This is a genomic window from Vibrio sp. JC009 (assembly GCF_029016485.1).
GTDB lineage: Bacteria > Pseudomonadota > Gammaproteobacteria > Enterobacterales > Vibrionaceae > Vibrio.
Genome location: NZ_CP092107.1, coordinates 1438888 through 1669573 on the forward strand (window position 1 = coordinate 1438888; position 230686 = coordinate 1669573).

207 protein-coding genes and 3 pseudogenes (1 of these 210 cut by a window edge) are annotated in these 230686 nt (G+C 45.9%); 135 read left to right on the plus strand and 75 right to left on the minus strand.

Annotation, left to right across the window (positions count from 1 at the left end; genetic code table 11):
- Window positions 1–1200: the 3' portion of an MATE family efflux transporter gene (locus tag L3Q72_RS21360; RefSeq protein WP_275132577.1), read on the plus strand. The gene continues 204 nt to the left of window position 1, outside the view; 1200 of the gene's 1404 nt are visible here — the last part of the coding sequence; its start codon lies off the left edge, out of view; its stop codon occupies window positions 1198–1200.
- Between the two features lie 19 nt (window positions 1201–1219).
- Window positions 1220–2581, plus strand: a complete 1362-nt coding sequence (locus L3Q72_RS21365; RefSeq protein ID WP_275132578.1) for an MATE family efflux transporter — start codon at window positions 1220–1222, stop codon at window positions 2579–2581.
- Between the two features lie 29 nt (window positions 2582–2610).
- Here the strand turns inward: L3Q72_RS21365 and L3Q72_RS21370 are convergent, their stop codons facing one another.
- The 4 genes from L3Q72_RS21370 to L3Q72_RS21385 form a co-directional block, all read right to left on the minus strand.
- Entirely contained in the window at window positions 2611–3015 is a 405-nt protein-coding gene (locus tag L3Q72_RS21370; protein WP_275132579.1) for a VOC family protein, read from the minus strand.
- A gap of 180 nt (window positions 3016–3195) precedes the next feature.
- Window positions 3196–3792 carry a DUF2913 family protein gene (locus tag L3Q72_RS21375; RefSeq protein WP_275132580.1) on the minus strand — a complete coding sequence of 199 codons (597 nt, stop codon included), beginning with the start codon at window positions 3790–3792 and terminating at the stop codon, window positions 3196–3198.
- A gap of 276 nt (window positions 3793–4068) precedes the next feature.
- Window positions 4069–5994, minus strand: coding sequence for a methyl-accepting chemotaxis protein (locus L3Q72_RS21380; protein WP_275132581.1), 1926 nt, complete (start codon window positions 5992–5994; stop codon window positions 4069–4071).
- A 416-nt stretch (window positions 5995–6410) separates the two neighbouring features.
- A complete protein-coding gene (locus L3Q72_RS21385; RefSeq protein ID WP_275132582.1) occupies window positions 6411–7163 on the minus strand; it encodes a transporter substrate-binding domain-containing protein in 753 nt (250 codons plus the stop codon).
- Window positions 7164–7927: 764 nt separating this feature from the next.
- Between L3Q72_RS21385 and tnaA the strand changes: the two genes are divergently transcribed.
- Window positions 7928–9388, plus strand: coding sequence for a tryptophanase (gene tnaA, locus L3Q72_RS21390; RefSeq protein WP_275132583.1), 1461 nt, complete (start codon window positions 7928–7930; stop codon window positions 9386–9388).
- Between the two features lie 66 nt (window positions 9389–9454).
- Here tnaA and L3Q72_RS21395 read toward each other — a convergent pair whose 3' ends face one another.
- Complete coding sequence (locus L3Q72_RS21395; protein WP_275132584.1) at window positions 9455–10393, minus strand: hypothetical protein; 939 nt, start codon at window positions 10391–10393, stop codon at window positions 9455–9457.
- A gap of 161 nt (window positions 10394–10554) precedes the next feature.
- Here L3Q72_RS21395 and L3Q72_RS21400 point away from each other — a divergent pair, with 161 nt between their 5' ends.
- On the plus strand, window positions 10555–11145 hold the full coding sequence (locus tag L3Q72_RS21400) for a hypothetical protein (RefSeq protein ID WP_275132585.1): 591 nt from the start codon (window positions 10555–10557) through the stop codon (window positions 11143–11145).
- A gap of 54 nt (window positions 11146–11199) precedes the next feature.
- Here the strand turns inward: L3Q72_RS21400 and L3Q72_RS21405 are convergent, their stop codons facing one another.
- The 7 genes from L3Q72_RS21405 to L3Q72_RS21435 all read right to left on the minus strand — a co-directional run bounded on the left by L3Q72_RS21405 (window position 11200) and on the right by L3Q72_RS21435 (window position 19007).
- On the minus strand, window positions 11200–11769 hold the full coding sequence (locus L3Q72_RS21405; protein WP_275132586.1) for a chalcone isomerase family protein: 570 nt from the start codon (window positions 11767–11769) through the stop codon (window positions 11200–11202).
- Window positions 11770–11831: 62 nt separating this feature from the next.
- Window positions 11832–12734, minus strand: a complete 903-nt coding sequence (locus L3Q72_RS21410) for a hypothetical protein (RefSeq protein ID WP_275132587.1) — start codon at window positions 12732–12734, stop codon at window positions 11832–11834.
- A 48-nt stretch (window positions 12735–12782) separates the two neighbouring features.
- Window positions 12783–13955, minus strand: a complete 1173-nt coding sequence (locus L3Q72_RS21415; protein WP_275132588.1) for a DUF5692 family protein — start codon at window positions 13953–13955, stop codon at window positions 12783–12785.
- A 26-nt stretch (window positions 13956–13981) separates the two neighbouring features.
- On the minus strand, window positions 13982–14890 hold the full coding sequence (locus tag L3Q72_RS21420) for a hypothetical protein (RefSeq protein WP_275132589.1): 909 nt from the start codon (window positions 14888–14890) through the stop codon (window positions 13982–13984).
- A gap of 296 nt (window positions 14891–15186) precedes the next feature.
- Window positions 15187–15543: a rhodanese-like domain-containing protein gene (locus tag L3Q72_RS21425; protein ID WP_275132590.1), complete on the minus strand. Its 357-nt coding sequence runs from the start codon at window positions 15541–15543 to the stop codon at window positions 15187–15189.
- Between the two features lie 85 nt (window positions 15544–15628).
- A complete protein-coding gene (locus L3Q72_RS21430; RefSeq protein WP_275132591.1) occupies window positions 15629–17953 on the minus strand; it encodes a molybdopterin guanine dinucleotide-containing S/N-oxide reductase in 2325 nt (774 codons plus the stop codon).
- A gap of 109 nt (window positions 17954–18062) precedes the next feature.
- Window positions 18063–19007, minus strand: a complete 945-nt coding sequence (locus L3Q72_RS21435) for a LysR family transcriptional regulator (protein ID WP_275132592.1) — start codon at window positions 19005–19007, stop codon at window positions 18063–18065.
- 100 nt (window positions 19008–19107) lie between these two features.
- Between L3Q72_RS21435 and L3Q72_RS21440 the strand changes: the two genes are divergently transcribed.
- Entirely contained in the window at window positions 19108–20457 is a 1350-nt protein-coding gene (locus L3Q72_RS21440; protein WP_275132593.1) for an MATE family efflux transporter, read from the plus strand.
- A 137-nt stretch (window positions 20458–20594) separates the two neighbouring features.
- Here the strand turns inward: L3Q72_RS21440 and L3Q72_RS21445 are convergent.
- Window positions 20595–21014 (minus strand): annotated as a pseudogene (locus tag L3Q72_RS21445) (tyrosine-type recombinase/integrase); the annotation flags it as partial.
- Window positions 21015–21028: 14 nt separating this feature from the next.
- Between L3Q72_RS21445 and L3Q72_RS21450 the strand changes: the two are divergent.
- The 5 genes from L3Q72_RS21450 to L3Q72_RS21470 all read left to right on the plus strand — a co-directional run bounded on the left by L3Q72_RS21450 (window position 21029) and on the right by L3Q72_RS21470 (window position 25573).
- Window positions 21029–21595, plus strand: a complete 567-nt coding sequence (locus L3Q72_RS21450) for an SMP-30/gluconolactonase/LRE family protein (protein WP_275133768.1) — start codon at window positions 21029–21031, stop codon at window positions 21593–21595.
- A 227-nt stretch (window positions 21596–21822) separates the two neighbouring features.
- Window positions 21823–22377, plus strand: a complete 555-nt coding sequence (locus tag L3Q72_RS21455) for an NAD(P)H-dependent oxidoreductase (RefSeq protein WP_275132594.1) — start codon at window positions 21823–21825, stop codon at window positions 22375–22377.
- Between the two features lie 102 nt (window positions 22378–22479).
- Complete coding sequence (locus L3Q72_RS21460; RefSeq protein ID WP_275132595.1) at window positions 22480–23694, plus strand: MFS transporter; 1215 nt, start codon at window positions 22480–22482, stop codon at window positions 23692–23694.
- 305 nt (window positions 23695–23999) lie between these two features.
- Window positions 24000–24743, plus strand: a complete 744-nt coding sequence (locus L3Q72_RS21465) for an SDR family NAD(P)-dependent oxidoreductase (protein WP_275132596.1) — start codon at window positions 24000–24002, stop codon at window positions 24741–24743.
- Between the two features lie 68 nt (window positions 24744–24811).
- Entirely contained in the window at window positions 24812–25573 is a 762-nt protein-coding gene (locus L3Q72_RS21470; protein ID WP_275132597.1) for an EthD domain-containing protein, read from the plus strand.
- Window positions 25574–25629: 56 nt separating this feature from the next.
- On the opposite strand, the gene L3Q72_RS21475 is transcribed toward L3Q72_RS21470, so the two are convergent.
- On the minus strand, window positions 25630–26517 hold the full coding sequence (locus L3Q72_RS21475; protein WP_275132598.1) for a LysR family transcriptional regulator: 888 nt from the start codon (window positions 26515–26517) through the stop codon (window positions 25630–25632).
- A gap of 247 nt (window positions 26518–26764) precedes the next feature.
- Between L3Q72_RS21475 and ribA the strand changes: the two genes are divergently transcribed.
- The 5 genes and pseudogenes from ribA to L3Q72_RS21500 all read left to right on the plus strand — a co-directional run.
- Window positions 26765–27367 (plus strand): GTP cyclohydrolase II, encoded by a 603-nt coding sequence (gene ribA, locus L3Q72_RS21480; RefSeq protein ID WP_275132599.1) that lies wholly within the window; start codon window positions 26765–26767, stop codon window positions 27365–27367.
- Between the two features lie 122 nt (window positions 27368–27489).
- The gene (locus tag L3Q72_RS21485; RefSeq protein ID WP_275132600.1) at window positions 27490–28440 is read left to right on the plus strand and encodes an NAD(P)H-dependent oxidoreductase; all 951 of its coding nucleotides are present in this window, start codon (window positions 27490–27492) and stop codon (window positions 28438–28440) included.
- A 155-nt stretch (window positions 28441–28595) separates the two neighbouring features.
- Window positions 28596–29483, plus strand: a complete 888-nt coding sequence (locus L3Q72_RS21490) for an NmrA family NAD(P)-binding protein (RefSeq protein ID WP_275132601.1) — start codon at window positions 28596–28598, stop codon at window positions 29481–29483.
- Between the two features lie 27 nt (window positions 29484–29510).
- A complete protein-coding gene (locus L3Q72_RS21495; RefSeq protein WP_275132602.1) occupies window positions 29511–30380 on the plus strand; it encodes an N-acyl homoserine lactonase family protein in 870 nt (289 codons plus the stop codon).
- Window positions 30381–30408: 28 nt separating this feature from the next.
- Window positions 30409–31476: pseudogene (locus L3Q72_RS21500) on the plus strand (alkene reductase); the annotation flags it as partial.
- A gap of 590 nt (window positions 31477–32066) precedes the next feature.
- Here the strand turns inward: L3Q72_RS21500 and L3Q72_RS21505 are convergent.
- Window positions 32067–32366, minus strand: coding sequence for a DUF1330 domain-containing protein (locus tag L3Q72_RS21505; protein WP_275132603.1), 300 nt, complete (start codon window positions 32364–32366; stop codon window positions 32067–32069).
- Between the two features lie 193 nt (window positions 32367–32559).
- Here L3Q72_RS21505 and L3Q72_RS21510 point away from each other — a divergent pair, with 193 nt between their 5' ends.
- Complete coding sequence (locus tag L3Q72_RS21510) at window positions 32560–33450, plus strand: LysR family transcriptional regulator (protein ID WP_275132604.1); 891 nt, start codon at window positions 32560–32562, stop codon at window positions 33448–33450.
- Between the two features lie 27 nt (window positions 33451–33477).
- Here L3Q72_RS21510 and L3Q72_RS21515 read toward each other — a convergent pair whose 3' ends face one another.
- Window positions 33478–34371 (minus strand): LysR family transcriptional regulator, encoded by an 894-nt coding sequence (locus L3Q72_RS21515; protein WP_275132605.1) that lies wholly within the window; start codon window positions 34369–34371, stop codon window positions 33478–33480.
- A gap of 134 nt (window positions 34372–34505) precedes the next feature.
- Window positions 34506–34682: a hypothetical protein gene (locus tag L3Q72_RS21520; RefSeq protein ID WP_275132606.1), complete on the minus strand. Its 177-nt coding sequence runs from the start codon at window positions 34680–34682 to the stop codon at window positions 34506–34508.
- Between the two features lie 244 nt (window positions 34683–34926).
- On the opposite strand from L3Q72_RS21520, the gene L3Q72_RS21525 reads away from it, so the two are divergent.
- Window positions 34927–36420: an alkene reductase gene (locus L3Q72_RS21525; RefSeq protein WP_275132607.1), complete on the plus strand. Its 1494-nt coding sequence runs from the start codon at window positions 34927–34929 to the stop codon at window positions 36418–36420.
- 63 nt (window positions 36421–36483) lie between these two features.
- Here L3Q72_RS21525 and L3Q72_RS21530 read toward each other — a convergent pair whose 3' ends face one another.
- Window positions 36484–37434 carry an NAD(P)H-dependent oxidoreductase gene (locus L3Q72_RS21530; protein WP_275132608.1) on the minus strand — a complete coding sequence of 317 codons (951 nt, stop codon included), beginning with the start codon at window positions 37432–37434 and terminating at the stop codon, window positions 36484–36486.
- 233 nt (window positions 37435–37667) lie between these two features.
- On the opposite strand from L3Q72_RS21530, the gene L3Q72_RS21535 reads away from it, so the two are divergent.
- From L3Q72_RS21535 to L3Q72_RS21590, 12 genes are all read left to right on the plus strand, one after another.
- Complete coding sequence (locus L3Q72_RS21535) at window positions 37668–39038, plus strand: sigma 54-interacting transcriptional regulator (RefSeq protein ID WP_275132609.1); 1371 nt, start codon at window positions 37668–37670, stop codon at window positions 39036–39038.
- Between the two features lie 195 nt (window positions 39039–39233).
- Window positions 39234–39656 (plus strand): NifB/NifX family molybdenum-iron cluster-binding protein, encoded by a 423-nt coding sequence (locus L3Q72_RS21540; RefSeq protein WP_275132610.1) that lies wholly within the window; start codon window positions 39234–39236, stop codon window positions 39654–39656.
- Window positions 39656–39931 carry a hypothetical protein gene (locus L3Q72_RS21545; protein ID WP_275132611.1) on the plus strand — a complete coding sequence of 92 codons (276 nt, stop codon included), beginning with the start codon at window positions 39656–39658 and terminating at the stop codon, window positions 39929–39931. The genes L3Q72_RS21540 and L3Q72_RS21545 overlap by 1 nt, the downstream gene beginning before the upstream one ends.
- A complete protein-coding gene (locus L3Q72_RS21550; RefSeq protein WP_275132612.1) occupies window positions 39931–40293 on the plus strand; it encodes a NifB/NifX family molybdenum-iron cluster-binding protein in 363 nt (120 codons plus the stop codon). The genes L3Q72_RS21545 and L3Q72_RS21550 overlap by 1 nt, the downstream gene beginning before the upstream one ends.
- Before the next feature lie 2 nt (window positions 40294–40295).
- Window positions 40296–41183: an ARMT1-like domain-containing protein gene (locus L3Q72_RS21555; RefSeq protein WP_275132613.1), complete on the plus strand. Its 888-nt coding sequence runs from the start codon at window positions 40296–40298 to the stop codon at window positions 41181–41183.
- On the plus strand, window positions 41180–42025 hold the full coding sequence (locus tag L3Q72_RS21560) for an ATP-binding protein (RefSeq protein ID WP_275132614.1): 846 nt from the start codon (window positions 41180–41182) through the stop codon (window positions 42023–42025). The genes L3Q72_RS21555 and L3Q72_RS21560 overlap by 4 nt, the downstream gene beginning before the upstream one ends.
- A complete protein-coding gene (locus L3Q72_RS21565; protein WP_275132615.1) occupies window positions 42022–42900 on the plus strand; it encodes an ATP-binding protein in 879 nt (292 codons plus the stop codon). Before L3Q72_RS21560 ends, L3Q72_RS21565 begins: the two co-directional genes overlap by 4 nt.
- A 20-nt stretch (window positions 42901–42920) precedes the next feature.
- Window positions 42921–43259 (plus strand): NifB/NifX family molybdenum-iron cluster-binding protein, encoded by a 339-nt coding sequence (locus L3Q72_RS21570; protein WP_275132616.1) that lies wholly within the window; start codon window positions 42921–42923, stop codon window positions 43257–43259.
- Window positions 43260–43275: 16 nt separating this feature from the next.
- Window positions 43276–44190 carry an MBL fold metallo-hydrolase gene (locus L3Q72_RS21575; RefSeq protein ID WP_275132617.1) on the plus strand — a complete coding sequence of 305 codons (915 nt, stop codon included), beginning with the start codon at window positions 43276–43278 and terminating at the stop codon, window positions 44188–44190.
- 104 nt (window positions 44191–44294) lie between these two features.
- The gene (locus tag L3Q72_RS21580; RefSeq protein WP_275132618.1) at window positions 44295–44708 is read left to right on the plus strand and encodes a PaaI family thioesterase; all 414 of its coding nucleotides are present in this window, start codon (window positions 44295–44297) and stop codon (window positions 44706–44708) included.
- A gap of 41 nt (window positions 44709–44749) precedes the next feature.
- On the plus strand, window positions 44750–45592 hold the full coding sequence (modD, locus tag L3Q72_RS21585) for a ModD protein (protein ID WP_275132619.1): 843 nt from the start codon (window positions 44750–44752) through the stop codon (window positions 45590–45592).
- Between the two features lie 115 nt (window positions 45593–45707).
- On the plus strand, window positions 45708–46700 hold the full coding sequence (locus L3Q72_RS21590; RefSeq protein WP_275132620.1) for a hypothetical protein: 993 nt from the start codon (window positions 45708–45710) through the stop codon (window positions 46698–46700).
- A gap of 8 nt (window positions 46701–46708) precedes the next feature.
- Here the strand turns inward: L3Q72_RS21590 and L3Q72_RS21595 are convergent, their stop codons facing one another.
- The 6 genes from L3Q72_RS21595 to L3Q72_RS21620 are packed head-to-tail and all read right to left on the minus strand — an operon-like array spanning window position 46709 to window position 53539.
- Entirely contained in the window at window positions 46709–48382 is a 1674-nt protein-coding gene (locus tag L3Q72_RS21595) for a BatD family protein (RefSeq protein ID WP_275132621.1), read from the minus strand.
- Window positions 48382–50220: a VWA domain-containing protein gene (locus tag L3Q72_RS21600; protein WP_275132622.1), complete on the minus strand. Its 1839-nt coding sequence runs from the start codon at window positions 50218–50220 to the stop codon at window positions 48382–48384. The genes L3Q72_RS21595 and L3Q72_RS21600 overlap by 1 nt, the downstream gene beginning before the upstream one ends.
- On the minus strand, window positions 50213–51151 hold the full coding sequence (locus L3Q72_RS21605; RefSeq protein ID WP_275133769.1) for a VWA domain-containing protein: 939 nt from the start codon (window positions 51149–51151) through the stop codon (window positions 50213–50215). The genes L3Q72_RS21600 and L3Q72_RS21605 overlap by 8 nt, the downstream gene beginning before the upstream one ends.
- A 26-nt stretch (window positions 51152–51177) precedes the next feature.
- Window positions 51178–51657, minus strand: a complete 480-nt coding sequence (locus tag L3Q72_RS21610; RefSeq protein WP_275132623.1) for a DUF4381 domain-containing protein — start codon at window positions 51655–51657, stop codon at window positions 51178–51180.
- Between the two features lie 2 nt (window positions 51658–51659).
- A complete protein-coding gene (locus L3Q72_RS21615) occupies window positions 51660–52577 on the minus strand; it encodes a DUF58 domain-containing protein (protein WP_275132624.1) in 918 nt (305 codons plus the stop codon).
- A 5-nt stretch (window positions 52578–52582) separates the two neighbouring features.
- The gene (locus L3Q72_RS21620) at window positions 52583–53539 is read right to left on the minus strand and encodes a MoxR family ATPase (protein ID WP_275132625.1); all 957 of its coding nucleotides are present in this window, start codon (window positions 53537–53539) and stop codon (window positions 52583–52585) included.
- A gap of 248 nt (window positions 53540–53787) precedes the next feature.
- On the opposite strand from L3Q72_RS21620, the gene L3Q72_RS21625 reads away from it, so the two are divergent.
- A complete protein-coding gene (locus L3Q72_RS21625) occupies window positions 53788–53988 on the plus strand; it encodes a restriction endonuclease subunit S (protein ID WP_275132626.1) in 201 nt (66 codons plus the stop codon).
- A 58-nt stretch (window positions 53989–54046) separates the two neighbouring features.
- Here the strand turns inward: L3Q72_RS21625 and L3Q72_RS21630 are convergent, their stop codons facing one another.
- The 3 genes from L3Q72_RS21630 to malK all read right to left on the minus strand — a co-directional run bounded on the left by L3Q72_RS21630 (window position 54047) and on the right by malK (window position 58716).
- Entirely contained in the window at window positions 54047–55963 is a 1917-nt protein-coding gene (locus L3Q72_RS21630) for a methyl-accepting chemotaxis protein (RefSeq protein ID WP_275132627.1), read from the minus strand.
- A 164-nt stretch (window positions 55964–56127) separates the two neighbouring features.
- On the minus strand, window positions 56128–57423 hold the full coding sequence (locus L3Q72_RS21635) for an HD domain-containing phosphohydrolase (RefSeq protein ID WP_275132628.1): 1296 nt from the start codon (window positions 57421–57423) through the stop codon (window positions 56128–56130).
- 153 nt (window positions 57424–57576) lie between these two features.
- Window positions 57577–58716 (minus strand): maltose/maltodextrin ABC transporter ATP-binding protein MalK, encoded by a 1140-nt coding sequence (gene malK, locus L3Q72_RS21640; protein WP_275132629.1) that lies wholly within the window; start codon window positions 58714–58716, stop codon window positions 57577–57579.
- A 636-nt stretch (window positions 58717–59352) separates the two neighbouring features.
- Here malK and malE point away from each other — a divergent pair.
- From malE to L3Q72_RS21720, 16 genes are all read left to right on the plus strand, one after another.
- The gene (gene malE, locus L3Q72_RS21645) at window positions 59353–60534 is read left to right on the plus strand and encodes a maltose/maltodextrin ABC transporter substrate-binding protein MalE (protein WP_275132630.1); all 1182 of its coding nucleotides are present in this window, start codon (window positions 59353–59355) and stop codon (window positions 60532–60534) included.
- Window positions 60535–60610: 76 nt separating this feature from the next.
- On the plus strand, window positions 60611–62179 hold the full coding sequence (gene malF / locus L3Q72_RS21650; RefSeq protein ID WP_275132631.1) for a maltose ABC transporter permease MalF: 1569 nt from the start codon (window positions 60611–60613) through the stop codon (window positions 62177–62179).
- Window positions 62180–62190: 11 nt separating this feature from the next.
- A complete protein-coding gene (gene malG, locus L3Q72_RS21655; protein WP_275132632.1) occupies window positions 62191–63081 on the plus strand; it encodes a maltose ABC transporter permease MalG in 891 nt (296 codons plus the stop codon).
- A 346-nt stretch (window positions 63082–63427) separates the two neighbouring features.
- The gene (locus tag L3Q72_RS21660) at window positions 63428–64303 is read left to right on the plus strand and encodes a zinc ABC transporter substrate-binding protein (protein ID WP_275132633.1); all 876 of its coding nucleotides are present in this window, start codon (window positions 63428–63430) and stop codon (window positions 64301–64303) included.
- A 5-nt stretch (window positions 64304–64308) separates the two neighbouring features.
- Entirely contained in the window at window positions 64309–65058 is a 750-nt protein-coding gene (locus L3Q72_RS21665; protein WP_275132634.1) for an ABC transporter ATP-binding protein, read from the plus strand.
- Window positions 65055–65897, plus strand: coding sequence for a metal ABC transporter permease (locus tag L3Q72_RS21670; protein WP_275132635.1), 843 nt, complete (start codon window positions 65055–65057; stop codon window positions 65895–65897). The genes L3Q72_RS21665 and L3Q72_RS21670 overlap by 4 nt, the downstream gene beginning before the upstream one ends.
- A gap of 190 nt (window positions 65898–66087) precedes the next feature.
- Window positions 66088–67095: a twin-arginine translocation signal domain-containing protein gene (locus L3Q72_RS21675; RefSeq protein ID WP_275132636.1), complete on the plus strand. Its 1008-nt coding sequence runs from the start codon at window positions 66088–66090 to the stop codon at window positions 67093–67095.
- Between the two features lie 84 nt (window positions 67096–67179).
- Window positions 67180–67950 carry an ABC transporter permease gene (locus tag L3Q72_RS21680; RefSeq protein WP_275132637.1) on the plus strand — a complete coding sequence of 257 codons (771 nt, stop codon included), beginning with the start codon at window positions 67180–67182 and terminating at the stop codon, window positions 67948–67950.
- Window positions 67943–68704, plus strand: a complete 762-nt coding sequence (locus L3Q72_RS21685) for an ATP-binding cassette domain-containing protein (protein WP_275132638.1) — start codon at window positions 67943–67945, stop codon at window positions 68702–68704. The genes L3Q72_RS21680 and L3Q72_RS21685 overlap by 8 nt, the downstream gene beginning before the upstream one ends.
- Complete coding sequence (locus tag L3Q72_RS21690; RefSeq protein ID WP_275132639.1) at window positions 68694–69884, plus strand: NnrS family protein; 1191 nt, start codon at window positions 68694–68696, stop codon at window positions 69882–69884. Before L3Q72_RS21685 ends, L3Q72_RS21690 begins: the two co-directional genes overlap by 11 nt.
- Window positions 69885–69965: 81 nt before the next feature.
- On the plus strand, window positions 69966–70883 hold the full coding sequence (locus L3Q72_RS21695; protein WP_275132640.1) for a transporter: 918 nt from the start codon (window positions 69966–69968) through the stop codon (window positions 70881–70883).
- A 184-nt stretch (window positions 70884–71067) separates the two neighbouring features.
- Entirely contained in the window at window positions 71068–71748 is a 681-nt protein-coding gene (locus L3Q72_RS21700; RefSeq protein WP_275132641.1) for a Crp/Fnr family transcriptional regulator, read from the plus strand.
- A gap of 321 nt (window positions 71749–72069) precedes the next feature.
- Window positions 72070–72720, plus strand: a complete 651-nt coding sequence (locus tag L3Q72_RS21705) for a GTP-binding protein (RefSeq protein ID WP_275132642.1) — start codon at window positions 72070–72072, stop codon at window positions 72718–72720.
- Entirely contained in the window at window positions 72717–73496 is a 780-nt protein-coding gene (locus tag L3Q72_RS21710; protein ID WP_275132643.1) for an ATP-binding cassette domain-containing protein, read from the plus strand. The genes L3Q72_RS21705 and L3Q72_RS21710 overlap by 4 nt, the downstream gene beginning before the upstream one ends.
- Before the next feature lie 130 nt (window positions 73497–73626).
- Complete coding sequence (locus L3Q72_RS21715) at window positions 73627–74346, plus strand: ABC transporter substrate-binding protein (protein ID WP_275132644.1); 720 nt, start codon at window positions 73627–73629, stop codon at window positions 74344–74346.
- A 25-nt stretch (window positions 74347–74371) separates the two neighbouring features.
- Window positions 74372–75397 carry a DUF1858 domain-containing protein gene (locus L3Q72_RS21720; RefSeq protein ID WP_275132645.1) on the plus strand — a complete coding sequence of 342 codons (1026 nt, stop codon included), beginning with the start codon at window positions 74372–74374 and terminating at the stop codon, window positions 75395–75397.
- A gap of 68 nt (window positions 75398–75465) precedes the next feature.
- Here the strand turns inward: L3Q72_RS21720 and L3Q72_RS21725 are convergent, their stop codons facing one another.
- Window positions 75466–76428 (minus strand): DUF2860 family protein, encoded by a 963-nt coding sequence (locus tag L3Q72_RS21725; protein WP_275132646.1) that lies wholly within the window; start codon window positions 76426–76428, stop codon window positions 75466–75468.
- Window positions 76429–76545: 117 nt separating this feature from the next.
- On the minus strand, window positions 76546–76800 hold the full coding sequence (locus L3Q72_RS21730) for a hypothetical protein (RefSeq protein WP_275132647.1): 255 nt from the start codon (window positions 76798–76800) through the stop codon (window positions 76546–76548).
- Window positions 76801–76943: 143 nt separating this feature from the next.
- Here L3Q72_RS21730 and L3Q72_RS21735 point away from each other — a divergent pair, with 143 nt between their 5' ends.
- The 4 genes from L3Q72_RS21735 to L3Q72_RS21750 all read left to right on the plus strand — a co-directional run bounded on the left by L3Q72_RS21735 (window position 76944) and on the right by L3Q72_RS21750 (window position 79662).
- Window positions 76944–77285, plus strand: coding sequence for a DUF3316 domain-containing protein (locus L3Q72_RS21735; RefSeq protein WP_275132648.1), 342 nt, complete (start codon window positions 76944–76946; stop codon window positions 77283–77285).
- A gap of 315 nt (window positions 77286–77600) precedes the next feature.
- Window positions 77601–77942 carry a DUF3316 domain-containing protein gene (locus L3Q72_RS21740; RefSeq protein WP_275132649.1) on the plus strand — a complete coding sequence of 114 codons (342 nt, stop codon included), beginning with the start codon at window positions 77601–77603 and terminating at the stop codon, window positions 77940–77942.
- 955 nt (window positions 77943–78897) lie between these two features.
- The gene (locus tag L3Q72_RS21745) at window positions 78898–79236 is read left to right on the plus strand and encodes a DUF3316 domain-containing protein (protein ID WP_275132650.1); all 339 of its coding nucleotides are present in this window, start codon (window positions 78898–78900) and stop codon (window positions 79234–79236) included.
- 87 nt (window positions 79237–79323) lie between these two features.
- Window positions 79324–79662 (plus strand): DUF3316 domain-containing protein, encoded by a 339-nt coding sequence (locus L3Q72_RS21750; protein WP_275132651.1) that lies wholly within the window; start codon window positions 79324–79326, stop codon window positions 79660–79662.
- A gap of 73 nt (window positions 79663–79735) precedes the next feature.
- Here L3Q72_RS21750 and L3Q72_RS21755 read toward each other — a convergent pair whose 3' ends face one another.
- A complete protein-coding gene (locus L3Q72_RS21755) occupies window positions 79736–80215 on the minus strand; it encodes a histidine phosphatase family protein (protein WP_275132652.1) in 480 nt (159 codons plus the stop codon).
- Between the two features lie 59 nt (window positions 80216–80274).
- Between L3Q72_RS21755 and sbcD the strand changes: the two genes are divergently transcribed.
- The 3 genes from sbcD to L3Q72_RS21770 all read left to right on the plus strand — a co-directional run bounded on the left by sbcD (window position 80275) and on the right by L3Q72_RS21770 (window position 86194).
- Window positions 80275–81504 (plus strand): exonuclease subunit SbcD, encoded by a 1230-nt coding sequence (gene sbcD / locus L3Q72_RS21760; RefSeq protein WP_275132653.1) that lies wholly within the window; start codon window positions 80275–80277, stop codon window positions 81502–81504.
- Entirely contained in the window at window positions 81504–85193 is a 3690-nt protein-coding gene (locus tag L3Q72_RS21765; RefSeq protein WP_275132654.1) for an AAA family ATPase, read from the plus strand. Before sbcD ends, L3Q72_RS21765 begins: the two co-directional genes overlap by 1 nt.
- 206 nt (window positions 85194–85399) lie before the next feature.
- Window positions 85400–86194: a hypothetical protein gene (locus L3Q72_RS21770; protein WP_275132655.1), complete on the plus strand. Its 795-nt coding sequence runs from the start codon at window positions 85400–85402 to the stop codon at window positions 86192–86194.
- Between the two features lie 203 nt (window positions 86195–86397).
- Here L3Q72_RS21770 and L3Q72_RS21775 read toward each other — a convergent pair whose 3' ends face one another.
- The gene (locus L3Q72_RS21775) at window positions 86398–87273 is read right to left on the minus strand and encodes a DMT family transporter (protein ID WP_275132656.1); all 876 of its coding nucleotides are present in this window, start codon (window positions 87271–87273) and stop codon (window positions 86398–86400) included.
- A 181-nt stretch (window positions 87274–87454) separates the two neighbouring features.
- On the opposite strand from L3Q72_RS21775, the gene L3Q72_RS21780 reads away from it, so the two are divergent.
- The 9 genes from L3Q72_RS21780 (at window position 87455) to L3Q72_RS21820 (ending at window position 95485) form a co-directional block, all read left to right on the plus strand.
- Complete coding sequence (locus tag L3Q72_RS21780) at window positions 87455–87658, plus strand: hypothetical protein (RefSeq protein ID WP_275132657.1); 204 nt, start codon at window positions 87455–87457, stop codon at window positions 87656–87658.
- Window positions 87659–87741: 83 nt separating this feature from the next.
- Entirely contained in the window at window positions 87742–88908 is a 1167-nt protein-coding gene (locus L3Q72_RS21785; protein ID WP_275132658.1) for a sugar efflux transporter, read from the plus strand.
- 146 nt (window positions 88909–89054) lie between these two features.
- A complete protein-coding gene (locus tag L3Q72_RS21790) occupies window positions 89055–90170 on the plus strand; it encodes a phosphoserine transaminase (protein ID WP_275132659.1) in 1116 nt (371 codons plus the stop codon).
- 62 nt (window positions 90171–90232) lie between these two features.
- A complete protein-coding gene (locus L3Q72_RS21795; RefSeq protein ID WP_275132660.1) occupies window positions 90233–91402 on the plus strand; it encodes a phosphoglycerate dehydrogenase in 1170 nt (389 codons plus the stop codon).
- A gap of 151 nt (window positions 91403–91553) precedes the next feature.
- Window positions 91554–92315 carry an ABC transporter ATP-binding protein gene (locus L3Q72_RS21800; protein ID WP_275132661.1) on the plus strand — a complete coding sequence of 254 codons (762 nt, stop codon included), beginning with the start codon at window positions 91554–91556 and terminating at the stop codon, window positions 92313–92315.
- Window positions 92290–92904 carry an energy-coupling factor transporter transmembrane component T gene (locus L3Q72_RS21805; RefSeq protein WP_275132662.1) on the plus strand — a complete coding sequence of 205 codons (615 nt, stop codon included), beginning with the start codon at window positions 92290–92292 and terminating at the stop codon, window positions 92902–92904. The genes L3Q72_RS21800 and L3Q72_RS21805 overlap by 26 nt, the downstream gene beginning before the upstream one ends.
- Entirely contained in the window at window positions 92905–93453 is a 549-nt protein-coding gene (locus tag L3Q72_RS21810) for a biotin transporter BioY (RefSeq protein ID WP_275132663.1), read from the plus strand.
- A 189-nt stretch (window positions 93454–93642) separates the two neighbouring features.
- Window positions 93643–95037 carry a DASS family sodium-coupled anion symporter gene (locus tag L3Q72_RS21815; protein ID WP_275132664.1) on the plus strand — a complete coding sequence of 465 codons (1395 nt, stop codon included), beginning with the start codon at window positions 93643–93645 and terminating at the stop codon, window positions 95035–95037.
- A gap of 43 nt (window positions 95038–95080) precedes the next feature.
- A complete protein-coding gene (locus L3Q72_RS21820; protein WP_275132665.1) occupies window positions 95081–95485 on the plus strand; it encodes an STAS/SEC14 domain-containing protein in 405 nt (134 codons plus the stop codon).
- 14 nt (window positions 95486–95499) lie between these two features.
- Here the strand turns inward: L3Q72_RS21820 and L3Q72_RS21825 are convergent, their stop codons facing one another.
- The 4 genes from L3Q72_RS21825 to L3Q72_RS21840 form a co-directional block, all read right to left on the minus strand.
- Window positions 95500–96549 carry a hypothetical protein gene (locus L3Q72_RS21825; RefSeq protein ID WP_275132666.1) on the minus strand — a complete coding sequence of 350 codons (1050 nt, stop codon included), beginning with the start codon at window positions 96547–96549 and terminating at the stop codon, window positions 95500–95502.
- Window positions 96550–96580: 31 nt separating this feature from the next.
- Window positions 96581–98257, minus strand: a complete 1677-nt coding sequence (locus L3Q72_RS21830) for a methyl-accepting chemotaxis protein (RefSeq protein ID WP_275132667.1) — start codon at window positions 98255–98257, stop codon at window positions 96581–96583.
- A 37-nt stretch (window positions 98258–98294) separates the two neighbouring features.
- Window positions 98295–99191 carry a type IV pili methyl-accepting chemotaxis transducer N-terminal domain-containing protein gene (locus L3Q72_RS21835; RefSeq protein ID WP_275132668.1) on the minus strand — a complete coding sequence of 299 codons (897 nt, stop codon included), beginning with the start codon at window positions 99189–99191 and terminating at the stop codon, window positions 98295–98297.
- Between the two features lie 159 nt (window positions 99192–99350).
- On the minus strand, window positions 99351–100127 hold the full coding sequence (locus L3Q72_RS21840) for a transporter substrate-binding domain-containing protein (protein ID WP_275132669.1): 777 nt from the start codon (window positions 100125–100127) through the stop codon (window positions 99351–99353).
- A 415-nt stretch (window positions 100128–100542) separates the two neighbouring features.
- Between L3Q72_RS21840 and L3Q72_RS21845 the strand changes: the two genes are divergently transcribed.
- The 6 genes from L3Q72_RS21845 to L3Q72_RS21870 all read left to right on the plus strand — a co-directional run bounded on the left by L3Q72_RS21845 (window position 100543) and on the right by L3Q72_RS21870 (window position 109853).
- On the plus strand, window positions 100543–102180 hold the full coding sequence (locus L3Q72_RS21845) for an ABC transporter substrate-binding protein (protein ID WP_275132670.1): 1638 nt from the start codon (window positions 100543–100545) through the stop codon (window positions 102178–102180).
- Between the two features lie 126 nt (window positions 102181–102306).
- A complete protein-coding gene (locus L3Q72_RS21850) occupies window positions 102307–103281 on the plus strand; it encodes an ABC transporter permease (RefSeq protein ID WP_275132671.1) in 975 nt (324 codons plus the stop codon).
- 8 nt (window positions 103282–103289) lie between these two features.
- Complete coding sequence (locus L3Q72_RS21855) at window positions 103290–104282, plus strand: ABC transporter permease (protein WP_275132672.1); 993 nt, start codon at window positions 103290–103292, stop codon at window positions 104280–104282.
- On the plus strand, window positions 104279–105232 hold the full coding sequence (locus L3Q72_RS21860) for an ABC transporter ATP-binding protein (RefSeq protein ID WP_275132673.1): 954 nt from the start codon (window positions 104279–104281) through the stop codon (window positions 105230–105232). Before L3Q72_RS21855 ends, L3Q72_RS21860 begins: the two co-directional genes overlap by 4 nt.
- Before the next feature lie 11 nt (window positions 105233–105243).
- A complete protein-coding gene (locus L3Q72_RS21865; protein WP_275132674.1) occupies window positions 105244–106224 on the plus strand; it encodes an ABC transporter ATP-binding protein in 981 nt (326 codons plus the stop codon).
- Window positions 106225–106421: 197 nt separating this feature from the next.
- Complete coding sequence (locus L3Q72_RS21870; RefSeq protein ID WP_275132675.1) at window positions 106422–109853, plus strand: hypothetical protein; 3432 nt, start codon at window positions 106422–106424, stop codon at window positions 109851–109853.
- Between the two features lie 58 nt (window positions 109854–109911).
- On the opposite strand, the gene L3Q72_RS21875 is transcribed toward L3Q72_RS21870, so the two are convergent.
- A complete protein-coding gene (locus L3Q72_RS21875) occupies window positions 109912–110919 on the minus strand; it encodes a LacI family DNA-binding transcriptional regulator (RefSeq protein ID WP_275133770.1) in 1008 nt (335 codons plus the stop codon).
- A 384-nt stretch (window positions 110920–111303) separates the two neighbouring features.
- Here L3Q72_RS21875 and L3Q72_RS21880 point away from each other — a divergent pair, with 384 nt between their 5' ends.
- Window positions 111304–112254, plus strand: coding sequence for a MalM family protein (locus L3Q72_RS21880; RefSeq protein ID WP_275132676.1), 951 nt, complete (start codon window positions 111304–111306; stop codon window positions 112252–112254).
- A 60-nt stretch (window positions 112255–112314) separates the two neighbouring features.
- Here L3Q72_RS21880 and L3Q72_RS21885 read toward each other — a convergent pair whose 3' ends face one another.
- The 4 genes from L3Q72_RS21885 to L3Q72_RS21900 all read right to left on the minus strand — a co-directional run bounded on the left by L3Q72_RS21885 (window position 112315) and on the right by L3Q72_RS21900 (window position 117932).
- The gene (locus tag L3Q72_RS21885; protein WP_275132677.1) at window positions 112315–113877 is read right to left on the minus strand and encodes a glycoside hydrolase family 16 protein; all 1563 of its coding nucleotides are present in this window, start codon (window positions 113875–113877) and stop codon (window positions 112315–112317) included.
- Between the two features lie 48 nt (window positions 113878–113925).
- Window positions 113926–115296 carry a glycoside hydrolase family 30 protein gene (locus tag L3Q72_RS21890; protein ID WP_275132678.1) on the minus strand — a complete coding sequence of 457 codons (1371 nt, stop codon included), beginning with the start codon at window positions 115294–115296 and terminating at the stop codon, window positions 113926–113928.
- A gap of 105 nt (window positions 115297–115401) precedes the next feature.
- Window positions 115402–116637, minus strand: a complete 1236-nt coding sequence (locus tag L3Q72_RS21895; RefSeq protein WP_275132679.1) for a carbohydrate porin — start codon at window positions 116635–116637, stop codon at window positions 115402–115404.
- Window positions 116638–117305: 668 nt separating this feature from the next.
- The gene (locus tag L3Q72_RS21900) at window positions 117306–117932 is read right to left on the minus strand and encodes a hypothetical protein (RefSeq protein WP_275132680.1); all 627 of its coding nucleotides are present in this window, start codon (window positions 117930–117932) and stop codon (window positions 117306–117308) included.
- 138 nt (window positions 117933–118070) lie between these two features.
- Between L3Q72_RS21900 and L3Q72_RS21905 the strand changes: the two genes are divergently transcribed.
- Both L3Q72_RS21905 and L3Q72_RS21910 read left to right on the plus strand, forming a co-directional pair.
- Window positions 118071–118427 carry a YibL family ribosome-associated protein gene (locus L3Q72_RS21905; RefSeq protein WP_275132681.1) on the plus strand — a complete coding sequence of 119 codons (357 nt, stop codon included), beginning with the start codon at window positions 118071–118073 and terminating at the stop codon, window positions 118425–118427.
- Window positions 118428–118717: 290 nt separating this feature from the next.
- Window positions 118718–120022 carry a methyl-accepting chemotaxis protein gene (locus L3Q72_RS21910; RefSeq protein ID WP_275132682.1) on the plus strand — a complete coding sequence of 435 codons (1305 nt, stop codon included), beginning with the start codon at window positions 118718–118720 and terminating at the stop codon, window positions 120020–120022.
- An 8-nt stretch (window positions 120023–120030) separates the two neighbouring features.
- Here the strand turns inward: L3Q72_RS21910 and L3Q72_RS21915 are convergent, their stop codons facing one another.
- Window positions 120031–120903: an AraC family transcriptional regulator gene (locus L3Q72_RS21915; RefSeq protein ID WP_275132683.1), complete on the minus strand. Its 873-nt coding sequence runs from the start codon at window positions 120901–120903 to the stop codon at window positions 120031–120033.
- A 102-nt stretch (window positions 120904–121005) separates the two neighbouring features.
- Between L3Q72_RS21915 and L3Q72_RS21920 the strand changes: the two genes are divergently transcribed.
- The 3 genes from L3Q72_RS21920 to L3Q72_RS21930 all read left to right on the plus strand — a co-directional run bounded on the left by L3Q72_RS21920 (window position 121006) and on the right by L3Q72_RS21930 (window position 126417).
- Window positions 121006–123579 carry a glycoside hydrolase family 3 protein gene (locus L3Q72_RS21920; RefSeq protein ID WP_275132684.1) on the plus strand — a complete coding sequence of 858 codons (2574 nt, stop codon included), beginning with the start codon at window positions 121006–121008 and terminating at the stop codon, window positions 123577–123579.
- A gap of 796 nt (window positions 123580–124375) precedes the next feature.
- Complete coding sequence (locus L3Q72_RS21925; RefSeq protein ID WP_275132685.1) at window positions 124376–125056, plus strand: TIGR00153 family protein; 681 nt, start codon at window positions 124376–124378, stop codon at window positions 125054–125056.
- A gap of 101 nt (window positions 125057–125157) precedes the next feature.
- Complete coding sequence (locus L3Q72_RS21930) at window positions 125158–126417, plus strand: inorganic phosphate transporter (RefSeq protein WP_275132686.1); 1260 nt, start codon at window positions 125158–125160, stop codon at window positions 126415–126417.
- Between the two features lie 61 nt (window positions 126418–126478).
- Here the strand turns inward: L3Q72_RS21930 and L3Q72_RS21935 are convergent, their stop codons facing one another.
- The 4 genes from L3Q72_RS21935 to L3Q72_RS21950 all read right to left on the minus strand — a co-directional run bounded on the left by L3Q72_RS21935 (window position 126479) and on the right by L3Q72_RS21950 (window position 130175).
- Window positions 126479–126775: a hypothetical protein gene (locus L3Q72_RS21935; protein ID WP_275132687.1), complete on the minus strand. Its 297-nt coding sequence runs from the start codon at window positions 126773–126775 to the stop codon at window positions 126479–126481.
- A gap of 301 nt (window positions 126776–127076) precedes the next feature.
- Window positions 127077–128594, minus strand: coding sequence for a tripartite tricarboxylate transporter permease (locus L3Q72_RS21940; RefSeq protein ID WP_275132688.1), 1518 nt, complete (start codon window positions 128592–128594; stop codon window positions 127077–127079).
- A gap of 19 nt (window positions 128595–128613) precedes the next feature.
- Window positions 128614–129090, minus strand: a complete 477-nt coding sequence (locus L3Q72_RS21945; RefSeq protein WP_275132689.1) for a tripartite tricarboxylate transporter TctB family protein — start codon at window positions 129088–129090, stop codon at window positions 128614–128616.
- Between the two features lie 95 nt (window positions 129091–129185).
- A complete protein-coding gene (locus L3Q72_RS21950) occupies window positions 129186–130175 on the minus strand; it encodes a tripartite tricarboxylate transporter substrate binding protein (RefSeq protein ID WP_275132690.1) in 990 nt (329 codons plus the stop codon).
- Window positions 130176–130520: 345 nt separating this feature from the next.
- On the opposite strand from L3Q72_RS21950, the gene L3Q72_RS21955 reads away from it, so the two are divergent.
- A complete protein-coding gene (locus L3Q72_RS21955) occupies window positions 130521–132110 on the plus strand; it encodes a sensor histidine kinase (RefSeq protein WP_275132691.1) in 1590 nt (529 codons plus the stop codon).
- 69 nt (window positions 132111–132179) lie between these two features.
- The gene (locus L3Q72_RS21960; protein WP_275132692.1) at window positions 132180–133634 is read left to right on the plus strand and encodes a diguanylate cyclase; all 1455 of its coding nucleotides are present in this window, start codon (window positions 132180–132182) and stop codon (window positions 133632–133634) included.
- Here the strand turns inward: L3Q72_RS21960 and L3Q72_RS21965 are convergent.
- Complete coding sequence (locus tag L3Q72_RS21965; protein WP_275132693.1) at window positions 133631–133951, minus strand: hypothetical protein; 321 nt, start codon at window positions 133949–133951, stop codon at window positions 133631–133633. The two genes, L3Q72_RS21960 and L3Q72_RS21965, sit on opposite strands and share 4 nt — an antisense overlap.
- Window positions 133952–134418: 467 nt before the next feature.
- Here L3Q72_RS21965 and L3Q72_RS21970 point away from each other — a divergent pair, with 467 nt between their 5' ends.
- The 11 genes from L3Q72_RS21970 to L3Q72_RS22020 all read left to right on the plus strand — a co-directional run bounded on the left by L3Q72_RS21970 (window position 134419) and on the right by L3Q72_RS22020 (window position 145466).
- Window positions 134419–136998 carry a bifunctional aconitate hydratase 2/2-methylisocitrate dehydratase gene (locus L3Q72_RS21970; protein ID WP_275132694.1) on the plus strand — a complete coding sequence of 860 codons (2580 nt, stop codon included), beginning with the start codon at window positions 134419–134421 and terminating at the stop codon, window positions 136996–136998.
- A gap of 164 nt (window positions 136999–137162) precedes the next feature.
- The gene (locus L3Q72_RS21975; protein ID WP_275132695.1) at window positions 137163–137996 is read left to right on the plus strand and encodes a class I SAM-dependent methyltransferase; all 834 of its coding nucleotides are present in this window, start codon (window positions 137163–137165) and stop codon (window positions 137994–137996) included.
- A gap of 140 nt (window positions 137997–138136) precedes the next feature.
- Window positions 138137–138265 (plus strand): hypothetical protein, encoded by a 129-nt coding sequence (locus tag L3Q72_RS21980; RefSeq protein WP_275132696.1) that lies wholly within the window; start codon window positions 138137–138139, stop codon window positions 138263–138265.
- A gap of 27 nt (window positions 138266–138292) precedes the next feature.
- Window positions 138293–140455, plus strand: coding sequence for a cation-translocating P-type ATPase (locus L3Q72_RS21985; RefSeq protein ID WP_275132697.1), 2163 nt, complete (start codon window positions 138293–138295; stop codon window positions 140453–140455).
- A 116-nt stretch (window positions 140456–140571) separates the two neighbouring features.
- Entirely contained in the window at window positions 140572–140997 is a 426-nt protein-coding gene (locus L3Q72_RS21990; RefSeq protein WP_275132698.1) for a hypothetical protein, read from the plus strand.
- Between the two features lie 307 nt (window positions 140998–141304).
- Window positions 141305–141568, plus strand: a complete 264-nt coding sequence (locus tag L3Q72_RS21995; RefSeq protein ID WP_275132699.1) for a hypothetical protein — start codon at window positions 141305–141307, stop codon at window positions 141566–141568.
- Window positions 141569–141607: 39 nt separating this feature from the next.
- A complete protein-coding gene (locus tag L3Q72_RS22000; RefSeq protein WP_275132700.1) occupies window positions 141608–141937 on the plus strand; it encodes an HMA2 domain-containing protein in 330 nt (109 codons plus the stop codon).
- On the plus strand, window positions 141937–142791 hold the full coding sequence (locus L3Q72_RS22005) for a YtxH domain-containing protein (protein ID WP_275132701.1): 855 nt from the start codon (window positions 141937–141939) through the stop codon (window positions 142789–142791). Before L3Q72_RS22000 ends, L3Q72_RS22005 begins: the two co-directional genes overlap by 1 nt.
- Complete coding sequence (locus tag L3Q72_RS22010; protein ID WP_275132702.1) at window positions 142788–143096, plus strand: hypothetical protein; 309 nt, start codon at window positions 142788–142790, stop codon at window positions 143094–143096. Before L3Q72_RS22005 ends, L3Q72_RS22010 begins: the two co-directional genes overlap by 4 nt.
- Entirely contained in the window at window positions 143086–143397 is a 312-nt protein-coding gene (locus L3Q72_RS22015) for a YtxH domain-containing protein (protein WP_275132703.1), read from the plus strand. The genes L3Q72_RS22010 and L3Q72_RS22015 overlap by 11 nt, the downstream gene beginning before the upstream one ends.
- Before the next feature lie 2 nt (window positions 143398–143399).
- Window positions 143400–145466: a heavy metal translocating P-type ATPase gene (locus tag L3Q72_RS22020; RefSeq protein WP_275132704.1), complete on the plus strand. Its 2067-nt coding sequence runs from the start codon at window positions 143400–143402 to the stop codon at window positions 145464–145466.
- Window positions 145467–145527: 61 nt separating this feature from the next.
- On the opposite strand, the gene L3Q72_RS22025 is transcribed toward L3Q72_RS22020, so the two are convergent.
- The 6 genes from L3Q72_RS22025 to L3Q72_RS22050 form a co-directional block, all read right to left on the minus strand.
- Window positions 145528–146478 (minus strand): GGDEF domain-containing protein, encoded by a 951-nt coding sequence (locus tag L3Q72_RS22025; RefSeq protein WP_275132705.1) that lies wholly within the window; start codon window positions 146476–146478, stop codon window positions 145528–145530.
- A 197-nt stretch (window positions 146479–146675) separates the two neighbouring features.
- The gene (locus L3Q72_RS22030) at window positions 146676–147008 is read right to left on the minus strand and encodes a YnfA family protein (protein WP_275132706.1); all 333 of its coding nucleotides are present in this window, start codon (window positions 147006–147008) and stop codon (window positions 146676–146678) included.
- Window positions 147009–147104: 96 nt separating this feature from the next.
- Window positions 147105–147842, minus strand: a complete 738-nt coding sequence (locus tag L3Q72_RS22035) for an ABC transporter ATP-binding protein (RefSeq protein WP_275132707.1) — start codon at window positions 147840–147842, stop codon at window positions 147105–147107.
- Window positions 147839–148909 carry an iron ABC transporter permease gene (locus L3Q72_RS22040; protein ID WP_275132708.1) on the minus strand — a complete coding sequence of 357 codons (1071 nt, stop codon included), beginning with the start codon at window positions 148907–148909 and terminating at the stop codon, window positions 147839–147841. The genes L3Q72_RS22035 and L3Q72_RS22040 overlap by 4 nt, the downstream gene beginning before the upstream one ends.
- Before the next feature lie 2 nt (window positions 148910–148911).
- The gene (locus L3Q72_RS22045; RefSeq protein ID WP_275132709.1) at window positions 148912–150000 is read right to left on the minus strand and encodes an ABC transporter substrate-binding protein; all 1089 of its coding nucleotides are present in this window, start codon (window positions 149998–150000) and stop codon (window positions 148912–148914) included.
- Between the two features lie 139 nt (window positions 150001–150139).
- Entirely contained in the window at window positions 150140–151165 is a 1026-nt protein-coding gene (locus tag L3Q72_RS22050) for a DUF364 domain-containing protein (RefSeq protein ID WP_275132710.1), read from the minus strand.
- A 197-nt stretch (window positions 151166–151362) separates the two neighbouring features.
- On the opposite strand from L3Q72_RS22050, the gene L3Q72_RS22055 reads away from it, so the two are divergent.
- The 12 genes from L3Q72_RS22055 to L3Q72_RS22110 all read left to right on the plus strand — a co-directional run bounded on the left by L3Q72_RS22055 (window position 151363) and on the right by L3Q72_RS22110 (window position 161719).
- Window positions 151363–152370, plus strand: a complete 1008-nt coding sequence (locus L3Q72_RS22055; protein WP_275132711.1) for an ABC transporter substrate-binding protein — start codon at window positions 151363–151365, stop codon at window positions 152368–152370.
- An 87-nt stretch (window positions 152371–152457) separates the two neighbouring features.
- Window positions 152458–153228: an ABC transporter permease gene (locus L3Q72_RS22060; protein WP_275132712.1), complete on the plus strand. Its 771-nt coding sequence runs from the start codon at window positions 152458–152460 to the stop codon at window positions 153226–153228.
- Window positions 153221–153982, plus strand: coding sequence for an ATP-binding cassette domain-containing protein (locus L3Q72_RS22065; protein ID WP_275132713.1), 762 nt, complete (start codon window positions 153221–153223; stop codon window positions 153980–153982). The genes L3Q72_RS22060 and L3Q72_RS22065 overlap by 8 nt, the downstream gene beginning before the upstream one ends.
- A complete protein-coding gene (locus L3Q72_RS22070) occupies window positions 153972–155162 on the plus strand; it encodes an NnrS family protein (RefSeq protein WP_275132714.1) in 1191 nt (396 codons plus the stop codon). Before L3Q72_RS22065 ends, L3Q72_RS22070 begins: the two co-directional genes overlap by 11 nt.
- An 83-nt stretch (window positions 155163–155245) precedes the next feature.
- A complete protein-coding gene (locus L3Q72_RS22075) occupies window positions 155246–156160 on the plus strand; it encodes a transporter (protein WP_275132715.1) in 915 nt (304 codons plus the stop codon).
- A gap of 325 nt (window positions 156161–156485) precedes the next feature.
- Window positions 156486–157166: a Crp/Fnr family transcriptional regulator gene (locus L3Q72_RS22080; RefSeq protein WP_275132716.1), complete on the plus strand. Its 681-nt coding sequence runs from the start codon at window positions 156486–156488 to the stop codon at window positions 157164–157166.
- Window positions 157167–157378: 212 nt separating this feature from the next.
- Complete coding sequence (locus tag L3Q72_RS22085; protein ID WP_275132717.1) at window positions 157379–158404, plus strand: DUF1858 domain-containing protein; 1026 nt, start codon at window positions 157379–157381, stop codon at window positions 158402–158404.
- Window positions 158405–158597: 193 nt separating this feature from the next.
- Window positions 158598–159569, plus strand: a complete 972-nt coding sequence (locus tag L3Q72_RS22090; RefSeq protein ID WP_275132718.1) for an ABC transporter substrate-binding protein — start codon at window positions 158598–158600, stop codon at window positions 159567–159569.
- A gap of 12 nt (window positions 159570–159581) precedes the next feature.
- The gene (locus L3Q72_RS22095) at window positions 159582–160355 is read left to right on the plus strand and encodes an ABC transporter permease subunit (protein WP_275132719.1); all 774 of its coding nucleotides are present in this window, start codon (window positions 159582–159584) and stop codon (window positions 160353–160355) included.
- A complete protein-coding gene (locus tag L3Q72_RS22100; protein ID WP_275132720.1) occupies window positions 160352–160969 on the plus strand; it encodes an ABC transporter ATP-binding protein in 618 nt (205 codons plus the stop codon). The genes L3Q72_RS22095 and L3Q72_RS22100 overlap by 4 nt, the downstream gene beginning before the upstream one ends.
- A 3-nt stretch (window positions 160970–160972) precedes the next feature.
- Entirely contained in the window at window positions 160973–161305 is a 333-nt protein-coding gene (locus tag L3Q72_RS22105; RefSeq protein WP_275132721.1) for a cupin domain-containing protein, read from the plus strand.
- 39 nt (window positions 161306–161344) lie between these two features.
- Window positions 161345–161719, plus strand: a complete 375-nt coding sequence (locus tag L3Q72_RS22110) for a cupin domain-containing protein (protein WP_275132722.1) — start codon at window positions 161345–161347, stop codon at window positions 161717–161719.
- Between the two features lie 15 nt (window positions 161720–161734).
- Here L3Q72_RS22110 and L3Q72_RS22115 read toward each other — a convergent pair whose 3' ends face one another.
- The 8 genes from L3Q72_RS22115 to L3Q72_RS22150 form a co-directional block, all read right to left on the minus strand.
- Window positions 161735–163915, minus strand: coding sequence for a heavy metal translocating P-type ATPase (locus L3Q72_RS22115; RefSeq protein WP_275132723.1), 2181 nt, complete (start codon window positions 163913–163915; stop codon window positions 161735–161737).
- Between the two features lie 375 nt (window positions 163916–164290).
- Window positions 164291–164533: a hypothetical protein gene (locus L3Q72_RS22120; RefSeq protein ID WP_275132724.1), complete on the minus strand. Its 243-nt coding sequence runs from the start codon at window positions 164531–164533 to the stop codon at window positions 164291–164293.
- A gap of 32 nt (window positions 164534–164565) precedes the next feature.
- The gene (locus L3Q72_RS22125; protein ID WP_275132725.1) at window positions 164566–165579 is read right to left on the minus strand and encodes an ATP-binding cassette domain-containing protein; all 1014 of its coding nucleotides are present in this window, start codon (window positions 165577–165579) and stop codon (window positions 164566–164568) included.
- Window positions 165576–166274, minus strand: coding sequence for a GTP-binding protein (locus L3Q72_RS22130; protein WP_275132726.1), 699 nt, complete (start codon window positions 166272–166274; stop codon window positions 165576–165578). Before L3Q72_RS22130 ends, L3Q72_RS22125 begins: the two co-directional genes overlap by 4 nt.
- On the minus strand, window positions 166271–167533 hold the full coding sequence (locus L3Q72_RS22135; RefSeq protein ID WP_275132727.1) for an ABC transporter substrate-binding protein: 1263 nt from the start codon (window positions 167531–167533) through the stop codon (window positions 166271–166273). Before L3Q72_RS22135 ends, L3Q72_RS22130 begins: the two co-directional genes overlap by 4 nt.
- Window positions 167534–167543: 10 nt before the next feature.
- Window positions 167544–167966 (minus strand): Rrf2 family transcriptional regulator, encoded by a 423-nt coding sequence (locus tag L3Q72_RS22140; RefSeq protein WP_275132728.1) that lies wholly within the window; start codon window positions 167964–167966, stop codon window positions 167544–167546.
- Window positions 167967–168137: 171 nt separating this feature from the next.
- On the minus strand, window positions 168138–169340 hold the full coding sequence (locus L3Q72_RS22145; RefSeq protein ID WP_275132729.1) for a putative manganese transporter: 1203 nt from the start codon (window positions 169338–169340) through the stop codon (window positions 168138–168140).
- 206 nt (window positions 169341–169546) lie between these two features.
- Window positions 169547–170131, minus strand: a complete 585-nt coding sequence (locus tag L3Q72_RS22150) for a TMEM165/GDT1 family protein (RefSeq protein ID WP_275132730.1) — start codon at window positions 170129–170131, stop codon at window positions 169547–169549.
- Window positions 170132–170279: 148 nt separating this feature from the next.
- On the opposite strand from L3Q72_RS22150, the gene dmeF reads away from it, so the two are divergent.
- From dmeF to citC, 8 genes and pseudogenes are all read left to right on the plus strand, one after another.
- On the plus strand, window positions 170280–171179 hold the full coding sequence (gene dmeF, locus L3Q72_RS22155) for a CDF family Co(II)/Ni(II) efflux transporter DmeF (RefSeq protein WP_275132731.1): 900 nt from the start codon (window positions 170280–170282) through the stop codon (window positions 171177–171179).
- An 8-nt stretch (window positions 171180–171187) separates the two neighbouring features.
- Window positions 171188–171604 (plus strand): MarR family transcriptional regulator, encoded by a 417-nt coding sequence (locus tag L3Q72_RS22160; RefSeq protein ID WP_275132732.1) that lies wholly within the window; start codon window positions 171188–171190, stop codon window positions 171602–171604.
- Window positions 171605–171610: 6 nt separating this feature from the next.
- Complete coding sequence (locus tag L3Q72_RS22165; RefSeq protein ID WP_275132733.1) at window positions 171611–172402, plus strand: EcsC family protein; 792 nt, start codon at window positions 171611–171613, stop codon at window positions 172400–172402.
- A 354-nt stretch (window positions 172403–172756) separates the two neighbouring features.
- Window positions 172757–174655, plus strand: a pseudogene (locus tag L3Q72_RS22170) (TonB-dependent receptor).
- Between the two features lie 276 nt (window positions 174656–174931).
- Complete coding sequence (locus tag L3Q72_RS22175) at window positions 174932–175921, plus strand: tripartite tricarboxylate transporter substrate-binding protein (protein WP_275132734.1); 990 nt, start codon at window positions 174932–174934, stop codon at window positions 175919–175921.
- Window positions 175922–176015: 94 nt separating this feature from the next.
- Window positions 176016–176510, plus strand: coding sequence for a tripartite tricarboxylate transporter TctB family protein (locus tag L3Q72_RS22180; RefSeq protein ID WP_275132735.1), 495 nt, complete (start codon window positions 176016–176018; stop codon window positions 176508–176510).
- 12 nt (window positions 176511–176522) lie between these two features.
- Window positions 176523–178028 carry a tripartite tricarboxylate transporter permease gene (locus L3Q72_RS22185; RefSeq protein ID WP_275132736.1) on the plus strand — a complete coding sequence of 502 codons (1506 nt, stop codon included), beginning with the start codon at window positions 176523–176525 and terminating at the stop codon, window positions 178026–178028.
- 198 nt (window positions 178029–178226) lie between these two features.
- On the plus strand, window positions 178227–179318 hold the full coding sequence (gene citC / locus L3Q72_RS22190; protein ID WP_275132737.1) for a [citrate (pro-3S)-lyase] ligase: 1092 nt from the start codon (window positions 178227–178229) through the stop codon (window positions 179316–179318).
- Window positions 179319–179329: 11 nt separating this feature from the next.
- Here citC and L3Q72_RS22195 read toward each other — a convergent pair whose 3' ends face one another.
- The 3 genes from L3Q72_RS22195 to L3Q72_RS22205 form a co-directional block, all read right to left on the minus strand.
- Window positions 179330–181789 (minus strand): cation:proton antiporter, encoded by a 2460-nt coding sequence (locus tag L3Q72_RS22195; protein WP_275132738.1) that lies wholly within the window; start codon window positions 181787–181789, stop codon window positions 179330–179332.
- A 129-nt stretch (window positions 181790–181918) separates the two neighbouring features.
- On the minus strand, window positions 181919–182086 hold the full coding sequence (locus L3Q72_RS22200; RefSeq protein WP_275132739.1) for a hypothetical protein: 168 nt from the start codon (window positions 182084–182086) through the stop codon (window positions 181919–181921).
- Between the two features lie 238 nt (window positions 182087–182324).
- Window positions 182325–183653, minus strand: coding sequence for a sugar ABC transporter substrate-binding protein (locus tag L3Q72_RS22205; RefSeq protein ID WP_275132740.1), 1329 nt, complete (start codon window positions 183651–183653; stop codon window positions 182325–182327).
- Window positions 183654–184186: 533 nt separating this feature from the next.
- Here L3Q72_RS22205 and L3Q72_RS22210 point away from each other — a divergent pair.
- Both L3Q72_RS22210 and L3Q72_RS22215 read left to right on the plus strand, forming a co-directional pair.
- Window positions 184187–186265 carry a methyl-accepting chemotaxis protein gene (locus L3Q72_RS22210; RefSeq protein ID WP_275132741.1) on the plus strand — a complete coding sequence of 693 codons (2079 nt, stop codon included), beginning with the start codon at window positions 184187–184189 and terminating at the stop codon, window positions 186263–186265.
- Window positions 186266–186306: 41 nt separating this feature from the next.
- A complete protein-coding gene (locus L3Q72_RS22215) occupies window positions 186307–187056 on the plus strand; it encodes a transporter substrate-binding domain-containing protein (RefSeq protein ID WP_275132742.1) in 750 nt (249 codons plus the stop codon).
- A 36-nt stretch (window positions 187057–187092) separates the two neighbouring features.
- Here the strand turns inward: L3Q72_RS22215 and L3Q72_RS22220 are convergent, their stop codons facing one another.
- Entirely contained in the window at window positions 187093–187752 is a 660-nt protein-coding gene (locus L3Q72_RS22220) for a nitroreductase family protein (protein ID WP_275132743.1), read from the minus strand.
- Window positions 187753–187942: 190 nt separating this feature from the next.
- A complete protein-coding gene (gene citX, locus L3Q72_RS22225; RefSeq protein ID WP_275132744.1) occupies window positions 187943–188509 on the minus strand; it encodes a citrate lyase holo-[acyl-carrier protein] synthase in 567 nt (188 codons plus the stop codon).
- Between the two features lie 344 nt (window positions 188510–188853).
- Here citX (L3Q72_RS22225) and L3Q72_RS22230 point away from each other — a divergent pair, with 344 nt between their 5' ends.
- The 13 genes from L3Q72_RS22230 (at window position 188854) to L3Q72_RS22290 (ending at window position 203437) form a co-directional block, all read left to right on the plus strand.
- The gene (locus L3Q72_RS22230) at window positions 188854–189813 is read left to right on the plus strand and encodes a transposase (RefSeq protein ID WP_275132745.1); all 960 of its coding nucleotides are present in this window, start codon (window positions 188854–188856) and stop codon (window positions 189811–189813) included.
- Window positions 189814–190205: 392 nt separating this feature from the next.
- Window positions 190206–190463: an OadG family protein gene (locus tag L3Q72_RS22235; RefSeq protein ID WP_275132746.1), complete on the plus strand. Its 258-nt coding sequence runs from the start codon at window positions 190206–190208 to the stop codon at window positions 190461–190463.
- Between the two features lie 17 nt (window positions 190464–190480).
- A complete protein-coding gene (gene oadA / locus L3Q72_RS22240) occupies window positions 190481–192289 on the plus strand; it encodes a sodium-extruding oxaloacetate decarboxylase subunit alpha (RefSeq protein ID WP_275132747.1) in 1809 nt (602 codons plus the stop codon).
- 9 nt (window positions 192290–192298) lie between these two features.
- Window positions 192299–193603, plus strand: coding sequence for a sodium ion-translocating decarboxylase subunit beta (locus L3Q72_RS22245; RefSeq protein ID WP_275132748.1), 1305 nt, complete (start codon window positions 192299–192301; stop codon window positions 193601–193603).
- A gap of 241 nt (window positions 193604–193844) precedes the next feature.
- A complete protein-coding gene (locus L3Q72_RS22250) occupies window positions 193845–195491 on the plus strand; it encodes a sensor histidine kinase (RefSeq protein WP_275132749.1) in 1647 nt (548 codons plus the stop codon).
- A gap of 289 nt (window positions 195492–195780) precedes the next feature.
- Complete coding sequence (locus tag L3Q72_RS22255; RefSeq protein WP_275132750.1) at window positions 195781–197415, plus strand: sensor histidine kinase; 1635 nt, start codon at window positions 195781–195783, stop codon at window positions 197413–197415.
- Window positions 197412–198104, plus strand: a complete 693-nt coding sequence (locus tag L3Q72_RS22260) for a response regulator (protein ID WP_275133771.1) — start codon at window positions 197412–197414, stop codon at window positions 198102–198104. The genes L3Q72_RS22255 and L3Q72_RS22260 overlap by 4 nt, the downstream gene beginning before the upstream one ends.
- 240 nt (window positions 198105–198344) lie before the next feature.
- Window positions 198345–198638 (plus strand): citrate lyase acyl carrier protein, encoded by a 294-nt coding sequence (gene citD, locus L3Q72_RS22265; protein ID WP_275132751.1) that lies wholly within the window; start codon window positions 198345–198347, stop codon window positions 198636–198638.
- Window positions 198638–199513 carry a citrate (pro-3S)-lyase subunit beta gene (gene citE, locus L3Q72_RS22270; protein WP_275132752.1) on the plus strand — a complete coding sequence of 292 codons (876 nt, stop codon included), beginning with the start codon at window positions 198638–198640 and terminating at the stop codon, window positions 199511–199513. The genes citD and citE overlap by 1 nt, the downstream gene beginning before the upstream one ends.
- A 72-nt stretch (window positions 199514–199585) precedes the next feature.
- Window positions 199586–201055, plus strand: coding sequence for a citrate lyase subunit alpha (gene citF, locus L3Q72_RS22275; RefSeq protein ID WP_275133772.1), 1470 nt, complete (start codon window positions 199586–199588; stop codon window positions 201053–201055).
- Between the two features lie 3 nt (window positions 201056–201058).
- Complete coding sequence (gene citX / locus L3Q72_RS22280; protein ID WP_275132753.1) at window positions 201059–201580, plus strand: citrate lyase holo-[acyl-carrier protein] synthase; 522 nt, start codon at window positions 201059–201061, stop codon at window positions 201578–201580.
- The gene (citG, locus tag L3Q72_RS22285; protein WP_275132754.1) at window positions 201567–202505 is read left to right on the plus strand and encodes a triphosphoribosyl-dephospho-CoA synthase CitG; all 939 of its coding nucleotides are present in this window, start codon (window positions 201567–201569) and stop codon (window positions 202503–202505) included. The genes citX (L3Q72_RS22280) and citG overlap by 14 nt, the downstream gene beginning before the upstream one ends.
- A 149-nt stretch (window positions 202506–202654) precedes the next feature.
- Window positions 202655–203437 carry a DUF5718 family protein gene (locus L3Q72_RS22290; protein WP_275132755.1) on the plus strand — a complete coding sequence of 261 codons (783 nt, stop codon included), beginning with the start codon at window positions 202655–202657 and terminating at the stop codon, window positions 203435–203437.
- Between the two features lie 76 nt (window positions 203438–203513).
- Here L3Q72_RS22290 and L3Q72_RS22295 read toward each other — a convergent pair whose 3' ends face one another.
- The 4 genes from L3Q72_RS22295 to L3Q72_RS22310 form a co-directional block, all read right to left on the minus strand.
- Window positions 203514–203789 carry a hypothetical protein gene (locus L3Q72_RS22295; protein WP_275132756.1) on the minus strand — a complete coding sequence of 92 codons (276 nt, stop codon included), beginning with the start codon at window positions 203787–203789 and terminating at the stop codon, window positions 203514–203516.
- A gap of 485 nt (window positions 203790–204274) precedes the next feature.
- Complete coding sequence (locus tag L3Q72_RS22300) at window positions 204275–204841, minus strand: hypothetical protein (RefSeq protein ID WP_275132757.1); 567 nt, start codon at window positions 204839–204841, stop codon at window positions 204275–204277.
- 192 nt (window positions 204842–205033) lie between these two features.
- A complete protein-coding gene (locus L3Q72_RS22305; RefSeq protein ID WP_275132758.1) occupies window positions 205034–205660 on the minus strand; it encodes a hypothetical protein in 627 nt (208 codons plus the stop codon).
- Window positions 205661–205765: 105 nt separating this feature from the next.
- Entirely contained in the window at window positions 205766–206848 is a 1083-nt protein-coding gene (locus tag L3Q72_RS22310) for a permease (protein ID WP_275132759.1), read from the minus strand.
- A 184-nt stretch (window positions 206849–207032) separates the two neighbouring features.
- Here L3Q72_RS22310 and L3Q72_RS22315 point away from each other — a divergent pair, with 184 nt between their 5' ends.
- From L3Q72_RS22315 to L3Q72_RS22325, 3 genes are all read left to right on the plus strand, one after another.
- Window positions 207033–207323 (plus strand): metalloregulator ArsR/SmtB family transcription factor, encoded by a 291-nt coding sequence (locus L3Q72_RS22315; RefSeq protein WP_275133773.1) that lies wholly within the window; start codon window positions 207033–207035, stop codon window positions 207321–207323.
- A 114-nt stretch (window positions 207324–207437) separates the two neighbouring features.
- Window positions 207438–207929 carry a hypothetical protein gene (locus L3Q72_RS22320; protein ID WP_275132760.1) on the plus strand — a complete coding sequence of 164 codons (492 nt, stop codon included), beginning with the start codon at window positions 207438–207440 and terminating at the stop codon, window positions 207927–207929.
- Between the two features lie 18 nt (window positions 207930–207947).
- On the plus strand, window positions 207948–209564 hold the full coding sequence (locus L3Q72_RS22325) for an ABC transporter ATP-binding protein (RefSeq protein WP_275132761.1): 1617 nt from the start codon (window positions 207948–207950) through the stop codon (window positions 209562–209564).
- A gap of 145 nt (window positions 209565–209709) precedes the next feature.
- Here L3Q72_RS22325 and L3Q72_RS22330 read toward each other — a convergent pair whose 3' ends face one another.
- The gene (locus tag L3Q72_RS22330; RefSeq protein ID WP_275132762.1) at window positions 209710–210315 is read right to left on the minus strand and encodes a superoxide dismutase; all 606 of its coding nucleotides are present in this window, start codon (window positions 210313–210315) and stop codon (window positions 209710–209712) included.
- A 102-nt stretch (window positions 210316–210417) separates the two neighbouring features.
- Between L3Q72_RS22330 and L3Q72_RS22335 the strand changes: the two genes are divergently transcribed.
- From L3Q72_RS22335 to L3Q72_RS22375, 9 genes are all read left to right on the plus strand, one after another.
- Window positions 210418–210750 carry a YnfA family protein gene (locus tag L3Q72_RS22335; RefSeq protein WP_275133774.1) on the plus strand — a complete coding sequence of 111 codons (333 nt, stop codon included), beginning with the start codon at window positions 210418–210420 and terminating at the stop codon, window positions 210748–210750.
- 88 nt (window positions 210751–210838) lie between these two features.
- On the plus strand, window positions 210839–211207 hold the full coding sequence (locus tag L3Q72_RS22340; RefSeq protein ID WP_275132763.1) for an iron-sulfur cluster assembly accessory protein: 369 nt from the start codon (window positions 210839–210841) through the stop codon (window positions 211205–211207).
- A gap of 2 nt (window positions 211208–211209) precedes the next feature.
- A complete protein-coding gene (sufB, locus tag L3Q72_RS22345; protein ID WP_275132764.1) occupies window positions 211210–212673 on the plus strand; it encodes a Fe-S cluster assembly protein SufB in 1464 nt (487 codons plus the stop codon).
- A gap of 4 nt (window positions 212674–212677) precedes the next feature.
- Window positions 212678–213421 (plus strand): Fe-S cluster assembly ATPase SufC, encoded by a 744-nt coding sequence (gene sufC / locus L3Q72_RS22350; RefSeq protein WP_275132765.1) that lies wholly within the window; start codon window positions 212678–212680, stop codon window positions 213419–213421.
- Window positions 213399–214511 carry a Fe-S cluster assembly protein SufD gene (gene sufD, locus L3Q72_RS22355; protein ID WP_275132766.1) on the plus strand — a complete coding sequence of 371 codons (1113 nt, stop codon included), beginning with the start codon at window positions 213399–213401 and terminating at the stop codon, window positions 214509–214511. Before sufC ends, sufD begins: the two co-directional genes overlap by 23 nt.
- The gene (locus L3Q72_RS22360; RefSeq protein WP_275132767.1) at window positions 214511–215743 is read left to right on the plus strand and encodes a SufS family cysteine desulfurase; all 1233 of its coding nucleotides are present in this window, start codon (window positions 214511–214513) and stop codon (window positions 215741–215743) included. Before sufD ends, L3Q72_RS22360 begins: the two co-directional genes overlap by 1 nt.
- 4 nt (window positions 215744–215747) lie before the next feature.
- Window positions 215748–216149 carry a cysteine desulfuration protein SufE gene (sufE, locus tag L3Q72_RS22365; RefSeq protein ID WP_275132768.1) on the plus strand — a complete coding sequence of 134 codons (402 nt, stop codon included), beginning with the start codon at window positions 215748–215750 and terminating at the stop codon, window positions 216147–216149.
- Between the two features lie 141 nt (window positions 216150–216290).
- Entirely contained in the window at window positions 216291–221732 is a 5442-nt protein-coding gene (locus L3Q72_RS22370; RefSeq protein WP_275132769.1) for a glutamate synthase-related protein, read from the plus strand.
- Window positions 221733–221761: 29 nt separating this feature from the next.
- Window positions 221762–223519, plus strand: a complete 1758-nt coding sequence (locus tag L3Q72_RS22375; protein WP_275132770.1) for a sulfite reductase subunit alpha — start codon at window positions 221762–221764, stop codon at window positions 223517–223519.
- Window positions 223520–223573: 54 nt separating this feature from the next.
- Here the strand turns inward: L3Q72_RS22375 and L3Q72_RS22380 are convergent, their stop codons facing one another.
- Entirely contained in the window at window positions 223574–223957 is a 384-nt protein-coding gene (locus L3Q72_RS22380; protein ID WP_275132771.1) for a hypothetical protein, read from the minus strand.
- A 399-nt stretch (window positions 223958–224356) separates the two neighbouring features.
- Here L3Q72_RS22380 and L3Q72_RS22385 point away from each other — a divergent pair, with 399 nt between their 5' ends.
- Window positions 224357–224788, plus strand: coding sequence for a universal stress protein (locus L3Q72_RS22385; RefSeq protein WP_275132772.1), 432 nt, complete (start codon window positions 224357–224359; stop codon window positions 224786–224788).
- A gap of 57 nt (window positions 224789–224845) precedes the next feature.
- Here L3Q72_RS22385 and L3Q72_RS22390 read toward each other — a convergent pair whose 3' ends face one another.
- From L3Q72_RS22390 to L3Q72_RS22405, 4 genes are all read right to left on the minus strand, one after another.
- Window positions 224846–225835 (minus strand): hypothetical protein, encoded by a 990-nt coding sequence (locus L3Q72_RS22390; RefSeq protein ID WP_275132773.1) that lies wholly within the window; start codon window positions 225833–225835, stop codon window positions 224846–224848.
- Between the two features lie 215 nt (window positions 225836–226050).
- Complete coding sequence (locus tag L3Q72_RS22395) at window positions 226051–227613, minus strand: methyl-accepting chemotaxis protein (RefSeq protein WP_275132774.1); 1563 nt, start codon at window positions 227611–227613, stop codon at window positions 226051–226053.
- 266 nt (window positions 227614–227879) lie between these two features.
- On the minus strand, window positions 227880–228992 hold the full coding sequence (locus L3Q72_RS22400; RefSeq protein ID WP_275132775.1) for a bacteriohemerythrin: 1113 nt from the start codon (window positions 228990–228992) through the stop codon (window positions 227880–227882).
- Window positions 228993–229167: 175 nt separating this feature from the next.
- Window positions 229168–230610 (minus strand): hypothetical protein, encoded by a 1443-nt coding sequence (locus tag L3Q72_RS22405; protein WP_275132776.1) that lies wholly within the window; start codon window positions 230608–230610, stop codon window positions 229168–229170.
- Window positions 230611–230686: the final 76 nt, after the last annotated feature.

Genomic DNA, 230686 nt, shown 5'->3' on the forward strand with positions numbered 1-230686 from the left:
GTCATTAAAGGTGGCGTTAGTATTATCGCTACACTGCTTGGTGAAAAAGAGAGTGCTGAGGCATCGGCTTACGCCATTCAGTTAAGATTGCAGATCATGGTGCTGTCGGTATTCTTCTGCATTCTTGGTATTTTGCTGCTACCGTTTATACTCGGCTTATCGGGCCTTTCGAAAGAGCTTTACATCCAATCTTTAATTTATTCTAGGATCTTATTTTTATCGATACCTATGACTCTCCTGTTCCAGCTTTACCAAAGTTTTTTTCGGTCACAGGGAAAAATGGCTATCATTTCAAAGATCTCTGTCTTTGGTATTGTGTGTAATGCTTTACTGAACGCATTTTTTATCTTTTGGTTAGATTTTAAGATTGACGGCTTAGCCTATGCCACACTTTTGACGTCAGTGATCCAAATGCTGGTTGCTGTCTGCTTATATCGTCGTGGCACGCATGATTTTACACTCGGATGGCAGACTCCTGTGGGTTTTTCCAAACGCAAAATCTGGCGCAAGCTACTGATTGTTGGACTGCCACTCTCTTTTTCACAAGCTAGTGCACACTTTGGATTTATGGTTCTGAACATTTTCATCGTTCAATATGGCCATCAGGCGGTTGCTGCTTTTGCTATCGGCAATTCGATTCATTCGTTGCTGTTTACACCTGCCAGAGAGATAGGCTCAGGACTTATCCCATTAATGGCTCAAAACTGGGGACGAGGTTCAGTTGATCGAGTTAAAGACACCATCAGGTTAGGGATGATCTATACGGTAGTCTTTGGCATTTTGTCAGGCATTGTAATTCAAATAATAAAACATCCTATTGCCCAGTTCTTAACCAAGGATGACCAGGTAACCTATCAACACATCATTAACTATGTCAGCCTGGTTGGGTGGACAGTTATTGCCTGGGCCATCTTTCACACATTGCAGGCTATTTTTACCAGTTTTCAAAAAACTATGTTTACCCTGATTGTAGATGTTGTTCGCCTTTGGGGGCTTAGGATCCCCGGAATCATTCTATTTTATACTTTCATACCATCGCTTGCGGAATATGGTATCTGGAATACGATGTTTATATCCAATGCTATCACTGCGTTGTTCGCTGTTGTTTATTTTATCCGTGTTATTCCTCCCATGCTCAACCAACAGCAACATAATAAGTCAGCATCTATTGTGAACGAAAGAACATCACCTAGCGTTTAATAAGCTGAGGAGGAATATCGTGTTAAAAAATAGTAGGTATATAAAAAAGAATATAAAGATGGCGTGGCCCATCGCATTGAATGCTCTGTTGATGCAGGGCATGTTAATGATCGATACCCTGATAATTTCTCCTTTGGGGGAAGGCGCCCTTGCCGCAATGGGGGTTTCCAGCGCGATTGTATCATTAATGCTTGGAGTCCAGAATGCCCTTGCTAATGGCTCACAAAATGTTTTCTCACGAGCATTTGGTTCAGGAAATTCCAGTTTATTATCAAAATCTTTTTTATCTGGCATTATCATAAACCTATCTGTTGCGGTATTATTTTTTTCTCTGCTTGTGGGTTTTAAATGGCCTCTTATAAAACTGATAAGCCATGAACCCGATATTTATTCCGATATCGATGCGTATCTTAGTGTTATTAAATACACTCTGCTTCTAACCGGAGTTTCTCAGGTCTCAATTGCCTTGTTTAACGCAATGGGAAAAACTCAGCTTCCACTGATTAGTTACCTCATCACAATGCCTGTCAATGCTGTGAGTTCTTATTATCTTATACATGGGCTGGGCGGTTTTTCTGGATTAGGGATCTCAGGCGCTGCACTGGGCTCTGTGGTTGCACTAAGCTTGAGAATGATATTTTTAATCGTATGTTTGAGATATCAAAACTCATCACGCTTATCTTTTACTCATACATTACGAGGAATGTATCGCAATGTGACCTTACACTTTCATGAGATTTCTCCCATAGCAGCCAACATGATGGTGCTCGCAACAGGCCTTGCAGCATATAACTTTCTATACGCACAATTGCCTACTGAGGCATATGCAGCGGTTGTTATGATAAGCCCCTGGCTGTCAGCTCTTGCTCAATTTGTGGTGGCCTGGGCTGTTTCTTCGGCCATCATCATATCTCAAGCTATCGGAGCAAATCGCTTAGAAACCCTGGATTCTGATGTAAACCTGAGCATTAAGGTAACTATTGCTGTTTCAGTGCTTGTAGCTATAGCTTCTTCAATTTTGAGCCTATTGATAGATAAAGTTTACCCCGGACATTCACAAGCAACTTATGAGGCTTTAACAACCATCGCCCCACTTTATATATTAATGCCTTTAATTCAAGGTTATGTCACAGTACATGGCCAAGTGCTGCGAGCTTTCGGTAAAACTAGGGCTGTCTTCAATATTAATTTTGTCACACGCTGGCTTATTGCCTTACCCTTATGTGCATTTGTTGTATTGGTGCTTGAAGCCTCTATCTTTTGGGTTTACGCGGTTACTGTTATTGAGCAAGCCATTAAGATTCCATCTATGCGAAAACAAGCCCGGAAGCTTCTGCGAGAGTTTGATCACGACAAAGCAAAGGAATTGATGTACGAATAAGTCCGTCTGAAGTTTGCCCAATCTGATCACTACGAGCTGAGTTCAAACTCTCTGTTCTGAATTACGATACGATAACCATCTGGATCCTCGAAGGTTTTTCCGACACGTTTCCAGTAAGGGTTACGGGCATCTACATACTTAAATCCCGCGTCGATCATAGCCCTGCAGGTCCATTCCCACTTTCTGGTATCTGCAATGTAAAACACCAGATAACTATCAGATACCTGGTATTCCTTAGGAACAGTGCCTGGCCGGTTAGTAAACTCCAGATGATAACCGTAACCTTTATGCCCCAATACTACTCCATCGTAGCCATCGAGATCTTCAAACTTTGCCAGTAACTCAAAGCCAAGTGCTTTTTGGTACATCAGGTGCATCTGGTTCAGGTTGTCAGTCTTACGTACCACACTGAAAACCGTGTCATTTGAAATCATTCTATACTCTCAAGTAATTAACTAAATTCACTTAAAAATTCTTCTAATTTTTTCATCATAGAAGATGAGCTAATGTAAAATAGGGCTCTTTCGTGAAGTTCTGTTGGTTGAATATCTAAGATTCTCTGTTTAGCGTTTATAGATATGTGAAAATACATGGACATATAATCCACTTTGATCTTATCTGTTATTTTTTGAAATTAAGTATCTTTGATGAGTTATACAATCCAAAAAATCTGTGACCAAATAATTCCAGCCATACGAAATTAATATGCTCTCTAGCTTTTTCTCTAGTACAACAGGAATAATTAATGAGACTTCTTTTTTTAACGATCCATGTTCATCAAAGTTATCTACCAAAAAACCATTTTCCAAATAACAATAATTGACCTGACAATTGTCCGGAATAAAAGCATCCGTGGTAACAGGTGATAATTGATCTATTCCTGTCAGAATACCAATAAAGACAAAAAGATCAGAATCGCTATCTACTGTAGCCTTTGTCAGAATGAGCAGTTGTTTCATTTCATTTAGCTTAGCCTCCATATTGGCTTTAGGTCTCTTAGCGTAATGAATCAGCTCACGAATGCTCGATTTAACCGGCTTATAACAACTCTTTTTAATTGCGGATTTTAAAAAACGCACAATACAGTGATTTCTCTGCTCTATGGTGAGTTTTCTAACGGAGTAAGCCATATCAAGATACAGTTTAATCATTGAATGATTAATCAATCGTGATAAAGACTCTAGTTTTATTGTACTGGTATCTATATTCATCGTATTAAGGTCCGGAAAAGGGCAAACATAAATATCTAAGTCACTGATTTAAAGCAGAGTGAACGTAGCAAGATTTCCTTTTTAGCTAACGTTTGTGGTATTGTATTACAAAAGTAACCAATAAAGATAATATAGATAGGCAAACAATGACTAAAGTCACATAAATTCAATTTATACCATTAGCTATTGGCGACTTTGACAAGCAAGGATGAACGGCGCTCCAGTCACTAAACCCTGTAGGCCGCTCAAAAATCCATCACGAAAGATCAACACGCTCTAGCGAAGCTTAAATTGCTTCACCATAGATACTAGCTGGGTATTAATATCAGAAATGCTGTTGGTCTGGCTTAATACTTCCGCACCATTTTTATTGAGTTCATTTACGATATCATTCAGGGCATTCATGTTACGGCTGACTTCTTGGGTAACGCTGCTCTGTTCTTCTGCAGCGGTTGCAATCTGCAGGCTTAAATCGTTAATACCTGCAACATGTCCCGTTAACTCATTGAGGCTTTCACCTACTTTTTCGGTATTACTGAATGTTTCGTTGCAAGTTGCCTTGGTCCGCCCCATAGACTGAGCAACGCTGTCGTTTACGGACAGCAACCGGGCAAGAGCTTGATCAATCTCTTCTGTACTGGCTTGAGTCCGGCTTGCAAGTGCACGAACTTCATCTGCCACAACAGCAAAGCCCCGGCCTTGCTCTCCTGCCCGTGCAGCTTCAATGGCAGCATTTAATGCCAGCAAATTAGTTTGATCTGCAATATCTCCGATAACTGCCAGTATTTCACTGATACCTTTCGACTCTTCACTCATACTTTGTAAATCAGTCGCGGTATTCTCAACTTCAGAGACCAGTTCACTCACCTTATCCTGAGCACTGCCTACTGCTGAAAGTGAATGTCCGCCAAGTTCTGAAGCAACTTTCGTAGATTGAGCTGTTTCGCTGGCATTCTGGGCAACGGTATCTGCTGTAGCACTCATCTCCTCAATAGCGGTAACAATCTGCTCAGTTTCCTGAACGTGTTTGTTCAGCATGTGGCTATTTTCGTCAGACTTGTTCTCTAGTTGCTGAACGTTATCTCTTAACTCTGTTGAGGCCCGTTCAACTTTGAGCATTAGATTTTGAATATGCTCAATAAAGTGATTCACACCACCGGCTATCTGACCTAAGTCATCTTTAGTTTTCACTTCTAATCGCTGAGTTAAGTCCCCATTTCCTTTTGACAAATCATCGATAACATCACGCAGAGATACAATAGGCCGGTATAGTCTGTTCACTGTCAGCATAATAAAAATAATAGAACCAACTATTGTAAGGAAAATGGTTATTCCTTCGCTAAGTATTATATTGTTCAGTGTTGCAAACGCGACATCAGGGTTTATAACCGAGATCATGTACCATTGTTCACTACCAACCCGGACTATTTTCGCCATCAGCAGTACACTTTGGCCGTTGAGTTCACCATTAATAAATTGTTCGGTGTTCTGGGTTGCATGAGAGAAATTAGACTCCGTTGGCAGTGAGGAAATCAGACTTTGTCCATCAATCCCTTCCACTGTTGACGCCACAACCATTCCCTTTTCGTCCACCATTACGCCTTTGGCCTGATAAATATTTTCCAATTCCAAAAGCTGTGCCTCAACTTCATTAAATCGGATATCAGCAAGTATGACGCTGTCCGGAAACGCATACATAACCCCAATCATCGGTGTACTATCACTCTTTGTAAAAAAAAGGTCACTAAAAGAAAGCCCCATAGTTTGCTTGGCTTGCTTGTACCAAGAGCGCGTTGTGGGGTTGTACTTTTCAGGAATGCCCACACCATTTGGGAAAGACGCTGAAGGTCGGGATGTATAGCTTGTTCCGTCATCATAGCCTACAACTACCTTCAATATACCGCCAAATTTGGCACCATAATGCATCAGTACTTCTTTAGGTGTGGGATGCTTTGGATTGCGGATTTCTTCAGCAACAGCATTAACTGTATCAATGGTTCGCTGTACATTCCCTTCAATCTTAGTTGCTTCTACAGAAAGCGAATGGTCAATCTCATTGTAGATGGTTTGTCTAAGTTGCTTTTCCAGCAAGTTAAATGAATACCAGTTTGAGCTTATCAGGGTAACTGAACTCACGATTGTAATCATAAGAATCAGTTTACTTTTAAATCCGAGCTGAAATGAGTTATTTGTTGTTTTCATATATTCTACTCTCTAGCGTCAATGTTTCGGGGTTTATACCCATTTGATTAACAATAAGTATTGCTAATAATTTAAGTAGCTTATCGTTCGACTTGCTACTTCTGACCAACCAAACATTGATACTTCTCTCTATTTTTTGTTAATGGCTAATGTTCTCTAATCTTTGTATTAGGTCTGATTATTTGTAATACAATAAAACAAGTAAGAATGAGTGGCAAAAACTATAAAGGGAAAGTGTGAATCAATACTCAATTTTTTCACATTCCAATATTACTTGCTTTCAATGAAATCGTTTGGATTAGTAAAAGTGTAGCCATGTATGATAGTGAGTGCACACTTATGTTCTGAGTGAGAATGAAAAAATTCCTTTGTTAAACAAAAGAGAGTTCTATGCAATGGATAGCTTTGTGTGGCAATTAAGGTGACCACCATAATTCTGAGCGGCTCAAGGGTACAGTATCAGGTAGTAGCGGGTTACCGACTTCAATTACCCGCCGGTTTTTCATTCCTGTCTGTTGGATATATCTGCCATAGTGCTTATTAAACATTTTTTCTAATGTTCCATCTTTCACCATCAGCATTAAGCCATCTTCCAGGCGCTTAGCCAGCCGTGGATATTTCGGAGAAACAAATATATAGGTCGGCGCCGGGATATACAAAGCCAAGTTTGGTTCCACCATGACATTCGGTAAGGCATCTTTTCGGTGCTCTAATTCATCATAAATCTCATTAATTCCACGGGGAATGTAGTGAAAACGTCGATGCTCCAACATCATAAACAAGCTTTCATAATGGGAGCTGGATATGATGTTAAAACCAAGATGGTTAAGTACTTTCCAGGTTGTCCAACTGCGCCTTAATCCCACAGTCAAAGCCTTTAAGTCTTCAACGGATGTTATATCCTGATACAAAGGTAAATCATCTTTATGTACCAGCAACAGACGGTAATTGAGAATACCCCGGCGGATAGGGATCCGAATAGGGATTGTTTTGCTCTCCCACTCTTCATTTGTGAGGGCGATAAACACATTGAGTAACTGACCATTTTCAAGCTCATGCAGAGCCCTTGATGCATTTACCCTGAAGTCGATAGAAGTGTATTGATAGGGCCCATAAGCACCAAGTGTGCGCTCCATGGCAGTTATGATAATATCTCGCTTAAAAGCCATGCGAGGGTCAGCATTCGACTGGCCAGATTCATATCGAATCAGATCGACCGCGAATACCGAGCAACTCAGAATCAGCCAAATTAAACTAACTAAGTAAGATAGAGGCTTATATTTGCACATATTATGATAAAGCTATCAATGCCACATGCAAATAGTATAGAACAATTTAGGAATAGAAGGGGGTAGAGCAGCACCGCCTCCAAACAGGATCACGCCCAGACCAACCAAAGGAAGAAACAGTAGCTGAGTTTCAATTTTCGCTTGGTCTGGCCATATCCTTTAGATATGGGAAGGAATGTTTGTATACGTGTTCACACTTTTATTAGTTTACTATTCGACATGATAAAAAACACATATATAATGTCCGGGTAAGTTAAACCTAACTAGGAGTATCATTAAATGAAAATACGCCTAAACATAAAGAGCAAGCTGTATCTGTCAGCTTGGTTCAATCTAGATCGTATTATCTCCGCTCGAGTATCGACTCTTTAATACCTTTCAGTAGTGATTAACAGATCACTCTATTTCTATTGTTTCTAATAGCCATCTTATTTATTTTAAGCATGGTCTAGGAAAGTATGTCTTGCGCTTTTTATTATGATTCCTCTTATTCTTAATTAGAGGTGATGGTTATTGCTGTGCTTTCTAATTTGAAACTTAGAATTAATTTATATATTGGCGATCTTAATTAAGTTTGCTGGGAATTATTATATTTTAAATGTAATTGAATTTGTCTGATATAACTAATTTGTAAAGGTATTATAATGGAAAACTTTAAGCACCTACCAGAACCATTCCGTATTCGTGTTATTGAACCGGTAAAACGTACCACTCGCGAATACCGAGAAAAAGCAATCCTTGAATCAGGGATGAATCCATTCCTGCTAAATAGCGATGACATCTTTATCGACTTACTAACGGATAGCGGTACAGGTGCAATCACTCAAAATATGCAGTCTGCGATGTTCCGTGGCGACGAAGCTTATGCGGGTAGTCGTAGCTATCATGCTCTGGCAAATGCATGTAAAGATATCTTTGGTTACGAACACACCATTCCTACCCACCAGGGCCGTGGTGCTGAGCAGCTATATATTCCTGTTTTGATTAAGAAGCGGGAAAAAGAGAAAGGCCTGGATCGTGACAAGATGGTTGCGCTGTCTAATTACTTTTTTGACACAACTCAGGGTCACACCCAGATGAACTGTGCCGTGGCGAAAAATGTCTACACTAATGAAGCCTTTGATACCTCTGTTAATGCCGACTTCAAAGGTAACTTTGACCTTGAAAAGCTGGAGCAGGCGATTGTTGAAGCTGGCCCTGCGAATGTTCCTTATATCGTAAGTACCATCACCTGTAACTCAGCCGGTGGTCAGCCTGTTTCTATCGCAAACCTGAAAGGCGCGTATGAGATTGCTCGTAAATACGATATCCCTGTAGTAATGGACTCTGCCCGCTTTGCTGAAAATGCTTATTTTGTACAGCAACGTGAAGAAGCTTACAAAGACTGGACTATCGAAGAAATTACCCGCGAGACGTACAAGTATGCTGACGCCTTAGCAATGTCTGCAAAGAAAGACGCTATGGTGCCTATGGGCGGTCTGCTTTGCTTTAAAGATGACTCTTTGCTTGATGCCTTTAACGAATGCCGCACTCTGTGTGTGGTTCAGGAAGGTTTCCCGACTTATGGCGGCCTTGAAGGTGGCGCAATGGAGCGTCTGGCTGTTGGTCTTCATGAAGCAATGGATCAGGACTGGCTGGAATACCGAATCACTCAGATTCAATATCTGGTTGACGGTCTTGAAGCTATCGGTGTCGTTTGTCAGCAGGCTGGTGGTCACGCTGCATTTGTTGATGCAGGTAAACTGCTTCCTCATATCCCAGCAGGTCAATTCCCTGCACATGCTCTGGCTTGTGAGCTATACAAAGTAGCCGGTATCCGCGCAGTAGAAATTGGTTCGCTGCTGTTAGGACGTGATCCGCAAACAGGTAAACAGCACCCTTGCCCGGCTGAGCTGCTTCGTCTGACGATTCCACGTGCAACTTACACTCAAACTCATATGGACTTTATTATTGAAGCGTTTGAAAAAGTGAAAGAGAACGCAAGTAAAGTGAAGGGTCTTGATTTTACCTATGAGCCGCCTGTACTGCGTCACTTTACCGCTCGCCTGAAAGAAGTAGAGCCGGTAAAAACTACGCAGACAGAAAAAGAACCAGAATTAGTATAAAAAATTAAAATTAAGCGCAGCTAACAAGCTGCGCATTGATATTTACGTTTTAACCACACCTGATAACTAAGCCAGAAAAACCACTGCCACCGGAAATGCAATAAAAAACGCCATATAACTGTGGAACCAAAACGTATTGGCTAGATCACAGTCTAAGCGGTAAAGCACGGTTGGCAGGGTTGATGTGAAGCCTGTGGGCATAACAGATAGAAGTATGCAGACCTTAGCCACCAGTCCGTCGTAAACAGACCAGAGTCCAAGCAGCGAAATCAGCACAACGGCAATAATGGGTGACAGGCACGCTCTGGTGAAGGAGACCTGTATCGCCAGTTTCTTCCATCTGTCTCCGCCTCTTAAATTGAAGGTTAGCCCTACCGAAAAGACCATCAACAGACTACCTGCCGGAATAACGTATTGGTTGATATCTCCCAATATCTCAGGCCTTGGTATGCCACTCAGGTTGAAGCCCAGTCCAAGCAGTATGGCGCTTATCGCGGCAAGAAATATCGGGTCGCTGAAAAAGGACCGTTTACCTGCGGTGAAATTCTCTTCACTGCAGCGTCGGGCATAAGGATACAGACCTGCAAAATAGACAAGCTCTTCACAAAGCTTGTAGAGTGCTACTAAAGCAACACCGCTTTCTCCAAATATAAAAAAGGCGCAGAGATTTCCCAGAGCCCCAAGGTTATAAAAACCAGTGACGGAAACCAGTGCGCCGGCCTGTCTTGGCTCCAGCGATTTCAGCTTTACCGCCATCAGGCCAATAAAGCCTGCAAACAGGATCACACCCAATCCAACCAAAGGAAGAAACAGTAGCTGAGTTTCAATTTTCGGTAACTGCCAGATAGAAGAGAAGATGGTATAGGGAATCACAGCCAAAAGGGTAAATTTACCCAGAAATGCGCTAAGTGGCTGGCTGATAGACGTGTATCTGCGCTGAAAAAGTAAACCAGCAACAAAACATATGGTAATGAATACGAACAGAATAATGAGCCGCTGGTGCACTTCTGTACTCCTGTATAGGTTTAGAATTAGCCGTAACTATCTGATGGCACGATTCTATACACAGCGAATAAATAAGCAATCAAAGATAAGCTTGAAGATTTACATATAGGCCTATTCTGGTAAATTCCGTGTAATTAAATGAGAAAAATAGGTTTGTTTAAATGAATAAGTTTGGCATTCAGGTCGAAGATCTACCGTTTTTGCTTGGCGCTCCTGATGACCTATATGCTCAGGGTTACAGCGGCTCTCAAACTCTAGCCGCTTTTTGTGATGAGTTAGCCAAAGAAGAGCACGGCTTAAAGCCGGTACAAAAAAGTAAATTTATCGATTTGGGTTCAGGGCATGGCGCGATTGTCGCTCAGGCTCAAATTATGGGGTTTGAATTTGCTGGTGGCGTTGAGGTTGATCCTCACTTTGCTGAGCTGAGTAAGCGCTCTCTGTCCGGACTTGGCTTTAAACCGGATATCTATATCGGCGATTACTTTTCTGATGCCGTTTCTGAACTGAAATTAGGCAGCCATAAATTTGAAGATATCGACTATTTTTATGTTTATGAGCAGTCAACCACTCATAACGGTTTAGAACATGGTCAGGCGGTATTCGAATATTTCTTTGCTAAATATGCGAAACCCGGGGCGGTATTATTGCCGGTTTCATTTAGTACTTATTCGCTGGATGCTGATTATTTAGCAGAGCATGGCTGTGAAAGAGTGGATTTGAACTCTGAGTTGCATGTTGTCAGAAAGCTATAGTTGAATGCACTGCCCACATCACAGCGGGCAGTGCATGTATGATTTGCCGGATTATTATTTTTGGCCTTCCAGCATCTTCTTCTTAAGCTTTTTATCCACCGGCTCTTCACCAAGCCAGATAGAAAACAGGTCTTTACGGAACTCTTCGCCTTCTGTCACAGACAGCTCAGAGCCGTTTTTGTAGCTGATAACGCCTGTTCCCGGAACACTCAGGAAGGTGAACTGGTCGCCCTCTTTAATTGGCTCTGAGAAAGCTGTCAGGAAGGTTTCAATTTTTTCTTTAATCTGATCAGTCTGACCGCCGGTGACAATATCAAAGCCTTCGTAAACCGCCTCTGACATTTTTTCAGAGGTGATCATGCCGGAGGTGATATTTAGTCTGATTGCCGCTGCTTTGTCACCATCAATCACCAGCTTTGCATCCGATGTGTTTTCAGGTGTAAACAGAGAGCCTACGTACAGATCGATAAAGAATTTGCTTCTTACGCCAGCGCCGTTAAATACCAGATCCACATTGCGGACGTTGATATTGTCAGGAACCTCTACGCCAGAGATTTCAGTGGCTGCCATCGCGCTGGTAGCAACAGAAAGCAGAGAAGCAAGAAGAACAGATTTAATTTTCATTTTGTACCCGTATTGGTTTTATATTGGCTCTTCCAACGTTCGGTCAGAAGAGCCCCTGTTAATTAAAACGCGTAGTTATACTCGACCCAGTACATGTCATCGGTATGGTCGCTGTTATCAGTACGATAGTTTACACGAATATTCTGGTGACTATTGATTTGATATGCCAGAGAGACTTCACCTGCCAAGCTTGGTAGCTGCAGGCCGCCGTCTTTAACATCATCATCCCACTCTTTACCCAGTAGTGATTGAGTATAGGAGACAGAGCCAAGAATCCACCAGTTATCGTTAATGGTGTAACGGGCGTAGGTCATGCTGGTACCGATAATTGAAGGGACGTCTACGCCGCTGCTTCTGGCGTTGAGGCCTTTTTTAACCATAGCGCCGTTTTTCTCTCCAATAGTCTTTTCAGAACCACTTGTAAGAAGGTCAAGGTTATCTTCGACGATTACGGGCCCTGCATAAAGAACAGGGAATATGTAAAAGTTATCTGAAACAGGAATGGTAATCACAGGGCCAGCCTGAATAGCTGCCATTTTTCCATAAAATGCATGATCAGCTAATATGGCATCAATAGACCAGCCGGTCCCGTTTTCAGTATTGATTGTGCCATAGCGAAGGCGGTAGGAACTAGCATTCGCTTCATCATTCATATTCGGTACCATGTCCGGTTTACCATTAACTAGTCCTGGTTTAAATCCGCCGGAAAACTTAGCTCTCTTATCCCCTTCATTAAAAACATTCTTAGCCTCAAAAATCACACCAGACTTACTGCCATGCTCCCCTTTAGTCTCTGACAGCATAAGCTGCGCTTTCAGGTTGGTGCCTTTATTGCCGTAGGAAACACCAACCGAAGTGTAAACATCGGTCGGGTTAGACATATCGATATCAGACTTCTGCTCGGCAAGAACAGTGACTGGCGCAGTCGCCAGGGCTAACGCTATTGGTAACGCTTTTAGTTTCATATTGACTCCAAATTTTGGATTGTTTTCTTAGTGGAATAATGGGTTTAATTACGCGGCTGCTTTTTTGGCCTGACGCTGTTTGAATTTCTTGCTGAAAAAGACCCAGGCGTAAGCACCGTTGATAAGGAAGCTGGCAAGGCCGGCTAGAAGCATCAGCTCATCATTACGTGGCAGAGGTACCACATTGCCTTCGTTCATAAACGGGCAGGTGAAGTAGTACATAAAGGCACCGGCAAGGGTGAAGGCACGGGCCTGAAGCCAAGTTCCTTTTTTGATAAACAGTGAAGGCAGTGTGGCTGCAATCAACACCATGGCCTGGTTCGCAGCAGAGCCCGGGAAGTTCAGATAAACGAACACAATGTTCCAGACGTCATAGGCGATAATCCAGAAGGTGGTCATCTCAGGCCAGATCATGTCCTTTTCCTTGCTGCTGTCAGCGTGAATACGCGCCCAGCCGGAAAGGGTAATGATGGATAAGATGCCGCCGATGGCGTTCAGAACGTTGGCGGTATTGCCCATACTGAAGTCCTGCAACACGGCTTCAGAGATATTCAGCGCAAGGAACGCAGCAGCGCCAAAGCGGGCCCATTTCATATCACCGATACGGGTAAACCTGACAAGAGTAAACAGAGCGGCAGCACCGACAACGGAGTAAAGTTTTACCCACTTGAACCAGTAAGTAACGCCGTAGCTGGACCACAGAGGGATAAGTACCACAGGCAGAACAAACCAGAGCAGATAGTTCAGCTTTCTGTATTTACGGCACAGCTCGTTAAGCAGCATCAGGCCCAGCAGAACGAACAGTGCATGTCCGTAAGCAGAGAATTTGTGCCATTTGTGAATGTTGAAGCCTTCTTCACCCAGAATAAAACGAAGCTCTCCGTCATCGACCACATGGAGCATAGCGCCGTCAAAGTCGGTGATCTGGCTTCCCGCCTGGCTTTGAATGGTGATGATGTCGCCGGACTGATTCCAGCTTAAAAGCTCAGACTCATTAAATCCGCCGGACTGCTTCAGGATCTGAACCGTATAGTCGGCATTAAACTCCATCCGGTAAAAGAGGCTGCCTTCGCCTGGTTTGCCGTCTCTGGTTCCCTGCCAGATGGTATTTGCCGGATTCACGGCCGACTGTTGCTGGTGACTGCTTTGCGCCAGTGAGTGGCTTATGCCGGACAGCATAAGACTCAGGATCATAAAGGTGTTTATTAAGATCTTTTTCATAGAAGTAACTTATTTAATGGTATTGCCTACTGTTTCGGGTCGGTTTTAGGGGCTGCATTATCTTGCTGATGAGTGTTTTCCAGTTCAGCAACTAAAGGTGGCGGGTTTTCGCCATAAGGAGGCTCGCCGTTTTTCTTCTGAATGAAGAAGAACCAATAAACAAACGGGATATGCATAACCAGGTTGATCAGGCCCCAGTAGTTCAGAACGGTCTCATTAGCCCAGCTTGATGAATCCATAACCGGTGTGAAGATGTCGCCATTTGCGCGGATAAGAATATGGATAGCCAGAGTGTAAACACGGGCTGTCATATAGAGCTCCGGGCGGCGCTTGATAATCGGGTAAAGCTCGGCCGCCATCAGAATGCAGAACGAAGAGGCAAAGTAGCCGGCATTCTCGCCATAAACGAAGGCCAGGTTCCAGGTGGTGTACAGGAAGTTCCACGCCGCAGTTGAGTAGAACAGCAGATCATTGGGTTTGTCTCTGCCAATAAGCCAGTACTGTCTTGTGCCGTTTTTATAGCGAGGGAAAGGTATGGTGATACATAAAATGATCCCGCAAATTCCGTTGAAATAGTTTGCTGTTACCAGATCTTTTAGCGTGGCTTCAGCAATGTTTAAAAACAGAACCGCATAAAAGACTTTAAGTACCCAGTCGCCTCTGAAGAATTTCAGAATCCTGTTCGGGTTGTCGTAGTAAACCCAGGCGATCCGGGCTCCGCCGACAAAGATTGCGGTGGGAATAATAACGCTGACCGTTTTCGCCCAGCGGAACCAGCCATCAAGGTGCTCAATCCAAAGCGGGAAGGTAAACAGGGAAAGAATCCAGAATACAGCGGTCGCCCGTGGCGTTCGCCGCATCACTTCAACCAGTATGAGCAGAAACAGAATATATCCGCTCATTGAAACAACATATTGCATCAATGGAATGTCCATAACATCTCCGGTGTTTTTAACTTTTCGGAAGGGAGGCATAGCAGCTTGGTTGCCTTATGCCTGCAGTTTTGCCTGCTCAATAACTGATAACATGCAAATTAGAGCAAAAACTCTACTTCATGTTTGCGGTGAAAAGTGATGTTGGCTCAATAAGTTCGGCGGGGTTCACGGAGTTGATGCATACCAGTTAGATATGCGTCGCAAAGATGTATTGGTGATGCTTTGAGGGGGGGACCTAGTGGCTGTGAGCCCGGAGTTTTTATGATGACCCCGGGCTATTGACTGAAGCGTCTGCTTTAAGGTTTGATGGCTTGAATTACATTACCTACAGTACCTGCATTGACTACTTTGTATCCCTGCTTTTTCAGCCAGGTTGCTGCCGTGACGGAACGCATTCCTGAGGCGCAATACACAACGATGGTTTTTGAGTTATCCAGCCCTTTCGTACTTCCGGACACCAATGACTGCACCGGAATATTCAGGCTTTCCGGGGCATTAAAACCGGCAAACTCAGCTTCACTTCTTACATCCAGTAGCAGGATGTCATTCACATTAAGTTCGGACAGCGCCGACATTACCTGTCTGGAGCGGTATTTTTTATAGGCGATAAAAATGACAGCAATGGCCAGGAAAATAAGTATTTGATTGTTCATGATCAGCAGTGACTTTAAAAATGAATAAATTATATATTAGTCATTTCTAATGCAAATTCCTAGCCCTTATTTTTCATATTCACTATTATTGACATATCCTTCCAAAGTCATTAGTAAACCGGGGAGCATCAAACACACTTATCTCCGGCAATACCTCCTCAAATTTCTCTATATTGACCAGTGCGCTGTGAGCAGCCGTACTCTGTGACAGTTTTGATGTCCGTTTGTCATGGGTCAGGACATTTGGGTTGCCATGTTTATCCAGGCTGTTTTCTACGCCCGGATCCTGCGGGTCATACCATGAACCTGTGCATAGGTAGATGGTTCTTTCCCTGATGTCTTCTGTAATCACAGCCCCGGCAAGGCAGGCGCCTCTGTCATTGAAGACTTTGACTATATCGCCATCTTTAATGTCACGGGCTTTTGCATCAACCGGATTAATCATGACAGGCTCGCGCCCTTTAATTTTGAGGCTGCGGCTATAACTGCCCGGATCAAGCTGACTGTGCAGTTTGGTTTTAGGCTGGCCTGAAATCATATGCAGCGGGAAGGTATTCGCCTGTTCCGAATTTAGCCACTCCGTTGGAGGCAGCCAGGTGAACTGTCCCGGACAATCTGAATAGCCAAACGAGGCGATGCGTTCGCTATAAAGTTCTATCCTGCCGCTTGGTGTGGTTAAAGGGAATTTATCCGGATCACTGCGGAACTCTTGCAGCAAAACCGTATCCGGATTCGGGTCTGGAAGGTCGATAATGTCCCCTTGCAGGAAGGTATCAAAATCAGGAAGGTCAATGCCCAGATCTTTTGATTTAGGGATCAGTTCCTGCCACATATCCTCCAGCCACTGGCGTGAATCTTTGTTGAGTGTAAACTCTTCCTCAATACCTAAGCGCTTAGCGATTTCAGTAAAGATATCAAATTCATTACGCGCCTCACCGACCGGATCAATTATGCGGGGCATAGGGATCAGGCTGTTGTCGCGGGAGCCTGCTCCAATATCTTCCCGCTCCAGCGTTGTGGTTACGGGTAAGACGATATCGGCAAAGCGCGCCGTTGATGTCCAGTTGATTTCATTTACGATAATGGTTTCAGGCTGCTGAAACGCCTTAATCAGCCGGTTAATATCCTGATGATGATGAAATGGATTTCCGCCGGCCCACCATACCATGCGGATATCAGGATAGGTCAGATTCATGCCGTTGTACTGATATTCTTCACCAGGGTTGAGCAGCATATCGGAGAGGCAGGCGACAGGAATAAAGGTATTTACACCATTGTTACCTTTAGGGAAAGCAGGCCAGTGAACCGGACGATTCATCAGGCCAATCCCGCCGTCAGAGCCGTAAGCGATGGCATAACCGCTGCCGGGTAAACCAATCTGGCCAAGCATGGAGGCCAGGGTGACTGTACCCCACAACGTCTGCTCACCATGCTCTGTTCTCTGGACGCCAGCTGCCGTGCAGATAAAGGTGCGCGAGCTTGCCATCTCGCGAGCCAGTTGCCTGATGCGCTCTGCCGGGATTTCAGATAAAGCGCTGGCCCACTCGGCAGTTTTAGGTGTGCCATCTTTCTCACCAAGAAGGTACGCCTTTACTTCATCAAAACCGACGGTGTATTTATCCAGAAATGCCTGATCATGCAGGTTTTCAGTCAGAAGCGTATGTGCCAGACCCAGCATGATAGCGGAATCGGAACCCGGAACCGGGGCCAGCCATTCTGCGTCAAGCTCAGCAGGTGAGTCTGACCGGCACGGGTTAATGTCGATAAAGCGTATGCCTGCTTCACGACATGCCAGTAACTCGCCTTTCAGGCGGTGACGCGAGCAGCCACCGGGTGAGGCCTGAGCACTTTTAAGTGGGATGCCGCCAAACATCACAACCAGCTCACCTTCTTTAGCTATGGTAGACCAGCGGGTGCCGGTGAGTGTCAGCTCATCAAAGTCACCGACAATATGTGGCAGTAATACCAGTGCGGTGTTGTAGCTGTAGTTGCCTTCACTTTTTACAAATCCGCCAGCGCAGTTCAGAAAACGTTTAAGCTGGCTTTGGGCGTGATGAAAGCGTCCGGCACTGCCCCAGCCATATGAACCGCCGAATATGGCTTCATTGCCATGCTCTTTACGGGTTGATTCCATGGCTTCACTGATAAGATCGAATGCTTTTTCCCAGGAAACTTCCACAAAGGGTTCCTGACCACGTTTATTGTTTTGGTACTGAGGTCCGTTTTCCAGATAGCTTTTGCGAACGGCAGGTCGTTTAATTCTGGCTGGCCCGTAAAGAGAGCTATCCATATTCTCATTGATTCTGGACGGATCCGGGTCAGCAGGGTGGGCATTTACACCCACCAGTCTGCCATCTTTCACTTCCGCAATCCCTGCGCCCCAGTGGCTTGAGGTTGTATACTTTTTCATTTTAACGTTACCTGCCTACATTCTGACTCAATCTGTATCGAGTCCATTCAGAGTGAAGCAGTGTAGTGGCGGGAATGGTGAATGTCGAGAACCCAATTTGTTGTCTGAATCAGGTGCAGTCTTTCCAATTATATTGCTCTGCCAGTTGAGCCAGAAGTTTGGCCTCTTTATCCGATTCTTCTTTTACCCATTCCATCACTTCATCCACAATTGGTGAGTGGGTTCTCTGGTGGCAGTAATACTGCCACGGGCTGTTATGGATTTCGGTGCCTTCGGGGCAGACCAGAAAGCCTCTTTCAATTTCGGGCAGTACCAGCAGCAGGTCGGTTACCGTGGCTCCCTGGCCTGAAAGGCAGGCACTTAATGCCAGATCCAGCGTATAAAAAGTGGTATTGCGGCTGTTTCTGCGATCATCCCGCCCGGTGCTGCTCAGCCAGACTTTCCAGTCGGTATGATCCAGAGTGGGGTGCAGTCTGGGTAAGCTTAATATGCTGCCGGGCTGATCGTTTTGTGCAAGCAGCTGTCTGGCACAAACTGGCGCCATGTACTCTTTGCGCAGGGTGAAGATTCCCTGAGTTCTGGCAAAGCGGTCAGGGTTGCGAGAGGTAAAGATCAGCAGGTCATAATCGTCACTTTTCAGGCTGGCCTCTTCGTCGATGGCCGGTATCACCACTATTTCATGGTCAGTATATCGCTCGCTAAGCGCGCTGATCTTAGGAATAAGAGAGCGGGTGGCGTAACTTAACCCGGCCTTAATCACTATCTTCTTCTGGGCGGGTTCATTCCAGGAAGCAATCAGGGCTTCGGTGGCCTGATAGTTTTTCAGCAGCACACTGTATAGCGCCTGTCCCTTTTCGGTTAACTCAATCGCTCTGTGTCTGCGAATCACCAAAGATGCATTGAGCTCATCTTCAAGTTGTTTTATCTGCCTGCTTACCGCGCTTTGGGTTACGTTCAGCTGATCGGCTGCCAGAGTAAAGCTCATCAGTCTTGCCACGGCTTCAAAGACTTTAAGGCTGTTGTGCGAGTAAGGAATGTGCGGATAGGGCGTCATAATAGATTCGCATGAGTTTAAGGAATGCCAGAATGGCATAAATGTTAATTGAACACCAGAGTGATAAGTCTTATTTTTGCCGGGTATTTTTGAGGTAGATATGAAAAAGATTCTGACGCTGGCATTCCCCCTGATTATTTCTCAACTGATCGCCATGGCATTGGTGCTGACCGATATCTGGATGATGTCCAGACTGAGCATTGCCGATTTGGCCGCTGGCGGGCTGGGGGCTTCTGTTTATTCATTCGTGTTTCTTATCCCGGCAAGCATTGTGGGTTGTGTGGCTAACCTGATTGCGATTGCTTACGGGCAGCGTGTTGCACGCCCGGAACACGGTAACAGACAGATCCGCTTAGCGGTAAAAGGCGCTGTCATGCTTTCGGTGATCCTATCACTGCTGCTGACCATGAGCTTTAGCTTGGCTCCTGAGCTGCTCAGATATGCGCAGCAGCCGGAGGATGTTATTACTACCGCCATGCGTTATCTGGACAGCCTGAAATGGGCAATGCTACCGACACTGCTGCTTCTGGTACTGCGGGGATTAACCAGCACCTTTGGGGATGCCCGCTCGGTCATGGTTATGTCCGTGGTGACTGTTGCCCTGAATGTACCGGTTTCTTATCTGCTGGCCTTTGAGCTTAACTATGGGATTGCCGGTCTTGGCGCCGGAACGGCTCTGGCTGCTTTTATTGTGATGGTCGGCTATGCCATCTGGGTATTTCGTCGTCCGGGATATAACGCCTTTGCTCCCTGGCTGCACACAGAAGAGTACAGTGTCCGTCTTATGTCCCCTATGCTGAGTATGGGGGTACCCATTGCCGTTGCAGGGATTCTGGAACATGGCCTGATTTATGGCGGCACACTGATGGCCGGAATACTGGGCGTGGCGTCACTGGCGATGCATCAGATCCTGCTTCAGTGTCTGAGCTTTACCTGGAATATCAACTTTGGCTTCTCTCAGGCTGCGGCCATTCTGGTTGGCAAAGATTTTGGCGCAGCAAACTTTTCCGGGATCAGAAGGATCTGCAATATGAGTTTTATGCTGGTAACGGTGCTGAGCTCAGTGATGGCGGGGCTGTTTATGTTCTGGCCGGAAGTTATCGCCAGCTTATTCCAGCAGGAAGGTTCTATTGATACAGAGCTGTCGCAGTTGTTGTCATCGCTGATCTGGATAGTCGCGCTTTGCTTTGTGGTGGATGCATGGCAACTGCTTGCAATTAACCTTCTTCGTGGGATGAAGATAGTGACAGGGCCTACGGTAATGACAGCAATCGGCTACTGGCTGTTCGGTCTGCCTGCTGCCTGGCTGCTGATGCAGCAGTATGGTCTTGGCGGTATCTGGGGCGGAATAGGTGTCGGGCTTGGTGTGACAGGCATCCTGTTGCTGGCTCAGTTGCTGTTTGCGGTTAAGCCTAAGCCGCACGCTCCGGAGATGGCTGCGGTGGTATAAACTGCGCTCTTGTATATTACCTCGCGGGTTGCATTGTTATGGCGGTTCGTTCGAATCTATGTCTCGCTTCTGGACAGAAGAAATGAGACAGAGTAAAAGCTTTAATTTACCGCTATTTGATAATTAAACCTTATCAATCAGCTCTCAATTTCTTCGGATAAGCGGAGAGCATCCTCCAACTCAACACCTAAATATTTGATGGTGTTTTCGATCTTGGTGTGACCTAGCAAAAGTTGAATCGCGCGAATATTCTTAGTCTTCTGATAAATCAATGTGGCCTTGGTTCGGCGCAATGAATGAGTGCCATAGAGATCAGGGTTGTGACCTAAAGCAAGTGCCCAACTGCGTATGATTTTACGATAGTATGAGTAACTTAAAGGTTGTTTTGACTTTCGTGGGCTTGGGAATAGGTAGTCCGTTGGTTGCAAAGATTGCTCTTTAATCCAATGGCTCAGTGTTTGCTGTGTTCTCTGAGTAATTTCAAACTGAACGTCATTGCCAGTCTTTTTCTGAACATACTGAACACGACTGAATACTAGAAAGTTTGATGAAATATCCGGCTTTCAACAGTATGAATGACGTTGCAATTGCTCCTGATGGTACCGTGTTTTTCACTGACCCACGCTTTCTCGGGGATGAACCGCGCTCACAACCCGTTTATGGTGTTTATGCTGTAGATAAAGATCTTAATGTGACACTTACCTTGGGTAATGTACAAAAACCAAATGGCGTTGCCGTTTCACCTGATGGAAAGACGCTATATGTGGCAGAGCACTATATCAATAACGACAATCTATTTACCTATGATGGAAAAGAAGCGCTTATCCACGGCCCTATGCGTGTATTGGCCTACGATCTTGATGGCGTGAAAGTAACCAGCAAGCCTCGTGTTGTCGTTAATTATGATGGCCCTGATGGAATGGTGACCGATACCAATGGTAACTTGTATGTTGCTTCACGCGCAGAAGATCATGTGGGTATAGAGATCTTTAACCCACAAGGTGAATTGATTGATTTTGTACCAACACCAGTAAAACCAACTAACGTTGCGTTAACTAATGGAGAGTTTAAACACAAGCTGTATATCACAGCGGGGGCTTCTCTGTTTGTTATCGATACGCTTTCTGAAGGTTGGTAAACGCTGACACAACAACAGTTTCGTTCATAAATAAGTATTTGCTTACTATTAAGCCAGTAACATAAGTTGCTGGCTTTATGTTATTTAACTGAAGTTTAAGAAGTAGTGATTATTGTAACAAACCCCAATAGTGACTTGGCTTTATATCTATTTTTCTCTACAGAACTATTCATTACCATTGACCTCAATTAGTGGCAAATACAACCATTGGAGAGGATATAAAGAACATGAAAAAGACTTTATTAATATTAGCTCATCCAAACTTGGAGCAATCAGTCTTTAACTCAATATTAATCGATGGCGTTCGTGATTTAGGTAATCTGACTATCAGGCATCTTGATAGCTTGTACGGTGGAGATACAAAGGCGATTGATGTTCCGTTAGAGCAACAGTTTTTAATGGAACACGACAGAATTGTATTTCAATTTCCTTGGTACTGGTACAGCAGCCCCGCGATGCTAAAAGCCTATCTTGATGAAGTGTTTACTTATGGGTTTGCATTCGGCCAGATGGGAGACAAACTTCGTGGTAAGGAGCTTAAAATAGCGTCAACAATTGGAGCTCCTGAGTACGCATATCAATCAGATGGATTCAATAATTTCACTATCAACCAACTGACCTTACCCTTCAGGCAGACTGCTTACAAAGCAGGTATGAAATATACAGAAGGCTTTTTCTTATATGGTTCAGGAGGGTCGATTTCACGCAACGAACTCATGCAAAGGCTTATTGAATACAAAAAAATATTAACTGAAAAATGGCAAGAAGATAAAGCGATGTAGAGCTTTATTTATTCTTATCCGACACAGAGTAACTCTTCTTTTAAATATAATTAGACATTCATAGCTTGTTGTCACGATAGGCTATGAATAACAGGTATAAACATGAATACAACTACGCAACGTATATCGCTAACTTATGGTGTGGGGCTGACTCTTTTAGCTGGCTTCCCACTTTTTACTTTGCCACCATTAGGCTTAGATATTTTTCTACCATCAGTACACCAAATTGGTGAGTTTTTTGGCAGTCACGAAGTTCCCACACTGGCCATTAGCGTATATATGCTTTTCTTAGGCTTAGGACAGCTTTTTTGGGGAGGGATGGCAGACGCTTTAGGAAAGAAAAATATCGCTCTAATTGGCCTTGTTATTTTTACAATAAGCTCATACATGATTTCTATCTTGACTCAAGACGAATCATTGCAGTTTTTGCTGCTAAGAGCATTGCAGAGTTTTGGGGGGAGTGCTGGATTCACAGCAATATTCGCAATAGTTCGCACACGCTTTGATGGTGAAATATTGAACAAAGCATACAGTTACTTAAACGGAATTTTGGCTTTAGTACCAGTGAGTGCACCTTTGGTTGGCGCGTATATTGCGGAGCACAACGCTTGGTTTACCTTATTCACGGTTATGGCTGTGCTCGGAGGTATCAGCTTTATCTGGATTATGCTTTCGCTGCCAAATGATAGATCAGGGTTAGAAGTCAAATCGGAACAATCAAATAGAGAAGACATTTTTCATCGCTACCTTTCCGTAATAGTTAATACCCGGTTTAGAACATATTTATTTTTTGCTCTAATTGCACAAAGCTTGTTTATTTACATTCTTACTGTTGCTCCTATGTACCTAATGGGCAAACTGGGTACGTCTCAGGTCGCATTTGGTCAAATGTTCATGATCATTGCTTTGGTTTTTATGTCAGGCAGCTTCCTGTCACCGAAATTAAGCGTTCTATTGAGCACTAAAGCACTGATTGCATTATCACTTTCTTTGATAGTACTAGGTGGTGTGGTGATGTTTTCGCTTAGCAACATCTTAGCCTGGTATTCACTTATTCTTCCTCTGGTCATTGTCGCTACTGGCTGTACTATATTGATGAGCAGTAGCCCAGCCAAGGCTTTAGCCGACTTTAAAGAGAGTGCTGGGATCGCAAGTGGCTTGTATACTGCTACAACATTTGGTGCCGGTGCCTTGCTGGCAACACTGTTTGCCATGCTTGCTGATAGTACTGATTTGACTCAAGTTGCATTGGTATACACCCTGTCAGGTTTGTTTGCTCTAGCTATCTTTGCTTTAAATAAAACAGTCAGAAGATAGCGTTATCAAGTGTTCATCAAGCTCAGTGAATTCACTGGGCTTTTCTGCGTTTCATCCGGTCATTACTTACTCTACTTTGAGTTATTAGTTTACTTTTTTCTTCATCTTTTTTGCGCTCCTTTATATAAGTAGGAACTATTGGTAAGCCTGTATTTATTCTTTAAAAATAACAACTTAAAAGAATTTTAATTAGTGAAAATAAACTCAAGAGTTAATTGGTTTTATCTCCATTTTTCGATGGACTTTCTCTCGCTATTCTTTACTCGTTAGCCAAGGGCTAGGACAAGAACATATTGGAGATAGAAATGAGTGAATTCAAAAATAAAGTTGTCGTTATTAGTGGTGCCGCATCCGGTATTGGTGCTGAAACCAGCAAACTATATGCTGAGTTAGGTGCTCATGTAATTGGCGTTGATCTGTCACTAGCAGATGAAACTGCAGCAGAGATAAAAAAAGCGGGTGGCAGTGCTGAATTTATTACTGGTGACGTCAGTGCTGAAGAAACCTGGATCAAAGCAGCAGAGCTAGCTGAGGTGAAAGGTGATGCAGATATCATTGTGAATATTGCTGGTTACAGTTTGATGGAAGACAACGCTGAGACGCTTTCTACGGAACTTTGGCAAAAAGTATTAGGTGCGAACCTGAAAGGCCATTGGTTGGCTGCAAAACATTTGCTACCAGGTATGAAGAAAAAAGGCGCTGGCTCAATTGTTAACATGTCATCAGCAACATCTCTTGTTGGTGTGCCTAACCACCTGGCATATAGCTCTGCGAAAGGTGGTGTAGATGCGTTGACACGTCAGTTAGCCGTTGATTATGCACCATACAATATTCGAGTGAATGCCGTAGCCCCAGGTCCGGTTCGAACACCTATGATGAAAACCAATACGGAAGAGAAAATGCAAGAAATCGTTGATGCTGTGCCACTAAAGCGTGTTGCGGAGCCACGAGAGCTTGCTGAAATTATTCAATTCCTGAGCTCTAAGTCTGCGAGTTCTATTACTGGCGCTGTACTGCCTGTTGAAGGCGGAATGACTATGGCTATGTAGCCTTTAACTCGGAACTAATTTGTTAACTGTGGAAGCAAATGCTTCCACTTTTTTATAGGACTAAATCAATGAGCGAGCAACAATCAGAATTTACTGTTACTACCCCGTTGGCGAAGAAAAGTAGTAGCGATAAAAGCTTGATCTTCTTTAAGAAAGCTGATGGCATATCTTACGAAAGGTTCTTACACGTTTGGCGTAAGTTGCACTATCCAATGGCGTATTTATTCAGTTTTGACGGATATGTACAGAACAGTAAATTACCAGCACAACCAAAAAACATGACATCTCCTTATGATGGTGTGGTTGGTGTCTGGTTTGATACGCAGGAAGCCAAAAGCAGCACATATGCTAGCCCATTCTGGCATATTATATCTCGACAAGAACCTATGATGCTTAAGCAAGATTCGATGAGAGTTTTGAATGTGGATGAGTATGTTGTATTGGACGGCCCGATTGAAAAGGATCAATGTTATTCAAAGCTCATTATTGCTTCCGAAAAAAAACCGTCAGTGAGTCATGGTGCGCTGAAAGATTATTGGCTGAGTCAGCACGCTTTTGATGTAATTGCTCTCATGGTCGAAAATGAAGGTTTATTGCGTTATACAATATCTATCGTGGACAACTTACCAGAGCAAATCAATAGTGCTGATACCGAAGGAAATTACTCAGTAGTAGAAGAGTTTTGGTTTCAGGATACTTCGATGTTAGAGCAAGCGTTAGCTAGTAAAGAGTGGCAAGCTCAAAAACAGGCAGGCAGCAGTTTTGTAAGCAGGCAAGACGAAATTGTCTCAGAGGAATTTATAGGTCTTTTACCGACTAATTATAGTTAACCAGAAAATAGCCCTGATTGGGTACAGAAAACTTAAACAGGGCTATTATGATTTATTTATGCCAACTTCTGCCTTAATGCATCAACGAGAAGCCTGGCTCCTTTTGGCACACTTCGGTGTGGATAGACAGCATAGATTGGGAGTTCTGTAGGAAATGCCAGTTCAGGAAAGAGGTGTACGAGCTCGCCTGATTCCAGATATTCATCGGGCATATAATCCATAACCAGACAAAATGAGTTACCAGACAATGCTGCTTGCATCATCAGGTCGGCATCATTAGCCATAAAGTAATGATTTAATTTCTCTTTTACTAACTCTTGCTCCTGGTTGAAATAGCGTAGCTTATCCTGAGTAAACCCTCTTCTGTGATAAACAGAAGCAGGGAGCTTCACAAGCTCGCTAACTGAGCTGGGGTTACCATGTGTGTTAATAAAATCAGGACTGGCAACCAGCATTAACTCTACATCGCGTAGTTTGGTCGCAATGAGGTTGGAGTCTTTGGGTTGCCATTGACGAATGGCAACATCGTAGCCTTCTTTGATGAGATCCGTACGGTCGTCGGTTATTTCCAGTTCAAACATGAGCTCTGGATATTGTGCCTGTAGCTCACGTATTGCAGGGCCGATGTACTTTCGACCTATAAACTCAGGGGAGGTTACACGAACGGTACCTTGTACTTTCTGAGTGTATTCGTCAGGTATATCATTGACTTCATCCAGTAAGGCTTTCATCTGAACGGCCTTTTCGTAGATTTTTTCTCCCACCTCCGTTACGGACATAGAGCGAGTAGAACGATTGAGTAGTACCGCACCTAATTGACTTTCCAATGACTTTATATGCTTCGTCACCTGCCCAGGATCGATATTACGCAGCCTTGCTGCCCCAGCAAAACTTCCTTGATCCACCACATCCATAAACACAAAAAGCAACTTACTGTCGTTCATAACTATTTTCCAGACCTCAACATAGTTCAATTGTAGGCACAATACTACGAGGTGAGAATAGGAAGTTCTGCCAATTCATTATTGAGATAATTCACAAGAGTAAATTGTGTTTATTCTTATTTTTCCCAAAAGACTCCCTGTTTATGATGCCTTCAGAAACTTGAGATAACACTTTTCACGCAAAGGACAAGTGTTATCCGGCAAACATAGACTAGTGAAAAATCGTGAACTAAAGAGTGAGAATGGTATGGCAGAAATTCGAGCCAGAGTAACCCTTCATATTGGTGTTAAGAGCGATATTGAGGTAGAGCTGCTCTCTTTTTATGGTCTGAATACTGATAAAGAGCATGTAGCTCTGATATTCAAAGCGGCTGAGGCTATTTCTCCGGAACAAACACCATTGGTTCGTATTCATTCTGAGTGTTTAACAGGAGATGTTTTTCATTCCTCGCGTTGTGATTGTGGTGAGCAGCTTAATGAGACGATTGAGAAAATGGGTAAACAAGGTGGCATCATTCTCTATCTTCGTCAGGAAGGTCGAGGTATTGGGTTATACAACAAAATCGATGCCTACGAGCTTCAGAGCGCGGGCATGAATACCTATGAAGCTAACCGGCATCTTGGGTTTGATGATGACCTTCGTGATTTTAGCGAAGCTGCCCAAATGCTTAGAGCACTTAATGTCGAGAAAGTTAGATTAATCACGAATAATCCTAAGAAAATAAAGGAACTGCAGGCGCTGGGAATCGGCATTGAAGAAGTGTTACCTACTCTCGCCTATGTCAAAGATGGGAACCAAGCTTATCTGAAAGCGAAGGCTATAGAGGGCGGGCATCGACTGCGGCTCTAATTGCGATATTCATCCTTCTTGTGAAAAAACACAAGAGTGAATTGGGTTTATCTCTATTTATCCAGTAAAGGCTGCTGTTTAGCATACCGTCATTGATCGAACGTAACGCAAGGAAATAGACGATGAGCAATGTTGTTGTAATCTCAGGGCACCCGGATCTTACACAATCTCATACGAATAGTGTGATTCTGAATGAGCTAAGTGATCAGCTAAAAAATATTGATATTCGTAAACTGGACGCACTTTACCCAGACTACAAGATTGATATTGAGGCAGAGCAAAAAGCACTGATGCAAGCCGATGTAATAGTGATGCAGTTCCCTTATTACTGGTATTCCGTCCCTGCTCTGCTAAAGAAATGGATTGATGATGTATTTGCCTTCAACTTTGCTTTTGGCCCTGAAGGCGACAAGCTTAAAGATAAACACTTTATATTGTCTTTCACGGTCGGTGGAGCCGAAGAATCATATCATCCACAAGGTTTTAACCACTTTAGAATTGAACAAACACTGCATCCTCTAGAGCAGCTCGCATACTTATCAGGGATGAACTACCAAAAACCAATATATACCTATGGCATGGTCTATATCCCTGGTGTGTATAACAAACTGGAGGACGTTCAGGAAAAGGCGCGCCTTCATGCTAAGCGACTATCTAATAGCATCAATAGCGCATTGAATTCAGTAGAAAGCCGCGTTAATCAGTTTGTTAAGAAGTGGTTTTCACAGTTTGACTTACTCCCGGAAGATGACTCTTACTTTATCAAGCAGTTGTCCGAAAATGTTGAGCTAGAAGTACCTGAGGGAAGCTTCAAGGGACATGCAGGGTTCAGGGACTGTTATAGCAATATCCGTAAAACCATCAAACCTGGTTGTCGACATGAAGTGCAACAAGTGCAAGTGAATGACAAGGGAAACGGGCAATATAATGTCGACCTAAGAGTCAAATTTGCTGCCGAGACTTACACTGGCGAAAAAATTGAAATGCTAATAAACGAGCAGTGGTTAGTAACTTTATCAAGCAATGGCCAAGTTTCGATTCACCAGTACCTTGCTAATGTGGTTGGTCAATAAATAGGTTATATCACTTTTTCTCAAACCATCGTTTAATTGCTTGAAGGTATGTAAATCAAGCGATTAAACGATACATTTCCAGCTTAAAACTCGGTGTGTACCAAAGATCAACCATCCTTAGCACACACCCTAATCTCTAACTAGAGTTGATTATTATGAGCAAAAAGAAAGTGTTGGTTATTGGCTCTACCGGTCAGGTTGGTAGTCAGGTCGTTGACCAACTTAATAAGATGTCAGATGAGATAGAGCTGATTGTTACGTCCCGTCGTCAGTCACAGGTTGATGAATGGAATACTCAGGGACGTAAGGCAGTTTATCTGGATCTGGATGAGCCACGCAGCTTTGGAGTTGCTCTTGCTGGTGTAGACAGTGTTTTTCTACTAACAGGCTACACCGTTGATATGTTGGTTCAGAGCAAAACCTTGGTCGATGCAGCGGTTAAAGCAAGTGTGCAGCACATCGTACACTGGGGAGTTTTTCCAAACCCAGATGTGACAGACGCACATTTTGTCTGGCATCAGATGATAGAGACTTATATTGCAGCGAGTGGCTTATCCTGGACGAATCTGCACCCCAACTATCCGATGGAAAATCTTATCAATGTGACGCCTATACAGGATGGCAAATTCCCGATTTATTCTGGGAATGCTCGTTGGGGGTGGTTCGCGTTGCAAGATGGTGCAGAAGTTGCGGCAGTTGTTTTGCGAGACGGACCAGAAAAGCATCATGGAAAAGACTACTGGCTGAGCACAGAATCACTGAATGGTATTGAAGCTGCAGCAGTTCTGACAGAAGCGCTGGGTGTTCAAATTTCTTGTGAGGTTCGTACACCAGATGACCTCGAAGAGTTTCTTCGCTCTGGTGATTTTGAAGTAGAGCCTAAGTACGCCGCAGGCGTCGTAGAAGGGATGAGGCAAATGCAAGATGGTCGAATGGCCTATCTGGCAACGGTGCGTGACGATGTTCCTTATGTTACGGGTCGTGCGTCGTTAACGCTAAGAGAATGGGCGGTAAAGCATCGTGATGCTTTACTGGGTGCTTAGGCTTTATTATTTACGAGTATTTCTAATATGGTGCGACAAACATTCAGCAAACTAGCACTAGCTAGTGCAATAGCAGTATCGATGTTTTCTTGTGTCACAGCTGCAGAGCAGGACAATGAGCTCCGTCTATACGAGTTGGATGGCGGTTCATTAATTCTTGGGAATAATAACTTGCTTTCAGACACCGACAGTTTTTCCGGAAGCTCGATGCAAATGAAAAATCCTGCTTATCTGATTAAACATGGTGAAAACTGGGTGCTCTGGGATACCGGTCTACCCGGCTACATTGCAGAAAAGAAAGATGGTGTTCAGTACGGCTTTTGGAAAATGTGGATGAATAAAACTTTGCCGGAGCAACTTAATGAACTCGAGCTTACTCCTGGTGATATCGATTATGTAATTCTGTCCCATACCAATATGGATCATACCGGAAATACCAATCTGTTTAAGAATGCCATATTGATTATTCAGGAAGAAGAGTATGAAGTCTTATTGAATGAAAAAGCTGCGCAGCGCAATCATCTCGCTCCAGAACTACTCTCTTGGTTTATCTCTGGAGGGGGCAAAGATAACGTACGGCTATTGCATCGTGACGAAGACATTTTTTCCGACGGTGCTCTCAAGTCTATTTTTCTTCCAGGTCATACCCCTGGCCATATGGCATTGCTGGTAAATCTTAAAGAGGCAGGGCCAGTTATCCTCGCTGGTGACTTGTGGCACTCCAACGCCAACCGATTAAAAACCCAGTTACCCGATTTTAACTCCAGTCGCTCAGATACATTAGCTTCATTTGAGCGAATGGAGGAAGTGTTATCGAACACTGGTGCAAAACTGATTATTCAACACGAAGTTAGTCCAGAACATCTCTTGCCGGACTTCCCGGCATATCTGGACTGACGATATTCTATGAAATAAGGAATAAAAGATGCTTTTTAATAACCTCAAAATGGGTCAGTTAGACCTGAGAAATCGTGTCGCAATGGCACCAATGACACGCTCTCGTGCAACCCAACCTGGTGATCTGGCGAACGATATGATGCGTGAATACTACCGTCAGCGCGCAAGCTCCGGCCTATTAATTTCTGAAGGTATCCCAATTTCGACTCTGGGTCGTGGGTTTTCTTTCACTCCTGGCTTATATACTGATGAACAGGTTGAATCCTGGAAGCCAGTGACAAAGGATGTACATGAATTAGGCGGAGCTATCTTTGCTCAACTATGGCATGTTGGTCGCACATCACATAAAGCGATTACTGGTGGTGAGTTGCCAATCTCTTCTTCACCAACAGAGGGTGTAAGTCCGGCATTTGGACCTTTGCCGGAAGGTGGTTACGGCTTTCTAAAAACTGAGGTGCCTCGCGAGATGACTCACGGGGATATCAAAGAAGTTATCCAGCAGTACGTGGTAGCAGCAAAAAATGCAATAAAAGCTGGCTTTGATGGTATTGAGTTCCACGGTGCCAATGGTTATCTGATTGAACAGTTCATGCACAAGGCAACTAACAAACGTACCGATGAGTACGGTGGTAGCGATGAAAACCGCATTCGCTTTGCTGTTGAGGCAGTCACAGCCGTGGTAAATGCGATAGGTGCCGATAAAACCGCGATCCGTCTCTCTCCTTACTTGACTATTGACCATCCGGCAGATGATTTAGATATGCCATCTACTGTGATCAAATTTCTTGAAGCAATCGAGCCACTAGGCATTGCCTATGTTCACTTCTCAGAAAACGTCATGAACTTTAGAGAAGTTCCATTAAGCTTCCGTAAACTGGTACGTGATGTATTCAGCGGTAAAGTTATCATTGCTGGTCGCTACACGAAAGAATCAGCGCAAGAGATGTTGGATACTGGTCTGGTTGATTTGGTTGCTTTTGGCGAACCATATATTGCTAACCCTGATTTAGTATATCGCTTTAAGCACGATATAGAGCTAAGCGAAGGTCATCGTGAGTCATATTACGGTGGAGCAGAAGAAGGACTTATTGATTACTCGGTGGTTGATCCTGAAGTATTTGCAACTGATCCGGCTAAGGTGCAAGCAGAAGATTTTATCCTCAACTACTACCGCAAGTTTGATGCGCGTGAAATCGCAGAAGCATTTACGGAAGATTTCGACTGGGATGGCTTCCTGATGAGCACACCGGATCGGGAAATTCGCACAGAATCGGAGTACCAGCAGTTTTACTCTGAAACCAGTGAAGTCTTTACTAAAAGTGCTCACAAGGTTGAAAACTTTATGCTGACCAGAAAAACTAAAGACAGCATAGAAGCGGCGTGTGATGTTACGTTCACAGCACAACAAAATCCAGAGCCGGTAACCGAGATTGAAGTAAAAGGTCGTGTTCGTTTTGTATTAAAGCAAGGTTCACAACCAGGCGCTTGGAAAATTAATCAATATTTGGTTGAAGCTAAGTAACAGAGTGTACCCTTCAGATACCTTAGGCCAGGTGAAACGTAATGTTTTACCTGGCCTTTTTGTTATGACATAAGAGTGATATTTGAAGGATTGATTACAGTGAATTAGTTTCGGCCTAGCTCTACCCTGACATTAGGACTTTCTATTAAGAATAAATATAGAAATTATCCTAATGCAGGAATTGGTATGATCTTCAGGTCACTCATTGCTTCTTCGTCACGCAGCTTTTTAACCGGTGCATATTCAGGAGAGTCATGCCAGGTCTGTGTCGCTTCAAGGGAAGGCCACTCCTGAATAACACAGACATCTGCGCCTACTTCACCATGAATCGCTGATGGAGCCTTATTTACCGCGATAGTTTTACCACCATAGATTTTGGTGGTTTCAGACACCTGCTCTGTGTAGCGCTTGAATGCCTGCATGTCTTTGATTTTAAATTGAATGTAAACATAAGTTGGTTGCATATACTTCTCCTTAGATTTATGAATTTAGTGCAGACAAGGTTTCTTCGATACCAATGAAATGGTGCATATTACGCTTTTGAGTTGTAACCGGTAGATGATAATAGGTTAAATCAGTTATAACTAAAAGTTGAAAAAGTGACGGCATGTTTTAGGCTAGTATAAGTGTGCATAACCAGCGATTATCGAGGCCAGTATGATCCCTTCACAACTACCACTCTTTATTGTTGCCGCCCAAGAAGGCAGTTTTTCTGCCGCCGGAAGAAGGTTAGGGATCTCTGCTGCTGCAGTCAGTAAGGGGGTTGCGGTACTTGAAAAGCAGACAGGTGTAAGGCTATTCCACCGCAATACCAGACAGTTTTCTCTTACTGAAGATGGTGCAACTCTGTATCAGCAGGTATCTCCGTTGCTGTCTGAGATTGAAAACAGTATCGACGGTCTGGCTGAGCAGAACAGAAATCCTGCCGGGAAAATACGGATAAATTTGCCAGACAGCTTTGGCCGTGAATTTATTATGCCGCATATCCCCGAGTTTCTTCAGCTTTACCCGGACATTCAGTTGGATTTGGTGTTTGACGATCAGGTGCTGGATATTATTGAAGAAGGCTTTGATGTCGGTGTGGGTAACCAGATAAACGAGGATAGCCGGTTGGTAGCCCGTCCGCTGTATCTGATGCAGGGAGGTATTTTTGCCAGTAGAGATTACCAGGAATTATCCGGGCTACCTCAGTCAATTGAGGAGTTATCGGAGCACAACTGTATCACCTACAGACCACTCTCTTCAGGACGGAAATTTTCCTGGCCCCTGATGGACCCCGCTGGTGAACATATTCAGTTTATCCCCAGAGGAAATCTGAGCATCTCCAATATAAGCGCCGCTAAAATAGCGATGCAGCAGAATCTTGGCCTTGCCTACATGGGCCGTTGGCATGTGGAAAAAGATCTGGAGAGGGGAGATGTTGTACCCGTTTTAGAATCTTCCTGGATTGAACCAAAACCGGTCTGGATCTACTACTCTTCACGGGAGAACTTACCGAAACGTATCCGCTTGTTTATCGATTTTATTGTGGACCGGCTTAGTAGCTAAATCTGTTTTGAAATACCTGACAGGTACCTAATTTTCGACCAACGACTGCTTAAGCTGCTCGATAAGCAGCTTCGTTCCTTTTGTTGCCCCGCGGTGAGGGTAAACGGCGTAGACGGACAGCTCTGGTGGCAGTGATAAGTCTGGTAACAGTTGGATCAGCTCACCTGAATTCAGATATTCATCAGCCATATAATCGGCAACCTGAGCAAATGCGTTGCCCGCCAATGTTGCCCGCATAATCAGATCTGCATCGTTAACGATAAAGTTCCCGTTTAAGCTTTCTGCAACCAGTTCCTGCTCATGGTTAAAATACTGCAGTTTATTCCGGTACAAATTTTTTCTGCGATAAAGGGAAGCGGGGAGCGTCTCAAGATCTTTTACTGACTCAGGCTTGCCATGCTTTTGAATAAAGGCCGGGCTGGCAACCAGTTTAAAGCTGACGTCTCTGAGCTTTACTGCGATAAGGTTAGAGTCTTTAGGTTCCCACTGGCGGATCGCAACATCGTAGCCTTCTTTAATAATATCTGTGTGGCCGTCGGTGATCTCCAGTTCAAATACCACATCTGGATACTGAGCCTGTATTGCACGTATCGCCGGCTCCACATACTTACGGCCGATAAAAACGGGCGAGGTAACCTTAACCACACCCTGCACCTTCTGTTGATAGTCTTTTGGGATATCGCTGACTTCATCCATTAAAGCCTTAATCTGCCTCGCTTTGGCATAGACTTTTTCACCTACTTCCGTGAGAGACATTGAACGGGTCGATCGGTTAAGCAATACGGCACCCAGTTCACTTTCCAGTGCCTTAATTTGTTTGGTTACTCTGCCGGGGTCTGTATTGCGTAGTTTGGCCGCATTTACAAAGCTGCCCTGATCAACAACATCCAGAAATACAAGTAAGTGTCTGCTTTCGTTCATTGATATCTCCTAATTCCGAACCGTGGCAGATGAGAATCATATCAGGAACTGGCACCCGTAAGTGATCTTCTCATTAGTACCTTGCCGTTCGCCTTAGTGACTTTATGCAGTGGTTTTTAGAAAGTATGTCCTGTCTACGCAAATGGCATAAAATCATTCGCATCGTAAGACATCAGGTCTAGTAGGCGTTTGTTGATAAACAAGGTTTCACGACCGACCGCTTTCGACTCTAAGATTCCAACTTTTTCCAATGACTTAAGTGTTGAAATAGCTGCTTGTCTGGATTTAAAAGATACTTTGCGAACATCCATGTATTTTTCCGTTAGTTCACTGTAAATCTCGATGGCTGTATGTGTGTTTAGTGGACGAGCTTTGTAACCTGTGATCAAACTGAAACCTCGGAACATGGCTTTTTTGTACCGAAGAACCTATCTCATTTAACCAACTCATTATTGTAAAAATCAACAAGAGTTAATTGTTTTTATCAGCATTTTTCTCATCTCAACGCCAATTTATGATGTCAGCATATGACAATAAACTGGCAAGGAATAAAAAATGCTTTTTAGTAACCTGAAAATGGGTCAGTTAGACCTGAGAAATCGCATTGCGATGGCACCAATGACTCGTTCACGGGCAACACAGCCAGGTGATCTGGCAAATGATATGATGCGTGAATATTATCGTCAGCGTGCAAGCTCTGGTCTGCTTATCTCTGAGGGTATTCCGATCTCAACGCTGGGTCGTGGTTTTTCTTTCACACCGGGTCTGTATACGGATGAGCAGGTTGAATCATGGAAGCCAGTAACTAAAGAGGTGCATGATCTTGGCGGTGCAATTTTCGCTCAGATCTGGCATGTAGGCCGTACTTCGCATAAAGCTATTACAGGTGGAGAATTGCCAATTTCATCTTCTCCGACTGAAGGGGTAAGTCCTGCGTTTGGTCCTCTGCCGGAAGGTGGTTATGGTTTCCTGAAAACCGAAGTGCCGCGGGAAATGACTCAGGGCGATATCAAAGAAGTTATTCAGCAGTATGTGATTGCGGCTGAAAATGCAATTAAAGCTGGCTTTGACGGGATTGAGCTTCATGGTGCAAATGGCTATCTGATTGAGCAGTTTATGCATAAGGCTACCAATAAACGCACCGATGAGTACGGCGGTAGTGATGAGAACCGGATCCGCTTTGCTGTTGAAGTGGTAACGGCGGTTGCTAATGCCATTGGCGCGGATAAAACGTCAATTCGTCTTTCTCCTTATCTGACGATTGATCATCCGGCTGATGATCTGGATATGCCGTTAACCGCAATCAAGTTCCTGGAAGCGATTGAACCTCTGGGAATCGCTTATGTGCACTTCTCAGAGAATGTAATGAACTTCAGAGAGGTGCCTTTATCTTTCCGCCAGCAGGTACGTGATAACTTCAGCGGTAAAGTAATTATCGCAGGTCGCTACACCAAAGAGTCAGCGCAGGAAATGTTGGATACCGGCCTGATTGACATGGTGGCTTTTGGCGAACCTTACATTGCTAACCCTGATCTGGTGTATCGTTTTAAAAACGATCTGGAACTTAATGAAGGTCATCGAGAATCATATTACGGCGGCGCAGAAGAAGGCATTATCGATTATCCGGTGGTTGATCCTGATGTGTTTGCAACCGACCCGGCCAAACAGCAGGCTGAAGCCTTTATTCTGGATTACTACCGCAAGTTTGATGCGCGTGAAGCGGCAGAAGCGTTTGAAGAAGACTTCGAATGGGATGGTTTTCTGATGAGCTCTCCGGATCGAAAAATTCGTACTGAGCAGGAGTATCAACAGTTTTATGCTGAAACGAGTGAGGTCTTCATCAATAGCGCTCATAAGGTCGAAAACTTTATGATGACCAGAAAAGCAAACGACAGCATAGAGGCTGCTTGTGATGTTACTTTTACAGCTCATCAAAAGCCTGAGCCACTAACTCAGATAGAAGTAAAAGGCCGCATCCGCTTTGTGCTGAAGCCGGGGGAAAAGCCAGGTTCCTGGAAAATTAACCAGTACCTGATTGAAGCTGCGTAGAATCTCTGTCGGTTTGGCAAAAATACATTGCCAAACCGACAGATAGTATATGCGTCTGTACACTCAGATTTTTCTGGAAATTCGCTCAGTAATAATAACCTTGCGATCATTTGTCAGATCCATTGACCACTCTTCGTTTGTCGTCACATTAATCTCCTGACCATCCAGTGTCTCGGCCTTAACGTTTAGCGTCATCACTGCTTTATGCGCTGACTTAGTGCCTTTTTGAACGGTTAAATCTGACACTGTATGTTTAACAGTGCCGGGTTTTAACACCTTACGCAGACCTTCCATCCACTCAACAAAGCCTTCGTGCGCTTTGTAAACTTTGCCGTCAAAGTCGAAGTGAGTTGTCAGTGTAAAGTGAGCGGTGAAATGACCGTTCTCTTCCAGATCATCAGATGCCGGGAACCAGTCATTTAGCAGGAACTCTTTGATGTATTCCTCTTCTGAAAACTCTACGATGCCTTTAACTACGCCGATAAGCTCATCGGCATGATTTTTCGCACGTGCTTTTACCGATTTTTCACTGTGATAGATACCCGGTACATAGGCCATATCGTGGCTTCGTACTGCGCGGTGCCAGATCATACGGGTTTTCAGCGCTGTTTCTTCAAAAGGTGCAAGCAGGCTGTCAATGTAGAAATGGTTAGCACCGCCTGGCTTGTAGAAGGAGTCGCCACCGCCAGCGGTTGTTGAAACAATCAGGTGTTTACCCACAAGAGCGTTGCCGTTTGGACCATATGCCCAGCCAAACTCAAGAACCTCATCCATGTAGTGCTTCAGGATAGCTGGTGAGCTGTACCACCACCATGGGAACTGAAACACAATAACGTCAGAATCTAGCAGTGCCTTCTGCTCTGCTTTTACGTCAATCTGGAAGTCCGGATACAGCTTAGCAATGTCACGTATTTCTGCGTTAGGCATCTGTATATCCAGCTGACGGATGATCTCTTTGTTCGCATAAGACTGCTCAAATCTTGGGTGAGCAAGAATAACGGTAGCTTTCTTCATAATTAACTTACCTTAATCTATGGAATTAAAATTGCGGAAAATAACTGCCCGATATTATGGCTGCTGAGAAAAATTCAAGTAGTCGGATCCTGGTTGGAACTGATTCAATCATTAGTTACAGATAAAGAAGGGCGTTGTTGATATTTGTCAAAATAAGCAGGTATCTTTATTCCTCTCCTGCATATAATGCTATTATCATCCGATGCACATTACCTGTATTGAATGATTAAGCGATGGAAGAGCAAAGCCAAAACCTCTGTCTGACTGAATTTACCGATTCCATTCTGGAGAGTATTTCAGATGGCGTGTTTACGGTAGATAACCAGTGGAAAATCAGCTTCTTTAACCGGGCAGCGGAAGAGATTACCGGTATACCTCGGGAAGAAGCACTGGGAAGGCTTTGCTCTGAAGTATTCAAATCCAGTATGTGTGAGGCTGACTGTGCTTTGCGCCATACCTTAAACAGCACCAACCCCATCGTAAATAAATCCTGCTACATCATAGATGCCGAAGGGGAGCGGATCCCGGTTTCGGTATCGACTGCCGTTCTGAAAAACGCGGAAGGTGAGGTGATTGGCGGCGCTGAAACATTCCGGGATCTCAGTGAAGTGGAAGCGCTGAGAAATGCGCTGAAAGGCCGCTCTCAGGCGGGAGGTTTTGTCAGCCACAGCCCGATAATGCGCAACCTGTTTGAGCTGCTGCCTGCGGTTTCTGCCAGTACCAGTAATATTCTGATTCAGGGCGAAACCGGTACAGGTAAAGAGCTTCTTGCCAGAGCCATCCACGATATGGGTCCGCGTGCAGATAAGCCTTTTATTGCCATTAACTGTGGTGCTCTGCCCGATAATCTGCTTGAGTCAGAACTCTTTGGCTATAAAAAAGGGGCCTTTACCGGGGCGACTCAGGATAAGCCGGGCCGCTTTGCTCTGGCAGAAGGCGGAACCCTTTTCCTGGATGAGATAGGTGAGATCAGCCCGGCACTTCAGGTCCGTCTGCTGCGTGTGCTTCAGGAGCATACCTATGAGCCGCTTGGGGCGGTTCATTCTGAAAAAAGTGATGTACGAATCATCACCGCCACTCATAAAGACCTTACCCGTATGGTTGCAGAGGGAGAGTTCCGGCAGGATCTTTACTACCGGATCCATGTTGTTGACCTGAAACTTCCGCCGTTAAGAGCCCGCAAGGAAGATATTCCGCTGCTGGTTGATCAGTTTGTCAGAAACTTTAATCACCTTCAGAGCAGAGATGTGCAGGGGATATCCCCTGAAGCGCTCGGTTTTCTGATGGCCCATGACTGGCCGGGCAATGTCCGTGAGCTGGAAAATGTGATTGAGCGGGCCTTTGTGCTTTGCGCCGGCGGTTCTATCAGTCCGGCGCACCTGCCGTCTGAGTTTGGCGGATCGGTTGTACATGAAACAGAGCATGAAAATATCGGCTCTGCGCGCCAGGTTGCGGAAAGACAATCCATTGAAACCGCGCTTAAAAGGAATAAGTTCAACAGAGCCGCAACGGCCAGAGAGCTGGGTATCCACAAAACAACGCTGTACCGAAAAATGAAGTCGTTGCAGATCCCGTTCCCTGAGCAGAATGGTCGCAACCGATAGTTGCAGTAATGGTTTCTTTGTTGCAATCATATGAAACTATAATGATTGCAAGTATGCAATCGTCAGGAGTGTCTGGTTTTAATTCTTATCTTTAAATTGTCTCTAAAAACAATCAATTAAATCTAATTTTCCTTCCCTTAAAAAACTGGAACGCCAATTGCTCTATCTGAATCATATCAGTATGGAGCATTTTGTATGAAAGCAGCATTTACTACCTGGAATGACCGGATATCACCTGTGTTTGATGTCGCAGGACAGGCTCTGCTTGTGGAGTCCGATCAGAATCAGGTAGTGCGTCAGGAAACTTTTGCCTTACCGGTAGATTCGGTGATGGAAAAGCTGGCCTTTCTTGAAAATCAAAACGTCGATTTGCTGGTGTGTGGTGCCATTTCCAGATCTTTGCAATGCGCGGTAGAAGCGCAGGGAATCAAGGTTTACCCCTTCTGCTTGGGTGAAATTAATCAACTGGTTAATGCCTGGATGGGGGAGCGCCTGGATCAGGAAACATTCGCTATGCCGGGTTGCGGCAGAGGGCGAGGCCGGAAAGGCAGAGGAAATGGTTGCAGATGTAGTGATTTTCCGCGAGGAAGATTTAATCAGAAAAACAGGAGGCAATGATGCCTGGACGTGACGGAACCGGCCCAATGGGTAACGGACCTAAAACTGGCCGTGGGATGAACATGGCTGAAAATCAACAGCAGGATAAGGGTGAATTTCAGGGCATGCGTATAAGGCAGGGCCGTGGAATGGGCAGAAGTATGGCGGCAGACGACAGCAGAGGCTGTGGCCGGAGACAAGGCGCCGGAAGAGGGCGTGGCTGCGGCAGAAAACACGCCGGTGGCAGAAATCAGGAAAGATGCGGAACGCGTGGCTTTGGCAGAGGAAGAGCATAATGAAAATTGTACTGACAACATCTTCAGAAACACTGGATGGTGAACTGGATAAGCGCTTTGGCCGTGCGCCGGGCTTTCTTATCTACGATACAGAGCAGCAAAGCTGTGAGTTTGTTGATAATAACCAGAACCTGAACGCTGCTCAGGGAGCCGGTATTCAGGCTGCTCAGAATATTATTTCCACCGGTGCCAAGTGCCTGATCACAGGTAACTGCGGGCCTAAAGCATTTAAAGTGTTGCAGAGCGCGGGTATTAAAATTTTCAGTACTGAAGCTGTCTCTCTGCAAGAGTGTGTGGAGCAGTTTAACGGTGGTGCTCTGAAAGAAATTAACGGTGCGACTGTCGAATCACACTGGAGCTAAGGATGAGAAGTAGTCTCGATTGTATCCCGTGCTTTATGCGTCAGGCTCTGGAAGCCGGTCGCCGGATCACGAATGACGAGCAGTTACTTGGAGAGGCGCTGCGCCGTATCTCGCGCAGTGTGGCCGATTTCGATATGAGCCTTTCCCCGCCGGAAATGGGGCAGAAAATTCACCGTATTCTCCGGGAGGAAGTTGGCTGTGACGATCCTTATCTTCAGATAAAGAAAGACTCGAATCAAATGGCGTTATCTCTGGTTCCTCAGGTGAGTAATCTGCTGGAACTGTCAGAGAATCCCTTTGAGCTGGCGCTGCGTTTTGCCATTGCCGGGAATATCCTGGATTTTGCACTGCTTTCGGTCTGGGACGATAACCGCATCATAGATTCCTTTGATAAAGCCAGTAAGCACCCGGTTGATACCGGTATGGTGGAGCAACTGAAGCAGAAACTGGAAAAAGCAGAGAATGTATTGATTCTGGCTGACAACGCCGGTGAGACAGTCTTTGACCGCTTCCTGATAGAGCAGCTGCCGCCGCATCTGAAGGTAACCTATGCCGTTAAAGGCTCGCCTGTCATCAATGATGCAGTGGCCGCAGATGCCACAGAGGCAGGAATAGACCAGCTTGCAAGCGTGATTGATAACGGTACGGATGCTCCGGGTACGGTATTAGATCAGTGCTCACCTTCATTCCGGGCGGTTTATGATTCTGCTGATGTTGTTATTGCCAAAGGGCAGGCCAACTTTGAAACGCTGAATACGGCTGACCGGGAGATCTTCTTCCTGACTCAGATTAAGTGCGCGGTGATCGCCAGAGCCTACGACTACGAGGTCGGAGACTGGATAGTAACCACCACAACGGAGCTGGCAAAGAGTACAGGAGAAAGCGTATGAAAATAGCCATTGCTTCCGGTAAGGGAGGAACGGGGAAAACCACGCTTTCCGTTGCACTTGCTCTGGCAGCAGATCGTGAAGCCTACTACTTCGACTGTGATGTTGAGGAGCCAAACGGGAAGCTGTTTCTTCACCCGAAAATTGAGTCGGACGAAACGGTTTCTGTTCAGGTTCCGTCGGTGAATCGCGAGCTGTGCAGTGGTTGCGGCGATTGTTCTGAAATCTGCCAGTTTAACGCCATTGTCTCTCAGGGCGAGTATGCCATTGTTTTCCCGGAGCTGTGCCATAGCTGCGGCGGCTGTACCAGAGTCTGCCCGGATGATGCGCTGACGGAAATTGCGCACCCTGTGGGTACGCTTTCCATGGGAAAAACAGGTTTAGTTCACTTTACGGAAGGCTTGCTGGATGTGGGCATTGCCATGGCCACACCGGTTATCCGGGCGGTAAAAGAGCAAATTCCGCGGAGCGGTCTTTCCATTATCGACTCGCCACCGGGGACTTCATGCTCAATGGTGGTGACAGTCAGGGATGCGGACTTTGTATTACTGGTAACTGAGCCGACACCTTTTGGTTTGCACGATCTGAAAATTGCCGTTGAAACCGTTCGTGAACTGCAAAGGCCATTTGCAGTGATCATCAACCGTTTTGATGAAGCAGATAACTGCGTGGACGCGTACTGCGCAGAACAAGGCATTGAAGTCATGCTGCGTATTCCTGAAGAGCGCGAGGTGGCGAAAGCTTACTCCCGTGGTGAAACACTGATCTCAGCACTTCCTGAACTCAAACCTGAGCTCAGACAGATGTTGTCTGCGATTGAGCTAAAAGTGGGGGAGGCAGAATGAAAGAGATAGTGGTTCTTAGCGGTAAAGGCGGAACAGGAAAAACCAGCCTGACAGCATCCTTTGCGGCACTGGCAGAGCAGGCGGTTCTGGCTGATTGCGATGTGGATGCGGCAGATCTGCATCTGGTTCTGAATCCTGATGTGAAAAAGAAAAGCATTTTTACCAGCGGTAACGAGGCGTTTATCCGTCAGGAAGAGTGCTCTTCCTGCAATCTGTGCAAAGAGTATTGCCGGTTTGATGCCGTTATTCACGATGAAGAAAAAGACACCTACAGCATTGATCCGACAGCCTGTGAAGGTTGCGGCGTTTGTGTCTATTTCTGTCGTGATAACTGCATCGATTTTCCGGAGCGGGAGTGTGGTGAGTGGTATCAGTCCGAGACGCGGTTTGGACCAATGGTTCACGCTCACTTAGGTATTGCCGCTGAAAATTCAGGAAAGCTTGTCAGCCTGGTCAGAAATGAAGCAAGAAAGGTGGCCACGGAAGCGGATGCCAAACTGCTTTTGGTGGATGGCCCTCCGGGAATTGGCTGTCCTGTGATTGCTTCCATTACCGGAGCGGATCATCTGGTGCTTGTCACTGAGCCGACTCAGTCCGGTAAGCACGATATTGAGCGGGTACTGAAACTGGCAAAACATTTTGGCCTGCCAGCTTCTTTGTGCGTGAACAAGTGGGATATCAACCCTGAACTTACTGAGCAGATAGAGGCGCTGGGAGAGAGCTTTGGCGCCTATACGCTTGGCCGGATAGGTTACGACAAGCTGGTCACTCAGGCTCAGGTTGCGGGGAAAAGCGTAATCGAGATGGGCGATAGCCAGATTGCAGAGCAGATCCGGAATATATGGAAAAAAGTTTTAAAGATAACTTGTGAATAATCTGAAAAAGGATAAACAGAATGAAAATAGCAATACCAGTTGCGAACGGCTTACTTAATCTTCACTTTGGTCACTGTAAGAGCTTTGCGATTTTAGATGTGGATCAGGAAACAAAACATATCACTAACAGAAATGATATAGATGCTCCCCCGCATGAGCCGGGCCTACTGCCGCGCTGGCTTGGTGAGAGAGAAGTGGATCTGGTCATTACCGGTGGTATGGGACAGAAAGCGAAGCAGTTGTTTGATCAGCAATCAATAAAAGTTATTGTTGGCGCACCTGCCGAAACACCGGAAGCTCTGGTGAAAGCCTACATGGGCGGAACTCTGGTATCTGGTGCCAATGTGTGTGATCACTAATTAAAAGGAAGCTCCCGTGGTAAAGCAACTTACATTTCGAATTCTTGTTGATAACACCAGCAAAGAAGGGCTGCCGACCGAGCATGGATTTGCTGTCTGGGTTGAGTGCGATGACAAAATTATCTTATTCGATACCGGGCAGAATACCGAAGGCAATGGCATCCTGTTTTCGAATGCGCAGGCCATGGGGTGTGACCTGACAAAGGTGGATTATCTGGTGCTCAGTCATGGGCACTATGATCATACGGGGGCAGTCAGCCAGCTTTTGGAAGTGAATACTAAGTTAAAGGTGATTTGCCACCCGCAGGCGCTGATGCAAAGGCGTTACAGTATTTATCCGGACAAGGCGCCAAGACAAATCGCCATGCCGGAAAAACACCGGTTTGCCATTGAAGCTCTTGCGCCGGAAAGAGTCGTGCTCTGGTCTGATGCCTCCGGGATTTTTCCCGGTGTTGGCTTTTCCGGCTCGATACCAAGAGAGCATCCGCTTGAAGATACCGGCGGGCCGTTTTATCTGGATAAAGATAAGGTGACACCGGATCTTATTGAAGACGATATCTCTCTTTGGTTCAGCACTGAAAAGGGCCTGATTATCCTCACTGGCTGCTGTCATTCAGGGCTGATCAATACTGTGCAGCATATCTGTAAAGCTGCAGGTGAGCCGAAAATTGCAGGCATCATCGGAGGGCTGCATCTAAACAGAGCAAGCGCGCAGCGTCTGGATTCCACAATTTCAGCTTTGGCTGACTGGATGCCGGAATTTGTGGTTCCCACTCATTGTACGGGCGAAGAGGCGATCATGTCTTTGAAAGATGCGCTTGGAGAAAGGGTTTCTGATGGCGGTAGTGGTCTTGTTATACCAATACCAGTAATTAGCTGTTCAGTGATTGCGCAGGAAAAATCGCTAAGAGCAAGGCAAAATTTGCAGTAACTAGTGGATCTAATTACAAAAATTTTAACGCAGCTATTAGCGATTTTGACAAGCAAGGATGAACAGATAATTGCTGGGATTGGTATTAGGCAGGTAATTTAGAGATGAAGAGATATAAAACAGCAAAACAAGCGCATGCGCACTGTATGGTTTGCGGAGATGAGGATAATAACCCGGATGCATTGCAACTCTCCTTTGAGAGCGATGGTGAAAAAAGTGTCAGAGCGCTGTTTGATGTGACGCCCCGGCATCAGGGATACAGTGGTTTACTGCACGGAGGCATGACAAGCACTCTGCTGGATGCCGCCATGACACACTGCCTTTTTACTCAGGGGGTGAAAGCGCTGACCGCCGAGCTGGTGGTACGTTTTATGGAACCGATTAAAGTGGGTGAGCAGGTTACTGTATCTGCTTCTTTAACCGGTCAGAGAAGAGGTATCTATCAGCTGGAAGCATTAATCAGCACAGGGCAAAAGGCTCTGGCCCGTGCCAGTGCGAAATTTATAGAGCCTAAATAACAAGTTAAAAAATATTATTATTCAAGCGTGGTTAATTTTTTATGATTTTCTTTTCCGATGCCGAACTGGATGCGTTTCTTCTCGAAGATGTTTATCGTGGTGATTTGACAACAAGAATGATGGGGATCGGCAATGTACCGGCCAGAATGACCTTTAAGAGAAAAAATGCCGGTCGTGTAGCGGGTGTTGCAGTTGCTGCTCAGGTTCTGAGAAAGCTTGGACTGGAGCCAGAGGTTCTGGTTGAAGATGGTGTGGACGTTGAAAGCGGAACCTTGCTGATTGAAGTAACAGGGCGAGCTGAGCTCTTGCACCAGGGCTGGAAAGTGGCTCAGGTGATTATGGAATGGAGCTGTGGTGTGGCTCAGTATATGGCGGATATGGTAAATAACGCAGTAAAGGTTAACCCGGATGCGGTTGTTGCCTGTACTCGCAAATGTGTACCTGGATCGCGCAAACTGGCGACCGCTGCATTAATTGCGGGGGGAGGGCATATCCACCGTGCCGGTGCCAGTGAAACTGTGCTGGTATTTGCTAATCATTCCCGTTTGCTGGATGAAGAGCAGGGCTTATCACAGCTGGCATCACTTGGTAAAAAGCTACCGGAAAACCGGGTAACCATTGAAGCCGATGATCTTGAGCATCTGGCTAAAATTCTGGAAATTGGTCCGGATATTATTCAGCTTGATAAGTTTTCTCTGCAGGATGTTGAAACCGCGAAGTCTATGCTGGCAGAGTCCGGCAAACCTTTGGTTCTCTCTCTTGCAGGTGGTGTTAACCGGGATAATATTTCCCGGTTTGCAGCAACCGGCCTTAATCTGTTTATTACTTCAGCGCCGTACTATGCTGGTCCTGAGGATATTAAGGTGGTCATCAATAAGCTATAGCGAAGCGGAGATCCAAAGCTATACTTATTGTGTCGAAGAGGCGAATGTCAGAGTCTGTTGTAAGTTCAGCAGGCTCTGTTAAGTCTCTGCGCTGATTGAGTATAAGGGAGCCTGAATGCTATTTATTCGTCTAGTCCGTACTGTGATTGTATGTTTTGGCCTGACCATGGCTTTGAGCCTGTCAGCGAAAACGATTGTGGCGGTTGATAGCTACAATGCCGGTTATCCATGGTCAGAAACCAATCGCACGGGTTTTGTGGAAAATATTTCTGACGAGCATGAGGTTACCTTTTATGAGATGGACACCAAGCGTATTTCAACGGAATTGTACGCTGAGAAAGCGGACGCTATCTGGAAAGAAATTGTAGCCACCAATCCGGACCTGGTTCTGACTATGGATGATAATGCGCTTAAGTATCTTGGAGAGCGTATTACTGATGCGGGAATTCCGCTAGTGTTTTTAGGTGTGAACCATGATCCGAGAACCTATTTTAAAGACGGCAAACTGCCTGCAAAAATAAGCGGCGTAATGGAGCGCCCCTTACTGTTTCAAAATATTGCCTATATCTCTCAGTTATTGCCAATGACGCACCAGCGCATGTTGTTGATGATGGATGGCGGGGCAACGTCAACCGGATTCTTTGATAAAACTCTGGAAGGGCGTAACAAAGTCGCCTTTAAAGGCATTGATTTGGATGTATTTATCGCAGGCAGCTTTAATAGCTGGCAGTCCAAGATCAAATCACTGAGTGCCGATGATTACGATGCGATCCTTGTCGGAAGCTTTTCAACGCTGCAACAAAATGCCGCTCCCAATGTTGGCGATGGCTATATCCTGCAATGGGCCAGCGAGAACAGCCCCATCCCTCTGTTCACCTTCTGGAGTCACCGGATTGGTCACGGTAAAACCATTGGCGGCCTGGTGCTTAGCGGTTATGAGCATGGGAAAATCGCCGCCAAAATGGTTAACAGCATTCTGGAAACGGGTAAATATCCTTTGATTGGAATATCAAAGATTGGCGAGCCTATTTTCAGCGAGAGTCAGTTATCGCGCTGGGGAATTGATCTGCCTGACTACATCAGAAAAAGAAGTCAAATGGTTGATTGAGCACTCTTTTACAGAGCTGCTAAATCAGGCTCTCTGTTGACCCTGGCTTTGCGCTTAGAACCCACTTTTTTCAGAAGTTTGATTAACTGCTTATCCTGCCATTTACCCGCATCTTTTGCGTAAAGCGAAGCCTGCATTTTACTCAGCTCTTTGCGGATTTCCGATTCGATGGTTGGGTCAGTATCCGGGTGCTGACTCAATAAATTATCCAGAAGGGCCTGAGATTTAATGCCGTCTCTGCCTTTGATCGCTTTGATTAAGGCGCTGATATCTGCACTCTCTTGCTCTGGGTGAGTCTCGGTTTTCCTTGCACTGACAGATACACGTCTTGCTCTTAGCAGAAGCACTAAAGTTACAAACCAGCCAAGGCCAAGAGCCAGAGAAAGATATGGCCAGAGCCCGGGATCTTTAACTGTGACCGTTTCAACGGTTGTTTTCACTTCCGTCTGTGCAGGAACTAGGGCTGGTGGTGCGATAGTCTGTGGGGCGCTCTGATCTTCGCTAACCTGAAACTCGATTCCCGGCACAATCGCGTTTTCAGCCTGCTTATTCCGGGTATTCCACCATGACAGGCTTACATCCGGAAGCGCGACCGAGCCTGCGGATTTCGCGATCAGAACCTGTTTAAGCGTTAGTGTGGCGGTGTTTTCTTCCTGAGTCAGCTGAGGCGCTTCTTCATAAACCCGGATACTGTCTGGGTAGGATATCTTGAGATTTGGCAACTGTTCAGAGGCAATCCCTTCTGCACTCAGGGTGATCTGACGGGTAACCGGAGAGCCAACCGTCAGCTCTATTTTGTCTGTGTTGCGGATTTGCTGTCCTGATTCATCAAACCATTTCTGCTCCAGAGTCAGGTTTGAGCTTGGCAGCCAGTTTCCGGTGTAGTTCTCTGGCTTAGCAAGAACAGTGGCGATCAGAATTTCAGGCTGAGTATCTACCCGGACGATTCTTGAAGAGCCGGAGCGTCTGCTGCCGTCGATAATCGCGCCTTTCAGAGCCGGGCCGTTAATTACGAACTTACCGGCCTGACTGGCAGTAATGCTGTAGTTCTGATCCACAACGATCACTTCCATGCCATCCACTACCGCCTGATATTCCTCACGTTCACCAATAGGTTCCAGGTTGAAGGCATCGGAGTCAGCGCCCTGAACACTTGGCTGAACAATATTGGCACTCTGGATTTGTCTGGAGTCCGCTTTAATAATGATTCGGGTGCTTAACTGGTTTAGTTCGCCCGGATAGAATTCAGGCTTTCTCAGCTTTGCCTGTACTTCAACAAAGTCGTCCTGAGTTTTGGCTTTTGGGTCTACGGTTACGGTGAGTTTTATGGGCCTGGTTTTACTTTTGCCGACCTGCAGGGCAGGTATGCTAAGAGCGCCTGAGCGCAGGGGGGCGAGCGAGATGGTCCATTCACTTTTTACCGACTTTCTGCCATTGGTGATATTTGAGTAAAAGCCGAACCTTGGTGTGCCGGTATAGAAATCTTTTTTCAGTACTGAGAAATCAATATCCCCGGAATCCAGGTTCTCTTCTGCGACAATTCTGAGCTGAAAGACCTCTTCTTTAGCCAGCTTAGTGCTGGATACACTTGCGGTGGCGGCAAGAGCAGACTGGCTTATTAGCATGATAGCCATGACGGCCAGTGAAATTAGCGGTGAAAAAAGTCGGTTTGTTCTTTTCATTACCATGTCTTTCCTGAATTCTTTGGTGTCTCTTTTTCCCGTGCCTGTAAAATCATCTGAGCGCGAATTAGCTGGCTTGGATCGCGGGCACTTTCTACCTGTTCCAGTTTTCTCAGTTCAGGGTCAATCTGCTCGCTATTGTCTTGTTGCGGCGCTGCCGTTTGAGATTCGGGCTTATCGCCATCTTCATCTGACGGTTTAGCATCTCTGGTTTCTGCTGACTTTTGAGCTTGCTCTGATTCTGAGTTATTTTCTTCTTTGTTTTGTTGCTCTGCGCCAGATTCCTGATCGGGGCTGTCCTGTTGGGACTGTCCGGACGGTTTCTGCGAATCCTGCTGTGAGTTTTGTTGCGAATCCGACGATGAGTCTTTCTGCTGAGAGTCGTTACTTTGCTGGTTTTCGCTATTCTGGCTTTTATCAGAGTTTTTATCTTGATTCTCAGACGAGTTCTCAGAATCCTGTTGTTGTTGTTGTTGTTGTTGTTGTTGTTGTTGTTGTTGTTGTTGCTGCTTTGCATTCTCAATGATTTCGAGATTTTTTTTCGCACTTTGATGCTCAGGATTAGTCTCCAGAATCTCTTTGTACAGCTCTGAGGCTTTTTCCAGATCGCCGCTCTGGGCATAAGCGTTAGCAAGGTTATATTTTGCTTCTTCGCTGTTGTTGCCTTTGAGGTTTTCTATCGCTGCCTGATAGTCACCGGCTTCGTACTGAGCGAGCCCTTTCCAGTAGGGGTCATCGAAGCTTGTTGCAGCATCCTGATACTGTTTGCTCTGAAATAGCTGGTAGCCGTCCTGATTGTTGTTTATCCATGGCCCTGCAAGCGCCGGTTTCGGGTTAACAAAGCTTCCCAGGGTGATGACGAGAGCGAAAATAGCGCCCTTTCGGAACAGATACAGTGCAGGGACCAACAGAAGAGGAAGCAACCAGAAACCGTTGTTGATTCTCTCTTCAAAGGTCTGTGAATCCTGCTTTGCTGAGTCCAGGTCGGCTTTAGCGGTAAATTCACCGATTCTTTCCACATCTGAGTTGTCGTTCTGGATTGGCATAAACAGCCCGCCACTTTTTTTTGCCAGTTCCTGCATATTGTTCAGGTTGGTTTTGGCGATAACCGGAATACCGGCAGAGTTGGACAAAAGCGAACCGTCTTTCTGCTCAATGGGCGCGCCTTCTTTGCTACCGACGCCCAGCACTGAGACAGACCAGTTGCTGCTTTTGACTTGTCCGCTAATGGCTTTCAGCTCCTGATCGTCAATATCATCGGCCACAATGATAATTTCACCTTTGCTGTATCCTGACTGACGAAAGGTATCAATCGCCAGTTCAACGGCTGCACCTGCATTGGCTCCGGGATAGGGCATAATTTCAGGAGAAAGATTCACAATCAGGTTTTCCAGCGTCCTGGAGTCTGATGTTAACGGGCTGATGGTATAGGCATCACCGGCGTAGGCAATAAGGCCTGTGTTTCCCTCTTTCCAGTAGGGAAGCAGGTCCAGCGCCTTGTATTTCACCTGAGTAAGGCGGTTGGGTTTGATATCTTTGGCATAAAGAGAGCGGGACATATCCAGCACTAAAATCCGCGCACTATCCACATCAAAGGCCGGAAGCGGTGCTTTCTGAAAGCTTGGGCCGGAGAGTGCCAGAGTGGTCAGCAGCCAGCAGATTCCAATGATGGCAACAGCCGGTTTGCGGTCAGTTTTATGCGTTAATCCCAGTTTTACTGCGATATGGGAAGCAATAAGCCCGCTTGATGATGAACTTTTAAAGTACCAGTAAAGCACCAGCCCTAAAGGAGCCAGAGCGATTAACCATTGCGGGTAAAGAAATACAAAATCAACCATGATGACGTCTGAGTACTACCAGTATTGCGGATAAAATAAGTGCGATAGTCAGCGGATATTTAAACCACTCTGACTGTGGCCGCCATGTTTCAGTAATGTTTGAGACAGGCTCCAGTTTGTTAATCGTGTCGTAAATATCCTGAAGATCCTGCTGATTTCTGGCGCGAAAATACTTGCCCCCGCTAAGTTCAGCGACCTCTGTCAGGGTTTTCTCATCCAGATCTTTGGCGGTATTGACCGTGCGGGTAAAGAAAAACTCCTTTACCTGCATCTCGCCGGCACCGACACCCACGGTATAAATGGTGGTGCCGTACTTTTTCGCGATCTCAGCGGCCTTTAACGGTTCAAGTACACCGGCATTGTTGGCACCGTCGCTCAGTACCACCATCACTCTCTGTGGGGCATCACTGTCCACAAAGGTTTTGGTTGCCAGACCTATACCTTCACCGATAGCGGTTTTTTTACCAACCAGTCCAAGAACCGCCTGGTTAAGCTGAGCTGAAATGGTTTGCCTGTCCAGAGTCAGCGGTGTTTGCAGATAGGCGTGGTCAGCAAACAGAATCAGACCCAGGCGGTCGCCCTGACGTTTATCTATAAAGTTTGTAAGCACTCGCTTAACGGCTGACAGCCTGTCTGTAAAGTCACCCTTATGCTCCATATCTTCGGTATTCATTGAACCGGACAAGTCCACAACCAGCATCAGATCCCTGTGCTTAGGGTGACTTTCCACCGGCTCACCAAACAGAACCGGTCTGGCTGATGCCGTAACCAGTGCAACCCAGATGATAAGGGTCAGAACTTTCAGTAGCCGGTTGGACGGGCCGGACATGGAACCACCTTCCGGCAGATAGGGAAGGTGAATAGCAGCACTTTCTTTCGCGGGAGGAGCAAACAGGTAAACCAGTACCGGCAGCGGCAATAACAACAGCATCCACCACCAGACAAACTCAAATTGTATCAACGCTCCCTCCTTTTTGGTGGCAGGGCATCATGCAGCCATTTGTCGCACTGCTGAATAAGGTATTCGCGGTCGTATTCCGGGCTTTTTTCATAAAGGGCTGCAATCCAGTCATCGGCATTTTCAGCAAAAATGGGGTCTTTAACTTGAGTGTCTAAAAATGCAAGCCAGCTGGTTCCGGACAGATGGGCCACTTTCGCTCTGGAGTAGTAACTGAGCACGGCCTGTCTGACGATTTCCATCGCGCCGGAAGGGGTAATGGTATTTTTTTCCAGAGTTAGCAGTGCGATAGCTGCTTTTTTCGGTGCATGTCGTTTCTTCTGCCAGCGAATAAGCAGATAAATCAGGCCAACTGATAGCATGACTGTGCCGATAAGACTCCACCATCCCCAGGCAAACGGCCAGAAACCCGGAGGCTCAGGCAGTTGTAGCGCCTCTAAAGGCAAAGGATGACTTTGAGTTGTTGTTTCTTGTGTCATTTTTATGTCCCGGCAATTTGATAGATTAATGGCTTAGCACTGGATATAGAATAGTATGGAATTGCGAGCGAGCGGCTCACTTGTTTTATTTTTTCCTGTTCGCTGTTGAACAGGTTCTCCAGTTGCTGTCTGGTTGATTTAGCCGAAAAGTTCAACCATTGAGTATTGCGTCCGTTGGTCACTTTTTCTGTTCCCTTAAATTTCGTCTTGCCCATCTCCAAAGGATCATAAAAGTGAACCAGCTGAACGCGGTTATGCTGTCTTATCTGAGTCAGTATAGCGGCATCGTCTTCATGAAAACGGACAAAGTCGCTCAGAATAATAATTTCGCTGCCTTTCGGACACAACCTGCGAAGGGCGTTTAAGCCGTTTTCCATGGTATTACTGGCGGGTTGCGCATTCTGTAATTCGTCATTATGCATTTTGACAATCTGATGCAGCAGTTGAAGTGGCCCCCGGTTTCGCGAGGTGGGCCTGATATCCACAAGCCGGTTTCCCGTATCGATAACCGCGCCAATCCTGTCTTTCTGCTCCACCGCCAGCCAGCTAATTAGGCTGGCCATATGAGCCATCTGCACCGATTTAAGCATCAGTGATGAGCCAAATCTCATGGAAGCACTGATATCGGCATAGATAATAACGGGCTGCTCTCTCTCTTCGGTAAACAGCTTGGTATGTGGTTTACCTGTCCTTGCGGTTACGCGCCAGTCTATGGAGCGGATATCGTCGCCCGGCTGGTATTTTCTCACTTCAGAGAAATTCATTCCCCGGCCAATCTGTTTGCTCTGGTGCTGGCCATTTATCTGAGACCACAGGCTCTTCGCCGGCGGAAGCCAGCGAATGGTCTGAGCTTTATACTGGAGTAACTCGTTAAAATTCAGAGTCACTCCGTCGCTGTATTTAGGGAGTTCGTGTTGCATAGAGCTTAAGCGCTGCCCACCAGAGTAATCAGTTGCTGAATGATTTGATTCGGGTGAATGCCTTCAGCCTGAGCCTGATAGGTCAGCAGCAGGCGGTGCCTTAGTACCGGGAAGGCCATTGTCTGCACATCTTCGGGAGTGACAAAGTCGCGGCCGCTCAGCCAGGCGTGCGCTCTTGCGCAGCGGTCCAGCGCGATTGTGGCCCTTGGACTGACGCCCATCTCAAGCCAGTCTGCAACCTGAGAGCTGTAGTTATCCGGTGAGCGCGTTGCCATAATCAGTCTGACAATGTACTTCTCTATGCCTTCTGACATATGCACGGCCAGCGCCGAGCTTCTGGCTTCAAAAATCTCTTTCTGACCGATAAACACATGTTCAGGCGGTGTTTCCCCACGGGCCTCGCCACGGTTTAGCCTCAGGATTTCCAGTTCGCTTTCAGCGTCAGGATAGCTTACGTCCAGATGCAGCAGGAAACGGTCTAACTGAGCTTCCGGAAGCGGGTAGGTGCCTTCCTGCTCAATGGGGTTCTGAGTCGCCATCACCAGAAACAGATCCGGCAGTGCATAGGTTTGACGGCCTGCGGTGATCTGTTTTTCAGCCATGGCCTCAAGCATAGCGGCCTGCACCTTAGCCGGTGCCCGGTTTATCTCGTCGGCAAGGATAAGGGAGTTGAATACCGGTCCCTGCTGGAAGGTAAATTCTCCGGTTTCAGGGCGGAATATATCTGTACCTGTCAGGTCTGCGGGCAGTAAGTCTGGGGTGAACTGGATACGGTGAAAGTCACCTTCAATGCAGTCTGACAATGTTTTTACCGCCCGGGTTTTGGCAAGGCCCGGAGGGCCTTCTACCAGGATATGACCATCGGCGAGCAGAGCAACCAGAAGCTGTTTTACCAGTTCTGACTGACCAATAATCTGTGATTCTAAATATTGTTGAAGCTTTTGGAAGGTTTCAGAATGCATGAACTCAGTTTCTCCTTATAACTCTGCTTTGGCTTCAAAATGGCTAAAAAGTTCCGATTAAAACTAATATTGGGGCAGGTCTGCGCCTATCAAGGGAAGCCTGGTTAACTGGTTGATATATAGACACCAATCCGATCTGGTTCGCGAAATTGAGACTCAATGGTTGATCTTCAGGTCAGACTGAAACTGGAATCATGCAAATGAAATAGGTAAACTCCCTGCTAAACGTATTTAATCAGGTATTAGAGATGAGCGATTTTGAGAAAGAGCTTGAGCAGATGTCTCAGGAAATGGCAAACGAGCCGGAAGAAAAACTGCCTACTCTGGAAGAGCAGAAAGCCATTGTAGCTGAGCTGAAAAAGCTGGAAGCAGAAGGCAAACTGACTCCGGAAGTGATGGAGCAGTATTTTGGTAAATTCAACCAGGAAAACCAGGTACCAGTTCACTAAGCACGAATTGTCCGGGATAAAAAAACACGCACTGGCTCAGGTCAGTGCGTGTTTTGTTTTATAGCTTAAACTGATTCATTGTTTCTTGCATATCCGATGCAAGAAGAGCCAGTTCATCACTTGCTTTGGATATCTGTATACCGCTGTCTTTGGAAGAGGCCACAGCGTCACTGATATTGACGATATTTTTGTTGATTTCATCGGATACTGAAACCTGCTCGGTAGCAGCACTTGAAATCTGCATATTCATATCGTTAATTGTGGTAACTGAAGCGGCAATTTCACTGAGTGTTGTCTGAGCCACTTTTGCTACTTCAACAGAGGCATCTGAGTAGCTGATACTGGACTGCATTGCCTCTACCGCATTATTGGCACCAGACTGAAGTGCTTCGATCATTACCTGAATCTCTTCAGTGGAGCCCTGAACTTTGCTGGCGAGTGTTCTGACTTCATCGGCTACAACGGCAAAGCCCCGTCCGTGTTCGCCTGCCCGCGCGGCTTCTATGGCAGCATTCAGTGCCAGAAGGTTGGTCTGCTCAGCAATATTCCGGATAACAACCAGAACGCTGTCGATATCTTTACTCTGAGTTTCCAGTTTGTTGATAACAGTTTCAGCCTTAGTTATGTTCTGGGCCAGTTGCTGTATGGTTTCAACCACTTTTTCTACGTTGCTCTGGCCTTCAATGGTGGCATGATCCGCACTATTGGCAGCAGATGAGGCCTCTTCTGCATTCTGGGCGATCTCCTGTACCGTCATCAGCATCTGGTTCATGGCGGTTGCGACCTGTTCGGTTTCCTGCTGCTGCATTTCCAGGTTTCTGCCCGACTCAGTGGTGATACCGGCAAGCTCTTCCGATGACCCCGCAAGCTGAATGGATACACTGGAAGCCTTGGCAACGGTGCTGTGAACCTTACTTGAGTACTTATTAAAAGCTTGCGCCAGTATGCCAAGCTCATCACCGGTATTCTCCTCCAGCCTTTTCGTCAGATCGCCGTCACCTTCGGCGATATCCTGCATTGCCGCTGCCGTGGCGATAATTGGTCTGGTGATACCCAAACTGATGATATAAGCCGCCAGACTGCCCAGGAGTAAAACGATAACGCCGATAATAATAAACTGCATAAATACGCTGTTAATGGCTTCCACGTTACGGGATCTGTCCATCACAACTTCCAGCACGCCGATAGGGTTGCCTGAATAGTCATTGATGGCGTGAAGGAAGACAGCACGCGGAGTGTCATTCATTGTCGACTGATAATAAGACTCTTCGGTTTTTCCTGTGAGTATTTCTCTGACTAGCGTTTTATCAGAAAAAACCATTTCTCCCAGGGTTGAACCAAATGGTGCCAGCTCACCTTTTTTATCTATGTACAAGGCGATATCAACGTTATATGAGGATTTAAACTTTTCAAAAAAAGGCTGCCCGAAAGACATACCGAATTCCACAGAGCCGGTATGTTCGCCCTTGTAGGAGACAGGTACTACGCCCCGGATACCAATACCGGCAACCCCTTTTTCCAGTCCCATTATCGGTGATTTGCTACTGTTGGTTTCTATAACGGTTTTACGGAAAGAAGAGAGATCATCACCAAACTTTTCAGGTTTGTGAACGCGGAAAAATGAGTAAGCGGGTGGCTTGTGAAACTGAAACTGGCGCGCGGCAAAATCAGCTTTCATTACCTTAAAGGTAGGCAGGGTTCTTCTGGCAAGCTCTTCCCGGTTTTCCTGAGCAAAGTCTTTCTGAATATCTTCGTTTAATGAGATAAGTGTTGCCAGACCGATTGCCAGTTGCCCGGTACTGTCCAACTGGGCTTTGGCAATATCATAGTAGTTATGCAGCTCTTTTTTTTCTGCTTCATGGATAATGGTTTTTACACTGTTATTGGAAACAAAAAGCAGCAGCGAAGTAACCAGAAGGATCATAAAGGTAATCGCGTATATCACCCTTTGTTTGATACTGAGTCGCTTTATCATATCCAGTCCTTATTTTTTGCAGTATCTACTGGAATTATAGAAGAGGAAACCAGAACAGTTACTTAAATATCAATAGTATTTAAGAAACTGTTCTGGCTGTTTAAAATGCGACTCATAGAGAAGGGAGGCATTGAAACCTCCCTTCTGATCGCTTTGTAGAAAGATTAGGCCGTCGCCATCTCTATCGTGTCCTGATAGGTGGTATTAGCAAAGTTCTGACAGCTTTGAACCACTCTGTTTATCTCTTCTTTGTGTTCCTCAATAACCCCGAACATATCGGCAGAGAGCGAATCACAGATCTTGTTTTTGATGATGTCAAAGGCAACATCGATGGACAGGCTTTCACGGTACGGCCGCTCTTCCATTAATGCTGAGATAATATCTGAGTAGGCCAGGATCTTGGTGCCCTGATCGATACTCTCTTCTCCCAGAGAAAACGGATAACCGTTACCGGTTACCTTCTCATGGTGCCTTTCTGACCATGTGACAATTTCAGCAAACCAGTCTGAAACGCTAAGCTCATTGAGTATCTGGCCTGTGTAGTAGGCATGCAGCTTCATCAGGTTGAACTCATCGTCGGTAAGTGGTCCTTTCTTTTCAATGATGCCCGGATCGATACCGATTTTGCCAATATCATGCAGATATCCGGCTACCATCAGCTTTTTACATCTCTCATCGTCGAAGTCAAAGTAGCTGCCAATCAGATGCGCTAAATGGGCAACTGTGTATGAGTGGGAGCTGGTAAAGCGGCTGCGAAAATCAATGATTCTTGACAGGGTTATGGCAAAATCAATAACGTTGTCAGCGGTGAGCTCAAAATCGAGCGAGAAGTTCAGCTTTCTGAACAGCTGGTCAATATCCATATTGTTAATATCGATCCAGAAAATATCTGACTTAGAGGCAGCAACAAATGCTTCAAACACTTCGGGATGGAAGGTGGTGCCTACCTTTTCCCGTATGCCTTCGGTCACTTTCGCTTTCTGATTCAGGATAAATTCATCCGGCGAGATGAGAATATCCACCCGGTCAGCTAAGTGGAGTATATGACTCTGGAACATAACTTCCCCAGGCTCAGCTCTGGCAGAGTCTTCATAAACGATATGGTGGTGTTTGATAATCTGAGCAATTGTCTTAAAGGCTTCAAATGACCCCAGCATGCGATAGCCGACAATGCAGTGTGGTTTTGGGTTAGTCACATCATCCTGTATCAGCATATCCCGCTCCTGGACCGATAGCGCACCGATATCGTGAAGCGCAGCGGCCACCACAAGCTCAAATAGCTCGTCCTCTTTCAGGTTCATCTGCTTACCTATGTGGTAAGAGATAACGGCAACCCGTCTGTGATGTGATTTCAGTAAGTAGTTAAAGCTGTCGATAGCTTTGATCATTGGCACAGCCAATTCTTTAAGAGATAACTTATCCATGGTCACCTTGCCTGTAATGATTATTTTTTGTGGCATTCTTCTGGCCACATTAAAAGTGTAGAGCGGATGCACTAGTTCGCAAATTGAGGGAGGAGGGGATATGTTGCAATTTGATTTAGCGCAAAAAAAGATAAAGGCCCTTTTCTCTCGAAAAGGGCCTTTCGTTAAAGGGGCATTTACTTTGACTGATTAATTCATTTCTTCCAGCATTCTTTCATAATCCACACCGTTCTCTCTGTGCAGACGGCGGCAGGCTGTGCCGTCGCTGTGGAACAGGTGGCAGCGGTTTGCTGCGATGCCAATCTTGAACTTGTCGTCGACTTCTACGCCGATTGTGTCTGGTACGCGGTAGATAACATCGGCGTCTGCGCCGTCAAGGTGAAGGTAAACCTGAGTTTCGTTACCCAGCTTCTCAACGATTTGTACCTTGCCTTCGATTGTTGCGTCCGCTTCATCAGCATTTAGTAGGTGCTCAGGGCGGATACCCAGAGACATACGCTCACCACGGTTTACTGTTTTACCGTCAACCGGGATCCAGAAAGTTTCGCCGTTGGAAAGCTGAACCATAACCTGATCATCACGTACATCTTCAACCTGCACGCTCATAAAGTTCATCTTAGGTGAACCGATGAAGCCTGCTACAAAGCGGTTTTGCGGGTAGTGGTACAGCTCAAGAGGGCGGCCAACCTGAGAAACGTAACCGGCATCAAGTACTACGATTTTGTCAGCCATTGTCATCGCTTCTACCTGATCGTGGGTTACGTAGATCATGGTGCAGCCAAGCTGACGTTGCAGTTTAGTGATTTCACTACGCATGTTTACACGAAGTGCGGCATCAAGGTTGGAAAGAGGTTCATCCAGAAGAAAAACCTGCGGCTGAGAAACCAGAGTACGGCCGATAGCCACACGCTGACGCTGACCACCTGAAAGTGCTTTTGGCTGACGATCCAGCAGGTGACCAAGTTGAAGGATTTCAGCTGCGTGAGAAACGCGCTTATCAACTTCACCTTTGTCAGCTTTTGCCAGCTTCAGGCCAAATGACATGTTATCGTACAGGTTCAGGTGCGGATACAGAGCGTAAGACTGGAACACCATACCAACGCCACGTTTAGATGGTTCTACATCGTTCATGCGCTCATCGCCGATATACAGGTCACCTGAAGTAATATCTTCTAAGCCTGCGATACAACGAAGCAGGGTAGATTTACCACAGCCTGACGGGCCAACGAAAACCACAAATTCGCCTTCTTTGATTTCTAGATCGACGTTCTTTGAAATAAGTACGTCGTCATAAGCTTTACATACATTCTTTAACGTGACGCTCGCCATGTAGCCTGTCCTCGATTAATTTTTTATAACTTACCTCGCACACGAGCATTGTAGGGTGCAGAGTAATTGGAAACTGTTTAGGGATTGTTTTTATAAAAAGAAAAAAGGGTGATGCCTATTTCAGGACAAACATCACCCATTAAAGCCAAATGCGGGTCAGCTTTCCCCCACACAAGCCTGTATGCATCCCCCGTAAATAAATACCTCTAATTGCATACAAGTTGTGACAGCTGACCCCCGGGCATTACAAGCCAGTGATTACATAACACTGGAAAGGGTTCTTACCATCCACTCTTGGATGTATGCAGTTTCTTAGATTTTGGCTGTTCATACATCCTCCCGGAAAAAATAATTACGGGGGTAGTAGAGGGGGAGGAGGCTTAGAGGGGGGATAAATACAAAGTAAGACGGAGATCAAATAAAAGCATAGATTTAAAGTGCTTTAGATCACAAAAATTTAACCTTTTGTGATTGAGATCTCTAATCTGGTCGGATCGGGATCACGAAATTATTGCATTGTGGCGGGGGCGTAGAATTCAGGATGATGATAAAAGCCTCTGTTTTTAAGATTATATCCATCGAAATATGGCTTACCCATCGGACAGCCCTACATCACAATAAATAAAGGATATAAACATGAAAAAAGCCCTAAGCACTGTTGCTATCTGTACTATGGCTGCTCTAGGTTCTCTGAGTGCCAACGCTGCTATTGAAGAAGGCCAGCTAACAATCTGGATTAACGGCGACAAAGGTTACAACGGTCTTGCTGAAGTTGGTAAGAAATTCGAAGAAGATACTGGTATTGCAGTAACAGTAGCTCACCCGGATGCACTTCAGGACAAGTTCCCTCAGACAGCAGCGACTGGCGATGGTCCGGATATCGTGTTCTGGGCGCACGACCGTTTTGGTGGTTATGCTGAAGCAGGTCTTCTTGCAGAAATTAAACCTTCTAAAGAGACTAAAGACGGCATCGTGGATTTTGCATGGGATGCAGTTAAGTATGACGGCAAACTAATCGGTTATCCGGTTGCTGTTGAGTCTCTTTCTCTGATTTACAACAAAGATCTTGTACCGACTCCGCCTAAGAACTGGGAAGAAGTAGAAGCGCTACACGCGAAACTTCAGAAAGAAGGCAAGTCTGCAATTATGTGGAACCTGAAAGAACCGTACTTCACATGGCCTCTGATGGCGGCTGACGGTGGTTACGCATTCAAATACACAGCTAACGGCTATGACGTAAAAGATGCCGGTATCAACAACGCGGGTGTTAAAGGTTCTATGAACTTTGTGAAAGGCCTGGTTGATAAGAAAATTATCTCGCCTGACATGGACTACTCTGTTTCTGAGTCTGAGTTCACTAAAGGCAACGTGGCTATGACTATCAATGGTCCATGGTCATGGGGCAACGTTGAGAAAGCAGGCATCAACTACGGCGTAACAACTCTGCCTAAGTTTAACGGTCAGGCGTCTAAGCCTTTCGTTGGTATTCTGTCTGCTGGTATCAGCACAGCTTCTCCAAACAAAGACCTTGCAGTTGAGTTTATTGAAAACTACCTGTTGACAAACGAAGGTCTGCGCATGGTTAATGATGACAAGCCACTTGGCGCTGTTGCTCTGAACTCTTTCCAGCATGAGCTGGATTCAGATAAGCGTATCGCAGCAACCATGGATAACGCTATGAACGGCGAAATCATGCCAAACATTCCACAGATGAACGCATTCTGGGGCAGCGCGAAAACAGCAATCATCAACATTGTTGACGGTCGTCAGACTGTAGATGCTGCGCTTGCAGATGCAGAAAAACAGATGACTAAATAAGTTAGTTTTCTACCCCTTAATTTGAGGAGGGGGTAACCCCTCCTTAGTTTTTATTTACCGCTAGCAGGTTTCTTTTATGCAGTCAGTTCAAGGTTCAGGTGCCGTTGCAGCATCCACAATGCCTACCAGCAAAGCCGTATTCATCAAATGGGCGATACTGGCGTCAGTGGGCATTGTAAATGGCTACGCCACAATTCTAATGTATTCCCGGGGTGAGCTTGCTTTTGCATTGCTTACCGTCGTATTAACCGCTCTGGCACTTTACGTTTTTGGTAGTAAAAAGACTTACGCACACCGTTATATCTACCCTGGCATCGCAGGGATGATCCTTTTTATCCTTTTCCCTCTGATGTATACGGTCAGCCTGGCGTTTACCAACTATAGTGCTAAAAATCAGCTCTCTTTTGACAGAGCTCAGTCCGTTTTGATGGACAGAACATTCCAGAGTGGTGAAAGCTATCCGTTTAATCTTTATAAAACCGATGACGGTTACCGCATCGTTGTTAAAGATGGCGACAAGCTGCTCTCTTCTGACGATTTCAGAATGGATGCCGCTGCTGAGAAAAACCTTTCGCTGAAAGAGGTGGATCAGCTTGTTGGTGAAAAAGAAAAAATCAAAGCCATCATCAAAAACCGTCCGACACTGAATTTGATTGATTTAGAGCTGCCAAACGGTAACAACATTCGTATGAGCGGGCTGCGTAAGTTCGCTGCGGTTGTGCCTCTGTACACCCTTGAAAAAGATGGTGAGACACTGATCAACAACGAAACCGGTGAAGTCCTGAAACCAAATATGGAAGTGGGTTTCTACCAGGCTGTTGATCAGAGTGGTAACTTTATCGGTAGCACCATCTCTCCTGGATTTGTTGTTAACATTGATACCGCAAACTTTGAGCGTGTATGGAAAGATGAAGGCATCAAAGAGCCGTTTATCGGCATCTTTATCTGGACCATTGTGTTCTCTGCTCTGACAGTGGTATTCACTCTGGTTATTGGTCTGGTGCTGGCAAGCGTGGTTCAGTGGGAAGAGCTGAAAGGCCGTGCGGTTTACCGTGTTCTGCTTATTCTTCCATACGCAGTACCGGCATTTATCTCGATTCTTATCTTCAAGGGTCTGTTTAACCAGAGCTTTGGTGAAATCAATATGGTGCTGAATGCCATGTTTGGTATCAGCCCGGCGTGGTTCTCCGATCCGGTTCTGGCTCGTGTGATGGTGTTGATTGTAAACACCTGGCTTGGTTTTCCTTATATGATGATTTTGTGTATGGGTCTGCTAAAAGCCATTCCCGGGGATCTTTACGAAGCATCAGCGATTGATGGTGCCGGTCCGCTGAAGAACTTCACCCGTATTACTGTGCCGCTGATGATTAAACCGCTGACTCCGCTTCTGATTGCGAGCTTTGCGTTTAACTTCAACAACTTTGTAATGATTTACCTGCTGACGAGCGGTGGTCCGAATATGATTGGTACCTCTGAGCCTGCAGGTTACACCGACCTGCTTGTGAGCTACACCTACCGTATCGCGTTTGAAGGTAGTGGCGGTCAGGACTTTGGTCTGGCAAGTGCAATCGCAACGCTTATCTTCCTGTTGGTTGGCGCGTTAGCACTGTTGAACCTACGATTCACTAAACTTGAGCAGGATTAAGGAGAGCTGCTATGCCAATGGTACAAGGTAAAAATTTAAAATACCGTGTATGGGGAACTCATATTGCTCTTTGGGTATTCCTGTCACTAATTATATTTCCGCTGCTGATTATTGTGGCTATCTCATTCCGCGAAGGTAACTTCGCAACAGGTAGCCTGATCCCGGAAAATCCTTCACTGGAGCACTGGAAACTGGCGCTTGGCTTCTCGGTCACCAATGCAGACGGAACCGTAACGCCACCGCCGTTCCCGGTTCTTACATGGCTCTGGAACACGATTAAGATTGCAGGTATTTCATCTGTGCTGATTGTGGCGCTGTCGACAACCTCAGCTTATGCGTTTGCCCGTATGAAGTTTGGTGGTAAGACGACGATTCTGAAGGCGATGATGATCTTCCAGATGTTCCCGGCTGTGCTGGCTCTGGTGGCTCTGTACGCGCTGTTTGATAAGCTGGGTCAATATGTTCCGTTCCTGGGACTGAATACCCATGGCGGTCTGATCTTCTCTTATCTTGGTGGTATTGCGCTGCACGTCTGGACCATTAAGGGCTACTTCGAGACGATTGACAGCTCTCTGGAAGAAGCGGCAGCACTGGATGGCGCAACACCATGGCAGGCGTTCCGTCTGGTTCTTCTGCCACTATCAGTGCCGATTCTTGCCGTGGTATTTATTCTGGCCTTTATCGGGGTTGTTGGTGAGGTGCCTGTCGCATCGCTATTGCTATCTGATGTAGACAAGTATACGCTTGCGGTAGGTATGCAGCAGTACCTGTACCCTCAGAACTACCTGTGGGGTGACTTTGCGGCGGCAGCGGTACTTTCAGCACTACCTATCACGGTTGTATTCTTATTAGCACAGCGCTGGCTGGTGGGTGGCCTTACCGCCGGTGGTGTGAAAGGATAAAAATGATAAGAGCGGCCAGATGGCCGCTCATTTTTTGCCTGTTGTTAACACCTTTTGGTTTGGCCGCCGACAAGTTAACAGCGGTAAGTATTAAGGTACGCATAGCTGGCTGTTAGCTAATTCCTTACTTTTGATGCTAACGGTTTTTGTTACCTGGACCCGGAGTTTTCCGGGTTTTTTATTATTTGCGCCAGAGCCCTGCAAACTGACCATTCCGATAGCATCTAACACCAATCCCGGTAATCTTAAAACTGTTATAACATAACAATATTTGACAAATGATAATTATTCGCATTTAATTGTGTGCAATTTTTAACGTATTGCATTTCTAAACAAGGAGTTTTTAATGAACCCCATTAAAAAAGTGATTACTGCTATTTTGTCGTTTACACTGTTATTTCTGTTTCCGGTGTTTGCAACAGTAGCCAAAGCAGGCAGCGCTAAGCCTGTCAGTGTTTACACCAGTATTCTTCCTCAGCGTTATTTTGTTGAGAAAATCGGTGGTGAGCGTGTTGATGTTCAGGTATTGGTAAGCCCGGGAAAAAGTCCTGCAACGTACGAACCTACGCCGCAACAAGTGATCGATTTAGGTAAAGCCGATGTCTTTTTCAGTATTGGTGTCCCTTTTGAAAAAGCATTTTTACCAACACTCAAGCAAACTCTGCCATCTCTGAAGATCACCGATACAACGAAAGGAATTCAGTACCGTTCTCTTGTTAAGAAAAACAACACGAAAGTGAAAGATCCACATGTCTGGCTTTCACCTCGTCTTGTGAAGATTCAGGCAAAAAACATCTATCAGTCGCTTGTGGATATCGATCCTGAAGGAAAAGCCGTTTATCAGAAAGGTTATGATCAATTGCTCAAGGAAATGAATGACATTGACCGGATTCTGTCTGATTCTCTGGCTTCTCATAAAGGGAATACTATGTTCGTATTCCACCCGGCATTCGGTTACTTCGCTGATGATTATGGTCTGAAGCAGGTGGCGATTGAGACCGGCGGTAAAGAACCGGCTCCGGCAAAACTTCAGCAAATCATTGCGAACGCGAAGAAAGATAATGTAAGCATTGTGTTTGTTCAGCCTGAGTTTTCTCAGAACTCGGCCAGAGCGATTGCACAGGCGATTAATGGCGCTGTGGTTAGCCTGAGTCCGCTTAACCCGGATTACATTAATAACCTGATGCATATCGCTGACGCAGTGAAAGGCTCAGTTAGGTAACATTAATGAACGAACCCCATATTAGCGTGGAAAAGCTTAGCTTTTCCTATGACAGCAGGAATCTGGTGCTGTCGGACATTAACTTCTCCGTAAGAAGAAATGAAATTGTCGCGTTCATGGGACCGAACGGGGGTGGTAAAACCACCCTCTTTCGGCTTCTGGCGGGGCTGATCAAGTCCGAGCGCGGAAAGATTGCCATTAACAGTGGTAACCGAAGTGCTTCGGAGAACGACAGTCTGGTTGGTTATGTACCTCAGTACGCCCGGTTTGATAAACAATTTCCAATGACTGTGTTTGACGTGGTGTTATCCGGGCTGGTCAAGTCTTTCGGCTTCTACACAAAAAATGATAAGAAAGCGGCAGACCAGGCGTTGGAATCCATTGGATTAACCTCAATGAAACACCGCTCTGTGAGCGAGTTGTCTGGCGGACAGGCCCAGCGGATGCTGATTGCCCGGGCATTGGTATCGCCAAAAGAAATCTTGCTGCTGGATGAGCCCACTGCCAATATTGATAAAGAAAGCAGTGATCGGCTTAAAGCCCTGATTACTGAATTAAGTCAGTTTCTGACCATCTTGTTTGTCACCCATGATGCCGGTTTTGTTGATAACTTAGCGCACCGCTTGCTATGGGTAAATCATACTCTTCAGGAGTTGCCGGAAGGAAGCCATTACAGCCCGTTCGACCCTCTGTCCTGTCATCCGTTTGTCGGGAAGAAACAAGGTGAAGTACATGGCTTGAAGGTGGCTTTGTGAACGGATTTATTGAAGCGTTAGCTAACCCCGATGTTCCTTTTATCCGCTATGCCCTGATTGCAGGGCTGCTATCCAGTATTCCGTTTGGCATTATCGGCTCATTTGTTGTGGTTAAGCGAATGACCTATATCGCTGGTGCTATCAGCCATACCGCTCTTGGCGGTATTGGGCTCGCGCTTTATCTGAGTACGGTACTGGGTATCTCTTTTATTACACCGATGGGTGGTGCGATGGTTTTTGCGCTGGTCGCGGGGCTGATCATCAGTCTGACTATCACCCAGACTGATGCACGGGTCGATACTGTGATAGGTGCTATCTGGGCCATCGGAATGTCGTTAGGTCTGATCTTTATGTACCTGACTCCCGGCTACCTTGATCCTATGAGCTACCTTTTTGGTAACATCCTTCTGATCTCCAAAGGAAATCTGGTTACCATAGCTGCTCTTAATCTGTTGATTACCGGTGTCAGCCTGATTTTCTATAACCAGTTTGTGGCCGTTTCCTTCGACCCGGATTTCGCTAAGTCCAGAAACATCAATATTTCTCTGTTTGAGACCTTTCTTATCCTGCTGATTGCTCTGACGGTGATTCTGATGATTTCGCTGGTGGGCATTGTGATGGTGATTGCACTGCTGACGCTTCCTCCTGCCATCGCAGCTCTGTTTGCCAGGAGGATGAAAACTCTGATGCTGCTATCCAGCGTAATATGTGCTCTGGTTACAACATCCGGACTGATTACCAGCTACCTGCTGGCCACACCGACCGGCTCAACAACCGTAATACTGGCGGGGTGCATCTATATTGTTCTCGTGATTTTAAAGCGGTTATTCCGGTTATAAGGTCACGGCTTTTTCTGAAGTAGCAATATTTGTCCAACGGCTCCTTTCGGAGCCGTTGTCTCTTTTGATACTTAACACAGGTAGACACTCTTGATAATTATCAAGCCAGAGATTGATATGTGTGCGTTATAATGCGAATTATTATCATTTGCGTTAATTGGTGCAATACCAATTTCGGAGGAGAATTACCATGAGTAAAACAAGGCGTGAGTTTATTAGAGATTGTAGTCTGCTTGGTGCAACTGTTGCAGCAGGAAGTTTGTTTCCGGGGTTGGCCTTCGCAACGCAAAACACGCCTCGTAAAGAGTTAACCATATATGGCCCTCCGGCAGATCCATCTTTGCCACTGGCTCATGCAGCTGAAAACAACGCCTTGCCGGGACTGGTTAATAATCTTGGTTTTAATATTTACCGTGACCCGGATGTACTGAGAACAAACTTTGTTACCGGCCGCTGGGAGATAGCGGGAGCGCCAAGTTATGTGGCGGCAAATCTGCATAACAAAGGAATGAAAGTTCGTTTGATGAATATCATGACCTGGGGCCTTCTGTATGTCATCTCTGTCGATGGCAGTATAAAGAAAATGGAAGATCTGAAGGGGCAGGAAATTGTTATGCCATATAAGGCGGATATGCCCGATTTGGTTTTCCAGCATGTGGCTCAGAAGAAGGGAATGGTGCAGGACAAGGATTACCGTCTGAACTATGTATCTACACCTTTTGAAGGTCTGCAGTTATTGCTTTCAGGCAGAGTAAAACACGCCGTACTGCCTGAGCCAGCAGCGACAGCTGCCTTGCTAAAAAGCAAGAAAGCAGGGAAGAAAATGGCTCGTGTTATCAACCTTCAGACGATGTGGGGAGAAGCGACCGGCGGACCTGCACGAATTCCGCAGGCGGGCATGATGGTATCGGATTCTCTGTTAAATGAGATGCCACAACTGCCTGACCAACTGCACAATTCTTTGCAAAACTCTACTGACTGGGTGGTGAGTAACCCGGCTGATGCCGGACGTTTAGGTCAGAAATATATGCCTCTGAAGGCACCGGTTATTGAGCACTCCATTCCTTTCTCCAATTTTGCTCTGGTTAAAGCTAAGGATATTCAGCAGGAAATAGAAGATTTCTTCACCATCCTTGCTGAGTTAAATCCGGGCATTATCGGTGACAAGCTGCCAGGCAGTGACTTCTATCTGGGGTAGATTTTATTTACTTGAATGAGTCTGGTTGGAGAATACGTATCCGGGCTCTGTTGCTATTTGTTAACACAAAGGTGTGGAAGGTCTATGGGTTGCCTTAGACAGATTGGTCATTATCTGTGGAGTGGCTTTGGCGCTCTGGCCAGTATCCTGGTCTTTTTTGCTGTGTGGGATTACGGGAGCCAGGTCTATGGTGATTTTATCCTGCCTTCCCCGCAAGCTTCCTTAAAGCGGCTTTGGCAACTGTCCGAACAGGGGGTTGCGGCTGAATTTCTGTGGGTAACTACCTGGCGAGCTCTGCTGGGTTTTGGTTTCTCTATTTTTGTTGGCAGTTTGCTGGGAACGCTGGCCGGACTTTCCGCAACGCTTTCAATGGCTGTCCGTCCTCTGGTTACTATACTGATCGGCATTCCGCCTATTGCCTGGATTGTACTCGCATTACTGTGGTTTTCCGGTGATGCCAGCGTGCCTATTTTTACCATTACGGTAACCGCCCTTCCTATCACTTTTGCTGCCGGTGTACAGGGAGCCCGGACTCTGGATGTGCGCCTGACAGAGATGGCGCATAGCTTTTCAGCATCAAGGTGGATGACATTTTACGATGTACATCTGCCTCATATTCTTTCTTATCTGTTTCCTTCCTGGGTCACGGCTCTGGGCACATCCTGGAAAGTGGTGGTGATGGCTGAACTTCTGGCAAGTAACAGTGGGGTAGGTGCAGGCTTGGCTGCTGCACGGGTCAACATAGACACGGCCGCTACCATGGCTTGGATTATTGCCATTGTTGTCGTTCTTTTGGTTGCCGAGTATGCCATCTTCGAACCTTTTAAACGTCGGGTGGAGAAGTGGCGTGACTAACAGCAATAAACTGAGCATAACCGGGCTAAGCCACGCCTTTGATAAAAAGCTGGTGCTAAGCGACATCAATCTGAATCTCAATTGCGGGCAGGTGGTCGCCATTGTCGGCCGTTCCGGTTGTGGCAAATCAACGCTGCTTAATCTGGTTGCCGGCCTGATTGATGTCGAAACCGGTTCAATTGAGAACGGCTTTAGCACCACATCAATCCTGTTTCAGGATACCCGTTTGCTGCCCTGGAAAAACACGCTGGATAACATAGGCTGGGGGATGAAAGCAAAGGGGGTTACCAGAAAACAGCGGGATAAGGTAGCTGCGGAGCTTGCACAGGAAGTCGGGCTGGTTGAAGAGGATCTGGACAAATTCCCTCACGAGCTGAGTGGCGGCATGTGCCAGAGGGTGGCAATTGCCCGGTCCCTTGCCGTAAAACCTGAGTTGCTTCTGCTTGATGAGCCATTCAGTGCGTTGGATATCGGTCTTAAAGAGGAGCTGTATACACTTTTGTGCGATGAGATAGAAAGGCGCAGTTTGACGGTTCTCTTTATTACCCATGACTTGAATGAAGCGGTCAGGCTGGCGGACCAGATTGTCGTGCTGAGTGATAATCCCGGCCGTCAGGTCTATACCTGCCATTGCGATGTTCCGAGAGCTTGCCGGGATCAGGATTACCTTTACTCTACAACTATGCAGCTTCTTAAGGAAGACAGGGTTAAACAGGCATTTCAGACAGAAGGTAAAAATGAATATGGCCGTTAGTTTTTTTGACAGTAAATCGCCACTTTATGCCTGTGGCTTCAGGCCATTCTTTTTATTGACGGCGTTTTATGCGGTGATACTTGCTGTATATAACGTTTTGTTTAGCGGCCGGTTAATCTCAGACTTTCCCGGAGCTGCAGAAATCTGGTATCTGCATGAACTGGTATATGGCGTTGGTGGTGCATTAATCGCAGGATTTTTGTTAACGGCATTTCCGGCCTGGACTGATACTGAACGGGTTGATTCCGGACGTCTTATGTTACTGGTGAGTTTATGGGGCATAAGCCGGTTATTTGCTCTGGCGGTGAGCTATTTTGGCATGCTTCCTGTGACCCTGATTAACAGCGCATTTTTGCTGATGTTACTGGCGGTGTTGTTTCATCCGATTACCGACAAGAGGCAGCAGCGTCATCGGATATTCTATTATCAGCTTCTGCTTCTTTTTACTGTGACCTTAATCAGCTACTTCTTCCTTCTGAGCGACGGGTTGCAACAAGCTAAGCCATGGTTACAAGTCTGTGGCGGTATTTTTCTTATCATCGTTCTGACCATTCTGAGCCGGATGTCTATGGTTGTTGTAAATCATGCGCTGGAAAAGTATCAAGTGACGGATGAAAGGTTTCTGGCAAGGCCACCAAGACGTAATTTTGCTATCTGGATCATTCTGGCTTTTCTGGCGGCTGACCTGTTTCTTCCTGGCAGCTCAGCTTCAGGCTGGCTGGCACTGGCCTGTGCGGCTGCGCTGCTAAATATTCTCAACGACTGGCATCTGCCTAAGGCGTGGCGCGATCTCTACTATCAGGCGCTTTACCTTTTTTATCTGCTTATCGCAGGCGGCTTCGTTGCCATAGGAATAAATAACATTTCCGGCGCGGGTGATATTTATCATTCCGTCTACCTGCTGTTTATCTGCGCAGCAGGCATTGCGGCTTTGGTGATTATGCTGGTGGTCGGGCAAAAGCACACAGGTTATACGCTCTCTTATCAAGGGCCAGTACTGCTGATGATTCTTTCCGTGCTGGGGCTGGCATTGGCTCTATCGGGGCCGGTGGCCGGACTCTATTCACTGAAAATGGAGCAGTCGCTTATAGCGGTGTTTATATCGCTCAGCTTTTTGCTTTATTTGCGTTTTTTCTGGAGCAGATATCACCGTCGCCGGGTCGACGGTAAGCAAGGGTAAATCGGGTTATAGGTTAACCGGACAATAATAACGATAAAGAAAATGATGGAAAACGAATAAATCAAAACTACGGAGTTAAACATGAAAAAATTGATTATCGCTTCTGCTGTTGTTTCTGCATTGGCTTTTAATGCTTATGCTGCAGAAGAAACAAGCCAAAAGGCAAAACAGATGAAAATGCCTGCCGGGCCTGTTCACGGTTCCACTGGTATGGTTTTCCCCGAAGGAAAGCTGGCAACCAACCTTAAAACGGTTTTTGTGGAAAAGAGTGATCTTTATAGTGGCAACGACACTATTACCAATAGCGCTAACAAAGAGATGACGTCATTAAAAAGCAACGCAATTATCCGCTATGGTTTAGGTTCAAATTTTGATGTGCGTATGCTTGTTCCCTATGTAGATAAATCTATGTCAACCAAGATGGCGGACTACGATAATTCCGGGCTTGGGGATGTTCGGGTACTTGCCAGATACCAGCTTACCTCTCCGGCACTGGGTGACAGCTTTTTCAGTACAGTTGGTATCGGTGTAGAACTGCCAACGGGCTCAACGGATAAAGATAACCTATCTGATGGCTTGCAAAATGGTGACGGATCTACGGATCCTATTATTGAAGTTGGTATCACCAAGCCACTGCCTAACTCTCGTATAGATTTTTCTGCGATGTATATCTTTAATCAGGAAGGCGACAACAACTATGAGAAAGGTGACCAACTGACATATAACTTAGGTTATAGCTATCTGGTTCATCCTAAGTTTATGCCATCTATTGAACTGAACGGTACATTAGCTGATGAAAACGTTAAGAATGGCACTGAAGCCGTCAACTCCGGTGGTCATGAGATCTTCCTGACACCAGGTTTCAGTTCAGGTATTACCAAGAAGTTTAAACTGTTTGCCGGTGTCGGTATTCCTGTATACCGCGATTATAATGACAGTACAGCCGGTACATTAGGCACAGATTACCGTGTTACAACTAAGCTTAGCTACGCTTGGTAAAACGTCTTAGGTTCTGACTTACAGCCTGCTTTCTGTATTCTGGAAAGTAGGCTTCGTTTTTTATGCGCAAGAGCATAATGGTCTCTTTGTCAGTTGCATATATAGATAGGAATGATTATTATTTGTACTCATGCATTATGCCCTGAATATACCGCTTGATAATAATCAAGCTAAGGAAGATCGGTTGTCTGGCTCCATTATTTCTCTGCTGAATGAAAAGCAGAAACAACAGTTATTCTCGACGAGAAAAGAGATTTTCTGTGCTGCCGGGCATTCGTTGTTTAGTCGTGGTGACCGGGCTGAACATATGTATCTGATTGAAAAAGGGAAGGTTTCACTCTATCGCCTGATGCCAAGTGGTGATGAAAAACTGTTTAAGGTTTTTCTTGCCGGCGGTGCCATTGCCGAAATGGCGATGTTTATGTCTCCCCTGGAATATCCGATGAGTGCCCGTGTTGAGCAGGATTCTGTGCTTTGGGAGTTTAGCCATGATGATGTGGTTAGTCTGGTTAGTCAGTCACCCGATCTTTCGTTAAAGGTGATGGAGCATATGAGTAACAGTGTTCACAAGCTAATGAATACCCTAAATATCCTGACTCAGCTAAATGCTAACCAAAGGCTGGTAATGAAACTGGCTGAAATATATCGTGAGCAATTACCGCAAGAGAACAAGCTTTGCCTGCCGGTAACGAAAAGGCTGCTGGCCTCTCAATTGGGTATGAAGCCTGAAACCCTGTCCAGGGTGATAAAAAAGCTGAAAACTGAAGGCCATATAGCCGAGAGCGGTCATCACCTGGCTCTGATTGATATTCCCTCTTTATGCAAGTCAGTTGATCTTACCCCGGATATTTTTGCTGCATCCTGACATAGCGGCAAATATCCCAATATCCCCCCTCTATAGCGGTGACTGGACTTGAGTTGTCGCCCGTATTTCTGATCTAATTACAAAAATTTTAACGCAGCTATTAGCGATTTTGACAAGCAAGGATGAACAGATAATTGCTGGGATTGGTATAAATATATGTGGTTGACAATAATCAAGCACCTCCTTGTTACTAATCGGTAATAATTCTCAATAACATTTTTGTGATATGAAATCACAGGCTATTACTTGAAATAGTTGTCTGGAGCTAAGAATAAAATGAGATTTATAACCATAGCAGGGCCTCCTTCGTCAGGAAAAACAATGGTGCTTATCCATCTGATAAAGCTCCTGCAAAAAGACAGTATTAATGTTGCTGTTGGCAAAATTGATTGTCATCAGACGTCAGATGGCAAGTTATTTAAAGAGAAATTAGACATTCCTGTTGTCGTTGGCATAAGCGATTACGTCTGTCCGGACCACTATGGTGCGGTGAACGCAGAAGAAATCTTCCGCTTTGGCCGGTTGCATCATGTGGACATGACAATGGTAGAAACTGCCGGGCTATGTCACCGGTGCGCTCCAGCGATAAAAGACTGCCTGGCAATCGCAGTGGTGGATTGTGTTAGTGGTATTGATACTCCGCAAAAAATCGGACCCATGTTAACGACGGCAGACGTCGTTGTTATTACCAAAGGAGATATGGTTTCTCAGGCCGAAAGGGAAGTGTTCAGGAGCAATGTTTTAGAGGTCAATCCGACAGCAAAAGCCATTGAGCTTAATGGATTAACCGGTATGGGGGCGTTAAGTCTAAAAAGGCTGGTTCTGGACGCTAAATCTACTCAGTCCTTAAGTGGCATGGAGCTAAGGCATGATATGCCTTCTGCAGTGTGTTCTTACTGTGAAGGTGAAACAAGGTTGGGTCTTGAATATCAGATGGGGAATGTCATCAAGATGGATGTGCAAGAAGTATGAATATAGAAGAAATTAAAATCATATCCGGACATGACAAAAGTGGTAACAGAGAAGCCGTTGATGAGCTGGTTATCAGAAGAGGGGACGTTATTATTCTGGCCGGTCCGACCGGTTCAGGAAAAAGTCTGCTTCTTTCTGATCTTGAACAGCTGGCTAATGGTGATTCCCCTTCTGGAAGACAGGTACTAGTGAATGGTGAGCAGATCGACCCGCTGGATGTGCAGATAACCGCGTCACTTTCACAAAATATGCATTTTATGATGGATTTAGATGTAGGCAGTTTTATTCGTCTGCATGCAAAAAGCCGGAATATAAAAGATGAAGCGATAACTGAAAAGATTTTGGATTTGGCAAACAGCTTAGCCGGTGAGCCTTTGTCTGCCCGTTCCAATCTGACCTCATTAAGTGGCGGGCAATCACGGGCTCTGATGATTGCAGATACTGCGCTTATAAGCAATGCACCTATTGTGCTGGTGGATGAAATCGAGAATGCAGGGATAAATAAAACCAAAGGGATAGAAATTTTGGCATCTGAAGGAAAAATGGTGCTGATCGCGTCTCATGATCCAAACCTGATAATAACCGCTCAGAAAAGGGTCATTATGAAAAACGGCTCTATGTCGAAACTTATTATATCTGATGACACAGAGCGGGAACACTTAAAATACTTTCTGAAAATGGACGGAATTATTGAAGAGTTCAGAGAAAACCTCAGACATGGAAATAAGCTGGATAAAAACACGCTTAAGTTTTTACAAGAAAATATAGGTGCATAATATGCAAAAGAATCAGATTTATATTTCTATACCAGTTAATGCTGCAAGGGGCGTATTAATTAAGGCTAAAGAACTCTGTCCAGATTCTGAAGTATTTAATTCAAGAAAAAAATACTATTCGGATGACCTAATGTATCTGGAAAAAATCAAAGCAGGAAAGCTTGATGAGGTTCCCGATATCCTGGTCACTATTCGTCCGGAATTTCGTTGGCAGAAAGATCAGATTATTAATAGCCAGGCGCTTGATGATGAGTATCAGTATGATATCGATAGTGAACTGAAGGTGAAAAATATTCTCGATGACAACTGGATTTTAAAGCCTGTTTTTATTATGCCTCTGGTTATTTTTTATAACAAAGATATCGAAAATCCACCTGAGTCCTGGAGTGATCTGCTTGATGAACGTTTTAAAGGCAAGATCGCTACCACAGATGAGGCGACGCCTCCAGCAGCCTTGCTAAAACGCTTCTTTAAACAGACGAAAGGCGAAGAAGGGGAAGCGTTTGTAGAAAACAGTGTTAACTACATAGGGCTGCCTATTGATGTTAACAGAGCGGTGTCACGCAAAGAGTATGATATCGGAATTATGCCGCTCTCGTTTGCTATGTTCTCAAAGGATAATGCAACCGGAATCTGCTGGCCAAAAGAGGGAGCGCTGTATCTTACCCAGGTTATGCTGATGAAAAAAGGCTATACGGAAGACAGCAAAAAAATAGCGGATTATCTGGTGTCCTATGAAGCGCAAAAAATGTTTAGCGAAGGTGCCAGTTTTATTCCTGTGAGGCCGGATATCGAAGTGCCAAAACTATATGCTGAAAATAACCAGAGCCTTCTTAGCTTATCTGAATAACTGAAAACTATTTCCGGAGAGAAAAATGCAACAAGAATGGATAAAAATCAGAGACAGTTTCAAAGTTAAGGATGTGAGAACATTGCGGGGCAATTTCTTACCTTCTTTATTAAAACAGGCGCAAAGAATTAGTGAGGGTGAAGGATTATGCGTCGTACAGAGCTTCGAACCAATTCCGCTCTATTCAGCGCTGGAAGATCTGGGGTTTGAAAACTATACGGATAAAGTTGCTGATGATGAATACAGGGCTTATTTTTATCGCCGAAGTGTAAAGGAAGCGACCTACCCGGAGGGATTAGACGTGCCTCTAAAGCCAACGGCTATTGTTAACTTCAACCATGTGAGCAATAAGTTAGCTGATGTTGTGGTTAATTTCTGGGATCTTATCTGGGGGCGGGAAGATACGGCAATTGATATGAGAACCCGCCTTTTGCTCTCTCTTGCGAATGGTGTTGGTGCCGGCCGTATGCGACAGGCCACCCGGGAGCTAATTAAGGCTTATTCACTGGGCGTAACCGTGCAAGAGTTTGATGAGTTGTTTGAGATGTTTGCCTGGAATCAGGGGGCAGGTTATTTTGCCTCAGAGATTAGCCCCTCTTCGCTGTTTGCAGCCTATAAGCTGATAAAAATGCAGGAAGAAAAAGGGATGGAACGCAGTGAGGTTGTCCGGGATCTGATGGATAAATTCGGTGAAGATAACCCGGATGTCAGTACTTTCTATAAGATCCCAAAGTCAAAAAACAGTGTAAAAAAGAGTGAACCTGTTTTATCGAGCGAAGATGAAATCTTTGCTGAGCATGCTAAAGAGCAATCCGTTCCGGAGATAAAGCAGGTAAAAGCGGAAGATAAAATCGCAGACGTTATCACTCAGTATCCGTTTCTTAAAGAGATACTGATAGCCAGGAATAAACTGTTTGCTAACCTGAACAATCCGGTTGCGTTCCGGACCGTTGGTAAGTTCGCACGCCTTTCCGACGTTGCCAGGGTGTCCGGGGATGATGTTAATGAGCTTCTCGCTTTTATCAATCAGCAAATAGAGGTAAACAGTTAAGCACAATTGATGCAGCCGGCGATGCAGCCGGCAGATCTTAGTCTTGCCACGCAAAGCCTTAAACTGAATCAGAACCTAAAGCTGACTCCCACAGCGGCAAGTGCATTTTCTTTGTCATAGAAGTCGATGTTTGAATCTGACTGGCTGTAACTTACCAGTGTACTCAGACCAAGACTATCCCAGCCCATCAGGCCTGAATAGTTGTAGGAAAGCACCGCTTTCAGCTCTTCATCTTTCTGAATTTCGTTGAAAATCGGATTCGTTTGGTCATGTTCACTTTCAGCGTAACCCAGAGTTAATACATAAGTGTGTTTACCCCTGAGCATAAAACGCAGTTCGCCACCGTATTTGGTGTAGGACATGGCGTTACCATCAGCGGAATAGTCTTCCATCAGAACCGCCGGATGAATCATAAATCCGGGAGCAACAAACAGAGTGCCGTTTAGCTTGGCATGTAAGCCGTCACCGCCCCGTTTTAGCTGGCTCTGATAGGAGCTATAGCTTGTTGAGCCGGAAAGTTCATCGTCAATCTCTCTGGTGAAATAGGCGATATCAGCCGTCAGACCGGTGTTGAGCATGTTTTTATAGCGCAGACGGTAGGCGTCACCGGTCACATCGGTCTCATCCCTTTCGCTACCGGTTACATAGGGATCGGCAAAGGTTTCCCTTTCCATAATGGTTGGAAGGTAGGAAAAGGCGATACTGGAGTTCTGCCCTACAGCTCGTTTGTAGCCAGCTTCCAGAGCCAGTACACCTGAGACGATATCGGATTTAGCCGTCCCGATAAAAATCTGATTGTCGGAAAAGGTGTACCTTAGCTGACCTAAAGCCAGCGGAACAAAATTCGACTCTGATCCACCGGGGCTGTTCAGCTCTCCTTCCTTTGTTTTGTTGTCAGTATCGAAGTTGCTCTTGCCTGAGCTGTATCCGGCCATAACGGAGAGTTCACCGCTAAGCCCCTGTTGTTCCATATTGGCAAAGCACTGAAGGCTTACCAGCATAGCAGCAGTAGATAGAAGGATTGTTTTCATTTTTGTGTTTATTATTAGCCATATATAAAGATTATATTATACACCTGTAATATAAATTTATCGTTTTTTATATGGTAATAAAGATGCCGATTTTGAATATCAGCGAAGGTGAGAAGGTTACAGTTCCTTATTGGAAGGGGCGCAGCCAACATACTGCATCAGTAAATAGATGCTTTCTTCATGCAGAGCGACTTTTCTGAACAGGTCTGCGAATATCTCATCACCACCAAAGCAGGTCCGGATGTACTTATTGATTTCATCACTCTGGTAGCCTTCCACATACATAGTGCGCACCCAATGATACTCAACGGCATCAGGGTTAGAGATCGTTGCTTCGCTTAGCGTTGTCGGAGTTTGCACTGTTTTATCCATCTGACCGGGTGACTGGCTGAATTAGAGCAAAAAATCATTAAAGAAAAATGACAATAATTTACAGGAAGTTGATAAAGGGCGGCGAGGTGCGATGAGAAGATGGCGCTGTTCTACCTGTTTTCTCATCTTTCAGCGAGGTTACCATGAAAAAAATTCTTATAGCCGCAGCTCTGTTTATGTTCTCTGCTTTATCATTTTCAGCAACAAGCAGTTACCACAACACAAAAACGCTCAGAACCGAGGGGTACGCCACTAAGCAGCAAGCTTATCAATCCGGTTTTGATTTGGCAGATAGTCTGCAAACCATGTCTGAAAAAGACCTGAAATGGAAGTTTACAGTGACTGACTCTTCAGCCAGGAAGTTTAAGGTAACCGATACTATGGTGACGGTTCAGGAATTTGCTAAGGTCCGGGACCAGATTCAGTACAGAGCCGTGGTTTTGGTGAGTTACCAGTATACAGTCCATGAGAGTAGCCATAACTAACAAAAATGGTTTATTGGGCGGATATTGGGTTGATGTATTTTTAGCGCATCGATATCCGTCTGATACGATTTCCGCCATTTCAACACTTTTTAGCGATAAATTTTTGTAAAAGAAACTCAAATCTAGCACTGAATCCCTCCATTTATATACCTTTAAATTAAACACTTACGCCAATTTATAGTTTTGCTGAATGTAAATTTATAACCTTTTACTATCCACTTGTGCAGTATGGTGCCATGATTTAACCGTGTTCAGGACAACCGGTAACAAAAACCGATTGCAAGCAAAGAAATCAAATCTATTTGTGAGGTTATTATGAAAAAGTTAAGTGTACTAACTGCTGCTCTAATTCTTTCCGCTTCAGCGATGGCGGCAACAGAAACGGTTTACAACCATTCAGTACTAAAAACAGATGGTTTTGCGACTAAACAAGAAGCTTACAATTCAGGTTTTGATGTTGCAGACGACCTGAAAGCTATGTCTAACCATGAGCTGAAGAAAAACCTGTCTGTATTCGAGACTTCCGCAAAACGCGTAACTATCGATGACACTGTTGTGACTGTTGAAGAATTTGCTGAAGGCCGGGACGCTATCCAGTACCGTGCGAATGTTGATGTGAACTACCACTACACAGCAACCGATCACGATCATAGCTAATACTAACAGCGGCGATCTCCTACTTAGAAGGGAGTACCTCTTTTAGACAACTAAAACCCGTTTCAGTGATTACTGGAGCGGGTTTTAAACTATTTCTCTAATACCAATCCCAGCAATTATCTGTTCACCCTTATCAATTCCCGATTCTCATCGCTATCCGGTTAAATAAACCACTGCAAACTGTTTCTTTTTCCTCATTAGCCCCTCGTTCCCATGCTCGCGTGGGAATGCATGCCGTGGCTGAAGGCGCGTGCGTAACACACTGAGCGAAAAGAAATTAAGTTCAGTGGAAGTATAAACTCAGGCTGGTGGTTTTGAGCCTGATATGCATTCTCACGGAGTGTGGAAACGAAGGTTTGAACTCATGAGAAACAACCCCTCCCTGCCTCCCCTTCGATGTTACTTCTTCGAAAATCCGGCCTTTTGAGGCTAAGGGGAGGAGCATTCTTTGACTCCTTAAACTTGTGTATAAGAGTCAGGCTGCAAGCTTGAAAGTACGCAGAGATTTAAACAGACAGCTTTCCCTGCCTCTGTATAGCGTGTGGAGCTCACCGGGTAAGCTAATAACTTCTGTATAGAAGTCCTGGCTGAACCAGTTTTCGTGCCCGGGCAACGGCATAGGCATAACTTGTGAAAATGCATTCAGAGTTAGTTATTTGGGAGGTGTATTTGTTTCTGCTTTCCCCGCTCTTCCCGATGCAATGCCTTTAAACTCTCAAATTCAACGATTTTAGTTATAAATATTCATAAAAGAACCTTAATCTTTAACTAGTGATATTCTGTTTATATATATTAAAAACAGTGAGTTAAGGTGTTTTATAATTTCCGTGAATGTTAATTTACAACCTTTTACTATCCAGTTGTGCAGCAAGGTGCCATGATGCACTCGTCTTCAGGAACGCTGGTTTTCAAATCAGCAAAATGAAAAATTTAATATCTATCTTGTGAGGTTATCATGAAAAAACTAACTGTATTAGCAACTGCTCTTATTCTTTCTGGTTCAGCTCTGGCATCTACAGAAACTGTTTACAACCACTCAGTACTAAAGACTGACGGTTTCGCAACAAAACAAGCAGCTTATAACTCTGGCTTTGATGTAGCAGACGGCCTTGAATCAATGTCTAACCACGAACTGAAGAAAAACCTGTCAGTATTTGAAACATCTGCAAAACGCGTAACTGTTGATGACGCTGTAGTAACAGTAGAAGAGTTCGCTGCTGGCCGCGGTGATATTCAGTACCGCGCAAATGTAGAAGTAAGCTACCACTACACAGCAACTGACCACGACAGCTAATTCCGAAGGCAGAGATGACTCTGCCCGGAACAATCAATATTAAAACTATTTGTAAGTAAGAATTAAAAATTATCTTGTGAGGATATCATGAAAAAACTAACTGTATTAGCAACTGCACTTGTACTTTCTGGCTCAGCTCTGGCAGCTACAGATACCATTTACAATCACTCAGTACTAAAAACGGATGGCTTCGCTACAAAGCAAGCAGCTTATAACTCTGGCTTTGATGTTGCAGACAGCCTTGAGTCAATGACCAGCCATGAACTGAAAAACAACCTGTCAGTATTCGAAACATCAGCAAAACGCGTAACGGTTGATGATGCTGTAGTAACAGTAGAAGAGTTTGCAGCGGGCCGTGGTGATATTCAGTACCGTGCAAATGTAGAAGTAAGCTACCACTACACAGCAACTGACCACAACAGCTAATTCCCGATTGTGGAGATCTCCCGCTTAGAAGAGATCTCCGCGGTTAAAGAACATTAGCCGTTAAAGAGCAGGCTCAGATTTCCGGACGATACAAGCGGATTAATCTGGCTGTTCCTGCCCTTAATTCGCTCCAGTTACCGCACTCCAGTTCCAGAAGAGCAGCATGCGCTGTTTTCATACGAACTTCAGAGTCGGTAAGCTGGCAGGCGAGTTCCTCCAGACCGGGATTATGCCCGACTAAAACGATATGCTTTAACGTCCCGCCGTCTTTAAGCATCTCTATCAGTGCCCTGGCACTGGCTTCATAAATGGCATCTTTTAATTTCAGCTCCAGCTCAGGCTTATCCCTCAGAACACCCTGAATGCTTGTGTAGGCTCTTACTGCCGGTGAGCACCAGATTTCATCCACATCTTCGGGGAAATCATCCGTCAGATTCACTACCTGACGATACCCTCTAGCATTAAGAGGCCTTAAAAAATCTTCAAGCCAGGGATAATCCCAGCTCGATTTCGCGTGACGGAGCAGAGTTAGCTTTAGCATAGTGGCTTTCATTCCAATATCTTGGCACAATCAATTTTTATCATAGACCTGATTTAGCAACAAAAATACTTATGCGCATTCTCCATACTTCAGACTGGCACCTTGGTCAGAATTTTTTCACTAAAAGCCGTAAAGATGAGCATCAGGCATTCCTGGCATGGCTGCTTGAACTCACTGAGGAAAAATCCATTGATGCCATCATAGTCGCGGGGGATGTGTTTGATACCGGTACGCCGCCCAGTTATGCGCGTGAAATGTATAACCAGTTTGTGGTTGATCTGAATCAGAGGGGTTGCACTCTGATTGTACTTGGCGGAAACCATGATTCCGTTTCTACCCTGAATGAGTCAAAACAGCTGCTTTCCTGTCTGAATACCTACGTAGTTGCAAGTACATCGGATGATTTGCAGCAGCAGCTTATAGAGCTGAAAAGCCGTGAAGGTGAGACGGGGGCTTTACTCTGCGCCGTACCTTTTATCCGTGCCAGAGATGTTATGCAGAGTTTTTCCGGAGATTCCGCAAAGGATAAGCAAAAGCAGCTGGCAGAGGCGATAGAAGATCACTACCAGCGCCTGTTTGCCCTGGCTCTGGAAACAAAGCAAAAGCGGAATTTGCAGGTTCCTGTTATTGCCACCGGGCACCTTACGGCTTTGGGGGTAACCAAAACTGAATCGGAACGGGATATCTATATTGGTACACTGGACGGTTTTTCCTCAGAGGGCTTTCCTCCCGCTGACTATATTGCGCTTGGTCATATTCACAGACCTCAGATTGTTGCTAAGTCTGAGCATATCCGTTACTCCGGCTCTCCTATTCCCTTAAGCTTTGATGAGCTGAAATCTCAGAAGCAGGTTGTTCTGGTGGAGTTTAAACATGAAGAGCGCAAAGCGATTAGCACCATTGATGTACCCATGTTCCGTAATATGACGGTAATTAAAGGCGATCTGGCAGAAATCGAAGAGCAGCTTGCGCAGATATCCGGTGATTCAGAGCAGGCGACCTGGGTGTCCGTTCTGGTGTCTGAACAGGATTATCTGTCGGACCTTCAGCAACGGGTACAGGAGATGACCGAGGGGCTGAATGTGGAAGTGATTCAGCTTTTAAGAGAGAGAAATACCAGAAATCACACCCTGGAGCAGCAGGTTAACGAAACACTGTCTGAACTGAGTGTGCAGGATGTCTTTGAGCGCCGGGTCAATCTGGAATCCTTTGAAGGTGAAGAAGAGCAGGAAAGGCTGAGCAGAATTACCCAAACCTTCCTTGAAGTTGTGCATGAAGTTGAAGTTGGAGGGGATGAATAATGAAAATACTGAGCCTGCGATTTAAAAATCTGAACTCTCTGAAAGGTGACTGGAAGATTGATTTTACCCAGCCTCCTTTTTCTGAAAACGGACTGTTTGCGATAACCGGCCCCACAGGCGCCGGTAAGACCACCATTTTAGATGCCATTTGCGTTGCGCTTTACCATAAAACGCCTCGTCTGGAGAATATTTCCGCTTCCAGTAATGAGCTGATGACCCGTGGCACTGCTGAGTGTTTGTCTGAAGTTGAATTTGAAGTTAAAGGGAAAGCCTACCGGGCTTTCTGGAGTATGCGACGTTCCCGCGGCAAGGTGGACGGAAACCTTCAGGCCGCTCAGGTTGAACTGGCTGAAGTGGAATCAGGCAAGGTAATGGCCAATCAGGTGAAGAAAAAATCGGAACTGATTGAGAGCATCACCGGCCTGGATTTTGGCCGCTTTACCAAATCCATGCTGCTGTCACAGGGGCAGTTTGCTGCCTTTCTGAATGCAAAAGAGTCTGAGCGGGCTGAACTTCTGGAAGAGCTGACCGGTACTGAGATCTACAGTCAGATCTCGGCAAAGATTTATGAGCGTTACATTCAGTCGAAGCAGACAATGGCTGAGCTGGAAGCCAGAGCTCAGGGAGTCCAGTTACTGAGTGAAGAAGATAAGCAAGTACTTACTACTGAGTTGGATGCTGTTCAAAAAGAGCAGAATGAACAGAAACAAGAGCAGGAAAAAGTAACGGCTTACCTTAGCTGGTGGGAAAACAGCGATAAGCTGAAGGATAAGCAGCATCATAGCAGACTGGATCTGGAAGCGGCGAATCATGAACTGGAAGCGGCGAAACCTGAGCTGGAAAAACTGGAAAGGAGTGAACCTGCTGAAAAGCTGAGAATGCCTTATTCGATGATGAAACTGGCACAGGCTCAGTTAGCGGAAGGCCGGGAGAAACTCGCTGAGAAAAGTAAGCAGTCAGATGAAATCAAGAACCGGGTAGATGCTGCCCGGCAGGATTTACAGAAAACCGAGAGTGAATTTCAGCTGGCAAAGGAGTCTTATCAGGAGCTGGATAAACTCATTAGCGAGAGCATATTGCCACTGGATGAGCAGATCCGGGCCGGTAGCGGCAGGGTTGCTGATATAGAAAAGCTGCGGGGCGGGCTTGAAACAGAACTAAAACAGTATCTGGCCCAACAGGAAAATTCGGTTAAGCAGTCTGAACAAACAACCCGGACACTGGCGGAGCTGGAGACGTACTTAGAGCAGCATGCGGCAGATAAGCAACTGGCAGCGAATCTTGAAAAGTGGGTGGAGCAGCAGGCTCAGGTGGAGCGTCTTCACCAGAGCAATCAGGACTCGGAATACCAAATTCAGAATCAGAGAAAGTTGCTTGATACGCAGCAGGCAGAAATTGCCGATGCGGAGCAGGCGGTGCGTGAGAGTACGCAGTTGCTTACCCGGAAACAGGCGGAAGTGACAACCGCAGAGCATGAGCTTGAGTCACTGAAAAAACAGCCGGATTTACCGTGTGAACTAACGCAAATCGACTCCTTTTTGCAAAGCCTGAATCAAAGGCTGGCTTCAACTCATGAGCTTCAGATCCTGCAGCGGCAGTGGCAGGCGCACTCTCAGGAGCAGGAGGAGAAGGGTAAACAGCAGAAAGAGCTGACAGAGCAGCATGCGGCCTTGCAAAAGGAACGGGAACAGCTTGTTGAGCGCTACCAGCATCAGCAGCAGTATATAAAAGCGCTGAGTAAACTGGTGGATCAGGAGCAGCTTCTGGTTCAGTACCGTAACGAGCTGAAAGAGGGGGAAGCCTGCCCGCTTTGTGGCTCAGAGAAGCATCCGCTGATTGAGCAGGGTAACACCATCAGCATTTCTGATGAGCTAAGGAACAGGCAAGAGGCTGAAGCTGAGCTGGAGAAGATCAAAACTCAGGGACAGGAAGCCAGGCTGAAGCTGGACTCCATGGCAAATGGCATCACTGAAAGTGACAAGCGCATTGTCTGGCTGAGTCAGGAGATGACACAGCTGCAAAATCACTGGCAGGACAAGGCGGCGCTGATTCAGTGTGACATCCGGATTTCGGATGCGGAAGGTCTGGCCGGTTTTGGTACAGACCTTGAAGCTCAGCGCGATAAACTGGCTCAGCTCCACTCAGCCTACCGTCAGAATCAGGAGAAACAGAGCCAGCTTAAAGATGAACTGCAAAAGCAGATGCAGGCAAGCAGTCAGCTTGATTCTAATTTAATGCTGTTAAAGCAGAAAATGGAGCATGATGCTGCCAGCCTGAAAAAGCTGGAAGAGCAGGTTTCTCAATCTGCCAGGGAAGAGCAGCAGCAAAAAGAAGTTCTGGCCCAGCAGATAAAAGAGAGCGGATTTACCTTAGATAAAGATATCGGAGACTGGCTGCAGGTTAAACGGGCGGATCTGACGCTCTGGCAGGAGAAAGAAGCGTCGGTGAGTCAGCTTCGTCAGGAAAAAGCGGTGCTGGAAACCAGCATGGCAGCGGCGCAGAAGCGGCTGGATGAAGTTTCTAAACAGCTGGATGAAACAAACATACGCTTTGAGCAGGAAAATACGCAGCTGCATCAGGTAAAAGAGTCACGTATTTCGCTGTTTGGTGATAAGGATCCGGCTCAGGAAAGAGAGCGCAGTCAGAAGCAGATTAAACAGCTGGAAGCGGGTTTCCAGGCAGAACAGAAGCAGTATGTTGAATTGCAGGGCAGTGAAAAAGCCATTCAGGGAGAGGTGACGTCTCTGGAACAGGCCCAACTTGAGCTGCAAAAATCCGCTGATGAGCGAACGCTGGAGTGGAATTCTCTGTTGCAGGAGAGCCGCTTTAGTCACACGGAAGAGTTCGAATCGGCGCTGCTGAGCAAAGAAGAGCGACATCAGCTGATCGAGCTGAAACAGAGACTGACAACGGCTATTGAAAAAGCCAAAGCGGTGCTGGAATCAACCGAGAAAAGTCTGACGGAACATCTGGCTCTGCCGCTGGCACAAGAGTGTGAAAAAGCAGAAAAAGAAGCCTTACTTGCTCAGAAGAGCGAGCTGGAAAACCGCTCCGTTACTTTAACCAGGCGTATTGGTGAGATAGATAACGAACTGAAATCCGATCAGGCAAGAAGAGAAAGTCAGCAGGCGCTGTTTAAAGAGATAGAGGCCTACCGCCAGGTTTATGATGACCTTCAGTATCTTAACTCACTGGTAGGTTCAGCTGACGGAAACAAATTCCGCAAATTTGCTCAGGGGCTGACGCTGGATAATCTGGTCCATCTGGCGAACCGTCAGCTTAACCGGCTGCACGGCCGCTACGAACTGAAACGTTGTGAGGGTGAAGGGCTGGAACTGGCGGTCCTGGACACCTGGCAGGGCGATTCGGTGAGGGATACCAGAACGCTGTCTGGCGGGGAGAGTTTTTTGGTCAGCCTTGCGCTGGCGCTGGGCTTGTCGGATCTGGTTAGCCATAAAACCAGCATAGATTCGCTATTCCTGGATGAAGGCTTCGGTACGCTGGATGCTGAAACTCTGGATTTGGCTCTGGATGCACTCGATAGCCTGAATGCTTCAGGTAAGATGATTGGCGTGATTAGCCATATTGAGGCGATGAAGGAGAGAATTCCGGTTCAGCTAAAAGTGAACAGGAAAAGCGGGCTTGGTGTCAGCGAGCTGGAAAACGCATATGGGTACGTATCCAAATAGCGCATTATCATAATCTTAAAGCAGTATTGTTCTTGGCGGTTTGTGTTGTTTTTAAGACATAAATGAACATTATAGTCTATTTGTATAATAAGGAATGGTGTTGATCACCTAATGGCGGTAAGCTATGCGATATAATAAATTTTAATATATCCATGCATATATACTAACAACGTATAAATTTAGTTGCGCACCCCAGGCTTTATACAATGAAAAAAAGAAAAGTGCTGATTACCGGGATTACCCTGGCAATTGGCTCCTTATTTATGATGATGCTAATGCTGAATCTGACACACAGCAAACATGAATTGCTCTATCAAAGTCAGGTTAAGCGCTATGCTTCTTTCTTGCTGGCAGATCAACTGAGGCAAAGCTCAGATGATCTTACCCGTATGGCCAGAACTTATGTGGTTACTCAGGATGACAAGTACGAAAAAATGTACTGGGATATTCTGAGTATTCGCAATGGTGATAAGGCAAGGCCTGAGAATATGGAACGGGTCTACTGGGATCTGGTGCTCGAATATGGTGATAAGCCTAAACCAGATTCTGAGGCGATTCCTCTTGTTGAGTTAATGAAAAGAGCGGGTTTCTCTGAACAGGAACTTGCTTTGCTTGAGTTGGCTCAGCAAAATTCAGATGCACTGGTGACAACTGAAAAAGTAGCAATGAATGCGGTTAAAGGACTTTTTGGTGACGAAAAGGGCAACTTTACTGTTTCCGGGAAACCTGATTTAGAAATGGCTCGCCGGATTATGCATGATGCAAAATATCATCAGGATAAAGCCAGCATCATGTCACCGATTGATGAGTTCCTCAAAAGTCTGGATGAAAGGACCAGACAGGAAGTGGAGCTAAGAAGAAAAGAGCAGATAGCGTATGAAGAGATGCTTGCTCTTAGCATTGTAATGACTTTTATTGTTCTGTTGATTGGCACTTTTATGATCCACAGAGGTTTATCAATAATTAAAGAGTCTGATGCTGACGAACTCTCATTTGACTGATTATGCAATTTCACCCCACCACACCCTCGTTCCCATGCTCCAGCGTGGGAATGCATATCGGGGCTAAAGGTTTACTCATAACACATTGAAAAAGTGGAGTTAAATCCAGGGCGAGTTGCACAATGACTGGCGAATTTAAGTCTGGTATGCATTCCCACGGAGGACCGTGGGAACGAGAATTTTGCGTAATTATTCAGTTCTGCTTATTGCCACATTACCAGTACCGCCGCTAAACCAACCATTACTAACGCTGTGATGTCCTTCCTCTTGATCTCTTCCTTCAGCCAGAAATACGAGATCAACATGGTAAAGAAGATCTCCACCTGTCCCAGCGTTTTTACATAAGGAACCGCCTGCAAAGACATGGCACTAAACCAGCCAAACGATCCCATAAAGCTGGCTAAACTGGTCATCACCACCAGTTTTGGTCTGGTGATCATCGTGATAAGTGTCGCTTTGTCACGCATAAGCAGATAACCCACTAGCAGAATGGTCTGGATAGAGATCACCAGAAACAGCACCCATGCAGCGCTGTGCGGGAAAGGAAGGTGAAGACTCAGACTGGCTTCTCGTATCCAGAGCGATGTCAGAGCAAATGCAGTACTACACGCCAGACCAAGCAGAGCGGTTGAGGGAGAGATACTGCGAAAGCCATGCGGACAACTGAGGATCAGCACTGCGATACCACCAATTAACACTCCGGCCCAGCCGATCATGCTCAGTGATGTACCAAAGAAAAGCACGCCAAGAAATGCCGCTACCGAGGCTTCGTTTTTCGCCAGTCCTGCGCCAACGGCAAAGTTCTTCTGTTTAAACAGCACCACCATCAGGGCGGTGGCCACAATCTGCATTACAGATGCAGCCAGTATATAAAAGGCAGACTCTCCGGTTACTGACGGTATATCAACGGGTTTCCACTGATACAGCGCGATTAGGTAAATCAGAGCAAGCGGGCTTGCCCACATAAAACGCGCCAGCGTCACACCGGTGACGTTCAGGCTCTTGCTTAACTGGCTCTGAAAGGCGTTCCGCCATGACTGGCTGAAGGCAGCAAGAAAGGTAAAGAGTATCCAGGTCAAAATAAGGTCTTAGCAAATAAGTAGTTATCCGAGTATAAGGTGTTCTCCCAGTGCTGTATACGGCATTGGGATGTGGCGTAGAATTGCCGTTTAAGGCTGGCTTTAATCTTGCTTAATATTTCCTGATTTCATTTCCAACTGTTGTTGCGGCGTTTTAGAAGGTAGTGAGAGGGGTAAAAGGATGAATAGTGCCGATGCAAAGAGAGAATATCAAAAGGTGGTTCAGGATTTAAAATCCCGGGGTACCTACGCCGGTGAAGTAGAATTCAGTCCGGAAGGAGAATGGCTCGGAATGGTGTATGAAAAGAACTACGCATACAGTGATTTCAGAGAACAGGTTCACTACGCAAAACTGGTTTATAACGGTAGTGCTTTGCTAAAGTAATCTAATTTCAAATAGTTCTTCAATTCACGGCAGATATAAGTAGACTATGCTGCTTTCTTAGCCTGTGGTTTTTGGAGACTATTGTGTACAGAGACAAAACAGCACTGCTGTTTATCTTTACCGCCTTTGCAGCCGGATCGTCCAGTTCGTTTTTCTATCCTCTGTCGAGTCTGTTTATTATTGAGGCGCTGGGCGCGACTCCTGCAATGCTCAGTATCTATATGGCGCTTGCGGTATGCAGCTCTGTCGTTGTATCTCAGCTTATTGCCAATTTCTCAGATCGTGGTTGGCCCCGGAAAAAAATCCTTCTTACCGCGTTATGCTGTTACCTCATTACCGTAGGCTGTTTTTCATTTATCCGTAACTATTACCTTGCCGTAGCCATTGCAGTGCTATTTGGCAGTATCAGCGGCGCTTCATCGGGGCAGTTGTTTGCCCTTGGCCGGGAGTACGGCGATAAGCACCTGAAAGACAGTACCTCATTTGTGGCAACCATGAGAGCGGGTATCGCCATCGCCTGGGTATTTGGTCCTCCGGTTGCCTTTATGCTTAAAGGAAGCTTTGGCTTTAGCGCCTCGTTTTTAACCTCCGCTGCCATGACCTGTGCCTGTATGACCATTGTTGCCCTGTTTATTCCCGGTGGTGCGCCAGCCAAACCTAAAGCGAAGCAAAGCGAAAAAACAGAGAATAAGAAGCTGGATAACAGAGTTCTGCTGTACTGTCTGGCGATTGTCTTTATGTTTTCAGCCAACCAGTTATACCTTAACAGTATGCCGCTTTATCTTTCGAAAGAGCTGATGGTGGATGTCAGCATGCTTGGCTTGCTGTTTGGCGCTGCTGCCCTGTGTGAAATTCCGGTGATGATGAATGCCGGCTGGCTGGCAGCAAGGTATGGTGCGGTGAAAATGCTGGCGCTTGGCTTATGTTGTGCCTGTGTGTTTTATAGCGTAATACTGAGCTCTTCTGAGTTCTGGGCACTATTAGGCGCTCAGGTGTTTAACGGTATCTTCATTGGCTTAAGTGCAACGCTGGGAATGGTCGTTCTGCAGAATATGATGAAAGACAGGCTTGGTTTTGCCTCAACGCTGTTCACCAACATGCTGCAGGTAAGTATGCTGGTGGCCAGTATGTCTATCGGCGTGGTGGGTGAGCTGTTTAACTACCACAGCGCTTTTATTGTTTGTCTTACCGCTGTGCTGTGCGCTTTGATGCTGATGCTCTACTTCCTGGCAAGCAAGACATTGGATTAATGTTTTCTATTTTAATGCATAAAACACGAAAAAATATTCACTGCTGAGCGAAAATTCAGCAGTGATCAACGTTCTGAGTCCGCAGAGTTTTTATACTGGTTTCATCTATACCTTTTATCTCAAGGCCATAGCCATCAAGGAGTATTATGAAACCACAGGAAAAACCGGCTAACCCTAACTTCTCTTCCGGCCCTTGCGCTAAGCGTCCGGGCTACGATGTCAGTCAACTGGATTTATCCACACTTGGGCGCTCTCACCGCAGCTCAATAGGTAAATCGGCTCTGCAATCGGCCATTGAACAAACCAAAACGGCACTGAATATTCCCGACGATTACCGGGTCGGGATTGTGCCAGCTTCTGATACCGGGGCCATGGAGATGGCGCTCTGGTCTCTGCTGGGGCCAAAACCTGTCGACGTATTTTGCTGGGAGTCCTTCGGTGAAGGCTGGCTTGGCGATATCACCAAACAGTTAAAGCTAAGCGATGTGCGTCATTTCGGGGCGGATTACGGCCAACTGCCGGATCTTAGCCAGGCAAACCCGGACAATGACACCGTCTTTACCTGGAACGGCACCACATCGGGTGTCTGCGTTCCTGACGGGGAGTGGATTGCGGGTGATCGCAGCGGATTAACCATCTGTGATGCAACTTCGGCAGTGTTTGCCATGCCGATGCCGTGGGAAAAGCTGGATGTGACCACTTACAGCTGGCAGAAGGTACTTGGCGGCGAAGGTGCTCATGGTGTGATTGTTCTTAGCCCTCGTGCGGTAGAAAGACTGGAAACCTATACGCCAGAGTGGCCTATGCCGAAGATCTTCCGTTTAACCAAGGGTAATAAACTGATTGAAGGGATCTTTAGCGGGGCAACGATAAATACGCCGTCCATGCTGTGTGTGGCAGATTATCTTGATGCCCTGCAGTGGGTTGATTCCATTGGCGGGCTTGATGCCTGTATTAGCAAGTCACGTGAAAACCTGGCTGTGATTGAAAAATTTGTGGCAGAAAACGACTGGATCGGTTTTCTGGCTGCCGAGGCGCAGACCCGCTCCAATACCAGTGTTTGCTTGTCTCTGGATGCCACACCTGAGCAGGTAAAAGCTCTGGTGAAGTTACTGGATAGCGAAGGGGTTGCTTACGATATAGGTGCTTACCGTGATGCGCCCGCCGGTCTTAGGATCTGGTGCGGTGCCACGGTTGAGTCCAGCGACCTGAAAGCACTGCTTCCCTGGTTAGCCTGGGGTTATCAGCAAGTATGTAACTAATCAATCACAGAAAGCCCCATGTGCCAGCAGGTCATGGGGCTTTTAGCAAGGGAGCTTTGCTAATGAGAAAAATTCGTACCTATAACAGTATCAGTACCCACGGACTGGATCGTTTCCCCCGCGACAGCTATGAAATCAGCAGTGAAATCAGTGAGCCTGATGCCATTATGCTGCGCAGCCAGAACCTGCACGACACTTCGTTTCCTGATCAGGTAAAAGCCATCGCCCGCTGTGGCGCCGGTGTGAATAATATTCCTGTCAGTGACTGCACACATCAGGGAATTGTGGTTTTCAATACACCGGGTGCTAATGCCAATGCGGTAAAAGAGCTGGTTTTAACGGGAATGCTGATCTCTTCACGTAATGTGATTGGTGGATTAGATTTTGCCAGAAACCTGATGAGTGAGCGTGATAATCCTGAATTTTCAAAACTGGTTGAAAAGGGCAAGAAGGACTTCGTCGGATCTGAGCTTGCCGGTAAAACTCTCGGTGTTATTGGTCTGGGGGCAATCGGCGCCAGCGTTGCACACGCAGCACTTTCTCTGGGAATGAAGGTAATTGGATATGACCCTGCTCTGAGTGTGGATGCGGCATGGCAGTTGTCTTCTCAGATTAAACGGGCGGAAAACATGCAGTGGTTGCTGGCTCGCTGTGATTTTGTCAGCCTGCATGTTCCGGCCAATGAGAAGACAAAGGATCTTCTGAATGCCGATACGCTTTCTCATATAAAAGAAGGTGCGGTATTGCTGAATTTTGCCCGTGGTAGCATTGTTAATCAGCAGGCGCTTCTTTCTTCGCTGGAGCAGGAGTGCATAGGACAGTACGTTTGTGATTTCCCGTCTCCTGAATTACTGGATCATCCAAAGGTGATTTCACTTCCTCACCTGGGAGCAAGTACGCTGGAGGCAGAGCAGAACTGTGCTTCCATGGCAGCCGATCAACTGATGGATTTTCTGGAAAACGGCAATATCCGCAACTCGGTGAACTTTCCGTCTATTACGCTGGACAGAACCCAGGGCTACCGTATCGCCTTTGCCAACGACAATGTACCTAAGGTTCTGAGTCATGTTCTTTCTGTTCTGTCGGATATGGAAATCAACGTAATTGACATGCTTAACCGGAGCCGGGACGATATTGCTTACACCATAGTGGATATCGCCTCCGAGCCTACGGATGAACTGCTGGCTCAGATATCGTCGGTGGAGCATGTGTTTAACGTGCGAACTTTTTAATTTGGATCTCTGACACCAACTGCTCTCTGTGCGAAGGTGCTGATCCCGTACCTTCGCTTTTTTAATGGTGTTAATTGCTCTGAAGGTTTACCGACTAACGTCAAGTTGATAGTATTTCGCGCCTGAGAAGTATGCGGGATCCGCTATCAATATGAATTACCCTACAAAAAATCACTCCCTTTCTGATATCGGCGGCAGTTCTATCCGGTTGCATGAGGTTTGTCTGGATATCGAGGGCAAACAGGTACTGAACAAGCTCTCTTTAGATACTCAGGTAAGACGTCTTGGGGTTATTGGCCGTAATGGTTCCGGTAAATCGACCTTATCCAGAGTGCTTTCCGGCTTAGTTGAAATTCATTCTGGTCAGATTGAAGTGGCCGGAATTAATCCTTTCAGCGATCGTAAATCAGCCCTGAAGGAAATCGGCCTGCTATTTCAGAACCCGGATCATCAGATAATTTTTCCTACCGTTTTAGAGGAAGTGGTTTTTGGCCTGCGTCAGCTCGGGCAGAAAAAAAGGGTTGCCGAGCAAAATGCGTTAGAAACGCTGGCAACCTTTGGTAAAACGCACTGGCAAAATGTCCATACTTCTGCGCTTTCTCAGGGTCAGAAACATCTGGTGTGTCTGATGGCTGTGGTGGCGATGCAGCCAAACCTGATTATTCTGGATGAGCCGTTTGCCGGTCTTGATATTCCGACTAAAAGACAGCTGCAGCGGTATCTGGACAGATTTCCGGGAAGCCTGATTCATATCAGCCATGATCCGCAGGATCTGAACAACTATGAGCAGTTGCTTTGGCTTGAGGGTGGACAAGTAGCCGCGCTGGGGACTCCGGACGAGGTGCTGCCGGAGTACTTAAACGAAATGCACAGAATTGGAGACAGTGATGATATCTCTAACCTCTCCAGTTGAGACCCGCGCACATCGATGGAGTGCAGGCTTTAAGCTTGGTGCTCTTTGTCTGACAACCCTCGGTCTGTTCTTTGTAGAAAACCTGGTTTTCCAAAGCCTGTTTTTAATCACGGTCATCGCTCTTTATGCCTTGCCCGGTGCCGCATTTTTTAAAAGTGGCTGGCAGCATTTAAAGATCCTCTGGCCGTTTATTTTAGTGGTTGTGGTATGGCATCTGTGGACGATGGAGGTTCAGTTGGGTGCCATCATTATCTGCAGACTGGTATCCACAGTGGCACTAGCTAACCTGGTGACAATGACCACACGTTTGTCGGATATGATTGACGTTGTGCGTCTCCTTGCCAGCCCCTTTCAGCGTTTTGGATTAAATACGCGGGCACTTGAGCTTTCAATCGCTCTGGTTATCCGAATGACGCCGGTATTGATCGCCAAGGGAACGAGTCTTTCCTGGGCGTGGCGCGCCCGCTCTAACCGCCGCTCCGGTTGGCGGATCATCTTACCTTTTACTGTACTTGCGCTTGATGACGCAGACCATGTTGCCGAAGCCTTACGTGCTCGCGGCGGCCTAATTAATCAGGAGGAAAAATAAATGGAAAAAAATGTTGCTTATACAGCTCTGTTTGCAGCTCTGATTGCTGCGCTTGGTCTGGTTCCCAAAATCACGCTGGCCTTCGGTGTGCCTATTACCGCACAAAGTCTTGGCATTATGCTGTGCGGAACCATACTTGGTGCAAAACGTGGCGGTTTAGCAGTGTTACTGTTCCTGCTCCTGGTTGCTCTTGGTCTGCCGCTACTTGCTGGTGGCCGTGGTGGTCTGGGGACGTTTGTTTCAGCCACCGGTGGTTTCCTGATTGGCTGGCCGGTATCGGCATTTGTGACTGGTTTTATTGTTGAAAAGTGGCGTAGCGCTTCTCTGACTCTTGTTGCAACTATTGCCTCTGTAGTTGGCTGTGTTCTTGTTTTGTATGCGTTTGGGGTTGTAGGGATGGCTGTTGTTCTGAAGAAGACGCTGTTGGAATCTGCGTCGCTGGTTACCGCCTTTATTCCGGGTGACATCATTAAAGCGGTCATTGCCGGTCTGCTTACTTCCGCTATTGCTAAGGCAAGACCGGCAAGTCTGCTATCCAGATCAGCATAATAAAGAGGCAGAGGGAAACAATCGAGGGCTATTGATGCGCAAAATAATTAGAAATATCAATAGCCTCAATTAATCTTTTTCTATGATTGAGTTAACAGTTTGCTAATGGTTTGTTGCTGATTAGGTCTTATACTTTAGAAGTGAGTTTAGAAATTTATCTATAGGCTTCTGTATAAGGAAATCACAATAATGCAGCTTCATAAAAACGATCAGGTCCCGCTCCCCTCCAATACCAGAGAGTGGTTCTTTAACAAAAACAGCATCATTATTCTCGCCGATATCCTGCTGTTTTATACCATGTACACCAGTCTACCCTTTGATCAGGACGTCGTTCTTGGTTTAAGTATTCTTGCCTTTATTGCCGTGCTCTGGCTGACAGAAGCGCTGCATGTGACGGTAACCGCATTGCTGGTTCCGGTTATTGCGGTTCTGATGGGGGTGTTTAACACCCAGACGGCGCTGAATAACTTTGCTAACTCCATTATCTTTCTGTTTCTGGGTGGCTTTGCGCTGGCTGCGGCTATGCGGCGTCAGGGGCTGGATAAGGTGGTTGCTGACAAGGTGCTTCTGCTGGCGAAGGGCAAGATGAGTGTTGCTGTGTTTATGCTGTTTGGCGTTACCGCACTGCTTTCTATGTGGATCAGTAATACGGCAACCACAGCCATGATGCTGCCGCTGGTGCTTGGTGTACTTGGTAAAGTGAATGAGGAGAGCGGACACAATACCTATGTGTTTGTTTTGCTGGGTATTGCCTACAGCGCCAGTATCGGCGGAATCGCGACCATGGTTGGTAGTCCGCCAAACGCGATTGCCGCTGCGGAGGTGGGGCTGACTTTTACTGACTGGCTTGCCTATGGTGTTCCTGCTGCACTGATTTTGTTACCTATTGCCTGGGTTGTTCTCTATTCACTGCTAAAACCAAAGCTGGATGGCGAGTTTGAAATCAACTATGAACCGGTGAACTGGGATAAAGGTAAGGTGGTGACTCTGTTTATCTTTGGCCTGACAGTATTTTTCTGGATCTTCAGTAAGCCGATAAACGCGATGCTCGGTGGTTTTGCTAAATTCGATACCATAGTTGCCCTGTCGGCCATTGTTGCGGTTAACTTTGCCCGGGTGGTTCACTGGAAAGATGTGGAGAAAACCGCGGACTGGGGCGTGCTGCTGCTGTTCGGAGGCGGTATTTGTTTGAGTAATGTGCTGAAAACGACGGGAACCAGTGTTTTTCTTGCCAACGAGCTGAGCGACCTTATTTCCAGTTTGGGGATTGTGTTTGTTGTTCTGATCCTTGCCGGTTTTGTGGTCTTCCTGACCGAATTTGCCAGTAACACCGCCAGTGCCGCGCTGCTGGTTCCGGTATTTGCCACGGTTGCAGAAGTCTTTGGTATGCCGCCGGTTGTGCTTTCAGTGCTTATTGCAGTGGCTGCATCCTGCGCCTTTATGCTTCCGGTGGCAACACCGCCAAATGCCATTGTGTTTGCGTCCGGGCATATTAAGCAGAAAGAGATGATGCGGGTAGGGGTTATACTGAATTTAGTCTGTATAGGATCACTAACGGTGATTGCCATGATGCTGTGGGTATAGTGAGCGAGTAGCACTTGCCCACGAGAATGAAACGGAGCTCAACATGATTGGACATGGCTTATTTTCCATCAGGGTCGAGGGGCGTATGGTCATTGGGGCGGTGTCAGGTTCTCACAATGAATTTGACACAGCGGCTGTGACCGATGAACTACGTAAGGCTGTTGAGTCACTCAATGGCTCGCCTTATGTTGAGCTTATTGATGCCAGAGAGCTGGAAGGGGTCACTCCCGAGGGATTTGCGGTAATAGATAAATATAATAGATGGGAAAGCGAAAACGGATTAATTGCTATAGCCTTTGTTGCCAGAAATACAGTGCTTCCTATGATAGTGAAGCACTATCTGGAGATGACTCAGGCCTCGAATATGAAAGCTTTTTCCGATATCGAAGAAGCCAGGCAGTGGCTTCTGGATGAATTGAATGGTTCAGACAGCCTCAGGGAAGAGTGAATTATGACTTTGGCTCAGGCTGAGTTCCGGGGGAGTTTATAAGCCAGAGCTAAAGCGAGTGGAAATATAACCAGCCATAGCAGAACTAAACCGTAGATTACGGATTTTTCTTCATTAAAAATAACAGATCTGGGTACATGGGTTATCAGATATATGCTTTCATCATTGATGACTTCTGCCGGTGATTTTGTGCTCAGGTAAAAACGGGAATAGTAGTATTCGCCCTGAAAGTCAGAGACTTTTCCCTGAACAGAGTTGTGCATCTGTTCCCATACCTCTGGATAGTCATTCTGGAACAGAACTTGTTCCCTGTCTGGGAACATAAATGACCACTCAGAATCAGAATTATCGCCTTTTAAATAATAGCCCTGATTATTGATTAAATAGCTTTTGCTGCTTTCATAGGTATTTTGGCTATCAACCAGGTTAAGTATCCGATCTCCTAAATAATTAATAACACCAATACCTATGAGTTCGCCGTGCAGAGAATGAATCGGCGTGCTAAAACGGATCATTGGTTTTATTGGTTGTTCAACCTTTCCATTTTCTCTGTTCAGGTCAAATTTTGATATGTAGATTTCTCCTGACTCAAGAACCATGGCATTTTTAACATAGTATCGCTGGCTTTTATTTTGCAGATTGTCCTTAGAAACTTGTCTGAATTTAAGGCCGGAGTCTTTATTGACTCTCATTACTTCACACCCTTGGGTGTCTAACAATCTTACCTGGTCATAATCTTTTACAAGTAAAAGCAGATCATGCATTAACGAGATAGAGTGATACTTTTTATTCCGGTTTAACAGCATTGTGAGCGAGAGTTTGTGCTGAGATAATTTGATTAAATCCTCTTCTACCAAACTAAACTCTTCTGTGATTTTATCTCTGAATTTGGAAAACTCAGTGTATTGTTTTGTATCACGTTTTTCTGAAATGCTGTTGTGTGCGATGCTGTAGCTAATTACCGTGAATAAGGAAAAGAGCAGAAACAAAATAGCAATGCGAAATGAAAATCGCCTGCTTATTTTACCCCAAGGTATTAATTTTTTACCTTTCGCCACTACCATTACACTGTTTTCCCTTTATTCATATAAATAATTATATTTTAAACTGACTAAGCTGTCGTGAAAGATCCTCACTAATTCGGTTGAGTGACTGACAGGTATTCAGCGTGCTGGAGACCTGCACAGAAGTATGGTTCGAAAGTTCGTTTACCTGAAGGATCCGCTGGTTCAGACCCTCGGTGACTTCTTTCTGCTCACCGGCAACACGGGCAATCTGAGAGTTCATATCCGTAACGGTATGCATAGAGCTGGTGATTGACTCCAGCGCTTCTTTTGCTTCCTGTGCTCCCTGTAGCGTTTCATTGCCGACAGCCTGGCTTGACTGCATCACGGTTACCGCTTTATTTATCAGAGACTGCATCTCCTCGATAATTGCCCGGATATCGGCGGTACTGCCTTCCGCTTTTGCTGCCAGCGCTCTTACTTCATCTGCCACCACAGCAAACCCGCGGCCATACTCTCCGGCTCGTGCTGCTTCAATGGCGGCGTTCAGCGCCAGAAGGTTGGTCTGCTCAGAAACGGACTGAATAACATCCACCACAGAGTTAATGGAGGAAGACTTCTCGTTAAGCTCGCTGATAACACTTACCGCGTTGTCCACTTCTTCTACCAGATGAGAAACAGAAGAGACCGCTGAGCCGACAACTGTCTTACCTGAATCGGCATACTGGTTAACTTCCAGAGAAGCGTTTTCAGCGCCGTCTGCATTCTGAGCCACATCCATTGAGCTCATATTCATCTGGCTGATGGCGGTGGCGATCTGCTCGGTTTCTTTCTGTTGTTTCTGCATGGCCTCTTCGCCTTCCTGCATTGCCTGCAAGGTTTCGCCGGAAGCATGCTGAAGCTGATCGGTTGATTCGGTGATCTCTTTTATCAGCCCCTGAATCCGGCTGACAAAGCGGTTAAACGCGCCTGCGATAAGGGACATTTCATCTTTGCTGTGAATCTCAAGTCTCTGGGTAAGGTCGCCTTCACCCTGACCGATATCTTCCATCAGTTTCACCGTCATATTTATTGGATGAACGATGGCTTTTACCATCACAACGGAGGAGAGCAGGGTAATCAGTGCAAGGATAACCAAAACGGAGACGATGACTTTTTCTTCCCAGGCTACGGTCTCAGAAGAGTCGTGAGCCAGCGACTGGATTTGAAGACTGCTCTCCAGACTGGACTGGCTGACAGCAACCTGCTCGCGAAGGAAGGTATTAAGCTCTGAAACCTTGGTTGCCTGACCTTCAATCTGTGCGCTGAAGCTGTTCAGGGTTTTGGATGTGTCGTTGATATTGATTAACGCTTCCCGTTTCAGGCGCTCGCTGATATCACTGACTTCATCGCTTACCTCTTCCAGAATCTCCAGCGCTTCCTCATCAGCAACATCTTCAGAAAGCTCTTCGATGGTCTCGATAAGCTCTTCCAGAGTCTGGCTGATATCATCCACTTTTTTGCTGACCAGCTTGGTTCTCTGGTTAGCACGGTTTATACCATCAACAATAGCCAGCATATCGCTGTTCATCTCAGAGAGTTTCTGACTTCCTTCTTCAGAACCCTGTGAGGTGATTTCGGCACTGGCGGCGCTGTCCGTTGCTCCCTGTACAACCTGATCTAAACGTTCGGACAGCCCTCCAAAGGAGAACTTTGCCAGGATACTGATGGCGATCAGAACAACAAACAGACCGCCACCGGTAGCATATAATTTAGTTTTTATTAGCATATGTTCCCCCTACTTCGACAGATAAACGACAGGTGGATTACTTGGCAGCTTCCGCTTCGTAAAGCTGAACCGCTGCGTTCATTTCTTTAAGCAGTGGCAGGTTAGACTTTGCTATCTGAGCAATCTGATCCGCAGTGATGGATGTGGTTGCCGGATCGGCACCTGCCTGAACCAGTGGCATAAAGTCGACCCAAAGGCCATTTACCACATCAAGCTGCTTGCGGATATGCTCCTGCTTAGTTCCCGGCAGACCAAGGGTTTCATCGCCGTCTTTCAGACCTTTTAAGGTGCTATCAAAAAGCGTGTAGGTCTCAAGCAGGTTCAGTTTGTTATCTTCAGCTTCATGTCCCAGTGCGATAAGGAAGAACTCTTTACTCATCTTCTGAGACAGCATGCGCTGTTTACCGGAAAGGTTAAGTGTTGCAGCCAGCCCCGGTGCTGCTTCAAGGCCGCTTTTCTTCGCGTCTTTTTCGTAAAGGCCAACGGCTTTGTTCATCTGCTTAAGAAGCGGAAGGTTTTGACTGGCAATTGAAGCCAGCTGTTCATTGGATACCGATTTTGAGTCAATGACGGATTTAACTACAGGATAGAATTCAGTCCAGATGGAGGAAACTTTATCCAGCTGGCGGATAATTCGTTTACTCTCTGTCGGAGGCAGGCCTAAGGAGGAATCGCCGTCACGCAGACCTTTCAGCGTCTTATCAAACAGCGCGGATGTCGCTTTCAGGTTATTAACGTTTTGCTCTACATCGACTTTTAATGCGATAAGGGCAACTTCCTTAGACATTTTCTGTGAGAGCATCCGCTGTTTGCCGGACAGGTTCAGGATGACTCCATATTCTGCGGCGCTTGGCGCTGCAAAGGATGAAACTGAAAGACCAAAGAACAGGCAAATTGCCATACCCAGTGAAGCAAGTACTCTCGAAACATTCATAGTGTTTATTCCTCTTTTCAGAAAGATATAACGTACCACTCATTTGTTATGATGTAGTAAATTGAGTTATCTGTGCGTTACTAAGCTCACACTAATTATAATAAGGGTGAGCCATTTATGTAACATTGAGCTGAAAAGTTAGAGGAAAAGTTTTAAGGATTAAACCCGGGGAAGTTGCGGATTTTCCAGTACTATTTTTCTGCGGTTTTCTAAAGCTAAGGAACGGACGCAGGTTCCGTAATACTGCTCAAAAAGAGAATCAAATTCGCCACTTGCTGTTATTTCTTTTAGTCCTTTTTCTACGCGCTCAGCCAGTTCAGGTTTTAACGGGTGAACGTAGAAAACCAGAGGGAAGGGGTAATAGAGCATCAGATCAGACTCTATAGCTAATCCCCCGATGGCGCTCGCCATGGTGTCGAAGATAGTTTCCACTTCATTTGCGCCAAGTGAGACATAGTCGCATTCTCCCGCCTTCAGACGCTGAAAGATCTCTTCAAACAGTCCCTTCTCTACGACCTTATAGCCGTTATGGCGAAACAGGTCAGCGTCAGCCCAGGTTGCAGGAATGCCGGCTTTTAGCGTTTTTAACTCTGCTTCTTTGATGCTTTTAAAGCTCTCCTGCATTTCCTGGCGAATAATCAGGATCCGGTTGCCCAGAATGCCTTTAGCCAGCGGAGTACCGATTTCAATAAACTCTTTACCGTGAAACTTGCTGTTTTCGGCCACGGTAACCAGAATATCTGCCCCTTTATAGAAAATATTGCCTTCATCTTCTGCATCAGGGTAATCCATCAAGTCACTTTGCAGGGTGAAATCGCCATAAGTGTCGCAGCTGGCCTGTAATACCGCTTCGAGTAGCTTAAATTCGTGGGCTTGTCTGGCTATCGATTTGTTTCCGTTCCAGAAGGTAATCTTGTTTTTGCTGTTATTCATCATAGTTTGAGGTTTGTTTAGTGACCGCAATCACGATTGCTTCAAATGGAGTTGTTTATCTGCTGGTTACTGTTACATCATTTAAAATAAAAAGAAAGCGCTTTCGCCGCGCTTTGTGACCAGGATTTTCTGCGATGAATCTATGTATCTGAAATCTTTATTGCGACTTTTCCACAAAAATTACATTGTCTGCTTTAGCTTTAAGTGGTGAGGGTTGTGTTTGACCATAGAATTGTGATCGATGTACAGTTTCAGCGTATATGTGATTGTTGAGTATGGCCAGGTACGGTAATCTTTGCTTAAGAAAGCGCTTTCAAAAAGTCTTATTCAAGAAATAAAACCTGGTCAGGTTTTTCTTTTAATTAAAAAGAAAGCGCTTTCATAAAATGACAATATCATTCAAAAAAGGGAAAACGTGATGCAAAACAAAACCTTATTAGCTTCGCTTCTTTGTGGTGCAATGTTTGCCTCAGCTACAGTACAGGCTGATGAGATTAAACAAGGCGGTACACTGACTGTTCCTATTATTAACACTGGTTTCGTAGAAAACTTTAACCCATATACAACAGGTGACCTTCTTCACGGGATCATGTTTGAGCCTCTGGTTGTATTCAATAATATGACAGGTGAGACTGATTATCGTCTTGCAGAATCTATTAGTTATTCTGATGATCTGAAAACAATCACACTTAAACTACGTGATGGGCTGAAGTGGTCTGATGGTGAAAAGCTGACCGCTGAAGACGTTGTGTTCAGTTTTATGATCACTAAAGACGCGCCTGCATTTGATTCAAAAGGTATTTGGTCAGGTAAAAATCTAAAAGGTATCAAAGCCGTTGACGAGAAAACCGTTACTTTTGATCTGACATCACCAGACTCAACTTTTGTTTGGAACCTTGCTGCATACCATATCGTTCCTGAGCATATCTGGTCTAAAGCTAAAGACCTGACAACCTTCACCAACCCAAATCCGGTTGGCAGTGGTCCTATGACTACGGTTAAGTACCTTAAGCCTCAGCAGATGCAGCTTTGCCGAAACGAAAACTACTACCTTGAAAACCGTCCTTATCTTGATTGCGTGACTTACCGTTCATACAACGATAACTCTCAGATTCAGCCTGCATTAATTAAGGGTGAAATCGATTGGGGTTCAAACTTTATTGCGGATATTGATTCTACTTTTGTTGCTGCCGATCCTGAGCACAACCATTACTGGTACCCGGCAAATGATGCAATCCATCTGTATGTAAATACCAAAGAAGCACCATTTAGTGACCTTCGTGTCCGACAAGCACTCTCTATGGCTTTGGATCGTGAAGCTATTGTTGATATCGCAGCTTATGGCTATCCGACAGCTAACTTCAATGCCGGCGGTATTGGTGAGCTGTACAAACCATTTATCAACAAAGGTATCTCTGCGAAATACAGTGGCCTTACAGAATACAACCCTGAAAAAGCTAAAGCGCTTTTGGATGAAGCTGGTCTGAAAGATAAAAATGGTGACGGATTCCGTGATGATGCTAACGGCAAGACAGTTGAGTTCGATATTGAAGTTGTAAACGGCTGGACTGACTGGATTCAGGTTGTTCAGATGGCAACTGAGTTCTTTGAAGAGGTAGGCATCAAGGCCAACGTTAAGACAGTTGACTGGGCGGTTTATGATAAGAACCTGAAGGACAGCAAATATAAAATGTCTATTAACTGGTCTCTGGTTGCAACAAACCCGATCCTTGCTTATCAGGAGTATTTCTCTACTTCCCGCATAGGTAAAACATGGCATGCCGGTCACGGTGTGAATTCAGCTGAAATTGATGCTCTTATCGACAGCTTTGGTAAGACTGGCGATAAAGCTGAACAGCAAAAGATTCTTGACCAGCTTCAGCAGTTCACAGCTGAACAACTGCCATTTATTCCACTGTTCTCCAATGCAACCTGGTATCAGTACCGCACTGAAAAGATCGCTGGCTGGCCAAGTGCAGAGAATCCTTATGTTCAGCCTGTATGGTACGTTGGCGGTAAGCGCGTAATCATCCTGAACAATCTACACCTTAAGTAAATAAGGTAATTAAGGGGACAGATTTCTGTTCCCCTGAAAAATATTAAGGGGACAGGCACCTGATCCCCTTGGGTAAAAAACAAATAAGGGGACAGGCACCTGATCCCCTTGGTTAAAAGATGCGTTATGTCCTTTTTACTTCGTCGTTTTAGTTTTTATTTCACTGCTTTTATCATTGCGATTTCATTTAACTTTATGCTGCCTCGCCTGATGCCTGGCGATCCGGTTGAGGCTCTGTTTGCAGCAGCACAAGGCCGGATGGACCCTGCTCAGATGGATGCAGTACGAGAAATGTATGGTTTCCTTGATGGAAACATCTTTGAGCAGTATCTGTCCTATCTGAAAAGTGTGTTCACTTTAGATCTTGGTCCATCTGTACTTATGTTCCCGGTTGGTGTTTCAGATGTTATCGCTATGGCTCTGCCATGGACAATGTTCCTTGCGCTCGGGTCTCTGATTGTTGCTCTGATTATTGGTGTAAGTATCGGTACTTACGCTTCATATCACCGCGCAGGATTTTTTGGTCAGGTTGTTCCACCAGTGTTGGCGTTTATCAGCAACTTCCCATACATAGTAACGGCGCTGCTTCTTTTTTACATCTTTGGTCTAAAACTGGACATGTTGCCGCTGGCTTACACCTACAATCCTGAACTGGAACCGGCTTTCACCCTTGAGTTTATTGGCAGTGTCGCTAAGCACGCAATCTTACCAGTAGGTTCAATGGTAGTAGTTGGTATCTCTACCTGGGTATTCAACATGCGTAACGCAATGATCAACGTCCTTGGCGAAGATTATGTCACCATGGCTGAGGCAAAAGGTCTTAGCAGCTTCCGCGTGATGTACCGCTACGCGGGCCGTAACGCCATTCTTCCTGTTGCAACCGCGATTGCGATGGCTATCGGCTTCTCCTTTGCCGGTTCGATTATGACCGAGGTGGTATTTAACTATCAGGGTCTGGGTAACATTCTGCTGAAAGGCATTATCGCCCGTGATTACCCGCTGATTCAGGCCATCCTGCTGATTCTTGTTACAGCGGTACTGACAGCAAACTTTATTGCCGACCTGTTGTATGTCTGGCTGGATCCACGAATTTCTCACTAGGTTTCATTATGGATAACACTATGCAAACTAACCAATCTTCAGGTGAAACTTCAATGCAAGTACAAGAGCCTTCGGGCGGAATGAAAAAGTTTAAAGAAGTGATGGGTAAGCTGTACGCATTCTTCTACGGTAACCCACCTGCGATTATCGGTGGCTTCCTTATGGCAGTCATTTTATGTGGTGCCTTGATGGCTCCTGTTCTGGCTACGCATAACCCGGAAAAGCGTGTTGCCCGTCCGCACCAGCCGCCAAGTGCTAAACACATTATGGGTACAACCCGTAGCGGCCGTGACGTATACAGTCAGGTGCTTTACGGAGCAAGAAAGTCTCTGACAGTTGCCATCTGTGCTGGTGCAATTGCAATGTCTCTGGCAGTTATCGTGGGTGTTTCTTCAGGTTACTTTGGTGGAAAGATTGACGAACGTCTGAACTTTCTGACGAACGTATTTCTGGTATTTCCGCAGCTCCCCTTATTGATTGTGCTGGCGGCCTTTCTGGGGCAAGTGGGGTCGCTGGTCATAACCGTCTTGCTCGGGATAACCTCCTGGCCCTGGGGGGCGAGGGTAATACGAGCTCAGACGCTGGCGATTCGTAACAAAGAGTTCATTATCTCTGCTGAAGTAATGGGTGAGTCTAAAATCCGCATTATTCTGGTAGAAATTCTGCCAAACCTTATCTCAATTGTGTTTGGTGGCTTCCTTGGTGCGGTTATCTATGCAATGGGCGCGGAAGCCGGTCTGGGCATCCTGGGTCTGGGTGATGCGACCGAAGTAAGTTGGGGCTCAATGCTTTACTGGGCACAGACTTCATCAGCACTGTATACAGGCGCATGGTGGGAGATGATGGTGCCTGCAATTGCACTGGCAATCACTGGTGGTGGTCTAGCACTGATTAACATGGCTATTGACCAGGTGAGTAACCCTAAACTGAAAACCGGCCCGCACATCAAACTGTGGCACAAACTGAAGAAAGAAGCTGATATTCGCAGAGGTCTAAGATGAGCAACTTACTTGAAATTAAAAATCTCTGTGTAGATTACGTATCCCCAAACGGTGTGGCGCGTGCAGTAAACAACGTAAGCGTGAACATTGCTCCGGGTGAAACCCTTGGTATTGCCGGTGAGTCTGGCTGTGGTAAGAGTACGCTTGCCTTTGCTATCTCTCGTTTGCATAAAGCTCCGGCTCTTATCTCTGAAGGTGAGATTCTGTACAAGGGACAGGACGTTCTGAAAATGAACGACAAGCAGCTGAGAGATTTCCGCTGGAACGACGTATCGGTTGTATTCCAGAGTGCGATGAACTCACTAAACCCGGTAATCACTATCGGCGAACAGCTGACGGACGTAATCCTTGCTCACAAGCCTGTGACTAAGCAGCAGGCTTATGAAAAAGCGGCTGAGCTTCTTGAAGTGGTCGGCATCCACGCAGACCGTCTGGCTGCCTTCCCGCACCAGTTAAGTGGTGGTATGCGTCAGCGTGTGGTTATTGCGGTAGCGCTGGCTCTTGAGCCTAAGCTGATCATTATGGATGAACCGACAACAGCGCTGGATGTCGTGGTTGAGCGTGAAATCCTGAATGAGCTTTACGATCTGAAAACAAAATTTGGTTTCTCTATCCTGTTTATCAGTCATGACCTTAGCCTGATGGGCGAAATTGCAGACCGTATCGGTGTGATGTATGCCGGTAACCTGATTGAGCTGGGTGATGCGAAAACCGTATTTGGCGAGCCTCAGCACCCGTATACCAAGGGTCTTATTGCGTCGTTCCCGACCATTCACGGTCCGAAAGAGCGTTTGTACGGTATTCCTGGTAACCCGGTTAACCTGCTGAAAATTCCTCAGGGCTGTAACTTCCAGGATCGTTGCACCGAGTGTTTCGCTCAGTGTAAGCAGGCGGATCCGACACTGAAAATGATTGAGCCGGGACACCAGGTGTCTTGTCATCTTGTATAAGGGGAATTCAGATGGAAAATTTACAAAATAACGATGTGATCCTGTCGGTAAATAATCTGGTAAAAGATTTCCCTATCGGTCAGTCAGCAAAGAACAACTACATGCGTGCGATGAATGATGTGTCATTCGAGCTGAAAAAGGGTGAAGCACTGGCAATCGTAGGTGAGTCCGGCTCAGGTAAAAGTACCGGTGCCCGTATTCTGACTCGTATCTACGAGAAAACAGCCGGTGAGGTGCTGTTCAAAGGTGAGCCGATTGCAGACTACATCAAAAAGAACGGTGAGCTGGAATATGCGCGCCAGGTGCAGATGATTTTCCAGGACCCGTTTGGTTCTCTGAACCCGGTTCACAGCATTTACCACCACATTGCCCGTCCTCTGCTTATCCATAAGCGTGCGGATAAGAAGAACGTTCGTAAGCTTGTTTATGATTTGCTTGAGCTGGTTGGTCTTTCTCCTGTTAAAGAAACAGCAGAAAAATACCCGCATGAGCTAAGTGGTGGTCAGCGTCAGCGTGTAGCTATTGCCCGTGCAATTGCCGTTGACCCGGAAGTGATTCTGGCTGACGAACCTATCTCAATGCTGGATGTGTCAGTTCGCCTGGGTATTTTGAACCTGATGTCCGACCTGAAAGATAAGCATGGCATTTCTTTTATGTACATCACACACGATATCGCAACCGCGCGCTATTTTGCTGAGAAGACCGCAGTTATGTACGTGGGCCACATGGTAGAGTGGGGTGAAAGTGACAGTGTGACTCAAAATCCCAAACATCCATACTCTCAGCTGCTGCTTTCCGCTGTACCTGAAGTTGGCAATGCAGGCCGCCGTGATCTTGCGGCTAAGAAGGGTGAGATCCCTCAGTGGAAGCCAAGCAGTGTGGGTTGTCCTTTTGCGTCACGTTGTCTGAAGGCAACCGATGAGTGTACTAAGAGCATGCCAGAAGCAACTAAGGTTGCTGACAATCATTACGCGCGTTGTCACCATTTATAAGTTTTAATTTTTTACTCGTTCCCATGCTCCGGCGTGGGAATGTATATGGGACTTAAAGGCAAAGATAAAACGGTTATCGATATGCTTTTTGCCCGATATGCACCACTACGCACAAGCGTAGGAACGAGGTAACGGGAAAGAATTAGTTTTAAAAATTGCGCATAAGAAAGCGCTTTTATAACCATTTGGAAATAACGATGGAACATAAGTCTTATTCAGAATCAGAAGCGGTGACCGGTCAGTTTGTTGACCTGGACGGCGAACGTTTCTACAAAATCGAGAACGTTGATCAGATGCCTCCGTTCTTTATCAGCGTTGTATCTGCCAGCAACCACTGGTTGTTTATCTCATCCACCGGTAGCCTTTCAGCAGGCCGCATACGCCCTGAGAATGCGCTGTTCCCTTATAAGTCTGTTGACCATATTCATGAGAACTCAGAAAACACGGGTTCAAAGACCATTGTCCGGATCAAAGGTGAAAACGGAACCGCTAAGTGGGAACCGTTTAACGAACACCACAACGGCCTGTATGAAGTAGAAAGAAATCTGTACAAGAATGCGGTTGGTGACAAGATCACATTTGAAGAAATTAACCGCACGCTGGGTATCAAATTTCAGTACAGCTGGAACACTTCAGAGCAGTTCGGTTTTATCCGTAAGTCTGCTCTTGAAGACCTTTCCGGTGCAGACCGTGAAATCGAGCTATTAGACGGTATCCAGAACCTTCTTCCTTCTGGTGCGCCACTCGGAGCACTGCAGACAAGAAGCGCACTGGTTGATGCATACAAGTGGAACGAACAGGTAGAAGAGAGCCCGCTGGCACTGTTTACCATGTACGCCACCCTGAGTGATAAAGCGGAACCGGCGGAATCTCTGCGTGCAACAACGGTATTTAATGTCGGTGATAAGGATTCACAGATCCTGCTTTCAAGCAGGCAGGTAAATGCGTTCCGTAAAGGCGCAGAGATCAGTAACGAATCGCTGACAAAAGGTCTGCGCGGTGCCTACTTTGTGCATAAAACAGTGGCGTTGAAAGCAAACAGCCAGAGCAGTTGGATGATCGTAGCGGATATCGATAAAACACACGCTGACATCGCTAAGCTAAAGCAAACCATCAAAGATGCGGATCTGGAGAAAGCGGTAGAAGCAAGTGTTGCAGAAAACCACAACGAGCTGGTTAGCCTGATGTCCGGCGCGGATGCATGGCAGCTGACCTCTGAAGAGAACACCAGTGTTCACCACTATGCCAACGTACTGTTTAACAATATGCGTGGCGGTGTATTTGAAAATAACTACGATCTGGACAAAGCAGACGTTTACAAAACCATGCTGAATGCCAACAAGCGTGTTGTTGAGCGCAATCAGGCTTTCTTTGACGCACTGCCTGAACGGTTTACCAACAATGAGCTGGTGGCTAAGTCGCTTGAGACTGGCGATGCTCAGCTGACCCGTCTGTGCTACGAGTACCTTCCTCTGACATTTGGCCGCCGTCACGGTGACCCGAGCCGTCCGTGGAACCACTATGAAATTAAAGTACGTGATGAGAACGGTGACCGCCTGCTTTCTTACCAGGGTAACTGGCGTGATATCTTCCAGAACTGGGAAGCGTCTGCACTGAGCTATCCTGAGTTTGTGAAGTCGTTTATTGCTAAGTTTGTAAACGCTTCAACTGCTGATGGCTACAACCCTTACCGTATTACCAAAGATGGTATCGACTGGGAAGTGATTGAGCCGGATGACCCGTGGAGCAACATTGGTTACTGGGGTGATCATCAGATCATCTACCTGCTTAAGTTCCTTGAACTTGCTGATAAGTACCAGCAGGACGATCTGATCGCACTGCTTTCGGATGAAGTATTCAGCTACGCAAATGTACCATACGAACTGTGTGGTGTAGATGCGCTGTTCAATAATCCGAAGGACACAGTGAATTTTAATGATGACACTCAGGCTGAAATTCTGCGTAAAGTGGCTGAACTTGGCAGCGATGGCCGCCTGATCCTTGATTCAGATAACGAAGTCTATCAGGTGAACCTGCTGGAGAAGGTATTGGTTCCTCTGCTGGCTAAGCTGAGCAATCTGGTGCTTGACGGCGGTATCTGGCTGAATACTCAGCGTCCGGAATGGAATGATGCAAACAACGCAATCGTAGGTAACGGCCTGTCTATGGTGACTCTGTACTACATGCGTCGTTATGTGGCATTTATGCAGAAGCTGATGGCAAAAGCGCCGTCTACGGTGTCACTTTCGAATGAAGTGGCGGACTGGATGATTGCGACCACCGCCATTCTGGATAAAACTGCTCAGGAAATCCGCCGTAAGACAGTAACCCGTCAGACAAGCCGCGCAATCCTGACTCAGCTTGAGAAAGCGGCTGATGACTACCGTCAGAAGATTTACCGTAAGGGCTTCTCCGGTAAGACAGGCATCGAGCTGGCTGAAGTGATTAAGCTTATGGATGTGAGCCTGGAAGTGCTTGATAGCAGCATCGCAAACAACAAGCGTGAAGACGGCCTGTACAACGCATATAACATCATTAACTACAGCGCTGATCAGCTGTCAGTTGAAGAGCTGTACCCAATGCTTGAAGGCCAGGTTTCCATCCTGAGTGCAGGCTCTCTGTCTCCTAAAGAGACGGTGGCGCTGCTGGACAGCCTGTTTGCCAGCGATATGTACCGTGAAGATCAGAAGAGCTTTATGCTTTACCCTGACCGTGACCTGACGGCCTTTGTGGGCAAGAATGCAATTCCTGCGGCTATGGTGAAAGCAAACGCACTGCTTGCAGCAATGGCAGAGCGAGGCGATACGCGTATCCTGAACTCAGATATTGAAGGTGGCTATCACTTCAATGCTGACTTTGAAAATGCCGGTTTCCTTGAAGCTGAAATCACAGCACTTCGCGCAGAATATGCAGAAGTTTCTGAAGACGCTGTGCAGGGTGTTTACGATATCTACGAAGAAGTATTCAATCACAGAGCGTTTACCGGCCGTTCAGGAACCATGTTTGGTTATGAAGGCTTAGGCTGTATCTATTGGCACATGGTTTCCAAACTGCTTCTGGCGGTTCAGGAAAACTATCAGGCAGCACTGGAGCAGGATCCTGCAAGTGAAGAGACTGCAAAACTGGCTGAATACTACTACCGTGTTCGTGAAGGTATCGGCTTTAACAAGACACCGGAAAACTACGGCGCTTTCCCGACGGACCCGTACTCCCACACGCCTAAGCACGCAGGTGCTCAGCAACCGGGTATGACAGGTCAGGTGAAGGAAGAGATCATCACCCGTTTCGGTGAGCTGGGTCTGATTGTGAAAGATGCGGCTATTGAGATCAATCCTACGCTGCTTAACCGCAATGAGTTTATCTCTCAGTCTCTGCCGTTCCGTTTTGAGAACGTGAAGGGCGACAAGATGACCAAAGTGATCCCGGAAGACGGTCTTGCATTCACTTACTGCCAGGTACCATTCGTTTATCAGCAGCTTGATGCTGAAGAGATGAAGATCGAAGTAACCTCTAACGAAGGTGAAACGCTTGAAATTGCAGGCAGCGTTATTCCTGCGAATGTGAGTAAGAGTATCTTTATGCGTGACGGGAAGGTTGAGAGCGTTAAGGTTTATTTACCAAAAGCGTAGTGGGGTGAAAGGTAACAGGTGACAGGTATAAGGTTTCTGTCACCTGGAACCTGCCGCCTTAACCTTCCGTCAAATCCCGAACCGACCCCCGTTCAACCAACCCCGGCAACAACTTAGTATCAATATTCTCAATCCCCTTACCCGCAAGAAGACTCAACACTCCCGCAGCTCCCTGAACTGCCATTTCCTGAATCGGGAAGTCAATGGTTGTCAGGCCCGGATTCATATGCTGACTGAAAGTACTGTTATCGTAGCCCACAATGGAAATGTCTTTACCTATTTTCATGCCTCTTTCCAGGCAGGTACTGTAGGCAGTCACTGCGATATTGTCGTTCATACAGAAGATGGCGGTCATCTCTTCATCACGGCCAAGCAGTCTGCTTACCGCGTCGTTATTGCCCTGATAATCGAAACGTCCTTCTACAACCAGATTCTGGTCATATTCAATACCGTATTTTGCCAGTGCATTTCGGTAGCCCTGCAGGCGGTCCCGGCTATCGACTTTACTCATCTGCCCTGTAATACAGCCAATTTTTTTGTGACCTTTCTGAATCAGATGTTCCACAGCAAGGAAACCACCCAACTCATTATCAATCAGAATGCATTTGTCTTTGATTTCAGGGATATAACGATCCAGGACCATAGTGGCCGGAATATCTTCACAGATTTTCAGGATATCGCTGTCTGTCAGCATATCGGAAACCAGGATCAGACCGTCCACTTTTTTAGAACGCAGAAAACGGATGGACTCCTGCTCCTGCTCGTACAGTTCGTTACCGCTGGTAATAATCAGGTGGTAGTTCTCTTTTCTTACCGCCAGTTCAGCGTTATGCATCATAGGTCCGAAGAAGGGACCGTCCAAACTACCGACCAGCATACCAATACTGTGTGAACGGTTTGAGGCAAGCGCTTGCGCAAATGCGTTAGGCTGATAGCCCAGTTTTTCAATAGCTTCGAATACTTTTATCCGGTTCGCTTCTTTTACTGACTTGTGTCCGTTAAGAGCACGGGACACAGTAGACTGGGAAACTTTCGCAAATTCAGCGACTTCTTTTATGGTGATCAATTTGCCTTCCTCTGCAAATAGAAGTTTATCTGTTTTATTTACCACTATGTTACCTGTATCTGAAGCCGGATAGAAACCCTGAGCTTAATATGAGCCTGATTTGTAGATGTCTGTCATGAATTGGGCTAAGTACTGCATTATCCATGAAAGCGCTTTCATTAGTGATTAAGGTCACTGAAGACAAACAGAACTTATATTATACTCTGTGGAAAAGGTTAATGGTATGACATATATGGATTTTTTATTAAACCCCATGTGTCTTACATTATATTTATTAGGAATGTTTCTGTTTACATTGTGAAATCGCTTCCTTTAGTGGTCGCGGTAAAGAAGTATTAAGGGCTGGCAGCAGTTCCGGCTGTTTTTCAGTGAATTAGGTCTGATATGAGATACACAAAAATTGCGTTAATCGTAGGGATAGCACTGTCAGTTAGTGCATGCTCGAACAACAAAAGCATGGTCGTAGACTATGGTAGCTCTGAGATAAACAAGGTTCAGAGCGTTAATCCTGAAGTAGGCTACAAGGCGCTCGCGAGTGCATCTGAGTGCTGTAGTTCATTGTCGGAGCTCGATTTTCAGCAGATAGAAGGTCCGGGTAAATATGACTTCTTTATTACACCGGAAAGTGAAGCATTCCGTTTTGCTACAGGTAAGTCCTTTGTGAAGGGGGTTGAATTACCCGAGGCTACGGGGACCATTAAGGTTGCAGTATCTTCTTCTATAGCTAAGAACGTATTTGTTCCTTCCATCGTGCTTTTAGATAAACAGTTTAAGCCGGTTAAGTTACTGAGTGAAGAGTCCATCCGGTATCAGGATGCGTCATTGATGCATGGCGAGCGCTACTTTGGTGAAGTGGAAGTGAAAGCGGTAGCCAATGCTCCTAAGTATCTTCTTGTGTTCACGACTGAAAAAGCGATGAATCAAACCACTGAGTTGCCCCCTTTGTCTGATGATGCAGTTGGATTGGGGCGTGCAGATGATGTTGACAGAATTTACCGCAACAAACCGGTTCCGCATACAGCAACAGGAACCTTCCGGCTGGCATTTGACTATGACCCAGACTCTTCCTCAGAAGCGCAGGCAGTGCTGGGCAACGATGTAAATGAAGATGTTAAAAAGGCGAAAACCGTATTGCCAGCAGCTGCTGTTCCGGCAGTTGAAGCTAAAGATGAAATGGCAGGGGTTCAGCCTGAGACAGAAATCATGTTCATTGAGCTTATTGAGCGCGCAGTAAGCCAGGGGAAACTGGATAAAGCAATGAAACTGGTTGAAGATGCGGAGAGAGCAGGCTCACTTAAGGCGAGAGATGCGCTGATAGAAGCACTGAAAAAATAAACGTTTACGGTTTTTATTTGGGTGAGCATTCTCCCCGCAGTATGGGGAGAATACGATGACTTACTTGTTAAAACGGATGTTTTTTACTTTGAAGTGGAGCTTTTTGCCATTGACAGGCTCAAATACAACCGGGTTGACCACGGAAGTGATATCAAATGCAGAAGAGGCAGCAACAAAATCTTTTACCTTCATACGGTAGCTTTTCCAGTTACCCTGCTGTGGAAGATCTTTGATATTGATTGGCGCGACATTTGGCCAGCCACTGTCCATTTTTACTGTTAGTGCATCTGCATTGCCGTCGATGACCTGAAGATCGAACATAAGTTCGCCATCTTCAAAGTTGCTCATATCCAGTGTACCGCCCGGGGCTTCAATGTACGCATTGCCTGCACCAACGATTCTGATTTCAAGGCCGTCTTCCGTTACAGAGCGGGAATCATTGCTGGAATCATCCCAGCCATTAAGCAGAAAGCTTTCTTCCAGCTTAGGGCCTTTCATAACGCTTAACGTAGCTGCGTTTACATCTGCTTTTTTGACTATAAGAGGCGGCTCTTCAACGCCTTTGTTCTGAACAGCGGAGTCACTCAGGTTACTCGCACACCCTTTGCCTGTTTCAGGGGCGTTTTCACACTGGTAAACGCGAACAAAATCGACCAGCATATCCGCTTGCTTCAGCGAAGTATCAATTCCCTTATCGTTAGTGTTTGCAGCCCAGCTTCCGCCGATCGCAAGGTTCAGCAGCATATGGAATTTCTGATTATATGGTGCATCCTCCGGGCCTTGTACCAGGTTGCCTTTCTCATCTTTGTAATGAGTCCACCATCCGTCCATGGTTTGAGTTGCAAAATGAACATCATCTACATACCAGCGCATCTCTCCTTTTTCCCACTCAATCGCGTAGGTGTGGAAGCTGTCCGCAGGGTTGATATTTTCATCGGCAAAGTTGTAGGAAACGCCGGATGAAACGTTGTCTGGCCAGTTTTTACCAAAGTGAAGAGTGCCGTGAATTCGGTTTTCTTTCTTGGTTTCACCGTCGTCATTTTTATATGTGGTATGAAGGTTTACGGCCTCCATAATGTCGATTTCACCGGAAGCAGCCCAGCCACCGTATACATAGTCTGTTGGCAGCATCCAGATTGCTGGCCAGGTACCTTGCCCCTGCGGGAGTTTGGCTCTGATTTCAAAACGACCATATTTCCACTCAGCAAGGTTTTTAGTACGCAGTCTTGCCGAAGAGTAGGGAAGTGATGCTTTTTGAGTATCGTATCCGTCCCGGTCATCCGGTACTGCCGGGCCAGTGGTTTTTCCTTTTAGAGCTCGGATGGTCAGGAATCCGTTTGAGACAAATGAATTCTTTGCTTTTTTCGTATAGCACTGCTGTTCCTGATTACCGCCACCCCAGCAGTTGGTTTCATGCTGCCACTTTGCCGGGTCTATTTCAGTACCGTCGAACTCATCGTTCCAGACCAGTGCCCAGCCATTTTTATTCTCGATGATATTTGTGTCAGGGGTGAACTGAGCGGACTGATCGACAATGACTTGCTCTGGCGTACTACAGCCAGCGAGAACCAGAGAGCTGATCGCGCAGGCCAGGTATTTTGGTTTAATAACAGTTGTTTTCATAATATTCCTTTTCTAACGTCTTACCGGGCTTCCGGAAGCTTAAGAGGTTTATTCGATAATAAGTGTCTGGATAGAACGTGCAGGCATTCGGATATAAGCGCCTCTGTCTGCGTTTTTCTCAGACTTGTTCAGTGCATAAACCACTTCTTTATCTAAGCGGTTCATCAGTACTACAACAGTTTCGCCGTCGGGGTTTACAAATGCGGTCGCTTCAAGGTCATCGCTGGTTGTTGCTATGGCAACTCTGCGGGCTCCGCGTTTGATAAATTTTGAGAAGTGACCGAAGTAGTAGTAAGAAGGGTTAAAAATAATATCGTCATTCGCTGTGTCGCCAATTATTGGTGCGCTACACAGGTTCTGAACGTGATTTGGGCCGCCAGTTTCATCAAGGAACAGGTTCCAGTCGCACCAGGCACTGGAGTTATGGTTCAGGTCGTTGATCATCGAATGGGCGTAGCGCTCCCCGACATTCCAGTCGCCAATATGAGGGCCACATTCCTGACAACCTTCAGTGAACCAGATTTTTTTATCCGGATAGATATCGTTAATCAGTTTGAGGTTGTCGTAGTTATCACCCATATACCAGTGAATCCCGATACCATAAACGTACTGGCTTGCAACTGCATCATCAAACATCTTCTGTGCACGGTCATAAGCCTCGGCGCGGTTGTGATCCCAGCATACGATTTTGATATGCCCTAAGCCTTCCGCTTGCAGAGTCGGGCCAAGATAATCGCGTACAAAATCCCGTTCTTCTTCAGCGGTATAGATGCAAGAATCCCAGACTTGGGTGGCTGCCGGTTCATTTTGAATAGTGATAGCACTAATGGTAATGCCTTCTTCCTGCATCGACTGAATGTACTTACAGTAGTAGAGTGCCCATGCCTGGCGGTATTCCGCTTTCAGTTTGCCGCCATTGTTCATTTCGCCGTTTGTTTTCATCCAGGCTGGTGGACTCCAGGGCGAAGAGAACAGAGTAATTTCATTATCTGATAATGCCTGTGCCTGTTTGATCATAGGAATGATCTGCTGCTTATCACGTTCAAGGTTAAAATCCTTTAACTCGGGATCTTCTGTCTCACAACAGGCCCAGTTTTCGAGTGAAAAATCACAGCTGTTAATATGAGTCCGGCAAAAGTTGTAACCGATCCCTTTTTCCGGGTGGAAGTAGGCTTCCATCATTTTTACCTGATTATCAGGGCCCATCCGGCTCAGCACATCTGCGGCAGACTCAGTGAATGCACCACCAAACCCTTCCCATTCCTGAAATGTTTTTCCGGTATCCAGATAAACGGCAAAGAGTTCGCCGGCATCAGTGTATGTTGTGGTGTCTTCTTCGCGGTATTCGCTTCTTAATTCCCGGGTTTTCACTTCTGAAAGCCTGTCGTCCGAGTCCTTGGCGGTTTGATATAGTTTCATGTATTAAATATCCGTATGTGTTCTTTTTGCGAAAAAAGGAACCGAGAGTAACCGGTTCCTTTTTATATTTAGCTAAACAGGGCTAGCTGATTTTCCTCGTTAGGCTTACCACCAAACGTCTGTCTGAACACCGAATACGACGTCACCGTCACCACCATTGGCTTCAGGCAGGTAGCTTGCAAGGATGCGTACTTCCGGAGCCGGGCCTGTGCCTGTACCCATTACAAAGGTTGGAGCAATTGTTGCTTTCTTTTCAAACCAGGTGCCGCCGTTCCAGTTTTTGTAGGCGTAACCAAATTCTGTCTGAACGTAGAAGTTTTCGCTTACAGGGAATGTCGGGCGAACCATTGCAGAGAACCAGTAATCATAGATACCTTCTTCTTCATGGTGGTTATACTGGCCCTGAATCGACGGGAAGATGTTGATACCGTTGTCCAGGAAGTAGCCACCCCATAGAAGCAATCGTGCAGAAGTGTCATCGTCGTAGTTGTTGGCAATAGTGTCTTCGCCGCTTGCACCGCCTTTGGTTACACTACCAGGGCGGTATGCGTTATAAACGGTTAGTGAGCCGCCAAGTAACTGTTGAGCACCAAGGCCTATACCTGCCTGACCGATGATTTTTGAGAAACCGTTACCTTCCAGACCAAAAAAGCTGTCCATGGAGTAGGTTGCTGAAATATCGAAACCTTCTTCTGCGTAATCATTGGTGTCAGTCGCGTTACCACCCATGTATTTAGCAGCAGCATCAATTTTCACCTTCCCAAAATCAGTGCCGACGTGGACAGTATGCATTAGTCGGTTGTCGCTATCTGAGTCTGTACCCGTTAAATCACTTGCGGTATAAGCAACAGATAACTTGGTGTCTCCGATTTCATAGTCTTTCAGACCAATACCTGTACCTGAGTAGTCAACGTAGAAGAAGTCGGTCATAAAGATGTAGTTTTCACTTTTCAGGTAATCTCTTTTACCGCCCCAAAGTACACCAGTATCTGTGATTCCTTCATACTCTACAAAAGCGCCAGGAAAGTTTGTTGCACTGTAGTCATCTTCTTCTTCAGCGACATCGACCGTTACTTTTACGGATTTGTCATTATCAAGAGTCCATTTTTTGGACAGATTTACACCAAAGTCGTTATCTGCTTCCATACCCAGGCGTCCGACCATTTCTTTGGTAGCACCTGCCCAGCCAGAACGTTGAGAATCATCATCATCTTCTGAGACCAAAACGCCTGCGCGGAATGAACCGTGGAACTCAAAACCTTCTTCAGCCATAGCCAGTTCAGCAACAGATAATCCAGATGTTGCGATAAGGCAGCTAAGTGCTATCTTCGATAACTTCATGTATTAACCCCTAATTATTATCCCGTTATTTAAAAATTAAACTTAAAAGAGAAAGCGCTTTCTTTTTTGAGGCAAAAAATTTTGGATTAGTTTTTAGCAATACAAAGTTTGTTATGCCTTATTACCAAGAAATTTGCGTGGATGGTAAGTAGTCCCTTTCTCTGGTGACTGAGTATATGGGGTAACTTCGCTTAGGAAAGTGATCAATCTCACTCAAGAAAGCGTTTTCTTGGATTTGTGTCACATTTCCGTAATAGAGCACATAAAAAAGTATAATTTGGGGAACTTTATAGCACTTATGTTTAGCAATATTGTGTGATGTATTATTTTTACATCTTTAACTGCTTGAAATATAAGGGTTGTGCTCTGGTATGGATATACAGGGCCGATTTGTAGGGCAAAAAATACTAAGAGTGTGACAATTAGCACGTACTTTTATTTGTGAAAGCGTTTTCTTTTTGTGTCTAATTAGCTAAACTTAACCTGTTCGTTTCGGATAAGCAGAAGCCGAAACGTTTCTATTCTCTGGGGGGAGAATAACAGCAGTACCTGAACTGCATATTTCAGCAATAGAGTCAGTAGTCCTTGGTGTAATGACTGCTTCAAAATTGCGATATTCATCTTAAGATTCGCCACTGTTTTATCAGTGGCTTTTTTTTACCTGAGATTTATGTAGCGGCCATTGTTGACCTCAGTTCCCGAAAGATGATGTACATGCCAAGAGCGATATGTGGTGCCATAAAATGTTCACTTCCTGCACTTATTAACCCATCATCACTGAGTTTAATCAGGCTTCTTAGCTTTCCTAATAAACCTTTTTTCGGTTTACTTTTTCTTGGAAGCAATACCATTTCTGCAACTGGCATGTCCTTTTTTAATACTACCCAGGAGCTGGTATAAGCACTCATAATACGGTCAATAACGCCATCTCTGGGGTCAACCAGACGAGCATGCTCCTGGTCTTCGCTGTCTAAAAAGCTAAGCATTACCTTGTATATTGGGTTTACGAATTTAGCTAATGCCTTTTGATCAAACTGCATTATGGTGTTTTCATTGCTGTCAGTAATAATCCAGCGTGTTGGAAAAATTTTTCTGTTTGGTTTGATCAACCAGGATTGCCCGCTGTTGTCGCTAATAGTGAATGTTGTGGTGAGAGGTTGCCCGATGATATCGCAGTGAGCTAGTTCCTGCTGAGAGTGCTCATCTACAACCCTGTATGAATGCCGGTATTTTTCCGGTACCCCGGTTTTTTCATAGTATTTGCAGAATCTGAGAGTGGCATTATTTTTGTCCATAACCATACCAGTTGTTTTGATGCTAAGTTTTACAGAGAGCTCTGAAATAACTATAGTCCTTATCGTTTAAGTTTTTCCGGGTCTTCTGCGACTTGTGTGCTACAATCGCGCTCCTTTTTCATCCCGAGAGTAACTACCATGAGCATTAAGAAAGAAATTCAGCAGTTAAATAACCGTTTAGATTCCTGTAACCGTAAGCTGGATGCTGCGAAATCTCGTGGTGATCATGCGATGGTTAGCAAGTTTACTGACGAAGTAGAAAAGCTGACTAAGAAAGTCTCTCAGCTAAAGCACAAGCAGCAGTACGATATGAACAAGGAGCGTAAGAAGCTTCTGGATATGCCGTTCTCTCGTGAAATCACCAAAGAAGAGCAGGCTGATATGGGCAAACTGAAGAAGTCTGTTAAAGGTCTGGTTGTGGTTCACCCTATGACAAAACTGGGTAAAGAGCTTCGCCTGGAAACGATGACGGGTTTTGCTCCTAAGAAATTTTAATCCGTTCTGAAATTCAGTGTCCGGCCTGCCTGATAAGGTGAATACCACAGCCATTATCAGTCAGGCTCCGGGTCATATAAATGTCGGCATTTTCGAAATAATGCTGCCTCCCTCATTATTGATTTTCTGCCTTTTTCCTTTCGATCGAACACCTGACTTTTTTGCGCCTGCCGTTTTATGTTTAAGACCGCAGCGGTTTTGTTTTTAGAACTGGAATGCTAACTGATAAATGCATCTATAATTACGGTGCAAGATAAATTTAAGTCAAAGTGAATAGTGAGGATTACTGCATGAACTATAACCGAATTGCACTTGGGCTTCTGGCTTTATCTCTATTGATAACTCTGATTGTTGCATTTCAGGAGCCTCTGTTTTTTATTGTTTTCGCACTTCTTTCCGGGGCGGCGTTCTGCTTTTATAAACTGGATTCTGAAACCAGAGAGCGTTTCAATTTCTATGAGCAGATTATTGATGCTATCCCAAATCCCCTGTCCGTTACCGATATGGATATGAAATGGACTTTTCTGAATAAGGCTGCGACTGATCCGCTTGGCATTACCCGGCATGATGTGATGGGGCAGCACTGCTCAAACTGGGGGGCTAATATCTGTAATACGGAAGATTGCGGTGTGAATTGCCTGAGAAAGGGCAAGCCGGTCACCTTCTTTCATCAGTGGGATAAAGATTTCAGGGTTGATAGCGCATACCTTACCGGCCTTAAGGGAGAAAAGATCGGTCATATAGAGATAGTCCAGGAGATTTCCGAAAAAGTAGCTCTGCAGGGTGTGTATCACGATGTAGAAGCAATCAGTGAAAACCTGACATCCGGAGCGAATAATCTTAATGATGCCAGCCATGCGCTTACCGTAGGTTCGACTCAGCAGGCGGCTTCGATTACTCAAATTGGTAGCTCAGTAAATGAAGTGCTGGCTCAGGCCAGTGATAATGCGCAGCGGGCTGCCCGGGCCAGCAAGGTTTCCACACAGACTCAAAATGCGGCCAATCATGCTGTTTCAGAGATGCAGGAGCTGGAAATTGCTATGGCAGCCATTAATCAGTCCAGTGATGCAATCAGTGAGATAATTAACGTTATTGATGATATTGCATCACAAACTAACCTGCTTGCGCTGAATGCTTCCATAGAAGCAGCACGTGCCGGTGAAATGGGGCGGGGTTTTGCAGTGGTTGCCGATGAAGTGAGAAAGCTTGCCGAGCGTAGTACCGAGGCGGCCAGCGAATCTGCCCAGTATATTCAGACCTCTGTTGAGAATGTGAAAAAAGGCAATGATATTTCACAACAGTGCGTAACGGCATTAAATCAGATTGTGGATCAGGTCGGGGAGATATCCCACACTGTGGGTGAGATAGATAGCGCTTCTCAAAGCCAGGCTGATGGCTTAACTCAGATTAATCAGGGCATGTCCGAGATCGACGAAGTGGTCCACTCTACGGCGACTTCAGCAGAAGAGACGTCTCATTCTGCCAGAGAGCTGTCTGATTTAGCGGTCAGGCTTAACGGTCAGCTAGAGTCTATCAGGAACATCGAAGGCCTGTTTGACAGCAAGGATCGGATCCCGGTGAAAAATGTGGGTTGATATCCGGTTTACGAAGCCTTAGCTCTGTAATCGCGAGGGCTACAGCCAAACTCTTGCCGGAAGCATTTGGCAAAATAGTTACTGTCGGAAAAACCAGCATGGTCAGAAATGGCCTGTATGGTTTTTCCTTTGTCCTGAATTAGTATTTTTTCTGCAAACCTCAGGCGGACCTGTTTCAGGTATTGGCTGGGGGAGGTCTGAAGGTAGTTTTTAAATAACCGTTCCAGTTGTCTGGAGCCAATATAAGCCGAAGATGCAATATCTTCGGTTTTTATGTTGCTCTCTGTAAAGTGTTGCTCAATAAAAACCAGTGCGCGACTGAGAACCAGCGTCGAGTTATTGGTCTCCACCTTTTCCCCCTGATAGTAACGTGAGAGAGTGACAACAAACTGACCGAGAAGGGATTTAAGCATGGTTTCAAATCCCGCTGGTGCATTGTGATATTCCTCTTCTAAACTTCTTATCAGAGATACCGTGTGTTTAGTCTGCTCTTTGTTCAGGTTTAACTTTGCTGAATATTCCGATTTTTGCCTTGCTATCGGGTCGATATGAAAGAGTGCCTGATAGCCGGGAATCAGCCTCAGTTCTGGTGAGTCAAAAATAGGTGATTGCTGGTCGAACATCAGATTAACCAGTTCCAGATTATTCACATCGGTGAAACTGTGCTCTGTATCGCCGTGAATAACAAATACATCGCCTTCCACAAGGGGATAGTTGAACCCGCCAATGGAGTGGTTTCCGGTACCGCTGATGACCAGAAACAGTTCTGAAAACTCATGTTTATGAGGCGGGAAATCCTCGGTGTGTATCCCGGATTGCAGAGCAAACCGGATATGTGGGTGCTTCAGATGCGGTTCAAATGGAAACTTAGTGGTCGTCATGTCGTAATTTTCCCTGTTTATGTCGGAATGATAGCAGAAATTAGCCATGTTTGACCGTAAGATATTTGTTAACTGAGATATTGCCTGATGATGGAAAGAATAATGACTACGAATTTCAATACTCCCTACTTTGCCGACTGGCCACAGATTGATTCGGCAATCAAAAAAGATCCGGTAATAGAGAAAAAGGTTGCCGGTATCGTCAGCATGATGACGGTTGAAGAGAAGGTTGGTCAGATGATTCAGCCTGATCTGCGCGGCATTTCCGTACAGGAGATGATGGACTGCAAAGTTGGCTCCATCTTAAACGGCGGCGGAGCCTGGCCCAATGAGAACAAGCGCGCCGGTGCGAAGGACTGGGTTGAGAAGGCTGATGAGTTCTGGCTGGCAACCGAAGAGATGTTTAAAGACAGACCGTTTCGTATTCCTTTTATGTGGGCAACCGATGCGGTTCATGGCCACAATAACGTATTTAGCGCCACAGTCTTTCCTCACAATATTGGTCTGGGTTGCGCACGGGATCCTGAGCTTATCCGCAATATCGGCCGTATTACTGCGATTGAGATTGCAGCCACCGGCCTGGACTGGACTTTTGCGCCAACGGTGGCAACGCCACGAGATCTGCGTTGGGGCCGTGTTTATGAGGGGTACTCAGAAGATCCAGAGATTGTATATACCTATGCCCGTGAGATGGTGAAGGGGCTTCAGGGAACACAGGAAGAGCTTAAAGGTGAACACCATGTGATTTCCAATGTTAAGCACTGGGTTGGTGATGGTGGCACTCATGCCGGTGTCGACCGTGGTGTTAACGGCTATAGCGAAGAGCTGCTGCGTAATATCCATGCGATGGGTTATTTCAGCGGACTTGAAGCTGGTGCTCAGGTGGTGATGTCTTCATTTAACAGCTGGGACGATACTGCTAACTATGATCACAGTCCGGAAACAGAAGGTACTTATAACTGCAAGATTCACGGTAGTAAGTACCTGCTAACTAATGTGCTTAAAGAAAAGATGCAATTTGATGGTCTGATAGTGACTGACTGGCACGGCCACTCTGAAGTGAGCAAGTGTAGTGACGGTGATGCAAGTTATGCCATTAATGCAGGTAACGATGTGCTTATGGTTCCGGTAAATAAACACTGGACAGCGGTTTATAAGAAAACGCTGGAAGATATCCAGGCCGGAATTATTCCGATGGAACGTATTGATGATGCGGTAACGCGAATACTGCGGGTGAAAATGCGTGCAGGTCTGTGGGAAAAGCCGCGTCCATCGGAACGTGCACTGGCAGGGAATCAGTCTCTTGTGGGTAAAGCAGAGCACAGGGAAATCGCCCGTGAAGCGGTACGTAAATCTTTGGTGCTGCTTAAAAACAAACAAGGGATTTTGCCATTAAAGGCTGACCAGAAAGTGATTCTGACCGGCAGTGCAGCGGATGATTTAACCAAGCAGGCTGGTGGCTGGAACCTGACCTGGCAGGGAGATGAAAACTGCCTTGAGGACTTCCCTGGTGCAACCACAGTTAAGATGGCGCTGGAATCTGAATTAGGCAAAGAGAATGTACGTTTTGACCCTAAGCTGGAAGGTGAGTTTTCACAAGGCGATATCGCGGTTGTAGTGTTTGGTGAAGATCCATACGCTGAAATGATGGGCGATATTAAAGCCTGGCAGACGCTGGAATTTGCTTCACTAAAACGTAGTTATAAGGCTGACGTAGAGAAAATCCGTACTCTGCATAAAGCGGGAGTGAAGGTAGTTTCGGTATTCTTCAGTGGCCGTCCGCTTTATCTGAATGAAGAGATTGCTAAATCCGATGCCTTTGTGGCAGCTTTCCTGCCGGGCAGTGAAGGTGAGGGGATTACTGATGTGCTGATTGGTGATAAGCAGGGTAAGCCAAGGTTTGATTTTACAGGCGTGCTTTCCTATAGCTGGCCGAACAAAAAACGCAGCGCTACGGTTAACCGGACTCCGGCTCATATTCCGGAATACGTTCTGCCTGAGCATGAGTTGGATCCAACCGGTGAGCATAAACCGCTGTTCGCTTACGGCTATGGTCTGAACTATAGCGACAAGGTTCAGCAGGAGGATCTGGATAATCTGCCACTGGACATCGATGATATGCAAGGTAAAGACGCTGCAACACATGCGACACATATGTACGGAATTAATGCGACAGTTGGTGACTACCAGCTTAAAGTGGCGGATATTGAGCACTGGATGGGGGTAGATGTATCCCGTAACAACGCGATGATCCTGGATTCACTGGAAACCAAGCCGTACAACTACCAGCAGCAGCAGGATGCTGTTGAACTGATTATCAAAGAAACGGCATGTGTCTATGTTCAGCCAAGTGACGGTACGCTGGATGATCTTAGCCACTATGGTAATGAAAATGGCTTTATTGCTTTTGATATGAAGGTGATAAAGGCGCCGACTGAAGCTGTGTATGTCTCTTTGCAGAAAATCACTGAATACGACTCAGTGGCGGATATGCCAAAGGTTGATATCAGCGGACAGTTAAATAGTGCCGGAGATGAGTTTGTTACCGTTACGGTTCCATGCTCCGAATTTACTGCGAAGGCAGTGGACCTGCGCTATCTGGATACGCCATTTATGCTGTTTACCGGAGGTGGGTTGCAGGCGGTTATTGCTAATATCCGATGGGATACCAAGTAGTTGGTGCATTAGCATAAAACGGACAAAAGAAAAGCCCCGTTACATCCGTAACGGGGCTATAGTCTTACTCGCAGCAATCCGGCTACTAAGTGTGCTCCATGCATCTAATCCATGATAGTGTGCTGTATCCTGCAGCTTAATCCTTTCTTCGCCTTCCTAGCGGTGTCCTTGATCTTATCCTGATCGGCTAACAATCCTCGTTAGCGCACTTCACTTGTTCCTTGAGCGGTGTCCCTTACATCATCCTGATGTTCAGTCCCTGCCTCTTCCTGAGGTGTCCCAGTTCGCTTTCCTTGCCGATTACTCATCCTGAATAACCGAATCTTCTTCCTGAAGATAACCAATCCTTGGTGCTTTCCTGTTCCTGTGTCTGCGTCCTGCTGACAAGTTAAATATTACTCATACAGACAATTTCAGCAAGGTGGGTGTAACAGATTATTTCTGAATAAATAATAACCGAAATTTACTAACTGATTGATATTTATAGTTGTAGTTACATTTATGTAACAAATTGATATACATCGAAGCTACATTGGCTTACAGGTTTGTAAGAGATCTCGCACAAACTGATGGTCGGTTTTCCTAAATGCTATTTCGGGCATATGGAGTGAGCTTCCTTTTCTTGCTTCTGAACTTTGCTTGCCAGGTCCCACTGTAATAAAAGCTTAAAATTAGCCAGACCATATGATCTAAATCAGTTTTATTCGCCAATGTCTTAGGTTAACATGCGCTCCTTAAAAGCTCACCAAACATAGACTATGTTTATTTAATGAGCGGTTATTTTTGAGTATTTATTATGCCAGTTAATACCATCATGGGGTTGTTTGCTAAATCCCCAATTAAACCTCTGCAAAAGCATGCTGCTGTTGTAGATGAATGTTGCTCTCATCTTGTTGAGTTTTTTGAAACTTGCCATCAGGGTGACTGGGACAAAGCTGAAACTATTCGTGTGCGAATTTCAGAGCTAGAGAAAGAAGCGGATGAATTTAAGCGCGAAATACGCCTGAAACTGCCAAGTGGCTTGTTTATGCCTGTCGACAGGACAGATATGCTGGAACTTGTTACCCAGCAGGATAAGCTTGCTAACCTCGCCAAAGATATCGCAGGTCGCGCTATAGGGCGCAAACTGACATTTCCCGATAGTATCAACGATAATTTTATTGCTTACCTTAAGCGTTGCATCGACTCGGCCAACCTGGCTCATAAAGTGATTGCTGAATTTGATGAGTTGCTGGAAACCGGGTTTAAAGGACGCGAAGTCAACCTGGTAACTGACATGATTCATCAGCTTGATCTGATAGAAGACGATACGGATTTAATGCAGGTTCAATTGCGCCAGAAACTGATGGCCGTTGAAAATGACTACAACCCGATTGATGTCATCTTTATGTACAAGATCCTTGAATGGGTTGGTGCTATTGCTGATCAGGCTCTTCGTGTGGGCACCCGCTTAGAGCTGATGCTGTCACGCTCGTAAAGAGCATTGTCATTGATTTAATCAATATTCAGGAGAGCATTGCTTGTGTCTTCAGGCACGGGCTCTTCTGTCTTTGTGTTTTTCTTTATTAAGGTATAACAATGGATATCCTTGCTAACTATGGCACTGTCCTGATAATTATCGCTGCATTTTTCGGCTTTTTAATGGCTATTGGTATTGGCGCAAATGATGTTGCCAATGCAATGGGAACCTCGGTTGGTTCTAAAGCACTAACGGTAAAACAGGCCATCTTTATTGCGATGATTTTTGAATTCGCCGGTGCCTACCTTGCAGGCGGCGAAGTGACAGATACGATTCGTAAAGGGGTTATTGATACCTCGCTGTTTGTCAGCCAGCCTGACGTTCTTGTTTTTGGCATGATGTCGGCGCTTCTGGCGGCCGGTACATGGCTGCTGCTGGCATCATTTAAGGGGTGGCCGGTATCAACGACCCACTCCATTATCGGTGCAATCATTGGTTTCTCGCTGGTTTCTGTTGGTTCAGAAGCGGTGGACTGGAAATCCGTTCAGGGTATCGTCGGAAGCTGGATTATTACGCCGCTGATTTCAGGTATTATCGCCTACTACATTTTTGTCAGCGCACAGAGACTTATCTTTAATACCGAAACTCCGCTTGTTAATGCTAAGCGTTTTGTTCCTGTCTATATGTTCCTTACTACTCTGGTTATTGCTCTGGTAACGATCAAGAAAGGCCTGAAGCATATCGGCCTGCATATTACCGGCTTTGAAGCCTGGGGGTGGGCAATCTGCGTGTCTGCCCTGGTTATGGTTGGTGGTTATATCTACATCAACAAAAAGTTTGCAAAAAGTCAGGAAGACCACAGCTTTGCCGGTGTTGAAAAGATCTTCAGTACGCTAATGGTGATCACCGCATGTGCGATGGCTTTTGCTCACGGTTCGAACGATGTTGCCAATGCTATCGGTCCGCTGTCTGCGATTGCTTCTACTATTGAGCATATGGGTGAAATTACCGCGAAGAGCCAGATTGCATGGTGGATTCTGCCGCTTGGTGGCTTTGGTATCGTAGTCGGTCTTGCCACTATGGGACACAAGGTAATGGCAACAGTGGGTACAGGTATCACAGAACTTACTCCCAGCCGGGGCTTTGCTGCTCAGCTTGCAACTGCGTCTACAGTAGTTATCGCTTCTGGTACCGGCCTTCCAATCTCCACCACTCAGACGCTTGTTGGTGCAGTATTAGGTGTTGGTTTTGCAAGAGGTATTGCCGCTCTGAACCTTGGTGTGGTTAGAAATATCGTTGTTTCATGGGTTGTCACGCTTCCTGCCGGTGCAATTCTGGCGGTGATTTTCTTCTATATTCTTGAAATGATATTTATCTAAAAGATAAGAAATGCGGCACTCTCATTCCCACGCCGGAGCGTGGGAACGAGGATCCAGAGCATCAGGCGGCTCTATTTGGTCGCTCTCTTAGTAAACCTATGGTGTTTTCAATCACCGCTCTTTGCTTCTCAGGTTCAGCAACATCACCCTTCTCAAGCTCAGCCAGTATTTTTCTGATGTATCCGGCACTTAGGCTCTCATTGTTTGCATCTGCGGTTTCAAGCATGCTGTGCAGATTTCTCAGATTACGTTCGCAGCGCACTTTAACCATTGAAGGTAGAGTGACAGGTTTGTGGAGGTAGTTGGCGCAGGCTTGTAAGTCTTCTCTTAAGCGTTTTATTTGTTCTTGCTCAGTCATGATCTTCACCTCGTAATACAGTCCATTATCTCTAATACCAATCCGCGCAATCACTGGACAGCTAATGACTGGTATTGGTATAACCAGCTTCCATCACTTACTTTTCCGTTCCTGCAATTAAGGAGCGTTCTACTTTAAATGGTAGTTTACTTTCTATAAAAGCACTAGATGTTGTGTTTTTTGTTTGTGAAGCTTCACTTGTTATAAAGTATAAATCTATAAATAACCTCCTAAGGAAATAAAAAAAGCCACCACCGAATCCGGTGATGGCTTTATCGATTTAAGCTATTTAGCTAGTCAATTAAGCTGCTGCAGCTTTTTTGTCTTCTTTCATCTTCTGTAGCTTGTTACCAATCATTGGCCAGAATACTACTGCCGCTACCGCGATAAAGATAATCACAGTGATTGGACGCTCGAAGAATGACAGGTAGTTACCGTCAGAGATTAGCAGCTGACGACGGAAGCTCTCTTCCATCATGTTACCCAGTACGATACCAAGGATAAGAGATGCTGATGAGAACTTATACTTCTTGAAGTAGTAGCCCAGGATACCGAAAGTCAGCATAACCCAAATCTGGAACATATCGTTAGAGCGAGCGTATGCACCTATGATAGAGAACATAACAATCATTGGAGCAATCAGACCGTATGGTAGCTTCAGTACTGCTGCGAATGCTTTAACCGCGAAACGACCACTGAAGAATACAACGATACTTGCAATCAGCATTGAGAAGAAGATGCAGTAAAGTAGTAGTGGCTGTTCAGTCATCAGCTGTGGACCAGGTTGCAGACCCTGAAGTACAAGAGCAGCAAGGATGATCGCAGTTGTTGGTGAACCAGGGATACCCAGTACCAGCGTAGGAATCATTGCACCACCACCTGCAGCGTTGTTCGCTGTTTCAGGAGCCAGTACGCCTTCTTCTGCGCCTTTACCGAATTTTGCTTTGTCTTTGCTTGAACGAGCCGCTTCACCGTAACTTACGATAGATGCGATAGAGCCGCCTGTACCTGGAAGGATACCAACACAAGTACCGATTACCGCAGACTTGATAACCGTCGCTTTGTACTTGAAGAACTCTTTCAGGCTGATAGTTTCCATAGAAACGCTGCCGGTGTCACCAGTCGTTGAATCATCACGGCTAGCACGGCCAATAACCTGCTTGAATACTTCTGCCATTGCAAAAGCACCGATCATGATTGGGATGTACTCGATACCGTTCAGGAAGTTCAGTTGGCCGAATGTCAGACGAGATACACCTGTCATTGGGTCCATACCAATCATCGCAATCAGGATACCGATAAGACCGGTTGCCAGCGCTTTACCCAGGTTCTTAGAACCAACAGATGAGATACATGCCATACCTAAAAGAGTAAGAGCAAAGTATTCAGGGCTCTGGATCTCAAGTGCGATCTTAGATAGCGCCGGTGCAAGAAGCACCATGATGCATACCGAGAAGATACCACCGAAAGAAGAACCAGACATAGCCAGACCAAGTGCACGACCCGCTTTACCCTGCTGAGACATAGGGTAACCGTCGAACGTGGTTGCTACGGACTCCGCTGTACCCGGGGTGTTAAACAGTATCGCTGTAATCGAACCACCGTATGCAGAACCGGCATATACCGCTACCAGCATGATGATAGAAGCGTTGATGCCCATGTAGTATGTGAATGGGATCATCAGTACGATACCCATTGAAGAACTGATGCCAGGTAGTGTGCCGAAGCAAACCCCCAGACACATGCCCATAATAATCAGGGCGAAGTTGGTTGGTTGAAACACTACCGATAGTGCTTCAACTAATAGACTCATATCCATTGTTTAACTCCAGAATAACTTAGTAGAGCAGGTAGCTGATAGTTTCGAACAGACCGTAACCGCGTGGTAGCGGGATACTAAGGATGTTGCCGAACACGAAGGTAAATGCCAGTGAAGCAATTACAGTAGTAAGAACCAGTTTCTTTGGTTGTCTTTCATTCAGAATAAACATTACAGATGAAATGATAACCACTGCACCAAACCAGAAGCCTACATAATCAATGCAAAGTACAAATACAACAATGATTGCTAACAGAGAAAGGAATCCAGGATCCAGCTCTTGAATCTTGCCACCTTTTGAACCACTTTCTTTGTACTTTTTGAAAGCTTTGAAAAGAGAAGGAATTAATAACAGCACAGCCAAAATGATAACTGCCTGCGGGAAACCAGCAGGACCGATAGGGTCAGTCATACGTGCCGTATTAATATCCAGTGATTCATTAAAAAATATTCCCATTACTGCTAATAGAAATACGTGAAAAATTATTTCGCCCATTTTACTTAACTCCGCTTAATTTGAATTTCATAAAGCGATTTATCTATGAAAAAACCGTTAATTCACCGCTAAGTGAATTAACGGTATGATTCTGATTACTTCTTCAGGCCAACTTTCTTAGCTACTGCGTCAAACTTCTGGTACTCAGATTCCCACTGCTGGTAGAAGCCTTCTGCTTCAAGGTAACCCGGACGGATGTTTACAAGGTTTAGCTCAGCAAAGTCTTTGTATTCCTGAGTGTTGTAAGCTGTCTTCATCTTGTCGATCAGGTACTTCTTAACTTCTGGTGGAGTACCGTTCTTAACAACGAAACCACGCCATGAACCGATTGTTACGTCGTAGCCAAGTTCTTTCGTTGTTGGTACGTCTTTAAATACGTCAATCTTAGTGATGCGCTCTTCGTTAAGTACAACTACTGGCTTAACCTTGCCGTCTTTGATGTAGTTAACCGCAGATACGATCTTGTCCAGATAGATATCAACTTCACCGCCAAGTACCGCAGCTTTAACTTCTGAACCAGACTTGTATGGGATGAACTTGATGTTTACACCAGTTTCTGCTGCCAGTGAGTTCAGAGTAAGGTCATCCAGACCACCCGGGCTCACGCCACCGAATGTAACAGGGTTGTTTTTACCGTATTCAACCAGCTCTTCGAATGAGTTGAACTTACTCTCGCCCGGTAGACAAAGGACGTAGATATCAGACTGGATACGTGCAAGAGGCTCAAAGTCACGCATGAACTTAACCGCGTCACTTACTTCAAGTGCGTCAGCGATAACCATTGAAGGTGTTACTTCCAGCAGTGTGTAGCCATCGTTTGGCTTCTGTGCCGCGTAAACCATGCCCACAAGACCACTACTACCTTTCTTGTTTACTGCCTGAATTGGCTGTGGCATATCGCTTGCCATAAGCTCAGCGAACTTACGTGCGAACGTATCACTTGCACCGCCTTCACCGAAAGGAATGATCATTTCGATTGGTTTTTCAGGGTAAGCCGCAGTGTTTTGCGCCGCTTTGTTGTCTGGTCCACATCCTGCCAGTACAAGAGCTGCTGCAACGCTTGATAGGGCAATTACTTTCTTCATATCGTTACATCCTCAAATTAACTTTTTAGAATTCGACTCAATCAATTCTGAATCTGAGGGTAATAATATTTATAACTGCCGGTCTGTAGTGTGATGACATCGAATTTAGAATCGAGACACAATAGACACTATGGTTTTAATGGATTTAAATGGGGCGGAAGTGGATTGACTTTGCTTAACATCTTGTTATTCAAGGGTTTAGTGTCTAAATTTAAATGCGTTATTTAAATTTCAATGCATATTTTAACTCAGGAAAAATTAGGATAAGCTTATTTTGTTTTCCGGGGAAAATGATATTCAGATTTCCCGGTTATTGAATTGAGTAATAGTCAGGCGGGAAGTGTTTTGAAGCAAATTTCTTTTTTCCATCGTATTTTCATTGTGATGTCCACGGTGACGCTATTTATCGTTTTCGCCTTTGAATATCTGCTTTATGAGAACATCAACTCCGTGCGGGTGGAGAGTATGGAGAGCCTGGCTTTAACTCAGTCCCGCCTGATTGCATCAAACCGGAACCTGCAATATGCCCTGAGCGAAGAAGATGGTGCAGGTATTAAGCGGTTAATGAAGAACTACAATATTCCGCCAAATATTGATTATGTTTCGGTTTCAACCCCTGAAATGGTTCGTCTGTATCACAGTGAGGGGCGGGGCATAGGTAAAAAACTGGTTGAAGCCGATATTGAAAGCATCGGAGCCGGCAATGATGTGACTTCCATTAGTACCGGTATTGAAGGCAAGCTACTGATCAAAGCCCGCGTTCCTGTGTATTACAACAATGAGTTTGTGGGGATTATTTCAACCGGCCTTAATTATGATGAAGTGCTGAGTAAGGTCTCAGACCGCTTTCATCTGACGCTCTTACTCTCTTTTGCAATATTGTTTGGTCTGTTTTTCTTCAACCAGAGCTTTACCGGCTATATCCGCAGAAAGATGCAGGGACAGTCGCCACAACAGATTGAAATGGCGCTGAAGTTACGTCAGGGTATTCTGAACTCTGTGTACGAGGGCGTTATTGCCGTAGACAGTAAGAATGAGATTATGGTGATCAACGACTCCGCCCTGAAAGCTCTGCATTTTGCCGATGAGCGGGAGCAGGTGCATGGTTCTCATATTGCGGACTATCTCTATCCCACAGATTTCTTTGAGTCAGCCAACGATAAAGAAGTGACCGACCAGCTTGTGACCTGTAACGGTGAAACCCTGCTGGCAAACCGTTCTTTTATGCTTGATGACCGGGGAAATAAAACCGGAGCTGTGATCAGCTTCCGTATCCGCCGTGAGAAAGAAGAGCTTGAACAAACCATTAATGCGGTGATTCAGGATAAAGAAAACCTTCGTGCCATTATTCATGAATTCAACAACCAGATGGCGATTATCTACGGTCTTTTGCAGATGGAGCGTTATGAAAAGGCCATGGACTTTATTCAGTCGGAGCATAAAAGTAAGCAGAGTGATATCTATACGGTATCCAAAGCCTTTAATATCCCGACTCTGGTTGCTCTGGTGCTGAGTAAGATCTCCCGGGCGAAAGAGTTGGGTGTGATACTTGAAATTGATCCCATGAGCAGTATCCAGAATGATCAGTTGCCAATAACTGAAAACAAGCTGACCTGTATTGTGGGCAACCTTATTAACAATGCGTTTGAGGCAATAGTCCGCTCTGACAGTAACGAGCGCAGAGTGCGTCTGCACATTCATCAGGGCAAGGATCTGATTATTGAAGTAGAAGACAGCGGTGACGGGATTAAAGATGCGGATGTGGATAAGATCTTTAAGCGCGGCTATACCAATAAAAGCGAACCTAATCATGGGGTAGGGCTGAGTCTGATTGATACTATAGTGACTCAGGCTGGCGGGACTATTATTGTAGAAGAGTCTGAGCTGGGCGGGGCTCTGTTCAATATTTATATACCAGACTCAGGTGCAATTTAGTAAACTGATAAGGTACTGCTCAGAAGTTATTCTGAGCTTATTATTAGGATTAGCAGCGTTTTACCTTGGATGGCAATTAAAACAGGAAGTTTAGACCGGCTGGATGGGAGTGACTCCCTCAGTCTGAGCAATGATATTCTGGCGGCAGTTCTGAAAAGTGCACAGGATCTTGTGACCGGGAAGGGCTGGCTGGAAAGCATTAATAGTCTGCTGGAAGAAGTGGGCAAAGCAACAAAAGTCAGCAGAGTGTGGGTTTTTCAGACACTGGAGCTGACCGATGACTATATCCTTCAGGATTATGTTTTCGAGTGGGCGGCGGAAGAGAAGTACGTACAGATTGGCCTGCCACAGCTTAATTATTTTAAATCCAGCCTTGATGAACCGGAATATGCGGCGGTGATAGAAAGCCGCAAAAGGGGCGAATACCAGCATATGGTGATTAGCCAGCTTCCTGAGTGCTGGTTAAAAACCTTTCTTGCTGATCAGAAAATCTTATCTATGCTGACCATCCCTATTATTGTTGAAAACAAATGGTGGGGCATTCTTGGTCTGGATGATTGCGAACGCGAATACGAATGGTCCGCCAGAGAGATTACCTTGCTGAGAACGGCAAGCTATTTTATCTCCAGCGCAGTTACCCGTGATTCGCTAAATGCCAAAAGCAACCAGTTAGAGATCCTGAAAGAGAACAGAGCCTGCAGCAGTTGGGAGCTGGATATCCGCAGGGGACACCTTTGGTGCACATCTGAGATACTGACCGGGGTATCAGAAACAACCCGCACATTTCACTTTACTTTGCGTGAGTGGCTAAGAAGAATCCATCCAGATCACAGGAAAGCGTTCCTGCGTAGCGCGCGTCTTTTTGTCCGTGGCCGGAATAAAAAGTTCCGCGGTGATCTGAAAGTCATCAGAAATGATGGTGGCTATAGCTGGGTAGAAATTTCTGCCAATAATATTCAGAAAGACAGTGTAGTCGCCGGCATTTTCTGGGATATCACTGAACGCAAAGAGGAAGAAGAGCATTTACTTCATCAGGCAACAACGGATGCGTTAACCGGAATAATTAACCGCAGGAAACTTAAGTCTCTGTTTGCTGACCATATTGCCCGATATGAGCAAACCAAAGAGGTGTTCTCGCTGGCGATGCTGGATTTAGACCACTTTAAAAACATCAATGATACCTATGGTCACGCAGTGGGCGACAAGGCGCTGATTCATTTTGTGAACTTATGTGAGAGTTCACTGCGTAAAGGGGATTATCTGGCCCGGATTGGTGGTGAAGAGTTTGCTATTCTGCTTTCCAATACTGAGTATGAAAATGCCCATTCTATCTGCACCCGGATCTGCAAGCTGGTCCGGGAAGTGCCATTTATTGATAACGGTAAATCGATTGGATTTTCCGTTTCAATCGGGTGTACGACCCTGAGTGAGGATGCCAAAGAGTTTGAAAAGCTTCTTGAAATGGCAGACCGTGCGCTCTATCAGGCAAAACAGAGCGGAAGAAACCGGGTGGTTATGGGTTAGTGTTTTTTGGCTTTCGGTTTACCTGCGGCAGGCGCATGCATCTCTATCTGGCGGCTGATAAAGTCACCTAACTGCAGTTTAGTCAGCGCTTCTTCCTGCTCGATACCACTCACCTTGGCTATGTATTTTTCAGTGTTTCCGACGATAAGCGGCTCATAGAGGTATATATCGAAGTCATAGCAGTAAAACTGGTGTGCTTTCAGCTCAAGCGCTCTCTCTTTTCCCTGGATGGATAGCCTGACTTCATTGTTATATTTGTCAACAATGTAAATGTCGTGAATGTCTTCCTTGCTCTGTTTGAAAGCAACTCTGTTCACACATCCATATAACGACTGAGTACTGTACCTGGATTTATAATGCTGTACCCACCCATCAATCGCGGATGAGAGTAGCAGAAGCAGAATAGTACAGTATGCAAATATCAGTGGTTTTGGAGAATTTTGAATTACATCAGTAATATAGCCCTTCAACCGAATTTACCTTTAAATAGCCAACCATTTGTTGTTTTTTGCGTTAATTATATTTATGCCATGTTAAGCATATCAGGTTTATCCGGGTTGATGTCGGAGATAGAGCATTAACTCAAAATTGATACTTTTTTCACCAGTTACATTGGGTGACTTATTTTGATTCTCACTCCTGTTCTCATTAATGCTCGCCAACAGATTAAATTCATAAAACCCATACTGTTTTTTTTCATGCCCGGTCATACGGTTATGAATCACGTTCCTTTGCTAACAAAACAATAAAAATACAGGCATTAATCCAGACAGGAACATTGAGCATGAAATCTATTTACCAACAATATCTGAAAAAGTGTGAAGAGCGCGCTGCACAAGGTGTCGCAAAGCCTTCTCTTACCGCTGAAGAAGTGACAGCCTTCTTTGCTTTGCTGGAAAACGAATCTGACCAGAGTGTTATTGATGCCGTTGTTGAGCTTCTTACCTATCAGACTCCGGCTGGCGTGGATGACGCTGCAAAAGTAAAAGCGGATAAGCTTTTTGACATAGCTCAGAATACGCTTTCTGTTAACGGAATTACGCCACTTGACGCCACTAAAATGCTTGGCAGCATGGTAGGTGGTTACTGTGTAGATAAGCTGATTGCTCTGCTGGACGATGCCGTTCTTGGCTGGGTTGCCGCAGATGAACTGAAAAGCATGATTCTGGTTTATGAAAAAGCCGATGAAGTGGTAGAAAAGTCCAAAGAGAATATCAATGCGAAGAAAGTCGTTGATAGCTGGGCGAGCGAAGAGTGGTTTGCAGGCAGCGACCCGGTTGCAGAGCGCCTGACGATGACGGTATTTAAGGTAACAGGTGAAAGTACAACGGATGACTTCTCTCCGGCTCCTGATGCCTGGTCCCGCCCGGATATTCCACTGCACGCAAGAAGCATGTATAAGAACCCGCGTGACGGTGTACATCCGGATGAAGAGGGTGTTACCGGTCCGGTTAAGCAAATTGATGAACTAAAAGCAAAAGGTCTGCCTATCTGTTTTGTTGGTGACGTTGTAGGGACAGGCTCCTCACGTAAGTCTGCAGCAAACTCGCTGATCTGGTATATCGGTCAGGATATTCCGTTTGTTCCAAACAAGCGTGCCGGCGGTGTTGTACTTGGCGGTAAGATTGCGCCTATCTTCTTTAACACACTGGAAGACTCAGGTGCGCTTGCCATTGAAGTGGATGTCTCTCTGCTTGAAACCGGTGATGTGATTGATATCTACCCGTATGAAGGTGTGATCCGCCGTAACGGCAGTGATGAAGCTCTGGCAGCATTTAGCCTGAAGCATGACTCTATCCTTGATCAGGTTCGTGCTGGTGGCCGTATCCCTTATCTGATTGGTAAGTCTCTGACTAAGCGTGTACGCGCTGCACTGAACATGCCTGAGCAGGAGTCAAACCAGGAAGTGGCAGAAGGGCCGTTTACGCTGGCTCAGAAAATGGTGGGTAAAGCCTGTGGCGTTGAAGGTATCAAGCCAGGCACTTTCTGCACCCCAAAAGTAACCACGGTTGGTTCTCAGGATACAACCGGTGGCATGACGCGTGATGAGATTAAAGACCTGGCGTGTACCAAGTTCAGCGCTGATCTGGTGATGCAGTCTTTCTGTCACACTTCTGCATACCCGCGTGTTATCGACAGCAAGCTGCATGCAACACTACCTGGCTTCTTCCATACCCGTGGCGGTATTGCACTTCGTCCGGGTGACGGTGTTATCCACTCATGGCTGAACCGTATGCTGGTTCCGGATACCCTTGGTACAGGTGGTGACAGTCATACCCGTTTCCCTGTAGGTATCTCATTCCCTGCAGGCTCTGGCCTTGTGGCTTACGCAGCAACAACGGGCACAATGCCAATCGATATGCCGGAATCTGTTCTGGTTAAGTTCAGCGGTGAAATGCAACCGGGTATCACTCTGCGTGATTTGGTACATGCCATCCCTTATTTTGCTAAGCAGCAGGGACTACTGACTCTGGAAAAAGCCAACAAAGTGAATGTGTTCTCCGGTCGTATTCTGGAAATCCAGGGCCTTGAGCACCTGACTACTGATGAAGCATTTGAACTAACTGATGCAACGGCTGAACGCTCTGCTGCTGCAACTACAGTTGCTCTTTCAGAAGAGAAGGTTATTGAGAACATGCAGTCTAACGTGACGCTGCTGAACTGGATGATTGAAAATGGTTATGGTGATCGCAACGCGCTTCAGAATCGTGTCGATGCAATCCAGACCTGGCTTTCTAATCCTGAGCTTCTTAAAGCGGACGAAGATGCTGAATATGCCGCAGTTATCGAAATCGACCTTAACGAAATTAAAGAGCCGATTCTTTGCTGCCCGAATGACCCTGATGATGCGCGCCTGCTGTCTGAAGTTACCGGAACTGAGATTGATGAAGTCTTTGTTGGCTCATGTATGACTCACGTTGGCCACTTCCGTGCAACTGCTAAGCTGCTCGCCGATCAGAACCAGATTGCAAAATCTAAACTGTGGCTGGCTCCGCCAACTAAGATGGATGATACTAAACTGCGTCAGGAAGGCTGCTTCAACACTTACGTTCGCTTTGGCGCTCGTGTAGAAGAGCCGGGATGTTCGCTATGTATGGGTAACCAGGCTCGCGCAGCAGAAGGTACAACAGTTGTTTCAACCTCTACGCGTAACTTCCCGAACCGTGTTGGTACAAATACTCAGGTATTCCTGGCTTCAGCTGAACTGGCAACGATTGCTGCTATCGCAGGTAAGCTGCCTACAGCAGAAGAGTATCAGTCTGCGGTTGCTGTGCTTGAAGAAGGCAAAGAGCGTATCTATAACTTCCTGGCCTTTGACAAGGATCCTATCTATAACAAAGAGCTTAATTTGCTCGCAGGTTAATTATTAGTTTCCGTTCTACTCAAATGCCAGTCAGCTTCTGACTGGCATTTTTTTAATGGTATTGAGTACTATTTCATCAGTTTTGCGTGATCTCGATCATTAAAGATAATTGCAATAATAATTATTATCATTACCTCTAATGTCAGGAAAGGTGTTAGTTGGCTATGAATAATAAGTTAGATAGTTACGGGCTGGACGATAAGGTTGCTCAAACTCTGCTCATTCCCTTATATATGAAGTCAAGGGAGGCACAAAATCCGGATGCAATCATTCATGATCCAATTGCCTGTAAATTAATGGAAGAGCTGGGTTGTGATTTTTCTTTCTTCAACAAGGCGGTAAAAAGCTGCATTGGCTGTGCTCTCAGAGCTCGATATTTTGATGATAAGGTGATTCATTTTGTCACTAAACATCCGAATTCGGTTGTCGTTAATATTGGCTGCGGACTAGATGCAAGATATGAAAGGGTGCGGGATTCTATTTGCTCGGACGCCGTTTTTTATCATCTGGACTTGCCGGAAGTGATTGAATTCAGAGAACAGCTGATCCCCAAAACAGAACAGGATACAAGCATTAAGGCCTCTTTGTTCGAAACTGAGTGGATGGACTCGCTTGCAAAGAAGCATCAAGGTGCAGCCTTTCTTTTTCTGGTTGAAGGGGTGTTTATGTATTTTGACAATCAGCAGGTTAAAGATGTTTTTAATCTTCTTGCTGAACGTTTTGAAAACAGTGAAATCATTTTTGACGCAACCAGCAAGTGGATGAGTGATAACTCTCATCGTCATGACACTGTCAGGTATACAGGTGCCAGATTCAAATTGGCTCTGGATGACAGCAGAGAAGTTGAGTCATGGCATTCAAAACTTAGAGTTCTGTCCACGACTTATTATTCAGACTTTGATGAATGGAAGCGGGCTGGAGCAGTAAACTACTACATGATGAAACTGCTTCCAAAATTCAGAAAAGCCAGCTATCTGGTGCACTGCGCCGTCAGCTAACTCTTTCTCTCAGGGAGCTGATGCTGCTATTGAAAGAATGGGCAAAATTTTAGATAAGCAGAATGAAGCAGCCGGTCTGATAGCTAAACCAACGAAGGCATTGGAAAAAGCTCAGGCATTAGTTAAAAAAGAACCCGGATTTGATGAAAGTTCCGGCGATTCGTGACTATGCGATTTATACTTTACCTATGAGTATTGGCTCTAGTGTTATTGACTATCCGGATCTTCTTATGACCTGGACAAAAGCCCTGGGTACAAAGATGGGCTGATTATTATTAAATGGAAACAATGTCTAAATGAGCAATTATATAATTAAGCACGAAATCCCGGGCCGTATACGGCTTGGGATTGAAGCGATTAAAGACCCTTCCTTCCGCTCCGGCTTGCAGTCTGGCTTTGAAAATACCGAAGGCGTTATTTATACAAAGGTTAATCCTATATGTGCGTCTTTGCTGCTTCGCTATGATCCGGAAACCATAGCAAGGCAAACGCTTTTAGATAAGATTCAGGCATTTATTTCTGCTCCGGCTCTGGTTCAGGATAACTGTGTTGAGGTATCTAAATGCGGATGTGGTTCGGATGATCACGCGTCAACAACCAGGGAGTTAAGACGATTTGTCGGTATCACGGCTCTGACTGCCGGATCATTTGTGCGTACATCAATAATGGGTGCGACGGTATCTCAGGCACTTTTCAGTCCATTGGGTCTATTAACTCTGGGGTTCAGCCTTCCGGTCATCTGGCGCGGCCTTAAGTCTCTTAAGGAGAGGCGGCCAAATATGGACAGCTTCCTTGCAGGGGGGCTGGTTGCTTCTCTTGTTGGTGGCGAAGCTATGACGGCGCTTGAAATTCTTTGGATAAACTCTGGTGCAGACACACTTTCTGCCTGGATTCATGAAAGAAGCAGAAAGCATATTTCAGATATTCTGGACATCACTTCTCATCATACATTTGTGCTGGAAAACGGTATCGAAATAGAGCGAGAGGTGTCTCAGATTAAACCGGGAGATATCGTTGTTCTGCATACCGGAGAAAAGATATCTGTAGATGGTGCAATTGTACATGGACAAGCCATGCTCAATGAGGCACCGATTACCGGCCATCAGGAACTTAAGCATAAACAGGAAGCGGATCAGGTTTTTGCCGGAACCTTCGTACAGGAAGGTGTTATTCAGGTGAGGGTAGAGCATGTAGGTGATACCACTTATCTGGCCCGGGTTATGTCTAAGGTAGAAGATGCGCTGGAAAACCGGGCTCCTATTGAAGGTGTTGCTGACCGCCTTGCAGAAAAGGTTCTTAAAATGGGTGTCGCTTCTACGGCGCTTACCTACCTGATTACCGGTAGCATTATGCGGGCTTATACCGTGCTTCTGGTTATGGCCTGTCCTTGTGCTACGGTACTGGCAGCTTCAACCGCGGTAAGCGCTGCTATGAACTCAGCAGCCCGAAATCAGATTCTGATTAAGGGCGGCCGCTATCTGGAAGAAGTAGGCAAATGTGAAACCGTATTTTTTGATAAAACCGGTACTCTGACCACTTCCTGCCCGAGCCTCGCAGAAACGGCGATGGCCAAGGGTGTAACAGAGAAGCAGTTATTGCAACTGGCGGCCTCGGCAGAGACTCACAACCATCACCCTCTGGCTCAGGCGATTATGGAAGAGGCTAAATTGCATGGCACATTCCCTATTCCGCATCAGGAGTGCGATTATCATTTGGGAATGGGCATGAGAGCCCTGCTGGAAGAAGGTGAAATATTGGTAGGTAATGCCAAACTGGTTCAGCACTACGGCATTTCTATGAGCTCTTTAAATGGTCTGGAAGCAAAATCCCGTGAGTTTAAAGAGCGTGGCCTGACTCTGCTTTATGTCTATAAGGATAGGGTTCTTCAAGGCATGCTAGGTTTTGAGGCACAGGAGAGACCAGAAACTAAAGCGACTATTCAGCAGCTCAGAAGGCTGGGAGTCAAGCGGGTGGTACTTGTCACCGGTGACGAGGAGCCTACAGCAAGGGCGATTGCCCGTCGTCTTGGAATGGATGACTATCATGCATCCATGATGCCAGAGGATAAAGGCAGGGTGATTGAAGCTGAAACCAGCAAATACGGACCGGTAATCATGATTGGTGATGGTATTAATGATGCCTTGGCTCTGACCCATGCAGAAGTTGGTGTTGCCTTTGGTACAGCCGGTTCAGAAGTGGCTGTAGAAGCTGCCGATATCGCTCTGGTTAAGGATGATCTTACAGGTTTGGTCAATGTATATGCATTAAGTCAGAAGACCCTGCAAGTGGCTAATCAGAATTTCTGGATTGCTACCGGTTCTAATATTGTCGGAGTGGTATTTGGTGCGCTTGGCTGGCTGTCACCTGTTACTGCAGGGCTGGTTCATATTGGCCATTCTCTGGGGGTAGTAGGTAACTCCACAAGGTTGTTAGCTCTGCCTAAGCCCGAGGATGAGTAAATAACGTTAAAGTTGATCCAGAATATATTTTTTAAATTTAATTGATTTTCATTCCCACTTGGCTGTTTACAAAATATCATTCGATAATGATAATTGATATCAGTTGGAGGGTGGTCATGGAAAAATTAAATAATACAACGTCAGTTGGCTTAATGCCTGAACAAGAAAACAGTTCATGTCTGGAGAACTATTATAGGAGTCAGATTTGTACTCTCGAAAAGAGACTACTAAGAGAACCTAAATGTGTTGACTCACTGAAGACCTGGATTGGCAGTTATCAGGCTTTAGCCGACATTTATAATAAAAAAGGTGAATTGCAACAGGCACAAAGATGCCTGTTTATCCCCCACCACTCAATGCTTTATATGGCTCACCATAATAACGGTGATGAAGAGCTGGAGTTAATCGCTAAGCATGCGATAAGCCTTACATTACCGCCTCTGCTGGCGTTTTCTGAAATATACCCGCCTTGCGATAACTGCATGCGGGAATTGCGGGCACAGCAAAAATCGCTGGAGAGCGATATAAACACTTATCACTAACAAGGTGCAGGCAATATGCCTGCCTGTCAGGCATATTTATCCATCGATTAAAGCAGCGGCTTCAACAAGATAATAAAGTTGTCTTTCGTTATCCCTAACGTATTCATACTTGCTTACCTCATTATTTTAAAAATAACTTCCACCGTAATCTGAATAAATCTAAAAAGCAAATGTAATGAGAATGATTCTTTTGTTCATTTCATTGTTTTATAAGCATTTTTTTTGAAAAATGAGTTTATTAATACTTGTTATTTCTCCATTAAGGCTTAAACTAAAAAGAATACGGACGTTATTTCGGAGGCCCTGTATGTCCAAAAGATTAAAAGAGCGGGAACAGGCAAAGGAAGAGTTAAGAAGAAAACGCGAACTGGCAAAAAACGGAATGGTTGCCAGCATGGGCGCGGTTCTTTTAACTGGTATGCTGAAAAAGAAAAAAGCTCACATTGCCACTGGCGTAGCCTTTATGGGGTTTGCTTATTGGCATACAACTCTTTATGCAAACAACCCCAATAAAAAGAAGCTGGTTGATCCATACGCAGCAACATCAACAATCCGCAAAATTGAAGAGTAATCTGGTTTCTTCATGATGCATTTATAATAGCTTTTTATTATGAACAAAGATGTAAAGAAAGCCTTAAAACTAAGGTCGTGGGTCCACATAGCCCACCATATTCCGGGAAGAGTCAGGCTTAAATACAGGCTTGGCATTATTGCCCATCTTGCCCGTTTTAATGCCAGTGATATCGAAAGGGCTTTGGACAAGATACCAGCGTTTAGGAACTACAAGCTAAACAGCAGTACAGGAAGTATCCTGATCGAATACGATGCAACAATTGTAAAGCCGGCTCTTATTGAAGAGCTGTTTTCAGAAGATGATGCGATTGCCGAGCAAGCCTGTTATGACCTGGCAGATTGCATTAACTTAAATGGAGTTAACTAATGAGCGACAAAGATAATCAACAACAAGCTATCCCTCCTGAGTGGACTGGTCAGGTTCCTCCTCAGGGACTTTATGGCTACCCTCCTTTTAATCCGATGATGATGAACCCAGCTACATCAGTACATCATCCTGAAGCACCGGATCATCACCCTGAAATACCGTCACACTTCCCTGAAATGTCAGCTCGTCCTGATATGGCCCAACAGCACCCGGATATGGCTGCTCAGTATCAGGCTATGGCAGCTCAGTATGCGCAGGCACAGAAGGCCATGCAGGATCAGGCAGCACAATATCAGGCGATGGCACAGCAGGCAGCGGCTCAACAAGCAGCAGCTCAGCAGGCTATGGCTCAGCAAGCAATGGCTGCTCAGGCTGCAGCACAGCAGGCCATGTACCAGCAGGCAGCGGCCCAGTCAGGAGTAAATTCGCAGGGCGGTAATCCGTTTGAAAATGATCCTATGATGCAGCAGGCTCAGGCCATGCTTGATGGCGCAATGGGTGAAGAAGAAGCGGGAATGTTTAAAGAACTGTTAGGAAGTTTAGGTATGAGTGATAAAGAATTCTGGAAAGGCGCAATGGTTGGCGCAGCAGCGGCACTGATTTTAGGTAATGAAAACGTACGTAAGGGCATTATGAGCATGGTAACCGGAACCGGGGATATGCTTAAAAGTGGTGGTGCGTCCGTGAAGGAAACCGCTTCATCTGTTAAAGATAATGTTGCGGCAGGCGGCGAGATTTTCCGTGATACCTATCAGGCAGGCAAAGATGGGTTTAAAGAGTCTGTAGAGCGTCATAAAACAACTCCGGAAGCGGATGACGCCGCTCCTGAAAGCGGAACGGAGGCGGACGCATGAGTAATATGCAGGATGAATTCAGCCATACAAGCAGAGCTATGATTGTTGGTGCCATGATTGGTGGCGCAGCATCGGTAGCGAGTCAGTGGAAGGCACGCAGTGCGGGTGAAATCAGCTCAAATGAGTATGTTAAGAAAGTGGCTAAAGATACCATAAAAGGTGGTGCAGTCGGTGGGGCAACGACTTATGTTGCGACCAAAATGGCTGGGCAGCCGGTATTGTCAATGATGACGATTCTGGCAGCAGGTGCCGCAAGTGTTTATATGCTGGAACAGAGCAGAGGAAGCAAAGCTGATGAGCAGTGATAATCAATACAACCCATATATGACTTACCCTTATCAGGGTGTGGCTAACCAACAGGTTCCTCAGCAGCCAGCAGAGTCTGACTACAAAAGTCAGAACACCAATACGCATTTTATTATGGGTGTTGCAGCCGGTGCTGCAGTGGCGTATTTGCTGACCAATAAGAAGTTCCAGAAAAGTGTTGCTTCTAAAGGTGAGCAGGCCTGGTCTGCGGTTCGCGGTGAAGTAGAGGAACTGAAAGAGCGTTTGGAAGATACTCAGGCTGAACTTGAGTATTATCGCAACCTGCATAAAGGCGAGTAAATTTGGTTACTGTCAAAAGTCACTTCCCTGGCCGTATTCGTTTAAAGGTCAGGGAGATCTCCCGTTATCCGGGGATTGGAGACTGGATTAAACAGAGCCTGATTGCCATCCAGGGGATCCGGGAGGTTCGGGTTAACGAATATGCCGGTTCAGTGATTGTCGATTATGATGAGCAGCTTCTGGATTCTAAAACCATTCAGGCCCGTGTCTCAGCCCTTAATTTCACGGAAGGTGAGCAGAGCGATGAGATAGAGCATCAGTATACCCGTGGCGATGTTGCCATGAACCTTATTGGTATTCTGTCGACTCTGCTTTTGCCCGGTTATCTTGGCGCAATTTCAACCGCAACTTTGATAACTCCTACTCTGGCTGAAGGCTTTGATGAGCTGAAGAACGGCAAGATCACCATTGAAGTTCTGGACGCAGTAGCTGTTGGTCTCTCATTTGCGCGTAGAGATTATAAGACAGCCATGATGACGCAGAGTCTTATTAGCCTTGGCGAGTATATGGAGGATCAGACCAACCGAAGCAGCGATCGCTTGCTGGCTGATTTGATGGCTCCGCATGAAACCATGGTCTGGTACATTGGCCCGGAGGGGCAGAAGGAACAGCGTCACTCCTCACTTCTTAAAGAAGGGGATCTGATAGAGCTGATGCCGGGCGATGCTATCCCGGTTGACGGGCTTGTTGAGGAAGGCACGGCACTGATAAACCAGGCTTCTCTGACTGGTGAAAGTGTTCCTGTCCGGCGTGAAGAAGATGCTCTGGTTTATTCCGGTACATCTGTTCATGATGGTCAGATTAAGGTCCGGGTGCAAAAGGTTGGCAGTGAATCGACAACAGCAAAAATTGCCAAGTTGATTTATGACTCCCTGTCTGAAAAGAGCGAAACTCAGCAGGTTACACAGGAAATGGCAGACCGCAGGGTGAAGATCACTCTGGGGATCGGAGCGGCGGTATTTGCCCTGACGCAGGATATGAGCCGTGTGGCATCTGTCTTTCTGGTGGATTATTCCTGTGCGCTGAAACTCAGTACTCCGGTCACCTTTAAGTCGATTATGTATCGTGCCGCCCAGAACGGCATCCTTCTGAAAGGTGGTAGCGCCATTGAGAAGTTGGTCAAAGTTGATACCTGTGTCTTTGATAAAACCGGTACTCTGACCCACGGTGATATGGAGGTAACGGATGTTATCTCATTCAGCAGTGAAAGCAGTGCAAGAGACTTGCTTGCTATCAGTGCATCCGTTGAAGAGCACAGTAATCACCCGCTTTCCCAGGCCATTGTTAATGCAGCGCGAAACAATAAGCTCCCTCATATTGAGCACGGGGAAGTGGAATATGTTATCGCGCATGGCTTAAAGAGTACTCTTAGCGGCCATCATTTAGTGATGGGCAGCCGTCATTTCCTTGAAGTGCATGAAAATGTTGATTTTGCTCCTTATGAAGAGGAAATCATGGAGTTTGAAGAGAAGGGACGTCACCTGATCTTTATATCCAATGAGGGGCAGCTCATGGGGATGATAGGTTTGAGAGATCACCTCAGAGAAGACGCGAAGGAAACGCTGGCGGTGCTGAGATCTCTGGGAATCAACAACCTGGTGATGATCTCCGGCGACAGAAAGTTTAAAGCTCAAAAACTGGGTGATGAGCTTAAGCTCGACAGAGTTTATGCAGAAGCGACACCGAAGAGTAAGTCTTCCATTATCGAAGAGTTGCAAAATGAAGGGCATACCGTGCTCTTTGTCGGCGATGGCGTAAACGATGCTCCGGCATTAAGTAAAGCTGATGTTGGCGTAGCCATGTGCGTTGGTACTGAGCTGGCAAGACAGGTTGCGGATGTGGTGTTACTTCAGGACCGGCTGTATGGCTTAGTTGAAGCCCGCCAACTGGCGCAGGCTGCGATGTCCATCATTAACAGCAATATTAAAATTGCTGAGTATGTGAACAGTGGCATTATGTTGGCGGCAGCAATGGGCTGGTTTAACCCTGCGGTGAGTGCATTGCTTCATAATGGTACCACGCTGGCCGTACTGGCCCGTTCTGTTTCTGTCCGTAAGAGCGGGAGTTAAGCTACGTATTTCTTCTGTTACTCAGTGGTAGGATTAACCACTGAGTAACAGTTGCTTTCAACTACATTATCCGGATAGCTCCTCCCCCGGAACGTTTAGCGTGATATGCCTGTTGGTCAGCAAAATCAATCAGCTTGTGCAATGAGTTGTTACAATGTTGTCTGATGCAATTCACGGAGGCGATTCCCACAGAAAGAGAAGTACCCTCGGTAAAGTCCAGTTCCTGGTACATAGCACATATCCGATTCCCGACAACTACGGCCTGCTCAGAAGTTGTATCTGGCAGAAGAACAGCAAATTCATCTCCGCCCATTCTGAATGCAGTATCCTGCTCCTGGCGGCAGGCATTATTCAGACATTGCGCTAGTCCCACCAAAAGCTTATCACCGAAAATATGCCCTTTTGTATCATTGATCTGTTTGAATTTGTCGCAATCAATATAGATAAGGCTGGCATGACCCATAGAATCCTGATCTTCCGGAGACTGGTTAAAAAATTCGTTATCCAGATAGTTAAGGTAACGGCGGTTATAAAGTCCGGTTAGTGGATCAGTAAACGCCAGTTTTTCCATATCACTAAGGTTTTGTTTTGCCTCTTTGATCTCTTGCTTGTTTTTGCGGCTTGATGACGTGAGGTTATGGCTCATCCAGGTAAGGTTTCTGAGTAACTGAATAAACTCATCTTCATTCTCTTTCTGGTTTTTTAGTTCGAAAGAGACGTCGTAGTTTCCGTTCTTTATTTCGTCGCAGAACTGGTTAATCGTCGCCAGATCTTTATTTATGGTGTAACGGGCTATGAACCGTGATACCGGGACCAAAATAAAGAGAATAACGATAGGTATTGCCAGATAGTGACTTTCTCCGGGAGCAAGCTTTCCGTTTTCAATCAGAATACCGGTCACAAGCATAGGAATGATGACGGTCACTGTTAGCAGAGTGGCGATCCTTCCTGTTACTCCTATCGGCGTAACGTTAAATTGTTTGTGTTTTTGCAGTTGTTTTGTGTCGCTCATTTTCTGTAAATCTTATACAAACCAGAAATTAAAATTGAGAGTTAGATAATGACTTAATATGAATTAGGTAAGATAGCATATATCGTAGACTTTGTTAATGATAACTATTGTCATTAAGGGGGGGGAGTGAAATGTATAAGGTGTCTGTTTCCGTAATGACTATTTTATTATCCCTATCCGCCCGGACGCCGAGCTATTTATGCGGCGCGCGGAGCAAACATGATGATGCCCATACCAAGCAGGGCTACGCTTGTTCCGACCAGATCCCAAGCCGTCGGCCGTATGCCGTCTACGCCCCATAACCATAGGATGGCGACAAAAATATAAACTCCCCCGTAGGCTGCATACACTCTGCCTGCAGCCGTCGGGTGCAGGGACAACAACCAGGCAAACAGGGCCAGGCTCAGGGCCGCTGGCAGTAGTAACCAGACGGGTTTATCTTCACGTAACCAGAGATAGGGCAGATAGCAGCCAACTATTTCCGCCAGAGCGGTAATAAAGAAAAGTCCGACAGTTTTTATTTCGATCAACAGAGCAGTCCTCAGGTAAGGGGAAGCAGATACATTAGATGATATTTATTTTTATACAGATTTGTGGAGCATCTGGCAATTAATCAGTGGCTTAATTTAGCTATAAAGTGGCATTACAAATTCATAATCTTTGTTATTAATCAAACCTTTATGAATATCAATCTTATACAGCTCAGATAAACACTCCTCGTTGAGAATTTCTCCGGCCGTGCCACTGAGATATCTGTCTTTCGACTGCATAATCATAGTCTTATCTGATATACGCAGTGCCTGGTGAGGGCAGTGAGTTGAAAATATTATTGTTGTGCCGTTACCAGCAATCTTTTTTAAGATTCTCAGCACTCGGTCCTGATTTTTATAGTCAAGGGCAGAGGTTGGCTCATCCAGAATCATAATCTCAGGTGAGGATACCAGAGCCCGGGCAATCAGAACCATCTGCTTTTGCCCTCCGCTTAGTGAGGCAAAGCGTTTGTGCGCGTAATCAGCCATGCCTACTTCATTAAGGGCATTATCTGCCCAGATATAGTCTTCTTTTTTAATATTGGCGAATAAACCCGATTTACGGTTACATCCCATAACAACCATTTCACGGACTTCGTAATCAAAAGGCGTTAAAGCGTTTTGTGGTACATAGGAACGGTGTCCCTGAAAATTAATCGACCCTTCGGTTAGTTTAAACAGTCCAAGCAGGCATTTGATAAGTGTTGTTTTACCCTGACCGTTTGGTCCGAGCACACTCATAATTTCACCTTTTTGTAAGCTAAAGGAGTAGCCCCTGAATATATAGTCTGCTTCGGGCCGGTATTTAAAGGCGATATTCTGGACATTAATCATGATTCCGCTCCCTCTTTTTTAGACTGTATTTTACGTAGAAGATAGCCAAAAACAGGGGCTCCCATCAGAGCCGTTAACACACCGATAGGGATCTCGCCATAGCTTGCCGTTCTGGCAAGAGTGTCAGCCAGGATCATATAGATGGCACCGATGAACAGGACTACCGGGATCAGCCGGGAATGGTTAGGGCCACAAATCATACGGGCAAAATGCGGAATAATCAGTCCGACCCAGCCAATAACACCGCTGACGGAGACCGATGCTGCGATCAGAATTGCCGTTAACAGCATAAGTAGCAACCGGCTTTTGTTTACGTCAATTCCGAGAGAGACGGCCTCTTCTTCACCAAGGGAAAGAATATTGATGGTGTGGCGCATCCTGTAAATAAGCGTTCCGGCGAATAGCAGGGGAATGGCAACATGTAATGTATCAATATAGTTCGAGTTATTAAACGAACCTAACAGCCAGTACACCACTTCCGGTAAAACATCATCCGGATCAGCAACATATTTCGCCAGTGATACAAGGGCAGAAAAGAAGCCACCCGTGATAACGCCACCCAAAACCAACGACAGTACACTTGTTTTTTGTCCACTGCGGGCCAGCAGCAAAGCGATAATGATAGCCCCAAGACCAAAGACAGAGGCAAAGACGGTGACCAGAATTCCCGGCAGCATAAGCATGATTGCCAGAACACCGCCAAAAGCCGCTCCGGATGAGACACCGATAATATTGGGGCCAACCAGCGGATTGCGGAACATTCCCTGCATCACAGCACCACTAACGGAAAGTGCTGCACCAACCAGTCCGGCGACCACTATTCTGGGTAAACGAACCAGTTCGATGACTCTTTCCTCAACCGGATTCCAGTGATTAGTGATATCGAAGATATTATCGGAAAGTATCGCTACTATAGTTGTGTAATCAATGGGGTATCGTCCGGTCCCGAGTGATACCAGCACAGTGACCAGCAGCAGGCTTGCCAAAATGGCTATCTGTACCGGTAGTAAACTCAGTTTACTTTTATATGTACTTAGTGCTGAAGGTACTGTCGTTGAGATCGTCATAATTAACGCATAATCGCACTGTATCCGGTAGAAGTACCGTTTATTTTATCAATAAGGATTCGGTTTATCTGCGCATCTGTCATTGGTTTGCCATAAAGCTTTGGATAGGATTTAGCAAGCGTACTGCGCATAGAGCCTTCTATAAAGTCATCACCGTGAAGCAGTCTGGTAAACCATTCAAGAGCAAGTGCCCGTTCCAGGCTCGGCCCATCCCAGCTTACTCCTACACCTGTCGGGATTTTGTATATGGTCCGGTTTTTAACGGCTTTCAGATCGGCAAATACCGGGTCATTGTAAAAGTCAGCCGGTACTTTCTTGGTGCCAATGTTGTGCAGAAAGATAAAATCAGGGTCAAGCTTCAGTAGCATTTCACTGTCATAACCCACAAAGTTCTGCTTCTTCTGAATGGCGTTCTTAGCTCCGGCCTTTTTCAGCAGTGAAGTCATATGGTGAGACGGGCCAATAAGGCGCTGCTTGTGCCATAAGTAAACAAAATCAGGTTGTTCTTTTTTACTGATTTTTTCCGTTTTTGATATCACCTTATTGAAAGACGCTTTGCGCCATTCAAGCAGCTCTTCTGCCCTTTCGGTTTTGCCAAGAGTCGTACCCAGAGCTGTAACCAGCTTCTTGTCCAGATCGGTTTTAGCCATCTTAAGGCCAAAGGCTGGAATACCTGCATTTCGCATCCCTTTGATGCTTTTGGTTTTGCTCGCTTCTTCAAAGACGATATCAGGGTTTAGCTGCAACATCTTTTCAACGCTAACTACACGTTTATTGTCGACTGCTTTGGATGAAACCTGACGGATTTCAGGGAAGAGTTCACCAATCATACCGGTGGACATGGTTTTCTTGATCTGCTGAGGAATCGCGACAAGGCGGTCTGTACCCTGATCAAGTGAAACCACAACAGAGGCAACAACTGGCCAGACTATGCCAACTCTTTCAATGTTCTGTGAGACTTTAACCGAATCACCATTCTGATCTTTAAGCACAACCGTCTGTTCTGCTGTCGCATGGCCTGAACCTAAAGCTATTGCCGCAGCCAGAACAGTGCCTGATATTCTGGCCGAAATACTTTTTATTTTGTGCATGTTACATCCTTTTATTCGTCAAACGAGATAAGCCATCTGATGGGTATATATACAATGCCATATATAGCAATGCAAGTGATAATTAGTCGCGTTTCATATTTGAGACTTTACAGAATTGTTTTCAGGTACTTATACCAGATCAACGCAGATGAACACTTTTTGTCAGGCCAGGGATCATAATCATGGTACCGGACTCACAGATAAACTGTTCGGTTGCGTCAGGATCAACCACCACGGAACCGCTAATTTCGGTCAGCCCATATTTTAATAATTGAGGGCATAATGGCGCGCTCGGACCAAGCAGCATACGCTCAGGCACACAGGAGCTCGCCTCCAGAATAGATTCCAGACTTCCGTTCATCAGAGTCTGCGCTGTGATGGCCAGTGTACTTGCTTCACGGTACGCTTTTGGTGCATCTTCAACGGCAATATCGCCCGGTTTAGGTTCACGCTCAATAATACGGGAATTAGGAAGACGTCTTTGTGCTTTACGGAAGCCACCGATGATTACAACACCATCTCCGGGTCTGGGGATTGCCGATAATCCTCCCCTGGTATGCAAATGTTCACTTATTTCCGGCAGGGGTTCCGGGCGGTTCCAGAACGCATTAATCGCTGCCAGGCCTAATGAGCGGCTTAAAGCGTCAGAAGAGAGCAGGTAAGTTGCAATCTCTCTCAGGCTTTTACCACCAAACCCCTCCTTTGGCCTGATGGTTCTGGCTCCCTGAGTTCCGCGCTCAGGACTACGCGCAATCCCGCATAGCTGACCGGCACGTACCATAGTCCAGTTGTAGCCAATCAGTACTTTATCTACCTGAATATTATCAGCGACACTCTCGACCAGCTCCTGTTCCATTCTGGCTTTACCAAGGGCGGTAAGAATGGCAAAGCTATCGGGTTCTATCGCGTCAAAGTGCTTTACATCAGCCTCCGTTTCACAGCGGATTATGCACGGGCCAGTTATAGATTCTGCCGAAAACTGACTGGCAGGAATCTGGGAGATCTGATCGGCTACTTCACCCACTGACCAGCCACAGGCATGCAATTGTTGCAGAGTATGAGAGAAGATGTCGCGCTTTTCTTTATTGCTGATATCGACTGCCACATAGCTTAAAGAATCTCCGGCAGAAGGTGTGGCCAAAGCGCAATTTGTAGTTGATGTCATAAAGTACCCCAGAGTATGAAAGATGGATCCAGAACGGAAAATCAGCGGGTTATTAGATAACTTATCCTGCAATAACACTCTTGATAATTGTCAAGAAGGAGATCTATAAATACGACGTATAATGCGAATCATTATCATTTGAGATAATGCTGATTGCAAAGTTGCAGTAATGCCCATCTTTTGAAGGAGAATTAATCATGAGTAAAACAAGGCGTCAGTTTATAAGAGATTGTGGCCTGCTGAGTGCAACTATTGCCGCAGGCAGTTTGTTTCCAGGCCTTGCTTTCGCAGGCCAGAACAACAGTCGCAAAGCTTTAACCATGTATGGCCCTCCGGCGGATCCTTCTCTGCCATTGGCTCATGCTGCTGAAAATAATGCTTTATCGGGATTGATCGACAACCTTGGTTTTGGTGTTTACCGTGATCCGGATGTATTGAGAACTAACTTTGTAACAGGCCGTTGGGAATTAGCCGGAGCACCGAGCTATGTGGCAGCGAATCTTCATAACAAAGGAATGAACGTTCGTTTGATGAATATCATGACCTGGGGGCTTTTATATGTGATCTCTGCAGATGGAAGCATAAGTAAAATAGAAGATCTGCAGGGTCAGGATATTATTATGCCGTATAAGGCAGATATGCCTGATTTGGTCTTCCAGTATATTGCTCAAAAGAAAGGTATGGTGCAGGGTAAAGATTACCGCCTGAACTATGTTTCTACACCTTTCGAAGGACTTCAGTTACTGCTTTCAGGTAGAGCAAAACACGCAGTATTGCCAGAGCCTGCTGCTACTGCAGCTCTGTTGAAAGGGAAAAAGGCCGGAAAGAAAATGGCTCGCGTTATTAATCTGCAGAAGTCATGGGGAGAAGCAACCGGCGGACCTGCCCGAATTCCACAGGCGGGTATGATGGTGTCTGACTCTTTACTAAATGAGATGCCAGAACTTCCGGATCAGTTCCATACTGCGCTGCAGGCTTCTACCGATTGGGTGGTGAATAACCCGTCTGATGCAGGGCGTCTGGGTGAAAAATATATGCCGCTTAAAGCTCCGGTGATAGAGCGCTCCATTCCTCATTCGAACTTCGCTCTGGTCAAAGCGAAGGATATCCAGCAGGAGATAGAAGACTTCTTTTCAATTCTTGCTGAATTAAATCCGGCGATTATAGGCGACAAACTACCGGGTAGTGATTTCTATCTGGGATAAAGCCTTTTATCTGAATAAAGCCCGGAAAGAGTGCTTTCCGGGCTCTGTTATGTCGTTATTTGATATCACACAGGGTGTAAGTGAAGCATGGGTTGCCTTAAACAGATTTGCCATTATCTGTGGAGTGGTTTTGGCGCTTTGGCCAGTATTCTGGTCTTTTTTGCCGTATGGGATTATGGAAGTCTGAATTATGGCGATTTTATTCTTCCTTCTCCGCAGGCTTCCTTAGAGAGACTTGCAGAGCTGTTTGAGAAGGGTGTAGCGGCGGAATTTTTATGGGTGACCACCTACCGTGCTCTGCTGGGATTTGGTTTCTCGATTTTTGTCGGTAGCCTGCTGGGAACACTGGCCGGGCTTTCCGCTACACTTTCTATGGCTGTTCGTCCTCTGATCACCATACTGATAGGTATCCCTCCTATAGCCTGGATCGTACTGGCATTATTATGGTTTTCTGGTGATGACAGTGTTCCTGTCTTTACTATTACGGTAACGGCTCTGCCAATCACTTTTGCCGCCGGCGTTCAGGGAGCAAGAACCCTGGATGTGCGTCTGACAGAGATGGCGCATAGCTTTTCTGCTTCACGGTGGATGACTTTTTATGATGTACATCTGCCTCATATTCTCTCTTACCTGTTTCCTTCCTGGGTGACTGCACTGGGAACTTCCTGGAAGGTGGTCGTGATGGCTGAGCTTCTGGCAAGTAACCGCGGGGTAGGTGCCGGTCTGGCTGCGGCACGGGTAAATATAGATACCGCCGCTACCATGGCGTGGATTATAGCCATCGTCGCTGTACTTCTGATTGCAGAATATGCTGTCTTCGAACCTTTTAAACGTCGAGTGGAGAAGTGGCGTGACTAAGAGCAACAAATTAATCATAACAAGTCTGAGTCACTCTTTTGACAAAAAACTGGTACTGAGCGATATCAACCTGAATCTTGAGCGAGGGCAGGTAATGGCCATCGTTGGTCGTTCCGGTTGTGGTAAATCAACCCTGCTTAATCTGGTTGCCGGGCTGATAGAAATGGAAACGGGTGCAATAGAGAACGGTTTTGCTACAACCTCAATCCTGTTTCAGGACACGCGTCTGTTGCCCTGGAAAAATACGCTGGACAACATTGGCTGGGGGATGAAGGCAAAAGGGGTAGCCAGAAAGCAGCGGGATCAGGTTGCATCTGAGCTTGCGCAAGAGGTCGGGTTAAGTGAAGAGGACCTGGATAAATACCCTCATGAACTGAGTGGAGGCATGTGTCAGAGAGTAGCAATAGCGCGCTCTCTGGCAGTGAGACCAGATCTGCTTCTGCTTGATGAGCCATTCAGTGCGCTGGATATAGGCTTAAAAGAGGAGCTGCATACACTTCTGTGTGATGAGATAGAAAGACGAGATCTGACGGTGCTTTTTATTACCCATGATCTGAATGAAGCGGTAAAACTGGCCGATCAGGTTGTTGTGCTCAGTGATAACCCTGGCCGTCAGGTATACACCCAGCATTTTGATGTTCCAAGAGCCCGGCGGGATCAGGACTACCTTTACTCAACTGCTATGACGCTTCTTAAAGTAGACAGGGTTAAACAGGCATTTCAGACGCAAGGTAAAAACGAATATGGCAGCTAGTATTTTCGATAATAAATCACCTCTCTATGCCTGTGGTTTCCGGCCATTCTTTTTATTAACGGCCCTTTATTCAGTGATACTGGCAGTGCACAGCGCTCTGTATAGTGATCCGTCAATTTCAGTATTTTCTGCCGGGGGCGATATCTGGTACCTGCATGAGCTGGTGTTTGGTACAGGCAGTGCAGCAATAGCGGGTTTTCTGTTAACGGCATTTCCTGCCTGGACTGATACTGCACGTGTTGATTCCGGGCGTCTTATGTCGCTGGTGATATTGTGGGTAGTGAGCCGGTTATTTTCCCTGGCAGTGAGCTATTTGGGGATGCTTCCTGTGATGCTGGGTAATAGCGCATTTCTGGTGATGTTACTGGCTGTGCTTTTTAATGCGATTGCAGATAAGAAGCAGCAGCGTCACCGGATATTTTATTACCAGTTGTTGCTCTTTTTTGCGCTTATGCTAATCAGTTATGTTATTTGTCTGAATGGTGAGCTACAGCTGGCCGAGCAATGGTTGCAGGTCTGTGCCGGTATTTTGCTTATTATCTTGCTGACCATACTGAGCAGAATGTCCATGGTAGTGGTGAATCACGCGCTGGAAAAGTATGAAGTGACTCACGAAAGATTCCTGGCCAGGCCTCCAAGGCGTAATTTTGCTATCTGGATCATCATGACTTTCCTGTGCGTTAATCTGCTTCTTCCGAACCGCTCAGTTTCAGGCTGGCTGGCACTTGCCAGTGCTGCAGCGCTGTTAAATATTCTTAATGACTGGCACCTGCCTAAAGCGTGGCGTGACCTTTATTATCAGGCGCTTTACTTCTTTTATCTGTTTGTGGCGGGCGGATTCACAGTTATCGGATTTAATAATATTAACGGGGCTGGTGACCTTCACCAGTCTGTATATTTTCTGTTTATCGGTGCGGCAGGTATTGCTGTTCTGATGATCATGCTGGTGGTCGGACAAAAACATACGGGTTACACTCTTTCTTATTCCAGGTCAATTCAACTGATGATCATTTCTATGTTGGGGGTAACGCTGGCTCTATCAGGGGCTGTGGTTGGGCTTTATTCACTGAGAATGGATCAACTGCTGGTGATCGTGCCTGTATCGCTCTGCTTTCTGCTTTATCTGCGGGTGTTCTGGAGCAGGTATAAGCGTTGCCGGATTGATGGTAAGGAAGGGTGAAAGCATTGTTATGAGCTAACCGGATAACAAAAACTATAAATCAAATGATGGAAAACTAATAAATCAAAACTACGGAGTAAAATATGAAAAAACTAATTATCGCTTCTGCTGTTTCTGCTTTGGCCTGCAATGCTTATGCTGCCGATGAGACAAGCAAACAGACAAAACAAATGAAAATGCCAGCCGGGCCTGCTCACGGCTCCACAGGTATGGTTTTCACTGAAGGAAAATTTGCAACTAACCTTAAAACCATTTTTGTGGAGAAGAGTGATCTTTACAGTGGCAGCGACAAGATTGCCAATAGTGCCAATAAAGAGATGACTTCATTAAAAAGTAACGCAATTATCCGTTATGGTTTAGGTGCAAATTTTGATGTGCGTATGCTTGTACCTTATGTAGACAAATCTATGTCAACGAAAATGGCGGATTATGATAATTCCGGACTTGGAGATATACGAGTACTTTCCAGATATCAGATAACCTCTCCGGCATTTGGTGATAGTTTCTTCAGTACAGTAGGGATAGGTGTTGAGTTGCCAACGGGCTCAACGGATAAAAGCAACCTGTCAGATGGTTTGCAAAATGGTGATGGTTCCACAGACCCTATTATTGAGGTTGGTATAACTAAGCCACTGCCTAATTCCCGTATCGACTTTTCTGCTATGTATGTCTTTAACCAGGAAGGCGATAACAATTATGAAAAAGGCGATCAGCTAACCTATAATCTGGGTTACAGCTACCTGCTTCACCCTAAATTTATGCCAATCATTGAACTTAACGGTTCATTGGCAGATAAAAACGTTAAGAATGGTTCTGAAGTTGACAACTCCGGTGGTCATGAGATCTTCTTAACACCAGGGTTTAGCTCAGGTATTAGCAAAAAATTCAAACTGTTCGCTGGTGTCGGTATCCCTGTGTACCGTGATTACAATGACAGTACAGCAGGTACATTAGGTACAGATTACCGTGTGACAACTAAACTTAGTTATGTCTGGTAAAAGAGCTTAAGCACGAACTCATAACCTGCTTTCTATATTCTGGAAAGCAGGTTTGTTGTTTTTGTGTGGGCGGAGAGCAGGTGCTTTGATTCGGGTTGTTTGACTGTGACGGCCTTGAGCCAGGCTCTGGGAACTTAAGCAAAAATCATAACAGGAACAAGCAGCGATACCATCGCTACTAAAGCAATCCATCGAAAACAAGAGCTGATACCAAGCATAGTGATCCCTTTGTCAGTTGCATATATAGATAGGAATGATTATTATTTGTATCCTATCTTATATCCTGAATATATTGCTTGATAATAATCAAGCTAAGGAAGAGCGGTTGTCCGGATCCATTATTTCTCTGTTAAACGAAGAGCAAAAGCAGCAGTTGTTTTCTAAAAGAAAAGAGGTTAGTTGTGCTGCCGGACATTCCCTGTTTAGCCGTGGAGACAGGGCAGAACATATGTATCTGGTCGAAAAAGGAAAGGTATCGCTATACCGCCTGATGCCAAGTGGCGACGAAAAGCTGTTTAAGGTTTTTCTTGCCGGCGGGTTAATCGCTGAAATGGCCATGTTTATGTCTCCGCGAGAGTACCCGATGAGTGCACGGGTTGATCAGGACTCTATACTTTGGGCATTCAGGCATGAAGATGTGGTTAGTCTGGTTAGTCAGTCACCGGAACTTTCATTAAAGGTGATGGGGTATATGACTAACAGTATTCACAAACTTATGGATACAGTAAATATTCTGACTCAGGTAAATGCTCATCAGAGGGTGGTAATGAGGCTTGCAGAGATATACCGGGAGCAATTGCCAAAAGAGAACAAGCTTTGCCTGCCTGTAACGAAAAGGCTGCTTGCATCTCAGTTGGGTATGACACCTGAAACCCTGTCGAGAGTGATAAAAAAACTGAAAAACGAGGGCCATATCGTTGAATCCGGACACCATCTGGCACTGGTGGATATTCCTTCTCTATGCCATTCTGTTGACCTTACCCCGGATATATTTGCAGCATTCTGATGCAGTTGTAACAAATATTGTCCACCACTTTGACTGATCCCAGGTCATGGTTAAATGTCAGCATTCCTGAAATCAGGACAGATGAGGTTGACAATAATCAAGCACCTCTTTTCTTTTTGTCGGTAATAATTCTCAATATCATCATGGCAATTAAAATAGCCAGAATCCTCTTAGTTTGTCTGATTAATTGAATACTAATTCTGGAGAAAAAAATGAAACAAGAATGGATACAGAACAGAGAAAGTTTCAAAGTTAAAGATGTAAGAACATTGCGTGGTAATTTCTTGCCTTCTCTATTAAAACAGGCACAGAGAATAGAAGAGGGGGAGGGATTATGTGTTGTTCAGAGTTTTGAACCCATTCCACTGTATTCAGCACTGGAAGAGCTAGGGTTTGAAAACTATACGGATAAAGTCGCAGATGATGAGTACAGAGCTTATTTTTACCGCAGAAGTGTAAAGGAAGCGACGTACCCACAGGGATTAGACGTACCGCTGAAACCGACGGCTATCGTGAACTTTAATCATGTAAGTAGCAAACTTGCAGATGTTGTGGTTAATTTCTGGGAGCTTATCTGGGGAAGAGAAAACACGGCTATTGATATGAAAACCCGCCTGTTGCTTTCTCTTGCGAATGGCGTTGGTGCAGGGCGTATGCGTCAGGCAACCAGAGAGCTGATAAAGGCCTACTCAATTGGCGTAACGGTTGAAGAGTTTGATGAACTGTTTGAGATGTTTGCCTGGAACCAGGGGGCAGGCTTCTTTGCTTCAGAAATCAGCCCTTCTTCACTATTTGCTGCTTATAAGCTTATAAAAATGCAGGAAGAGAAAGGGATGGAGCGCAGAGAAGTGGTCCGGGAATTAATGGACAAGTTTGGCGAAGATAACCCGGATGTCAGTACTTTCTATAAGATCCCTAAATCGAAAGCCAGTGTAAAAAAGAGTGAGCCTGTTTTATCTGAAGAAGATGATGTTTTTGCAGAACAAGTCACAGAGCAACCAGCTCCGGAGATAAAGCAGGTTAAAGCTGATAACAAAATCGCAGACGTTATCACTCAGTATCCGTTTCTGAAGGATGCGTTGATAGCCCGTAATAAACTATTTGCTAATCTGAATAACCCTGTTGCATTCCGGACCGTTGGTAAGTTTGCCCGGCTTTCGGATGTTGCCAAAGTGTCAGGAGATGACGTTGATGAACTTGTTGATTTTTTAAATAAACAGATACAAGAAAACCGTTAAGCGGAATCAGCTAAAGAAGAGCCCGGATACTTTATTGAGTGTCCGGGCTTTTTAGTCCGGCAATGAAAGCGATATAAGCCGGAAAAAGATAATGTGACCAAACACAATTGATAATAATCAAGCGTATCTCACCCTCTAATCGGTAATAATTCTCAATTACATTTCGGCTTAAATCATCTAGAAGGATTCAGATATGCGATATAAACGTTTAATTACCCTGTTTATTCTGGGGTTATTTTCCCTTGGTATTAATGCGGCTGATAAGCTCGATAAAATTACTATGGCAAGCCCGTTTGCACCTTTAGTTATGCCTATGGCCTATATTCTCGAAAACGGATTGCTGGATGATATAGCAGAAAAAACCGAGTTGAAAATCTGGAATACACCGGATCAACTGCGTTCTATGATGACAACAGGCTCGGTTGATTTTGCCTCCGTTCCCAGCAATGTGGCTTCGATCTTTTATAACAAAGGTGTAAAGCTGAAGATGGTTGATGTTTCCATCTGGGGAGTGATGTATATCGTTAGCTCTGACGATAAAATTAAATCCCTTGCTGATATGAAAGGCCAGAGCATCTATGTGCCGTTCCGCGGTGACCAGCCTGATCTTGTTTTCCAGACTATTGCTGAAAGTCAGGGCTTTGACCCGCTGAAGGACTTTGAGGTGCAATATGTTAACTCACCTCTTGATATCGTTATGGGGCTGCTGGCCGGTCAGATTAAAAATGCCCTGCTGATTGAGCCTGTTTCCTCTATGGTGATCATGAAGGGGAAAGCGAAAGGTGTTCAGTTTGAGCGTGTTATCGATATTCAAAAGGAACTGGGTAAGATTGAAGGCTGGAAAAACCGTTTCCCTAATGCTGGCGTCGTTGCCCTGCCACCGGTTATGCAAAACCCTGAAACTATCGATGCCTTTGCTAAAGCGTATGAGCAAGCAGTCAAATGGACGGTTGCTAACCCGGGTGAAGCCGCAAAACTGGCAGCGAAACATGTTCCGGGTGTCAATGCAGCAGCGTTTCAGGAGTCGTTGAAGTATACCAATTTCACAGCAATTCGTTCCGCTACAGCAAAAGATGAAATGGAAAATATGTTCAAGGCGTTCATCTCCCTGAACCCGAAATCCGTTGGCGGCAAACTGCCTGATGATGGTTTTTATTATCAGTAAGCAGATAGTTGAATGAACAGACCAAAATTATATCAGGTTACACCACGTCGGATCTGGGGTGGTATTGGTGTTATCGGCCTCTTGCTGATTTGGTGGCTTTTGTCTCTCTCGTTTAATCAGCTTGTCGTGGCTTCTCCCTGGCAAACGGCTATGGGACTACTGAGCTTATTAACAACCAGTGAGTTCTGGGTTGATTTTTTAGTCACGCTGCAGCGATTTGCTTTGAGCCTGCTACTGGGAACCGGGCTGGGGCTTATATTTGGTGTCTTTGCCGGTTTTGATAAACGGTTGAAATGGTTGCTGGAGCCGCTGCACTGGACGCTGATGACCATGCCGCCGGTGATTTTGGTTCTGATTAGTATGCTTTGGTTCGGCATGGGTAGTGTACAGACGGTGTTTGTTACTACCTTGCTGATCTTTCCCTTGATGTACGCTAACACAGTGGCAGGGATAGAAGCGATTGACAGTAATCTGATTGAAATGGCACATGTTTATCGTGCCAGCCGTAGTCAGATGATCCGGGAAATCTATCTGCCGGGTATTTATGCTCCTCTGTTTGCTGCACTGACACTGGCTGCCGGTATGGGGATACGAATCGTTGTTCTGGCCGAAGTACTCGGAGCCAGCAGCGGTATTGGCTACGCTTTTTCACTTTCACGGACAAATGTAGATACACCGGCGCTTTTCGCATGGATTCTGGTGTGCCTGATCTTAGGTGGCGGCCTTAATGGAATTTTGTTCAGCCCCCTTAAAAACCGTAGCCTGCGCTGGAAGGGGCATTCATGATTAAGCTGGAGAATGTAAGCAAGACATTTCAGGGTAAAGCTGTGCTGGATAATGTTTCTCTGCACCTGAATAGAGGCGATGTGATTGGTTTGCTCGGCTCGTCGGGGTCAGGGAAATCGACGCTGCTTAATCTGATTTCTCAGCTTATGCAACCTGATAGCGGGCAATGTACCATTGCTGGTAAGCGGATAGGCTTTGTATTTCAGGAGCACAGGTTACTGCCCTGGAAGAGTGCATTAGAGAATGTGAAATTTGCCCTTACCGCTCTGGAGGAAGATGCCTTGCAGGTCGACGCAGAGGCCATTGCCCTGGAGGCACTGACCGCTGTTGGCCTGAAAGATGCCATTTACCAATATCCCGGCCAGTTGAGCGGGGGAATGTGCCAGCGTGTTTCTATCGCACGCGCACTGGCTATACAGCCGGATATTTTATTACTGGACGAGCCTTTTAGTGCCCTTGACCGGGAGCGTAAGCAGCATCTGTTGTCGGATCTTAAACAGATGCTGTTAAAGCACTCTTCAACGACGGTTATCTATGTAACCCACAACCCGGAAGAGCTGAATGGCATCGTACATAAAACCTATACCATTAAGAACGGCCAAATTAAGGAGTGAGATATGAAAATAATGAAGAACTGCCCGGTAGACGGCGCAGCAGAAATGGCTGCTTTGATTGAATATGAAGATAATCAAGTGGTTAGTATGTCCCTTAGTAATTCTGAGCATACACAAATGTCGCTGTTCACCTTTGCTAATGGCGAAATGGTCAGCGAAGAATCCTATCTCGGCGATACTCTTTATCATCTGCTGGAGGGCGAAACCAATATTAGTATGGATGATAAAGTCATCACTCTAAAAGCCGGAGAAACCCTTGCGGTAGCGGCCGGAACATATCACGCCGTTGGTGGCGGTCAGGCGTTCAAAATGATGCAAATCACCATCAATGCGTAACTTTACAAAACTTCAGAACCTGCAATAAAAGGAATAACAATGAGTGAACAACTTATCAAAAATATCGAACATTCTGCTGTCCACAACCTGGAGAGCCTGATTGATTACAAACCGGGAAAGGTAGCCAGTCTGACGCTAAGCCAGAAAAAATCTGTTGGTATGACTCTGTTTGCTATCGATAAGGGCGAAGGATTAAACACCCATTCAGCTCCCGGCGATGCTTTTGCCCAGATCCTTGAAGGCACGGTGGAAATCACTATTGCAGACGAAAAATACACCCTGACTGGCGGACAGAGCGTAGTCATGCCTGCCAACATTCCGCATGCACTTAAAGCGGTAGAGCCATTTAAGTTTCTGCTAGTGTTAATTAAACCCGAGCCGAAACCTAAGCCACAAGCCCAGAGCAGTAAATAGTTTCAGGTGTATCATCTAATCGCGGCTTTCTTCCGTCTCCGGGCTATTGATTGAAGCCGCGTTAACAACAGAGAGCAGAGTGGTGCAGTTGTGTAGCAGTGCTCCGGCTACGGGGGATATGATACCGCCTGTTGCCGCCACCAGAATGGCAAGATTGCACCCTATAGCGATGGAGTAGCTTCTTTTTATGGTTTCTTCCGTCGCTTTTCCCAGCTCAAGCAAATAGGCAACATCACCGAGACACTCTTTTCTCAGGACAATATCGCTGTATTCAATACTGATATCTGTACCACCATCAGCAACAGCAAAGCTCAAATCAGATACTGCAAAAGCCGGAGTATCGTTTACGCCATTACCTACCATTGCTATTACAGAGTCGTTGTGTCTATTACGGTAGTTGGTTATCCATTGCGCTTTATCTTCAGGGCTTTGCTCCCACAGAGTTGAATCAAACCCTAACTCTTCTCCCAGATATTCACTATTTTCCCGGGTATCTCCTGTCAACAGAGTCAACTGCCTGATACCAAGTGCCCGTAGTCTTGCAAGGCCTGCTTTGGTATCCGGGCGTAGGGGATAACCAAGTGTGAATAGCGCCAGAGGCTTTTTATCTGCGATAAGGCAAATGACATTCTGCCTCTGTTCTGCCAGTTCGGCTAAAACCGTTTTTGATGCGTATTGCTGATACTTACTCAGAGCGGCGGGGCGTCCCAGAATAATTTCTTTTCCGTTAATGGTGGCTTTGCCGCCTGCGTCCAGAGGTTCGAAATCTTCGCACTTCAGCAAGTCAAGTGTCCGCTTTTTAGCAGCTGTAATTACGCCGGCACCTAAGGGGTCGGAACAGTATTCCTGAAGGCTTGCCGCAATCTGAATGAGGCTATCTTCCTTGAATCTATGGTCCCGGATATCAATGGAAAGTAATTCAGTTTCCGGGGCATTCAGTGTTCCGGTTTTATCAATACCGATAGCATCACATTTTGCGGCTATTTCGATAAATTTCCCGCCCTTAACCAGAACGCCGTCTTTGATAGCTCTGGTCATTGCGGTGCTGACGGCAACGGAGGTGGAAAGTCTGAGCGCACACGGACAGGTTATAATCAGTACCGACATGGCAAGCAGAAAATTACCGCTGAATAACAGGATGCCGCCAAATAGCGTAAGCGATACAGGAGCGATAGTCCGGGAAAATTTTTGGCTGAAAATTTGCAGGTCACCTTGCTCATTTTCCGCATTTTCTATCATACGAACGATAGAAGCGAGTCTGGTTTCTTCACTATTTTTCTCTACGCGAACATGCAATTTCTCATTAATAAGCAGGGTTCCGGCAAAAACCTCATCCCCTGTTTTTTTCTCTACAAGAGCGCTTTCACCGGTTAAGGTTGCTTCATCGACAAGTCCATTACCGTCAATAACAGTGCCATCAACATAAATAGCTGAGCCGCCATGCACGACAATAATATCGCCCACCTTGAGTGCGCTTACTTCGGTTTCAACTTCAACACCATCACAGTACAGCCACGCCTTTTCTACGTCCTGCGTTAGCATTTCACGAACGGTTTGCCTAGTCTTTGTCTTGATTCTGCTTTCCAGCCATCCGGCCAGGTTGTAAAGCCAGAATATACTGTAAGCTGGTAATACTGAACCAGTGAAGAGAGAAACGTACAAGAGTCCGGTTGAGATTAACCCGGTATCCAGTCGCTTTGTTTTTTTCAGGTTTTCAATGGCCTCTCGTTGGATAGGGTAGGAGATAGCCAGAGTTGCAGCAGCAGGAAAGCTGAAAAGCCCGATATTTGAGGATACTGCAGCAAACAAGGTTCGTTTCAGGGTCAGATAAAGCAGGTAGGCTCCCGATGCAATTAGAGTTACTCCGGAAACATGATTTTTCTTGTTACTTGATTGTGAAACTTCAGCAGGGATTGATTTTTGTGCTACCCCGGAAGTGAGGGCCTTATCATGAACAGGATTGTCTTGCAGAGCATCATGAACTGCGGCTGCAATCATAGATGGTTCAATGCTTGTTTTGGGGTGCAAAAGGATAACAGAGCCCGTTATAACCCGGACTTCGGCCTTTACTTTAAGGGCTGAGCTATTGAGTATTGACTCCAGTTTTCGGCAGGTTTCAGCCTTACCTCGCAATGCCTTGAACTGAATCCGGCTGCGATAAGGTGTCTGGTGACGAATCGTAAACTGTAAGCCCATAACCACTCCACTTTTATATGTTATATGTCCGTATATGTAACACCTGCAGTGAAATGGCTCCATTGATCTCTATCAATTAAAAACACAGTTATGGTATTGTCTGGTTAACCTTGATGTTTTTGTAGTGCTATCATCCGCCCCTTGCTTGAGCACTGTTAATTAAAATTATTATATAAATTTTTCAATTGAACTTTTTTCTTCATCATTCCTCACATTTGGGGTGATCTTTCTGGCTGAACTGGGAGACAAAACTCAGCTTGCTGTTTATTTGTCTTGCCATGTTGTTACTTTCAGATTTGTCCTGAGCTTCATAAGCTATAGGTGAACTTACGAAAGGGAAAGACGTTTCCCCTTTCGTAATAAAGTGTTTAAAACTTAATATCCCACTCCGGCAGACTGCACATTATCAGGATCAAAGGCGTGACACGGGGTAACCGCATGCACTGCACCACATTCAGGGCAGGACGCCTCAAAGGTCTCCATCTCAAACGGCTTATCGCAGTTTTTACAGTTCAGAGTCAGCGGCATAGGCATTGGCTGAGAAGAAAACCCCATCATACGTACTTTATCTACTACCTGCTTACCATCTTCAAACTCAGCTGAACATCCGTCATGCATAATCTTTTCCTCTATTGCTCATATTTTTATGATTAATTGTCTATCAGTGTAAGTGAATCCCCGAAACGGAGCTGATTTCTGTAGCCCATTAAGGTTTGATCCAGTTGTTCAAGCGTGCTTAATAGTTCACGCTCTTCATCTGTTGTTTCCAGAACTCTGGCTATCCCGCCGTTCTTTATGACCAGACGCTTGTCCGCCATTAGTGCCAGAATCGGGTCATGGGTTGCCATCAGAACAATCTTATCTTCTGACAGCAGAAGCTTCAGCGCTCGCTTGCGGTCGATACCAGCGTTTTCTATCTCGTCAATCAGTACGATTGGTGTACTGCTCAGGATTGCGGTATCGGCAATCATCAGAGCGCGGGATTGCCCACCGGAAAGGCTGGTGATAGGTGTATCGGCACTGAAAGGTTCACCTGCCAGTTCATTAGCTTCAGCAATAATGCGATCAACGATATTGTCTGCGTCCTGGACCAGGCGGCTTTCGGCGTGCAGAGAGACGAACTCACGAACCTCCAGATCCATCACAAAGTTCATGTTCTGTGATAACTGAGCCACCAGTTTTTTAGAGCTGGAGAAGCGCCATGAGTTATCAGGCGTATCGCCGTTAATAAGAATTCGTCTTCCGGTTGGTGTATCGGACTGGGCGACCCATTCGATGTCCCCAAGCAGCCGGCTTTTCCCCGAACCTGTGGGGCCAACGATAGAAATTACTTCACCGCTTTTTATCACTAGTGAATCAAACCCTTCTGGTGTTCCGGATTTATCTGTACCGGGAAGCAGTGTGATGGAGCGAACCTCATCGTCTTCACCGAGAAACATCAGCATCTGATTGATAAAATCTGTGATCTGCCCGGTAAGTGCCAGAGGATCTATCGCCTTCTCTTCCTGTTCAAGCCGGTTAAATCGGGCAAAATATTCAGGCAGTCTGCACTCTTTTGCGTCACTGATATCCAACCGGTTGTCATTGAAGAAACTTTCCAGGAACGGGTAGTCCTGCAAAAGTGAGCCGATGCTACGCTCTTCTATCTGAGTACGCTCAATCATGCATCCCCCTCCATATCTATCTTGCGGACATTACCCATCTGGTAGTTGTCACCGATACGGGTTTCGCCAAGGCAGTATGAGCAGAGTGCGGATGGCATAGTAAATCTCAGCTCGCTGCCGACCAGAGTTTCGACGGCTTTTTTATCCTCGTGCAACAGGGTGCTCAGTTCGAAGCAGCCCTGTCCGGTTAGTCCGTTGATGTGCATAATGGTTGCTGCTGGGTTAACCAGGTTCACTTTGGAGGCAAACACCTCACGCTCCGCCTGACTAACGATATCACCTTTGGTAATAACCACGATATCGGCTGATTTCAGCATAGGACCAATTTTTTTCGGGGTATTCACTCCGCTCAGGTTATCTATCACGCACACGGCTTTGATCTCTTTTACATAAGGAGAGCAGCGGTTACACAGACCAGCCGATTCACTGATTAGCAAATCCATCTCTTCCGACAGACCCCAGCGGACAATCTCTTCAATATTACTGACAAAGTAATGGTCCGGGCACATAGAGCCGGAAAGCCCTTTTTTAACCGGAATACCAGCCTTTTCATACAGAACATCGTCGTCGGTATACAGGCAGTCGAACTTAACCACTCCAATTTTCAGGCCACGTTCTCTCAGGGCGTTGGCGGTTTTAAGAATGACCGCTGTTTTACCCGATGAAGGAGGACCGGATACGGTTACCAGATTCATGAACAGCAACCTCCGCTACAAGTTTTTTGTGCCCCTTGGGTTGCGCCGTTAAACAGGCCTTCGCAGTGGGTAATCAGTTGTGAAAGGTCATGCTGCTCAATATAGTCCCAGCCCAGCCACATAAATGGACTGTTCTCCGGAAGCACATTGGATACATTCGGGTTGGTGCTGGGGAAAAGCCCCTGAACCGCAAGCAGGTTACCTACCTCTTCAGAAGCAAAGAAATCCACAATTTCTTTCAGTTCCTGCGCTTTAGCGCTTTTGGCCAGCATAAAAATAGGACTGATAATTGAGCCGTCTTCCGGCCAGACTGCCTGCAGCGGACCGCCTTCTTTCACCATTTTTGAGAAGAAGTAAGGCATGATAGTAACAGCCGGTTTATTCTGCTTAGGCTGCTCATCACTTCTGACCATCTGGGCAGGGTGCATGGACTCAAGTAGGCTACGCCCGAGTGCCTGAACACCGTTATCACCGTATTTCTTATGAATATTCAGCAGGATGGCGTTAAAAAGGTCAAAATCGGATACCGGAAGTGATACGCTGTTTTCAAATTTTGGATCGAGCAGGTCTTCCCATGAACGCGGTGCTTCTCTGTCTCCCAGCTCTTCTGTATTGACCAGGAACAGCGACGGAACCACGGAAATAATGGAATAAAGCCCCTGCGGGTCTTTGATGTCAAGATCGCTAAAATCTACATTGTATTGTTCAATATCTGTCAGATCTGTAAATACACCCTCACGGCGGAAACGGCCAAAGCGCTGTTTGTCGAAAAACATATCAAAGCCGGCAGACATAAACAGATCCGGCAGCTTATCCGGGTCTTCAACACCATCGATATTTTTTTGAACCCAGTCCAGCCCCATAGAAGCGGCTTTAAGCTCATGGTTAACTTCTGCTTTGCCGGATTCTTTGCGGCTGTTCAGATAAGCGTTCCACTTTTCCATTAAGGGAATCCGAACCGGGCAGGGTAAGATACCAACCACGTTTAGCCCGTCCGAATTAACGGGTTTTAGTTTATCCTGATTCAGAGTGATATCGGTATCATCGGAGCTACGGCTGATGGCTTCTTCCAGCAAACGGATAAAGGAGTCCAGATCCATCTTTTTCATACTTACGGCGGCATTCAGGGTGATACTTTTGCCTATGGTTGTGCGCTTTGCTGCATCTTCCATCTGAGGGAATCCGTTGGATACGAATACCGGAATGGTCTCTGGGTATTTTTCAGTAATATCAAACAGGGTACTTTGTTGATTAATCATCTTATTAGCCTTATCTCCGTTCTTTATCTGCGGAGTTCAGATCAGTAATAGTGGTGTTCTTCAGCGTGTTGTAGACTTCCAGGTTCAGTTTATGTATCCGCCCGTCAAACATGCAGTCGTCGAAAGGGCAACATGAGCGCCCCAGTGGGCAGGCGTTCATATGAATTTTTTCCTGAAACAGTTCATAAACATCAAGAAAAGTCAGTTCATCCGGTGAGACAGAAAGTGAAAATCCACCTGCAGGACCGCGGGTTGAGTTTACCCAACCTTGTTTCTGAAGTTTTCCGAACACTTTTGCCAGGTGGGCTTCGGATGCAGACAGGCGCTGAGCTGCTGCTTTAACGCTCAGGCGCTGTGGTGCCTGCTGGGCAAGCAACCCTAGCCCATGAATCGCCAGCGATGTGCCTTCAGAAATATTGATTAGACTATTCATGATTTTGTATATTAAGGTATTCTGGTACTGGAATACCTAATTAAAAACAAACCTGACTCATAATGCAATAGCCCTATGGTGTTATTCAGCTAATTTGAGTTTTTTAGCTGAGAAAGTGCTACCAACTTTATTGTTGAAGACACTAAGTTAAGTCTGGCGCCAGTTTAGATCTCATATTTCGAAAAAAAAGTAGTAACCGTAGCCTACGAAAAACGCTGGAAGAGCAGAGTAAAAGGTTGCCACCAGCGCAGCCTTCGGTGCTAATGCCAATGCAGGGAACAGGGCATCTCCATCGTTGGATATGGCATTAGCTAACTGAGCCGATAGTGGTACAGCTCCAGAAATATAAAGGCTTGTAACCAAAATTTGTGGGCCGCAACCGGGCAACAACCCGATGGTAAGACCAGCCAGAGGCAGCCAAATACCCCAGTGAGAAAACAGGGCTGATAGATTGATCCCTGCAAAGCTTGTAGCCAATTCAAAAGCCAGGAAGGCCATCACTACCCAGGCTGTTACAAAGTTAGTATCCTGAGCCGTTTTCTGTAGAGGGTGAGAGGCAATGCATTTCTTATCTTCTGATACCGAGGACTCATAGTCTTCAATCTCTTTGGTTAGCGCCCATAGGGTCATACAGATAATAATGAGAATTGCACCTATCCACTCTATGGTCATACCGGGTAGGTTCAGCGCTTCGTTCACATCAACCTGAAAGGAGCCCATAAAGGCGATAATAGTCGCAGGAATCAGTAACAAGCGCCATACTTTACCTTGAAGGTTGATGGCCATCTGCTCTAAACGAGTAGGTCTTGAACTGTTATGCCTGGTAGCGCCCCCAGTTAAGTTTGTAGGGCGCAGAAAATCGTCCTGGTGAAGGGCATTGACACCCCAGCCTGTAATCGCACCGACAACAACGCCTGTCGCTACGACAGCCGAACCAATATCTGGCTTACTGGCTAGCAATAAGAATGCTGCATCACCCATAGTGGCGGTCAAAACAGCGACTACTGCACCAAATCCGACCCGGCCACTGATAAACTGGGTAGTGACAATGATAGCCCCACCGCAGCCTGGTAGCGCCCCCAGTATCGCAGCAAATAGCACCTGATAGTTTCGTGAGTAGCTATAAAGCCGAACGATGCCGTTGTCTCTGTTTATAAATACTGAAAAATAATGGTAAATCGCCAGAGTAAAGGCAACGTATGCCGACACAGCCCAAAAGGCGTCAGAAAGCGCATTAACCGCCAGGTCTCTAGTTGGATCAGCGGCAATAAGCGTAAGCATAACAATAGGCAACAAGGCTCTTCTATATTTGGGCTTGAACTGTGTATTGGTTATCCAGCGTGTGAGGGTATCGCTAATCTGTGTTGGAACCATTGTCTACTTGAACTCATCCTAAATGATAATGATTATCATTCTAGCTGCTTACTGCTCAATTTCAAGTAAATATACTAAATGTGACTAGTTTGAATGGGTTTATTTGAGCAGACTCACCTAAAACAGGGCTTTCGCGAGCCTTACCAAGATAGACAATACTATTCACCTAATGGCTCCGTATTACCTATAGATGCTAGAAGTGGGAGTCAGTACAAATCTGAAAGTAGCACTATGGCAAAACTAATAAAAAACAGGCCGCTTATTTTGTGCAACAGGTTAATATTGAGTCGCGCTAACAGCTTACGACCCGCAAATATTCCCATCAGGGAAGTCGTAGCTAAGGCAAAAGTTGCGCCAAGCCACACTAGCAGAGGCAGATGCGTTGTGCTCATGGTCACTACGGCTAGCTGAGTTTTGTCACCCAGTTCGGCAAGAAAGATCAACATAAAGGTAGTAATCAATATACTGCGTGTAGTTATCTTCTTATTAGCCTGAGAATCTTCTTCGTCCTCTCTGGCGAGTAACGAATGCAAACCGAACATTATAAATAAACAAGCAGCAGCAATGGTAAGCCAGGTTTCAGGGATAAAGCGAGATAAGCTGCCACCAACAGTTACTGCCAGAATGTTAAGTAGGGAAAACGCCGTTATCGCGCCAATTGCGACAGGTTTAGCCTTATGCTTTGAGGCCAGGGTCATACATACTAGCTGACTTTTGTCACCGATTTCAGTAAGAAAAATCATTCCAAATGCAAGAAATGATGAGGAAAAGAATTCAAGTGTGTGGTTCATATAGTGGTTCTGGTTACATGCTCAACTGGAGGGGCGCGATGATACCATAAAAATCTCAAGGTTGAACGATGTAACATATTGACTATGTTTGATGGTCAAACTATAGTTTATTGCAAATAATTTGATAATCAAACAATGTGGTAATGTTATGAATACAGCAATCGGACATCAACACGACTTTACTTCTCATAGTCAGCGGGGTGAAAAACGAACTCTGTATGTTCTGCTGCTCACCGTCACCGCAATGATTGCAGAGATTGTGGCAGGTACTCTCTTTGGCTCTATGGCGTTACTGGCAGATGGCTGGCATATGGGAACACATGCTGCGGCTTTCTGTATTACTCTTTTTGCTTATCACTATGCAAAAAAACATGCATACGATGAAAGGTTTTCATTTGGCACAGGCAAGGTAAGCGTCTTAGGAGGCTATACCAGTGCGATAGCTCTGGGCATTGTGGCTCTGCTGATGGTGATTGAGTCTGTACACCGCCTGTTTAATCCTCAGGCGATTCAGTTTAACGAAGCGATAATGGTAGCCGTTATCGGTCTTGCTGTTAACCTGGCCAGTATGTTTTTACTTCATGAGCATCATCATGACCACGGACACGGTCATTCGCATGAGCGTCACCAGCATGATCATCACGACCATAATCTCAGAGCCGCTTATATGCATGTACTGGCAGACGCTTTAACCTCCATTCTGGCGATCGTCGCTTTGTTATTTGGTAAGTATTACGGCTGGAATTGGCTGGATGCGCTAATGGGAATTGTTGGTGCGCTTGTCATAGGTAAGTGGACTCTGGGTTTAATGAAGCAAAGTGCTCCTATTTTGCTGGACGAGAATATCGAGAAGGCCTACATGAAAAGAATTAAGGCTGCTCTGGCTCCATTTGCTACAGTTACAGATATTCATGTATGGAAAGTCAGCGGGCATCACTATTCCGCTGCGGTTACGTTAGTATCTAATTGCGATAAAACCGTGGACGAATATCAACAAATTCTTTCACAGTTTGATAAGATCCGACATCTGACTATTGAAGTTCACTAAACGCCATTATGCAAAAACTAGAAAAACTGAGCCAAACGCTGACAGAATTTTACGACAAGATGTCCTCATGGGAGCAGTCTGTGGTCAGAGAAACCGGGTATTCTCTGGCGCAGGTACATACGATTGAGGTACTGGGTATTCACGGTGCTCTGAGAATGAAAGAGCTGGCACAGAAGCTGGGAATTACAACGGGCACTTTGACGGTTCAGATCGAAAAACTGGTTAATGCTGGTGTGATTGAGCGGTGTGCTCACCCTAACGACCGCCGGGCTATTGTGGTAAAACTGACTGAAGAAGGGCAAAAAATCCACCACCATCACAATCAGTTACACCTGGATCTGGTACAAGATCTTACAAGAGATCTGAAGCCGGATCAGGAAGATGTGCTGCTGACATGTCTGGAGAAAATGAATCAGGAGTTCTGAGCTATTATGGACGCATATGAACAGGAACAGCTTGCTGAAATTGAAAAATGGAAGCAGGAAGAGCCCGGTCTGGCCAGCCAGACACTTTCTACTGTTACTAAACCTCTGTCATGGCTTGCCTCAAAGGTCATACCTACAACGCTTGTCCAAAAGGCGATTGATGGGTTTGATTCCATTTCCCAGGGCTCACTTAATTCCAAAGATATATTAAAAGAGGCTAAGGTTTCCTCTATAAAAGAGTTGAGACACAAAAACCTTGAGGAGTGCGACGCCCTGGCCAAAAGCGTCCATAACTGGGCGAACGGTATGGCCGGAGCCAGTGGTGGTGTTTTTGGTGCTACCGGGGTGGGCGGAGTTCCTCTTGATCTGGCTACACTTATCACCCTTTCCTTAAGGACCATTCATAAAGTCGGCCTCTGCTATGGGTTCGAAAACCTGAATCAACAGTTTGTGCTGGGAGTTCTGGCTGTATCCAGCGCAGGGAACAGAAGCGAAAAAAGAGAGTCGCTTGAGTTGGTCAGGGAGGTGGAGCAAGTGGTCATTTATGAAATCAGTGAAGATGCTGTGCGCGATACCCTGATATCTAAAGCTGTTAGTAAGAGTGTATTTAGTGCCCGTGGAGTCAGCAAACAGCTTGGTCAATATCTGGCACAACGCAAGTCACTGCAGGTTGTTCCCGTGGTTGGTGGTGTAGTTAGCGGCGTGAGCAATATCTCTTTTGTTTCCGATGTTGCCTGGGCCGCCCGGCGTATCTGCCAGGAGATGTGGCTGATTGAAAACGGTCGTCTGGATCCGTAGAAACCGTAAATACTAAATAGTAACTTCCCGAACCCTGTCGGTATAAATCCCCACAATATAGGTGGTGAATAAGGCGGCATTATCTATACTGATAGATGACACAGTAAGGCATGTGTTATGTCTTTCATGGAGGTTGCCATGGACGGAAAATCCCGAATTAACGGCAATTATATCTTGAGTTGTTTGCTATTATGTTCAGCCTTATTTGCAACGATGTTACCTTTCGCTATAGCCAAAAATGATAAAAACATTGGCCTGTCACAACTCCTTCAGTTATCTCTGGTAGAATTGCAGCTTATTGAGGTTTATACCGCCAGCCGTGATTTCACCTCTATCGAAGAAGCCCCATCTGTGATGACGGTCATCACTGCAGAACAGATTAAACGGCAGGGCTTGAAATCCCTTAGTGAGGTACTGGAACGTATTCCCGGATTCTTTATGGATTACCGTAATAAGGTATTGCCTTCATATGTTTACCACCGCGGGGCATTGACCGGTAATAGCAGCGGGGTCTTGTTTCTTTTAGATGGTGTGCCGCAAAACTTTCAATATGCTTACGGTATCGATTCGCAGCACATTTTTCCAAATCTATACCATGTTAAACGTATAGAGATAGTGCGGGGCTCAAGCTCAACATTATGGGGTAGCGATGCATCCACTGGTGTTATCAATATCATAACCTATGACGGCAGCGAACTGGACAGCCTGGCCGGGGAGTATGGCACCTTTAGTGCCACTTATGATCATCAGTTCAGGGACAATCGCCATATTACGAACCTAAATTGGGGCAGGCGGTTTGATCAGGGTGATGCAATGTTCAATATCACCTATAGTGAAAGCGATGCTGACCTTATTGGCCACAATAACAGTTCTTATGTAGGTTGGGATGCTTTGCGGCCCAGTCATGATATCCATTTCAAAGGCTCTTATCAGGATCTGACTCTGTTGGCCCGTCATGCCAGGCTTGCTTATGCTGGTACTCAGTTTTACCTTCATGACACCTATGTTCCGGAATTAGACAATGATGTTGTCGGCGACCGCAGGATGGAGATAGAGTCATTAGGAATCGCGCATAGCTGGCAGCTCAATGACGCCTACAGCCTTGAGGCTTCGGCTAACTACGTGGGACAATCGGTGGGAAGATATCTGACCGTAGCTTATTTTCCCTCTCTTTCGAACGACCAATATCTCGGTGATGAGTTTGCGGAGAAAAAATATTTCTCTGATGTGATTGTTCGCCATCAGGCTGATGACTGGCGAAGCAAAGCGGGAGTGCACTGGAGCCTGATCGATTTTGCCGGCAATGCTGTAACACAGGCGGAAAGGTTGCCGGGGATCGAGCGCGCATATGCTTTTTTTGCAGAGACAGAATACCGGGGCTTTGATGATCTGGCACTAACTGCGGGGGTTAGAGTCGAGAGAAATGATTTGCGTAGTGACAGTACCGATGTGATGCCTCGTCTTTCAGCGATATATCACCTGTCTCCCGACTGGAATCTGAGGTATGCCTACAGTACAGGTATCGTTCGTCCTCAGCGTGTATACAATGTTGGTGATGGCTGGGTACTTTTCACCGTAGATGAAACAACAGGTCAGAAAATATATGCTTCAGGTACCGATACTTCGCAAACGACAACGACCAATGAACTACAGCTTAACTACCAAACCGACAAACTCAATGTAGCTGCGACTTTGTTTTATGCTGAGGCTAAAGACAGTTTCACCTGAATAGGAAGGGATGCCACTGCTCCACCCGATAGTTTTAATAGTTACCAATATTGGTACGGTAATATCGAGAAAATACGTTCACGTGGTGTGGAGCTGGAGTTAGCCTATCTGCCCACTGAATATCTGCGCTTTTATGGCAATCTAACCTACCAGAATGCAGAGTACGCTTCGCCTTATGCTACAACATTAGGAGGCGCAGAAAGATTTGAAATGTTTGAAACCGGCCAGAGAACCTTGCGAACTCCGGATACTATGTGGAATCTGGGTATTGACTACGACGTGACAAATCAGTTTTCACTTAATGCACATTACCGGGGTTTCAGTGGTGTACTCATTTCTGCTGATGAAGAAGAAGGTACCATCGATTACCTTGATCTCAACCTGAGATACCTGGATGCCTTTGTAAAAGACAGTGAAGTTTCCCTTTATGTTAAAAACGTATTTGATAATCTGGATCATCGAGGCTCACGAGGATTTAGTGAGGCAGGGCAGGAGTGGGGAGTTAGTTTTACTCTGAGTTTTTAATACTTTAAAAAAATACAAACTAACGCCATGAAGCAATAACTCTATGGCGTTATTTTAATGGAATTTGTTGATTTCTATTTTTTATCAATAAGTTAATTGCTTTGGAGGGTTATAAAAGTCATTTACGCCATTTGACGCATTAAAGACCAAATTTTAAGAGTTTTAAATCACATTACCTATTTCATGTTTCGCGAATAATTTAACCATCAACTCGGCAGGAAGAAAAAATAACCCTCCGATTGAAATTAAATTAAATAACCATAATAGGGAAGTTCCATGAACATGAAACTAAAAAGCGTAATGATTGGTGCAGCGGTTGCTTCTGTTGCGGCTATGCCTTTAAGCAGTGCTATGGCGAAAGATTACCCACCAAGAACGATGTCAATGGTTGCTCCTTCTGGCGCAGGCGGCGGCTGGGATTTAACAATCCGTACCGTGGCTAAGACCCTGAAAGACACGAAACTTGTTAAGTCTAATATGCCTGTCACTAACCGTCCTGGCGGCGGCGGTGCAGTAAACCTGGCTTACATGCAGACTCAGAAAGGCAAAGATAACCTTATCTCTGTTTATTCACCACCGATTCTTCTGACTCACCTGAACGGCTCAAGCAAGTTCAGCTATGAAGATACAACGCCACTTGCTCGTCTGATCACTGACTACGCTGCTTTCGTTGTTTCAAAAGACTCTAAGTACACTTCTATCAACGAAGTAATGGAAGCACTGAAGAAAGATCCTAAGAGTGTAAAAATCGGCGGTACTTCTTCTGCAGGTAGTATGGACCACATCCAGTTCCTTATGATTGCAAAAGCTGCTGGTGTTCCTAACCTGAACCAGATTGACTACATCTCATTCCAGGATGGTGGTGCGGTTGCGCAGGTTCTTGGCGGACACATTGACCTTATCTCTACCGGTCTTGGTGACGTTGTATCACTGGTTAAGAGTGGCGACCTGCGCGGTCTGGCTCAGACAGCTGACAAGCGTATCGGTGAAGGTGTTGTCGCAGAAATCCCGACAGTAAAAGAGCAGGGAATCGATGCGACATTCGAAAACTGGCGTGGTCTGTTCGGTCCTAAAGATATGCCTGAGTACGCTGTGACTTACTGGAACAAGACTCTGAAAGAGATGGTTGAAACTCCTGAGTGGGCTGAAGCTCGTAAGCGTAACGGCTGGGATGCGGCATACCAGAATGGTCAGGACTTCACTAAGTTCCTTGCTCAGACTAACGACCAGTACAAAGAAATTCTTTCTGAAGTATTTGGCAAGTAATCGGTTAACTCAATAAAGATAAGAAGGAGCTTCTCCTTCTTATCTCCCCTCAACTTATGTTTTATCAAGAAATTCCGGCATAAGGATAAATCCTATGGAAAACAAAACTGTTCGTCCGAATTGGGATGCATTCACTGGTTTATTCGGTGTAGGTTTCGGGCTTATTTACGGCTATATGTCGTACTCAATGCCTCGCGCTGCATTCGGTAATCCGATGGACCCAATTTATTTTCCACTTGGCATTTCAGCCATTTCTATTTTAATTGGCATCCTTTTGCTCGTTAAAAGTGACTTTAAAGCGTCAGTAATGGCGTGGACAGATCTTATCAATGAAGATGAAGTAAAGAAAAACGACCGTCGTCGTATCCTTTATACCTGCATCATCTCCGTTGGTTACGCATTAGTTTTTGAGCACCTTGGTTATGTAATCAGTACTTTCCTGTTCATGATTGCCATGCTGACGATTACCAGTGGTAAAGAAACTATGGTTAAAAACGCGATTATCGCGGTTCTATTCTCTGTTGGTGTTTACTTCGTATTCTCTACGCTATTAAGCATCAGCCTTCCACCACTACCGTTTATGGAATAAGGAGACATTACGATGACTGATGTTTTAGCGAACCTTATGAACGGCTTTGGTGTGGCACTGCAGCCATACCACCTGTTCCTTGTTACTATCGGCGGTGTGCTGGGTACTATCGTTGGTATGCTTCCGGGCCTTGGCCCTGCAACTGGTGTAGCGGTTCTGCTGCCAATGACATTTGCTATGGGTCCGACCGCAGCACTGATCACCATGACGGGTGTTTATATCGGTGCCATGTTCGGTGGTTCACGTAGTTCGATTCTTATTAATACTCCGGGGGACGGTGCTGCTCTGGCTGCCACCTTTGACGGTTACCCGATGGCGATGCAGGGGCGTGCGGAATCTGCTCTGGCAATGTCGGCAATCGCATCCCTGATTGGTGGTACTATCGCAGCGGTTCTGATGACCCTTCTGGCGGAGCCTGTAGCAAGCTTTGCACTAAAATTTGGTCCTGCTGAGTACTTCCTGTTGATGGTTGCGGCGCTTTCTATGACGGCGTCTATGTCTAAGGGCAATATGCTGAAAGGTTTCCTTTCCATGGTTGTGGGCCTGTCCATTGCGACAATCGGTATCGATGCTCAGTCCGGTGTAGAACGCTTTACATTCGGCAACCTTGAACTGCAGACAGGTGTAGACTTCCTGGTTGTGATTATCGGTATCTACGCGCTGGGTGAAGTGTTCAAGAGCTTCCGTTCTCTTAGTCAGGGTACTAAGAAAGCACAGACTAAGTTCAAGCGTATCTGGATCAGCGGTGACGACTGGCCTCGTTCAAAATGGCCTATCCTGCGCAGTGCGCCTGTAGGCTTTATCATCGGCTCTCTTCCGGGCGCAGGTGGTACTATGGCTTCACTGATGTGTTACAACAACGAGAAGCAGTTGTCTAAGAACAAAGAAGAGTTTGGTAACGGTGCTATCGAAGGTCTTGCTGCGCCGGAATCTGCGAACAACGCCGCTTCTATCGGTGCGATGATTCCAATGCTTTCACTGGGTGTTCCTGGCTCAGGTACAACAGCGGTAATGATGGGTGCGCTGCTAATGCTGGGTATTCAGCCTGGTCCAATGCTGTTCACTCAGTACCCTGAAACGGCATGGGGTCTGATTGCAAGTATGTTTGTTGCGAACTTTATCCTTGCGATTGTAAACATCCCGCTGGCAGGTGCTCTGGTACGTGTACTGGCAATTCCACCTAAAGTACTGTACCCGATTGTACTGGGTCTTGCGTTTATCGGTTGTTACGCTATCAGTAACTCGGTTGTTGACTTCTATATCCTTGTTATCCTTGGTGTGGCAGGTGTTGTGATGAAGCGTGCAAATATCCCGACAGCGCCAATGATTCTGGCGGTCATCGTGGGCGGTACCATGGAGCAGTCGTTCCGTCAGGCATACCGTATTTCTAACCAGGATCTGTCGGTATTTGGCCACTCAACAGTAGCTCAGGTTCTGATTGCGATTACTGTACTTTCGATTGCTCTGCCAATCATTGGTATGCTTCGTAGCCGAAAAGCAGAAGCTCAGACTGCATAAGAAAATTTATCGATAAAATACAGGCCAGTCCGGAGTTATTACCGGGCTGGCCTGTCTGTTTTTAAACTGTCCAAATAAATAAATTCATAAACACCATATAAAAAATATTTTCCTTGTTAATCACATGACGTAAGTCATGCTTTTGGCTTAAAAATAGGCGGATAATTCGTTCGTACACTAACTATTTGAGAGAGACCGGTGCTTGATTCATACCACTTTGAGAAAGTAATCAACGGCAGCAGCAAAAAGATGGATAGAGTGCGTGCATTTCTGGACAAAATGGATCTGGGAGTGGACGTGGATGTCGAGTTTTTTGTTGTGGCGTACCATGAGTACAGCATTGTTGGTTGCGGTGGTTTAGCCGGGAATACGATAAAATCTGTCGCCGTTGACGATTCACATCAGGGCAACGGACTCTCAACCAAACTGCTTACCGAACTGGTCACTCAGGCCTACGATATGGGCCGGTATAATCTGTTTATCTATACTAAGCCTGAAAATTATCAGATGTTCCATAATGCGGGTTTCTACCTGCTTACTTCGGTAAAAGACCGCGTAATTCTTCTGGAAAACAGTAAAAATCGCCTTCAGCGTTACTGCAATAAGCTCGCGACGCTAAGACAGCAGGGCGATAAGATCGGCAGTATTGTAATGAATGCCAACCCGTTCACTCTGGGGCACAGATACCTTGTAGAACGTGCATCTAAAGAGTCAGACTGGGTTCATCTGTTTGTGGTGAAAGAGGACAGTTCCTTCTTTAATTATGAAGACCGCCTGAATATGATTCGTGCCGGTGTGGAAGAATTTGGCAATGTGATTGTTCACCCGGGATCCGACTATATGATCTCCCGTGCGACTTTTCCGAGCTATTTCCTGAAAGACGAAGGCATTATTAACTTTGCCCATACCGCGATAGATCTACAGTTGTTCCGTAGCTATCTGGCTCCGGCACTGGGTATTACCCACCGGTTTGTGGGTACAGAGCCTATCTGCAAGGTGACTAACTTCTATAACCAGCAGATGCATCAGTGGCTGGCAACGCCAACGCTGGAGTCTGATCCTATTTCCCTGATTGAAATTCCACGCTGTGAAGAAGCAGAGTTGCCGATTTCAGCGTCTCTTGTACGTAATCTGCTGTTCCAGAACCGCTGGGATGACATTAAGAAGATTGTTCCGGTGACCACCTTCGATTATCTGAGAGAGCTGTTCAGCGAAGAGACTTCTGCGTATCAGGCAAAACGCGAGCAGGCTAAGCTTAATCCTTCAGTTCAGTTAAGTCTGGAAGCTTAGCCCGGCTCTGATTATTTGTGGGTTTCGTGTTCTATTTTCTGAGCAAATACTTCCCCCAGATAATTATCCTTTGCCACAATTTTTCTGAGTTTTTCAATATCCAGCCAGATCACCTCTACCACAGAGAGTGCTTTGGCGCTGCACTTATAATTTCCCGCAAGAAAGGCGTAAAGGCCAAGCAACTGACCACAGGATAAAACCTCTTCGTTAGTGGTGGAAAGAATATCCACTTTGCCGTGCATAATTACTGCAACCGATGACGCGGCCTTGTTCTGGCGGAATATCAGTTCGCCTTCATTATAGATCTGCCTTTTGGCAATTTTCCCCAGAGAAATCAGGGTTCGTTTATGTATGCCTTTAGCCCAGGGCATGGATGCGAGCTGTTCGCTGATCTCTTTTACGCTGACATTGTGCGGTTTAGGCTTCAGGTGAGCGAGCCTGGTCTCTATCTCCATGGTCAGATGTTCGGATTCACTTTTATCCAGTACGCCTTCCTCAACCAGTTTATGCAGATAAACCCGCTCCAGATTGAGCATCAGGCACTGCGCAGAGTGGGTTTCCAGACTGAATGAAAGATCCGGGAAGTTTTCTCTTAATTCCTGAATGTAACGGCGGGTAAAGCGCTTGTTCAGGTCGATATCTTTTAGCGTGTCGTCGGCATCTTTAGGGGTCGGAGCCAGTGACGGGATAAATTTCTCCATCTCTTTCTGCGCCATCAGAAATCCACGGGCCGTATCATAGTTAAGGGCCAGCTTTTCAAAGGAGAAGTGGATGATAACGCGATTCATCAGTGAGAACTGATTAAACCAGCGCATATAGCCGGGGGTATTCCAGGAGCGGAACAGAGTCTGCCTTGGCGATATCTGCGGGTTGTCATCAAGGGCAACTTCAACGGCGTTGATAAGTTGCCGGGTTGTCATGCCATTTAGTACGCCTTGTTTAAACTGGGTCCAGTAAAACTGACGTTCGCTCTCCAGCAAACGGCGGTGAAAGGCGATACGCAGGTCCGATTCGCTGCATTTCTGGCTGCTGCTCTTTTCATCCGGCGCTTTTACATCGTTAAGTGGTTTGGTCAGCTCTCGCCAGTTGGCCCGCTGCAAAAATTCGTTCTTCTGTATTTCTGGAAGCTCGGTCAGCAGGCGTTGTTTCAGAGTAAACTGCGCCTTGTCCAGACTGGCCTGTTTGGCTGGTGGCAGCTTGTCCAGTCCCAGATACCTGAGAACCATGGTCATGGTGCTGGAGTTGATAACTATGGTCAGCACAACAATGCCAGCGGTGAGAAACAGGATCTGGTCAGCGACTTCTTTGGGTATCACTTTGTCCTGAGCGATAATAAGTGCCAGCGCCAGTGCCACCGCTCCGCGAAGCCCCCCCCAGACCAGAACAATGGCTTTCTGTTTATTGATACCAATGCCGATGCGTTTTAGCAGCGGCATAAAGATAACCACGGACGTTGCCCGGATTAGCTGAATTGCAACATAAAGCCCTGCCAGGGTTATCCACCACTCCATCACATCCAGCCGGATCCGGGATGCGATGATGATACCAACCAGAATAAAGATCAGGGTATTGGCAACATGCGCCATCATTTCCCAGAAGCGGTGCAGGAATCCGGACACTTCCGGAGAAATACGGGTACGGCCAATACTGGCAAGAAGCAGCCCAAGGGTGACAACCGCAACCACACCGGAGACATGGAACATATTCTCCGCAATAAAGTAGGCAATATAGGCGGCTGAGATGGTGAGGGTTATTTCTATCACAGGTTTATTGAACAGATTACCCACCCACCAGAGCACAATCAGGCCGGTAAGCAGGCCAGTCAGCATGCCAAAAATAACCACAGATAGAAAGTTACCGGAAATATTCAGCATGCTTATCCCGCTTTCGCCCTGAGCAGTAAGCAGACCATAAAACAGAGTGAAAAGAACGATGGCGGTACCGTCGTTCAGGAGTGACTCGCCTTCTATCAGAGTCTCCAGACGCTTACGTGAGCTGACCTCTTTTAGCAGTGCCACCACAGCAACCGGATCGGTTGCGCTGATAAGTGCACCAAACAAAAAGCAGACAGTCCAGCTCCACTCCCATGGAAAGAAATAGTAAGCCAGAGCGGCGGTCAGGCTTGTTGCTATGATAAGCCCCGGCACGGCAAGTATCAGGATTTGGCTGAACATCCGCTTGAACAGGTGCGTTTCCATGGCAAAGGCTGACTCAAAAATCAGCGTAGGAAGAAACAGAAGCAGGATAAGGTGCGGGTCAACCTGTGCCAGTCCTGTTAATGCCAGATTGAGTTCAGGCAGATTTTGCTGCATATGAGCACTGCGGCTATATAAACCTATGCATAACCCGGCCAGAAGAAGAACAACACTATAAGGAGAGATTAGTAATCTTGGCAGGGACTTAACCAGAGCACCAAGCAAAAGGGACAAGATGACGAACATCAGGATCAGGACGCTGTTGTCTAAGTGCATAGTATCCCCCAGAATAGAGTAATAACTATCACTTAGTTTAGTTCAGCGAAGCGAGCTTAACGTGCAAAAGCACTGATTTCTCAGAATACTGACAAATAGTTTGAAACGAATGATATGGCGAACCTTACCTCAGAAGGGATCTTCCGGCTTATTTTTTTCTGTTGAATGGATTGGTGTTGCAGGGTTGGTCTGGCTCTCAGGCTTGCTGCCCAAAAGTCTTCCCAGATCATCTAAATAGTTTTCTGTATCCGCTATCAGTTTATCAAGCTCATCTGAAAACTTATCAATATCAGCCATAATAATTCCACCTGAAGCCAAGTAAGAGGAATAACATACACTATATACCTCTTTAGTAGTAAGTGGCATTTTGCTGATTTTTAACCCTATATCTCATTTTTTGATCAGGCGCTGATTAATACTCTCTCTTACGCGGATATTTATGTGACCAGAAACGGAAATAGAAAGCCCTCAGGCCTTGTTTGGCAAAGAGGGCTAAAAGTGTTGTTGCTTAATCCAGATACATCTTAGAGCCGGGTTAGTTTTCAGAAGCTTCCTCAAAGTAGCCGCCACGATGCATCTTTCTTTCCGCGATTTTTTGCGCTGCATCAAGGGCTTGCTTGTATCCAATCTTACCATCCAGAGCTTCAGCGACCTTTTGAGCTGTAATACCGCCGATAGAGATAAACTCAGGAATCGAAACATACTGAATACCCTGATACGGAGACTCATAGAAGGTATTCTCAATTGGGTCTGCTGAACTTAAAGCGTGCAGCTCAGAGTTGGCAAATTTACCGGCAACCTTGAGAAATTCCTGATTCTCATAGGTAGACTGGCGTGTGCCGGTCGGAACGTTTGACCAGCCGTTATGTTTGGCGACCAGCTCAATGTATTCTTTCGAAGTTGCCCAGGAGATAAAGTCCTGTGCGGCCTGAAGCTTTTTAGAACCCTTTGGTATAGCCAGAGCCCATGCCCACAGCCAGTTCGCTCCCTTTTTAGTGACTTGATACGGAGCCTGAGCAAAGTGCCACTCATCGGCGATGTCACTCTTGGATTTGTCAGAGATAAAGGAAGCTGCAATGGAAGCATCAACCCAGATACCACATTTGCCTTCTCGGGAAAGGGACAAAATCTCGTTAAAGCTGTTTTTAACCGAGTTTTCCGGGCCGTAATCACGTAGCAGATCAATATAGAAGCTGACCGCGTCCTGCCACTGGCGGGAGTTAATTTGCGGATTCCAGTCCATATCAAACCACTGACCGCCAAAACCGTTAACCATAGTAGTAACCAGGGCCATGTTATCACCCCAGCCTGGTTTTCCTCTCAGGCAGATACCGTAAACGCCGTTTTCAGGATCATGTATTTTGGCCGCAATATCGCGAACCTGTTCCCATGTAGGGCGCTCACTCATAGCCAGACCATGCTTTTCAAGCAGATCCTTACGGTACATTGTTATGGAGCTTTCACCATAAAACGGGGCGGCATACAGGTTATCATTCAGTGATAAGCCGTCTCTTACGGCTGGAAGAAGATCGTCCAGATCATATTTGGCAGAAGGCTCCAGCGGGGTCAGCCAGTTGCGCTGTGCCCAGATAGGCGTTTCATACATGCCTATGGTGACAACATCATAATTGCCGGTTTCTGCTGCAATATCCGCAATAACGCGCATACGCAGACTGCCTTCTTTGAAGACATGCCATTTTAGTTTTACATCCGGGTACAGCTTTTCGTATTCAGAAGAGAGCTTCTGCATTTCGATCATATGACCGTTGTTTACTGTAGCGATGTTTAATTCCATCGAATTAACGGTGAAACCAGGTAAGCTGGTCAGCACGGCAATACAGGGAAGTAATCGTTTTAAATTCATTGTCTTACTCCAGATAATGAATAAAGTAAAATGGCGAATAGCAAAGTTATTTATTATAGAATTAAATAATAAGTATTTGTCATTTATAGTATTAATTCAAATAGAGAAGCCAAAATAACGCTAGAAATAATAATTTATATGAGCTTAGCAACGAACTTAGGATAACTGTAGTTCAGTCTTATTAATGTGAAGCATGTCACGTGTGAGTTAATCGTTAGTGAGACTCATGGTGTGAAGTGTGATTTGAGTCTCATTAAGGCGTCTGATTTGATTTATGTATTTGTGATCGGTATCAATTTAAAGGTTTGGCAATAGTGACAAGAAGACTAAAGAAGTATTATTCAGGCAAATAGGCATGAGTAGTTGAGTGACGTATCATGAGATGATTTCCTGAACTTAACTTGGGTCGTGCTAAAATAATAAATTGTGAGTTTTAGTATAAACTTATGTAGTTAATGGAAAACAATAAAAATTAATTCCATTAAAATAATTGCATATACCATTCGTTTTTTCTCTTAAACTGGAGAAGTGTGATGGCACCAGAGTCTGATTCAATAATGAAGCACAAATCGCAACCTGTAGATCAGGTGCGCTCGATTAACTTATCGATGAAAATAACCCTGAGCTTTCTGACAATCGGTTTGCTTTTCATCGCCACTATGCTGTTTAGCTACGGAAGCAGCAAACAGGTTATCTCCGGTCTGGGGTTAATCAATAATGAATCCTCGCCTGTGGTAAAACAATCCTCTCAGGTAGATGGCTTAGTTCAGGCAATAGAGCCATTAACACTGTTGCTGACCACTTCCCAGACGACGGCAGAGTATGAGATGGAAGTGAATAAGTTAAGTGAAAATAGTCAGAAACTATCTTCTGCATTTCAGGGCCTGAGATCGATTCAGCTTACCGGCGAGCTGGCTAATGTTGTTAGTAGCATTACGGACGACCTGGACAGTCGTATGAACGAACTGCGTGGGCACACTGACCGTTTAGTCAGCCAGCAGGGCGAAATCGTAAAGCTGACCGAACATTCAAAGCAGGTCATTGAGACTCTGGTTAAGCTTCAGCAGGCTATTGCTCCTTTACTGGAAAGCACTTTGCTGGAACAGGATGATGATTCAGTCATTTCCACCATTAATGAAACCCATGCCTCTATTACATCAGGTCTGCTGGTTATTGAGCGCATTGCTTATGCGTCATCCCTTGATGATATGGACAACCTTCAGGATCAGTTTTTTGCCTGGCAGAATACCCACTCAAATCTGTTACCAACTCTAATTTTTGCATCTGATGACAGTGGTTATCAGCAGTTTGTAAAAGAGCTGTCGCGCATTACACTTTCTCTTCTTGATGCTATTGAGGGGGAACAGGGGCTTCTCGCTGTCCAGCACAGGCGGCTTGAGCTTATTGAGCAGCAGGATCAGATATTTGAACAACTAAAAAGCAGCTTAAATGGTGTAAGTCAGTTAACCGGTAAGCTGCTTGAGGAATCATTTGCTCAGAACAATCAGTTATCGACAGAGATTAACTCTCGCGCTGAGCAGCAGAACCAGACGGCGATCTATGTCGGACTGGCCATTATTATCGGTATTGCAGCCATTTCGGTCTGGATCTCACGATTTATGAGAAGGTCCATCAAAGGTTTAACTGTTGAACTGGATGCTTTGTCACGCGGGGAACTAAGAAACATCGCTCCGGCCCGGTCCAGTGATGAGTTTGGCAGGCTGAATAATTATCTGATTCAGGTGGTTGAGAGTCTTAAGCAGACGGTTATCGATATTGAAAACTCAGCCAAATTGGTGGAAAACTCTGTGGGACTGGTTGCGGGCAGCTCAACAGATACACGTGAAATTGTTCAGCAGCAGAAGAGTGAGCTGGATGCAATTGCCGCCGCTCTTGTGGAGATGAGCTCCACCGCAAGTGATGTTGCTCAGCACACGGAAAATACCCATGAACGCATTGTCAAAGCCGGAGATCTTTCAACTAAAGGCCGCAAACAGGTTCAAGATAGTCGTGAGAGTGTTGAAACTATGGTTCAGCAGACTGCTCAGACTATCTCTGTAATCAATAATCTTGATGAAGGCGTTAAAAGCATTGAGACCATCATAGATACCATTACAGGTATTGCTGATCAGACAAATCTGCTTGCGCTAAATGCTGCCATTGAAGCTGCCAGAGCCGGTGAACATGGACGTGGCTTTGCTGTTGTTGCTGATGAAGTGCGTGAGCTTGCTAACAGAACACAAAAATCAACGCTGGAGATCCAGGAAAAAATCTCTTCAATGGTTTCTGATTCACAGAAAGCGGTCGAGGTTATAGTGCAAAGTGAAGACCTGGCGAATGGCAGTCTGGAGCAGGCAAAACTGGCAGATGAAACCATAGTCAGCGTTGAGGTGATTATGGGTGAAATTCAGGACTTAAGTCACCTGATTTCTACTGCGGCTGAAGAGCAGGCGGTGACACTGCGTGAACTTGATAAGAATATTAATCAGGTTACAGAGCTTGCAGATCAGACTAATATTAAAGCAGAAACAGCAGAAAGTGAGGCAGTGTCTCAGGTTCAGGTAGTACAGGAACTGGAAAGTAAAGTAGCCAAATTTACTTTTGAGCGCTGATCCGGTTGCTGTGGGTGATGTTTGTTACAGGGGAGAGCGGGATGTCTGGTCCGAAAATTTCGGTGCTTAGTGCTCTGTGTATTGGCCTGTTGGCTCATAAAGCCAGCTATGCTGAAGAAATTACTATTGCTACGGGGCATTTACCGCCCCTCTATTGTGAGATAGCCCCGGACAATGGTCGCGTTCTGAATATTGTCAGAGCCGCATTTGATGCGGTGGGAATCCAAGTTAACTACGATTTTATGCCATGGCCACGGGTGAATTATCACGCCAAAAGCGGTAAGAAAGATGCATCCTGCTGCTGGTTTAATCAGGAAGAGCGGGCAGAGCATGCGCTGTACAGTGAAGGTGTTTATGCCTATAACTACTCTTTTTACTATCTGAAAAAAACAGATTTTGACTGGGATAGCATTGAAGATCTGAAAGGGTTTCAGTTAGGGGGAACGGAAGGCTATAGCTATACTCCCGAGTTTACGGCAGCAGAAAAGGCGGGAGTGATTAATGTAAAGCGAACTTCAAGCGATCTGAAAAATTTCAGAATGCTTCTGGCCGGAAGGATTGATGCTTTTCCTGTGAATGTGGATTACGCCAACTATGTGTTGAAGACGGAAATGTCTCCCGAAGATGTGCACCGGTTTACCCATCACCCTAATCCACTGCGAGTGGATTATGTCCACCTTGTCTTTCCAAAGCAGAATGAAAAAAGTGCCCGGTTGCAGGAAGCGTTTGATCAGGGGATGCAGATTATTCACGCCAATGGAGTATATAAAGCTATTGTTGCCAGGCAGTAACAACAGGGCTCCTTCGTTGAAGAAGCCCGATAGCAATTACAGTACTGTAATGACATCTTCTGCGGCAAGGCGAGCTTTTGGCAGGCCGTGGTTATAATCATCGCCGTCTTTGTGGTAACCCATTGCAAGCGCAACATCACAGACGAAACCGTCCAGTTCATCTTCAAAGATTTCACCGATCAGTGCAGGGTCAACCCCTTCCATTGTTGTTGAGTCGATGCCCATACGAGCCAGCACGTGCAGTGTATTACCCAGAGCCAGGTAAGTTTGTGCACGCGTCCAGTGGCCGTTATAACCCTTTTCATCCGTGTTCGCTTCAGCGAAAGTAAAGCCGCCGTTCAGCATTTGATCAAACATTTCAGCAGGAAGGTGACCAGAAGTCACTTCAGCATCAACCACTTTTTTGTACTGCTCTTTGGTAAAGCGAGGGTTGTATGCAAAAAGAATCGTGTGTGATGCCTTTTTCGCATGGTGCTGGTTAAACTGATGTTTGTTCGCGAACGTATTGTGGAAGCGCTCTTTCGCTTCATCACTTTCAATCACGATAAACTTCCATGGCTGTGAGTTAATAGAAGAAGCAGACAGGCGAATCGCTTCTTTGATCACTTCCATATCTTCTGCCGAGATTTTTTTAGTTTCGTCGTACGCTTTAGCGGTATAACGGTTGTTCAGGTCTTTGATGATTTGATGTGACACGTTACTCTCCACACTTCTGTTATTCAAATGGCCGGGCCTATGCCCTTAATACAGCGCTATTATGCTGACAGAGTGTGGGGAGTTCGATGAATGGAATTTCCAAAGATTATGGGTAATTTCGTCCCTAATCGGCCTGAAAAGGACAGAGCCCCGTTTTCACGGGGATAATGAGCGGGGCATGAAGAAGAGATCAGGCGACCGCTTCTTCCAGCTCAACTTCTGTAACTGCTGCTTTCATTTCATCCTGATAGGTTTCCAGCATAAGTTGTAGCTTTGTTCCCAACTGCTCGGCAGAATGATTGCGGATCGTAGTGCAGTAGGAGGCTGCATTGTCACAGATAACGCACTTGCGAGGCTCCATCTCACACGCCTGGCGGGAGATCATTTTGCCTTCGTCTGTCATGACATCAACGTTCATCAATGCGCCCAGCATATGGTGTTTTTCCAGCTTGATCATTGCACGTTTCAGCTCAGATGAAGAGGCTCCAACCACCACTAACAGCAGTTCATCCCCCGTCTTCTGGTTAAGCTCTACGCTTTTAACAACACGGCATTGAAGTTTATTCAGCTCTTCCTGAACAGCATTAAGTGAAATCTGAAATAACTTTTTCGCAGCGGTGGTATGCACCATATGTTGTGGAACATAGTTATTTAGCGTAATCAGTGGCAAAGAGTACTGAGATACCAGTCGCTGCTGTCGCTGCGCTCTCACCTGTGCGCTTTCGTGTTTATCATAGAGTGTTACAAAATCCTGCATTATCGCCTCCTTTTACGACGTTGGCGATATTTTAGCCACAGAGGGAGGCTCGTAATGGGGAGTAGAGGGCACTTTTGGGTGGTGTAAGTACTTTTAATGGTGTTTATGAACTTATTTATTTTTTACGGGGACAGGCGCCTTATTTTATATTGGGACAGGCACCCCATGAAATAGAAGATGCCAGGTATAGGGAAGAGGTATAGAGAGGTATAGGGACAGGCACCTTATGAAATAAAAAGTGGTGTTGCAGGATTGTGTAGTTTGCCTCGTAAGGCATTAACGCTAATGAACTTTCTTTGTTCTGGTTAGTTATTATTGATGAGGTTTCCTTTTAGGAGAATCTCATGACAACAGCCAGAAGCCGTCAGGTAAATCCAGAGGTCACACCTTATTACCATGTAGTATCCCGGTGCGTACGTAAAACATTTTTGTGCGGATTTGATGAAGTATCACAGCGGTGTTACGAGCATCGCAGGGAGTGGATAGAAGGCCGTATCAAAGAACTTTCCAGAGTGTATTGTGTCGATATCTGCGCATATGCGGTGATGAGCAACCACTACCACCTGGTGGTGCATTTAAATCGGAGTAAAGCTCAAAAGCTGACGGTTCAGGAGGTGATAGATCGTTGGTCCACATTGCATCATCAACCAAATTTAATTCAGAAAATGTTAGGTAAGGATCTTGATTCGGAAGCTGAATATTTAAAAGCCCAGGAAATTGTAGAAATCTGGCGTGAGAGGTTATCTAATCTGAGCTGGTTTATGAAAGAGCTAAACCTGGACATTGCCCAAAAAGCCAATAGCGAAGATAAATGTAAAGGTCATTTTTGGGAGAGCAGATTTAAGAGTCAGGCATTGATGGATGAGCAGGCATTGCTGTCTGCAATGGCTTATGTTGACTTAAATCCGGTAAGAGCAGGGGTTGCGAAAACACCGGAAGAGTCAGAACACACTTCAATAAAAGAGCGAATAGACTGCTTGTCACATTTTCAGGCTACACCTGCCTGTTTGTATCCATTTACTGGCACTCGAAGCAGTAACAAAGATGATGGTATACCGTTTTCCTTATTTGACTATATAGAATTGGTCGACTGGACTGGTCGGCAATTGCGCGAAGATAAAATGAGTATTGACGGTCAGTTACCTTCTATTATGGACAGACTCCGCACTGAATCCAGTGCTTGGTTACAAGTATGTACCCGACTTGAAAGTAAGCGAGCTGTATTGGTTGGTCAAAAACATAATATTGAAAGGGCAGTGCCTAAACTTAATCGAAGCAGGGTAGTGGGCTATTCCTTAAGCTAGCTAACCGGCGCATTTCCTCCCAACAAAACCTACAAACTCTGAGGAGTTTGATTTTGGCATGTTTGTATGTGCTAAAGCAGTCAGTTTATCTTTTTGAAATTACATTTCTTCACATGTCTTTTGTTGATATAAGCACATTTCATCAGAATTAGAGTTGGTAATATCGAGCTTACCCCTGGTTCAATCATAAGACATTCTCATAGGGTGCCTGTCCCTACAAAAATAAGGCGCCTGTCCTTAGAAGAGAGAAAATCAAGCGCATCCCCAATTAAATTTATAAACACCATATAAGTTGTTTAGTGGTTTGAATTGAATGATAAACCTCACGAAGTCGGTATGGCGGGCTTAGATAGAATCTCCGGACACTTTTTACCAACAGGTTCGGAAAAATCATGAGTGAAGGTCCGATTATTATGGAAGGCGTAACCCTAATGCTGCTTGGCATGGGATTCGTTTTCTGCTTCTTAGCATTATTGGTAGGTGCGACGCGTCTGCTATCCGCGGTTGCTTTAAAAGTTCAGCCACCGGCTCCGCCAGTTGCAGCGCCAAAGGTTAGCCCTGCTGCTGCCTCTTCAGACGACGATAACGTCGTAGCCGCGATTTCTGCAGCGCTTCATCACCACAAGAAAAAACTCAGCCAACAGGCATAAATTACAGGGGATTTGTAATGTCCAAAACAACTAAGCCACTAGGTATCACGGATGTGGTACTTCGAGACGCACATCAGTCACTATTTGCAACTCGTATGCGTCTGGACGATATGCTACCTATCGCTTCAAAACTGGACGAGATCGGTTACTGGTCTCTTGAGTCCTGGGGTGGAGCAACATTCGATTCATGCATTCGTTTTCTTGGTGAAGACCCGTGGGAGCGCCTGAGAGAACTGAAAAAAGTAATGCCTAACACTAAGCAGCAGATGCTTTTCCGTGGTCAGAACATTCTTGGCTACCGTCACTACGCGGATGATGTAGTAGATAAATTTGTAGAGCGTGCTGTAGTCAACGGTATGGACGTATTCCGTGTATTCGATGCACTAAACGACGTTCGTAATATGAAGCAGGCTATTCAGGCAGTTAACCGTCAGGGCGCACATGCTCAGGGTACTATCTGTTACACAACCAGCCCTGTTCACACTATGCAGTCTTGGGTTGATGTTGCTGAGCAGCTTGTTGAGTGCGGTGTAAACTCTATCGCACTGAAAGATATGTCTGGCGTAATGTCTCCATATGAAGCCTATGAGCTGGTTTCTACTCTTAAGAAGCAGCTTGATGTTGAGCTTCACCTGCACTGTCACTCAACAGCGGGCATTGCGGATATGACTCTGCTTAAGGCAATCGAAGCGGGTGTTGACCGTGTTGATACAGCGATTTCTTCAATGAGTGGTACATATGGTCACCCTGCAACAGAGTCTATTGTAGCAGCACTTCAGGGAACTGAGCGCGATACTGGTCTTGATATCAAGAAGATTGAAAGCATCGCAGCATACTTCCGTGAAGTACGTAAGAAGTACCATGCATTTGAAGGCCAGCAGCGCGGCTCTGACTCACGCATTCTTGTTGCTCAGGTTCCTGGCGGCATGCTGACAAACATGGAAAGCCAGCTTAAGCAGCAAAACGCTATCGACCGTATTGACGAAGTGCTGGAAGAGATCCCACGCGTTCGTGAAGACCTTGGTTATATCCCGCTGGTAACACCAACTTCTCAAATTGTTGGTACTCAGGCAGTAATCAACGTAATGATGGGTGAGCGTTACAAAACAATCACCAAAGAAACTGCTGGCGTACTGAAAGGCGAATATGGCCAGACTCCGGCTCCGGTTGATGCCGACCTGCAAGAACGTGTTCTTGAAGGCGCAGAAGCGATCACTTGTCGTCCGGCTGACCTGATTGAGCCTGAAGTTACTTCTCTGACGGAATCTGTAGAAGCTCAGGCAAAAGAGAAAGGCATCAAGCTGGCTGAAAATGCGATCGACGATGTACTGACAGTTGCGCTATTTGACCAGGTTGCATGGAAATTCCTGGAAAACCGTGGTAACCCAGATGCATTTGAACCAGTACCAACGGCTGCTGATGCGGCGCCTGTCCCTGTAGCGAAAGCGCCTGCTTCTGCAGACAACAACGTCTACACAGTGAACGTAAACAACAAAGCTTACGTTGTGAAGATTAACGAAGGTGCGGATCCAGAGGTACTTGCAGCAGCTGATGCGGCGCCTGTCCCTGCAACAGATACGGCGCCTGTCCCTTCAACTACTCCATCAGGGGATGCTGAGACAGTTGCGGCGCCGCTTGCAGGTAACATCTGGAAGATCCACGCTAAGATTGGTCAGATGGTTAAAGAGGGCGAAACCCTGCTGATTCTGGAGGCTATGAAAATGGAAACAGAAATCAAAGCAGCGCGTGACGGTAAAGTTGAACATCTTGCTGTATCTGAAGGCGATGCCGTTCAGGTTGGTGATGCACTGCTAGCATTAGCATAAGGTACGGAAATGGAAAGCGCATTAGCTCTAATTAACGATTTTGGTATCCTGCACCTGCAATTTGGTCAGGCTATCATGATCCTTGTTGGTATGGTTCTGCTCTATCTTGCGATAGTTAAGCAGTTCGAACCACTGCTTCTTGTTCCAATCGGTTTGGGGGGGATCCTCTCAAACCTGCCAGATGCAAACCTTGCAGTGAATGCCGTAGAAGCGGCAATTCATGCAGGCAGCGCAGACGTAATGCAGGCTTTTGCTAACATCATGCAAATGTCTGATACCGCGCCTAAGGCAATCAAAGAAGCCTACGCAATGGCTACGCCAGAGCAGAAAATGAACCTTCATCTTCTGGCTGAGCAGTACAAATACTCTGACGGCATGCTGTACACCTTCTACAGCGTAGCAATCGCTTCAGGTGTTGGTCCGCTGGTTATCTTTATGGGTGTTGGCGCCATGACAGACTTCGGTCCGCTTCTGGCAAACCCTAAGACTCTGCTTCTTGGCGCTGCGGCTCAGTTTGGTATCTTTGCAACCGTTCTTGGCGCACTGGCACTTAGTCAGTTTGGCATAATGGACTTCAGCGTAGCCCAGGCTGCTGCTATCGGTATTATCGGTGGTGCTGACGGCCCGACGGCTATCTACGTATCAAGCCTGCTTGCTCCAGAACTTCTGGGTGCAATCGCGGTAGCGGCGTACTCATACATGGCACTGGTTCCAATGATCCAGCCGCCGATTATGAGAGCTCTGACTACAGAAGCCGAACGTAAGATCGAGATGAAACAGCTTCGTCAGGTAAGCAAAATCGAGAAGGTTTGCTTCCCTCTGATGCTTCTTATTTTGATTGCAATGCTGCTTCCTTCAGCGACACCGCTTTTAGGCATGTTCTGCTTCGGTAATCTGATGCGTGAATGTGGCGTGGTAGAGCGTCTGTCTGATACGGCTCAGAATGGTCTGATCAACATTGTGACCATCTTCCTTGGCCTGTCTGTTGGTTCTAAATTGATGGCGGATAAGTTCCTTCAGCCGCAGACTCTGGGCATTCTTGCTCTGGGTATCGCAGCATTCTGCGTGGGTACTGCTGCCGGTCTTCTGATGGCGAAGCTGATGAACCGCGTATTTGAAGATAAAGTGAACCCACTGCTTGGTTCAGCGGGTGTATCTGCTGTACCAATGGCGGCTCGCGTATCGAACAAAATCGGTCTTGAAGCTAACCCGCAGAATTTCCTGCTGATGCATGCAATGGGTCCAAACGTTGCTGGTGTTATCGGTTCAGCGGTGGCTGCCGGTGTGATGATCAAGTATGTGCTTGGTGGCTAATAAACAGAAATTAACTCCCGTTTTGCGGGAGTTACATACCTGTTCCAGGGAGATCTCGTATCTCCCTTTTGTCGTTTATGGGATTTGGCATAACGCACTGTTTGCGGTAAAGTCGTTTAAGGGATGAGTGAAAATAACAAATAATGATTCATACCTGCTGATAGCAAAATCTCTCTGAAGGGCTTTTGTTATCAGGTGTTTAAGGATAAACAATAAAAAATTAAAGGACGAGAACAGTATTATGGAGAATTCACTTCGTTTACTGGAAAAAGTGCAGAATAGTGTTTCTTTCAGAAACAAGATTTTCATTTTTATCCTGGTATCAATGGGACTTCAACTGGCTTTTATCGGCGCTAATTTTCGCAGCGCACTGCTTGATACACTGGAGCATCAGGTAGGCACCCGGGCTCTGGTTCAGGCTGAAGAAATTGCCAGTGACCCGTATCTGATAAAAGAGGTCGAGATCAATAATGTCCCGGCTATCGAAGAGATGATGAACCGCCTGCGTAAGATCTCTGACGCCAGTTTTATCGTGATTGGTGACAAAGAGGGCATCCGTTTATCTCACCCGGTAACAGAGCGAATCGGCCTGCCGATGAAAGGCCAGGATAACGACGGCGCGCTACAGCGTGGTGAATCTTATATCTCAATCAGCGAAGGCAGTCTTGGCTATTCTGTCCGGGGTAAAACGCCTATCTTAGATTCCAGCGGTAGTATCATAGGTGTGGTCTCTGTCGGCTATCTTATCGACCGCTTTGATGAATGGCTGCTCACCTATGCAACGCCTCTTTTGGCCGACTTTTCTATTATTCTGATCATCACTCTGGTGATTGGCTGGTTGTTCTCAACTCATATTAAAAGAAATATGAATGGTATGGAGCCGGCGGAAATCGCAATGGCTTTTCATATGCAAAAGTCCATTCTGAAGTCGGTATACGAAGGCCTTATCGCCATCGATAAGCAGGGCAAAATCCTGATCGTTAACAATACCGCCAGAGAGCTTATGGGGACGGATAAAAGTACCAGCGAAATGAAAAAGCGCAGTATTACCGACTTTATCAAGCAGACCCAGTTCTTCTTCCACACACCCTATGATGAAAATCTTAAAGACGAGATGATTTCCATCAATGGCACCACAATGATTGCCAACCGCGTGGCTATTTTTGACAAGGAATTGCTGGTGGGCTGGGTGGTGAGTTTCCGCAGAAAAGAGGATATCAGTTCTCTGACAGAAGAATTGACTCAGGTGAAGCAGTACACAGAAAACCTGCGTGTTATGCGCCATGAGCATGAAAACAAGCTTTCTACCATTTCTGGCTTAATTGAGATGGGCTTTAGCAACGCAGCACTGTCTCTGATCAACAACGAAAAGGACAGAAAGCAGGAAACCACGGATTTCATCAGCTCAAAAATTCAGTGCAAAGTGGTGGCCGGAATTTTGATAGGAAAGGCAACAAGAGCACGCAGCCTTGGCCTGGACCTTCAGTTCGATCCTAAGTGCCAGCTAAGTGATGAGCTGAACGAGAAGATTAACCCGGAAGAGCTTTCAGCCATCATAGGCAACCTGCTGGACAACGCCTTTGAGGCGACGCTGAACAATCCGGACAGCAACAAGCTCATTTCTCTGCTGATCTCCGATAAGGGCAAAGAGCTGGTTATTGAAGTCAAGGACAACGGCACAGGCATAGACCCGGCACTGGCCACCTCAATGTTCACCCGGGGCGTAACCAGCAAAGGCGACGACGAAAACAACGGTATCGGCCTGTACCTGATAAACCGCTACGTAAACAACGCCGGCGGCGTAATCATGGTAGACGACAACCGCCCGAAAGGCACAGTTTTCTCAATCTTCATCCCAAACAATATACCGGAGAAAGCTGAGGCATAATACCAATAACATTGCTGCCATTCCTGCCTTCCGCAGAAGTGGCAGCAACAAAATCATTGACGGTTCAATCCTAACCCCTAAGATAACCTGCAACCTGCAACCTGCAACCTGCAACCTGCAACCTGCAACCTGCAACCTGCAACCTGCAACCTGTAACCCCCCCCAATAAAATTCATTTAAACCACCAAATACTGTCCGGTTTAGTCACAAGCCTGACAGATAAAAGTGAAGCCCGTTATAAATAAAAATATAATCAAGGCCAATTTCATTAAGAAGTAAGAATGCGGACATGAATGAGCGATCATCAGACTGGATGGGACTAATAAAAACCGGCCTCTCTTTTCAGGGAAAGGTGTTTTTACTGATCCTCGGATTGATGACGCTTCAGCTTGGTTTTATGGGGCTCAATTTCCACCAGGCTTTAGAAGATACTCTGGAACACCAGGTTGGAACCCGCGCCTTAATACAGGCCCGTGAGATCGCCAGTGACCCTGAACTGATTCAGGAGGTGAAGGCCAGAAATGTCCCTGCAGTTGATGCGCTGATAAACCGGCTAACCAAAATTTCCGATGCCAGCTTTATTGTGATTGGTGACACTGAAGGGATCCGTTTATCTCACCCGAACAAAGAGAAAATCGGTTTCCAGATGCAGGGCGGGGATAATGCCGGAGCACTGGAGCGCGGTGAGTCCTACATCTCCATCAGAGAGGGAAGTCTGGGTTATGGCGTGAGAGGAAAAACCGCCATCTTTGATTTTGAAGGCAATATCATCGGCGTGGTTTCTGTGGGCTATCTGCTTAACCGTTTTGATCAGTGGCTTCTGTTTTACGCCAAACCAATGGCATACGATGTCATTATTTTGCTTCTGTTAACCCTTTTCGGCGCCTGGTTTTTTGCATCGCATATCAAAAACAAGATGAATGGTATGGAACCGGCGGAAATCGCAATGGCTTTGTACCTGCAAAATTCGATTCTGAAATCTGTCTACGAAGGCGTTATTGCCATTAATAAAGTGGGCAAAATACTGGCGGTAAACAACACCGCACTGGAGTTGATAGGAACCGATAGACCGGCTACGGAGCTAAAAGGCCGGAGCATCATAGAGTACTTAAATCAGACTGAGATCTTCTTTAAAACCCCCTTTGAAGAGAACCTGAAGGATGAGATTGTTTCCATCAATGGCAATATGATGATCGCTAACCGTGTTGCCATGTTTGATAAAGATCTGCTTATCGGCTGGGTGGTCAGTTTCCGGCGCAAGGATGACATTAACTCGCTTACCGCAGAGCTGACTCAGATAAAGCAATACACGGACAACCTGCGCGTGATGCGCCATGAGTATGCCAATAAGCTATCGACCATTTCCGGTCTGATAGAAATTGGCGACAGTGAATCGGCACTGGCACTGATCAACAGTGAGAACAGCAGAAAACAGCAGTTAATCGACTTTATCAGCTCAAGGATTCAATACCGGCAAATTGCCGGAATACTGCTTGGTAAATATTCCCGCGCAAGAGAGCTTGGAATCGATTTGCAGTTTGATCCAACCTGTCAGTTGGCTGCTCAGATAGAGAATATCGACCCTAATGAGCTGTCTGCTATCATCGGGAACCTGATTGACAATGCTTTTGAAGCGACACTGAAAAACGCCGAAAGCAGTAAAATTATTAGCGTATTGATTACCGATGCCAGTGATGAACTGGTTATTGAAATAGCCGATAACGGCTGTGGTATCGATCCGAAAATCGCAGACAAGATGTTTACCCGTGGCGTAACAAGTAAAAATAACAGTGAGGGTCACGGTATTGGTTTGTATCTGATTAATCAGTATGTCACCAATGCAGGCGGTGTTGTCATGGTTGATGACGCTGAACCAAAAGGCACCATTTTTTCAATTTTTATTCCAAAAGACGGTAATGCATAATGGAATCTATAGACGTTCTTATCGTAGAAGATGAAGCTGGTATCGCTGAATTGCATGCACAGTTCCTTAGGCAGACCATTCGCTTTAACCCAATAGGTATCGCATCTGATCTGCATATGGCCCGGACAATGATCAAGGTAAATAAGCCGGATCTGATCATTCTGGATAACTATTTGCCGGATGGGTATGGCATTGACCTGCTGCGTGAAATTGTGGCTGAGAAAAACAGTGACAAGGCCGATGTTATTCTGGTCACCGCATCCAGCGAGATTGAAACGGTAAAAGAGGCAATGCACTGCGGCTGTTTTGATTACATCTTAAAACCTGTGTCCTACGAACGGCTTAAAGATACATTAAACCGTTATCTGAAATACAAGAGTGCGCTTAATGCCTATGACAATATCAGCCAGCGCCATGTGGATGACTTGTTTAATATCCAGGCGAAGGAAAAAAACGCCAACACACTTCCTAAGGGGATTGGTGAACTGACTCTGGATAAGATAAAAGATGTGTTTATCGCAAATCAGGGCATCAAATTTACCGCAGAAACTCTGGGAGAAAGAGTCGGGATCAGTAAAACAACCGCGCGTCGTTATCTTGAATTTTGCTCTGCCAGCGGCTTTTTAACCGCTGAGAATGAGCACGGCAGAGTAGGTCGGCCAGAGCGTGTTTATGTAAAAGTTAACTGATCGGTTTATCCATACTCCTCCCCCTTATCAAAAGGGGGAGAGCCTGATAAACACTTAACGTTTTCCTATTTTACCTTCTAATTAAGTTCATTAAATTCATAAATGGTTTTTAGCCTGCAACGAAATATGATTGCTATCGCTAACGCCGCTCCCCCTAATAAAGACAATATCTCCAAGACGAATTGGTAACTTTCTTGCCCATCCGCCTCGAATCATTTTTTAAATTCACGAGGAGCGAACATGATAATTAGTCAGCGATCATACGCTGGGACGCTGGAATCCAGTGACTTACTGGTCGAGGTTATGCCTGCCGACGACAATAGCCTGGATATCGAAATAACAAGCTCAGTTGAGAAACAGTTTGCTGAGCTGATCAGAAATGTAGTGTCAGAGACATTAACAGAAATGGGAGTACAAGCTGCTTCTGTTGTCGTTAACGACAAGGGCGCACTGGACTGTGTAATCAAAGCACGTGTACAGGCGGCAGTAATGAGAGCTGCTGGTGTAAATGAGATGAACTGGAGCGACCTATAATGAGTAAATTACGCAGAAGTATGTTGTTTGTTCCGGGCTCAAATGCAGCCATGCTAAGCAACTCATTTATCTACACTCCAGACGCCATCATGTTTGATCTGGAAGACTCCGTTTCTATTCGTGAAAAAGACACAGCTCGCGCGCTGGTATTTAATGCTCTTCAGCACCCTCTGTATCAGGAAATGGAAACCGTTGTTCGTGTTAACGGCCTTGAAACTGAACATGGACCGCGTGATGTACGAGCGGTTGTTCGTGCCGGTGTCAGTTGTGTTCGTCTGGCAAAAACAGACAGCGCTCAGGATGTTCGTGATATGGAAGAACATATCGCAGCAGCTGAGAAAGAGTGTGGCCGCGAGCCGGGCAGCACAAAAATGCTGGCAGCGATTGAATCTGCTATGGGTATCAACAACGCTGTTGAAATCGCAACAGCGTCTGACCGCCTGATCGGTATCGCCCTGGGTGCGGAAGACTATGTTCGTGACCTGAGAACGGCAAGAACACCGGAAGGGACAGAGCTGCTGTTTGCCCGTTGCTCAATCCTTCAGGCTGCGCGCGCAGCTGGTATCATGGCATTTGATACGGTTTATTCCGATGCTAACAACGAAGAAGGCTTCCTAAAAGAAGCTGAACATATCAAGTCACTTGGTTTTGACGGCAAATCGCTTGTTAACCCTCGCCAGATTGAAATGATCCATAACGTATTTGCTCCTTCTCAGAAAGAAGTGGATTTTGCCAATGCAGTTATTGAAGCGGCAGAAGAGGCGGAAGCTCAGGGCTCAGGCGTAGCTTCTCTGAACGGCAAGATGGTGGATGCACCAATTATTGAACGCGCCCGCTGGACATTACAACGCGCAGAATCAGGTATTAAGGAGTAGGGCACCGTCATGACAAGCATCAAAAACGCGCTAAACCGCGAAATTCAAATCCCTGCAGATGGTCACAGCAACATGAGACCTTTCTCTGACGCTCATGAAATCACAGAGCATCTGCTGAACAAAGAAACTAAGCGCAGCCGCAAAATGTACCAATCGTTGCAGGAAGCGGTAGCAAACTCAGGCCTGAAAGACGGCATGACTATCTCTTTCCATCACTCATTCCGTGGCGGTGACAAGATCATCAACATGGCAATGGAAGTAATTGCAGATATGGGCTTTAAGAACCTGACTCTGGCTTCAAGTTCACTTTCAGCGATTCACGCACCGGTTGTTGAACACATCCGCAACGGCGTGGTAAGCAAGATTTACACTTCCGGTATCCGTGGTGAACTGGCTGAGCAGATCTCCCGTGGTCTGATGGAAGAGCCGGTACAGATTCACTCTCACGGTGGCCGTGTGCACCTGGTAAAAACCGGTGAGCTGCAAATCGATGTTGCTTTCATTGGTGTTGCGACTTCTGATGAGTTCGGTAATGCTAACGCAACAACGGGCCGTTCCCGCTGTGGTTCACTGGGCTACGCTATGGTGGATGCAGAGCACGCGAAAAACGTTATCGTTTTGACAGAAGAGATTGTTCCGTTCCCGAACACGCCTGCTTCAATTGCTCAGGATCAGGTTAACGCTGTGGTTAAAGTGGATGAGGTGGGTGACCCGTCTAAGATTGGCGGTGACGCTACCCGTCTGACTAAGAACCCTCGTGAACTGCTTATTGCCCGTAAAGCCGCAGAAGTGGTTGAACACTCTGGTTACTTCTATGACGGCTTCACTGTACAGACTGGCTCTGGCGGCGCTTCACTGGCAGTAACCCGCTTCCTTGAAGATAAGATGGTGAAGAAAAATGTAACCGCAAGCTTTGGTCTTGGCGGCATTACTTCAACCATGGTTGATATGCACGAAAAAGGTCTTATCAAGACTCTGCTTGATGTTCAGTCATTCGACTCATTTGCAGCGGACTCTCTGGCAAGAAACCCGAACCATATCGAGATTTCGGCTAACCAGTATGCGAACCCGTCATCAAAAGGTGCAGCGGTGGATCATCTGGATGTGGTTATCCTGAGTGCTCTGGAAATTGATACTAACTTCAACGTAAACGTTATTACCGGATCCGACGGTGTTATCCGTGGTGCATCTGGTGGTCACAGTGATACAGCGGCCTCTTCAAACCTGACAATTGTTGTTGCTCCACTGGTAAGAGGCCGCATCCCTACTGTTGTTGAATCTGTGCTTAACGTTGTTACTCCTGGTTCTCAGATTGACGTGCTGGTCACTGACCACGGCACAGCGGTTAACCCAGCCCGCGAAGATGTTCAGCAGCGTCTGACTGCAGCCGGTATCCCGCTAAGCAGCGTTGAAGAGTTGCAGCAAAAAGCGGAAATGCTGACAGGCAAACCAGCACCAATCGAGTATCTGGACAACGTTGTTGGCTATATTCGTTACCGTGACGGTTCAGTTATCGATGTAATCAAACAAGTTAAGGAGTAAGACTTGTACTCCGGGCCTAAAGTTACGCTTAATCAGGTTTTAGCCAGTCGTGAAAGACGGGCTAACCGCCAGAAGGAGTGGGTTGAAGCCCACTCGCTTCCTCTGATCAGCTTTACCATCAATATGATGGGCGAAGTAAAGCGAAATGAGATTTCTCGCGTCGCTTTTGATCAGGGCTATCAGACAATACTGGATGTGTGCCGTATTCAGGACATCCCTGTGGTAGGAATCGAAAAGTTCAGCAGTGATACCGGTGTTGAGTTATTGATTGCAGCCGGGAAGAAGGATGCTGAATATGTTAAACGCGCCATGGTCAGTATTGAGGATGAGCACCCTTTAGGCCGCTTATTTGACATTGATGTACTGGACGATAATTGCATAGCTGTCTCCAGGGATAACCTGGAGCTGCCACGGCGTAAATGCCTGGTATGTGATAACGAGGCTAAGGTGTGCGCGCGAAGCCGTGCTCATCAGTTATCTGAGCTGAAAGACAAGATGAGCGAGATGATCCATGATTTCAAGTAATTCTATCCGCTGGTTGCTGGATGACTGCAAGCTTTATGACTCTTCTGCCAGTGGCAAACTGGAGCTGAATATTGTTGAGCTGGCGGGAAACCTGGCTTATCACGCCATGATGCTTGAGGCGCACTTAACGCCTAAAGCAGGCTTAGTGGATTGCGTTTCAACCGGCTCTCACCGGGACATGGATATCAACACTTTTATTGCAAGCTCAGATGCACTGCGTCCTTATATGAAGCAGTTTGTCCGTGCCGGGTATGAGATGGAGACACTTCCTTCCGGTGAACTTCTGCCAAAGCTTCGCCGTGTTGGCATAGAAGCTGAGCGGGCCATGTTTGCTGCCACCAATGGCGTAAACACACATAAAGGCATGGTGTTCACTCTGGGCCTTATCTGTGGCGCGGTCGGCTGGCTTTACAAAAAAGGCATTGCCTATGATGCCAAAAATATCCGCTCAGTGATTATGGCGTGCTGCTCTGAACTGGTCTCTGACGATTTAACTGATTCGAAAAAAGCGCCGGTAACCGCGGGTGAAAGGCTTTACAAAACCTACGGTATGACAGGGATCCGTGGAGAAGCGGCCAGCGGTTATCCGACCATTTTTGATTACGGTCTTCCTGTGTATGAAGGCTGTGTGGCAGACGGCTACTCAGAAGAGCAGGCGATGTCACAGACACTGCTTTCGCTGATGGCAAATAACAGTGACACCAATCTGGTGAGCAGAGGCGGGATTGAAGGTCTGGCTTTTGTACAGCAGCAGTCAAAAACCTTGCTGGAACAGACTCACAGCACCAGCAGTGACTTTGAAAAATCTATCCAGAAACTGGATAAAGAACTGATTAACCTGAATTTAAGTCCGGGTGGCAGCGCAGATCTGCTTGCTGCGACCTGGTTACTGGCACAGCTGAATATCTGTGCAAAATCGAATTAAGAACGATATGAACTTTTCCCTCCTTGAGTTCATCTTGTTCTTGATAAGCCCTAAAAAGATCTGTATTAACAACCAGACATTTAAGTTCCATAAAACTCTCGTATCGTTTCCCTGCATATGCAGGGACTTTTTTTTATTTGAGGTAAAGCATGTCTAATTACATTTGTATCGGAATTATCGGTAACTATTTTGGTCACCTGAGCGGCGCAGAGAATGTTGAAGAGCATCCTTTGCCAAACGGCATCTTTGTGATACACCGTGAGCACGAGGAGACGCTGACAACAGGTCTTGAAGCCAAATACCCTCAGGCTGGCACTAATGTGGATATCGAACCTGAGTTTGTGATCCGCTTTAATGTCAGTTACGAAGACGGCAAAGTGTCAGCGCTTCAGGCCAGGCAGATGACCATAGGCAACGACTATACCATTCGTAAGCTGGATGGCTCTGATAAGATTTCACAGCGTAAAGCTTGGGGTGAAAAATCCAAGGGCATAAACCGTATCTGGTGGGACATGAAAGAGTTCACACCTGAGAACTATGGTGAATCGTTGAAGCTGGTTTCTTACATCGAAAGGGAAGGTGAGTTCTTCTGTGCCACTCCTTTGGTTGATTGTACCCAGACCAAGGTATTCCACTCCGAGCTGGAAGAGTGGATCATTGACCGTATTAATAATCAGGAAGCCGAGGGCATGTATGAAGAGATCCTGCCTTCACTTGCCAAGCAGGGATATCCGCAGGAGCTGATTCTTTATACCGGTGCGCCAAACTACTCGCAGTGGGGTGAGGATAACTTTGTGCTTCGCGGAGATAAGGTTCATATTGCGGCCTACCACTCTGAAAAGTGGAGTGATGAGCAGGTGCAAAGGCTGTTTAAAGACAATCACAAAGTGAACAATGATGAAATTATGTGCTTCTCTCAGGAAGTGATCTAACCGCAAAAAAAAAGGGCAATGGTAAGCACACCATTGCCCGGTTCCAAGGGGCGACCTTGCTATCGCCCAAAAATCCCTACAAGCACAATTCAGCGGGCACAACCTGAACGCTTTCATCAATTTCAAGCTGAGTCTGATAACCGGAGCTATGCTCTTCACAAAGTGGAACAACAAATAAAGTATCCAGCGAGTGACCACGATGCTTAACCAGAACACCATGGTCATGCTTTTTGGTGCAGTTAGCTTCACTGCAGTAGCAATATTCCTGCTTAGAAAAATGTTTCCAGTATTTCAGCCAGTGCTCTCTGGCTTCTTTAGTAACGCTTTCATCGGATATGTTGGTTACAATCATCTTTACTATCTCTTGGCTCTGCTATGGAACGGAAACCATTGTATTTTTGTTGCTCCGGGAAATATTTGAGGTGTGACTCAGCTATTTGTGACATTAAAGTATTTAAGTGGTTTTAATGGTGGAAAGGGGGGGAGGCTAAGGTTGCAGGTTGCAGGCTGCGGATTATTGTGGGCTATGGGGCTGACTCTTATACACAAGTTTAAGGAGCCAAAGAATGCTCCTCCCCTTAGCCTCGAAAGGCCGGATTTTCGAAGAAGTAACATCGAAGGGGAGGTTGGGAGGGGTTGTTTACCATGGGTTTAAGTTTGGTGGTTTAACCATGCATGGCATAACCAACCCCCTCTAACTCCCCCTTCTGTTAGCTTTATCAACCAGTTAGGCTCTTTCACTAAAGGGGGAGAACCGTTCTCTGGTCACTTTAATATTTGTGTATAAGAGTCAGGGCTATGGGGTTATGGGGGCCCCCGCTTTCGCGGGGGTGTGGGTTAGTTGGTTTCGGTGGTTTGTTTTACTATGTCTTTCAGTTCCTGTTTTTTTAGCATTCTTAGCAGGCGTTTTAGCTCTATTACGTTGGCTTTGTCGTAGTGCTGGAATACGGAATCTTCGGTGCATAGCCAGTCACAGTCGGAAATGATCATTCTGTATTCGTCGGTGTTGCCGCTGTAGAACATAAAGTACAGGTAGGCCTTCTGGCTGGCATCGGGCACTTTGCCTATTGGTTTTTTGTGGATATTGGTTCGTTTGTAGTCCCTGGCTTCCACTTCCCACTCAAGATAAGTATCAAGCATAGAGATGTACTTCGCTGCATTGGATTCACCGAATGAGACAAGATTGTCTTTTGCGTAGGTGGAGCCTTCTCCAACAAGTAAAATCGTAGCTTCTTTTTCAGACTCAGAAATGCCAACGACAGTTGGTTGTGGATAGTACTTCATTGTCTTTTCACTAAACTCATCGAATTGCAATGTAGTTTCCAACGGCATCTGTGATTGTTTAGAAGAGCAGGCGGCGAGAAGAATAACTAATGTGGTGAGTGCGATTTTTACAAAATTCATAAAAACCTCCGTGTCAGATGGTTTATCAGAATGTCCGTATATATATCAAAAGGCTAGGTTATAGTCGGTTGGGTGGCAATCGTATTTTTGAGAATTTTGTCGATTAATTCGCGGTTTTGACTGCTGGCGGGACAGGCGTGATAAATGCCCGGCTATACCGGTCTGAGTAACCGGTATAGCTTAAAGCTAAGGTCAGGAATTAGCTTGTGTTGTCATCATCAGAAAACCACAGAATGCGGCGTTGTTTACGGCTAATGATTCATCAACCACTCCGCGCATCTCAATGATTTGCTTGCGGTATTCGGTGTAAAACTCATAAGTCGGTGCCGGTTTGTATTCCAGGTTTGGCAGTTCAAAATAGCGGATAACGTTTTTTGCTGTGGTTGGTTTTACAAATACCTCGTCCAGTGGCGCATAGTAGTTAGGAATAATGGTCATTAGCGACCACTTCGCCAGTTTCGCCGGGCGCAGCAGATCCAGCATGATGTTAAAGCCGTACTCCTGATCGCCGTGCAGCATATCTTTTAGCGCATAGGCGTAACTTTCTCTTTCATGGTGAGGCATTCCTTTCACCCAGTCACGCAGTCTTGGTTTTTCAAACATGGATACCATGGAAGCGCGGCTGATCACCTTGACCATGTTCTCGGCAACCAGTTGCGGGTTGGAAAAGGACTCAGGTGAGAAACACTCCTGCGCCATGGTGATCATTTGCGGCATCCGGTGCTTTTTACCGATTTTCGCTATTTCAGGATTAGAAAACCCGCCGGGGTACTGTGACAGAAAATCATGCTGCGCTGCATCCAGTCTTGATCTGTTCATTGTGACTCCTTGGAATTTATTCTTGTCCGTAAATTGTGCTAAAGAACGGCGAAGACATAAAGTGCTTTTTTGTTGATTGGGTGATACCGGATTTTATTCCTTCTCTTAGCCAAAAATAAAGCTATACATAAAGCCTGCACCGATCGCCATAGTCAGAATCACAGTAACAAAAGCGATGATCATCTGATTCTTAAAAATAGATTTGAGCAAAATCACTTCTGCAAGACTCGCACCGGCACTGCCGATAATCAGCGCCATTACAGAGCCTAACGCCATCCCTTTTTTGATTAGCGCAGCACTTAGCGGGATCACTGCTTCTGCCCGGATATAAAGCGGAATACCAATTACAGCTGCAACGGGAATTGCGTACCATTTCCCTTCACCGGCAAAAGAGGCAATCAGATCTGTCGGAACAAAGCCGTAGATAAATGAGCCGATACCAACACCCAGCATCAGATACGGGAAAACCTGCTTAAAATCTTTCCAGGTAGACTGCCAGATGCGCATCCAGCGACCCGGTTCTTTATCTGCCGCTGCAGTAATTGTTGCAGTGCCGTCTGCCGAACAGCATGAAACGGCTACCTGCGGCTTTGCTTCTTCCTCGCAGCATGAGTCTGTTTTGGCTGCCACAGGAGCTGTTACGCCGCATGATGATCCGGAGCATGATGAAACTTCAGCTTTTTCAGGTTTGCTTACCCCGCAACTACCTCCACAGCCGGAAGTTTGCGCAACCTCATACGCTTCCGGTTTTACGTAGCGCTCAAATCCCAGTTTTTCCAGAACATATCCTGCAGTTACTGAAACAACCATGGCTACCGAAAAGTAAAACAGAGCAACTTTCCAGCCAAATGTGGCAACAAACAGGCCGATGATCACCGGGTTCAGCAGAGGGCTACCGAACAGGAAAACCATCATGGGACCAAAGCCAGCCCGTGCGCGTAATAATCCCTTCAGAAAAGGAATGGTGGAGCATGAGCAGAACGGAGTAATGGCACCGAGGAAGGCGGCGATAATGTAACCTTTACCGTTACGCGAGCTCAGGATTGACTGGATTTTTTCCGGTGTCAGAAACTCTTGTAACACGCCAACCAGATAGCTGATAACCAGAAAAAGAACGATCAGTTCGCTCGCGAGCAGGGTGAACATATCCAGTGCTTCTCTGCCCATATTCATAAATTCGTGGTTCATGGGACCTCCTGTAAGTTAAATTCTGTGTCTGGATCGATTTCTATATTTCGAAGATTCTCGAATTATAGAAATAAAAACCTGGTCGTCAAGAGATATTTCGATAAATATCGAAATTAGGATGACTTTCAATTTTGCTCTGACTGTTTTATATTTCGACAAGTTTCGAAAAGTGAGGTAGATGGCTGTGGAGATTCAAGAGGTCGCAAAGGCCCTGAAAGAGCTGGGACACCCGACCCGGTTGTTGATTTATAAAAGTGTCGTAAAAGCAGGTTTTCAGGGAATTGCTGTGGGAAAAGTTCAGGAGCAACTGGGCATACCGGGCTCTACACTTTCACACCATATCGCCAGCCTGGCATCAGCGGGATTGATTTCTCAGCGCAGAGAGGGCAGAACGCTGTTCTGTGTGGCCGAATATCAGTGCCTGGAGAGTGTTATCGGCTTTCTGAAGGATGAATGCTGTATTGATGAGTGCTAGCTGTTTTTACCACCCTATTGCGCCAACAAATAAATTTGATAGTGGTTATCATTTGCATCCGTAAGTGAGTTTCATTTACTATACCCCTTTTGAAAGGCGCAGGTAGCAGTAGAAATGAAAATCGAACAGTGCTGGTCACATTACTTAAAGGCAGAAGAGCTCACTCAACAAGGCCATTGGCCTGAAGCTCACCACCTGTACAATAAAGTTCTGATTCACCTTCCGGATCATATTCAGTCTGCTGTTACATGCGACTCAACGAAGCCGTGTCAGCTGTTATGTATGCTGGACGGGTTTCGCAACGCCTCCATCAATCAGTCAGAGATTTTGAATAACCTAGGTCAGGGGGATGAAGCATTTGCACTTCTGAATCAGGCATATTGCTATATACAGTTTCTGGCACTGGAATCAAATGTATTATTAAAAGCAATTAAGCCGAGTTTATATAGACATGGAGAAGAGTTGTTCAGATATATAACCGCTTTTTGCACTGCTCAGCGCTCAGCAACCTGGATGCTCGAACTGGAGAACATTCAGAAGGCACATAACCATTTTTATCAATTGCAACATCAACATGTTTTTGAGCAACCGGAAAGGCTCAATTAATTTCATGGGTTTATTTTCATGTCACCAATATTAACCGTTAACAACCTGTCCGTTTCGTTTTCAACAAACGATGGTCAGGTGGATGCAGTAAAAAACGTTAACTTTGACCTAAAAAAGGGTGAGACCCTAGCCATTGTAGGTGAGTCAGGCTCAGGTAAGTCTGTTTCAACCAGCGCAGTTATGCGTTTGCTGCCCCCAAATGCAATTGTGTCTGAAAACGCTGAAGTTAATTTTCAGGATACTTCTTTGCTTGAACTGTCAGAAAAAGAGATGCGCGATTTTCGCGGCAACCGCATGGGCATGATTTTTCAGGAGCCGATGACATCGCTTAACCCATATATGCGTGTTGGTATTCAGGTGGCAGAGGCCCTTCAGTGCCACAAAAAAGTGACCATGAAGCAGGCGAAAGAGCGAGTTCTGGAACTGTTTAATCTGGTACACCTTCCTGAGCCGGAGCAGACATACAAGAAATTCTCGCATGAATTCTCCGGTGGTCAGCTTCAGCGAATCATGATCGCAATGGCACTGATGAACGAACCAGACATTCTTGTGGCAGATGAACCAACAACTGCGCTTGATGTGACCGTTCAGGGTGAAGTACTTAACCTGATTAAAGAGATTCAGGACAAAATGGGTATGGCCATTCTGTTCATTACGCATGACCTTGGTGTGGTTAAGCACTTTGCCGACCGCGTTATCGTTATGTGTAAAGGTGATGTGGTTGAAGAAGGTGAGACGCAGCAGCTATTCTCTGCACCGAATCACGAATACACCAAGATGCTGATCAACTCTGTACCTAAGGGTGCAAAAGATCCGGAAATCACCACGGACCAGCAACTGATATCTGCAGAAGATATCCGCGTTCAGTTCCTGGTAAAACCTGCTTTTCTTGGCCGTAAGAGTGTTTACTTCGAAGCGGTCAAAGGTATCTCTCTGAACCTGAAACAAGGCGAAACTCTGGGTATCGTAGGTGAGTCGGGTTCAGGTAAATCGACTCTGGGTCGTGCGCTAATCGGCCTGCTTCCGTCTACTGGTACGATTCACTTTAAGGGACAGAATCTGGGCGAGCTTTCTGAAAAAGAGAGACATGCTCTGAAAAAAGATGTGCAGATGGTATTCCAGGATCCGTATGGTTCTCTTTCTCCAAGAATGACTGCCGGTGAGATTATTACCGAGGGCCTTACAGTGCATCAACCGCACCTGACAAAAGCGGAAAGAATGCAAAGAGCTCGTGTTGCTCTGGAAGAAGTAAGACTGGATCCACACTCCATCAACCGTTATCCACATGAGTTTTCTGGAGGTCAGAGACAGCGTATCGCTATTGCTCGTGCTCTTATTCTGGAACCGTCATTTATCCTGCTGGATGAGCCAACATCAGCTCTGGACCGTTCAGTTCAGCTTACGGTTATCGACCTTCTGAAAGATATTCAGAAGAAACACCAGATTGGCTTCCTGTTTATCAGTCACGACCTGAGTGTGGTAAAAGCTCTGTCTGACCGGGTAATTGTAATGCAGAAAGGTGAAGTGATGGAGGAAGGAACTGCGGATGAGATCTTCCACAATCCAAAACATGACTACACCAAGAAACTGATTGACGCCTCGTTTGACCTGGAAGAGTATGACGAAATAGCGTAATGCTCTTATCTCGGTTACCCAATTATAAGTGGCTGCCATCTATCAGCCACTTTCAGGTATCCGATTACCGGGTTTAATGCTGTTACCTAAATCGGGCTTTTCGACAGTGCAACTTCCAGATTACCTTAGCGGAAGCCATGGCAACTTATAGTGTTGCTGCGTAGTACTCCTCCACTGCTTTCCAGTTCACTATATTCCACCATGCATTGATGTAGTCAGGACGTCGGTTTTGATAGCTGATGTAATAGGCGTGTTCCCAGACATCCAGTGCTAGAACAGGTTGTCCCTGTTCCTGCGCGACATCCATCAGCGGGTTGTCCTGATTGCTGGTGGATGTGATTTTCAACTTTCCATCCTGAACGATTAGCCATGTAAAGCCTGAACCAAAGGTGTTGATTGCAGCCTGGCTGAATTCTTCTTTGAACACTTCCAGACTGCCAAATGTTTTTTCAATCTCCTGTGCCAGTTTACCACTTGGTGCAGGTTGAGCATCCGGCGCTATGCAGTTCCAGTAAAGGATATGGTTATAGTATCCGCCGCCGTTATTGCGTATTGCCGGAGAGTGATTTGAAACAGAAGCGAAGATTTCTTCAAGGGACTGGTTCTCAAGATCACTGTCGGCGATTGCAGCGATAAACTTATCAAAGTAAGTTCTGTGGTGTTTGCTGTAATGAATCTCCATCGTTTTTGCATCGATGTAAGGTTCAAGCGCATCGTAGCTATATGGTAATTCGGGGAATTGATGAGGCATGACTTTTCTCCTTGTTGTTTTATTTTTCAATACAAATGATAATAATTACCATCCTCAATGTGAAGAAAAAGATATAAAAATTTTAATGGAGAAAATATGAGTTTGCCGGAGTTAAAAACATTCGGGCTTTTCCTTGTTACAGCGATCGCTGAGATTGTAGGTTGCTACCTGCCTTACCTGTGGCTGAAAGAGGGTAAAACAGTATGGTTGCTGATACCTGCAGCAATTAGTCTGGCCATGTTTGCATGGCTGTTGAGCCTTCACCCTACAGCCGCTGGACGGGTATATGCGGCCTATGGCGGTGTATATATTTTTGTGGCCATTATCTGGTTATGGCTGGTGGATGGAATCCGTCCTACGGTCTGGGATATGGTCGGCGTATTCGTTGCACTGACGGGTATGGCGATTATTATGTTTGGCCCTCGCCAGACGTAATATCAATAAGCCCTTTTTTTGTGTGGTTGAAGTTTGAATGAGAATGCCTATCATTCCTCGTTGGCACTTTTAATTAAGGAATGTGGTGATGGATAGTCATAAATCGGAAGCCGAAGAATTTTCCATTCATGAAATACAGTGGCAGGGTTTGACCCTGACACAGGCTGCGGCTGACAGAATTCAGGAAATATGCAAAGACCAGAAATACTTTTTTCTCGGGGTAAAAGTCTCCGGGTGTACTGGCTTTGCGTATGACATAAAACTAATTGACCAGCCTGAAAAAGACGATCTTGAATTTGAATCCCACAATGTACGCTTTTACTCCTCTCTTAGCGCGATGCCTATGATTGACGGTACGGAAATCGATTTTATAAAAGAAGGTCTCAATCAGATGTTTGTCTACAAAAACCCCAATGTGAAAAACGAGTGTGGGTGCGGCGAGAGCTTTGGAGTTTAAATATGTCAGCGGTAGAAATCCAACCTGAAGTGGAAGAAGTACTTCAGGCAAGCGGCTACAAAGAAGGCTTCTTTACCGATCTCAATAGCGACACACTCTCTGTCGGACTGAGTGAAGATGTTGTAAGAGCTATTTCGGCGAAACGTAACGAGCCGGAATGGATGCTTGAATTTCGTCTGGATGCATTCCGCAAGTGGCAGAAGATAGAAGAGCCTCACTGGCTAAAAGCGGACTATCCAGAGCTGGATTATCAGAGTTACAGTTACTACTCAGCACCGAGTTGCGCCAAGTGTGATGTGGGCTCAACGGATGATGGCTCCAATGAGTTTCTTACCAGTGAGGTGGAAAAGGCCTTTGATCAGTTAGGCGTACCTGTAAGGGAAGGGGCTGAAGTTGCAGTAGATGCGATCTTTGACTCGGTTTCCGTAACCACCACTTATCGCAAGGAACTGAGCGAGCTTGGTATTATTTTCTGCTCTTTTAGCGAAGCGATTCAGGAATACCCGGAGCTGGTACAAAAATACCTGGGTACAGTGGTTCCGGCAGATGATAACTTCTTTGCCGCACTGAATGCAGCGGTGGCGTCGGACGGAACTTTTGTATATGTACCACCGGGTGTCCGTTGTCCAAGAGAGCTCTCAACTTACTTTCGAATCAACCAGGCTAAGACAGGCCAGTTTGAGCGTACCATCCTGGTTGCCGATGAAGATGCTTACGTCAGCTATATCGAAGGCTGCTCAGCACCGGTACGAGACTCTTACCAGCTACATGCAGCCGTGGTAGAAGTTATCGTGCATAAAAACGCTGAAGTGAAATATTCCACGGTACAGAACTGGTTCTCAGGCGAAAAGGGAACGCAGGGCGGTATTCTGAACTTTGTGACTAAGCGGGCACTGTGTGAGGGTGATTACAGCAAGATGTCCTGGACTCAGTCTGAAACCGGATCTGCGATTACCTGGAAATACCCGAGCGTAATTCTTAAGGGTGATTACTCAGTAGGTGAGTTCTTCTCAGTGGCGCTGACCAGTGGCTCTCAGCAGGCTGATACCGGGACTAAGATGATTCATTTCGGTAAGAACACCCGTTCCACTATTATTTCCAAAGGTATTTCAGCCGGGCGCAGTGAGAACAGCTACCGGGGGCTGGTTAAGGTACTTCCGAATGCAGAAGGTGCCCGTAACTTTACTCAGTGTGATTCCATGCTTATCGGAGCTGAATGTGGTGCTCACACCTTCCCGACGGTTGATGTAAGAAACCCGACCGTTCAGGTGGAGCATGAGGCAACGACTTCGAGAATCGGAGAGGACCAGCTGTTTTATTGTGTGCAGCGCGGCATCAGCGAAGATGACGCCATCTCAATGATAGTTAACGGTTTTTGCAAAGATGTATTTTCAGAATTACCACTAGAGTTCGCAGTTGAAGCACAAAAGCTACTGTCAATCAGTCTCGAACATAGTGTGGGGTAAACAAATGTTAGAAATTAAAGACTTACACGTAAGTATAGAAGACAACGAGATAATCCGAGGCATTGACCTGACGGTAAAGCCGGGTGAAGTTCACGCTATTATGGGGCCGAACGGTTCTGGAAAAAGTACGCTTTCGGCAACGCTGGCCGGAAAAGACGACTATGAAGTTGATCAGGGAGAAATCTTTTTTAACGGTAAAGATCTTATCGAACTTGACCCGGAAGAGCGTGCTGGTGAAGGTGTTTTTCTTGCGTTCCAGTATCCGGTTGAAATTCCCGGTGTCAGCAACAAGCTGTTTCTGAAAACGGCACTAAACGGTATTCGTCAGTACAGAGGCGAGACGGAAATTGACCGTTTTGATTTTGAAGATCTTCTGGAAGAGAAAGCTGAACTTCTGAAAATGCCTTCTGATCTGCTTTCACGCTCGGTAAATGAAGGTTTCTCCGGGGGAGAAAAAAAGCGTAACGATATATTGCAAATGGCGGTGTTATCACCGGATCTATGCATTCTGGATGAAACGGATTCAGGCCTGGATATCGATGCTCTGAAAGCGGTATCTGACGGTGTAAATGCTCTGCGCAACGGTAAACGTTCATTCATTCTGGTGACTCATTATCAGAGAATCCTAGACTACATTAAGCCCGATTATGTTCATGTTTTGTACAAGGGAAAGATCGTGAAATCTGGTGACCACACTTTAGCAAACGAACTTGAGGAGAAGGGTTATGGGTGGATTACTGGCGAGTAATGAGTCTATCGAAAACTTTTCTTACGAAGGTCTGAGTATAGGTTTTGATTGCTACCGTCTGGTCTTTTTTGACGGAAAATTCAGTGTTCGCCTGTCCGACTGGATTCGCGAGGCTAAGATTACGTCCCTGGACGCAATGGGAGGATTGGATAAGGCAGAACAGCCGGATTCCGAGCCGTTACCTGAAGCTGTTTTACCAAAAGCTCTGACGCAATCAGATTGCGATACGGGTGGCGTTTATATCGAAATTAAGCCGGGAAGCGCACTAAGTAAGCCGATTTACCTGTTTCACTTAAATACTGGCGGGGAAGAGCAGGATGCTTATTACTATCGTCACCATATTGAGCTAGGAAAGAACAGCTCCTGTGAAATTATTGAGCACCATGTTTCACTAAATCAGATAGAAAGTGTCAGCCACTCCCGCTTAACGGCTAATGTGGGTGATAATGCACACTTATATCACAGCAAGATTATACAAGAAGGCGTTGGTCAGCAGCACGTAGGGCACAACGATATTCTGGTTCAGCGTGATGCTACAGCCACCTCTACAGTGGTTATATTTGATGGTGAAAAGATTAATCATCAGACCAGCAGTTGCCTGTGTCAGCCAAATGGTTATCTGGAAATGAATAGTCTGGCACTACCGCGTCAGGAGCAGGTTTTTAATAGCTGTACCTATTTAAAGCACAAGGCGGATCACTGCCCGAGCAAGCAGACGCATAAAGTCATTGCCAGTGATAAGAGCTCTGCTGTGTTTGACGGCATGATTTATGTTGAACCTGAAGCATTAAAAACCGATGGTCAGATGGATAATCACAACCTTATTTTGGGTAACCAGGCTCAGGTAAACAGTAACCCACAGTTAGAGATTTATGCGGACGATGTTAAATGCAGCCACGGTGCGACCACAGGTCAGCTTGATAAAGATCAGATTGGCTATCTTCGTGCACGGGGCATAAAGAAGGCCAAGGCTAAGCAGATGATTACCTTTGCGTTTGCCGCAGAGGTGGCCCAGACTATTCGCAATGAGTCTATCCGTGATTATATTCAGAAACGTATTCGCCTTATTCTTGAAGAGGTAGCGCGTTAATGACACTTGGTTTGCCTGTTGAAAGCCTTTGGCGGAGTGACTTTCCGGTTCTGGCTGAGAAAGTCCATGACAAGCCTCTGGTTTATCTGGATAGTGCTGCAACCGCTCAGACACCCCAGTTTGTGACAGACCGAATGGTACGTTTCTATCAAAAGGAATATGCCACTGTTCACCGTGGAGTGCACTACCTCAGTTCAAAAGCAACGGATGATATGGAACAGGTGCGTTCTCTGGCGGCCAGCTTTCTGGGCGCTCCAGACAGAAACAATATTCTTTTTACTAAAGGTACCACGGAAGCTATCAATTTGGTTGCGAGCAGTTTTCTAAAGCCACGGGTAAAACCGGGTGATGAGATTATCGTTACCGAAATGGAGCATCATGCCAATCTGGTTCCCTGGCAGCTTCTGGCACAGGAGATGTCGCTTAAGATAAAAGTCTGGCCGGTAACCCAGACGGGCGAACTGGATGCTGAAGATCTGAGAGCGCTTCTCGGGCCAAAGACCAGCTTGCTGGCGGTTACCCATATCTCCAATGTGCTCGGAACCGTGAATCCCATTGAATCCTTCATTGAACTGGCGTATCAGCATAAAGTGCCTGTCCTCATAGACGGCGCACAGGCGGTGATGCACCAGTCTGTGGATGTAAGCCGGCTGGATTGTGATTTCTATGCGTTCTCTGCTCATAAACTCTACGGGCCGACAGGGATTGGTGTTTTGTATGCAAAGTCAGAGCATCTTGAAGGTATGATCCCCTGGGAAGGGGGCGGAGCCATGATAGACAAGGTTGAACTTCCTTATGGGACCACCTTTGGTGATGCCCCCTGGCGCTTTGAGGCCGGAACACCGAACATCGCTGGTATTCTTGGAATGGGAGCCGCTATCGAGTATGTCAGGAGAGCCGGATTAAGTGAAATTCACAAGCATGAGCAGGATGTGTTGAATTACGCGCTTTCCAGGCTTGGTGAAATAGCTGGACTGGAAGTATACGGGAGCCCGGAAGAAAGAGCAGGAGTGCTCTCTTTTAACCTTGGGAAGCACCATGCCTACGATGTAGGTTCATTTCTGGACCGGTACGGGATTGCAATCCGGACCGGGCATCATTGCGCTATGCCGCTGATTAGCAGAATGAGGCAGACAGCGGTCTGTCGAGCTTCAGTGGGTATGTACACAGACTCAGCGGATATTGATGCGTTGGTTAATGGCCTGTCACGGGTCAGTCGTTTATTAGGATAGTTAAATGACACCGGAAAAATTACTTAAAAACTTTTGTCGCTGTTCTGACTGGGAAGAGCGCTATCTGTACCTGATAGAGCTTGGCGAAAAACTACCCGAGTTTCCTGCGGAAAAACGTTCAGATGCTTATCTGGCCAAAGGATGTCAGAGCCAGGTCTGGCTGGATGTTACCCAGGACAGCAACTCAGGGAGAATCGAATTTCAGGCCACAAGTGATGCCGCTATTGTGCAGGGCTTACTGGCACTGCTCAGGGTTGCCTATCAGGATCGCACTCCAGAAGAGATTCAGGCGTTTGATATCGAAGCCTGGTTTGAGGCGCTTCAACTTAAAGATCACCTGACTCCCACCCGGACTCAAGGACTGGAAGCTATTGTTTCCACAGTACGGACCCGCTTCGCGAAATAACTCACAGGGATAATGCAAGTATTAACAAATTTGCATTTATGAGGTCTGTTGTGATAATAATTATCATTACCAATAAAGGGCTCGCTGCATAAATGCAGTACAGAAACTAAAGCCTGTTTAACAATTCAAGGACGAGATTGAATGATTAGCGAAAGTCGCTCGCTGTATGACCGCGAGCAAGAACACTCCAGCTGTGGGGTGGGTTTTTTGACCGACAAAACCGGAGAGCAAAGCCATGAGTTGCTAAAACTGGCTCATCAGGCTCTTTTTACCATTCCCCACCGTGGAGGTATGAGTGCCGAAGGTATAGGCGATGGGGCAGGGGTTAATATTGATCTCTCGGTAAATTTCTACCGTTTTCTTCTGAACAAGCCAAAGCTTGAGAAAGGAACTTTTGCCGTTGGTAACTTTTTCCTGCCATTTGATAAAAGTCAGCATGAACGCTCAATCTCCTTTATTAACCAGGTTCTGGAAAACCATGGTTTTTCTATCGCTCTCTGGCGTGAAGCACCGGTAGATAACAGCGTTATCAATGCGGCATCACAGAAAGCGCAGCAGACTATTTATCAGGTAATTTTTCTACAGGGTGAATCCTGTAAGTCGCAGGATGAGTTTGAAGATGCCATCAGCCAGGCGCTTGCTGAGCTTGAGTCCACCGGTTTTACCGATTCGTCGCTGGAAGGATTTTATCCCCTATCCATGAGTTCAAAAACTCAGGTTTATAAAGGGCGTCTTATCTCCGGGGAAATCATTCCATATTTCTCGGATTTGTGTCACCCGGAACACCAGATAGCCACACTGTTCTTCCATACCCGATTCTCCACCAATACTGAGCCTGCGACTATGATGGCTCAGCCGTTCCGTCGCATGGCGCATAATGGTGAGCTGAATACGGATAAGAAAAACAGGCTGAGTGAAGATGCCATTGCGCGTCAGCAGCAAAAGCGTGTGATTTTCCCTAAAGGACAGTCGGACTCATCCCGTCTGGACCAGACGCTGGCCCGCAGAATCGTAGAAGACCGGATGGACATCGTCACCGCTGTACTGGCTATGATGCCGCCAGCCTGGGAGAACGATAAGTCGATTACCGGGAAAGTTCGCGACATGCTTGAGTATTTCAGCCTGTGCGAAGAGAAAAACGACGGCCCGGCAGCACTGATTTTCTCCGATGGAGTGAAGGTGGGGGCCAGACTTGACCGTCTGGGTCTGAGACCGCTTCGTAGCGTTGAAACTCACAGATATCTGGCTGTTATGAGTGAAGCCGGACAGATAGAGTTTCCGGCGGAAGAGATCATCAGGCAGGGAAGAATCCAGGCTGGCGGTATGATCTACTTTGATCACGAAACCGGACGCAGCTATGAAACCAGAGAAGTTCTGGAAATGCTTGCTGCCGAGCGTGATTATTCTGCATTGCTTGAGCAGGAAAAATTTACCCTGACAGACTTAGCGGAAGTTTCTGTTGCTGATATCGATTACCGGCAAAACTTCAGCACCTACAGTCGTTATGTTGCTTACTCTCTTAACCAGGAAAGCTTTAAGTTCTTCCTCGACCCTATGCTAGAAACCGGCGCAGAGAAGATAAGCGCTATGGGTTACGGCCTTGCGCCAAACGTTCTGACGGACGAAGAAGGCGGCATGTCCAAATACTTCAGTCAGAAGTTTGCTCAGGTTACCAACCCTCCGTTGGACTCCATGAGAGAATCGGACGGTATGACACTGAGGGTTGCCCTTGGTGGTAAACCTGACTTCTCGCCTGAAGGAAATAAGCAACTGGTTCTGAACTCTCCGGTTCTGCAGCCCCAGCAGCTTGAACAGATTCTTTCCCAGAAGCTGATAGCTGTTAAGGAAATTGACACCCTGTATTCGCCGACTTTGAACGACAGGCAATACAACGCGAAGGCAATGAGAGCAGCCCTGGAAGCTGTGTGTGGCAAGGTGGAGAAAGCTGCCAGAGATTTTCATGGCATCATAGTGCTAACCGACCGTAATATCAGTAACACACTGGCGGCAATTCCTGCTGTGCTTATGGTTGCGGCAGCGAATCAGCGACTTATCAAAAAGGGGCTGCGCTTTAATACCAGCCTGGTTTATCATACAGGTCAGGTGGCAAGCAGCCACGATATTGCCTGTTTGCTTGGCTTTGGTGCTTCAGCAGTCTGTCCTATCTCCGTCTTTAGCCGCTCGATGACACTAGCAAATAACCAGCCGGTAGAGCAGGGGCTTAAGAACTTCCAGAAAGCAATTGAAAAGTCGCTGATGAAGACCATGGGTAAGTTTGGCCTCTGCACTGCTGAAAGCTACATTGGCGGTGAGTTCTTCGAATCGAACTTTATTGACTCGGATTCCGAGTGCCTGAAAGACTATTTCCCGAATATCAGATCGCCTGTAGGTGGAGCCCGCTTTGAGGATCTCGCCTGGAGCGCCGCCAAGTGGCACTTTAAAGCTCTGGCAATCAATGAAGAGAACCAGATCCCGCTTTTGGGTCTGTTTAAAGAGCGTCAGGAAGGTGCCGGACACAGCTTCGGTAACACAGCGGTGCGTGAGTACATTAATATGACTCAGGAGCCGTTTCTTTACGCGGAACAGGCAGAGCATGCTATTGATAAGAACACTCAGTTTGTTGAGGATGACATAGCCTATAAAGATCTAGGCTATGAGAAAAGAACGCCTCAACAGATAGATAACTTCAAGATCACACCTTCATACCGGATCTTTAACTCCAACCTGACGGAAGAACGTCAGCAAAGACCGGCTACGCTCAGAGACATTCTGCTCCTGCCTATAGATTTCACTCAGACAGAAACAGAAGACCATATAAGCTACCTTCTGAATCATTACCACACCGATGGCAACAACAACTACCTATGGCGTGGTGTTGAAGTCCGCTTATTGGGACAGGCGCCCGATGAAACTACGGGGACAGGCACCACAAGCTTTGTGATTCAGGTGGAAGGTTCTGCAAAGAAAACGGCATTGTTTGCCAGCGCTTTTGAGAAGGTGTGGGGTGAAAACTTTAGTGCTCTTTCTGTCACTGATAAGGGCATAGAGCTTGAAGCGGATGCGGTTCTGACCCGCTTCTTATCCAGAGTAAAATCTGCAGCGGAGCCACTGTCTCTGGAACAGGTTGAGCCAGCTCATCTGATTGTGCCGACAATGGCCTCAGGCGCTATGAGTCACGGCGCTCTGAATGCCAATGCCCATGAAGCTGTTGCGCAGGGCACCAACATCGCCGGAGCCATGAGTAACTCAGGTGAAGGTGGTGAGCACTCAAGCCGTTTCAACACCATCCGATCCAGTAAGATAAAGCAGTTTGCTTCCGGCCGTTTTGGTGTCTGGGTAGGCTATCTTGCCGATCCTAACCTTGAAGAGATTGAAATCAAAATCGCCCAGGGGGCCAAGCCGGGTGAGGGTGGTCAGTTACCGTCACCAAAAGTGACAGTGGAAATTGCCGCTGCCCGTGGTGGTACGCCGGGTGTGGAACTGGTGAGTCCGCCTCCGCATCACGATACTTACTCAATCGAAGATCTGGGTCAACTGATCCACGACGCAAAAGCGGCCCGGGTGCGGGTTATTGTTAAGCTGGTATCTTCAGAAGGTATCGGCACCATTGCGGTGGGTGTTGCCAAGGCCGGTGCGGATGTGATTAACGTGGCCGGTAATACGGGTGGTACAGGTGCCGCTGCGGTAACCAGTCTAAAAAACACCGGTCGTGCGGCAGAGATTGGTATTGCAGAAGTGCACCAGTCGCTGTGTGAAAACGGTCTTCGGGATAAGGTAACTCTGCGTTGTTCCAACGCGCACCAGACAGGTTCCGATGTAATCAAATCAGCGATTCTGGGAGGTGACTCCTTCGAGTTCGGTACCACAGCGCTGATGATGCTGAAATGCGTTATGGCGAAAAACTGTAACGTAAAATGCCCGGCAGGTCTGACAACCAACCCTGAGCTTTATCAGGGCGACCCTCGTGCACTGGCGCAGTACTTCCTTAACGTTGCCCATGATGTGCGAGAGCATCTGGCGCTGCTTGGCTACTCCAGTCTGAAAGCGATCCGCGGCAGAACCGAGCTTCTGCATCTGGCTAACCACCACAGTATTGTGGGTAGGTTGGATGTGACCGGGCTTCTGAAAGAGACTGATGTAGTGACTATCGCTGACCCTGTTTATCTTGAGGCAGATTTCACGCCGGATGATCAGATACTGGAACAACTGCTGCAGAATTATTTCGAATCTGAACAGTCAGAGATCGAGATCGGTGATATCAAACTGTGCAACCTGAATAAAACCACTGGCGGTCAGTTATCGATAGATATTGAGCGTTACCTGAATTATCAGAAACCTGATCTGGAACACCCGGCTGTTTTTCACGCTGCAAACGGACGCCGCTATCTGGCTCCTGAATCGATAATGGTGAAAACACATGGCAGCGCAGGACAAAGCTACGCCGCCTTTAACAACACAGGTCTAGTGATGCAGCATACCGGGACATGTAACGACGGTGTGGGCAAAGGTTGTAGCGGCGGGCACATTGTTGTTCTGCGTCAGACAAGCGCTAGCGACAAAGCTGGTGAAAACGTACTGATAGGTAACTTTGCTCTGTTTGGTGCAACCGGAGGCCAGGCCTTTATCCAGGGTGAGGCCGGTGACCGTTTTGCTGTGCGTAACTCGGGAGCGGCGGCGGTGGTTGAAGGTGTTGGTGATTTCTGTTGTGAATATATGACCAACGGTACCGTGATCAACTTAGGTGGTTATGGTAAAGGCTTCGGCAATGGTATGTCGGGCGGAATGGCATTCCAGTACGACATCGACGGTCAGTTTGCTTCTGCCTGCAGTGACGATTCTGTTATGGCACTGCGTCTTGTTGAGCATAATCCGGGTTATGAATCCGTGCTTAAATGGCACCTTGAGGAGCATGTTCGTTTTACCGGTTCAGCCAGGGCCAAAGCTTTGCTTGGCGACTGGGAGACCAACAGGACACTCTTTACTCTGGTGGTTCCTCTGGCTCTGGTCCAGAGCCAGTTCCCGGAAAAAATCATCACATCCCATAGCCGTAAAGCCATGCTGGACGAGCTTATACGCGGTGAAGCCAGCCGCCTGAACGATCAGGTTGCAGACGCTTTCCGACAGGATGCCCAGCTGTTTGACGGTAAAGCGCCTGAGATGAATGAAACAGAATCTCAGTTACTGTTCGGCATGCTGACACAGAGCGGTGTGATTTACAGAGCAAAAGAGCTGGTTAAGTCTGAAGATTCGCAAGAATACAGAAAACTGTTCCTGGAAAAAGACAAAAAGCTGTTAGACGCTCTGTTTAAAGATATCAAAGAAGCTATCTCGAACTACGACGATGAAGAGCTTTCGGTTCTGCTGGCAAACAAGCGGGTGCAGGATTACAAAAACTCACTGACACGAAGAGACGTCTGGGACTGCCATCTCAGGGCAACCAGTGTCTGGCTGATCTCTCGCCAAAACGAGATAGACAAGCTGATGCTGGACATTGAACCGGTAGCAAGGCGTTTAGCAACCCTGTACTGCCATATGTTCGCTGATATGATTCGTGAAGAGATAAAAGAGCAGAATGTTGCCTAAGGAAAGGCAGGAATAAACAGGAATAGAAAATGAAAGTACCATATTTGCCTGATGATTTACCTTTTAGCTGTGACCAGAAAACCTGGCTTGCCGGATTTTTTTCCGGGTTACACTCCCGGCTGTTAGTAAAAGAAGAGTCCGTTGTTCACGCGGAAACCAAACCCCAGGTTAAAGGGCTGTCCATTCTGTACGGAACCCAGACAGGTAATGCCGAAGCCGTGGCTTATGATGCCGCGGAAAAAGCAAAAGAGTACGGCCTTGCCGCAACGGTTTACGATATGGACAGTGTCGATGCACAGATCTTTGTTAAGTCTTCGCGGGTGCTGATTGTTACTAGTACCTATGGTGAAGGTGAAATGCCCGACAATGCACAGGCACTGTGGGACACAATGAGTGCAGATAATGCACCTAAACTGGACGGTACCTTCTTCTCAGTACTTTCCCTGGGCGATACCAGTTATGACCATTTCTGCCTGGCAGGAAAACTATGGGATGAGAGACTGCAAGAGCTTGGTGCGACCAGAGTGACGGACAGAGTAGATTGCGATATCGACTTTGAACAGGTAGCGGAAGACTGGATGATTGCCACTTTGCCGGGTATTGCGGATAAAGGTGATGATGCTGACGGCCAGGCACAGAGCCACCCTGCTGCAAAAGCTAAATACAAATTTAATCGTAAAAACCCGCTGATGGCTAAGCTAAAGCACAAGCGAGTGCTTAACGGTGAAGAATCCACCAAAGAGATTGTTCACTATGAATTCTCACTGGAAGGAAGCGGCGAGTTCTATAAAGCCGGGGATGCGCTGAACCTTATCCCGCAGAACGACCCTAAACTGGTGGACGAAGTGCTGGCTTATTTCAGTTACACGGGCGACGAAAAACCTTCCTGGCATGGTGAAAGCTATACGCTGAGGGAGCTGTTTACATCGCACCTGGATGTGAGAAATCCGTCCAAGGAATTTGTAAAAGCACTGGCTGAAGCGGCAAGTGACCACAAACTGCTGGAAATGATTGCCAACGATGACCAGAAAAGTCTGAACGACTTCCTCTGGGGCAAAGATGTACTGGATATACTGAACTATTATCCGGGTGCTTCGCTGTCACTGGCCGATCTTCTGTCGCTGCTTAAGCCAGTATCGCCAAGGGCATACTCTATTTCTTCGAGCCTGAACAAGCATCCTGATGAAGTTCACCTTACTATCGGTAGTGTGCGTTACCAGAAAGATGACAGGGAATATGGCGGTACCTGCTCAACCTGGCTTGCTGACAGGGTAGAAGAGGGCGATGCAGTTCCATGTTACTTTGCGCCAAACAAAAGTTTTGCAGTACCGGCAGATGACAGTGCCCCAATGATAATGGTAGGACCGGGTACAGGTATCGCGCCGTTCCGATCTTTTCTTGAGGAGCGGGAAGTTACCGCCGCGCCGGGCGATAACTGGCTGATATTTGGTGACCGTAACAGCGCCTGCGATTTTATCTACCGCGAAGAGCTTGAGGCTTTGCAGAAGAACGATGTGCTTACCCGACTGGATCTTGCATTCTCAAGGGATCAGGAAGAGAAGATATATGTTCAGGACCGCATGCGTGAATCGGGCGAAGAGCTGTACAACTGGCTGGAAAAAGGCGCCTATTTTTTTGTTTGCGGCGATGCCTACCGAATGGCAAAGGACGTGGACAAAGCCCTGCATGAAGTAATCGCAACTCACGGCAAACTATCAGAAGCAGAAGCAGAAGCCTATGTGGCGAACCTGAAGAAGCAGAAGCGTTATGTGAGAGATGTATACTAAACTACAAACCTAAACGAAATATCCCCGCTTTGCGGGGATATTTCGTTTTTGGGGCTAGTAATCCATAGTAGCAACCACCTGCTCTAGCTGATACTTGAGTCTCTGTACGGATTCATCGCCGTGCTCAAAGTGGTAATAGTAGCGTTTGAGGCTGATAAAAGTGGTATGAATGGAGTCGTAACAGACACGGCGGAAAATCATGCTGTGTCGTTTGTCTCGGATAGCCTCAAGAAGGTGGGAATAGACCTGACGCAGAAACAGCTCGCACAGCAGCAGGTTTTCTGTTTTAGACTGCTGCTCATAATAGTTTCCGATAACCATCCCCCAATGCACATAATCGCGGATAATCTCCGGATCAAACATCTTTGCGCTATGTGCGTTTAAAAAGCGGTCCTGAGCTTTAAAGAATTGTGCGTAGAGTGTCCCTTGCTCTTCCATGTTGTTTTCCGGATTCCAAATATTAGTGATAATTATTATCACTAATAGGCTGAAATTCAACCGTAATTTTAGGTGGGGGTTTTTACCTGTTTGTGGCGAATAGCGGTTTGCGAACCGGACTCAGGTCGTTAAGCACAGGTCGGTATCATTATCAAATAGGTAATATTCTGCGTATCCAGATACAGGAACTGCTCTAACATCTGGAATAATTTAATCAGAAATAAACAAGAACAAAATTAATGTTTATTTTATGACAAATTATAGTTTACTCCATTTTTCTGTATCGGAAATTAACATGCCCAAACTATGGATGAATTAGTATATTTATTTTAAGAATCTTAAATAGGTACTAATATTAAATTAAAGGCAGTACGTCATTAATAATATGGAGGTTGTAGCATGAGTTATAAGAATATACTTCTAGCCATCGATCTGACGGAAGAGAGTGCGATACTGATTAACGAGTGTATTGAGCTTGCCAGGCCGCTGGGGGCTGAAATCACCATCTTCCATGATGAACCTGATTATGAAGAAATGTGCCGTGGTACAGGCTTCATTGATGCTGAGTTGGCTGAAGGTCACACTCAGGCCACGGAAAGGCTGGCTGAGCAGTTTAAAGAGATAACCAGTCAGATAGATTATCCGATTAAACGCCGGCTAATTGGAACGGGTGAATACAGTGAGCAGCTAAAAGCGGCGATTCGTGAATATGAATTTGATCTGGTTGTTTGCGGGCACCATCAGGGCTTCTGGAGTGCGGTATATTCTTCAACTGGTCAGCTGATTAATAATCTGAAAACACCTGTTCTGGTTATTCCTCTGGAAGATTAACGGTTTTTTCATGTTTATTTCCCGTCAGCTCCCGTTATGGGGAGCTGACGGTGAGGTTTATTCAATTAACAGGCATCTGTTTTTAATATAGTCAGGCAGTGATATATCCCAGCGGGACAACTCGCTTTTACTGAACAGGAGCTGGCCGTCTCTTGGGGATTTCAGGTAAGGAATCTTTCCGGATTTAAGGATGATATTGGCTGCGCTTGCAGCACTGGCTCCATGGATATGTCCGCTAATTACGTTGCCGCCAACAGCCTTCCCTTTACCAGCGTCATGAAACCAGAAAGTAAACATAGGTACAGCGCTGTTTGCACTGGTCCATTTTGAAATCGCTTTTGATGAGACGGGCTGATTCTTGCCATTTTTCATAGCGGCGTAGCTGCCGATAATCAGAGCATCATACATATCCGGCGAGAGAGAACGGACTTTTTCCTGCCATTTTGGATAATCACTAAACTGCACTATGTCGACGTTAATCCCTTCAATGGTCACGCTGCTTTTCGCTTTCAGTACCAAATCAATGTAGCTGTTTGATGTTGTGCCTTTATCCGTCATCAACAGAACCCGGTGGTTCTTCATGGGCAGTAGCTTGCTAATAATCACGATATTTTGCTTTAAAAGAGGGTGCTCCATAATCCCGGTAACCTTTGGCGGGATTTCACCATCCTCAAAATAGGATCTGGGATTGTTGTTCACACCCATAAATACCAGCGGGAAGCCGGCATCGGCTATGCGCTGTCCCAGAAGCATAAGAGCGTTGTCGTCCATAGTGACAACAAGATCGGGCTTTTCAGCGATTATCTTTTGCCAGATGCTGTCCGCTCTTTCGGCAAATTGATCCGGGTGGATACGTTTAGTATCCATTTCGTGGTAAGTGACTTTGTATCTTGGGTAAATATTTTCGTCAAAACCTTGCCTGCATTTTTCTGTCCATACAAAGCCCGCATGATAGCTGTCGACCACAAAAATACTTTTTGCAACAAGCTGAAAGGGCAACATAAACAGACAGGTTATAAGGACAGGCATCACAATCCGTGTTTGCATTTGTTTTTCTCCTGTAGAACATCAATATCGAAGTCTGGCTGTCCGAGAGAGACGTCTTTGTATTTATACCAATCCCAGTAATTATTATTTTAGTCAATAAATCCCTGTGTGCTTCAGGTTTCATACTGTGAATCGTCTTGAAATTGAGATTGTTCGTTTGATGGCAAAGTCAGGAGTACGGAAGGCCCGCAGCGGACGGGCCTTCAAAGGGAAATCTAGAACTTAAATGACTGAGTCAGGGCGTTAAGATCCTGCACCATCTGATTCAGTGTTGAAGTGGATGTGTTGGTCTGCTGAGAGCCATGATCCGTCTGCTCTGCTATTTCCGCGATAGACTCCATATTGGAAAATATCTCATGAGCCTGCTCGCGCTGGTGGGAGGTTGAATCATGGATCTCTTTGGCTGTCGCAGTGAGCACTGTGATTGTGTTTTCTATACTGCTTAACGATTCATCACAGGCTCTGGCGCACTCCATACCCATAACAGTTTTTTCTTTGCACTGGACCATAACGCCGGAAGTCCGGGCAATATCCTGTTGCAGGCTGGACATCACTTTAAGGATATTTTCGGTGGACTCTTTAGTCTGAGTCGCCAGGGTTCTTACCTCATCGGCAACCACGGAAAACCCCCGGCCATGTTCTCCGGCACGGGCGGCTTCAATTGAGGCGTTCAGTGCCAGCAGATTGGTCTGGTCAGCAATTTGTTGTATCACTTCCAGGATTTTGTCTATTTCGCCAGAACACTGTTCAAGGCTGTGAGATGTAGAGACAGCTTCATTTACTTGCTGAGTGATCTCATCCATTGCGACAATATTGTCCTGAATATGCTGTTTTCCATCGCTGACAGATTCAGAGCTCTTCTGAGCCGATTCTAATACCACATCGGCACTTTCGGAGACAGTATCCGCAGAGGCACTGAGGTTTTCGATATTCCTGGTTACCTCATTGGTTCGCTGCTTCTGCTTTGAGATCCCAAGCTGAATATGGTCGGAAATAGTGGCAAGTTCTTCTGCCTGACTGGCCAGGGAAACCGTATTTTGGCTGATGGAGCTGACCACCTGTTTTACATTTTCATTCATGGTGTTAAATGCCGTTGCCATAACAGATAACTCATCCGTTCCACGACTTTCCATTGAGGCGGTAAGATCTTTATTCTCGGCAATATGCGACATGGTACGGGTGATTTTATTTAAAGGCGCAATAATATTGCGTGAAATAACCGATGAGATAGTCACCATTACCGCAACAATTAACAGGGTTACACCAATTATTGAAACCAGTTGCCCCATAAATACGGTATTCACTTCAGAGATATAAACCCCGGTGCCCACTACCCAGTGCCATTTTCCGGACTTTAATACATAGGACACTTTCTGTTCTACATCTGAACTGCCGGGTTTAGGCCATTGATATTCAACAAAACCGCCACCCTTAGCTCTGACCACATCCAGGAAACCCTCGAATGCAGTTCTTAAATGCTGATTGCTGCTTCTGATGGCATTCACTCCGTCAAGTTCAGGCTTGATGGGATGCATCAGAATAGTGCCTTCCGTATCATGCAGAAAGTAGTAACCGTTACTGCTGTAGCGCATAGAGCCGATAAGCTCTTTTGCCATTTTTTCGGCTTCATGTGCCGGGATTGATAATGAGGCGATATGGTCCAGCTGGCTCACAACGGACTGTACTAATGACTGGGCTGTCTGTTTTCGCTCTTCAATTTTGTCCAGGCGAAGTTTGTTGGCAGCAAAGAGCTGAGCACCAAGTAGTGTTAAGCTCATTAAAATGATAATCAATCTTATTTTTGATGAAACTCTGAACCTGTTTAACATAATCAATCCCTGACCTACCAAAAGCTCCGATAAATACGATTTGAGTATAGGAAACAGTTTTATTATTAGCTCAGAGATGGGCAAGGAATATACAAAATTGAGATATTGGCATCACTTGTGGTGTAAAGTGGCTGAAACCCGAAGTTGCATTGTTACATGCGCCTTAGCGCAATAGAAAAGGCACTCAAAGCGAGTGCCTGGTAATGTGGGGGAGATTAGGGAGCTTGTATGGCTCTGACGCAGTTCTTGCCAGACTCTTTTGCCAGATAGACAGACTCGTCAGCCGCTTTAATTAATTCACCGGAGTTTGTCATTGCATCGCTTAGCTCTGCAACGCCAATACTGACACTGCCCTGCCAACAGTAACCGTTGTACTGCTTTCTGATAGCCTGAACTCTCGCCAGTACGGTATTCGCCAGCCTCTGCGCATGCTCAAGATCAAGACCCGGACAGATAACAAGAAACTCATCGCCACCAAGCCGGCACACTTCGTCTTCTTCCCGGTACTTGGACATAAAGGTCGCAGCCAGTGTTTTCAGAAGGTCATCGCCGGCATCGTGTCCTGCCGAGTCATTGACTTCTTTGAACAGGTCCACATCCAAAAGCATACAGGCCAGAGGGGCGCTTTGGTTTTTTGCCTCTTCCCAGTGCTGACTGATAGAGTTCATAGCGTAGCGGCGGTTTGGCAACTGAGTCAGAGAGTCGGTGAGTGACAGCTTTTCCAGCTTGCGGTTTGCTTCGGACAACTCCTGAGTCCGCTGGTCTACCTTATCTTCCAGAGACTGGTTAAGCAGAATAAGCTCTTTGTTACGTTCCGATATCTGCTCGAACATGGCTTTTAACGCCTTGAGCAGAGGGCCGACAGCCTCATCGTGCTCTCGCTCTTCATCAACAAAGGCCTGCTTCGGATCCATTCCTTTATCAATTGCATCCAGCTGCCTTGCCATATTCTGATCACTGCCCAGAATATGATAGACAAGCCAGTTAATCAGAAAATCCAGCAACTGGGTGGACTGTTCCTCGCTGTAGGATTCGAAGGTATCAACAAACTCTTTAAGATCCAGCACAAACTTCTTATGAGCGGCAATGTGCTCTCTCAGATGTTCACCTGCAATGCCGCACCTTATCATCATCCGCTCTTCTTCCTGAAAATGATAAAGTGTGTATTCCGTCAGCTCATTGAGGATTTTCGCCCCTTCTTCGGGCGAATACTGCTGCCCGGTTGTCATTGAGCTGTACTTATTGACTAACTCCACAAGGTATTTATGTTGTTTATCGACATCAGGAATACCTGTTTCAAAGCTCCTATCCCACTGAAAAGATTGCATTATTATATTATTCCAAGCAAAACCAATCGATATAGTATATAGGAATGCGTTTTTTATAAAATTGACAGAGTAAATATATTTTACATTTGTACAGGAAAAAGAGATTCGCAGAGTCGGAAAGGGGAGTGATTCAGGAAAGCTGCCAGCTTCCGGCAAAGAAACTGGCAGCTTGGTATTAGTCTTCGACAGCGAGTTGAACGGCTTTATATGCACCGTCATAGATACCGTTATTTTTTGCTTTCAGAATATTCCGGTTCATCTCTGTCAGAATTTCCGGCTCGTTTAGCATCAGTTTCAGCATTCTGTGGATCTCTTCTGCTGTGGTGCATTCACAGGTGCCGTCACCCACTTCTGCGGCCCGGATTGCTCCCCAGGCTTCATGGCCACCGACGCGTTTGATCATCAGCTTCGGCACCGGATAAAACGCCAGCTCGCTGGGCTTGGTGATCAGAATATCGCATGAGCGCATCAGCAGGTTGGTGGCATAAACCGCTGCAAACAGATCCTCTTCACAGAAAAGATGCACACCGGAAATATCGCCGGTAAGTGCCAGCTCTGCAAATGTCTGAGTCCCGCTCCAGTTATTTTCATGAACAGTAAGGTCAGAAACCGGCTTAAGATCTGCCTGAAGTTTTTCCAGAACCTTTTTGTGATCGCCCACATTGACGTAAATGACCAGCTCCCCGTTTTCGATTTTATCCCGGTTTTGCAAAATCATATCGCGGTACAGTTCGTACTGAGCACCTGCGCCACCTATGGTCAGAAGCAGTCTTTTCGCCTGGTTATTCTGTAAACGCTCAAGGCGTTTTTCCGTGTCGGACTCCAGATCTGCAAGCAGTTCATGGTCAATATAGTGCCCGGTGTTATACAGGCTACCTTCAGGCATTGGGTTTAACTCTCCCTCAGCCATGCCTTTTAAGGTTTTATAGCCGAAATAAGAAGAAGGGGTCTGCACCGTATGTATTGCCCCCTCAGACAGGTGCAAACCCATTGGCCAGTTGTCAGGAATGATATTCACCACTCTGTCCATTCCTGCGTGGACTGCTGCCTGAGCTGTCCATGTGTGGGTGCCAATAAACGGAATATCCTTTGGAATATCGTTAAATACAGTGGTCATCAGCTCGGCAACTTTTTGGTCCACGGCATTGTATTCAAGTTTCAAGAAGCCTTTGCTGTTCAGAGGATCCCAGTAAAAACGGTTAAACAGGGCAGATTTTTGCGACAGTCTTGAACCTAAGGAGTAAAGCTTATTCAGGTGAGTGATCACCTTAGTGCCTGTGGTCTGCTCAAAAGAGCTCATATCAAACCAGTATGGTTTGTAGCCAAGGTGTCTGGCTGCTGAGGCGATAGCCATGGCAATCCGGTAGTGACCGTAGCCCATTCTGATATTGCCGACAAACACCGCTTTCTCTTTATTAAGCGGCTGACCTTTGTCGTCTGCATTCACCATCTGAATATCAAAGGCCGGAGTTAATACATGGTCGGACTGAGTACTGACTTGGAAACGGACCTGACTGTCATCACCAAACTTCCTGAGGTACTTTTTTTTCTGATTTTCTGCTTTGTTTATGACCTTCTGCGAAACCGGGTTTCCGAAGATGGTTTTTGTTCGTGGCATGTTAGTCCCCCAAAAGGTGGTGTGTAAATTGATAATCTGAAACTGATTCATGTTTTACTATTAAATTGCCTTTCTG

What these genes read in the sequence shown, in the direction of transcription:
- sufB (WP_275132764.1), top strand. Translation starts at nt 211,210, where the DNA reads ATGTCAGCGGTAGAAATCCAACCTGAAGTGGAAGAAGTACTTCAGGCA.
- L3Q72_RS21790 (WP_275132659.1), top strand. Translation starts at nt 89,055, where the DNA reads ATGAAACCACAGGAAAAACCGGCTAACCCTAACTTCTCTTCCGGCCCT.
- L3Q72_RS22245 (WP_275132748.1), top strand. Translation starts at nt 192,299, where the DNA reads ATGGAAAGCGCATTAGCTCTAATTAACGATTTTGGTATCCTGCACCTG.
- citX (WP_275132744.1), bottom strand. Translation starts at nt 188,509, where the DNA reads ATGCAGGATTTTGTAACACTCTATGATAAACACGAAAGCGCACAGGTG.
- L3Q72_RS21910 (WP_275132682.1), top strand. Translation starts at nt 118,718, where the DNA reads ATGAACTATAACCGAATTGCACTTGGGCTTCTGGCTTTATCTCTATTG.
- L3Q72_RS22000 (WP_275132700.1), top strand. Translation starts at nt 141,608, where the DNA reads ATGAACAAAGATGTAAAGAAAGCCTTAAAACTAAGGTCGTGGGTCCAC.
- L3Q72_RS22390 (WP_275132773.1), bottom strand. Translation starts at nt 225,835, where the DNA reads ATGCAAACACGGATTGTGATGCCTGTCCTTATAACCTGTCTGTTTATG.
- L3Q72_RS22110 (WP_275132722.1), top strand. Translation starts at nt 161,345, where the DNA reads ATGAGTGAACAACTTATCAAAAATATCGAACATTCTGCTGTCCACAAC.
- L3Q72_RS21430 (WP_275132591.1), bottom strand. Translation starts at nt 17,953, where the DNA reads ATGAAAAAGTATACAACCTCAAGCCACTGGGGCGCAGGGATTGCGGAA.
- L3Q72_RS21580 (WP_275132618.1), top strand. Translation starts at nt 44,295, where the DNA reads ATGAAGAGATATAAAACAGCAAAACAAGCGCATGCGCACTGTATGGTT.
- L3Q72_RS22400 (WP_275132775.1), bottom strand. Translation starts at nt 228,992, where the DNA reads ATGCAATCTTTTCAGTGGGATAGGAGCTTTGAAACAGGTATTCCTGAT.
- L3Q72_RS22295 (WP_275132756.1), bottom strand. Translation starts at nt 203,789, where the DNA reads ATGATTGTAACCAACATATCCGATGAAAGCGTTACTAAAGAAGCCAGA.
- L3Q72_RS21505 (WP_275132603.1), bottom strand. Translation starts at nt 32,366, where the DNA reads ATGCAACCAACTTATGTTTACATTCAATTTAAAATCAAAGACATGCAG.
- L3Q72_RS21570 (WP_275132616.1), top strand. Translation starts at nt 42,921, where the DNA reads ATGAAAATAGCAATACCAGTTGCGAACGGCTTACTTAATCTTCACTTT.
- L3Q72_RS22100 (WP_275132720.1), top strand. Translation starts at nt 160,352, where the DNA reads ATGATTAAGCTGGAGAATGTAAGCAAGACATTTCAGGGTAAAGCTGTG.
- L3Q72_RS21665 (WP_275132634.1), top strand. Translation starts at nt 64,309, where the DNA reads ATGAACGAACCCCATATTAGCGTGGAAAAGCTTAGCTTTTCCTATGAC.
- L3Q72_RS21450 (WP_275133768.1), top strand. Translation starts at nt 21,029, where the DNA reads ATGAATGACGTTGCAATTGCTCCTGATGGTACCGTGTTTTTCACTGAC.
- L3Q72_RS21915 (WP_275132683.1), bottom strand. Translation starts at nt 120,903, where the DNA reads ATGACGACCACTAAGTTTCCATTTGAACCGCATCTGAAGCACCCACAT.
- L3Q72_RS22325 (WP_275132761.1), top strand. Translation starts at nt 207,948, where the DNA reads ATGTCACCAATATTAACCGTTAACAACCTGTCCGTTTCGTTTTCAACA.
- L3Q72_RS21860 (WP_275132673.1), top strand. Translation starts at nt 104,279, where the DNA reads ATGAGCAACTTACTTGAAATTAAAAATCTCTGTGTAGATTACGTATCC.
- L3Q72_RS21900 (WP_275132680.1), bottom strand. Translation starts at nt 117,932, where the DNA reads ATGGACAAAAATAATGCCACTCTCAGATTCTGCAAATACTATGAAAAA.
- L3Q72_RS21845 (WP_275132670.1), top strand. Translation starts at nt 100,543, where the DNA reads ATGCAAAACAAAACCTTATTAGCTTCGCTTCTTTGTGGTGCAATGTTT.
- L3Q72_RS22210 (WP_275132741.1), top strand. Translation starts at nt 184,187, where the DNA reads ATGGCACCAGAGTCTGATTCAATAATGAAGCACAAATCGCAACCTGTA.
- L3Q72_RS21695 (WP_275132640.1), top strand. Translation starts at nt 69,966, where the DNA reads ATGAAAAAATTGATTATCGCTTCTGCTGTTGTTTCTGCATTGGCTTTT.
- L3Q72_RS21895 (WP_275132679.1), bottom strand. Translation starts at nt 116,637, where the DNA reads ATGAAGTTATCGAAGATAGCACTTAGCTGCCTTATCGCAACATCTGGA.
- L3Q72_RS21930 (WP_275132686.1), top strand. Translation starts at nt 125,158, where the DNA reads ATGGATATCCTTGCTAACTATGGCACTGTCCTGATAATTATCGCTGCA.
- malK (WP_275132629.1), bottom strand. Translation starts at nt 58,716, where the DNA reads ATGGCGAGCGTCACGTTAAAGAATGTATGTAAAGCTTATGACGACGTA.
- L3Q72_RS22385 (WP_275132772.1), top strand. Translation starts at nt 224,357, where the DNA reads ATGAGTTATAAGAATATACTTCTAGCCATCGATCTGACGGAAGAGAGT.
- L3Q72_RS22135 (WP_275132727.1), bottom strand. Translation starts at nt 167,533, where the DNA reads ATGATTAATCAACAAAGTACCCTGTTTGATATTACTGAAAAATACCCA.
- sufC (WP_275132765.1), top strand. Translation starts at nt 212,678, where the DNA reads ATGTTAGAAATTAAAGACTTACACGTAAGTATAGAAGACAACGAGATA.
- L3Q72_RS21780 (WP_275132657.1), top strand. Translation starts at nt 87,455, where the DNA reads ATGAATAGTGCCGATGCAAAGAGAGAATATCAAAAGGTGGTTCAGGAT.
- L3Q72_RS21880 (WP_275132676.1), top strand. Translation starts at nt 111,304, where the DNA reads ATGAGATACACAAAAATTGCGTTAATCGTAGGGATAGCACTGTCAGTT.
- modD (WP_275132619.1), top strand. Translation starts at nt 44,750, where the DNA reads ATGATTTTCTTTTCCGATGCCGAACTGGATGCGTTTCTTCTCGAAGAT.
- L3Q72_RS21750 (WP_275132651.1), top strand. Translation starts at nt 79,324, where the DNA reads ATGAAAAAACTAACTGTATTAGCAACTGCACTTGTACTTTCTGGCTCA.
- L3Q72_RS21530 (WP_275132608.1), bottom strand. Translation starts at nt 37,434, where the DNA reads ATGAAGAAAGCTACCGTTATTCTTGCTCACCCAAGATTTGAGCAGTCT.
- L3Q72_RS21520 (WP_275132606.1), bottom strand. Translation starts at nt 34,682, where the DNA reads ATGGATGTTCGCAAAGTATCTTTTAAATCCAGACAAGCAGCTATTTCA.
- L3Q72_RS21920 (WP_275132684.1), top strand. Translation starts at nt 121,006, where the DNA reads ATGACTACGAATTTCAATACTCCCTACTTTGCCGACTGGCCACAGATT.
- L3Q72_RS22250 (WP_275132749.1), top strand. Translation starts at nt 193,845, where the DNA reads ATGGAGAATTCACTTCGTTTACTGGAAAAAGTGCAGAATAGTGTTTCT.
- dmeF (WP_275132731.1), top strand. Translation starts at nt 170,280, where the DNA reads ATGAATACAGCAATCGGACATCAACACGACTTTACTTCTCATAGTCAG.
- L3Q72_RS21615 (WP_275132624.1), bottom strand. Translation starts at nt 52,577, where the DNA reads ATGCAACACGAACTCCCTAAATACAGCGACGGAGTGACTCTGAATTTT.
- L3Q72_RS21420 (WP_275132589.1), bottom strand. Translation starts at nt 14,890, where the DNA reads ATGGACATTCCATTGATGCAATATGTTGTTTCAATGAGCGGATATATT.
- L3Q72_RS22215 (WP_275132742.1), top strand. Translation starts at nt 186,307, where the DNA reads ATGTCTGGTCCGAAAATTTCGGTGCTTAGTGCTCTGTGTATTGGCCTG.
- L3Q72_RS21540 (WP_275132610.1), top strand. Translation starts at nt 39,234, where the DNA reads ATGAAAGCAGCATTTACTACCTGGAATGACCGGATATCACCTGTGTTT.
- L3Q72_RS21990 (WP_275132698.1), top strand. Translation starts at nt 140,572, where the DNA reads ATGGAAAAATTAAATAATACAACGTCAGTTGGCTTAATGCCTGAACAA.
- L3Q72_RS22305 (WP_275132758.1), bottom strand. Translation starts at nt 205,660, where the DNA reads ATGAACAGATCAAGACTGGATGCAGCGCAGCATGATTTTCTGTCACAG.
- L3Q72_RS21515 (WP_275132605.1), bottom strand. Translation starts at nt 34,371, where the DNA reads ATGAACGAAAGCAGACACTTACTTGTATTTCTGGATGTTGTTGATCAG.
- L3Q72_RS21800 (WP_275132661.1), top strand. Translation starts at nt 91,554, where the DNA reads ATGAATTACCCTACAAAAAATCACTCCCTTTCTGATATCGGCGGCAGT.
- L3Q72_RS22015 (WP_275132703.1), top strand. Translation starts at nt 143,086, where the DNA reads ATGAGCAGTGATAATCAATACAACCCATATATGACTTACCCTTATCAG.
- L3Q72_RS21935 (WP_275132687.1), bottom strand. Translation starts at nt 126,775, where the DNA reads ATGACTGAGCAAGAACAAATAAAACGCTTAAGAGAAGACTTACAAGCC.
- L3Q72_RS21865 (WP_275132674.1), top strand. Translation starts at nt 105,244, where the DNA reads ATGGAAAATTTACAAAATAACGATGTGATCCTGTCGGTAAATAATCTG.
- L3Q72_RS21770 (WP_275132655.1), top strand. Translation starts at nt 85,400, where the DNA reads ATGAAAAAAAGAAAAGTGCTGATTACCGGGATTACCCTGGCAATTGGC.
- L3Q72_RS21805 (WP_275132662.1), top strand. Translation starts at nt 92,290, where the DNA reads ATGATATCTCTAACCTCTCCAGTTGAGACCCGCGCACATCGATGGAGT.
- L3Q72_RS21370 (WP_275132579.1), bottom strand. Translation starts at nt 3,015, where the DNA reads ATGATTTCAAATGACACGGTTTTCAGTGTGGTACGTAAGACTGACAAC.
- L3Q72_RS22145 (WP_275132729.1), bottom strand. Translation starts at nt 169,340, where the DNA reads ATGGTTCCAACACAGATTAGCGATACCCTCACACGCTGGATAACCAAT.
- tnaA (WP_275132583.1), top strand. Translation starts at nt 7,928, where the DNA reads ATGGAAAACTTTAAGCACCTACCAGAACCATTCCGTATTCGTGTTATT.
- L3Q72_RS21765 (WP_275132654.1), top strand. Translation starts at nt 81,504, where the DNA reads ATGAAAATACTGAGCCTGCGATTTAAAAATCTGAACTCTCTGAAAGGT.
- L3Q72_RS21415 (WP_275132588.1), bottom strand. Translation starts at nt 13,955, where the DNA reads ATGAAAAAGATCTTAATAAACACCTTTATGATCCTGAGTCTTATGCTG.
- L3Q72_RS21425 (WP_275132590.1), bottom strand. Translation starts at nt 15,543, where the DNA reads ATGAACAATCAAATACTTATTTTCCTGGCCATTGCTGTCATTTTTATC.
- L3Q72_RS21950 (WP_275132690.1), bottom strand. Translation starts at nt 130,175, where the DNA reads ATGAAGAAAGTAATTGCCCTATCAAGCGTTGCAGCAGCTCTTGTACTG.
- L3Q72_RS21410 (WP_275132587.1), bottom strand. Translation starts at nt 12,734, where the DNA reads ATGAAACTAAAAGCGTTACCAATAGCGTTAGCCCTGGCGACTGCGCCA.
- L3Q72_RS21595 (WP_275132621.1), bottom strand. Translation starts at nt 48,382, where the DNA reads ATGAAAAGAACAAACCGACTTTTTTCACCGCTAATTTCACTGGCCGTC.
- L3Q72_RS21435 (WP_275132592.1), bottom strand. Translation starts at nt 19,007, where the DNA reads ATGACGCCCTATCCGCACATTCCTTACTCGCACAACAGCCTTAAAGTC.
- L3Q72_RS21485 (WP_275132600.1), top strand. Translation starts at nt 27,490, where the DNA reads ATGAGCAATGTTGTTGTAATCTCAGGGCACCCGGATCTTACACAATCT.
- L3Q72_RS21890 (WP_275132678.1), bottom strand. Translation starts at nt 115,296, where the DNA reads ATGAAACTATATCAAACCGCCAAGGACTCGGACGACAGGCTTTCAGAA.
- L3Q72_RS22340 (WP_275132763.1), top strand. Translation starts at nt 210,839, where the DNA reads ATGGATAGTCATAAATCGGAAGCCGAAGAATTTTCCATTCATGAAATA.
- L3Q72_RS22360 (WP_275132767.1), top strand. Translation starts at nt 214,511, where the DNA reads ATGACACTTGGTTTGCCTGTTGAAAGCCTTTGGCGGAGTGACTTTCCG.
- L3Q72_RS21795 (WP_275132660.1), top strand. Translation starts at nt 90,233, where the DNA reads ATGAGAAAAATTCGTACCTATAACAGTATCAGTACCCACGGACTGGAT.
- L3Q72_RS21490 (WP_275132601.1), top strand. Translation starts at nt 28,596, where the DNA reads ATGAGCAAAAAGAAAGTGTTGGTTATTGGCTCTACCGGTCAGGTTGGT.
- L3Q72_RS21455 (WP_275132594.1), top strand. Translation starts at nt 21,823, where the DNA reads ATGAAAAAGACTTTATTAATATTAGCTCATCCAAACTTGGAGCAATCA.
- L3Q72_RS21850 (WP_275132671.1), top strand. Translation starts at nt 102,307, where the DNA reads ATGTCCTTTTTACTTCGTCGTTTTAGTTTTTATTTCACTGCTTTTATC.
- L3Q72_RS21385 (WP_275132582.1), bottom strand. Translation starts at nt 7,163, where the DNA reads ATGGCTTTTAAGCGAGATATTATCATAACTGCCATGGAGCGCACACTT.
- L3Q72_RS22115 (WP_275132723.1), bottom strand. Translation starts at nt 163,915, where the DNA reads ATGGGCTTACAGTTTACGATTCGTCACCAGACACCTTATCGCAGCCGG.
- L3Q72_RS21820 (WP_275132665.1), top strand. Translation starts at nt 95,081, where the DNA reads ATGATTGGACATGGCTTATTTTCCATCAGGGTCGAGGGGCGTATGGTC.
- L3Q72_RS21620 (WP_275132625.1), bottom strand. Translation starts at nt 53,539, where the DNA reads ATGCATTCTGAAACCTTCCAAAAGCTTCAACAATATTTAGAATCACAG.
- L3Q72_RS21925 (WP_275132685.1), top strand. Translation starts at nt 124,376, where the DNA reads ATGCCAGTTAATACCATCATGGGGTTGTTTGCTAAATCCCCAATTAAA.
- L3Q72_RS22150 (WP_275132730.1), bottom strand. Translation starts at nt 170,131, where the DNA reads ATGAACCACACACTTGAATTCTTTTCCTCATCATTTCTTGCATTTGGA.
- L3Q72_RS22040 (WP_275132708.1), bottom strand. Translation starts at nt 148,909, where the DNA reads ATGACGATCTCAACGACAGTACCTTCAGCACTAAGTACATATAAAAGT.
- L3Q72_RS21630 (WP_275132627.1), bottom strand. Translation starts at nt 55,963, where the DNA reads ATGATAAAGCGACTCAGTATCAAACAAAGGGTGATATACGCGATTACC.
- L3Q72_RS21970 (WP_275132694.1), top strand. Translation starts at nt 134,419, where the DNA reads ATGAAATCTATTTACCAACAATATCTGAAAAAGTGTGAAGAGCGCGCT.
- L3Q72_RS22165 (WP_275132733.1), top strand. Translation starts at nt 171,611, where the DNA reads ATGGACGCATATGAACAGGAACAGCTTGCTGAAATTGAAAAATGGAAG.
- oadA (WP_275132747.1), top strand. Translation starts at nt 190,481, where the DNA reads ATGTCCAAAACAACTAAGCCACTAGGTATCACGGATGTGGTACTTCGA.
- L3Q72_RS22300 (WP_275132757.1), bottom strand. Translation starts at nt 204,841, where the DNA reads ATGAATTTTGTAAAAATCGCACTCACCACATTAGTTATTCTTCTCGCC.
- L3Q72_RS22005 (WP_275132701.1), top strand. Translation starts at nt 141,937, where the DNA reads ATGAGCGACAAAGATAATCAACAACAAGCTATCCCTCCTGAGTGGACT.
- L3Q72_RS21745 (WP_275132650.1), top strand. Translation starts at nt 78,898, where the DNA reads ATGAAAAAACTAACTGTATTAGCAACTGCTCTTATTCTTTCTGGTTCA.
- L3Q72_RS21545 (WP_275132611.1), top strand. Translation starts at nt 39,656, where the DNA reads ATGCCTGGACGTGACGGAACCGGCCCAATGGGTAACGGACCTAAAACT.
- L3Q72_RS22370 (WP_275132769.1), top strand. Translation starts at nt 216,291, where the DNA reads ATGATTAGCGAAAGTCGCTCGCTGTATGACCGCGAGCAAGAACACTCC.
- citD (WP_275132751.1), top strand. Translation starts at nt 198,345, where the DNA reads ATGATAATTAGTCAGCGATCATACGCTGGGACGCTGGAATCCAGTGAC.
- L3Q72_RS21440 (WP_275132593.1), top strand. Translation starts at nt 19,108, where the DNA reads ATGAAAAAGATTCTGACGCTGGCATTCCCCCTGATTATTTCTCAACTG.
- L3Q72_RS22120 (WP_275132724.1), bottom strand. Translation starts at nt 164,533, where the DNA reads ATGCATGACGGATGTTCAGCTGAGTTTGAAGATGGTAAGCAGGTAGTA.
- ribA (WP_275132599.1), top strand. Translation starts at nt 26,765, where the DNA reads ATGGCAGAAATTCGAGCCAGAGTAACCCTTCATATTGGTGTTAAGAGC.
- malE (WP_275132630.1), top strand. Translation starts at nt 59,353, where the DNA reads ATGAAAAAAGCCCTAAGCACTGTTGCTATCTGTACTATGGCTGCTCTA.
- L3Q72_RS21810 (WP_275132663.1), top strand. Translation starts at nt 92,905, where the DNA reads ATGGAAAAAAATGTTGCTTATACAGCTCTGTTTGCAGCTCTGATTGCT.
- L3Q72_RS22070 (WP_275132714.1), top strand. Translation starts at nt 153,972, where the DNA reads ATGGCAGCTAGTATTTTCGATAATAAATCACCTCTCTATGCCTGTGGT.
- L3Q72_RS22050 (WP_275132710.1), bottom strand. Translation starts at nt 151,165, where the DNA reads ATGACATCAACTACAAATTGCGCTTTGGCCACACCTTCTGCCGGAGAT.
- L3Q72_RS22310 (WP_275132759.1), bottom strand. Translation starts at nt 206,848, where the DNA reads ATGAACCACGAATTTATGAATATGGGCAGAGAAGCACTGGATATGTTC.
- L3Q72_RS22235 (WP_275132746.1), top strand. Translation starts at nt 190,206, where the DNA reads ATGAGTGAAGGTCCGATTATTATGGAAGGCGTAACCCTAATGCTGCTT.
- L3Q72_RS21735 (WP_275132648.1), top strand. Translation starts at nt 76,944, where the DNA reads ATGAAAAAAATTCTTATAGCCGCAGCTCTGTTTATGTTCTCTGCTTTA.
- L3Q72_RS21465 (WP_275132596.1), top strand. Translation starts at nt 24,000, where the DNA reads ATGAGTGAATTCAAAAATAAAGTTGTCGTTATTAGTGGTGCCGCATCC.
- L3Q72_RS21565 (WP_275132615.1), top strand. Translation starts at nt 42,022, where the DNA reads ATGAAAGAGATAGTGGTTCTTAGCGGTAAAGGCGGAACAGGAAAAACC.
- L3Q72_RS21835 (WP_275132668.1), bottom strand. Translation starts at nt 99,191, where the DNA reads ATGAATGTTTCGAGAGTACTTGCTTCACTGGGTATGGCAATTTGCCTG.
- L3Q72_RS21815 (WP_275132664.1), top strand. Translation starts at nt 93,643, where the DNA reads ATGCAGCTTCATAAAAACGATCAGGTCCCGCTCCCCTCCAATACCAGA.
- L3Q72_RS21975 (WP_275132695.1), top strand. Translation starts at nt 137,163, where the DNA reads ATGAATAATAAGTTAGATAGTTACGGGCTGGACGATAAGGTTGCTCAA.
- L3Q72_RS22075 (WP_275132715.1), top strand. Translation starts at nt 155,246, where the DNA reads ATGAAAAAACTAATTATCGCTTCTGCTGTTTCTGCTTTGGCCTGCAAT.
- citG (WP_275132754.1), top strand. Translation starts at nt 201,567, where the DNA reads ATGATTTCAAGTAATTCTATCCGCTGGTTGCTGGATGACTGCAAGCTT.
- L3Q72_RS22060 (WP_275132712.1), top strand. Translation starts at nt 152,458, where the DNA reads ATGGGTTGCCTTAAACAGATTTGCCATTATCTGTGGAGTGGTTTTGGC.
- L3Q72_RS21905 (WP_275132681.1), top strand. Translation starts at nt 118,071, where the DNA reads ATGAGCATTAAGAAAGAAATTCAGCAGTTAAATAACCGTTTAGATTCC.
- L3Q72_RS22395 (WP_275132774.1), bottom strand. Translation starts at nt 227,613, where the DNA reads ATGAGCTTAACACTACTTGGTGCTCAGCTCTTTGCTGCCAACAAACTT.
- L3Q72_RS21380 (WP_275132581.1), bottom strand. Translation starts at nt 5,994, where the DNA reads ATGAAAACAACAAATAACTCATTTCAGCTCGGATTTAAAAGTAAACTG.
- L3Q72_RS22405 (WP_275132776.1), bottom strand. Translation starts at nt 230,610, where the DNA reads ATGCCACGAACAAAAACCATCTTCGGAAACCCGGTTTCGCAGAAGGTC.
- L3Q72_RS22195 (WP_275132738.1), bottom strand. Translation starts at nt 181,789, where the DNA reads ATGCACTTAGACAACAGCGTCCTGATCCTGATGTTCGTCATCTTGTCC.
- L3Q72_RS22330 (WP_275132762.1), bottom strand. Translation starts at nt 210,315, where the DNA reads ATGCCTCATCAATTCCCCGAATTACCATATAGCTACGATGCGCTTGAA.
- L3Q72_RS21660 (WP_275132633.1), top strand. Translation starts at nt 63,428, where the DNA reads ATGAACCCCATTAAAAAAGTGATTACTGCTATTTTGTCGTTTACACTG.
- L3Q72_RS21555 (WP_275132613.1), top strand. Translation starts at nt 40,296, where the DNA reads ATGAGAAGTAGTCTCGATTGTATCCCGTGCTTTATGCGTCAGGCTCTG.
- L3Q72_RS22375 (WP_275132770.1), top strand. Translation starts at nt 221,762, where the DNA reads ATGAAAGTACCATATTTGCCTGATGATTTACCTTTTAGCTGTGACCAG.
- L3Q72_RS21590 (WP_275132620.1), top strand. Translation starts at nt 45,708, where the DNA reads ATGCTATTTATTCGTCTAGTCCGTACTGTGATTGTATGTTTTGGCCTG.
- L3Q72_RS21730 (WP_275132647.1), bottom strand. Translation starts at nt 76,800, where the DNA reads ATGGATAAAACAGTGCAAACTCCGACAACGCTAAGCGAAGCAACGATC.
- L3Q72_RS21940 (WP_275132688.1), bottom strand. Translation starts at nt 128,594, where the DNA reads ATGGATATGAGTCTATTAGTTGAAGCACTATCGGTAGTGTTTCAACCA.
- L3Q72_RS21635 (WP_275132628.1), bottom strand. Translation starts at nt 57,423, where the DNA reads ATGCCACAAAAAATAATCATTACAGGCAAGGTGACCATGGATAAGTTA.
- L3Q72_RS22205 (WP_275132740.1), bottom strand. Translation starts at nt 183,653, where the DNA reads ATGAATTTAAAACGATTACTTCCCTGTATTGCCGTGCTGACCAGCTTA.
- L3Q72_RS21720 (WP_275132645.1), top strand. Translation starts at nt 74,372, where the DNA reads ATGCAACAAGAATGGATAAAAATCAGAGACAGTTTCAAAGTTAAGGAT.
- L3Q72_RS21870 (WP_275132675.1), top strand. Translation starts at nt 106,422, where the DNA reads ATGGAACATAAGTCTTATTCAGAATCAGAAGCGGTGACCGGTCAGTTT.
- L3Q72_RS22380 (WP_275132771.1), bottom strand. Translation starts at nt 223,957, where the DNA reads ATGGAAGAGCAAGGGACACTCTACGCACAATTCTTTAAAGCTCAGGAC.
- L3Q72_RS21610 (WP_275132623.1), bottom strand. Translation starts at nt 51,657, where the DNA reads ATGACACAAGAAACAACAACTCAAAGTCATCCTTTGCCTTTAGAGGCG.
- sufD (WP_275132766.1), top strand. Translation starts at nt 213,399, where the DNA reads ATGGGTGGATTACTGGCGAGTAATGAGTCTATCGAAAACTTTTCTTAC.
- L3Q72_RS22255 (WP_275132750.1), top strand. Translation starts at nt 195,781, where the DNA reads ATGAATGAGCGATCATCAGACTGGATGGGACTAATAAAAACCGGCCTC.
- L3Q72_RS21840 (WP_275132669.1), bottom strand. Translation starts at nt 100,127, where the DNA reads ATGATGAATAACAGCAAAAACAAGATTACCTTCTGGAACGGAAACAAA.
- citF (WP_275133772.1), top strand. Translation starts at nt 199,586, where the DNA reads ATGAGACCTTTCTCTGACGCTCATGAAATCACAGAGCATCTGCTGAAC.
- L3Q72_RS22085 (WP_275132717.1), top strand. Translation starts at nt 157,379, where the DNA reads ATGAAACAAGAATGGATACAGAACAGAGAAAGTTTCAAAGTTAAAGAT.
- L3Q72_RS21405 (WP_275132586.1), bottom strand. Translation starts at nt 11,769, where the DNA reads ATGAAAATTAAATCTGTTCTTCTTGCTTCTCTGCTTTCTGTTGCTACC.
- L3Q72_RS21725 (WP_275132646.1), bottom strand. Translation starts at nt 76,428, where the DNA reads ATGAAAACAATCCTTCTATCTACTGCTGCTATGCTGGTAAGCCTTCAG.
- L3Q72_RS21960 (WP_275132692.1), top strand. Translation starts at nt 132,180, where the DNA reads ATGGCAATTAAAACAGGAAGTTTAGACCGGCTGGATGGGAGTGACTCC.
- L3Q72_RS22230 (WP_275132745.1), top strand. Translation starts at nt 188,854, where the DNA reads ATGACAACAGCCAGAAGCCGTCAGGTAAATCCAGAGGTCACACCTTAT.
- L3Q72_RS21600 (WP_275132622.1), bottom strand. Translation starts at nt 50,220, where the DNA reads ATGGTTGATTTTGTATTTCTTTACCCGCAATGGTTAATCGCTCTGGCT.
- L3Q72_RS21985 (WP_275132697.1), top strand. Translation starts at nt 138,293, where the DNA reads ATGAGCAATTATATAATTAAGCACGAAATCCCGGGCCGTATACGGCTT.
- L3Q72_RS21705 (WP_275132642.1), top strand. Translation starts at nt 72,070, where the DNA reads ATGGTGCTTATCCATCTGATAAAGCTCCTGCAAAAAGACAGTATTAAT.
- L3Q72_RS22045 (WP_275132709.1), bottom strand. Translation starts at nt 150,000, where the DNA reads ATGCACAAAATAAAAAGTATTTCGGCCAGAATATCAGGCACTGTTCTG.
- sufE (WP_275132768.1), top strand. Translation starts at nt 215,748, where the DNA reads ATGACACCGGAAAAATTACTTAAAAACTTTTGTCGCTGTTCTGACTGG.
- L3Q72_RS21560 (WP_275132614.1), top strand. Translation starts at nt 41,180, where the DNA reads ATGAAAATAGCCATTGCTTCCGGTAAGGGAGGAACGGGGAAAACCACG.
- L3Q72_RS22130 (WP_275132726.1), bottom strand. Translation starts at nt 166,274, where the DNA reads ATGAATCTGGTAACCGTATCCGGTCCTCCTTCATCGGGTAAAACAGCG.
- L3Q72_RS21460 (WP_275132595.1), top strand. Translation starts at nt 22,480, where the DNA reads ATGAATACAACTACGCAACGTATATCGCTAACTTATGGTGTGGGGCTG.
- L3Q72_RS21995 (WP_275132699.1), top strand. Translation starts at nt 141,305, where the DNA reads ATGTCCAAAAGATTAAAAGAGCGGGAACAGGCAAAGGAAGAGTTAAGA.
- L3Q72_RS21715 (WP_275132644.1), top strand. Translation starts at nt 73,627, where the DNA reads ATGTATCTGGAAAAAATCAAAGCAGGAAAGCTTGATGAGGTTCCCGAT.
- L3Q72_RS21675 (WP_275132636.1), top strand. Translation starts at nt 66,088, where the DNA reads ATGAGTAAAACAAGGCGTGAGTTTATTAGAGATTGTAGTCTGCTTGGT.
- L3Q72_RS21550 (WP_275132612.1), top strand. Translation starts at nt 39,931, where the DNA reads ATGAAAATTGTACTGACAACATCTTCAGAAACACTGGATGGTGAACTG.
- L3Q72_RS21885 (WP_275132677.1), bottom strand. Translation starts at nt 113,877, where the DNA reads ATGAAAACAACTGTTATTAAACCAAAATACCTGGCCTGCGCGATCAGC.
- L3Q72_RS22035 (WP_275132707.1), bottom strand. Translation starts at nt 147,842, where the DNA reads ATGATTAATGTCCAGAATATCGCCTTTAAATACCGGCCCGAAGCAGAC.
- L3Q72_RS21510 (WP_275132604.1), top strand. Translation starts at nt 32,560, where the DNA reads ATGATCCCTTCACAACTACCACTCTTTATTGTTGCCGCCCAAGAAGGC.
- L3Q72_RS21625 (WP_275132626.1), top strand. Translation starts at nt 53,788, where the DNA reads ATGAGCGATTTTGAGAAAGAGCTTGAGCAGATGTCTCAGGAAATGGCA.
- L3Q72_RS21400 (WP_275132585.1), top strand. Translation starts at nt 10,555, where the DNA reads ATGAATAAGTTTGGCATTCAGGTCGAAGATCTACCGTTTTTGCTTGGC.
- citE (WP_275132752.1), top strand. Translation starts at nt 198,638, where the DNA reads ATGAGTAAATTACGCAGAAGTATGTTGTTTGTTCCGGGCTCAAATGCA.
- L3Q72_RS21755 (WP_275132652.1), bottom strand. Translation starts at nt 80,215, where the DNA reads ATGAAAGCCACTATGCTAAAGCTAACTCTGCTCCGTCACGCGAAATCG.
- sbcD (WP_275132653.1), top strand. Translation starts at nt 80,275, where the DNA reads ATGCGCATTCTCCATACTTCAGACTGGCACCTTGGTCAGAATTTTTTC.
- L3Q72_RS21680 (WP_275132637.1), top strand. Translation starts at nt 67,180, where the DNA reads ATGGGTTGCCTTAGACAGATTGGTCATTATCTGTGGAGTGGCTTTGGC.
- L3Q72_RS21525 (WP_275132607.1), top strand. Translation starts at nt 34,927, where the DNA reads ATGCTTTTTAGTAACCTGAAAATGGGTCAGTTAGACCTGAGAAATCGC.
- L3Q72_RS22025 (WP_275132705.1), bottom strand. Translation starts at nt 146,478, where the DNA reads ATGAGCGACACAAAACAACTGCAAAAACACAAACAATTTAACGTTACG.
- L3Q72_RS21470 (WP_275132597.1), top strand. Translation starts at nt 24,812, where the DNA reads ATGAGCGAGCAACAATCAGAATTTACTGTTACTACCCCGTTGGCGAAG.
- L3Q72_RS21495 (WP_275132602.1), top strand. Translation starts at nt 29,511, where the DNA reads ATGGTGCGACAAACATTCAGCAAACTAGCACTAGCTAGTGCAATAGCA.
- L3Q72_RS21535 (WP_275132609.1), top strand. Translation starts at nt 37,668, where the DNA reads ATGGAAGAGCAAAGCCAAAACCTCTGTCTGACTGAATTTACCGATTCC.
- L3Q72_RS22090 (WP_275132718.1), top strand. Translation starts at nt 158,598, where the DNA reads ATGCGATATAAACGTTTAATTACCCTGTTTATTCTGGGGTTATTTTCC.
- L3Q72_RS21855 (WP_275132672.1), top strand. Translation starts at nt 103,290, where the DNA reads ATGGATAACACTATGCAAACTAACCAATCTTCAGGTGAAACTTCAATG.
- L3Q72_RS22125 (WP_275132725.1), bottom strand. Translation starts at nt 165,579, where the DNA reads ATGATTGAGCGTACTCAGATAGAAGAGCGTAGCATCGGCTCACTTTTG.
- L3Q72_RS21375 (WP_275132580.1), bottom strand. Translation starts at nt 3,792, where the DNA reads ATGAATATAGATACCAGTACAATAAAACTAGAGTCTTTATCACGATTG.
- L3Q72_RS21740 (WP_275132649.1), top strand. Translation starts at nt 77,601, where the DNA reads ATGAAAAAGTTAAGTGTACTAACTGCTGCTCTAATTCTTTCCGCTTCA.
- L3Q72_RS21945 (WP_275132689.1), bottom strand. Translation starts at nt 129,090, where the DNA reads ATGGGCGAAATAATTTTTCACGTATTTCTATTAGCAGTAATGGGAATA.
- L3Q72_RS21830 (WP_275132667.1), bottom strand. Translation starts at nt 98,257, where the DNA reads ATGCTAATAAAAACTAAATTATATGCTACCGGTGGCGGTCTGTTTGTT.
- malG (WP_275132632.1), top strand. Translation starts at nt 62,191, where the DNA reads ATGCCAATGGTACAAGGTAAAAATTTAAAATACCGTGTATGGGGAACT.
- L3Q72_RS22180 (WP_275132735.1), top strand. Translation starts at nt 176,016, where the DNA reads ATGGAAAACAAAACTGTTCGTCCGAATTGGGATGCATTCACTGGTTTA.
- L3Q72_RS22175 (WP_275132734.1), top strand. Translation starts at nt 174,932, where the DNA reads ATGAACATGAAACTAAAAAGCGTAATGATTGGTGCAGCGGTTGCTTCT.
- L3Q72_RS22095 (WP_275132719.1), top strand. Translation starts at nt 159,582, where the DNA reads ATGAACAGACCAAAATTATATCAGGTTACACCACGTCGGATCTGGGGT.
- L3Q72_RS22160 (WP_275132732.1), top strand. Translation starts at nt 171,188, where the DNA reads ATGCAAAAACTAGAAAAACTGAGCCAAACGCTGACAGAATTTTACGAC.
- L3Q72_RS21475 (WP_275132598.1), bottom strand. Translation starts at nt 26,517, where the DNA reads ATGAACGACAGTAAGTTGCTTTTTGTGTTTATGGATGTGGTGGATCAA.
- L3Q72_RS21710 (WP_275132643.1), top strand. Translation starts at nt 72,717, where the DNA reads ATGAATATAGAAGAAATTAAAATCATATCCGGACATGACAAAAGTGGT.
- L3Q72_RS22320 (WP_275132760.1), top strand. Translation starts at nt 207,438, where the DNA reads ATGAAAATCGAACAGTGCTGGTCACATTACTTAAAGGCAGAAGAGCTC.
- L3Q72_RS22010 (WP_275132702.1), top strand. Translation starts at nt 142,788, where the DNA reads ATGAGTAATATGCAGGATGAATTCAGCCATACAAGCAGAGCTATGATT.
- L3Q72_RS22105 (WP_275132721.1), top strand. Translation starts at nt 160,973, where the DNA reads ATGAAAATAATGAAGAACTGCCCGGTAGACGGCGCAGCAGAAATGGCT.
- L3Q72_RS22055 (WP_275132711.1), top strand. Translation starts at nt 151,363, where the DNA reads ATGAGTAAAACAAGGCGTCAGTTTATAAGAGATTGTGGCCTGCTGAGT.
- L3Q72_RS21825 (WP_275132666.1), bottom strand. Translation starts at nt 96,549, where the DNA reads ATGGTAGTGGCGAAAGGTAAAAAATTAATACCTTGGGGTAAAATAAGC.
- L3Q72_RS22200 (WP_275132739.1), bottom strand. Translation starts at nt 182,086, where the DNA reads ATGGCTGATATTGATAAGTTTTCAGATGAGCTTGATAAACTGATAGCG.
- L3Q72_RS22185 (WP_275132736.1), top strand. Translation starts at nt 176,523, where the DNA reads ATGACTGATGTTTTAGCGAACCTTATGAACGGCTTTGGTGTGGCACTG.
- L3Q72_RS21605 (WP_275133769.1), bottom strand. Translation starts at nt 51,151, where the DNA reads ATGCTGTTGTTATTGCCGCTGCCGGTACTGGTTTACCTGTTTGCTCCT.
- L3Q72_RS21690 (WP_275132639.1), top strand. Translation starts at nt 68,694, where the DNA reads ATGGCCGTTAGTTTTTTTGACAGTAAATCGCCACTTTATGCCTGTGGC.
- L3Q72_RS22140 (WP_275132728.1), bottom strand. Translation starts at nt 167,966, where the DNA reads ATGAATAGTCTAATCAATATTTCTGAAGGCACATCGCTGGCGATTCAT.
- malF (WP_275132631.1), top strand. Translation starts at nt 60,611, where the DNA reads ATGCAGTCAGTTCAAGGTTCAGGTGCCGTTGCAGCATCCACAATGCCT.
- L3Q72_RS22290 (WP_275132755.1), top strand. Translation starts at nt 202,655, where the DNA reads ATGTCTAATTACATTTGTATCGGAATTATCGGTAACTATTTTGGTCAC.